This is a genomic window from Exiguobacterium sp. s26 (genome assembly GCF_018618235.1).
Lineage (GTDB): Bacteria > Bacillota > Bacilli > Exiguobacteriales > Exiguobacteriaceae > Exiguobacterium > Exiguobacterium chiriqhucha.
The window spans coordinates 57,672-288,357 of record NZ_JACSLS010000002.1 but is presented as its reverse complement, the minus strand read 5'-3'; the positions used below and the strand labels follow the sequence as shown (position 1 = coordinate 288,357).

242 protein-coding genes, 1 pseudogene and 1 riboswitch (2 of these 244 only partly in view) are annotated in these 230,686 nt (G+C 53.1%); of the genes and pseudogenes, 220 read left to right on the top strand and 23 right to left on the bottom strand.

What is annotated here, in order from left to right; genetic code table 11:
* Positions 1–58, top strand: the 3' portion of a protein-coding gene (locus tag KNP82_RS03935) for a hypothetical protein (protein ID WP_021066964.1). 131 nt of this gene lie to the left of the window's left edge; only the last 58 of its 189 coding nucleotides appear in the window; its start codon lies beyond the left edge, outside the window; the stop codon is at positions 56–58.
* A gap of 2 nt (positions 59–60) precedes the next feature.
* Here the strand turns inward: KNP82_RS03935 and KNP82_RS03930 are convergent, their stop codons facing one another.
* Entirely contained in the window at positions 61–570 is a 510-nt protein-coding gene (locus KNP82_RS03930) for a YjcG family protein (protein WP_021066965.1), read from the bottom strand.
* Positions 571–742: 172 nt separating this feature from the next.
* Here KNP82_RS03930 and KNP82_RS03925 point away from each other — a divergent pair, with 172 nt between their 5' ends.
* Genes KNP82_RS03925 through KNP82_RS03910 form a run of 4 tightly spaced genes read left to right on the top strand, consistent with a single transcriptional unit; the run spans position 743 to position 2,590 of the window.
* Entirely contained in the window at positions 743–1,288 is a 546-nt protein-coding gene (locus tag KNP82_RS03925) for a phosphatidylglycerophosphatase A family protein (RefSeq protein ID WP_029595773.1), read from the top strand.
* Complete coding sequence (locus KNP82_RS03920) at positions 1,288–1,872, top strand: phosphatase PAP2 family protein (protein ID WP_214827087.1); 585 nt, start codon at positions 1,288–1,290, stop codon at positions 1,870–1,872. Before KNP82_RS03925 ends, KNP82_RS03920 begins: the two co-directional genes overlap by 1 nt.
* Entirely contained in the window at positions 1,869–2,402 is a 534-nt protein-coding gene (locus KNP82_RS03915; RefSeq protein ID WP_214827083.1) for a hypothetical protein, read from the top strand. The genes KNP82_RS03920 and KNP82_RS03915 overlap by 4 nt, the downstream gene beginning before the upstream one ends.
* Entirely contained in the window at positions 2,399–2,590 is a 192-nt protein-coding gene (locus KNP82_RS03910) for a hypothetical protein (RefSeq protein WP_058763287.1), read from the top strand. Before KNP82_RS03915 ends, KNP82_RS03910 begins: the two co-directional genes overlap by 4 nt.
* A gap of 20 nt (positions 2,591–2,610) precedes the next feature.
* Here KNP82_RS03910 and KNP82_RS03905 read toward each other — a convergent pair whose 3' ends face one another.
* Positions 2,611–2,898, bottom strand: coding sequence for an FHA domain-containing protein (locus tag KNP82_RS03905; protein ID WP_029595769.1), 288 nt, complete (start codon positions 2,896–2,898; stop codon positions 2,611–2,613).
* A 273-nt stretch (positions 2,899–3,171) separates the two neighbouring features.
* A complete protein-coding gene (locus tag KNP82_RS03900; protein ID WP_021066974.1) occupies positions 3,172–3,903 on the bottom strand; it encodes a hypothetical protein in 732 nt (243 codons plus the stop codon).
* A 151-nt stretch (positions 3,904–4,054) separates the two neighbouring features.
* On the opposite strand from KNP82_RS03900, the gene KNP82_RS03895 reads away from it, so the two are divergent.
* The 8 genes from KNP82_RS03895 (at position 4,055) to nadE (ending at position 9,666) form a co-directional block, all read left to right on the top strand.
* Positions 4,055–4,621 (top strand): GNAT family N-acetyltransferase, encoded by a 567-nt coding sequence (locus tag KNP82_RS03895; RefSeq protein WP_021066975.1) that lies wholly within the window; start codon positions 4,055–4,057, stop codon positions 4,619–4,621.
* Positions 4,622–4,623: 2 nt separating this feature from the next.
* Complete coding sequence (locus tag KNP82_RS03890) at positions 4,624–5,337, top strand: alpha/beta fold hydrolase (RefSeq protein WP_158001044.1); 714 nt, start codon at positions 4,624–4,626, stop codon at positions 5,335–5,337.
* The gene (locus KNP82_RS03885; protein WP_029595767.1) at positions 5,330–5,890 is read left to right on the top strand and encodes an NADPH-dependent FMN reductase; all 561 of its coding nucleotides are present in this window, start codon (positions 5,330–5,332) and stop codon (positions 5,888–5,890) included. The genes KNP82_RS03890 and KNP82_RS03885 overlap by 8 nt, the downstream gene beginning before the upstream one ends.
* Before the next feature lie 69 nt (positions 5,891–5,959).
* Positions 5,960–6,199 (top strand): hypothetical protein, encoded by a 240-nt coding sequence (locus tag KNP82_RS03880; RefSeq protein WP_035385680.1) that lies wholly within the window; start codon positions 5,960–5,962, stop codon positions 6,197–6,199.
* Between the two features lie 72 nt (positions 6,200–6,271).
* The gene (locus KNP82_RS03875) at positions 6,272–7,363 is read left to right on the top strand and encodes a virulence factor (protein WP_029595766.1); all 1,092 of its coding nucleotides are present in this window, start codon (positions 6,272–6,274) and stop codon (positions 7,361–7,363) included.
* Between the two features lie 244 nt (positions 7,364–7,607).
* Complete coding sequence (locus KNP82_RS03870) at positions 7,608–7,802, top strand: hypothetical protein (protein ID WP_021066980.1); 195 nt, start codon at positions 7,608–7,610, stop codon at positions 7,800–7,802.
* A 100-nt stretch (positions 7,803–7,902) separates the two neighbouring features.
* Positions 7,903–8,733: a BsuPI-related putative proteinase inhibitor gene (locus KNP82_RS03865; protein ID WP_353049053.1), complete on the top strand. Its 831-nt coding sequence runs from the start codon at positions 7,903–7,905 to the stop codon at positions 8,731–8,733.
* A 117-nt stretch (positions 8,734–8,850) separates the two neighbouring features.
* On the top strand, positions 8,851–9,666 hold the full coding sequence (nadE, locus tag KNP82_RS03860) for an ammonia-dependent NAD(+) synthetase (RefSeq protein WP_029595764.1): 816 nt from the start codon (positions 8,851–8,853) through the stop codon (positions 9,664–9,666).
* Between the two features lie 381 nt (positions 9,667–10,047).
* On the opposite strand, the gene KNP82_RS03855 is transcribed toward nadE, so the two are convergent.
* Entirely contained in the window at positions 10,048–10,437 is a 390-nt protein-coding gene (locus KNP82_RS03855; RefSeq protein WP_021066983.1) for a disulfide bond formation protein B, read from the bottom strand.
* A gap of 110 nt (positions 10,438–10,547) precedes the next feature.
* On the opposite strand from KNP82_RS03855, the gene KNP82_RS03850 reads away from it, so the two are divergent.
* From KNP82_RS03850 to KNP82_RS03830, 5 genes are all read left to right on the top strand, one after another.
* Positions 10,548–11,426, top strand: a complete 879-nt coding sequence (locus tag KNP82_RS03850; RefSeq protein ID WP_021066984.1) for a transcriptional regulator CcpC — start codon at positions 10,548–10,550, stop codon at positions 11,424–11,426.
* A complete protein-coding gene (locus tag KNP82_RS03845; RefSeq protein WP_131471124.1) occupies positions 11,423–12,544 on the top strand; it encodes an N-acetyldiaminopimelate deacetylase in 1,122 nt (373 codons plus the stop codon). Before KNP82_RS03850 ends, KNP82_RS03845 begins: the two co-directional genes overlap by 4 nt.
* A gap of 268 nt (positions 12,545–12,812) precedes the next feature.
* Positions 12,813–14,201, top strand: a complete 1,389-nt coding sequence (locus KNP82_RS03840; RefSeq protein ID WP_131471125.1) for a cytochrome ubiquinol oxidase subunit I — start codon at positions 12,813–12,815, stop codon at positions 14,199–14,201.
* A 14-nt stretch (positions 14,202–14,215) separates the two neighbouring features.
* A complete protein-coding gene (locus tag KNP82_RS03835) occupies positions 14,216–15,247 on the top strand; it encodes a cytochrome d ubiquinol oxidase subunit II (RefSeq protein WP_021066987.1) in 1,032 nt (343 codons plus the stop codon).
* A gap of 107 nt (positions 15,248–15,354) precedes the next feature.
* On the top strand, positions 15,355–16,017 hold the full coding sequence (locus KNP82_RS03830; protein WP_029595762.1) for a potassium channel family protein: 663 nt from the start codon (positions 15,355–15,357) through the stop codon (positions 16,015–16,017).
* A 32-nt stretch (positions 16,018–16,049) separates the two neighbouring features.
* Here the strand turns inward: KNP82_RS03830 and KNP82_RS03825 are convergent, their stop codons facing one another.
* A complete protein-coding gene (locus KNP82_RS03825; protein WP_214713862.1) occupies positions 16,050–16,826 on the bottom strand; it encodes a Cof-type HAD-IIB family hydrolase in 777 nt (258 codons plus the stop codon).
* A 219-nt stretch (positions 16,827–17,045) separates the two neighbouring features.
* On the opposite strand from KNP82_RS03825, the gene rnjA reads away from it, so the two are divergent.
* Together rnjA and KNP82_RS03815 are read left to right on the top strand one after the other, a co-directional pair.
* Positions 17,046–18,713 carry a ribonuclease J1 gene (rnjA, locus tag KNP82_RS03820; protein WP_021066990.1) on the top strand — a complete coding sequence of 556 codons (1,668 nt, stop codon included), beginning with the start codon at positions 17,046–17,048 and terminating at the stop codon, positions 18,711–18,713.
* Positions 18,714–18,778: 65 nt separating this feature from the next.
* Positions 18,779–20,236 (top strand): phospholipase D family protein, encoded by a 1,458-nt coding sequence (locus tag KNP82_RS03815; protein WP_214713860.1) that lies wholly within the window; start codon positions 18,779–18,781, stop codon positions 20,234–20,236.
* 104 nt (positions 20,237–20,340) lie between these two features.
* Here KNP82_RS03815 and KNP82_RS03810 read toward each other — a convergent pair whose 3' ends face one another.
* Positions 20,341–21,966 (bottom strand): alpha/beta hydrolase, encoded by a 1,626-nt coding sequence (locus KNP82_RS03810; RefSeq protein ID WP_031200155.1) that lies wholly within the window; start codon positions 21,964–21,966, stop codon positions 20,341–20,343.
* A gap of 1 nt (position 21,967) precedes the next feature.
* Positions 21,968–22,507, bottom strand: coding sequence for a peptide deformylase (def, locus tag KNP82_RS03805; protein ID WP_021066993.1), 540 nt, complete (start codon positions 22,505–22,507; stop codon positions 21,968–21,970).
* A 330-nt stretch (positions 22,508–22,837) separates the two neighbouring features.
* On the opposite strand from def (KNP82_RS03805), the gene pdhA reads away from it, so the two are divergent.
* The 4 genes from pdhA to lpdA all read left to right on the top strand — a co-directional run bounded on the left by pdhA (position 22,838) and on the right by lpdA (position 27,690).
* The gene (pdhA, locus tag KNP82_RS03800) at positions 22,838–23,923 is read left to right on the top strand and encodes a pyruvate dehydrogenase (acetyl-transferring) E1 component subunit alpha (protein WP_021066994.1); all 1,086 of its coding nucleotides are present in this window, start codon (positions 22,838–22,840) and stop codon (positions 23,921–23,923) included.
* Positions 23,924–23,926: 3 nt separating this feature from the next.
* Positions 23,927–24,904: an alpha-ketoacid dehydrogenase subunit beta gene (locus KNP82_RS03795; protein ID WP_021066995.1), complete on the top strand. Its 978-nt coding sequence runs from the start codon at positions 23,927–23,929 to the stop codon at positions 24,902–24,904.
* Positions 24,905–24,980: 76 nt separating this feature from the next.
* Positions 24,981–26,273, top strand: coding sequence for a dihydrolipoamide acetyltransferase family protein (locus tag KNP82_RS03790; RefSeq protein ID WP_021066996.1), 1,293 nt, complete (start codon positions 24,981–24,983; stop codon positions 26,271–26,273).
* A gap of 4 nt (positions 26,274–26,277) precedes the next feature.
* Positions 26,278–27,690, top strand: coding sequence for a dihydrolipoyl dehydrogenase (gene lpdA / locus KNP82_RS03785; protein ID WP_021066997.1), 1,413 nt, complete (start codon positions 26,278–26,280; stop codon positions 27,688–27,690).
* 17 nt (positions 27,691–27,707) lie between these two features.
* On the opposite strand, the gene aac(6') is transcribed toward lpdA, so the two are convergent.
* The gene (aac(6'), locus tag KNP82_RS03780; protein WP_214827080.1) at positions 27,708–28,151 is read right to left on the bottom strand and encodes an aminoglycoside 6'-N-acetyltransferase; all 444 of its coding nucleotides are present in this window, start codon (positions 28,149–28,151) and stop codon (positions 27,708–27,710) included.
* Positions 28,152–28,226: 75 nt separating this feature from the next.
* On the opposite strand from aac(6'), the gene KNP82_RS03775 reads away from it, so the two are divergent.
* On the top strand, positions 28,227–28,550 hold the full coding sequence (locus KNP82_RS03775; RefSeq protein ID WP_021066999.1) for a DUF3055 domain-containing protein: 324 nt from the start codon (positions 28,227–28,229) through the stop codon (positions 28,548–28,550).
* 108 nt (positions 28,551–28,658) lie between these two features.
* Here the strand turns inward: KNP82_RS03775 and KNP82_RS03770 are convergent, their stop codons facing one another.
* The gene (locus KNP82_RS03770; RefSeq protein WP_029595757.1) at positions 28,659–30,140 is read right to left on the bottom strand and encodes an aminotransferase class I/II-fold pyridoxal phosphate-dependent enzyme; all 1,482 of its coding nucleotides are present in this window, start codon (positions 30,138–30,140) and stop codon (positions 28,659–28,661) included.
* Between the two features lie 171 nt (positions 30,141–30,311).
* Here KNP82_RS03770 and KNP82_RS03765 point away from each other — a divergent pair, with 171 nt between their 5' ends.
* The 3 genes from KNP82_RS03765 (at position 30,312) to KNP82_RS03755 (ending at position 32,346) form a co-directional block, all read left to right on the top strand.
* A complete protein-coding gene (locus tag KNP82_RS03765) occupies positions 30,312–30,578 on the top strand; it encodes a UPF0223 family protein (RefSeq protein ID WP_214827077.1) in 267 nt (88 codons plus the stop codon).
* 246 nt (positions 30,579–30,824) lie between these two features.
* Positions 30,825–31,013 carry a hypothetical protein gene (locus KNP82_RS03760; RefSeq protein WP_015881266.1) on the top strand — a complete coding sequence of 63 codons (189 nt, stop codon included), beginning with the start codon at positions 30,825–30,827 and terminating at the stop codon, positions 31,011–31,013.
* A 79-nt stretch (positions 31,014–31,092) separates the two neighbouring features.
* Positions 31,093–32,346, top strand: coding sequence for an inositol monophosphatase family protein (locus KNP82_RS03755; protein ID WP_058763305.1), 1,254 nt, complete (start codon positions 31,093–31,095; stop codon positions 32,344–32,346).
* Between the two features lie 61 nt (positions 32,347–32,407).
* Here KNP82_RS03755 and KNP82_RS03750 read toward each other — a convergent pair whose 3' ends face one another.
* Positions 32,408–32,584, bottom strand: coding sequence for a hypothetical protein (locus KNP82_RS03750; RefSeq protein ID WP_021067003.1), 177 nt, complete (start codon positions 32,582–32,584; stop codon positions 32,408–32,410).
* A gap of 163 nt (positions 32,585–32,747) precedes the next feature.
* Here KNP82_RS03750 and typA point away from each other — a divergent pair, with 163 nt between their 5' ends.
* The gene (typA, locus tag KNP82_RS03745; protein WP_021067004.1) at positions 32,748–34,592 is read left to right on the top strand and encodes a translational GTPase TypA; all 1,845 of its coding nucleotides are present in this window, start codon (positions 32,748–32,750) and stop codon (positions 34,590–34,592) included.
* An 86-nt stretch (positions 34,593–34,678) separates the two neighbouring features.
* Positions 34,679–35,023: a YlaH-like family protein gene (locus KNP82_RS03740; protein WP_235045181.1), complete on the top strand. Its 345-nt coding sequence runs from the start codon at positions 34,679–34,681 to the stop codon at positions 35,021–35,023.
* Positions 35,024–35,064: 41 nt separating this feature from the next.
* Here KNP82_RS03740 and KNP82_RS03735 read toward each other — a convergent pair whose 3' ends face one another.
* Complete coding sequence (locus tag KNP82_RS03735; RefSeq protein ID WP_021067006.1) at positions 35,065–35,265, bottom strand: YlaI family protein; 201 nt, start codon at positions 35,263–35,265, stop codon at positions 35,065–35,067.
* Positions 35,266–35,377: 112 nt separating this feature from the next.
* Here KNP82_RS03735 and KNP82_RS03730 point away from each other — a divergent pair, with 112 nt between their 5' ends.
* A complete protein-coding gene (locus tag KNP82_RS03730) occupies positions 35,378–35,827 on the top strand; it encodes a PNPOx family protein (protein WP_021067007.1) in 450 nt (149 codons plus the stop codon).
* Positions 35,828–35,859: 32 nt separating this feature from the next.
* Positions 35,860–37,176 (top strand): PhoH family protein, encoded by a 1,317-nt coding sequence (locus tag KNP82_RS03725; RefSeq protein WP_214827074.1) that lies wholly within the window; start codon positions 35,860–35,862, stop codon positions 37,174–37,176.
* A gap of 28 nt (positions 37,177–37,204) precedes the next feature.
* On the opposite strand, the gene KNP82_RS03720 is transcribed toward KNP82_RS03725, so the two are convergent.
* Positions 37,205–38,416, bottom strand: a complete 1,212-nt coding sequence (locus KNP82_RS03720) for a multidrug efflux MFS transporter (protein WP_353049052.1) — start codon at positions 38,414–38,416, stop codon at positions 37,205–37,207.
* Between the two features lie 92 nt (positions 38,417–38,508).
* Complete coding sequence (locus KNP82_RS03715) at positions 38,509–38,976, bottom strand: hypothetical protein (protein ID WP_021067010.1); 468 nt, start codon at positions 38,974–38,976, stop codon at positions 38,509–38,511.
* A 172-nt stretch (positions 38,977–39,148) separates the two neighbouring features.
* On the opposite strand from KNP82_RS03715, the gene KNP82_RS03710 reads away from it, so the two are divergent.
* The 4 genes from KNP82_RS03710 (at position 39,149) to KNP82_RS03695 (ending at position 45,626) form a co-directional block, all read left to right on the top strand.
* Entirely contained in the window at positions 39,149–39,427 is a 279-nt protein-coding gene (locus KNP82_RS03710; protein ID WP_021067011.1) for an Fpa/YlaN family protein, read from the top strand.
* A gap of 86 nt (positions 39,428–39,513) precedes the next feature.
* Positions 39,514–40,749 carry an FtsW/RodA/SpoVE family cell cycle protein gene (locus KNP82_RS03705; protein WP_029595754.1) on the top strand — a complete coding sequence of 412 codons (1,236 nt, stop codon included), beginning with the start codon at positions 39,514–39,516 and terminating at the stop codon, positions 40,747–40,749.
* Between the two features lie 31 nt (positions 40,750–40,780).
* Positions 40,781–44,218, top strand: a complete 3,438-nt coding sequence (locus KNP82_RS03700) for a pyruvate carboxylase (protein ID WP_131471133.1) — start codon at positions 40,781–40,783, stop codon at positions 44,216–44,218.
* Positions 44,219–44,270: 52 nt separating this feature from the next.
* Positions 44,271–45,626, top strand: a complete 1,356-nt coding sequence (locus KNP82_RS03695) for a cryptochrome/photolyase family protein (RefSeq protein WP_214798904.1) — start codon at positions 44,271–44,273, stop codon at positions 45,624–45,626.
* Between the two features lie 50 nt (positions 45,627–45,676).
* Here the strand turns inward: KNP82_RS03695 and KNP82_RS03690 are convergent, their stop codons facing one another.
* Positions 45,677–46,579 carry a COX15/CtaA family protein gene (locus KNP82_RS03690; protein ID WP_058763310.1) on the bottom strand — a complete coding sequence of 301 codons (903 nt, stop codon included), beginning with the start codon at positions 46,577–46,579 and terminating at the stop codon, positions 45,677–45,679.
* 331 nt (positions 46,580–46,910) lie between these two features.
* Between KNP82_RS03690 and cyoE the strand changes: the two genes are divergently transcribed.
* The 10 genes from cyoE to KNP82_RS03640 all read left to right on the top strand — a co-directional run bounded on the left by cyoE (position 46,911) and on the right by KNP82_RS03640 (position 54,854).
* Entirely contained in the window at positions 46,911–47,831 is a 921-nt protein-coding gene (gene cyoE / locus KNP82_RS03685) for a heme o synthase (protein ID WP_214827069.1), read from the top strand.
* 60 nt (positions 47,832–47,891) lie between these two features.
* Positions 47,892–48,908 (top strand): cytochrome c oxidase subunit II, encoded by a 1,017-nt coding sequence (gene coxB, locus KNP82_RS03680; protein ID WP_214791563.1) that lies wholly within the window; start codon positions 47,892–47,894, stop codon positions 48,906–48,908.
* Between the two features lie 38 nt (positions 48,909–48,946).
* Entirely contained in the window at positions 48,947–50,815 is a 1,869-nt protein-coding gene (gene ctaD, locus KNP82_RS03675; RefSeq protein ID WP_034777043.1) for a cytochrome c oxidase subunit I, read from the top strand.
* Positions 50,816–51,442 carry a cytochrome (ubi)quinol oxidase subunit III gene (locus KNP82_RS03670; RefSeq protein ID WP_034777044.1) on the top strand — a complete coding sequence of 209 codons (627 nt, stop codon included), beginning with the start codon at positions 50,816–50,818 and terminating at the stop codon, positions 51,440–51,442.
* Between the two features lies 1 nt (position 51,443).
* A complete protein-coding gene (locus tag KNP82_RS03665; protein WP_034777045.1) occupies positions 51,444–51,773 on the top strand; it encodes a cytochrome C oxidase subunit IV family protein in 330 nt (109 codons plus the stop codon).
* Positions 51,774–51,907: 134 nt separating this feature from the next.
* The gene (locus KNP82_RS03660) at positions 51,908–52,831 is read left to right on the top strand and encodes a cytochrome c oxidase assembly protein (RefSeq protein ID WP_021067021.1); all 924 of its coding nucleotides are present in this window, start codon (positions 51,908–51,910) and stop codon (positions 52,829–52,831) included.
* 23 nt (positions 52,832–52,854) lie between these two features.
* Positions 52,855–53,316, top strand: coding sequence for a DUF420 domain-containing protein (locus tag KNP82_RS03655; RefSeq protein WP_029595748.1), 462 nt, complete (start codon positions 52,855–52,857; stop codon positions 53,314–53,316).
* Between the two features lie 20 nt (positions 53,317–53,336).
* Complete coding sequence (locus tag KNP82_RS03650) at positions 53,337–53,951, top strand: SCO family protein (RefSeq protein ID WP_021067023.1); 615 nt, start codon at positions 53,337–53,339, stop codon at positions 53,949–53,951.
* A 5-nt stretch (positions 53,952–53,956) separates the two neighbouring features.
* Positions 53,957–54,229 carry a hypothetical protein gene (locus KNP82_RS03645; RefSeq protein WP_021067024.1) on the top strand — a complete coding sequence of 91 codons (273 nt, stop codon included), beginning with the start codon at positions 53,957–53,959 and terminating at the stop codon, positions 54,227–54,229.
* Positions 54,230–54,362: 133 nt separating this feature from the next.
* A complete protein-coding gene (locus tag KNP82_RS03640) occupies positions 54,363–54,854 on the top strand; it encodes a cysteine hydrolase family protein (RefSeq protein ID WP_021067025.1) in 492 nt (163 codons plus the stop codon).
* A gap of 60 nt (positions 54,855–54,914) precedes the next feature.
* Here KNP82_RS03640 and KNP82_RS03635 read toward each other — a convergent pair whose 3' ends face one another.
* Both KNP82_RS03635 and KNP82_RS03630 read right to left on the bottom strand, forming a co-directional pair.
* Entirely contained in the window at positions 54,915–55,277 is a 363-nt protein-coding gene (locus tag KNP82_RS03635) for a YugN family protein (RefSeq protein WP_021067026.1), read from the bottom strand.
* 103 nt (positions 55,278–55,380) lie between these two features.
* A complete protein-coding gene (locus KNP82_RS03630; RefSeq protein ID WP_021067027.1) occupies positions 55,381–56,136 on the bottom strand; it encodes an ATP-grasp domain-containing protein in 756 nt (251 codons plus the stop codon).
* 130 nt (positions 56,137–56,266) lie between these two features.
* Between KNP82_RS03630 and KNP82_RS03625 the strand changes: the two genes are divergently transcribed.
* Genes KNP82_RS03625 through KNP82_RS03605 form a run of 5 tightly spaced genes read left to right on the top strand, consistent with a single transcriptional unit; the run spans position 56,267 to position 59,071 of the window.
* Positions 56,267–56,713, top strand: coding sequence for a YlbF/YmcA family competence regulator (locus KNP82_RS03625; RefSeq protein WP_034777059.1), 447 nt, complete (start codon positions 56,267–56,269; stop codon positions 56,711–56,713).
* On the top strand, positions 56,697–56,960 hold the full coding sequence (locus tag KNP82_RS03620) for a DUF2129 domain-containing protein (protein WP_021067029.1): 264 nt from the start codon (positions 56,697–56,699) through the stop codon (positions 56,958–56,960). Before KNP82_RS03625 ends, KNP82_RS03620 begins: the two co-directional genes overlap by 17 nt.
* A gap of 53 nt (positions 56,961–57,013) precedes the next feature.
* The gene (gene rsmD, locus KNP82_RS03615; protein ID WP_131471136.1) at positions 57,014–57,580 is read left to right on the top strand and encodes a 16S rRNA (guanine(966)-N(2))-methyltransferase RsmD; all 567 of its coding nucleotides are present in this window, start codon (positions 57,014–57,016) and stop codon (positions 57,578–57,580) included.
* 4 nt (positions 57,581–57,584) lie between these two features.
* Positions 57,585–58,082, top strand: a complete 498-nt coding sequence (gene coaD / locus KNP82_RS03610) for a pantetheine-phosphate adenylyltransferase (protein WP_029595744.1) — start codon at positions 57,585–57,587, stop codon at positions 58,080–58,082.
* Positions 58,079–59,071 (top strand): SepM family pheromone-processing serine protease, encoded by a 993-nt coding sequence (locus KNP82_RS03605; protein ID WP_021067032.1) that lies wholly within the window; start codon positions 58,079–58,081, stop codon positions 59,069–59,071. The genes coaD and KNP82_RS03605 overlap by 4 nt, the downstream gene beginning before the upstream one ends.
* Here the strand turns inward: KNP82_RS03605 and KNP82_RS03600 are convergent.
* Positions 59,050–60,180, bottom strand: coding sequence for a tRNA(Met) cytidine acetate ligase (locus tag KNP82_RS03600; protein ID WP_165569408.1), 1,131 nt, complete (start codon positions 60,178–60,180; stop codon positions 59,050–59,052). The two genes, KNP82_RS03605 and KNP82_RS03600, sit on opposite strands and share 22 nt — an antisense overlap.
* A gap of 157 nt (positions 60,181–60,337) precedes the next feature.
* Here KNP82_RS03600 and KNP82_RS03595 point away from each other — a divergent pair, with 157 nt between their 5' ends.
* The 36 genes from KNP82_RS03595 (at position 60,338) to KNP82_RS03420 (ending at position 97,319) form a co-directional block, all read left to right on the top strand.
* Entirely contained in the window at positions 60,338–60,865 is a 528-nt protein-coding gene (locus KNP82_RS03595; protein ID WP_029595742.1) for a YceD family protein, read from the top strand.
* 22 nt (positions 60,866–60,887) lie between these two features.
* The gene (gene rpmF / locus KNP82_RS03590; protein ID WP_015881300.1) at positions 60,888–61,061 is read left to right on the top strand and encodes a 50S ribosomal protein L32; all 174 of its coding nucleotides are present in this window, start codon (positions 60,888–60,890) and stop codon (positions 61,059–61,061) included.
* 108 nt (positions 61,062–61,169) lie between these two features.
* Positions 61,170–62,009 carry a 2-dehydropantoate 2-reductase gene (locus KNP82_RS03585; RefSeq protein WP_029595741.1) on the top strand — a complete coding sequence of 280 codons (840 nt, stop codon included), beginning with the start codon at positions 61,170–61,172 and terminating at the stop codon, positions 62,007–62,009.
* Positions 62,003–62,362 (top strand): DUF3397 domain-containing protein, encoded by a 360-nt coding sequence (locus KNP82_RS03580; protein WP_021067036.1) that lies wholly within the window; start codon positions 62,003–62,005, stop codon positions 62,360–62,362. The genes KNP82_RS03585 and KNP82_RS03580 overlap by 7 nt, the downstream gene beginning before the upstream one ends.
* 24 nt (positions 62,363–62,386) lie before the next feature.
* Positions 62,387–63,943, top strand: coding sequence for a bacillithiol biosynthesis cysteine-adding enzyme BshC (bshC, locus tag KNP82_RS03575; protein WP_029595739.1), 1,557 nt, complete (start codon positions 62,387–62,389; stop codon positions 63,941–63,943).
* Positions 63,944–64,111: 168 nt separating this feature from the next.
* A complete protein-coding gene (rsmH, locus tag KNP82_RS03570) occupies positions 64,112–65,044 on the top strand; it encodes a 16S rRNA (cytosine(1402)-N(4))-methyltransferase RsmH (RefSeq protein ID WP_021067038.1) in 933 nt (310 codons plus the stop codon).
* Positions 65,045–65,067: 23 nt separating this feature from the next.
* Positions 65,068–65,430: a cell division protein FtsL gene (gene ftsL, locus KNP82_RS03565; RefSeq protein WP_242678890.1), complete on the top strand. Its 363-nt coding sequence runs from the start codon at positions 65,068–65,070 to the stop codon at positions 65,428–65,430.
* 38 nt (positions 65,431–65,468) lie between these two features.
* Entirely contained in the window at positions 65,469–67,577 is a 2,109-nt protein-coding gene (locus KNP82_RS03560) for a penicillin-binding protein (RefSeq protein WP_021067040.1), read from the top strand.
* Between the two features lie 58 nt (positions 67,578–67,635).
* The gene (locus KNP82_RS03555; protein ID WP_021067041.1) at positions 67,636–68,943 is read left to right on the top strand and encodes a UDP-N-acetylmuramoyl-tripeptide--D-alanyl-D-alanine ligase; all 1,308 of its coding nucleotides are present in this window, start codon (positions 67,636–67,638) and stop codon (positions 68,941–68,943) included.
* A gap of 21 nt (positions 68,944–68,964) precedes the next feature.
* Complete coding sequence (gene mraY / locus KNP82_RS03550) at positions 68,965–69,924, top strand: phospho-N-acetylmuramoyl-pentapeptide-transferase (RefSeq protein WP_214827066.1); 960 nt, start codon at positions 68,965–68,967, stop codon at positions 69,922–69,924.
* Between the two features lie 15 nt (positions 69,925–69,939).
* Positions 69,940–71,277 carry a UDP-N-acetylmuramoyl-L-alanine--D-glutamate ligase gene (gene murD, locus KNP82_RS03545; RefSeq protein WP_251128624.1) on the top strand — a complete coding sequence of 446 codons (1,338 nt, stop codon included), beginning with the start codon at positions 69,940–69,942 and terminating at the stop codon, positions 71,275–71,277.
* A complete protein-coding gene (gene murG / locus KNP82_RS03540) occupies positions 71,274–72,350 on the top strand; it encodes an undecaprenyldiphospho-muramoylpentapeptide beta-N-acetylglucosaminyltransferase (protein ID WP_214827063.1) in 1,077 nt (358 codons plus the stop codon). Before murD ends, murG begins: the two co-directional genes overlap by 4 nt.
* A 13-nt stretch (positions 72,351–72,363) precedes the next feature.
* Positions 72,364–73,134, top strand: a complete 771-nt coding sequence (locus KNP82_RS03535) for a cell division protein FtsQ/DivIB (protein ID WP_021067045.1) — start codon at positions 72,364–72,366, stop codon at positions 73,132–73,134.
* A gap of 227 nt (positions 73,135–73,361) precedes the next feature.
* Positions 73,362–74,657, top strand: coding sequence for a cell division protein FtsA (ftsA, locus tag KNP82_RS03530; protein WP_021067046.1), 1,296 nt, complete (start codon positions 73,362–73,364; stop codon positions 74,655–74,657).
* Between the two features lie 48 nt (positions 74,658–74,705).
* Entirely contained in the window at positions 74,706–75,851 is a 1,146-nt protein-coding gene (gene ftsZ, locus KNP82_RS03525) for a cell division protein FtsZ (protein ID WP_021067047.1), read from the top strand.
* Between the two features lie 54 nt (positions 75,852–75,905).
* Positions 75,906–76,667, top strand: coding sequence for a peptidoglycan editing factor PgeF (gene pgeF, locus KNP82_RS03520; RefSeq protein WP_021067048.1), 762 nt, complete (start codon positions 75,906–75,908; stop codon positions 76,665–76,667).
* The gene (locus tag KNP82_RS03515) at positions 76,664–77,317 is read left to right on the top strand and encodes a YggS family pyridoxal phosphate-dependent enzyme (RefSeq protein ID WP_021067049.1); all 654 of its coding nucleotides are present in this window, start codon (positions 76,664–76,666) and stop codon (positions 77,315–77,317) included. The genes pgeF and KNP82_RS03515 overlap by 4 nt, the downstream gene beginning before the upstream one ends.
* Positions 77,318–77,340: 23 nt before the next feature.
* Positions 77,341–77,808 (top strand): cell division protein SepF, encoded by a 468-nt coding sequence (locus KNP82_RS03510; RefSeq protein ID WP_029595732.1) that lies wholly within the window; start codon positions 77,341–77,343, stop codon positions 77,806–77,808.
* 4 nt (positions 77,809–77,812) lie between these two features.
* Positions 77,813–78,085: a YggT family protein gene (locus KNP82_RS03505; protein WP_214827052.1), complete on the top strand. Its 273-nt coding sequence runs from the start codon at positions 77,813–77,815 to the stop codon at positions 78,083–78,085.
* On the top strand, positions 78,086–78,856 hold the full coding sequence (locus KNP82_RS03500) for a YlmH family RNA-binding protein (RefSeq protein WP_021067052.1): 771 nt from the start codon (positions 78,086–78,088) through the stop codon (positions 78,854–78,856).
* Between the two features lie 18 nt (positions 78,857–78,874).
* Positions 78,875–79,420 carry a DivIVA domain-containing protein gene (locus KNP82_RS03495; protein ID WP_021067053.1) on the top strand — a complete coding sequence of 182 codons (546 nt, stop codon included), beginning with the start codon at positions 78,875–78,877 and terminating at the stop codon, positions 79,418–79,420.
* Between the two features lie 270 nt (positions 79,421–79,690).
* Positions 79,691–82,417: an isoleucine--tRNA ligase gene (ileS, locus tag KNP82_RS03490; RefSeq protein ID WP_058763332.1), complete on the top strand. Its 2,727-nt coding sequence runs from the start codon at positions 79,691–79,693 to the stop codon at positions 82,415–82,417.
* A 58-nt stretch (positions 82,418–82,475) separates the two neighbouring features.
* Positions 82,476–82,949, top strand: coding sequence for a signal peptidase II (lspA, locus tag KNP82_RS03485; protein WP_021067055.1), 474 nt, complete (start codon positions 82,476–82,478; stop codon positions 82,947–82,949).
* On the top strand, positions 82,949–83,860 hold the full coding sequence (locus KNP82_RS03480; protein ID WP_021067056.1) for an RluA family pseudouridine synthase: 912 nt from the start codon (positions 82,949–82,951) through the stop codon (positions 83,858–83,860). The genes lspA and KNP82_RS03480 overlap by 1 nt, the downstream gene beginning before the upstream one ends.
* Positions 83,861–84,061: 201 nt before the next feature.
* Positions 84,062–84,595, top strand: coding sequence for a bifunctional pyr operon transcriptional regulator/uracil phosphoribosyltransferase PyrR (gene pyrR / locus KNP82_RS03475; RefSeq protein ID WP_021067057.1), 534 nt, complete (start codon positions 84,062–84,064; stop codon positions 84,593–84,595).
* Between the two features lie 49 nt (positions 84,596–84,644).
* Positions 84,645–85,946 carry a uracil-xanthine permease family protein gene (locus KNP82_RS03470; RefSeq protein WP_058763338.1) on the top strand — a complete coding sequence of 434 codons (1,302 nt, stop codon included), beginning with the start codon at positions 84,645–84,647 and terminating at the stop codon, positions 85,944–85,946.
* A 130-nt stretch (positions 85,947–86,076) separates the two neighbouring features.
* The gene (locus KNP82_RS03465; protein ID WP_021067059.1) at positions 86,077–86,982 is read left to right on the top strand and encodes an aspartate carbamoyltransferase catalytic subunit; all 906 of its coding nucleotides are present in this window, start codon (positions 86,077–86,079) and stop codon (positions 86,980–86,982) included.
* The gene (locus KNP82_RS03460; RefSeq protein WP_214827051.1) at positions 86,979–88,259 is read left to right on the top strand and encodes a dihydroorotase; all 1,281 of its coding nucleotides are present in this window, start codon (positions 86,979–86,981) and stop codon (positions 88,257–88,259) included. The genes KNP82_RS03465 and KNP82_RS03460 overlap by 4 nt, the downstream gene beginning before the upstream one ends.
* Entirely contained in the window at positions 88,237–89,319 is a 1,083-nt protein-coding gene (locus KNP82_RS03455) for a carbamoyl phosphate synthase small subunit (protein WP_029595727.1), read from the top strand. The genes KNP82_RS03460 and KNP82_RS03455 overlap by 23 nt, the downstream gene beginning before the upstream one ends.
* A 1-nt stretch (position 89,320) precedes the next feature.
* Complete coding sequence (carB, locus tag KNP82_RS03450) at positions 89,321–92,524, top strand: carbamoyl-phosphate synthase large subunit (protein WP_214827050.1); 3,204 nt, start codon at positions 89,321–89,323, stop codon at positions 92,522–92,524.
* A complete protein-coding gene (locus KNP82_RS03445) occupies positions 92,521–93,240 on the top strand; it encodes a dihydroorotate dehydrogenase electron transfer subunit (protein ID WP_034777108.1) in 720 nt (239 codons plus the stop codon). Before carB ends, KNP82_RS03445 begins: the two co-directional genes overlap by 4 nt.
* Complete coding sequence (locus tag KNP82_RS03440) at positions 93,237–94,163, top strand: dihydroorotate dehydrogenase (protein WP_214791541.1); 927 nt, start codon at positions 93,237–93,239, stop codon at positions 94,161–94,163. The genes KNP82_RS03445 and KNP82_RS03440 overlap by 4 nt, the downstream gene beginning before the upstream one ends.
* Complete coding sequence (gene pyrF, locus KNP82_RS03435) at positions 94,138–94,842, top strand: orotidine-5'-phosphate decarboxylase (protein WP_214827046.1); 705 nt, start codon at positions 94,138–94,140, stop codon at positions 94,840–94,842. The genes KNP82_RS03440 and pyrF overlap by 26 nt, the downstream gene beginning before the upstream one ends.
* Positions 94,826–95,452, top strand: coding sequence for an orotate phosphoribosyltransferase (gene pyrE / locus KNP82_RS03430; protein WP_214710575.1), 627 nt, complete (start codon positions 94,826–94,828; stop codon positions 95,450–95,452). The genes pyrF and pyrE overlap by 17 nt, the downstream gene beginning before the upstream one ends.
* 134 nt (positions 95,453–95,586) lie before the next feature.
* On the top strand, positions 95,587–96,387 hold the full coding sequence (locus KNP82_RS03425; RefSeq protein ID WP_251128623.1) for a hypothetical protein: 801 nt from the start codon (positions 95,587–95,589) through the stop codon (positions 96,385–96,387).
* The gene (locus KNP82_RS03420; RefSeq protein ID WP_214710577.1) at positions 96,384–97,319 is read left to right on the top strand and encodes an FUSC family protein; all 936 of its coding nucleotides are present in this window, start codon (positions 96,384–96,386) and stop codon (positions 97,317–97,319) included. Before KNP82_RS03425 ends, KNP82_RS03420 begins: the two co-directional genes overlap by 4 nt.
* A 406-nt stretch (positions 97,320–97,725) precedes the next feature.
* On the opposite strand, the gene KNP82_RS03415 is transcribed toward KNP82_RS03420, so the two are convergent.
* Complete coding sequence (locus KNP82_RS03415) at positions 97,726–99,414, bottom strand: Rqc2 family fibronectin-binding protein (RefSeq protein WP_214827044.1); 1,689 nt, start codon at positions 99,412–99,414, stop codon at positions 97,726–97,728.
* A 131-nt stretch (positions 99,415–99,545) separates the two neighbouring features.
* On the opposite strand from KNP82_RS03415, the gene gmk reads away from it, so the two are divergent.
* The 14 genes and pseudogenes from gmk to KNP82_RS03350 all read left to right on the top strand — a co-directional run bounded on the left by gmk (position 99,546) and on the right by KNP82_RS03350 (position 113,417).
* On the top strand, positions 99,546–100,193 hold the full coding sequence (gene gmk, locus KNP82_RS03410) for a guanylate kinase (protein ID WP_052090097.1): 648 nt from the start codon (positions 99,546–99,548) through the stop codon (positions 100,191–100,193).
* Positions 100,193–100,402 (top strand): DNA-directed RNA polymerase subunit omega, encoded by a 210-nt coding sequence (gene rpoZ, locus KNP82_RS03405; protein WP_214710579.1) that lies wholly within the window; start codon positions 100,193–100,195, stop codon positions 100,400–100,402. The genes gmk and rpoZ overlap by 1 nt, the downstream gene beginning before the upstream one ends.
* 59 nt (positions 100,403–100,461) lie before the next feature.
* Complete coding sequence (coaBC, locus tag KNP82_RS03400; protein WP_214827042.1) at positions 100,462–101,652, top strand: bifunctional phosphopantothenoylcysteine decarboxylase/phosphopantothenate--cysteine ligase CoaBC; 1,191 nt, start codon at positions 100,462–100,464, stop codon at positions 101,650–101,652.
* Positions 101,649–103,973: a primosomal protein N' gene (priA, locus tag KNP82_RS03395; RefSeq protein ID WP_214827039.1), complete on the top strand. Its 2,325-nt coding sequence runs from the start codon at positions 101,649–101,651 to the stop codon at positions 103,971–103,973. Before coaBC ends, priA begins: the two co-directional genes overlap by 4 nt.
* An 11-nt stretch (positions 103,974–103,984) precedes the next feature.
* Positions 103,985–104,416, top strand: a pseudogene (gene def / locus KNP82_RS15655) (peptide deformylase); the annotation flags it as partial.
* 39 nt (positions 104,417–104,455) lie between these two features.
* Positions 104,456–105,370 carry a methionyl-tRNA formyltransferase gene (fmt, locus tag KNP82_RS03390; protein ID WP_308162237.1) on the top strand — a complete coding sequence of 305 codons (915 nt, stop codon included), beginning with the start codon at positions 104,456–104,458 and terminating at the stop codon, positions 105,368–105,370.
* 1 nt (position 105,371) lies between these two features.
* Positions 105,372–106,700, top strand: coding sequence for a 16S rRNA (cytosine(967)-C(5))-methyltransferase RsmB (gene rsmB / locus KNP82_RS03385; RefSeq protein ID WP_034777128.1), 1,329 nt, complete (start codon positions 105,372–105,374; stop codon positions 106,698–106,700).
* A 2-nt stretch (positions 106,701–106,702) separates the two neighbouring features.
* Positions 106,703–107,788 carry a dual-specificity RNA methyltransferase RlmN gene (rlmN, locus tag KNP82_RS03380; protein ID WP_034777130.1) on the top strand — a complete coding sequence of 362 codons (1,086 nt, stop codon included), beginning with the start codon at positions 106,703–106,705 and terminating at the stop codon, positions 107,786–107,788.
* A gap of 8 nt (positions 107,789–107,796) precedes the next feature.
* Positions 107,797–108,531 carry a Stp1/IreP family PP2C-type Ser/Thr phosphatase gene (locus tag KNP82_RS03375; protein ID WP_034777132.1) on the top strand — a complete coding sequence of 245 codons (735 nt, stop codon included), beginning with the start codon at positions 107,797–107,799 and terminating at the stop codon, positions 108,529–108,531.
* Positions 108,532–108,536: 5 nt separating this feature from the next.
* Positions 108,537–110,474, top strand: a complete 1,938-nt coding sequence (pknB, locus tag KNP82_RS03370) for a Stk1 family PASTA domain-containing Ser/Thr kinase (protein WP_214710584.1) — start codon at positions 108,537–108,539, stop codon at positions 110,472–110,474.
* 44 nt (positions 110,475–110,518) lie between these two features.
* Entirely contained in the window at positions 110,519–111,403 is an 885-nt protein-coding gene (rsgA, locus tag KNP82_RS03365) for a ribosome small subunit-dependent GTPase A (protein ID WP_214827036.1), read from the top strand.
* 1 nt (position 111,404) lies between these two features.
* Positions 111,405–112,061 carry a ribulose-phosphate 3-epimerase gene (gene rpe, locus KNP82_RS03360; RefSeq protein WP_034777139.1) on the top strand — a complete coding sequence of 219 codons (657 nt, stop codon included), beginning with the start codon at positions 111,405–111,407 and terminating at the stop codon, positions 112,059–112,061.
* Between the two features lie 19 nt (positions 112,062–112,080).
* A riboswitch (TPP riboswitch) is annotated at positions 112,081–112,181 on the top strand.
* 76 nt (positions 112,182–112,257) lie between these two features.
* A complete protein-coding gene (thiT, locus tag KNP82_RS03355; protein ID WP_021067081.1) occupies positions 112,258–112,830 on the top strand; it encodes an energy-coupled thiamine transporter ThiT in 573 nt (190 codons plus the stop codon).
* On the top strand, positions 112,830–113,417 hold the full coding sequence (locus tag KNP82_RS03350; protein ID WP_214827033.1) for a thiamine diphosphokinase: 588 nt from the start codon (positions 112,830–112,832) through the stop codon (positions 113,415–113,417). The genes thiT and KNP82_RS03350 overlap by 1 nt, the downstream gene beginning before the upstream one ends.
* Before the next feature lie 58 nt (positions 113,418–113,475).
* On the opposite strand, the gene rpmB is transcribed toward KNP82_RS03350, so the two are convergent.
* Positions 113,476–113,664, bottom strand: coding sequence for a 50S ribosomal protein L28 (rpmB, locus tag KNP82_RS03345; RefSeq protein WP_015881349.1), 189 nt, complete (start codon positions 113,662–113,664; stop codon positions 113,476–113,478).
* A gap of 253 nt (positions 113,665–113,917) precedes the next feature.
* Here rpmB and KNP82_RS03340 point away from each other — a divergent pair, with 253 nt between their 5' ends.
* From KNP82_RS03340 to rnc, 11 genes are all read left to right on the top strand, one after another.
* On the top strand, positions 113,918–114,280 hold the full coding sequence (locus KNP82_RS03340; protein WP_016509701.1) for an Asp23/Gls24 family envelope stress response protein: 363 nt from the start codon (positions 113,918–113,920) through the stop codon (positions 114,278–114,280).
* Between the two features lie 22 nt (positions 114,281–114,302).
* Positions 114,303–115,985, top strand: a complete 1,683-nt coding sequence (locus tag KNP82_RS03335) for a DAK2 domain-containing protein (RefSeq protein WP_214827030.1) — start codon at positions 114,303–114,305, stop codon at positions 115,983–115,985.
* A 63-nt stretch (positions 115,986–116,048) separates the two neighbouring features.
* Positions 116,049–116,711 (top strand): L-serine ammonia-lyase, iron-sulfur-dependent subunit beta, encoded by a 663-nt coding sequence (sdaAB, locus tag KNP82_RS03330; protein WP_214763874.1) that lies wholly within the window; start codon positions 116,049–116,051, stop codon positions 116,709–116,711.
* A gap of 12 nt (positions 116,712–116,723) precedes the next feature.
* The gene (sdaAA, locus tag KNP82_RS03325; protein ID WP_214763875.1) at positions 116,724–117,611 is read left to right on the top strand and encodes an L-serine ammonia-lyase, iron-sulfur-dependent, subunit alpha; all 888 of its coding nucleotides are present in this window, start codon (positions 116,724–116,726) and stop codon (positions 117,609–117,611) included.
* Positions 117,598–119,628, top strand: coding sequence for an ATP-dependent DNA helicase RecG (gene recG / locus KNP82_RS03320; protein ID WP_214763876.1), 2,031 nt, complete (start codon positions 117,598–117,600; stop codon positions 119,626–119,628). The genes sdaAA and recG overlap by 14 nt, the downstream gene beginning before the upstream one ends.
* A gap of 92 nt (positions 119,629–119,720) precedes the next feature.
* Positions 119,721–120,290 (top strand): transcription factor FapR, encoded by a 570-nt coding sequence (gene fapR, locus KNP82_RS03315; RefSeq protein WP_214710591.1) that lies wholly within the window; start codon positions 119,721–119,723, stop codon positions 120,288–120,290.
* Entirely contained in the window at positions 120,287–121,276 is a 990-nt protein-coding gene (gene plsX / locus KNP82_RS03310) for a phosphate acyltransferase PlsX (protein ID WP_214827027.1), read from the top strand. The genes fapR and plsX overlap by 4 nt, the downstream gene beginning before the upstream one ends.
* Before the next feature lie 18 nt (positions 121,277–121,294).
* Positions 121,295–122,215, top strand: coding sequence for an ACP S-malonyltransferase (gene fabD, locus KNP82_RS03305; protein ID WP_034777148.1), 921 nt, complete (start codon positions 121,295–121,297; stop codon positions 122,213–122,215).
* Positions 122,208–122,948 carry a 3-oxoacyl-[acyl-carrier-protein] reductase gene (fabG, locus tag KNP82_RS03300; protein ID WP_214763878.1) on the top strand — a complete coding sequence of 247 codons (741 nt, stop codon included), beginning with the start codon at positions 122,208–122,210 and terminating at the stop codon, positions 122,946–122,948. The genes fabD and fabG overlap by 8 nt, the downstream gene beginning before the upstream one ends.
* A 59-nt stretch (positions 122,949–123,007) precedes the next feature.
* On the top strand, positions 123,008–123,247 hold the full coding sequence (acpP, locus tag KNP82_RS03295) for an acyl carrier protein (RefSeq protein ID WP_021067091.1): 240 nt from the start codon (positions 123,008–123,010) through the stop codon (positions 123,245–123,247).
* 58 nt (positions 123,248–123,305) lie between these two features.
* The gene (rnc, locus tag KNP82_RS03290; protein ID WP_214827024.1) at positions 123,306–124,085 is read left to right on the top strand and encodes a ribonuclease III; all 780 of its coding nucleotides are present in this window, start codon (positions 123,306–123,308) and stop codon (positions 124,083–124,085) included.
* Between the two features lie 46 nt (positions 124,086–124,131).
* Here rnc and KNP82_RS03285 read toward each other — a convergent pair whose 3' ends face one another.
* Positions 124,132–124,326, bottom strand: coding sequence for a DUF1128 family protein (locus KNP82_RS03285; RefSeq protein WP_021067093.1), 195 nt, complete (start codon positions 124,324–124,326; stop codon positions 124,132–124,134).
* Between the two features lie 115 nt (positions 124,327–124,441).
* Between KNP82_RS03285 and smc the strand changes: the two genes are divergently transcribed.
* From smc to KNP82_RS02860, 85 genes are all read left to right on the top strand, one after another.
* Complete coding sequence (gene smc / locus KNP82_RS03280) at positions 124,442–127,999, top strand: chromosome segregation protein SMC (RefSeq protein WP_214827022.1); 3,558 nt, start codon at positions 124,442–124,444, stop codon at positions 127,997–127,999.
* Positions 127,996–128,997, top strand: a complete 1,002-nt coding sequence (ftsY, locus tag KNP82_RS03275; protein WP_034777152.1) for a signal recognition particle-docking protein FtsY — start codon at positions 127,996–127,998, stop codon at positions 128,995–128,997. The genes smc and ftsY overlap by 4 nt, the downstream gene beginning before the upstream one ends.
* 96 nt (positions 128,998–129,093) lie before the next feature.
* On the top strand, positions 129,094–129,417 hold the full coding sequence (locus tag KNP82_RS03270; RefSeq protein ID WP_214823250.1) for a putative DNA-binding protein: 324 nt from the start codon (positions 129,094–129,096) through the stop codon (positions 129,415–129,417).
* A gap of 11 nt (positions 129,418–129,428) precedes the next feature.
* Positions 129,429–130,769 (top strand): signal recognition particle protein, encoded by a 1,341-nt coding sequence (gene ffh, locus KNP82_RS03265; RefSeq protein WP_021067097.1) that lies wholly within the window; start codon positions 129,429–129,431, stop codon positions 130,767–130,769.
* 81 nt (positions 130,770–130,850) lie between these two features.
* Entirely contained in the window at positions 130,851–131,126 is a 276-nt protein-coding gene (gene rpsP, locus KNP82_RS03260) for a 30S ribosomal protein S16 (protein WP_021067098.1), read from the top strand.
* Between the two features lie 53 nt (positions 131,127–131,179).
* A complete protein-coding gene (gene rimM / locus KNP82_RS03255) occupies positions 131,180–131,695 on the top strand; it encodes a ribosome maturation factor RimM (RefSeq protein ID WP_214755792.1) in 516 nt (171 codons plus the stop codon).
* Positions 131,685–132,401 carry a tRNA (guanosine(37)-N1)-methyltransferase TrmD gene (gene trmD, locus KNP82_RS03250; RefSeq protein ID WP_214827019.1) on the top strand — a complete coding sequence of 239 codons (717 nt, stop codon included), beginning with the start codon at positions 131,685–131,687 and terminating at the stop codon, positions 132,399–132,401. Before rimM ends, trmD begins: the two co-directional genes overlap by 11 nt.
* A gap of 113 nt (positions 132,402–132,514) precedes the next feature.
* Positions 132,515–132,868 (top strand): 50S ribosomal protein L19, encoded by a 354-nt coding sequence (rplS, locus tag KNP82_RS03245; RefSeq protein ID WP_021067101.1) that lies wholly within the window; start codon positions 132,515–132,517, stop codon positions 132,866–132,868.
* A gap of 82 nt (positions 132,869–132,950) precedes the next feature.
* The gene (gene lepB, locus KNP82_RS03240) at positions 132,951–133,493 is read left to right on the top strand and encodes a signal peptidase I (RefSeq protein WP_021067102.1); all 543 of its coding nucleotides are present in this window, start codon (positions 132,951–132,953) and stop codon (positions 133,491–133,493) included.
* A gap of 12 nt (positions 133,494–133,505) precedes the next feature.
* Positions 133,506–134,366, top strand: coding sequence for a ribosome biogenesis GTPase YlqF (gene ylqF, locus KNP82_RS03235; RefSeq protein WP_021067103.1), 861 nt, complete (start codon positions 133,506–133,508; stop codon positions 134,364–134,366).
* Positions 134,367–134,407: 41 nt separating this feature from the next.
* On the top strand, positions 134,408–135,160 hold the full coding sequence (locus KNP82_RS03230) for a ribonuclease HII (protein ID WP_214713797.1): 753 nt from the start codon (positions 134,408–134,410) through the stop codon (positions 135,158–135,160).
* Positions 135,161–135,171: 11 nt separating this feature from the next.
* Positions 135,172–136,017: a hypothetical protein gene (locus KNP82_RS03225; protein WP_214713795.1), complete on the top strand. Its 846-nt coding sequence runs from the start codon at positions 135,172–135,174 to the stop codon at positions 136,015–136,017.
* Complete coding sequence (locus KNP82_RS03220) at positions 136,014–136,283, top strand: EscU/YscU/HrcU family type III secretion system export apparatus switch protein (protein ID WP_021067106.1); 270 nt, start codon at positions 136,014–136,016, stop codon at positions 136,281–136,283. Before KNP82_RS03225 ends, KNP82_RS03220 begins: the two co-directional genes overlap by 4 nt.
* A gap of 111 nt (positions 136,284–136,394) precedes the next feature.
* Positions 136,395–137,555, top strand: a complete 1,161-nt coding sequence (gene sucC / locus KNP82_RS03215; protein WP_029595707.1) for an ADP-forming succinate--CoA ligase subunit beta — start codon at positions 136,395–136,397, stop codon at positions 137,553–137,555.
* A 12-nt stretch (positions 137,556–137,567) separates the two neighbouring features.
* Positions 137,568–138,485: a succinate--CoA ligase subunit alpha gene (sucD, locus tag KNP82_RS03210; protein ID WP_021067108.1), complete on the top strand. Its 918-nt coding sequence runs from the start codon at positions 137,568–137,570 to the stop codon at positions 138,483–138,485.
* A gap of 54 nt (positions 138,486–138,539) precedes the next feature.
* Positions 138,540–139,331 carry a DNA-processing protein DprA gene (gene dprA, locus KNP82_RS03205; RefSeq protein WP_021067109.1) on the top strand — a complete coding sequence of 264 codons (792 nt, stop codon included), beginning with the start codon at positions 138,540–138,542 and terminating at the stop codon, positions 139,329–139,331.
* A gap of 65 nt (positions 139,332–139,396) precedes the next feature.
* Positions 139,397–141,493, top strand: coding sequence for a type I DNA topoisomerase (topA, locus tag KNP82_RS03200; protein WP_214827016.1), 2,097 nt, complete (start codon positions 139,397–139,399; stop codon positions 141,491–141,493).
* 2 nt (positions 141,494–141,495) lie between these two features.
* Complete coding sequence (trmFO, locus tag KNP82_RS03195) at positions 141,496–142,803, top strand: FADH(2)-oxidizing methylenetetrahydrofolate--tRNA-(uracil(54)-C(5))-methyltransferase TrmFO (protein ID WP_021067111.1); 1,308 nt, start codon at positions 141,496–141,498, stop codon at positions 142,801–142,803.
* Positions 142,804–142,989: 186 nt separating this feature from the next.
* Positions 142,990–143,871 (top strand): tyrosine-type recombinase/integrase, encoded by an 882-nt coding sequence (locus KNP82_RS03190; RefSeq protein ID WP_214827013.1) that lies wholly within the window; start codon positions 142,990–142,992, stop codon positions 143,869–143,871.
* 11 nt (positions 143,872–143,882) lie between these two features.
* Positions 143,883–144,431, top strand: a complete 549-nt coding sequence (hslV, locus tag KNP82_RS03185; protein WP_021067113.1) for an ATP-dependent protease subunit HslV — start codon at positions 143,883–143,885, stop codon at positions 144,429–144,431.
* Positions 144,428–145,798, top strand: a complete 1,371-nt coding sequence (gene hslU, locus KNP82_RS03180; protein ID WP_029595703.1) for an ATP-dependent protease ATPase subunit HslU — start codon at positions 144,428–144,430, stop codon at positions 145,796–145,798. Before hslV ends, hslU begins: the two co-directional genes overlap by 4 nt.
* A gap of 37 nt (positions 145,799–145,835) precedes the next feature.
* Positions 145,836–146,615 carry a GTP-sensing pleiotropic transcriptional regulator CodY gene (gene codY, locus KNP82_RS03175; RefSeq protein WP_016508279.1) on the top strand — a complete coding sequence of 260 codons (780 nt, stop codon included), beginning with the start codon at positions 145,836–145,838 and terminating at the stop codon, positions 146,613–146,615.
* Positions 146,616–146,888: 273 nt separating this feature from the next.
* A complete protein-coding gene (gene flgB / locus KNP82_RS03170; protein WP_021067115.1) occupies positions 146,889–147,257 on the top strand; it encodes a flagellar basal body rod protein FlgB in 369 nt (122 codons plus the stop codon).
* 2 nt (positions 147,258–147,259) lie between these two features.
* The gene (flgC, locus tag KNP82_RS03165; protein ID WP_021067116.1) at positions 147,260–147,688 is read left to right on the top strand and encodes a flagellar basal body rod protein FlgC; all 429 of its coding nucleotides are present in this window, start codon (positions 147,260–147,262) and stop codon (positions 147,686–147,688) included.
* Between the two features lie 13 nt (positions 147,689–147,701).
* Complete coding sequence (gene fliE, locus KNP82_RS03160) at positions 147,702–147,986, top strand: flagellar hook-basal body complex protein FliE (protein WP_021067117.1); 285 nt, start codon at positions 147,702–147,704, stop codon at positions 147,984–147,986.
* 21 nt (positions 147,987–148,007) lie between these two features.
* Entirely contained in the window at positions 148,008–149,576 is a 1,569-nt protein-coding gene (gene fliF, locus KNP82_RS03155; RefSeq protein ID WP_214827010.1) for a flagellar basal-body MS-ring/collar protein FliF, read from the top strand.
* A 5-nt stretch (positions 149,577–149,581) separates the two neighbouring features.
* The gene (gene fliG / locus KNP82_RS03150; RefSeq protein ID WP_021067119.1) at positions 149,582–150,589 is read left to right on the top strand and encodes a flagellar motor switch protein FliG; all 1,008 of its coding nucleotides are present in this window, start codon (positions 149,582–149,584) and stop codon (positions 150,587–150,589) included.
* Entirely contained in the window at positions 150,573–151,295 is a 723-nt protein-coding gene (locus KNP82_RS03145; protein ID WP_214800875.1) for a FliH/SctL family protein, read from the top strand. Before fliG ends, KNP82_RS03145 begins: the two co-directional genes overlap by 17 nt.
* Complete coding sequence (gene fliI, locus KNP82_RS03140) at positions 151,282–152,601, top strand: flagellar protein export ATPase FliI (RefSeq protein ID WP_021067121.1); 1,320 nt, start codon at positions 151,282–151,284, stop codon at positions 152,599–152,601. The genes KNP82_RS03145 and fliI overlap by 14 nt, the downstream gene beginning before the upstream one ends.
* Positions 152,598–153,032 carry a flagellar FliJ family protein gene (locus KNP82_RS03135; RefSeq protein ID WP_021067122.1) on the top strand — a complete coding sequence of 145 codons (435 nt, stop codon included), beginning with the start codon at positions 152,598–152,600 and terminating at the stop codon, positions 153,030–153,032. The genes fliI and KNP82_RS03135 overlap by 4 nt, the downstream gene beginning before the upstream one ends.
* A 4-nt stretch (positions 153,033–153,036) precedes the next feature.
* Positions 153,037–153,597, top strand: a complete 561-nt coding sequence (locus KNP82_RS03130) for a MotE family protein (protein WP_021067123.1) — start codon at positions 153,037–153,039, stop codon at positions 153,595–153,597.
* Between the two features lie 20 nt (positions 153,598–153,617).
* Positions 153,618–154,664: a flagellar hook-length control protein FliK gene (locus KNP82_RS03125; RefSeq protein ID WP_251128621.1), complete on the top strand. Its 1,047-nt coding sequence runs from the start codon at positions 153,618–153,620 to the stop codon at positions 154,662–154,664.
* On the top strand, positions 154,636–155,067 hold the full coding sequence (locus KNP82_RS03120) for a flagellar hook capping FlgD N-terminal domain-containing protein (RefSeq protein WP_021067125.1): 432 nt from the start codon (positions 154,636–154,638) through the stop codon (positions 155,065–155,067). The genes KNP82_RS03125 and KNP82_RS03120 overlap by 29 nt, the downstream gene beginning before the upstream one ends.
* An 11-nt stretch (positions 155,068–155,078) precedes the next feature.
* Positions 155,079–155,870, top strand: coding sequence for a flagellar basal body rod protein FlgG (gene flgG / locus KNP82_RS03115; protein WP_021067126.1), 792 nt, complete (start codon positions 155,079–155,081; stop codon positions 155,868–155,870).
* Positions 155,870–156,088 carry a flagellar FlbD family protein gene (locus KNP82_RS03110; RefSeq protein WP_021067127.1) on the top strand — a complete coding sequence of 73 codons (219 nt, stop codon included), beginning with the start codon at positions 155,870–155,872 and terminating at the stop codon, positions 156,086–156,088. The genes flgG and KNP82_RS03110 overlap by 1 nt, the downstream gene beginning before the upstream one ends.
* Positions 156,081–156,530 (top strand): flagellar basal body-associated FliL family protein, encoded by a 450-nt coding sequence (locus tag KNP82_RS03105; protein WP_021067128.1) that lies wholly within the window; start codon positions 156,081–156,083, stop codon positions 156,528–156,530. Before KNP82_RS03110 ends, KNP82_RS03105 begins: the two co-directional genes overlap by 8 nt.
* A 9-nt stretch (positions 156,531–156,539) precedes the next feature.
* Positions 156,540–157,529: a flagellar motor switch protein FliM gene (gene fliM / locus KNP82_RS03100; RefSeq protein WP_021067129.1), complete on the top strand. Its 990-nt coding sequence runs from the start codon at positions 156,540–156,542 to the stop codon at positions 157,527–157,529.
* The gene (gene fliY, locus KNP82_RS03095) at positions 157,526–158,641 is read left to right on the top strand and encodes a flagellar motor switch phosphatase FliY (protein ID WP_029595697.1); all 1,116 of its coding nucleotides are present in this window, start codon (positions 157,526–157,528) and stop codon (positions 158,639–158,641) included. The genes fliM and fliY overlap by 4 nt, the downstream gene beginning before the upstream one ends.
* 12 nt (positions 158,642–158,653) lie before the next feature.
* The gene (locus KNP82_RS03090) at positions 158,654–159,019 is read left to right on the top strand and encodes a response regulator (protein ID WP_214827004.1); all 366 of its coding nucleotides are present in this window, start codon (positions 158,654–158,656) and stop codon (positions 159,017–159,019) included.
* Positions 159,016–159,510: a flagellar biosynthetic protein FliO gene (locus KNP82_RS03085; protein WP_021067132.1), complete on the top strand. Its 495-nt coding sequence runs from the start codon at positions 159,016–159,018 to the stop codon at positions 159,508–159,510. The genes KNP82_RS03090 and KNP82_RS03085 overlap by 4 nt, the downstream gene beginning before the upstream one ends.
* The gene (fliP, locus tag KNP82_RS03080) at positions 159,507–160,172 is read left to right on the top strand and encodes a flagellar type III secretion system pore protein FliP (protein WP_021067133.1); all 666 of its coding nucleotides are present in this window, start codon (positions 159,507–159,509) and stop codon (positions 160,170–160,172) included. Before KNP82_RS03085 ends, fliP begins: the two co-directional genes overlap by 4 nt.
* Positions 160,173–160,183: 11 nt before the next feature.
* On the top strand, positions 160,184–160,456 hold the full coding sequence (fliQ, locus tag KNP82_RS03075) for a flagellar biosynthesis protein FliQ (protein ID WP_021067134.1): 273 nt from the start codon (positions 160,184–160,186) through the stop codon (positions 160,454–160,456).
* Positions 160,453–161,223 carry a flagellar biosynthetic protein FliR gene (gene fliR / locus KNP82_RS03070; RefSeq protein ID WP_021067135.1) on the top strand — a complete coding sequence of 257 codons (771 nt, stop codon included), beginning with the start codon at positions 160,453–160,455 and terminating at the stop codon, positions 161,221–161,223. Before fliQ ends, fliR begins: the two co-directional genes overlap by 4 nt.
* On the top strand, positions 161,220–162,311 hold the full coding sequence (gene flhB / locus KNP82_RS03065) for a flagellar biosynthesis protein FlhB (RefSeq protein ID WP_214827001.1): 1,092 nt from the start codon (positions 161,220–161,222) through the stop codon (positions 162,309–162,311). The genes fliR and flhB overlap by 4 nt, the downstream gene beginning before the upstream one ends.
* Before the next feature lie 13 nt (positions 162,312–162,324).
* Positions 162,325–164,343 (top strand): flagellar biosynthesis protein FlhA, encoded by a 2,019-nt coding sequence (flhA, locus tag KNP82_RS03060; RefSeq protein WP_214826998.1) that lies wholly within the window; start codon positions 162,325–162,327, stop codon positions 164,341–164,343.
* Positions 164,344–165,423: a flagellar biosynthesis protein FlhF gene (locus KNP82_RS03055; protein ID WP_021067138.1), complete on the top strand. Its 1,080-nt coding sequence runs from the start codon at positions 164,344–164,346 to the stop codon at positions 165,421–165,423.
* Positions 165,402–166,241 carry a MinD/ParA family protein gene (locus KNP82_RS03050; protein ID WP_214755801.1) on the top strand — a complete coding sequence of 280 codons (840 nt, stop codon included), beginning with the start codon at positions 165,402–165,404 and terminating at the stop codon, positions 166,239–166,241. The genes KNP82_RS03055 and KNP82_RS03050 overlap by 22 nt, the downstream gene beginning before the upstream one ends.
* 19 nt (positions 166,242–166,260) lie before the next feature.
* Positions 166,261–168,228: a chemotaxis protein CheA gene (locus KNP82_RS03045; RefSeq protein ID WP_214826995.1), complete on the top strand. Its 1,968-nt coding sequence runs from the start codon at positions 166,261–166,263 to the stop codon at positions 168,226–168,228.
* 12 nt (positions 168,229–168,240) lie between these two features.
* Positions 168,241–168,672 (top strand): chemotaxis protein CheW, encoded by a 432-nt coding sequence (locus KNP82_RS03040; RefSeq protein WP_029595691.1) that lies wholly within the window; start codon positions 168,241–168,243, stop codon positions 168,670–168,672.
* Positions 168,662–169,261: a chemotaxis protein CheC gene (locus KNP82_RS03035; RefSeq protein ID WP_021067142.1), complete on the top strand. Its 600-nt coding sequence runs from the start codon at positions 168,662–168,664 to the stop codon at positions 169,259–169,261. The genes KNP82_RS03040 and KNP82_RS03035 overlap by 11 nt, the downstream gene beginning before the upstream one ends.
* On the top strand, positions 169,254–169,739 hold the full coding sequence (locus tag KNP82_RS03030; RefSeq protein WP_214826991.1) for a chemotaxis protein CheD: 486 nt from the start codon (positions 169,254–169,256) through the stop codon (positions 169,737–169,739). Before KNP82_RS03035 ends, KNP82_RS03030 begins: the two co-directional genes overlap by 8 nt.
* 11 nt (positions 169,740–169,750) lie before the next feature.
* Complete coding sequence (locus tag KNP82_RS03025) at positions 169,751–170,521, top strand: FliA/WhiG family RNA polymerase sigma factor (protein ID WP_131471153.1); 771 nt, start codon at positions 169,751–169,753, stop codon at positions 170,519–170,521.
* Between the two features lie 13 nt (positions 170,522–170,534).
* Positions 170,535–170,903: a hypothetical protein gene (locus KNP82_RS03020; protein WP_021067145.1), complete on the top strand. Its 369-nt coding sequence runs from the start codon at positions 170,535–170,537 to the stop codon at positions 170,901–170,903.
* Between the two features lie 152 nt (positions 170,904–171,055).
* Positions 171,056–171,796 (top strand): 30S ribosomal protein S2, encoded by a 741-nt coding sequence (gene rpsB / locus KNP82_RS03015; protein ID WP_021067146.1) that lies wholly within the window; start codon positions 171,056–171,058, stop codon positions 171,794–171,796.
* A 117-nt stretch (positions 171,797–171,913) separates the two neighbouring features.
* Positions 171,914–172,795, top strand: coding sequence for a translation elongation factor Ts (gene tsf / locus KNP82_RS03010; RefSeq protein ID WP_029595690.1), 882 nt, complete (start codon positions 171,914–171,916; stop codon positions 172,793–172,795).
* 106 nt (positions 172,796–172,901) lie between these two features.
* A complete protein-coding gene (gene pyrH, locus KNP82_RS03005; protein WP_214826989.1) occupies positions 172,902–173,627 on the top strand; it encodes a UMP kinase in 726 nt (241 codons plus the stop codon).
* Complete coding sequence (frr, locus tag KNP82_RS03000) at positions 173,624–174,184, top strand: ribosome recycling factor (RefSeq protein ID WP_021067149.1); 561 nt, start codon at positions 173,624–173,626, stop codon at positions 174,182–174,184. Before pyrH ends, frr begins: the two co-directional genes overlap by 4 nt.
* A gap of 83 nt (positions 174,185–174,267) precedes the next feature.
* Positions 174,268–175,005 carry an undecaprenyl pyrophosphate synthase gene (locus KNP82_RS02995; protein ID WP_021067150.1) on the top strand — a complete coding sequence of 246 codons (738 nt, stop codon included), beginning with the start codon at positions 174,268–174,270 and terminating at the stop codon, positions 175,003–175,005.
* Between the two features lies 1 nt (position 175,006).
* Positions 175,007–175,804, top strand: a complete 798-nt coding sequence (locus KNP82_RS02990; RefSeq protein ID WP_029595689.1) for a phosphatidate cytidylyltransferase — start codon at positions 175,007–175,009, stop codon at positions 175,802–175,804.
* A 15-nt stretch (positions 175,805–175,819) separates the two neighbouring features.
* Positions 175,820–176,965 (top strand): 1-deoxy-D-xylulose-5-phosphate reductoisomerase, encoded by a 1,146-nt coding sequence (dxr, locus tag KNP82_RS02985; protein WP_029595688.1) that lies wholly within the window; start codon positions 175,820–175,822, stop codon positions 176,963–176,965.
* 16 nt (positions 176,966–176,981) lie between these two features.
* Positions 176,982–178,232, top strand: a complete 1,251-nt coding sequence (gene rseP, locus KNP82_RS02980; protein WP_029595687.1) for an RIP metalloprotease RseP — start codon at positions 176,982–176,984, stop codon at positions 178,230–178,232.
* Between the two features lie 40 nt (positions 178,233–178,272).
* Entirely contained in the window at positions 178,273–179,973 is a 1,701-nt protein-coding gene (locus KNP82_RS02975; protein WP_029595686.1) for a proline--tRNA ligase, read from the top strand.
* Between the two features lie 75 nt (positions 179,974–180,048).
* Complete coding sequence (locus KNP82_RS02970) at positions 180,049–184,341, top strand: PolC-type DNA polymerase III (RefSeq protein WP_214826987.1); 4,293 nt, start codon at positions 180,049–180,051, stop codon at positions 184,339–184,341.
* Between the two features lie 119 nt (positions 184,342–184,460).
* On the top strand, positions 184,461–184,931 hold the full coding sequence (gene rimP / locus KNP82_RS02965; protein WP_021067156.1) for a ribosome maturation factor RimP: 471 nt from the start codon (positions 184,461–184,463) through the stop codon (positions 184,929–184,931).
* Positions 184,932–184,943: 12 nt separating this feature from the next.
* Complete coding sequence (nusA, locus tag KNP82_RS02960) at positions 184,944–186,110, top strand: transcription termination factor NusA (RefSeq protein ID WP_029595684.1); 1,167 nt, start codon at positions 184,944–184,946, stop codon at positions 186,108–186,110.
* Positions 186,107–186,385, top strand: coding sequence for an RNase P modulator RnpM (gene rnpM / locus KNP82_RS02955; protein ID WP_165569410.1), 279 nt, complete (start codon positions 186,107–186,109; stop codon positions 186,383–186,385). Before nusA ends, rnpM begins: the two co-directional genes overlap by 4 nt.
* The gene (locus KNP82_RS02950) at positions 186,382–186,678 is read left to right on the top strand and encodes a YlxQ family RNA-binding protein (protein ID WP_029595683.1); all 297 of its coding nucleotides are present in this window, start codon (positions 186,382–186,384) and stop codon (positions 186,676–186,678) included. The genes rnpM and KNP82_RS02950 overlap by 4 nt, the downstream gene beginning before the upstream one ends.
* Before the next feature lie 21 nt (positions 186,679–186,699).
* A complete protein-coding gene (gene infB, locus KNP82_RS02945) occupies positions 186,700–188,934 on the top strand; it encodes a translation initiation factor IF-2 (RefSeq protein WP_021067160.1) in 2,235 nt (744 codons plus the stop codon).
* A gap of 18 nt (positions 188,935–188,952) precedes the next feature.
* Positions 188,953–189,303 (top strand): 30S ribosome-binding factor RbfA, encoded by a 351-nt coding sequence (rbfA, locus tag KNP82_RS02940; protein WP_021067161.1) that lies wholly within the window; start codon positions 188,953–188,955, stop codon positions 189,301–189,303.
* Between the two features lie 48 nt (positions 189,304–189,351).
* Positions 189,352–190,260 carry a tRNA pseudouridine(55) synthase TruB gene (gene truB, locus KNP82_RS02935; RefSeq protein WP_214755814.1) on the top strand — a complete coding sequence of 303 codons (909 nt, stop codon included), beginning with the start codon at positions 189,352–189,354 and terminating at the stop codon, positions 190,258–190,260.
* 15 nt (positions 190,261–190,275) lie between these two features.
* Positions 190,276–191,202: a bifunctional riboflavin kinase/FAD synthetase gene (locus tag KNP82_RS02930; RefSeq protein WP_021067163.1), complete on the top strand. Its 927-nt coding sequence runs from the start codon at positions 190,276–190,278 to the stop codon at positions 191,200–191,202.
* Between the two features lie 124 nt (positions 191,203–191,326).
* Entirely contained in the window at positions 191,327–191,596 is a 270-nt protein-coding gene (gene rpsO, locus KNP82_RS02925) for a 30S ribosomal protein S15 (protein WP_015881433.1), read from the top strand.
* 132 nt (positions 191,597–191,728) lie between these two features.
* Positions 191,729–193,945, top strand: coding sequence for a polyribonucleotide nucleotidyltransferase (pnp, locus tag KNP82_RS02920; protein ID WP_021067164.1), 2,217 nt, complete (start codon positions 191,729–191,731; stop codon positions 193,943–193,945).
* A gap of 50 nt (positions 193,946–193,995) precedes the next feature.
* On the top strand, positions 193,996–195,213 hold the full coding sequence (locus KNP82_RS02915) for a M16 family metallopeptidase (protein ID WP_029595681.1): 1,218 nt from the start codon (positions 193,996–193,998) through the stop codon (positions 195,211–195,213).
* A gap of 83 nt (positions 195,214–195,296) precedes the next feature.
* On the top strand, positions 195,297–196,757 hold the full coding sequence (locus KNP82_RS02910) for a UDP-N-acetylmuramoyl-L-alanyl-D-glutamate--2,6-diaminopimelate ligase (protein ID WP_029595680.1): 1,461 nt from the start codon (positions 195,297–195,299) through the stop codon (positions 196,755–196,757).
* A gap of 3 nt (positions 196,758–196,760) precedes the next feature.
* The gene (locus KNP82_RS02905) at positions 196,761–198,014 is read left to right on the top strand and encodes a lipid II:glycine glycyltransferase FemX (protein ID WP_029595679.1); all 1,254 of its coding nucleotides are present in this window, start codon (positions 196,761–196,763) and stop codon (positions 198,012–198,014) included.
* Complete coding sequence (locus KNP82_RS02900; protein WP_029595678.1) at positions 198,011–198,664, top strand: M15 family metallopeptidase; 654 nt, start codon at positions 198,011–198,013, stop codon at positions 198,662–198,664. Before KNP82_RS02905 ends, KNP82_RS02900 begins: the two co-directional genes overlap by 4 nt.
* A 95-nt stretch (positions 198,665–198,759) precedes the next feature.
* Entirely contained in the window at positions 198,760–200,427 is a 1,668-nt protein-coding gene (locus tag KNP82_RS02895) for a ribonuclease J (RefSeq protein ID WP_021067169.1), read from the top strand.
* A gap of 62 nt (positions 200,428–200,489) precedes the next feature.
* Positions 200,490–202,667, top strand: a complete 2,178-nt coding sequence (locus KNP82_RS02890; protein WP_214826978.1) for a DNA translocase FtsK — start codon at positions 200,490–200,492, stop codon at positions 202,665–202,667.
* A 401-nt stretch (positions 202,668–203,068) separates the two neighbouring features.
* The gene (locus tag KNP82_RS02885) at positions 203,069–203,788 is read left to right on the top strand and encodes a GntR family transcriptional regulator (protein WP_021067171.1); all 720 of its coding nucleotides are present in this window, start codon (positions 203,069–203,071) and stop codon (positions 203,786–203,788) included.
* Between the two features lie 128 nt (positions 203,789–203,916).
* On the top strand, positions 203,917–205,002 hold the full coding sequence (locus tag KNP82_RS02880) for a BMP family lipoprotein (RefSeq protein WP_214755819.1): 1,086 nt from the start codon (positions 203,917–203,919) through the stop codon (positions 205,000–205,002).
* A 61-nt stretch (positions 205,003–205,063) separates the two neighbouring features.
* Complete coding sequence (locus tag KNP82_RS02875) at positions 205,064–206,590, top strand: ABC transporter ATP-binding protein (RefSeq protein WP_021067173.1); 1,527 nt, start codon at positions 205,064–205,066, stop codon at positions 206,588–206,590.
* Entirely contained in the window at positions 206,587–207,651 is a 1,065-nt protein-coding gene (locus tag KNP82_RS02870; protein ID WP_021067174.1) for an ABC transporter permease, read from the top strand. The genes KNP82_RS02875 and KNP82_RS02870 overlap by 4 nt, the downstream gene beginning before the upstream one ends.
* Complete coding sequence (locus KNP82_RS02865) at positions 207,648–208,607, top strand: ABC transporter permease (protein ID WP_021067175.1); 960 nt, start codon at positions 207,648–207,650, stop codon at positions 208,605–208,607. Before KNP82_RS02870 ends, KNP82_RS02865 begins: the two co-directional genes overlap by 4 nt.
* Positions 208,608–208,689: 82 nt before the next feature.
* On the top strand, positions 208,690–209,496 hold the full coding sequence (locus KNP82_RS02860) for a thermonuclease family protein (protein WP_029595676.1): 807 nt from the start codon (positions 208,690–208,692) through the stop codon (positions 209,494–209,496).
* A 38-nt stretch (positions 209,497–209,534) separates the two neighbouring features.
* On the opposite strand, the gene KNP82_RS02855 is transcribed toward KNP82_RS02860, so the two are convergent.
* Positions 209,535–209,783: a ferredoxin gene (locus tag KNP82_RS02855; RefSeq protein WP_021067177.1), complete on the bottom strand. Its 249-nt coding sequence runs from the start codon at positions 209,781–209,783 to the stop codon at positions 209,535–209,537.
* Between the two features lie 142 nt (positions 209,784–209,925).
* On the opposite strand from KNP82_RS02855, the gene KNP82_RS02850 reads away from it, so the two are divergent.
* The 7 genes from KNP82_RS02850 to KNP82_RS02820 all read left to right on the top strand — a co-directional run bounded on the left by KNP82_RS02850 (position 209,926) and on the right by KNP82_RS02820 (position 216,700).
* Positions 209,926–210,948 carry a YpbB family protein gene (locus tag KNP82_RS02850; protein ID WP_021067178.1) on the top strand — a complete coding sequence of 341 codons (1,023 nt, stop codon included), beginning with the start codon at positions 209,926–209,928 and terminating at the stop codon, positions 210,946–210,948.
* Positions 210,932–212,359, top strand: a complete 1,428-nt coding sequence (locus KNP82_RS02845) for a RecQ family ATP-dependent DNA helicase (RefSeq protein ID WP_029595674.1) — start codon at positions 210,932–210,934, stop codon at positions 212,357–212,359. Before KNP82_RS02850 ends, KNP82_RS02845 begins: the two co-directional genes overlap by 17 nt.
* Positions 212,360–212,400: 41 nt before the next feature.
* Positions 212,401–212,604, top strand: coding sequence for a hypothetical protein (locus tag KNP82_RS02840; RefSeq protein WP_021067180.1), 204 nt, complete (start codon positions 212,401–212,403; stop codon positions 212,602–212,604).
* Between the two features lie 163 nt (positions 212,605–212,767).
* Positions 212,768–213,625 carry a MerR family transcriptional regulator gene (locus KNP82_RS02835; protein ID WP_029595673.1) on the top strand — a complete coding sequence of 286 codons (858 nt, stop codon included), beginning with the start codon at positions 212,768–212,770 and terminating at the stop codon, positions 213,623–213,625.
* Positions 213,626–213,686: 61 nt separating this feature from the next.
* A complete protein-coding gene (locus tag KNP82_RS02830) occupies positions 213,687–214,268 on the top strand; it encodes an adaptor protein MecA (RefSeq protein ID WP_021067182.1) in 582 nt (193 codons plus the stop codon).
* 95 nt (positions 214,269–214,363) lie between these two features.
* Positions 214,364–215,281 (top strand): D-alanine--D-alanine ligase, encoded by a 918-nt coding sequence (locus tag KNP82_RS02825; protein WP_214800846.1) that lies wholly within the window; start codon positions 214,364–214,366, stop codon positions 215,279–215,281.
* 150 nt (positions 215,282–215,431) lie between these two features.
* Positions 215,432–216,700 carry a Glu/Leu/Phe/Val family dehydrogenase gene (locus tag KNP82_RS02820; protein WP_021067184.1) on the top strand — a complete coding sequence of 423 codons (1,269 nt, stop codon included), beginning with the start codon at positions 215,432–215,434 and terminating at the stop codon, positions 216,698–216,700.
* A gap of 44 nt (positions 216,701–216,744) precedes the next feature.
* Here KNP82_RS02820 and KNP82_RS02815 read toward each other — a convergent pair whose 3' ends face one another.
* Both KNP82_RS02815 and KNP82_RS02810 read right to left on the bottom strand, forming a co-directional pair.
* Positions 216,745–217,752: a YpdA family putative bacillithiol disulfide reductase gene (locus KNP82_RS02815; protein WP_214714073.1), complete on the bottom strand. Its 1,008-nt coding sequence runs from the start codon at positions 217,750–217,752 to the stop codon at positions 216,745–216,747.
* Positions 217,753–217,788: 36 nt separating this feature from the next.
* On the bottom strand, positions 217,789–218,760 hold the full coding sequence (locus KNP82_RS02810; protein WP_021067186.1) for an asparaginase: 972 nt from the start codon (positions 218,758–218,760) through the stop codon (positions 217,789–217,791).
* A gap of 107 nt (positions 218,761–218,867) precedes the next feature.
* Between KNP82_RS02810 and prsW the strand changes: the two genes are divergently transcribed.
* The 16 genes from prsW to aroC form a co-directional block, all read left to right on the top strand.
* The gene (gene prsW / locus KNP82_RS02805) at positions 218,868–219,524 is read left to right on the top strand and encodes a glutamic-type intramembrane protease PrsW (protein WP_021067187.1); all 657 of its coding nucleotides are present in this window, start codon (positions 218,868–218,870) and stop codon (positions 219,522–219,524) included.
* A gap of 19 nt (positions 219,525–219,543) precedes the next feature.
* Positions 219,544–220,209: a flagellar brake protein gene (locus KNP82_RS02800; RefSeq protein WP_021067188.1), complete on the top strand. Its 666-nt coding sequence runs from the start codon at positions 219,544–219,546 to the stop codon at positions 220,207–220,209.
* Positions 220,210–220,283: 74 nt separating this feature from the next.
* The gene (gene cmk, locus KNP82_RS02795; RefSeq protein WP_214827224.1) at positions 220,284–220,961 is read left to right on the top strand and encodes a (d)CMP kinase; all 678 of its coding nucleotides are present in this window, start codon (positions 220,284–220,286) and stop codon (positions 220,959–220,961) included.
* Positions 220,958–221,581: a lysophospholipid acyltransferase family protein gene (locus tag KNP82_RS02790; protein ID WP_214826975.1), complete on the top strand. Its 624-nt coding sequence runs from the start codon at positions 220,958–220,960 to the stop codon at positions 221,579–221,581. Before cmk ends, KNP82_RS02790 begins: the two co-directional genes overlap by 4 nt.
* Positions 221,582–221,721: 140 nt before the next feature.
* Positions 221,722–222,870: a 30S ribosomal protein S1 gene (gene rpsA, locus KNP82_RS02785; protein WP_021067191.1), complete on the top strand. Its 1,149-nt coding sequence runs from the start codon at positions 221,722–221,724 to the stop codon at positions 222,868–222,870.
* Positions 222,871–223,000: 130 nt separating this feature from the next.
* Positions 223,001–224,311, top strand: a complete 1,311-nt coding sequence (gene der, locus KNP82_RS02780; RefSeq protein ID WP_021067192.1) for a ribosome biogenesis GTPase Der — start codon at positions 223,001–223,003, stop codon at positions 224,309–224,311.
* A gap of 17 nt (positions 224,312–224,328) precedes the next feature.
* Positions 224,329–225,372, top strand: coding sequence for an NAD(P)H-dependent glycerol-3-phosphate dehydrogenase (locus tag KNP82_RS02775; protein ID WP_214826972.1), 1,044 nt, complete (start codon positions 224,329–224,331; stop codon positions 225,370–225,372).
* An 80-nt stretch (positions 225,373–225,452) separates the two neighbouring features.
* The gene (locus tag KNP82_RS02770) at positions 225,453–225,653 is read left to right on the top strand and encodes a DUF2768 family protein (RefSeq protein WP_021067194.1); all 201 of its coding nucleotides are present in this window, start codon (positions 225,453–225,455) and stop codon (positions 225,651–225,653) included.
* A 3-nt stretch (positions 225,654–225,656) separates the two neighbouring features.
* Entirely contained in the window at positions 225,657–226,367 is a 711-nt protein-coding gene (locus tag KNP82_RS02765) for a hypothetical protein (protein ID WP_021067195.1), read from the top strand.
* Between the two features lie 109 nt (positions 226,368–226,476).
* Complete coding sequence (locus KNP82_RS02760) at positions 226,477–226,749, top strand: HU family DNA-binding protein (protein ID WP_021067196.1); 273 nt, start codon at positions 226,477–226,479, stop codon at positions 226,747–226,749.
* Positions 226,750–226,876: 127 nt separating this feature from the next.
* Positions 226,877–227,449, top strand: coding sequence for a heptaprenyl diphosphate synthase component 1 (locus tag KNP82_RS02755; protein ID WP_029595665.1), 573 nt, complete (start codon positions 226,877–226,879; stop codon positions 227,447–227,449).
* Positions 227,450–227,469: 20 nt separating this feature from the next.
* Positions 227,470–228,171: a demethylmenaquinone methyltransferase gene (locus KNP82_RS02750; RefSeq protein WP_021067198.1), complete on the top strand. Its 702-nt coding sequence runs from the start codon at positions 227,470–227,472 to the stop codon at positions 228,169–228,171.
* 3 nt (positions 228,172–228,174) lie between these two features.
* On the top strand, positions 228,175–229,137 hold the full coding sequence (locus KNP82_RS02745; protein ID WP_214826970.1) for a polyprenyl synthetase family protein: 963 nt from the start codon (positions 228,175–228,177) through the stop codon (positions 229,135–229,137).
* A 91-nt stretch (positions 229,138–229,228) separates the two neighbouring features.
* Entirely contained in the window at positions 229,229–229,645 is a 417-nt protein-coding gene (ndk, locus tag KNP82_RS02740) for a nucleoside-diphosphate kinase (protein ID WP_021067200.1), read from the top strand.
* 117 nt (positions 229,646–229,762) lie between these two features.
* The gene (locus KNP82_RS02735) at positions 229,763–230,542 is read left to right on the top strand and encodes a CheR family methyltransferase (protein ID WP_029595663.1); all 780 of its coding nucleotides are present in this window, start codon (positions 229,763–229,765) and stop codon (positions 230,540–230,542) included.
* Positions 230,543–230,552: 10 nt separating this feature from the next.
* Positions 230,553–230,686: the beginning of a chorismate synthase gene (gene aroC, locus KNP82_RS02730; protein WP_214826967.1), read on the top strand. The gene runs 1,027 nt beyond the window's last position; 134 of the gene's 1,161 nt are visible here — the first part of the coding sequence; it begins with the start codon at positions 230,553–230,555; the stop codon falls past the right edge of the window.

Below are 230,686 nucleotides of genomic sequence, written 5' to 3'. Positions count from 1 at the left end.
ATGGTTAGAAGCCGAACAACAAAACAGCCCCGGTCGTTTCGTCGACCGGAGCGTGTAATCTTATCCGCGGAACCGGAACGTCTCATAGACGTTCCATGTTTCGTTTTCGAGCTCATACATGACGGCCATGCGATTGATCGTCTCCTCGAAATGCACTTGTTCCATTCGCATCCGTTCGAGCACGTCGAACAGTTCGGCATCGGTCAAGTCTTGACCGATGGTGATATGCGGCAGAAACTCGTATTTCGGAGGCTGCTTGAGCAGACCGTCGTGCAGTTTGTCGTGAAGCGCCGACAGTTCGCGCGTCGGCAATACTTTTAAGTAGAGGACGTTGTTCGTCGGTGCGAACGAGCGGACCCCGTCGATTTTCAATTGAACCGGTTTGGTCGAGTCTGCGACTTGCTGGAGATACTCGAGCACTTTCGGCAAATCGGCCTCGTCGATTTCAGTGCGTTCCTTGATCGTCACGTGAGGTGAGATCAACGCATACTTCGTGTCGTATCGCTTCCGATACGAGTTGGCGAAGTCTTGAACTTGTTTTGATGGAAATAAGACTACCCCAATCTTCATTCCAGTTCCCCCTTTATAAAGTGGTCTACTTTTTTATGATGACCGATTTATTGAATGAAGTCAAAGCGGGCTTAGTCTTTTTTTCGAGTTTTCAGTATAATAGACATTGAGTACTTCGAGAAGCTCTTCTCGAGATGAAAGGATGTGTAGCGGGATTGTTCCCGCATCTATGATGAAACATGTACCACACTCACGCGATGTACGCGACGCGGCACGGGCTCGCTTGATTGAACGAGGCGTATCGATCGAATCGATCGCCGAAATCGTCTATCAAATGCAAGCACCGTATTCGCCACACTTGTCATTGAAAGACTGCATGGACTCGGTCGAGGCCGTGTTAGATAAACGCGAGCTCCAACACGCGATTCTCGTCGGGTCGGAACTCGACATGCTCGCCGAGCGCGGGCAATTGTCGGAGCCGCTCTTGTCGATCGTGGCGTCGGATGAAGGTTTGTTCGGTGTCGATGAGACGATTGCGATCGGGGCCGTCAACACATATGGTTCGATTGCCGTGACAACGTTCGGATACTTAGACAAAGCGAAAATCGGGATCATCAAACAGCTCGACACGAAAATGGACGACGGCCAAGTCCATACGTTCATGGATGACCTCGTCGGTGCCATCGCGGCGAACGCCTCAGGTCGGTTGGCGCACCGTCTGCGTGATATGACCGACTTCGGCGAAGACGAGATGCGGGAACGGAAAGGGTTGTATTGATGACTTCTCGCTCACAAGAGCTGGCGATCACCGGGACGATTGGATTCATTCTCTTCTCGGTGGTCGTCGTTTTAGGTTGGGTCGTACCGGTCGACCGCTTCGTCACGGCTTCGCTTGAACCGCTCGCTGGACCATTGTTCGTTTATGTGACCGAGCTCGGCAGTGTGAAAGTGTTGATTGGTCTATCCTTTATTGGCATGCTCTATTTCTTATGGCGAGGGAACCGCTTTGAGGCGTTCCGTTTGCCGATTGTCGTCATTGCCACGCTTCTCGTGACACAAGTGTTGAAGCTCGTGTTCGGGGTTGACCGACCGTCAATCGATGCCGCGCTCGACGCGACGACATATAGCTTCCCGAGCGGTCACGCCTCTGGATCACTCGCCTTGTACGGTATGCTGGCGATCTTGATGTACCGCCGCAATGAAAACTTGATCGGGTTCGGCTTGCTTGTCGCGATGGTGTTGGCCGTCTCGCTCAGCCGGGTCATCTTGAACGTCCACTATTTCAGTGACGTCATCGGCGGGTGGCTCGTCGCGCTCGTCATCGTGGCAGGGTCAGAAGTAATAAGGAGGAAACGAAATTGATTTTAGTCTCACAAGTCGAAACATGGTTGTTCATGGACCAAACTCGAGCGGACGCGGCCGACGCCCCGACGATTTTGGTCGAAAAAGATGCGTCCGGGGCCAAGTCATTCACGGCGATGCGAACGTTGTTCCAACTCAAGAAGTGGACGGGACAACGCCGCTTCGTGCCGCTCTTATCGTGCGATGAGACGGCGTATCGAGCCTATGAAGTGTTTCATGTAGACGCGGTCCCGCCGTTCGCCATCCTCGACTCGGGCCGAGTCTTATTAAAGGACAACGAAGTGGATGCGACATATGCGGTTGCCCTCGACGACGCTGCGCCAAAAACGTACGGTGAAAGGCTCGCGTTTGTAGCCGATTATGTGGAACGGGCACTCGGTGAAACGGTCGTGCTCGCCATCGATGAGCCGGTCGCGTCGCATTCTCAGGTGCCGGAAGATGTGTTCGTACCGGAAAATGTGATGCAGACGAGTGAACGATTGTTCGCCTGGGCAAACCGACAACAGACGGAGAGGGATGAAGTGAAATGAACGAGTGGGAACCAAAAATTCAAGAACTTCTCGACGGGACGGTCGACGAACTCATCGTCCCGAAAGACGACTTTTTGACGGTCCGTTCACTTTTGGTCGACAAGGGCTGGCTGTTTGAAGTCGTCGGTGAAGCGAAGCACGGCGGCGTGACGATTTATCGGAAAAACGAACAAAGCGCGTCCTCATAAGAGGAACGCGCTTTGTTCATTTAGGCGTTAGAAGCCAATTTGATTTTTTGTCGTTTTAACTTGTGTAATAACCAGGCATGTAACACTTCACAAGAATGGTGAGGAAGGGTCAGTTCGACAAGTGGGTGTGACTGACCGAATATAGTGAAGCGCGAATGGTCCTCGTCGAGCATTGAGACTTGAATATCGGTCGCTTCTTGAAGCGAAATCCGTTGCTCGCCGGCTACTGCATCTTTTAGTTTCAGCATTTTTCCATTCGTCGCAAACTTGGTGAACGAAGACATTCCCTGTACTTTCAGTTGTTCCATCTCGTGTATCTATTCATCCGCGTGATGAATAGATTTTCACCTCGCTTTCTCTATATTGCCTTCCATTCCTCCAGAAGGTTATTCCTAGTATACCCTCCTCGCGATAAAAGAAAAGAGTTAATTTAACGAAAAATTAAGACAATTTGTTATCAATTTTTAAAAATAGTGTCTCAGGCGCTTGGTGATGGGATTTGAAACGTAATCCGTATGAGCGGGATAACAAAAAAGAACCTGATTGGCTCAGGTTCGATAAAGATTATTGCACGGGTGAACTCAAAATCGTTCAATCTCCCAAGTACGACGGCGATACGTCAATTGTCCTTTCAACGCGATCGATTCTTTTTTCGCATCAAAGTCTTCTTCGAGCACCGACATGTCCTCGTAACGCCCGGCGACATAGAAGGCAATCGAGACTTGCCGATTGAACAGGCTCCGCTTCGTATGATCGAAATCGATAATCAACCCTTGCGGTGATAACGCCAAAATCTCATCAATGACCGGGAGCGGGATCGGGACGAAACTGATGTTGCGAATGTCGCGGTCGAGCTTGCTTTGCAGCACGCTCTGCAAGAAGTGCGAGATCGTCGACCAGTCTTTTATGTACAGGCTGCTATGACGATCGTTCGATTCGTTGAAGAAGGCAATCTCGTTTTGAATCGAGTTCAAGAAAGGTCCTTTTAAGCCACGTTCCATATGACTGAGGAACAAAATTTCAGCGATTTCGTGATCCGATAGCGATTCAAGCAGATGATAGTCAGGAAAGTCGATGGCGGTGAAACTCGTTTGGTTATTTAAATACTTGGTCGAGAACGTCGACAGTTCGTGCGCCTCGATATAGCGGAACCGGGTCCGGGACGACTGTCTCATCCCTTTCATGTCCGTCCGACAAATAATCATCGGGCGGGCGAGTGATAACGCCTCGGTGACATCGTTTAAAGTGACGCCATGCAGTGTAAAACGTTGCAGTTCTCGGTCTTGTTTAATATAGAACAACTGTTTTGACATAATTATCCCCTCAGTTCGAAGTCACTATAGTTTGATTTTAGCAAATCCTTTCGTGGCGCGCCATGTTTGAGCGGTTCTAGAGGATTGAGATGATGGTTTTTTTGGGAAAATGGTTATAATTGAGGAAAAGAAGCAGAAAGGCGGATTCCATATGTGGGGGTTGAAAAAAAGCTTTCCCGAGCTCGTGACGAGCCGGTTCATTTTGAGGGAACTCGAACCCCGTGACGCGAGGGCGCTCTATGTGATTCTTTCGACCGAGGAAGTGATGCGTTATTACGGGTCCGATCCTCTGCTGGCCGTCTATGAGGCGAAGAACGTCATCGCTTATTTCAAAGATCAATTTCAGCAAGGAAAAGCGATTCGCTGGGCAATCTGTGACCGCGACACGAACGAACTGATTGGGACGATCGGCTTTCACAACTGGACCCCGCAGTATTTTCGAGCCGAAATTGGCTTCGAGGTCGCGCCGAGCCATTGGCGCCGGGGTGTCGCGTTCGAGGCGGCGTCTGCCGTCATTCGATACGGGTTTGACGAGTTCAAGTTTCATCGGATCTCGGCGCTCGTCGCTCCAGGGAACGAAGGGTCGAACCGGTTGGTGCAAAAGCTCGGCTTTACGGAGGAAGGATTGCTCCATGACTATGCCTATAGTCACGGACGTTTCATGGATTTGACGATGTATCGTCTCTTGAAAGACGAATGGAACGAAAGGGAGGAATGACGTTGAGACAAGTTGTACTGTTACATGGATTGTGTGGATCACCTGACTATTTTGAGGAACTCATCCCATTGATGGACGCGGACGTATACGCGCTGACATTACCGGGACATGCCGGGACGGAGGCCGGACCAGAGACGATGAATCAGTTTGCGGATTGGGTACTTTCTGAGATGAAACTGCGCAATCTCAAGCGTCCAATCGTGCTCGGTCATTCGTTCGGGGGCTACATCACGACCAACCTCGTCCGCCGTCATCCGGACGCGCTATCCGGTTTCGGATTGATTCATTCGACAGCGGCGGCTGATCCAGAGACGGCCAAAGTGAAGCGGAATGAAGCCATCGAACGAGTGATGGAAGAAGGGGTACATCCGTTCATCGACACGATGATTCCGAGTGTGTTTGCCGCTGATTCCGACACCGCGTTGATTGAACGCGCCAAGCAAATCGGCTACGAGATGTCAAAAGAAGGAATCATTTCCGCGCAGATGGCCATTCGCGACCGTGCCGATGAAACGGAGACGGTCCGGTCGACGAAATTGCCCGGTCTATTCCTCTATGGATCTAGTGATCCGAACATGGATGCGGAACGCGCTTTCCTAGGGGCGGACCGTCATACGAAACAGACGGTACCGGCTAGCCATATGGGGATGATGGAACAGCCAGAACGAGAAGCGCAACTCATCAATGATTGGCTCAAGGAGGTACAGGATGTCTAAATTCAAACTCGTTGCCGTATCAGGAAGTCTTCGTAAGGCGTCATATAACACGGCGCTGCTCCATTCCATCATCGAGCTCGGGCAAGATTGGTTCGACGTCGAGATCGCTTCGATTGAGATGCCGCTCTATAACGACGACTTGATCGACCCGGATGAACCCGAAGTCGTACGCGACTTCAAACGAGCCGTGCGTGAGGCGGACGGTCTGCTCGTCGTCACCCCGGAATATAACCACAGCATCCCGGGTGTGTTGAAGAACGCAATCGATTGGCTGTCGCTCGAACCAGGCACGCCGCTCCGTGAGAAACCGGTCATGATTGCCGGGGCGTCTCCGGGTATGCTTGGGACGGCGCGATGTCAAATTCATCTCCGTCAAGTATTTGCCACAAATCGTGCTAACGTTTTACCAGGAAATGAAATCTTTATCACACATTGTAAAGAAAAGATTGATAATACTGGATTACACGATGAAAAGTCTCGGCAACAAATCGACAGAGTGTTATCTGAGTATTATAACTGGATTGATTTTTGGAAGCGTCACGCAAAAAATTAACTTGAAGTCGCCCTGATTGTTTGATAGAAATGAATTGTGAAAACAAACACAAAGGGAGCGACGACAAACATGCAAAGGTATATTGAACTGTATAATGGCGGCGAGTTGGAGGACCGGGCAATCATCAATGACGGGATGACGTTCGGCCGGGTGACGATTGTGGAATTGTTCTATCAAACGAGCCATATCTTCGGATACGTCAAAGCCGATGGGGAGAAGCGCTTCTTCCTTGAGCCTGTGTCAGCAGATGATACGTTCATCGTCGAAGGAGAAGAGTATTCGCTCCAACAGTTCATCGCCCTATTTTGATTGTTCACGACGCAAGCGACTCGCTTGCGTTTTTTTGTCGTTTTCGTCACGATTGAGAGTGAGGTGATGAGAATGAAATTAGTAGCAATCGAACCAACTCCAAGTCCAAATAACTTGAAGATTATCGTCGAACCGGCGTTCACGGGCCGTGGTGTCACGTATGACAAGGCGAGCCGTGATATGCCGCCGATCATTGAAGACATCGTCGGCTTACGCGGGGTCAAGTCGGTCTACGCTGTCTCCGACTTCCTCGCCGTCGAACGCCATCCGAAACATGACTGGCACGACGTCATGAACGAGATTCGCCGCGCGTTCGGGGAAGACGTGCCGGAAGTCGAGGCAAGCCAAATGGCGGCGGACTACGAACCGGTGCACGTCTCGGTCCAGTTCGTCCTCGATGTGCCGATGCAATTGAAACTCGTCAAAGGCGACTCGGAAAAACGGGTCGGCCTGTCAAAACGGTTCGTCGACGCCGCACTTGACGTGCAGGCCCAAGTGAAAAACGTCATCCAAGACCGACGCTGGGTCGAACAAGCCCCGCGTTACGGCGAGCTAGAGGACGTGAGCGTCGTAGCGCAAGAAGAGCTCGAGGCGGCGTATCCTGAAGAACGGGTTGCTCGCATCGTCGCTCGGGCGTTTGGTCGGGAAGCCGACTATGAAGCCAATGCGAACCAATTGCAATCAGACGATTGGAAAGCACGTTTGGCGTTCTTGGACGAGCTCGAGATTACCCCGGACAACATGGTGTACTTCCGCCGCGCCCTCGAGGACAAGGTGATGGCCATCCGTCGACAAGCGGTCGTCATGATTGGCATGTTCGAAGAGAATCGGGAAGAGTATGTCACGTATATCGAACAGGCGCTCGTCGACTCGTCACCGATTGTACGGCGTACGGCCGGCGACACGGTGTCCGATTGGGCGTTGCCGCAGTCGCAACCGTCGATGATTGAGGCGCTCAAGGATAAGAGCAAGCTCGTCCGGTGGCGGGCCGCTCGATTCTTGTTCGACTGCGGAGATGAACAGGCCGTACCCGCCCTCAAAATCGCCGAAGACGATCGTGAGTTCGAGGTGTCGTTGCAGGCACGCCTTGCCAAAGAACGGATCACGAGCGGGGAAACGGCACTCGGGACAGTGTGGCAACAAATTTCAAACCGAACGAAGTAACAAATCATTCGACAATCATGAATTTAATTTTTTTACAGTTACAGGAAGAGAGACGAATCGGATTGCGATTCGTCTCTCTTTTTGCACGAATAATTTGATAATTCATCCAAATGACTAACAATCGATACCAGCAATTCGACAGTTGGGTAAACGGGTCTTTTGGCCTGTCGAACGATGGGACGTTATTCTCAATATAATCGTTGATACACTATACATATCTTATAACCGAAAAGGAGCCACACTCATGATGCTTTTTGCAGAAACACCAGAACTCGTAGCCTATAAGGAAGTCGTCGATGGTATGATCACGGTCATCTTTGAGTCGATTCACAGCGAGACGTTCTCGATCTCTGCACAAGTTCGGTCCGATATCGACGTCGCTGACGCGTTGTTCATGACAGGATGGCAGCAATACGTGGAAAACGTCCAAGTTTCATAATAAAGGTGAATAATATCCGTAAACCCATTACAAACGTCTGCACGAACGTTTACACTAGTGCTATAGACGTTTTTTTATTTTTCAGAGGAGAGTGGGATACGTGAAGAAAACTTGGTTATTGGCAATCGTTACGGCGATGATGTTGGTCGTCGCGGCTTGCAGCAAAGAAGAAGCGAAGCCGAGCGATGTGGACGGTAACGCGTCGACACCGCCTGCCTTATTGACACTCGAGACGGACGTGAGCTACGATGCCGAGTCCAAACAGTTGTCGGCGACGGTATCGATGACGAATCCGAACGAGGAGCCCGTCAACGTGACGTTCAATTCGTCGCAACGCTTTCAGATGACGGTGATGAACGGGGATACGACCATCTTCGACTATGGCAGTGAATATATGTTCACAGAATCGATTATCGAAGAGACGTGGGCACCAGGTGAGAAGAAAGTGTTCGATGAAGTATTCCCACTCACGCTCGAAGCGGGTGAGTACACGGTGGACTTCGTCGGTCTGGCCCAAGTCGAAGGTGCACCTGAGATGGCGGTCACCGATCAACAGTCGCTGACCGTTGAAGCTTCCGAGGTGCCGACTGAAGAAACACCGGAAGAGCCGGCCGAAGAAACGACGGAAGAAACGACAGAAGAACCCGTTGAAGAGCCGAGCGACCAACCCGCGCAAACGGAAGGTTCGTTCCGCGATGTGGCCATCAAATTGAACGGTAACGCGATTGATGTTTCTGGATACACGGACGTCGAAGAGTTCGAATGGAGCGTGTCGGACGGTCATAATCTATATGCCCAAGGTGCGGCCGAAGTGACAAGTGGCAGCTTCACATTTGGTGTCTTAATGGATGAAGAACCACCGGCAGGAAAAGCATTATTCTTGGAGATGACACCGATCGGCGGCGACGTCGCATCGTTCCGCATTCAATAACCGGACGACGGAAACTTAGGTTTCCGTCGTTTTGTTTCGGGAATGAAACAAGTTGACGGCATTCATAGATTGTCAGACAATTAGGCAAACCAATATCAGATAGGGAGGAAGTTGAGAATGCAGCAACATATTATTGAGACGACACACGTCAAACCATCCATCAACCCAGCCGAGGAGATTCGTCGCCGAATCGATTTTTTAAAGGCTTATGTCAAACGAGCAGGCGCGAAAGGGCTCGTCCTCGGTATCTCGGGAGGACAAGACTCAACGCTCGCCGGCAAGCTCTGCCAGCTGGCGATGGAAGAATTGCGTGAGGAAACAAGTGCGGACTTTACATTCTACGCCGTCCGTCTGCCATATGGCGAGCAACATGACGAGGCCGACGCCAAACGTGCCCTCGACTTCATTCGACCGGACAAAACGTTCACGGTCAACGTGAAACCGGCCGTCGATGCCTCAGCCAACTCGTTCCATGAAGCGACGGGACTCGAACTTGGCGACTTCCATAAAGGGAACACGAAAGCGCGCGAGCGGATGAAAGTGCAATACGACATCGCAGCCACGTACGGTGCCCTCGTCGTCGGCACGGACCATGCGGCCGAATACGTCACTGGTTTTTACACGAAGCACGGGGACGGGGCGGCCGACTTGACGCCGCTCACAGGATTGAACAAGCGCCAAGGGAAAGCGTTGCTCCATGAACTTGAAGCGCATGAGAGCTTGATTTATAAAGTGCCGACGGCTGATTTGGAAGATGACAAACCGGGACTCCCGGACGAGGTCGCTCTCGGGATGACGTATGATCAACTCGATGATTATCTCGAAGGGAAATCAGTCGATCCAGCCATCGCTGAACGGATTGAGACAATCTTCAAACGGTCGCGCCATAAACACCATATGCCGGCCTCGCTCTATGACGAGTGGTGGCAGTGATCTTAAGAACCAGCCCCCGGCTGGTTCTTTTTTATGTGGTAACTTTCGAACTGTCCCGTTAGGCGCCCATGCTTTCAGCAGGCAATCCCGAAGCCTCCTCGCGCCGAATCCGGCACTGCGGGGTCTTCGTTGGATTGCTTTCCTGCATGAGTCAGGGCGCCACGGGCCGGATCGAAGGGACTTCCCTATGCTACAAATCAATCGATGCCAAAAGCCGGCAACCGAACTCCTAGGGGAGAGCGATGCAAGGACGACCCTGTAAAGCGCGATTCGCGCTGTGGAGGCATCCGCATCGCCCCAGAAACGAAGGATGCCGGCCAAAGCAATCGTAAATCAAACAAAAAAACCGGTCGGTAGACCGGTTCTCTTGTGTATCACAGATTAGCGCTTCGAGCGTGTCGGCACGAATTGGATGAGCAAGATGAGCGTGAACGCGATCAAGCTGAGCAGCGGGATCGTGATGAATCCGAAGTAGTTCACCCAACGAATCAAACAGTCGTTACTGCAGAACGCGTCGCCGTTCGGGATGCGTTCGAGAATGACGTGATAGAGGGCGATTGCCCAACCCGCCCCGGCCATGAGACCGACGAACAATTTGTTCACAGCACGGTTCGAGAGAAGCACCGTCAAGTAATAGATGGCGAGCGGATACATAAATATGCGTTGGAACCAGCATAACTTGCATGGCACGTACAGCATGATTTCCGAGAAATAAAGACTGCCGAGCGTCGCGATGGTGGCGACAATAAAGGCAAAATGATGACGTTGCATCTGATTTCCTCCTGACGATTCAAAACTAATCGACAAACATGATATGATACAGTGAAGCAATAACGTATCCAGTATACAATCTTTGAAACGATAGAGAAATAGGTGACGTCATGCAAGTATCAGAAGTGGAAGTGTTAATCGTCCTCGCCGAAGAGTTGAATATGCGGAAAGCGGCGGAGCGCTTGTTCGTCTCCCAGCCCGCACTCAGTCAGCGCCTCGTCACAATCGAGCATCAGTGGGGCAAGAAAATTTTTGTCCGTTCGACACGGGGCCTCGCGCTCACGCCGGACGGTGAAAAAATCATCGACTTCGCGAAGAAGATGTATAGCGAGGAGCAGGAGCTGCGTGGGGAGTTGACAGCGCAACAAGGTGAGGTGTACGGTACATTAAAAATCGCTGTCGCATCCATCATGGGTCAGTATTGGCTACCGCGCGTCTTGAAGCGATTCGTCGAGCGGTATCCATCGGTTCGAGTCAAACTCGTCACGGGCTGGTCAAGCGAGATGATGCGCTATATGCTAGAGGAAAATTTCCATATCGGCATCATTCGCGGGAATCCGGATTGGCGCGGTGAGAAGATGAAATTGTTCTCAGATTCGCTTCATCTGGTCGACTTGCGGATGACCGATTTGAAACAATTAAAGAATAACGAGCGTTCGTTCATTCAATTCAAGAGCGACTCGACGTATTATCAAGAAATTTTGGAGTGGTGGCAAGAGCGCTTCTCGAGCCCGCCGCTCACGACGCTCGTCGTCGACCAAATCGAGACGTGCAAACAGATGGCGTTACACGGAATCGGATTCGCGATTTTACCTGAGTCGACGATTCGCGACGTCGAGGCAATCAATAAGATTCCGCTCACGTCGTCGGATGGGATTCCGCTCGTCCGGGATACGTGGATGTTATCGACCGAGTCGATGCTCGAGTTGGCGCAAGTGAAGGCGTTTTGGGAGATTGTTGATGAAGTGACGAAGGAGAGTGTGGAATGAGTTGGGCAATTGAGGCAAGACGGCAATTACATTTGATTCCAGAACGAGGTTATGAAGAGTTCAAGACACAGGCGACGCTTGAGGAACTGATTCGATCCTTGAACTCGCCGCGCGTGCACATCTCGCATTGGCGTACCGGTTTGTTCGTCCGCATCGACGGGCTTGCCGGTGAAAAGACGATCGGTTACCGGGCCGACATGGACGGCTTACCGATCACCGAAGAGACGGGCCTCGAGTTTGCCTCGGTCCATGAAGGGATGATGCACGCCTGTGGCCATGACGTTCATATGGCAATCGCTCTCGGGTTGATTAAGCGAGCCGTCGAAGAGCCGCTCGACCATCACCTCGTCATCTTCTTCCAACCAGCCGAAGAAGGTCCGGGCGGAGCTGAGCCGATGGCCATGTCGGAATTGTTCTATCATTTCCGTCCCGATGCGATGTTCGGACTTCACGTCGCACCAGAATATCCTGTCGGCACAATCGCGTCGCGTCCAGGTGTATTATTCGCGAGTGCGCGCGAGTTGCATCTGACGATTCATGGGAAAGGCGGGCATGGTGCCTTCCCACACGCCGGAATTGATGCCGTCATCGTCCAGGCCGCGTTGATTATGCAGCTGCAAACAATCGTCTCGCGGAACATCGACCCGATGGGCAGCGCGGTCATCTCGATCGGGAAAGTGATGGCTGGGACGAAAGAGAACATCATCGCGGACACGGCGAAGCTCGACGGTACGATTCGGGCCTTGTCGGACAAGGAGATGGTCGTGCTCGAACGACGCATCCGTCAAATCATCGCCGGGGTGGAGATGACGTATAACGTCCACATCGACCTCGAGTTCGGCAACCGGTACCACGAGGTCGTCAACGACGAACGTTATTTGTTCCAATTCGAAGAAGCGGTCGAGGAAGTCGGATACTCATACAAGACGTGCGTACCGGCCATGACCGGTGAAGATTTCGGATACATGCTGAAACAAGTTCCAGGCTTTATGGTCTGGCTCGGCGTGAACGATATGGGGTCGGGACTTCACCAATCGACGCTCAACCCGGATGAGCGGGCCATCGATGTCGCCATCGAGCTGTTCGATCATTTCTTTAGAACGGCCATCATTAAGTGAAGCAAGCGGACACGACGGTGTCCGCTTTTTTGTATGAAATGTGTAGAATTGTGCGTGAACCGTTAAAGATTTGGGAAAAAAGTAAGAGTTGTAAAGCGTCGATATTGTTAAGCATGCTCAAATGTGAACATTTTGCGAACTCAAGCATTGAAACATTACAGCGCTATATAAAATCATTATGATAAGGGTATCCAAGGGAAATCATCTGTGATGTTGCGCGATAGACATTGGTTTAAAGCGCTAGAGAGAGATAGGAGGTAATCAATAGATGTTTCAAGATCCTGTCCTGATGAGCCGGGCGTTAACGGCACTCACGTTGGGTTTCCACGTGATATTTGCCACAATCGGCGTCGGGGTTCCATTACTCATTTTATTGGCAGAGTTTCTAGGTATTAAAAAGAAAGATCCGAAATACACCTTGATGGCCCGTCGGTGGTCACGGGGATATGTCGTCACAGTAGCGGTCGGTGTCGTGACAGGTACGGCAATCGGGCTCCAGCTGTCTTTACTTTGGCCGAACCTCATGCGGGTCGCCGGTCAAACGATCGCACTTCCACTGTTCATGGAAACGTTCGCCTTCTTCTTTGAAGCGATCTTCCTCGGGATTTATTTGTACACGTGGGATCGATTTAAAAACCCGTGGCACCATATGCTAGTCGGGATTCCAGTCGCGGTCGGTGCCTTGTTCTCAGGGTTCTTCATTACGACCGTCAACAGCTTCATGAACCAGCCGGTCGGATTTGATATTGTCGACGGTCGACTCGCCAACGTGAGTCCAATCGAGGCGATGTTCAGCCCGGCGATGCCGACCAAAATGGCGCACGTCTTGACGTCGGCCATTCTGACATCGGCGTTCATTTTAGCTGCTATCGCCGCTGTCCAGTTGCTCCGTCAGCGACGGAACCAACTCGACAAGTTATCAATCGAGTATCATAAAAAAGGTCTTCGCTTGACGATGACCGTCGCGCTCATCTTCGCGATTGCGACTGCACTCGTCGGAGACTTCTCAGGTAAATACTTGGCGAAGTACCAGCCGGAAAAATTGGCGGCTGCGGAGTGGCATTTTGAAACCTCCTCGGAGGCCGAGCTGATTCTAGGCGGATGGCTCGAGGAAGACGGAGAGGGCGGTTACGAAGTACGTGGCGCCTTGAAGATTCCGTACGCCTTGTCAATCCTAGCGGGCGGTGTGCCGAACTACGAGGTGACCGGTCTTGATGAATTTGCGAAAGAAGATCAACCTCCACTATTCATCCACTACCTGTTTGATGCGATGGTCGGGATTGGGATGTTGCTGGCATTGATTTCGTTCTTGTTCGTGCTCGGACGGTATATCAAGCGACTGCCTCAATTCAGTAAACCGATGCTCATCGCCATCGCCGCAGGCGGTCCGCTCGCGATGATGGCCATCGAGTTCGGTTGGTTCTTCGCAGAGTTCGGTCGCCAGCCTTGGGCGCTCTATGATTTGATGCGCACGAGTGAAGCGGCGACGACATCGGCAAACGTAGGATGGATGCTTATCGCCTTTGCGATCCTGTATGCAGTTCTTGGCGTGGTCACGGTACTCGTCTTGACTCGTCTGTTCAAAGACAACCCAGTAGGGAAAGAACTAAAACAATCGGAGCTTCGCGGTGAAGCGATGTTCGCGGATGAAGTGTGATCGGAGGGTATGACATGCAGATTCAAGAATTAGGGATTGCCGTACTATGGACGTTTTTGTACGGCTACCTCATCGTCGCATCGATTGATTTCGGTGCCGGCTTCTTCGCTTTCTATAGTAAGTACACGAAGCGGGACCAAAAGATCAACCGTCTGATTGCACGGTATTTATCGCCGACGTGGGAAGTGACGAACGTGTTCTTCGTCTTCTTCTTCGTCGGGATCGTCGGGTTTTTCCCAGATACGGCTTACTATTACGGGACGGCGCTTCTCGTACCGGCCTCGGTCGTGTTGATTCTGTTGGCGATTCGCGGTAGTTTCTACGCGTTTGCCAACTATGGATCAAAAGAGAGCACGTTCTATATGTTCTTATATGGGGCGACTGGGCTGTTAATCCCGGCCTCGATGTCTACCGTTCTTACCGTCAGCCAAGGTGGATTTATCAATGAGACCGAGTCGGGCGTCTTTTTTGACGGCATGAAGTTGTTCACCAACTTCTACTCTTGGACCGTCGTCACCTTGGCAATCGTGTCGGTGCTCTATATCAGTGCCATGTTCCTCTTGTTCTATGCCGATAAGGCGCGTGACGCTCAGGCGGTCCCACTCGTTCGAAAATGGGCCTTGTTCTGGAGCGTTCCGACGATTGTCGCGTCGGGCCTCGTCTTCTTCGGGTTGAAGTCGCAGGCAGCTTGGCATTATGAGAGCATCTTAGCGGGCAACTGGTGGTGGTTCGCTGCAAGTTTCATCTTCTTCGCTGTAGCCGTTGCACTCGTCTACATGAAGCGAAACTACGGCATCGCGTTCTTGATGGTCATGGGTCAGTTCTTTATGGCCTGGTTCGGATACGGATATACGCACTTGCCGTACATTCTTTATCCGTACATCGACATCAACGGAAGCGTCGTCAACGAGTCGATGGCCATCGCCCTCGTCGTCGTCTTCATCCTCGGATTGCTCTTGCTCGTACCGGCGCTGTATCTCTTGCTACGCCTGTTCTTGTTCGACAATGACTATGTACGCGGAAAGCGTTCGAGTGGTAAAGCGTAAAGACCGGATATTCCGGTCTTTTTTTATATAGTTTTTTTGAGGGGAATCGGTTACACTGTACGAAGAATCGGGAACAGAAACAGCGTAGGAAAGGGATGTATGAAATTATGACAGGTGAATTTGCAGTCATCGGATTAGGACGGTTTGGCGGCTCGATCGTTCGGGAACTATCGGCGAACGGTTATGACGTGTTGGCGATTGATGCGGATGAAGAACGCGTCAACGAGTTTATGGGATTGGCGACACATGCGGTCATCGCGGACACGACCGACGAGAACGTATTGAAAAGTCTCGGCATTCGCAACTTTGAACACGTGATCGTGGCCATCGGTGAAAACATTCAAGCCTCGATTTTGACGACACTCATTTTAAAAGAGCTCGGTGTTCAAATCATCACGGTCAAGGCGACGAATGATTATCACGAGAAAGTGCTGCGCCGCATCGGGGCCGATAACATCGTCCACCCAGAGCGCGACATGGGCATCCGGATTGCGAACGGATTGATGAGCCAAAGCATCCTTGACTACCTCGAGCTCTCGAACGAGCACTCGATCGTTGAAATCAAGGCGTCGGACAAACTGTCGAACAAGTCGCTCATCGATTTGGACCTTCGCGCCAAATACGGCGTCAACATCGTCGCGGTCCGCCGCAATGATGACGTCATCATCTCACCGCAAGCCGACGAGATGATTTTGCCAGAGGACATCTTGATCATCATCGGGAAAGATACGGACTTGGATCGACTCGAACGCACACTTCGGTCCAGATAAAAAAACGAGAGGCGCGCGCCTCTCGTTTTTCATTAAATGAGCTTCATTGATTTTAAGCCGTACTCGATTCCATCTTCGAGAATCGATTTCGTCACGAAGTCGGCGACTTCTTTCGCTTCGACCCGGGCATTGCCCATTGCGATGCCCGTTCCAACGTATTGAAGCATCGCCAAATCGTTCAAGGCGTCGCCGAACGCGTACGTGTTCTCGAGCCGATAGCCGTTCGTCTCGATGAAGTGACGGATACCGTCGGCTTTACTGGCGCCACGATTGATGACGTCCATGGCGTGCGGATGCCAGCGGATGAAATCAAACTCGCCGTACGCATCCAAATAGTGATGTTCTTCTTCAGGCGCGCAATATAGGAGCGTCTGATAGACGGCCTGTTCGATATGGAAATTCGGATCATATGTCGGAATCGGCATATCAAGTTCTCCGAGTGACTGTTCGACGACATGGTCGTTCGCTTTCGTGGCACCGCCACGGTGTTGTCCGAGATAGACGAGCGTATGGTCGTTTGAGCCGGCATGTTCGGTCAAGCGACGGAGCGCGTCGGTCGGCAACGTGTTCCGATAGACGACCTCGCCTTGGTGGACGACGATTTGTCCGTTGTAGCAGACAAAGCTGTCGATGCCGAGCTGTTCTGGGATATCAGACAGCATCGCCGGGCCACGCCCTGTCGCGATGAACGTCTCGACGCCGTTGTGGCGTAGCTGCTGAATGGCCGCGATCGTCGAAGGGGGAATGTACGACCCTTCATGGAGCAACGTGCCATCGATGTCAAAAAAGACTACTTTCTGATCTTCCATTTTTCTTCACCATGCTTTCTCTGTCTTGATTAAGTCAGTTGTATACTAAAAAGCATAACACGAAATCGAGAAACCGCCCTCAATCTTACGTCAATAGTGAAATATTGTCACAATATGAGCTATAATGAAGAAAGAATCTTACGGAACGTAATTATATTGCGAGAATCACTTATGTTTCACATAGATGAACATCAACTACTTGTAGTAAGGAGAGATTAAATGAAGTTTGTAAAGAACCACCAAACAGCTGTGTTCGCACTAGGCGGACTCGGAGAAATTGGGAAGAACACGTACGTTGTTCAATTCCAAGATGAAATCATCGTCATCGATGCGGGCGTCATGTTCCCGGAGGATGACTTGCTTGGAATCGACTACGTGATCCCTGATTACTCGTACTTGATTAAAAACAAAGACAAAGTCAAAGGGGTATTCATCACCCACGGTCACGAAGACCATATCGGCGGCATCCCGTTTCTCTTGAAGCAAGTGAAGCTTCCGATTTACGCGACAAAACTCGCGCTCGGCTTGATTAAAGTGAAACTCGAAGAGCACGGGTTGCTCCGCGAGGCGGAACTGCATGAGATTGATGAGGACGCCATCGTCAAGTTCAGAAAGACGAGCATCTCATTCTTCCGCACGACTCACTCGATTCCGAACTCGCTCGGTGTCGTCGTGAAGACGCCACAAGGGAATATCGTCCATACCGGTGACTTTAAGTTCGACTTCACACCGGTCGGCGAACCGGCTGACATTGCCAAGATGGCAGACATCGGGAAAGAAGGCGTGCTTTGCCTCTTGTCCGATTCGACGAACGCAGAAGTCGAAGGCTTCACGATGAGTGAAAAAGTTGTCGGCGGCACGATCAGTGAGACGTTCCGGAAAGCCGAAGGGCGCGTCATCTTCGCGACGTTCGCCTCGAACATTTATCGCCTGCAACAAGTCGTCGACGCTTGTGCCGAGACGGGCCGTCATTTGGCCATCTTCGGCCGTTCGATGGACAAGGTCATGACGATCGGGCAAGAGCTCGGCTTCATCAACGTCCCGAAAGGCATGATCGTCGAAGCGAATCAGTTACGGAACTACGAGCCGCATGAAGTGGCGATTCTTTGTACCGGTTCGCAAGGTGAGCCGATGGCTGCGCTCAGCCGCATCGCCAACGGAACACACCGTCAAGTATCGATCATTCCTGGCGACACGGTCATCTTCTCGTCATCTCCGATTCCGGGTAACGCCATCTCGGTCGGGAAAACGATCGACCAATTGTATAAAGCCGGCGCGGACGTCGTTTACGGAAAATTGACGAACATCCACACGTCGGGTCACGGGTCGCAACAAGAGCAATTGCTCATGATCCGCTTGCTCAACCCGAAATTCTTCATGCCGATTCACGGGGAGTATCGCATGTTGGTGAAACACGCCGAACTCGCCGAATCGGTCGGCATCCCGAAAGAGAACAGCTTCATCATGGATAACGGTGAAGTGCTCGCCGTCGACGCCGACTCGGCCGCCATCACCGGGAAAATCTCGGCCAACGCCGTGTACGTCGACGGAAACGGCATCGGGGACATCGGCAATATCGTTTTGCGCGATCGCCGCATCCTTTCAGAGGACGGACTCGTCGTCGTCGTCATCAGCATCGACGGCAAGACGCGTAAACTCGTCTCAGGTCCGGATATCATTTCACGCGGCTTCGTCTATATGCGCGAATCGGGCAGCTTGATTCGTGACGGCGAGCGCTTGCTCAAGAAGACGGTCGAGCAAGGGTTGTCGAACAAACAGATGAAGTGGTCGGAGTTGAAACAACTCGTCTCGGATACACTCACGCCATACTTGGCACAAAAAACACGAAGACACCCAATGGTTCTTCCGATCATCATGGAAGTATGAACGAGCGGGCTGTAGGGGACTACAGCCCGTTTTTTAGAGGACAAAGATAAAGGAGATGGTGTCTGATGGAACGCAAGAAACGGAAGAAAGGTTGGTTGAAATGGGGCCTGGCCGCATTCGCCTTACTCTTCCTCATCACGATGGTATACCATCAAGTCAAACCGTTGCCGGACGGCGTGTCGCGTGCGTCGGAACCGGTCGCGATTTCGGATGACCAAATCGATTTTTTATTTGATTTGACGTATCAAGGGGAAGACACGGAAGTGAACGAGCAAGAGATTTTTCAAGACGTCGAGCGGTCAATCCGCGAGGCGCGGGAATATATCGTCATGGACTTTTTCTTATTCAACCCATATTCGAATGAAGACCGGCAATATCCGGACATCACGGCCAAACTGTCATCGGCTTTGCTCGAACAGATGGAAGCCCATCCGGACATGAACGTCGTCTTAATCACGGATGAAATCAATACGACTTATAACGGACACGCGTCCGATCATCTCGACGTCTTGAAGGAAGCGGGCGCGGAAATTGTCTACACGAACCTCGATGTGCTCCGCGACCCGAACATCTTATACTCGACGCTGTATCGGATCGGGTTCCAATGGTTCGGGGACAGCCAGAACGGCTGGTTGCCGAACCCGATGGCCAAATCGGCACCGGACATCACGATCCGGTCGTATTTACGGCTGTTGAACGTGAAAGCGAACCACCGCAAAGTGATGGTGACCGAGAATGACGGCTTCGTCTTATCGGCTAACCCACACGATGCGAGCGGCTATCATTCGAACGTAGGCGTCCGGCTCGACGGTCCAATTTTAGCGGACATCCTCGAAGGGGAGGAAGCGATCGCGACGTTCTCGAAAGGGGATGCCGAACGTTTCCCGAGCGAGGAGAAACTCGCGAATCTGCGCGACGAGCCGTCGGAAGGCCCGATGCAAATCCGCTACGTCACGGAATCCAAGATTCAGGACGCCGTCATCAAGGCGATGGAAGAAGCGGAATCAGGTGAGACGATTTGGATCGGCATGTTCTACTTGGCCGACCGAAACATCATTCAAGCCATTCATGAGGCCGCCGAGCGCGGCGTCTTCGTCAAACTGATTCTTGACCCGAATACGAACGCGTTCGGGCGCGACAAGTCAGGATTGCCGAACTTGCCGGTCGCCGCGGAATTGAACACGGTGAACCCGGAGCAAATCGAGATTCGGTGGTACGAAGTCGGCGAAGAGCAGTACCACCCGAAGATGCTGTACGTGGAAGGGGACCGTCGAGTCGTCGTCATCGGGTCGGGCAACTATACGACCCGCAACATGAACGATTACAACTTGGAGGCGGATGTCGAAGTCGTCACGACCGAGGAGACAGCGTTCATCCGCGAGGTCGACGGGTACTTCAAGCGTCTCTGGAACAACGAGCAAGGAACGTATACGCTCGCCTATGATGAGATTCAGACCGATTTGCCAATCGGAAAGTATGTGATTTATTGGATCCAGAAACTCACTTGGACGATGACCTACTGACACAAGCCCGCCTTCCTGTGAAGGTGGGCTTTGTTGTGGACGGGCTACCATCGACATGACGACGAACAAAACCCGCCCTCATAATATGTGAAGGCGGGTTTTCATCATTTCGTTTCGACTGGATTGAATTCGTTCGTGAACTCGTAAAGGAACCGGCCCGTGTCGCGGAGGACGTCTGTCTTCCGGTGGAGCGAGAAGTGATCGTATGGGACGGTTTCCGTCTCGATGTTGTTCGTATATTCTTCGAGCAAGAGCGAACTCGCTGGCTCAATCAAGTTGAACTCGCCACCGCGTCCCGAGAAGGAGAACACTTGGACGGAGCGTGGCCACGTCTCAAGTTTTTCTTGGAACGCCTGCAACCCGTCAGAACTCGGGGACAAATCCCGGATGGCAGGACTGCCGGTATTGATCCCGAAATTACTGGCGGACAGACCGAAGTTGGCAAGTCGTGTTCCGGCGAACGGACTATCATACGTCACGAACTTATCGACGATGTATTCGTCTTGATTCAAGATATAGTTCGCTGCCGCCACACCGCCCATGCTGTGACCGATCAAATACATCCGGTCGAACGAACGGTTTCGTTCCTGTTTATAGCGTTCGATCGCCGCATTCAACCACTTCGTCTGGTTGTTGAGCGATGCCTCGGCATCCTCATATTCAATCCGGACAATCGGTCGGTTCGAGCTGTAGTCATTGATGACGCAATCGGCCGCGCCTTTCACCGTCACGGTACAGAGGGCACCATCTTTCGCCAGCCCACGCTGTTCCATATACTGCGAGAAGCGGAGGAATGTGCGGTCGGTCCCGAGCAAGCCGTGAACGGCGAACGTCGGGATGAACTCGTCCGTCTGCGCCGCTTGGCGAATCGCCTCAGATTTCCGTTCCGTCGTCAACTCTTCTCGAATCGTCACGATCATCAACGCGAGGGTCAAGACGAGGATGAAGCCGCCGAAGATGCGAGAACGAATCGACGTCTTGTCCGGATTACCGACGTTTTGACGATATTTCCGCCAAACAAAGAAAGCGACTAGGCCAAGGACGACGATGATGACGCCTGTGATAATCCACGCCTTGACGTTCGGCACGTGGGCGACGAGCGTCATGTTGTTTTGACGGCCACCGTACACTTGCCACTCGACATGTTTCATCGACCGTACATCGAGTCCAGTACCGTCTTCGACGAACACCCCGGTCGGCACGGTCAGATTGAACCGGATATCGGCTTGACGAACGTAACGTTCGGCCAGTTGTTTCGGGGAGCCGCTTAAATTCAGACCTGGCAAATCGACGCGGTCGAGCCGCAGGTCGAGGTTCGTGTTCATGACGTATGAGTCAAACCAAATCCCATCTTCTTTGTCGACATCAAACTTCATATCAGGTGGGACGAGGATACCGGCCGGGCCGGTCTTCCACTCCTCTTTAATGTTTTGGAGGTCATCGACGTTGTCGAACGTCTTCTTGAGCACCATGCCTTCATAGTCGTCTTGACTCGAGTAGTCACGTGTCGCATACCCGTTCTCATTCGCCTGTTGTTTCCATGTATCCCAATCGAGCCGCAAATTGAGCAGCTTCATGACCGGATGGTCGCGGAAAGCATACGTCGTCTCTAACGTGACCGATTGGTCGTAGTGGACGGTCGCATCATATTCGATTCGGACACATCCCCCGATTAAAAGAAACAGAAATGGGAATACTAACAACAGTGCCTTTTTCTTCAAGCTCGTCACCTCAAATCGGCTCACCGTAGGTCTCTAACGGGTTAGTCGTGTTGATGCGGTCGTAGAAGAGCACCCCATCTAAATGGTCGAGCTCATGTTGACAGACGATGGCGCGCATACCGCGGAGCCGCAATTTAATCGGGGCGCCGTCACGGTCGAACCCTTCGATTGTGATGCGACGATAGCGGGGGACGTTGCCTTTGACGACACGGTCGACAGAGAGACAGCCTTCACCGCCATTCAAATACGTCTGTTCGACCGAGTGACTCGTAATCTTCGGATTGAAGATGGATAGTTTGAACGTCTCTTCTTCTTCATGGAGCAAGACCGTGAAGAAACGGCGATTGACGCCGAGTTGTGGTGCGGCGATGCCGACACCGCCCCGAAGTTCATACTTCGCGCTCATCTCTGGATCTTGGCTGTTGACGAGAAACGTCTCCATCTCGTCGAGTAGCGCGAGGTCTTCTGCCGTCGGTGGGACCGGCACTTCGATTGAGCGGGCGCGGAGCCGCTCGTCTCCTTCACGAATCACATCTTTCATCGTTAACATGCAAAACTTCCTTTCCCATTGCGATATGACCAATTATATCATATTTATTAGTCATTTCGCTTAGATGGTACAGAAGGTGAAATGAAAATGATACAGAGGCGAAATAAGGGAAAAGATGTGTTGATGTAAGCGTTTTTATAGAGTGAGCATATTTTTTGCGTTATTATAACAACCCGTTTTATACTGACTAGGAAACGGCAGGATAAGTGTAACTTTCCTGAATCACGTTAATACAGATTGCTTTTTTGGACAGATACACTTAAGATTTGAGGTAGTGTTTGATCACAAAAAAGACAATTGTCTCATAGTTGAAAGGATGAGGTGAAACGAATGAACAACGTTCAGGTACTTCAAAACGTGGAAGAAAACTTCCAAACGTTCCGTATTCTCGACGAGAAGGGCGAGGTCGTCAACCAAGACGCAATGCCAGATGTAACGGACGAGCAACTTCAGGAGCTTATGCGCCGCATGGTCTATACACGAATCTGGGACCAACGTGCCATCTCGCTCAACCGTCAAGGACGCCTAGGTTTCTACGCGCCAGTGGCTGGTCAAGAAGCAACGATGATCGGGACGCAATATGCGCTCGACAAACAAGACTGGATTCTTCCAGGCTACCGTGATATCCCGCAACTCGTATTCCACGGACTTCCGCTTTATCAAGCGTTCTTGTTCTCACGTGGTCACGTCGCAGGTAACCGAATTCCTGAAGACGTTAACGTCTTGATGCCGCAAATCATCATCGGGGCACAAATCATTCAAACTGCGGGTGTGGCAATGGGCCTCAAACGCAACGGCAACACAAACGTCGCCATTACTTACACGGGTGACGGTGGTTCATCACAAGGTGACTTCTACGAAGGATTGAACTTCGCGGGTGCATTCAAATCACCAGCCATCTTCGTCGTTCAAAACAACCGCTTTGCCATCTCGACACCTGTTGAGAAGCAAACTGCAGCTAAAACGATCGCGCAAAAAGCTGTCGCAGCGGGAATCAACGGAATCCAAGTTGACGGAATGGACGTTCTTGCTGTCCTCGCCGCAACACAACAAGCGCGTAAAGACGCACTTGACGGAACTCCGACGCTCATCGAAGCACTCACATACCGTTACGGACCACATACGCTCGCAGGGGATGACCCAACGCGTTACCGTACAAAAGAACTCGATACAGAGTACCAAGAGAAAGATCCACTCGTTCGTTTCCGCCTCTTCCTCGAAGGCAAGAAGCTTTGGAGCGAAGACATGGAGAATGAAGTCATCGAACAAGCGAAAGCAGACGTGAAAGAAGCGATCAGCCTCGCTGACAAAGAACCAAAACAAAAAGTTTCGGACTTCATCAACAACATGTTCGAAACACTTCCTTCAAACTTGAAAGAGCAGCTTGAAGAATATACAGCAAAGGAGTCGAAGTAAGTTATGGCTCAAATGACAATGATCCAAGCGATTACTGATGCGATGCGCGTTGAAATGAAGCGCGACGAGAAAGTACTTCTTTTCGGAGAAGACGTTGGTAAAAACGGTGGGGTTTTCCGTGCAACGGAAGGTCTCCAAGACGAGCTCGGCGAAGACCGTGTCTTCGACACGCCGCTTGCTGAGTCTGGTATCGGTGGTCTTGCCATCGGTCTCGGTCTTACAGGCTTCCGTCCGATCATGGAAGTTCAATTCTTCGGATTCGTATTCGAAGTGTTCGACTCGATCGCAGCTCAAATGGCGCGTATGCGTTACCGTTCAGGCGGCGCTTACAGCCAGCCAATCACAATCCGTTCACCATTCGGTGGCGGTGTTAAAACACCAGAACTTCACGCGGATAGCCTTGAAGGCTTGATGGCTCAGACACCTGGTCTTAAAGTCGTCATCCCGTCAACGCCATACGATGCAAAAGGTCTTTTGATCTCAGCAATCCGTGACAACGACCCAGTCGTATTCCTAGAGCACATGAAACTTTACCGTTCATTCCGTGGCGAAGTTCCAGAAGGCGAATACACGATCGAGCTTGGAAAAGCAGACGTGAAACGCGAAGGAACTGACGTTTCGATCATCACTTACGGTGCAATGGTCCACACGTCACTCAAAGCGGCAGAAGAGCTCGAAAAAGAAAACATCAACGTCGAAGTCATCGACCTCATGACAGTGAGCCCACTTGATATCGATACAATCGTCGAGTCTGTTAAAAAGACTGGCCGTGCGATCGTCGTTCAAGAAGCACAACGTCAAGCAGGGATTGCGGCTAACGTCGTAACTGAAATTCAAGAACGCGCAATTCTTCACCTCGAGGCACCAGTGCTTCGTGTAACTGCACCAGACACAGTCTTCGCTTTCGCACAAGGTGAAGACGCATGGTTACCTGACCATAAAGATGTCGTTGCAAAAGTTAAGGAAGTTATCAACTTCTGATCGTGTTCATTTAACGATGAGGGAGAATTGTCTCCCTCATTGTGTTTACATGATTAATTGATGGGAGGAAAAACCAGTGGCAGTATTTGAATTTAAATTACCAGACATCGGTGAAGGAATTCACGAAGGTGAAATCGTCAAGTGGTTCGTAAAAGCAGGGGATACAGTAAAAGAAGATGACATTCTTCTTGAAGTACAAAACGACAAAGCCGTCGTTGAGATTCCAGCTCCAGTTGATGGAACAGTTAAAGAAGTCAAAGTCTCTGAAGGTACAGTTGCGGTCGTCGGCGACGTCCTCATCACGTTCGATATCGAAGGTGACGCACCAGCCGGTGAAGAAGAAGCAGCTCCTGAACAGCCTAAAGCTGAAGAGAAGACTGAAGATGTGAAAGAAGACGTGAAAGAAGACGGCCCGCGTGAAGTTCAACTTCACAAATCGGAGCGCGTCATCGCAATGCCTTCAATCCGCAAATACGCTCGTGAAAAAGGCGTCGACATCCGTGAAGTCCAAGGTTCTGGCGACAACGGCCGCGTCTTGAAAGAAGACATCGATGCATTCGCAAACGGTGAAGCACCAACAGCAGAAGCTACAACAGAGAAAACAGAATCTGTAGCTCCAGCAGCGGCTGCGAAAACGGAAATCAAACCTTACGAGTCAGCAACGCCTGAACTCGAAACGCGTGAGAAAATCCGTGGTATCCGTAAAGCGATCTCGAAAGCAATGGTTAACTCGAAGCACACAGCTCCACACGTTACACTCATGGACGAAGTCGACGTCACGAAACTCGTCGCACTCCGTAAAGAGTTCAAACAAGTGGCTGCTGACCAAGGCGTGAAACTCACGTACTTGCCGTTCGTCGTTAAAGCATTGACTGCTGCAGCGAAAGCTTACCCAGCGATCAACGCGTCAATCGACGATGTGAACGAAGAAATCGTCTACAAAAACTACTACAACATCGGTATCGCTGCTGATACGGACAACGGTCTCGTTGTTCCTGTCGTCAAAGAAGCGGACCGTAAATCAATCTATGCACTCGCTACAAACATCAATGAGCTTGCCGGTAAAGCACGTGAAGGCAAACTTGCTGGGGACGACATGAAAGGCGGATCGATCACAATCACGAACATCGGTTCAGCTGGTGGACAATGGTTCACACCTGTCATCAACCACCCAGAAGTTGCAATTCTCGGTATCGGCCGCATCGCTGAAAAAGCTGTCGTCAAAGACGGTGAAATCGTAGCGGCTCCAGTCCTCGCGCTTTCATTCAGCTTTGACCACCGCCTCATCGACGGTGCAACAGCTCAAAACGCACTCAACATGGTGAAACGCTTGCTTCAAGATCCAGCACTTCTAATGATGGAGGGATAAGAACATGGTAGTAGGAGAATTCGCACAAGAAACTGATTTGCTTGTCATCGGCGCCGGTCCTGGTGGATACGTCGCAGCCATCCGTGGCGCACAACTCGGCCTTAAAGTCACAATCGTCGAAAAAGGAAACTTTGGTGGCGTCTGCTTGAACGTCGGTTGTATCCCATCGAAAGCATTGATCACTGCTGGTCACAACTTCCAGCACGCTAAAGGTCACTCTTCAATGGGGATCACGTCTGATAACGTGTCAGTCGACTTCACAAAAGTCCAAGACTGGAAACAGTCGGTCGTCAACAAATTGACTGGCGGCGTCAAAGGCCTTTTGAAAGGTAACAAGATTGAAATCGTTCAAGGTGAAGCTTTCTTCGCATCTGAAGACACAGTACGTGTCATCACAGAAGATAGCTCGACTCCTTACAAGTTCAAAAAAGCGATCATCGCGACTGGTTCAACACCTATCGAGATCCCATCGTTCAAATGGTCAAAACGCGTCCTTTCTTCAACTGGCGCATTGGCTCTTCCTGAAGTACCGAAGAAACTCGTCGTCATCGGCGGCGGCTACATCGGTATGGAGCTCGGCACAGCGTATGCGAACTTCGATACAGAAGTCGTGGTCGTTGAAGGCGCAAGCGACATCTTGTCTGGCTTCGAGCCACAAATGACGCAAATCGTCAAAAAGAAACTCAAACAAAAAGGCAACGTCACGATTCACACGAACGCTCTTGCAAAAGGCGTCGAGGAAACAGAAGACGGCGTAACAGTTAAGTTTGAAGTGAACGGCGAAGAGCAGTCTGTTGAAGCGGACTACGTCCTCGTCACAGTCGGCCGTCGTCCAAACACTGGCGACATCGGTCTCGAAAACGCGGAAGTTAAAATCAGCGACCGCGGCATCATCGAAATCGACGACCAGTGCAAAACGTCGAACGAAAACATCTACGCAATCGGCGACATCGTACCAGGACCACCGCTCGCGCACAAAGCTTCTTACGAAGCGAAAGTCGCAGCGGAGGCAGCTGCCGGTAAGCCAGCTTACCTCGACTACTCAGCAATCCCAGCGGTCGTCTTCACTGACCCTGAACTTGCAACAGTCGGTTACACAGAGCCACTCGCAAAAGAAGAAGGACTTGAGATCACTGTATCGAAATTCCCATTCGCAGCGAACGGCCGTGCCCTCGCTCTTGACGAGCCAGACGGCTTCATGAAGCTCATCACACGTAAAGAGGACGGTCTCTTGATCGGTGCTCAAATCGCGGGAACTGGCGCTTCAGACATGATTGCCGAGCTTGGTCTCGCCATCGAAGCAGGCATGACTGCAGAAGATATCGCGCTTACAATCCACGCTCACCCATCACTCGGTGAGATGGCAATGGAAGCGGCAGAAATCGCAATGGGTATGCCAATCCACGTCGTTAAATAAGTCAAAAGCTCTCTCGCTTACTCGCGAGAGAGCTTTTTTACGTAATGGACGGTCCGTTCGACTTCTCGGAAGCCGATGCGTTCATGGAACCGTTGGCTGCCGTCGTTCTCGATTTCCGTATCGGAGGCGAGCTCGTCACATCCTTTCGACCGGGCGTAGGCGGAGGCGGCTTCGACGAGCCGTGACGCCACGTCTTTCTGCCGCGCGGTTTCGACGACATAAATCCCTTCTAAAAAGGCGGTCGGGGAAGCGGTCGTTCCGGGGACGTAGTCATGACGGAAGCTAAGCTGGCAAAAGCCGACCGCTTCATCCGTTTCCGCGATAAAATAGTGCATCTTGCCGGAACGAATCCCGAGCCGCACCTCAGGGATCAGTTCGGCTTCAGGCGCGTCTGGCCATAATTGCCGCATGAGTCGCACCAGTTCGTCGCAATCTTGTTCGTTCGCTTTTCGAATCTTCATAAGTCGTCCTCCTTATGTTTCGTACGTTCAGTATAAAGGAAAATAAGGAATGAAGTGAGAAAGGAGGGAACGATGATGGCGTTCGATGAAGAATTGTTATATACCGTCTCTGAAACGAGCCGTGTCCGCTTCACGGGAATCGAGACCGAGACGTCACGTTATGATTTCGGCTTTGTGTATACGCATCAATTCATGGGGAAAGTGCTCGTCGTCTGTATGCAGACCGGGCAGTCTGCCCTTCTTGACATCCATGCGCTCGAAGAACCGAGACAACTGTATCCGATGCTCGGGATCGCGTTGCGTGATACAGACCACGTCGCCGAGTTTTTACGACTCTGTCTGGACGAAAGTGGGCAAGAACAAGAACAATCGCCAAATTCTACCCTTGAAAAAATGTAAGCGTTTTCTTATAATGGTACGTAGGGGAAGCAATTCGATCATCATAAGCTACCTTTTCTTTTGATGACACAAAGCGAGCCGGTCCATATGGACCGGCTCGCTTTCGTCTTAACGGATGGCTTTTGTCTGTTGGATGACTTTAATCATTTGAAGCGATTCATCTTCAAGTCCTTGGACGGGAAGACCGGCCTCGATGTTCGCCATGATATAGTCGAGCGTCGAAGTCGTGATCAGTTCTCCCGGGATGATGATCGGGATTCCTGGTGGATACACCATGATGAACTCGGCCGAGATGCGTCCGACGGCGTTCTCGAGCGGAATCGTCTCCGTCTCCTCGTAGAACGCGTCACGCGGGCTGAGTGCAAGCGGTGGAATCTCAGGGAGCATGATCGATAGTGAATCGTTTCCTGACTGATCGTAAACCGATACGACGTCACGCATACCGTCAATCAACGCTTGAATCGTCGACTCGTCGTCGGCGCTCGTCACGATGAACAGTACGTTCAACAAATCTGACATCTCGACTTCGATGCGATGCGTCTCACGCAAATACTTCTCGACTTCAAAGCCGGTGATCCCGAGCTCACGGACAGAGACGAGGATTTTCGTCTCGTCGAGCGCGTACGTCGACTCTGAATGGAGTTCGGCGTGACCGTATACCGATAAGTGCGGCATATTGTCGATGGCCGTACGAGCCGTACGTGCGAGCGTGAGGGCACGTTCGTTCATCGCTTCTCCTTTCGTCGCCAATTGACGACGGGCCGCGTCGAGCGACGCGAGGAGGAGGTAAGACGTCGACGTCGTCGTAATCATCGACAACATTGCGTGAATCCGTTCCGGGGAGACGAGACCGCGACGGACGTTCAAAATCGAACTTCCCGTCATCGAGCCGCCGAGCTTGTGTACGCTCGTGGCCGCGACGTCCGCTCCGGCTTGCATCGCCGAGAGCGGGAGCTCGTCGTGGAACGGCAAGTGGACACCGTGAGCCTCATCAACGAGGACCGGTACGTCTTGCGCATGGGCGACGGCGACGATGCGCTCTAAGTCACCGGCGATGCCGAAGTAGGTCGGGTTGATGACGAGGACTGCTTTCGTGTCCGGGTGCATCTCGAGGGCGCGTTCGACGGCGCTTGCTGTGATCCCGTGGGCAATCCCGTACGTCTCATCATATTCCGGATGGATGAAGACCGGGTGGGCCCCGGTCAAGATGAGGGCGGACATGACGGATTTATGCACGTTCCGGGGAACGATGATTTTCTCGTTCGGACCGACGACGCCCATGATCATCGCCATGATGGCACTCGACGTCCCTTGGACCGAGAAGAACGTCTCGTCGGCACGGAACGCCTCGGCAGCGAGGCGCTCGGCCTCGGCAATCGACGCTTTCGGATGATGGAGATCATCGAGCGGGGCGATGTTGATCAAATCGATCTTCAAGGCGTTTTCGCCGATGAAGTCACGGAATTGAGGGTCCATCCCTTTTCCGCCTTTATGGCCAGGGATATGGAACGCGATCGGGTTCGTATCGACGTGCGTGAGCAACGTGTCAAAAAGCGGTGTCTCGAGCTGTGTAGCACCTTTAAGTTTCAATAGTAAGTCCTCCTTGATAACAGTGTGTATATGGGTTGTCGGTTTGGTTTCAAGCTTTGGGCAATCTGAACATTTCGATTCAAAAACAATGCAACAAAAAAACTATAGTGATTTCTATCCCAACTTGCAATAGTTTTTTTTGTTGATACAATGGTTGTCGAGGTGAAGAATATGCAAATTAACTATCCGATTAATCCGGACTGGACGACAGATGAACTGATTGAAGTCGTCGAGTTCTATAACCAAGTCGCCTTGGCCAATGAAGGCGGTGTCGACCGGGAGTCGTTTTTGGACGCGTATCGGTCGTTCAAACAAATCGTGACGTCGAAGTCAGAAGAGAAACAGCTGAGTGCCGTTCACGATGAGCAGACCGGATACTCTACCTATCGTACGGTCCAAGCGGCCCTAAAATCAAATACAAAGATTATAAAGTTGTAACTGCTGGAAAGCATGGGAGGTCGTAACCGTTTTCTCATGCTTTTTTTGTTATTTCTCTAATAAATAGGGTACATATCATTAACAGTTCAATCAGGTTTAGGCTTAGTTGAAATGGGAATATACTCACTAAGATAAAAAATTCAAAATAGTCAGACAATTCTCTTTCTTTTTTGAATCTCATCTGATATACTCAATTCAACTTACTAAACCGTAACTTGTAGCCCAACTAAAGGAGTGTGGCATCTCATGAAACAAGTGATCGAGGCATTCAAAAGAAAAGACGCAGAAAAACGGATTCCGGTGCTGCGCTTAGAGATTGATTATGAATTGGCAACGCTCTTCGATGCAATGGCGTCACAAGATGATGCCACTGTCCAGGCTAGCAAGCATCGGTTAGAGAAATATCGCCAAGAACTATTGCGTCTCGAAGCCTGACCCACAACCACCCATTCAACCAGTATTCCATGCGGATACTGGTTTTTGTTTGGTACAATACATAATAGAGGTGATAAACATGTTGGAATGGTTCGCGATTGACTTGATTAAACAGGCAGGGGAGTATATTCGCTTACAGATTGACGAGAGCTATCGAATCGAACGCAAGACGGGGAAAGGTGATTTGGTCACGGAAATCGATCGGGCCGTCGAACAGTTGATTGTCGACCGGATTCGTGAGTCGTATCCCGAGCATCATATTATCGGGGAAGAGGGTATCTCGACGGAACCGGATGATTTGTCGGGCACGGTCTGGTTCGTCGACCCGATTGACGGCACATTGAACTTCATCCATCAAAAGCGGATGTTCGCCATCTCGATTGCCATCATGGTCGATGGGGTCGTCGAGTACGGCTTCGTTTACGATGTGATGGCGGATGAGCTGTTCGTCGCACGCCGTGGCGTCGGGACGACGCTGAACGGCCGGAAACTCCCGACCATCAAAGAGCACCACGTCCGGGATGCTTTCCTCAGTATGAACGCGACATGGGTGACGCCGAATCAGCAAATTGCACCGGAAGTGCTCGCGCCGATTGTGCGCGATTCCGTCGGCACGCGGGCGCATGGGGCCGCCTCGCTCGAACTCGCCTGGCTCGCAGCGGGACGAGTCGACGGGTATATCACGATGCGTAATATGCCGTGGGACTATGCTGCCGGTAAACTTCTCGTCGAAGAAGTCGGGGGACGGGTCGTCTCGATTTATGGGGAGCCGGTCCGTTATGACGGGAAGACGTCCGTTCTCGCGGGGAGCGAGACGTTCGTCAAGGACGTGGTGAAGCATTACGTCATCGCCAAGGGCGCGACCCCTGAAGTGAAGCCGGACTTGCAAATTGGAATCAACGGGTCTTACGACCGCGTCCGTGACTTGCTCGTCCTGGCCAACCCGAATGAAACGATGGTCCGCGATCAATACAAAGCCGGGACGACATATGAGGCCACGCTCGGCGGGGAACGTGTCGGGGCGTACATGCTCGTCAAACGCAGCGAGACGTTAATCGAGCTCGTCAATATCGCCGTCAAACCGGAACGACAGAACCAGACGATCGGGCAACGCCTGCTCCAAGACGCGATTCGTCGGGCCGAGAGCAGCGGGGCGAAGCAAATGCTCGTCTGTACGGGCAACTCGAGCATCGTCCAGTTGCGCTTCTATCAACAAGCCGGTTTCCGCTTTGAATCAGTCGAGCGGGATTACTTCCCGGACCACGGTTATCCGCCAATCGAAGAGGACGGGCTCGCCTTGCGTGACCGCATCTGTCTGACGCGCGACCTATAAGCGTGGGCGCAAAAAGGACAAAATCATAAAGAAGGCCCGGGCGTTTTGCCCGGGCCTTGTGTTATGGACGTCGGTTCGAGAGGACCCGGCGGCGCAAGTTGATTCCAAAAAATGTGGCGATGCCGCTCAAGGCGAGACTGCCGATGATGATGGCGGCACTTCCTTCAGCGACACCGATGCCGATACCGACGAAGCCGGCGACGACCGCGGTCGCGATTAAAACGAACATGAGTTGCATGGAGATTCCCCCTTCTTTCGCTAGTCTTCTTCATTGTAGTCAAAAATGATGCGTTTGAAAACGTTAACAGTTGATAACACTCGACAAAGGTGGTGGGACGTGTGCTATACTCTTAAAGTTGAATAAAAGATGAAACTTTTTTAAATAAGAGAGGACTAACTACATGAATGTAAGAACTAACCTTCGGAACGTAGCCATCATCGCCCACGTTGACCACGGTAAAACAACGCTCGTCGATGAATTATTGAAACAGTCTGGTACATTCCGGACAAACGAAATGGTCGCAGAACGCGCCATGGACTCGAACGACATCGAACGTGAACGCGGAATCACGATTCTCGCGAAAAACACGGCAATCGATTATAAAGATACACGCATCAACATTGTTGATACACCAGGTCACGCCGATTTCGGTGGTGAAGTAGAGCGTATCATGCGTATGGTTGACGGCGTTATCCTCGTTGTCGATGCACGTGAAGGCTGCATGCCGCAAACGCGTTTCGTATTGAAGAAAGCACTCGACCAAGGTCTCCGTCCAATCGTTGTCGTTAACAAAATCGACAAGCCGATGGTACGCCCACTCGACGTCGTCGACGAAGTTGTCGACTTGTTGATCGACCTTGGAGCAGATGAAGATCAACTTGAATTCCCTGTCGTCTATACGTCTGCTGTCAGCGGTTCAAGTTCGTTCGATCCTGATCCAGAGAAGCAAGAAGATACAATCACGTACGTGCTCGACACGATTCTTGAGAACACACCGGCACCAATCGATAACTCGGATGAGCCGCTTCAGTTCCAAGTCACGATGCTCGACTACGACAACTACCTCGGCCGAATTGGTGTCGGTCGCGTCTTCCGTGGGAAAATCAAAGTCGGCGAATCAGTGTCACTTTGCAAAACAGACGGATCAATCAAACAATTGCGCGTCACTAAATTGTTCGGTTACTTCGGCCTCAAACGTGTTGAAATCGAAGAAGCCAAAGCTGGTGACTTGATCGCCATCGCCGGGATGGAAGACATCAACGTCGGTGAGACGGTAACGCCAGTCGGTAAAGAAGAGCCACTTCCGCTTCTCCGCATCGATGAGCCGACGCTTCAAATGCGTTTCATGACAAACAACTCACCGTTCGCAGGACGCGAAGGCGATTTCGTGACGGCACGTAAAATCGAAGAGCGTTTGATGAAACAACTCGAGACGGACGTTTCACTCCGTGTCGAAAACACTGATTCACCTGACCAATGGGTCGTTTCAGGCCGCGGTGAGCTTCACCTCGGGATCTTGATCGAGAACATGCGTCGTGAAGGCTACGAACTTCAAGTTTCGAAACCACAAGTTATCATTCGTGAAGACGAAGATGGTACGAAAATTGAGCCGTTCGAACGCGTCATCGTTGACGTGCCAGAAGAGTACACAGGTTCAGTCATGGAATCAATCGGTCTCCGTAAAGGTGAACTTGCCAACATGAACACGAACGACAACGGTCAAACACGTATGGAATTCATCGTTCCTTCACGTGGTCTCATCGGCTATCGTAACGAGTTCTTGTCAGCGACACGCGGATATGGAATCTTGAACCACACGTTCGAAGAGTATCGTCCGTTCATCGCTGCTGACATCGGCGGACGCCGCAGTGGTGTCATGGTTTGTATCGAACCTGGTAAGTCGACGGCTTACTCGATCGGTGCCCTTGAAGACCGTGGAACGATCTTCATCGAGCCAGGTGTAGAAGTATACGAGGGAATGATCATTGGTGAATGTAACCGTGACGTCGACCTCGCAATCAACGCCGTCAAAGGAAAACAGTTGACGAACATGCGTGCTTCAGCAAAAGACTCGACACAAGTCTTGAAACGTCCACGCGTCTTCTCACTCGAAGAATCGCTCACGTTCTTGAACGATGATGAGTACTGTGAAATCACGCCGGAGTCAATCCGTCTCCGTAAAAAAGTCTTGAATAAGAACGAACGCGAGAAAGCTGACAAGCGTCGTAAACTTGGTAAAGAATAAGTCTTAAAAAAGGGAGCGCCTAGGCGTTCCCTTTTGTTTTGGATAGTGTAGAATGGTTGTGTAGGAAATAAAGGGGGATTATCAGCTTGAAAGCTTCTCAAACGATGGACATCACACAAATTGATGTGCCGTGGATTGCCTCGCTACTTGGTGTCGGCAGTGACGCGAACGACTTCTCGGTCGGGTTCAACGCGTTAATCATCACGGTCATCTTATTAACAATCCTTGTGTTTAAATTAGGTTTTGCGAAACAATTGACGTGGTGGAAATCACTCGTCGTCTATATGCTGCTCGCACTCGGGGCAGGCACGATGGCGCTCGTCTTCTTCACATGGCCGATTCCAGAAGTTCTCCTTGTCATGGCTGTCGTCTTGGCAATCTACCGGGGCCGCCTTTGGTGGAACCGTCGACAAGGCATCGAATCACATTAAAAAATGGACGCTTCGCCCTCGGGCGAAACGTCCATTTTTGCTTACCATCTCCGTTTTTGGCGGAACGATGGATATAGGTGGAATTGGCCGGTCGCGGCACGCTCCGCTGTTCGCGCGGTGATGCGTTCTTGACACGTCTGGCACATATACGTTTTAGCAGGTTTATTACGAAGTCGTTTCGCTTCGAACGACCACGAATCAATCGTATCGATTTTGTCACAAAGAGAGCACTTTACGCGCATGGTCTCACCTTCCTCTTCGTTGATTATAGCATGATTTCAGGAGAGAAAAGCAGGGAAAGAGGTTTGTAAGGGCGAATCCATTTCGTATACCCGTTCGGGAGGAGGGGAGTCTATGGCGAGTAAAGCTGCGTTCGAACTTTCGAGGGCGCAACAAGACGTATTGAACGAGATGCCGTTGACGTTCTTAGTCACGTTTGATGAGCCGAAACGGTGGCCGATCACCCATGCGATCAGCTGGGTGCAAGCGCCGAACGAGAGGACGATTCGCTTGGCGTTGACGAAGAATTCGCATGTGATCACGTTGCTCTCGTATGAGAAGACAGCGAGTCTCATCTTTCTTGAAGGGGGACTTGCCTACAGTATCGCCCTGTCACACGTACACGAATTCGAGCCGAGCGTGAAGCCGGCGTTACACCTTCGCTTTTTTGAAGGGAAAGTCGAAGAGGTCCGTAACATTTCCTTTTACGGGGCAACCTATGGACAACCGGACATCGTCAAGACGTACGATGTCGAAGCAGCAGAAAAGTTGGACCGTGAAGTCAAGGAGAGTTTGAATTCTTGATCACCAACAATTTTCGAGGGGCGGCAAAGTCTATGAAAAAAACGTATGTGCTCGATACGAACGTACTCTTACACGACCCACTATCCTTGTTCCAATTCGATGAGCACGATGTCGTCATTCCCGCCATCGTTTTAGAAGAGCTTGACGGTAAAAAACGTAATATGGATGAAGTCGGCCGCAACGCCCGAGAAACGGCGCGCGTGCTCGATCAATTGCGGACGACCGGTAAACTGCACGACGGGGTCCCGCTCGAGAACGGCGGACGATTGTTCGTCGAGATCGGTCACGAGCATACTGTCGATTTCCCGTTCGACGTCATGACGAACGACAATCGTATCCTGACCGTGGCACTTGGACTGATGAAACAATACGAGCACGACCGGACCCGTAAAGTCGTGGTCGTCTCTAAAGATATACTCGTCCGTGTCAAAGCGGACGCCATCGGCATTGAAGCCGAGGATTACTTGACCGACCATATCGTCGATACGACGAATTTATACGCCGGCTATCGTGAAATCGAAGTCGATCAAGCCATCATCGATGAATTTTATAAAGTCCGACAGCTTCCGCTAGAAGCCGTTTCAAAAAATCAGCTATATCCGAACTCATTCGTCGTCTTAAAGAGTAACGTCTCGAAAGCGAGCGCACTCGCGGTCGTCGATGGGTTGCAACCGATCCTCCGTCCGCTCTCGCTAGACGTCGAACACGTGTGGGGCATCCATCCCCGTAACGTCCAGCAACGGATGGCGCTCGACTTGTTGTTGCGGGACGATATTCCGTTCGTGACACTGCTCGGGAAGGCCGGTACCGGGAAGACGTTGCTCGCGCTCGCGGCAGGCCTGTCGCTCGTCGAAGACGAACGTCGCTTCACCAAGCTCGTCGTGGCCCGGCCGGTCGTCCCGATGGGGAACGACATCGGTTATTTGCCCGGTGAGATGGAAGAGAAGCTCCGGCCATGGATGCAGCCGATTTATGATAACTTGGAGTTCTTGTTCAACGCCAACTCGAAAGATGAACTCGGGAACATCTTGGCCGGCATCAAATCGATTCAGCTCGAGGCGCTCACGTATATCCGTGGTCGCAGCATGCCGGATCAGTTCATTATCATCGACGAGGCCCAAAACTTGACGAAACATGAGATTAAGACGATTCTGACCCGGGTCGGCGAGAACTCGAAAATCGTCCTCGTCGGGGACCCGTATCAAATCGACCATCCGTATTTGGACGAGTATTCGAACGGCCTCACGTACGCCGTCGAACGCTTCAAAGGTCAAAACGTATTCGGACACGTCCAACTCATCAAAGGGGAGCGCTCGTCGCTCGCCCGGTTGGCCGCCGATTTACTATAACGAAAAACGCCGAGCGGCCGCTCGGCGTTTATTTCGTATTTGGATGGAGTGCCACTTGCACGTTCGATTTTTCCAGGAAGGCGTTCATCAGCATAATCAGACCGGTCACGATAAACAGTGCCGGGAATCCGAAGTGGGCGACGACTTGCGAACCGAACAACGGTCCGAGCAAGTTGCCCATGAACTGGGCCGATTGGTTATAAGAGAAGATGCGGCCGGTCGCCCGGCTCGGCGTATGTTGGCGGAGTAACGACTGTACCGACGGCATGAGTGCCGCCGTGGCGAAGCCGAGGCCGAATCGCATGATGACGAGTTGTGTCGTCGACGTCACGAATGCCTGTGGAATCAAGAAGGCGCTATAGACGATGAGCGCCCAGAACAGGATGCGTTCGGCCCCGTAGCGGTCGGAGAGCCGACCGAGACGTTGTGCGGAAATGAGGGCGGCCACACCAGGAGCTGACGCGACGATCCCTGCGATAAAGGCGAGCGACGTCGTATACGGGTTCAATTCCCGGACATACAGCGTCAACAGCGGGCCAATCGATTGGGCCGAGAACGTGATTAAGAACGTCGTCAGAAACAGACTAAATATGAGTTGCGGGTTACGGAGCGAGGCGATCATCGATCGCGTCGAATCAAGCCGCTCGCGCGCCACCGGCACAAAGTCCTCTTTGACGAACACGAGTGTGATGAGGAACGTGATGAATAAGGCACTGCCGGTCAAGAGAAAAACGGGTCGAAGCCCAATCAAGTCTGCGAGGAGTCCTCCAATCAAGGGACCGAGGAGTCCGCCGGTGATGCCACCGGTCGACAGTGTGCCGAGCGCCCAGCCACTTTTCTCTTTAGGCGTTTGTGAAGCGACGAGGGTGATCCCCGCCGAGATAAATCCGGATACGGCACCCATTAAGAGCCGTAAACCGACGAGCTGATACACGTCTTGGACGAAACTGATGAGCGTCATGACGACGGCCATACCGAGACTAGCGCGGATGAGCATCAATTTGCGGCCTTTTTGGTCGGCGAGCCGTCCCCACAGCGGGGAGACGATGGCAGCCACGAGGAAAGTGGCGCCGAATGCGACCGCGGACCACGTAACGACTTGGTCGGAATCGGTGACCCCGAGTTCTTCGATGAACAAGGGGAGGAACGGTAGGACTAGACTCATCGAGGCCGCCGTCAAAAAGCTACCGATCCAGACGATGATTAAGTTTTTCTTCCATAAAGGGTACGTAAGCGTCACGACCTTTCGAGATTGAAGTTTTTCGATACCTTATATGTTACACTTTATGAAGTAAAAAGTCTAAAAAAAGAGAAGGCGCTGTGCCTTCTCTATCATGCCTCTGTTCGCACGGCGATGTGATGGACACCGCGCCATACTTGTTGATTGTGCAAGACGTACACCGGACCGTCCGCGAGTACTTTTCCGTCTCGGGAGAACTGTAAGTAAACGCTTCTGGCCTCGTCGATTGGCAACGTGAGCACCGTCTCCCCATAAAAACTGACGTGCGTCGCCGTGGCGATCGGTTCGGCATTTTGAAGGAATGGCGCGAACGGCATCGCGAACGAGTCGCGCAGCGCCGCATCCTTATCAGCCCGAGACATCGGTTTGTTATGGTCGACGCGTGACCCTTGCGTCAAGCCGTCATCCCATGCCTTCCCCATCTTGGCATAGTATGCGTCGTTGTCACTTTCTACCGCGCGGTCGAGATCCTCGACGTTTCGCTTGCGGTCATCAAAAATCCATACGGTCGGGTCGATCGTCAGCGCGTGACGAACCGCTCCGTCTAGTGGAAAAATCATGGATACGCCCCCTTTATTCACAATACACTGTACATTATACAGCTCTTTCTCAGAAAAAGGGAAACTGCGAGAAACTCGCCGCGAATCCAGACTGTTCATTGAATTATGATGAAATATAATGTACAGTTGAGTTATGACAAACAGTCTGTCATTGTACGGAGGAGGGGTCGTAGTGGCGACAAATTTGGCTGCAGTCCAACGGGAGCAAGCGCTTCAACTATTAGAGGCAGACGCAGAAAAAATCCGTTGTTTGATTGAAGTGCAGTTAGAAAACCTAAAAATGCCGAAGTGCCCGCTTTATGAAGAGGTGCTTGATACACATATGTTCGGTCTATCACGCCAAATTGATTTTGCGGTCCGTCTTGGACTCATTTCAGACATTGAAGGTAAAGGACTGCTCGATTCATTGGAACAAAAGCTGTCCGCCCTCGCGGAAGCTTCAGATTTATGAACCTTATACTCAAACTGTGCAAGCGGCGCTGTTTGAGTATTTTTTTATAATGGGTCAGTGATTGTTGTACATAAGGAAGTGAAAACATGAAAACTCGGTTTCGGTATTTTGATTTCTCGTTGTTCATTGCAGTGCTCATGCTCGTCGGAATCAGTTCGATCATGATTTATAGTGCGAGCGTGTGGAATCGCGGCGATTACGCGAACAGCGGCTTGTACTATCGCCAACTCGTCTACGCAGGGATCGGGATTGTCGTCTACTTCATTGCGACGATGTTCCGCTATGAGAACTTTAGAAAACCTAATATTTTGTATGGCCTCTATTTCGTATCGGTCGTACTGTTGTTCATCACGTGGGCGATGCCACCGCTCAACGGTGCGCGGGCCTGGCTCATCATCGGCAGCTTTACGATTCAACCGGTCGAGATCGCCAAATTCGTGTTGATTCTACTGCTCGCCAACTATTATCACCAGTTGTGGAATGGGGAGCTGAAAGGGTTGCCTGGTCGACTAGGGCGAGCCGCTATCACTAAAAAAGGAATCCGGGCTCAGTTTGGTGCCTTCTTCATGATACCGGTCATCTACTTCTTTTTCCCATACGCCATCGCCATCAACGGACAGCCGGATATGGGGGGCTTGTTCGTCCTCGGGGCCATCATGTTCCTCATGTGGCTTGCCGTCGGGGCACCGCTTCGGATCATCGTGCCTGCTGTGCTCGCCGGGTTTGGACTTGTCTATCTGATGTTCACGACAATCTTCTCGGAGAACCAGCGCAGCCGGATCGAAGTCGTCTTCAATCCGTTCATGGACCCTGAAGGCTACGGGCACCAATTGCTCATGTCGATCATCTCGATCGTCCATGGGGGCTTGACCGGCGTCGGTCTCGGGAACAGTTATCAGAAGTATGGGTACTTGCCGGAACCGGAGACGGACTATATCATGTCCATCATCGCTGAAGAGCTCGGCTTTATCGGGGTCGTCGTCGTCCTCGCCTTGCTGTTCTTCATCGCTTTCCGGGCCGTCAATATCGCCAACCATAGCGATAGTCATTTCGCGATGTTCGTCTCGTTCGGCATCGCCGCTCAAATCATGGTCCAGACCGGAATCAATATCGGTGCCATGTCCGGTTGGTTCCCGGGTACAGGTGTCACGCTCCCGCTCGTCAGTTACGGCGGGACGTCACTCATCATGACGATGGGGATTCTCGGTGTGCTCAGTAGCATCTCGATGCGAAATCGGCACCGGGAAGCGACGAAACGGGCAGAAATTCGGGAGAAATCCGCAGAAAACGTTCAAAGTTCATCATTGCATGTTGTAAGGTAAAAAGGATTGAACTACTTAAATGGGGGGATTTATGTTGAAATCAATTAGCAAATTACTCGTAGCCAACCGTGGTGAAATCGCCATTCGCGTGTTCCGTGCCGCCACTGAATTAGGGATGCGCACGGTCGCCGTCTATTCTCAAGAAGACAGCGGCTCGTTACACCGCTTTAAAGCGGATGAAGCTTATTTGATTGGTCTCGATAAAAAACCGATTGACGCCTATCTCGATATCGAGGACGTGATCCGCATCGCGAAACAGTCGGGGGCTGACGCGATTCATCCAGGTTACGGATTCTTGTCTGAGAATATTGAACTCGCACGTCGTTGCCGTGAAGAAGGCATCATTTTCGTCGGTCCGAACGAAGCGCACCTTCATGCGTTCGGAGATAAAGTTCGGGCCCGTCAAAGTGCGATCGCAGCCGGACTCCCGGTCATTCCAGGTTCGAACGGACCGCTCACGTCTTACGAGGACGCTTTAGACTTTGCGAACGAGCACGGCTTCCCGCTCATGGTCAAAGCCGCGATGGGCGGAGGCGGCCGCGGGATGCGCGTCATCCGTACGGAAGCCGAGATGAAAGATTTGATTGAACGTGCCAAGTCAGAAGCGAAGCAAGCGTTTGGTTCAGACGAAGTGTACATAGAAAAACTAGTGGAACGCCCGAAACACATCGAGGTCCAAATCCTCGGGGATGACCACGGGAACATCATTCACTTGTTCGAACGTGACTGTTCGGTTCAGCGTCGTCACCAAAAAGTCGTCGAAGTCGCACCTTGTGTGACGTTATCGGATGCGTCGCGTCAAGCAATCTGTGACGCAGCCGTGAAACTGATGCGCCATGTCGGCTACATCAATGCCGGTACGGTCGAATTCCTCGTCACGGAAGACGAGTCGTTCTACTTCATCGAAGTCAACCCGCGCATTCAAGTCGAGCATACGATCACCGAGATGGTGACCGGATTCGATATCGTCCAGACGCAACTCATGATCGCACAAGGTGAGTCGCTCCACGGCGACGTCATCCACATGCCGAAACAAGAAGATATCAAATTGCTCGGTTACGCGATCCAATCGCGTGTCACGTCGGAAGACCCGGCCAACAACTTCATGCCAGATACCGGTAAAATCATGGCCTACCGTTCTCCGGGCGGCTTCGGCGTCCGACTTGACGGTGGGAACGCCTACGTCGGTGCCGAGATTTCACCATATTACGATTCGCTCCTCGTGAAGCTGTCGACACATGGCATGACGTTCGAACAGGCCGCTTCGAAGATGGTCCGTAACTTGAACGAGTTCCGGATTCGTGGCATCAAGACGAACATCCCGTTCTTAATCAACGTGATGAAGCATCAGAACTTCATCAGCGGCGACTATAACACGTCGTTCATCGATGAGACGCCGGAACTGTTCGTCTTCCCGAAACGGAAAGACCGCGGGACGAAATTGCTCAACTATATCGGCGATGTCACGGTGAACGGATTCCCGGGCGTCGGTTTGAAAGACAAGCCGATCAGCCGCTCGGTCCGGATTCCGCAAGACCTGCCGGCTGAAGCCAAACCGGGCACGAAACAGATTTTGACGGAACTTGGTCCGGATGGCCTCGCCGACTGGATTAAGCGCCAGCCCGAACTGTTATTGACGGATACGACGATGCGCGACGCGCACCAGTCTCTGCTCGCGACACGGATGCGGACGCAAGACATCATCAATATCGCCGAACCGACGAGCAAGCTCATGCCGGAGCTGTTCTCGGTCGAGGCATGGGGCGGGGCCACGTTCGACGTCGCCTATCGTTTCCTCTCAGAAGACCCTTGGGTACGCCTCATGCGTCTCCGTGAGAAGATGCCGAACGTGTTGATTCAAATGTTGCTCCGCGGTGCCAACGCCGTCGGGTATAAGAACTATGCCGACAACGTCATCGAGAAGTTCGTCCACGAAGCGGCCTATGCCGGCGTCGACGTGTTCCGGATCTTTGACAGTTTGAACAACCTCGAGTCGATTCAACTCGCGATTGACGCGACGTTACCGACCGGCAAAGTCGCCGAGGCAGCGGTTTGTTATACGGGTGACTTGTATGACGGTAGCCGTCCGAAATACCACTTGCCGTATTACGTCGACTTGGCGAAGAAACTTGAAGCGAGCGGGGCTCACATCCTTGCCATCAAGGACATGGCCGGCCTGCTCAAACCGGAATCGGCGTACGCGCTCGTCTCGGCATTGAAAGATGCCGTCGACTTGCCGATCCACTTGCATACGCACGACGCGTCGGGCAACGGAATCTTCACTTACGCCCGGGCGACAGATGCGGGCGTCGATATCGTCGACGTGGCTGCGAGCTCGATGTCGGGGATGACGTCACAGCCTTCAGGCGGCAGCTTGATTTATGCGCTTGACCATCACGCGCGTCAACCGAAAATCGATGCGAAGCATTACGAGGTCATCAGCGATTACTGGCAAGACGTGCGTCATAACTACGAGCCGTTCGAGAGCGACATGCGCGCTTCGAACCCGTCGGTATATGAGCACGAGATGCCGGGCGGACAGTACTCGAACTTGCAGCAACAAGCGAAAGCGGTCGGATTGGGTGACCGTTGGAGCGAAGTGAAGTCGATGTATGCCCGTGTCAACATGTTGTTCGGGGATATCGTCAAAGTGACACCGTCGTCGAAAGTCGTCGGCGACATGGCGCTATTCATGGTCCAGCATAACTTGAGCGAACAAGATGTGATTGACCGCGGTCACCAACTCGACTTCCCGGATTCGGTCGTCGAGATGATGCGCGGCGAACTCGGGACGCCTCCAGGAGGGTTCCCGACCGATGTCCAGCAAGCGATTCTTAAAGGTGAGAAGCCGCTTGACGTACGTCCAGGTAAGTTGATTGAGCCGTATGATTTTGAAGCGGCCCAGTCGAAGCTGTTCGAGAAACTCGATCGTCCGGTAACAGATTTCGAATTGCTCTCGAACGCATTGTATCCGAAAGTGTTTGAAGACTATGTCACGCATTCGACGACGTACGGGGATGTATCGGTGCTTGACACGTTGACGTTCTTCTACGGATTGAACGTCGGTGAGACGATTCAAGTTGAAATCGAGACCGGGAAGACACTCATCATCAAACTCGTTCAAATCAGTGCGGCGAACGAGGACGGCATCCGTCTCGTCTCGTACGAGATGAACGGCGTCCCGCGTGAAATCGAGATTAAAGACGTGAACGTGAAGTCGGCGACGACGAGCCGTCCGAAAGTAGACCGGGCGAACCCGAAACAAGTCGGCGCTTCGATGCCAGGTTCAGTGTTGAAAGTGCTCGTCGAACCGGGTAGCCGTGTCCACCGCGGGGAACAGCTCCTCGTCACGGAAGCGATGAAGATGGAGACGACGGTTCAAGCCGCGCAAGACGGAGAAGTCAAAGCGGTCCATATTAAAGAAGGCGACACAATCCAAAGTGACGACTTATTGATTGAGTTTGTATAATGAAAAGAAGCATAGCCGCGCTATGCTTCTTTTTTAGATAGGAGTGGGAGAGATGAGACGAGTATGCTGGTTTCGATCGGATTTTCGATTGACAGATAATCATATGTTACACCGGGCCTTGAAAGACGCTGATTCCGACGATGAGATGGAGTTCGTTTTTTGGCTCAACCCTAACTATTGCGAGCCGTTCGAGACGCGCCACGATTACTTTTTCGCGACGATGCGTCAATTCATGGACGAGTTGGAAGAACGCGGGCTCGGACTTCGGGTCATCGTGGCCGATACGGCCGAACAGTTCGTCGAAGCGCTCGGTGAGCTCGATGTGCTCTACTTCAACGCCGAGTATGTCGAACCGTTCAAACAGCGGGACGACGCCGTCATCCAGGCGCTCGGGGAAGCGGTCAAAGTCATCCGCCTGCTCGACCGCCATTTGTTCGCCCCGAATGCGTTCACGAAAAAAGACGGCGATCCGTATAAGGTATACACGCCATTTAAAAAAGCAGCCTATGCCGAGGCGCCGCCCGCGCCGTATGAGGTCGACGTGAATGCATTGAAGCGTCACGTGACGACAGGGCATGAAGTCCCGGTCGAATTGAAGCGTCAGTTCGATCGCTGTGAGCGTTCGTGGAAAGCGCTCGGCGAAGCGGCAGCCAAACGTCGTTTGAGCGACTTCGTCGCGAATCGGATCGATGCGTACGATGAAGACCGCGACATCCCGGCCATCGCCGGCACGAGCCGTCTGTCTCCGTATCTCCGGACCGGGGTGCTCTCCATCCGAACCGTGACGGAAGCGGTGTTGAAGGCGCCGAAATCGAGCGGACGCGACACATATTACGATGAGTTGTTATGGCGCGAATTTTACTATATGATCATGGTCCAATTCCCGGGACTGAAAGACCGTCCGTTCAACGACAAGTATAAGCATCTCGATTGGGAGAACGATGACGAGAACTTCCAGGCGTGGTGTGACGGAAAGACGGGCTACCCGATCGTCGACGCGGCGATGCGGCAATTGAATGAGACGGGCTGGATGCATAACCGGCTTCGCATGATTGTCGCCTCGTTCTTGTCGAAGCATCTGATGATCGACTGGCGGAAAGGGGAACGCTATTTCGAACAGAAGCTGATCGACTATGAAGCAGCCTCGAATATCGGGGGTTGGCAATGGGCGGCTTCGGTCGGGACGGATGCGGTGCCGTACTTCCGTATCTTCAATCCGACGACGCAGTCCGAGAAGTTCGATGGGGACGGGACGTTCATCCGGAAGTATGTGCCCGAACTCGTGAATCTCGACAAAAAAGCGATTCATTTCCCTGACTTGACCGAGCGGGACGGATACGTCGACCCAATCGTCGACCATAAGGAAGCGCGGGCCCGGGCACTCGAGCGGTTCAAGGACGCGCAGTAAATAGGCATCAAAAAAAGGAGCGATGCCGTCGCTCCTTTTTGTGTACGTGATTAAATGGATTGTTGTCGTGCGGCCTCGGTCGTCTGTTTCTGACTCCGATACGCATGATATGCCAAGTACGAGATAATCCCGAAATAGCAGGTAATCAAGAAGGCGTGGAGAAGCGGGACGTACGTGGCGTGTCCCCCAAGGACGATCCACGCACCCGTGCCGACTTGAAGCAGGATGAAGAACAGCGAGGCCCACATGCCGGTCTCGACGAGTCGGTTCGTCTCCCGACGTGCCAAGTAGAGGACGTATAACGTATAGAAGACGAGCAGTCCGGCCATGATGCGGTGCCCCATTTGGACGTATGACTCGAACGTCCACACGTTCTGGTCGCAAATCGGCCAGCCGACACAGGCGTACGTCGCGCCGAGGTGACGGACGTAAGCGCCCGTATAGACGACGACCATCGTATAAATCGTCAAGCCGTAAAGGTGAACCTTCAATCGTTCGGAGACGGCCCGATGCACGCGTTCCCCTTCGAACAAGAGAATCGTCAAGATGAGCAGCGATGCGAACGAGACGAGCGAGATACCGAAGTGGAGCGCGAGAATCGCGTCCGACTGTTGCCAGATGACGGCCCCGGCACCGATAATCGATTGGATGAGCATGAAAATGAACGCGAGGAACGCGAACACTTTGACATCATACCGGTTCTTGACGACCGCAAACGTCCAAATCGTCAAGGCGATGATGAGCAGTCCCTCGATGCCAGAGACGACACGGTGACTGTACTCGATCATCGTTTCGACGCTCGGATTGGTCGGGATCAGTTTCCCGTGGCAGAGCGGCCAGTCTGTACCGCACCCGTCGCCGGAGTCGGTCTTCGTCACGGTTCCACCCATGATGAGAACGAGCATCATCCCGAGCGTGACGAGTGCTGAAAATAGTGCGAGTTTTTTATGCATTCGTTTCCACCTGCTTTTGAGAAAAATCACTAGAATCGTGCCTTGTCAGTTTATATTTTTTTCGCCATACTTATTATACGGCTTTACGTCGTAAAAACGAAACGGAAAAGCTTGCAATCGCTATCAAAATCGTTATTCTAGTATTAGCGTAGCGTTTTTACTGTGACAATTATCACACGTCTGTCACAAAAAACTAGCTATTTTACAAGCATAAACGACGTATTCTTTTTGAAAATATGGTATCTTTGTTATGAGTTAGGTGAACTTTGTTCATATTGTGTTTTTTCTGTGAAAAGAATACGAGGATTTCGTGATTAGTAGGGGGGTCATTATGACAAAAGTCAACCCAGGGACAATGGCAGAAGTAGAATATACAGAATCCGCTTCGTTCCGCGACTATGTTGCTCTGGCAAAAATGGGAATCGTCCGCGCCAATCTTTTGTTGGTGTTCGCCGGTTTCTTTGTAGCAGCAACATATCAGAGTGATACGCCAGTACTTTATTTGTTTGAAGTTTGGCCACAACTCTTATTAACGATGTTAGGAAGCGCGCTCGTCATCTCCGGGAGTTGTTACCTAAACAACTTCGTGGACCGTGATATCGATTACTTGATGGGACGTACAGACAACCGACCAAGTGTCACCGGGAAAATTTCGGGAGAACGGATTTTGCTCCTTGGATTAACGCAACTCGCGATCGGGACATTGCTCTTATTGATCGTGTCGTATGTGGCAGCAGTCTTCGGTTTAATCGGGGCATTTTTTTATGTCGTCATTTATACGATGTGGCTTAAACGAACGCACACGTTGAACACGGTCGTCGGCAGCATCTCCGGAGCGGTACCGCCGCTCATCGGTTGGGCAGCCATCGATCCCGCGCTTCATATCGATGCGTGGCTCATGTTCCTCGTCATGTTCTTGTGGCAACCGCCACACTTCCTCGCGCTCGCCATGCGGCGTGTCGAGGAGTATCGAGCGGCCGGCATTCCGATGCTACCGGTCGTCAACGGCTTTGCGATCACCAAGCGCCAAATCATTTGGTGGATTGCGACACTCATTCCAGCGTCGCTCTTGTTCATGCATTACGGTCCGGAATATTTAATTGTCGCGCTTGTGCTTGGGGGCTACTGGTTATATCTCGGCTTGAAAGGTTTCAAGGCCGAAGATGAGATCAAGTGGGCAAACAAAATGTTCTTTTATTCATTGATTTATTTAGTCGTGTGGATTGTCACGCTGGTATTGACGGCACTTTGACAGTCGCACTCACTATATAGAAACCATTGCACATCATTTTGGGAGAAAGTGGGGATTGTTGTGAAATCATTTAAGAAGCTTCTGTTTGGCATTGTCCCGATGATGATGTTCGCACTACTGTTATCAGGGTGCGGCGTAGAGGGATTGTCTGCATTGAAGCCGATGGGAGAGGGAGCTGAGATTCAGCTTCGCATCATTCTCATCAGTTTGGCAATCATGCTCTTTGTACTTGTCATCGTAACGATTATTTACGTGTACGTGCTCATGAAATTCCGTCGGAAAGATGAATCGATTCCGAAGCAAGTCGAAGGAAGCAGCACGCTTGAGATGATTTGGACAGTCGTTCCAATCATTTTATTGATCATTCTCGCTGTTCCGACGATCACGACGACAGTCGAGCTCGCGAAAGCGAAAGAAGCGAAAAAAGAAGAAGAAATCAATGTCACGGCCAACCTTTACTGGTGGGAATTTGAATATCCGAACGCAGGCGTGGTCACGGGTCAAGAACTCGTCATCCCAGTCGGTAAGCGTGTCGGCATCAACTTGACATCGAAAGACGTCATTCACTCGTTCTGGGTACCGGCCTTGTCAGGTAAGACGGATACGAACCCAGGCCTTGATAACGAAATGTGGTTGCATGCAAATGAACCAGGTACGTTCTACGGGAAATGTGCCGAGCTTTGCGGACCTTCACACGCACTCATGGACTTCAAAGTCATCGCACTCGAGCAAGAAGAGTACGACCAATGGCTCGAAGACATGAAAGCACAGCAGGACGCAAACACAGAAAACCTCGTTGCAGATAACCAAAACTTGACGACAGGCGAAGCCGTGTACGTCGAGAGCTGCTTGAGCTGTCACGGTGGCGGGAAAGTCGCGCCGAGCTTGACGAACTTTGGTGATCGCGAATGGTTGGCGGGTTACCTCGAAAACAACGAAGAGAAGTTGAAAGAATGGATTCGCGACCCACAAGAATTGAAACAAGGCGCGCTCATGCCTGGCTTCGGTGAAGGCCAAATCAGTGATGAAGAGTTAGATGCACTCGTTGACTTCTTGTACGATCAGAAGATTGACTAACGGGAAAAGGGGGATTTCACGTGGCACAGACCACTGCTATGCAGCAACCGCGTAAATACAATGGCATCATGGATTGGGTTACGACGGTTGACCACAAAAAAATCGGTATTTTGTATTTGTTCTCAGGAATCTTCTTCCTCCTTCTCGGTGGAATTGAAGCTTTACTTATTCGTTGGCAACTCGTTCGTCCGATGAACGACTTCGTCAGCGGCGAAACGTTCAACCAATTGATCACGATGCACGGGACGACGATGATCTTCCTAGCGGCCATGCCGATGCTATTCGGATTTATGAACGCCGTCGTACCGCTACAAATCGGGGCACGCGACGTCGCGTTCCCGTTCATTAACTCACTTGGTTTCTGGTTGTTCTTCTTCGGTGGTGTCATGCTGAACCTTAGCTGGTTCTTCGGCGCTGCACCGAACGCAGGGTGGACGGCGTACGCGCCGCTCTCGACACAACCTGAAGCATCAGGGGTCGACTTCTACGCCCTCGGTCTTCAAATCTCAGGTTTCGGTTCACTCATGGCCGGGATTAACTTCCTCGTCACGATTTTGAACATGCGTGCACCAGGCATGAAACTCATGCGGATGCCGCTCTTCACGTGGACGACGTTCGTCGCTTCGGCGTTGATCGTCTTCGCGTTCCCGCCGCTCACAGTCGGCTTGTTCATGTTGATGTTCGAGCGCTTGTTCGGTGCCGTCTACTTTGATCCGGCAGCCGGCGGTAACGTCGTCATCTGGGAACACCTTTTCTGGATCTTCGGACACCCGGAAGTATACATCTTGATACTCCCTGCGTTCGGTATTTTCTCGGAAATCATTCCGACATTCGCTCGTAAACGTCTGTTCGGTTACACAACGATGGTCTTCGCAACGATGCTCATCGGTTTCCTCGGATTCATGGTTTGGGTCCACCACATGTTCACGGTCGGTCTCGGACCGGTCGCCAACTCGATCTTCGCTGTCGCGACAATGGCCATCGCCGTTCCGACAGGGGTCAAGATCTTCAACTGGTTGTTCACGCTATGGGGCGGACAAATCAAGTTCAACGTCGCGATGCTCTACTCGGTCGCATTCATTCCATCGTTCCTCGTCGGGGGGATGACAGGGGTCATGCTTTCGGTCGCACCGGCCGACTATCAGTATCACGATAGTTACTTTGTTGTCGCTCACTTCCACTACGTTATCGTAGGTGGGGTTGTCTATGGTCTATTCGCAGGACTTTACTACTGGTTCCCGCTCATGTTCGGCAAAGCGCTCTCTGAGAAGCTTGGCTACTGGCAGTTCTGGTTGTTCTTCATCGGGTTCCACTTGACGTTCTTCCCGCAACACTTCCTCGGATTGTTCGGGATGCCACGCCGCGTCTTCACATACCTTCCTAACCAAGGGTTTGAGACGATGAACTTACTGTCGACGATCGGTGCCTTCTTCATGGGTGTATCGACAATCATCTTGCTCGTCGCTGTTGTCAAGGCATTCTTGTCGAAGCAACGCGTCAAGCCAGACCACTGGGAAGATGGACGTACATTGGAGTGGACGCTTCCTGTACCGACACCAGAGTACAACTTTGCACAAACACCGCTCGTCAAAGGTCTCGATACGTTCTGGCTCGAGAAAATGGCGGGCAACAAACGGGTCTCTGTTGCTGAACCAGTAGCAGATATCCACATGCCGAACAACTCGTTGATTCCATTCTTCATGTCACTCGGTCTTTTCATCGCCGGACTTGGAGCGATCTTCCAAATGGATAACGCGGTTGTCGGTTGGTCACTCATCGTGATCGGATTACTCATCACATTCGTGTCGATGTTCCTCCGTTCATGGATCGACGACCATGGCTTCTATATTCCAAAATCACAGATTGAAGCGGATTTGAAAGCGATTCGTGAGAAAGGAGACCAATAAATGGCACATGCAGTCGAAAAACACCCGGTGACCGGTATTCCGGCCAATCCAGAGAAAGCCACGCTGGAAGGGAAAAATAAATATGTGGCCTTCTGGTTCTTCCTCGGTGGAGAGACTGTTCTCTTTGCCTCGCTATTCGGAACGTACGTCGGTCTACTGAACTCTGGTGCGCCAGAGGAACTTCGTTCGTACAATATCTTTGAGATGGGGCTCGTCTTCTTAATGACGATGCTCCTCCTCACAAGTTCGCTCACAAGTGTTCTCGCCATGATGAACATGAAAGCGAACAATCCAGGCCGCATGAAGTTTTGGTTGGTCGTCACGCTTCTCCTCGGGGCTGGATTCCTTGGAGCAGAAATTTATGAGTTCATCCACTACTACCACATCGGTCACACGTTCACATCGAGCGCGTTCGGATCTGCGTTCTATACGCTCGTCGGATTCCACGGCGCACACGTCACGTTCGGTCTCCTTTGGATCACGACGCTGTTGATTCGCAACTGGAACCGTCCAATCGATGTGTACAACGCACCGAAGTTCTACGTGTCGAGCCTGTACTGGCACTTCATCGACGTCGTATGGGTTTTCATCTTCTCAATCGTCTACCTCTTAGGGATGGTGAGCTAATATGGAAAAACAACCAATGAACGAAACGCACAAACAGTTAGAGCTTGAAGTAAAAGCCGAATCAAGACGCGAGTATCAACTTCAGTTGATTAGCTTCGCGATGATGATTTTGCTCACATTCGTCGCGTTCGGTGCCGTATACGCTGAACTCATGCCGGTGTGGGCGGCAGGTGGCTTCTTGATCATCCTCGCCATCATCCAAGTGTTCTTGCAGCTTTATATCTTCATGCATATGAACAACCGTGGCAACACGTGGATCGTCGGAATGATGTGGCTCGGCATCTTTGTCGCCATCATCACGGTCGCGGCCCTTCGCTTGCTCATTTGGTAAATGTGACAAAGGATTGAACATCTGTGGAAACATAGATGATTCAGTCCTTTTTGCTTTACTTCAAAAATAAAGGAATAGTAATCTTGAAGTGAACGGTTTCATCGGTTTGGGAGAGAAAGAAAAGGGGTGAAGGGATGCTCTGGAATACATCAGAGCTACTCAAACAGTTCGATTGGATGACACTTTGGAGTCCATGGTTCGGATTGTTGATGGTAGGGTTGTACGTCCTCTATGCGGTCGTCACAGAGAAAATGGCGAAGCGAGGGTACGAGTCGACCACGTTACTACAAAAGTTCAGCATGTTATCCGCCATTTTATTGTATTATATCGGCTTCGGAAGTCCGGTCGATGTCCTTGCACACATCATCTTCTCGGTGCACATGTTGCAGATGGTGCTCGTCTATGTGCTCGCACCGGCGCTCGTCGTGTACGGGATGCCGTATTGGGTGTTCGAGAAATTATTTAGCTATAAGGTGATTGGGCCGACACTCAAGTTTATGACAAAACCTTTGATCGCACTCGTTTTGTTCAATGCATTGTTCACGTTTTACCACATGCCATTCATCTTTGACTACGTCTTGACAAACTATGGTGTGCATCGTATCTTCCACGGCGCCCTCGTCGTCTTCAGTTTGACGATGTGGTATCCGGTCATCGCACCGTTCCTCTCAGAAGAAGAGGAAGGGATGTCAGATTTGAAGCGGATGGTGTACATCATCGCGAACGGTGTGCTCTTGACACCTGCCTGTGCGTTCATCATCTTCAGCCAAGGCATCTTGTATGACGCCTATACGGACGCGGAGACGTTCGCAACGGTGCTCGGCTACTGTATGCCGAACGGCGATGTGTCGGGTCTCGATTTGAATGCGCTCATGGGAGCGACGAACAGCGCTCTTGAAGACCAACGCTTCGGCGGGGTATTGATGAAGCTCGGTCAAGAAGTCGTATACGGTTTCTTCTTTGGCTGGACGTTCTTCGGTTGGGTGCGCCGGACGAAATCGCTTGCGCTTGACGAAGGCATGTCGTTCACACCGCAAGAACCAAAAGAGAAAAAATGAACTAAATCAAAGGGGAAACTACGATGAACTATCTTGCCTTGATCAGTGTGACATTCATTGTCATCAGTGCTATTTTAGTCGCAATCGGATGGACGATCATTGCGCGCGATCGCCGCAACGTCAACAAACATAAGAAAGTCATGACGGCCGCCGCAATCGCCGCGACGACATTCTTCATTCTCTACGTCTCACGGACGATTTTCGTCGGCAATACCGCCTTCGGGGGACCGGATTCAGTGAAGCCTTATTATTTGGCGTTCATGATTTTCCATATCCTGCTCGCGACGACAGGTGGGGTCCTCGGATTAATCACGCTTTACCTCGGCTATAAAAATAAAGTCGAGAAACACCGTAAAATCGGACCGAAAGCCTCAGTCGTCTGGTTTTTCACAGCGATTACAGGCGTGACGGTATACGTCCTCCTTTATGTCGCCTATGACCCGGGTGAGACGACAAACGTCTTCCGTGCCATTATCGGTGGGTGAATCGAGAGAGGGGGATGAGGATGAAACGGAACAGCTATATGACGGTCGGCTTGACGGTCGCCATTCTGGTGGCGATCGGTGTGGCCTCGTACTTCTTATTTTTTAAAGAAGAGGACTTGCCCGTCATCCAAGAGCCGACCCCGTTCACGTTGACGAATGCGCTCGACGGTCAGTCGTACAATTCGGACAATGGCAAAGTCAAAATCGTCACGTTCTTCTATACGAACTGTCCGGACATCTGCCCGCTCACGTTGCGTGACTTCATGAAGCTCGAGCAAGAGTTGAAAGCGAACGACTTGTACGGGACGGACGTCGAGCTCGTCGCCATCACTGTCGACCCTGAAGTCGATACGGTGCCGGTCCTAGAGAATTACGGGGAGGCATTCCAAGCCGAACCAACGGGCTGGAAGATGTTGACCGGTGACCAGGCCGATATCGACCGCATCACGCGTCAGCTTCAATTCTATTATTCGAAAGCGAACAGCGGACTCGTCACGCATGCGACGACGATGTATATCATCGACCGTCAGCACGACGTCCGTGCGGTCGCCCAAATGGCCACGGCAGGAGAAAAACCCGTCGATATCGAAACCATTATGGAGGACGTGTTAGTACTCGCGGCAGAAAAGGAGTGAAGAAGATGAATGATACGATGGCTGTCATCGGAAATGATTATTCCTATGGAGATGTGACGATCGCTGAGCGGGCGATTGAGGATTTGATTGCTTGCAGTGCAATCGAATTCGGATTGCGTGAAGTGAAGGTCGTGTCCGTCTCGAAAGAGCGATACGATTATCAAATCGTTGCACCCGTCTCACTCGTTGAGGCTGAACGCTTATATCGGTACGTGCGCGACCAGTTCGACTTATTGCTCGGACAAGTCGATGTGACGCTCAACGTCATCGCGACATGACAAAAGGGAGGCCCCGCCGGGGTCCTCCCTTTTTTGTTTGTTGATGATGATTGTTGTCTATATTTTCCAGTGGTGAACTCTGGTATGATGAAGGCAGTAGTCACGACACGCGACTCATCGAGGGGGAAATCAGATGCAACAGCAAGCATTGGTCGTCATCGACATTCAGAATGACATCACGAAAAATTACAAAGCGGTCATCGACAACATCAACACATCGATCGATTGGGCGGTCGACAAGGGGATTCCCGTCGTCTATATCCGACATGAGAACTTATCCGCGGGGACAAGAACGTTCAAAACCGGGACGCGCGGGGCAGAATTAGCGCCAGATTTGAAGATTGTGTCCGATCACGTATTCACCAAATACAAGGGCAACGCCTTGACGAGCGAGGCGTTCGCGGCGTTCATTGAACAGCATGGCATCGACACGTTCTATATCACCGGTGCCGATGCGACCGCCTGTGTGAAGTCGACGTGTTACAATCTGCGGAAATCCGACTATACGGTCAGCGTCCTGTCGGATTGCATCACGAGCTATGACTTGAAGAAAATCGACGACATGATCGCGTATTACGAGGGTAAGGGCTGCACCATCATCCAATCAGAGGACTTGTCGGCGTAATCTGCTCTGCCGATGCTTACCTCGGTTCGTTATATGTGTCCATAAGAAAAACCCCTTCGCTTATGCAAGGGGTTTTACTTCGAGTGTCTCAGCGAGTGCGGCTAGACGACGCTCGCAATCACGGACGATTTCTTCTGGGAACTCTTCGTCATACTCGACGCCGTGCGGGTAATAATGTTTTCCAAGAATCGGTGTCAACATTTTGACGACCGCATGACGGTCCTCGATTTGGCCTTCGATTGCATATACCGGTAAGCGAAGGTAGAACGTCTCGCCTGTCGATTGTTTCTCGTACTTCATGTCATACGTTGCACGCTCATAGTCCCAAGCGCCTTCACGGATGAAATGATGATGATCCATGATCGTCTCGAGCAAACCGAAGCGGATCTCTTTTCCCTCGATGTGGAACTGCTCAAATTTCATCATAATCCCCCTTTTCCCTAATAAACCTCATATGTCATCATATCATATTCGAAAACGTTCTTGGAATAACGTGTGTTCAAATTGTGAAAAAAAGATGAACGCCTCAAGCGCGGGGATCGAGGTATTGGGCGATCTTGTCCGAAAGCCTCACTCCGAGCGGCATGAGTCCCTCTGAGCCGAAGAAAACGTTGAACTCTAAAATGTAAAATTCACCGTCGGCGACGATGACGTCGAAGGCCGCGTGATTGATGTGGAGCGTCTTGGCGATGTCGAGCACTTCCGCGACGACGTCTTCCGGGATATCGTCATATGAGAACTGGGCGCCTTGGGCGACGTTGTTCAAGAACGCCTCGCTGACACGCCAATACGAACCGACGACTTCTTCACCGATGACGATGATCCGCAGGTCGCGGTCGTTCGGGATGTATTGCTGGACGTAGAACGTCTCATGCTTGTCGACGTACTCGAGCCAATCCTGTTCATGCTTGATGAGCCAGACGCCTTGTCCCATCGACGACTTGGCCGTCTTGGCGACGAACGGATACTCGAACTCTTCCAAAACACGCTCGATCGTATATGGGTTTTTCCCGTAGATGAGCGTCTTCGGGATTCGGTGCGGGAACGTTGCCTTGAAGGCGCGCGTCATCTCGATCTTATCGTGTCCGAGATGATACGTGGCCGGGGACGGGAAAATCGGTTTGTTGAGTCCATAGATGATTGAGTTGACCATCCAATATTCAGGGAACAAGACGAGGTCGGCTGCTCTTACTTTATCGAGCTGGTCGTAATAATATTCAGGTTTCGCATAGTCGGTTTTAATGCCGGCCGAGCGAATCATATTGAATGAGACTTTTTTCATAGCGAGGTGCAGGTGCGCACCTGTTCACTTCCTTTCTGGTTGGACGCTTGACAGTCACGTTCAATTATAAAGCCGATTGCTTACAGAGGGAATCAAATGTGTTAAAATCATGGCAGAAAGGGTGAAAGCCATGATTATTACTGAACAGACGATCGCCCTGCTCGATCAAACGGAATCGTTAGCCGATTTGATTGAAGCGAGCGAGTCGTTCCAAACATATATCGCCACGAAACAAGCGCGAGCCCAATCAGAGGAAGCGCGCCTCGTGGAACGTGAGTTCTTGCGGATGAAAGAAGATTACGAGTACGTACAGCGGTTCGGGAAACATCACCCGGACCACGATCGCATTAAAAAAGAGATGCATCTCGTCAAACGGCGTCTCGATGTCCAGCCAGAAGTGGCCGCATTTAAAAAAGCGGAACGCAGTTTAGATAAACTGCTCGGGGAAGTGAGTGAGCTGTTGGCCTTCTCGGTTTCTCCAAAAATCAAAGTCCCGACCGGAAACCCGTTCTTCGACGAAGGCGGATGTTCAGGCGGAGGAAGTTGTGGAGGCGGAAGCTGTGGATGTGCCATCTGAGACGTTTGAGTTGAATGGTCGAATCGGGTTCGTCGTCTACGTCCAATCGTTGAAACAAGTGAAGGCGTTGCGTCGCTATGCGAACCTGTATTACGTGTCAAAGCGGGAGAAGTACGCCTTCTTGTATACCGACCTTGATGGACATGAGGCGATTCTCGAACAAGTGAGCGCGTTGCCGTTCGTCGAAGCGGTCGTCCGCAGTGAGCGGCCGTTCGTCGCGGAGACGTATGAATCGAAGCAGAAATAACACAGAGATGAAGGCGGCACCGCCTTCATCTTTTGTGGTGAAGGAGAACGGATATGCGAGTGATTTCAGGAGAACGAAAAGGGACCCGACTCAAGACGGTCCCGGGGTCGGCCACACGACCAACGACAGATAAAGTAAAAGAATCGTTATTCAACATCATCGGTCCTTATTTCGCCGGGGGCGATGCGCTTGACCTATACGCCGGGAGCGGCGGTCTAGGAATCGAGGCGTTGTCACGGGGGTGTGACCATGCCGTGTTCGTCGACAAGCAACGGAAGGCGGTCCAGACGGTCACAGACAATTTGCAGACGACACGTTACGAGTCGAAAGCGACGGTGCTCCAACAAGACGCCCGCTCGGTTCTCGACCAACTCGTCCTCAAAGGTCAGCCGTTCAAACTGATTTTCATGGACCCTCCGTATCATGCGGAGGAACATGTGCCGTTTTTACAGATCATTGAAACGAACCGGCTGTTGACGGACAACGGCGTCGTCGTCTGCGAGCATGGCAGCGACGTGACGTTGCCGGACCGAGTCGGCCAGTTGGAAAAAATCAAGGTGCAACGCTACTCGGACGTGATTACGATCAGCTTTTACGAGTATGCAGCGACCGAGGAGTGAGAACATGTCAAAACGTATCGCGATTTGCCCGGGGAGCTTTGACCCGATTACGAACGGCCATTTAGATATCATCGAGCGGGCGGCGGCCATCTTCGACGAAGTCATCGTCGCCGTGCTTGAAAACTCGAGTAAGGCACCTCTCTTTAACGTGGAAGAGCGTCTGTCGCTCATTCGTGAGGTGACGACACATTTACCGAACGTCACCGCCGACGCGTTTGGGGGTTTGCTCGTCGAATATGCTGCCAAGCGTGAGGCAGCGACCATCGTCCGTGGCCTGCGTGCCGTCTCGGACTTCGAGTATGAGCTTCAAATCGCATCGATCAATAAAAAGTTGAATGAGAACGTGGAGACGTTGTTCATGATGACGAACAGCCAGTACTCGTTCCTCAGCTCCTCGATCGTGAAAGAAGTTGCCAAATACGGGGCGTCCGTCGCCGAGCTCGTCCCGGAGCAAGTCGAACTCGCGTTGCGGCAAAAATATGAAGTGAGTCACGGACAATGAAGTCGCTCAAAATCGGTTTCGGTCTGCTCGTGGCCGTCCTGATTTTCTTGTTCGTGCCACTCCCGTATTACATCACGTATCCGGGCGAGGCGACGACGATCGAAGAGTTCATGACGGTCGAGGGCGGGGACAAAGAACCGGGCGAACTGAAGATGGTGACCATCTCGCAACGCCGGGCGACACCGCTCTGGCTCGTCGGCAGCTGGTTCACCCCGTTCACGGAGGCGAGTCCGGCCAGCCGCTATCTGTATGACGGGGAAAGCGAGGCGGACTACGAACGCAGACAAGAGTTGTTGATGTCGTCGTCGCAACAAGCGGCGATTCAATACGCCTATGAGTTGGCGGACGCCGATGTGACGGTGACGTTTGACGGCATGTACGTCTCGGCCCCAATCACGGGGTCGCTCGCCGCGAACGTCTTGAAGCCGGGTGACATCATCACGGCGCTCGATGGGCAATCGTTCGCGTCGCGCCTTGACTTTATCGAACGCGTCGCCTCATTTGAAGCCGGCGATGAAGTCTCTGTCACGCTTGAACGTGACGGTCGCGAACGTGAGGTCGATACGCTGATTCAACCGATTGACCGGAGCGGGGACCGGGTCGGGCTTGGGATTTATGAGCCGCTGCCCGTCCAGGACGTGCGCACGGACCCGGACGTCTCGTTCGAACTGACGAACGTCGGCGGACCGTCGGCCGGCCTCATGTTCACGCTCGAGATTTTTGATCAGTTGACGCCGGGCGATTTGACGGGCGGTGCCGTCATTGCCGGAACGGGAACGGTCGATGAGTTAGGGAACGTCGGGCCGATTGGCGGGGCATGGCAAAAAATCGTAGCTGCGGACGAGGCTGGGGCATCCGTGTTCTTCGTGCCGGCCGGGTCGAACTACGACGAGGCGATGGAGTCGCTCGACCGACTCGAGAGCGACATTGAAGTCGTTCCCGTCAAGACGGTCGAGGAAGCCATCGATTATTTAGAGTCGATGAATTGAGGAGTTTGCATATGTTCGACGAGTGACCGATTTCCGAGCGGAAGGCGATACGCCTCGGTCACTCGAGCCTCGAACGCAAGATCGGGATGGTACTTGCTGAGGAGCGGTACGTCTTTTTTTATGTCCTTTAACACAGTGCGCCCGATTGTGTTGAACGCGAGCGGTCGGATATACGGTACGTCGTCGAACCGTTCCGGCAACTCGTCCTGTCGCCAATGGATGAGGATGGCGACGAGCGCGCGTTGGATGGACGTCCGGGTATAACGTCTCGTCAATAAGCGGGCGAGCGCCTGTTCGAATGTCGGCTCGAGCCCGGCTTGGATCAAGCGGGGCGACAGCGAGCTGTCGATACCGACGAGTTGCTCAAGTACGTCTTTCGGGGTCGTCCGCAGCTTATATTGAAGGACGGGCCAATAAAGTGACCAATGCGCCATCGGATTGTCCTGAAACAGCGTTCTCGTGGCGTCAGGGACGGCCCGGACCATACCTGACTCTAAGTAGTGGGCGCGCACGCCCGTGGCCGACATGACGTCTGAGACGCTCGGGTCATGGTATCCGGCCCCGAGACGGCGAATCGTGTGCAGTTCGATGGACGTCGCCGCTTTCGCGTAGTGATAGGCGAGAATGTTGTTCGGGAGCGTCAAATCAAAGTCGGGATAGAGTGACCCGAACGCCTCGCTCGACGCCTTGGCGGAAGAACGCCCATTGTCCAACGCTTCTTTGAACGCCGTCTGATAGGCTGGAGTCGCTTCGATGTTGGCCGCCGCCGCCTGGGTAACGGCGCTGATGTCGCCGCTCTCGCTACCGAAGGACAGCGTTTGACAACGCACGCGCTCGGCGATGGCGACCGCGGCGCTCGCGAACCGGTCGGCCCGGTGCACGCCGAAACGCGTCGGGAGTTCGATGACGAGGTCGATCGCGCCCGTTTGGACGGCGGCGCGGGCCCGGCTCCATTTGTCGAAAGCTGCCGGCTCGCCGCGCTGGGTGAACTGGGCACTCATGACGGCGATGACAGCGTCAGCGTCGGTTTCGATCCGGGCTCGTTCCGCCTGATGGAGGTGCCCGTTATGGAACGGATTGTACTCGGCAATGATGGCCGTTTTTCGCATAAAATTACTCCTTTGCATTGTCGATTGGATTGGTGTAAGATGGATAAGTACGCTTTGGCAAAGCGCCGTCGTCAACTGATTTTAGTGTAAAGAAAAAACATTGACAAAACAAGTTGGCCTATCTATAATTCATATTGTTGCAATTGAGGTGATTCGGATGAAGTGGTCTATTGCACAGCTACTTAAGCTACGAAACCAGGGTGACAGTTTTACCATCGATGAGATGGTCGAACTACCAGAGCTTACTCAGCTCCATCCGGATATCCGTTCGATTCGTCCGGTGCATGTGCACGGGAATGCGTCGTTCACATCTAATCAAGTTACATTCAATCTGAAGATTCAAGGTGACCTGACGTTGCCAGATGCGCGTACGTTGGATGATGTCATTTATGAATTCGATATTGAATCGCTCGAGCCTTTCTTTTTGGAGAATGGGCGTTATACGGAGCAATTCGATGATGTCAATTTGCCAGAAGGAAATACGATTGATCTGCGACCGATCGTAAAAGAGCTCATCATGTTAGACGTCCCAATGCAAATCTTTGGGAACGAAACAGACAAAACTCAGGTTGAAGGGGAAGGCTGGTCCGTCATTGACGAGCAGCCGGACGACCAACCAAAAATTGACCCGCGCCTCGCGGGGCTCGCTGACTTGTTCTCTAAAAAAGAGGACGAGAACGGCTAACTTTTCAAGGAGGTGGACAACGATGGCAGTACCATTCCGTAGAACGTCGAAAACTCGCAAACGTCTTCGTCGTACTCACTTCAAACTCAACGTACCTGGTATGAACGAGTGCCCGAACTGTGGCGAAATGAAGCTTTCTCACCGTGTATGCAAATCTTGCGGACACTACAACGGTAAAGAAGTAACAAGCAAATAATGCGAAAAGAAGCGGTCTCCTCGGAGGCCGCTTCTTTTTTTATTTTTGGGTCGTGGAAACAGATTGTGGTAAACTTTTCAGTGCAGACTAGACGTGGAGGGATGGCCAATGAAGCCGATTAAACGAATTGGGATTATCGGGAACGGCGCCGTCGGCATGTTGATGGCTTCGCTGTTCGAACCGGACTATACGGTGACGCTCTATGGCCGTGTCGACGAGGCATCGACTGTGACGATCGAACGTACCGGCGTCACGCAGGGAACGGTTCAGGTTCGCCTCTGTCCGGTGACGAAAATCATTGAGACGGAGCAGGACGTGTTCTTTGTGACGACGAAAGCGCATCAGGTCGAGGCGGCGACGGAACGATTGTCCGGCGACGTGCCCGTATTCATCTGTTCGAACGGAATCGCGCATCTCGACTATGCACGTACGAAAGGATTCCACCTCGGTGTGGTCGAACATGGTGTGAGCCGCGACGGCGATCGGCTCCAGCATACCGGGCTCGGGCGCATCCGCATCGGCAGCCTCGGCTCGCTCGAAGAGATGTCGTTCAACGCATCTCCACTCGATGTCGTCTGGGAGACGGATATCGAACAAGTCGTCACCGAGAAACTATTCGCCAACGCAATCATCAATCCGATTACGGCGCTCTGCCGTGTCGAGAACGGTGCGGTCGCCATACCGCCTTGCCGCGATATCGCGACGGCGCTTTACGAAGAACTGACGATGTTGTTCGACCGTCACGTCCCGTATACATATATCGACACGATTATCGACAAGACGGCACACAATCGTTCTTCGATGCTACGTGACATCGAGGCGGGGCGCCAGACCGAGGTCGACGCCATCTTGACGCCGCTCTTGAAACGGGCCGACGAACGAGGCGTCACATTGACCGTCATTCCGGTCATGCAAAAATTAATTTTAGGAGCGAGCGTATCGTGCTAGTGTATATCGTTTCATTTCCACTCGTCATTTGGTTTATGGTGTATATGATACTTAGAAAAATTATGCCGAAATCGGTTAATACGTTCAAACTCGCCTGTGACGCCGGCGTGATCCTTTGGTTTTATGCATGCGCGGTTCTGCTCGAAGCGATTGTCGGGATCGATTTGATCTGGCTGTTGCTTGCGGTCTGTGCCGCCATCTTCCCGGCCAACGCGATTTGGCAACGGATTCGCCATGAGGATGTCGTCTATTCGAAGATGTTCGTGCACGGGTGGCGTTTGTTGTTTTTAGTGCTCGTCCCGGCCCACATCGTCTTGTTTACGATCGGCATCGCACGAGAGATGATGTATTAATCGTTTGAAAGGAAGTCGTTATACGTGAGGATAGAGTCGCTAGACGCCATGTACGCCCCGTCGTCTCCGATGATGCAAGTGGAGACGGGCTATTCGAAATGGTTGGACTATACAGGGATGGATGAGCTCGAGGTGAGGGCGGATGAACTGATGAACCGTTCCTTCACGCATTTGCCCGCGCTCGTCGACATTTTGCGAGACCAACAAACAGTCCACGGTCCGATTTCTCCCGAGCTCGAATCAAAACTCGAAGCGTTGGCCGCCGGTGAGGCGTTCACGATGGTGACCGGGCAACAAGTCGGGGTGTTCGGCGGTCCGTTGTTCGCGGTGTATAAACTGTTGACCGTGCTGAAGAAGGCCAAACAGGCGGAAGCGAAATTGAATAAACCGGTCCTCCCGATTTTTTGGATGGCGACGGAGGATCACGACTATGCAGAAATCAACCACGTCTTCGTGAGCCAGCCGCTGTCGCGTCAACTGCGCAAAGAGGCGTTGTCGACCGTCCCGCTCGCCGGAAAGGCGTCGGTCGGGGAATTGGAGTTCGATCGCCTTAAAATCGAACTCGTGCAAATGTTGCAACGCCTCTTGTTATCTGAGACGGAGACGCGTTACACGACGACGCTCTATCATGAGCTCGTCGATGTGATTCAAGCGAGCCACTCGTTCGCCCAATTCTTCGGTCAGATGATGCGACGGTTTGTTGGTAAAGACTTCATCCTGTTCGACCCGCACCAACCGGAAGTCCGGGCCCTCGAGCGCGACGCGTTCAAACGCTTGATCACGGAACACGACCGCCTGCATGCGGCGTTGCACGATTCGTTCGAGGATGGGATGCCGACCGTCGAGTTGAATCGCGAAGCGGCCCATCTGTTCTATCACGACGGGACGCGCGAACTGTTGACGAAGCAGGACGGGCTCTTCACGACGAAACGGGGACACCGCTTCACCGAGGCCGAGCTAATCCAACAAGTGGAAACGCACCCGGAGCGGTTCTCGAACAACGTCGTGTCCCGCCCGCTCATGCAGGACCACTTGTTCCCGACACTCGCCTATATTGCGGGCCCCGGTGAAATCGCCTATTGGCTTCAACTTCGGCCTTTGTTCCACGTCCTCGATTGGAAGATGCCGCTGTTGATTCCGCGGCTCGGGGCCGTGCTCGTCTCGACGAACGATGAGAAGAAGCTCGCCCAAGAAGGAGTGACGCTCGTCGACTATTTGGCGGACCCGTTACCGGACCATACGTTCGACGACGAAGCGTTCGACCAAAACCTGTACGCGTATCGGACGCTCACGGAAGCGATCGGACGCGAGGCAGGCAAGCACGGGCACCGGTTTGATGCGAAGGCACGTCACGTGCTTGAACGTCTCGGCGACGAGATGCGAGCCGAAGCGAAACGCGACCAATACCGCTTGAACAGTCGACGGATTCATCTATCGACACGGCTCTTGCCGATGGACGCCCCGCAAGAACGGATTTGGTCGATGGTCCCGTTGTTGAACCGTCACGGTCTCGATTTATTCGAGCGCTTGCGCCGGTCTTATGAACAAGCTGATTTCGAGCGATGTTTGGTCAAATTGTAACCGAAATGAGTTCGATGGAGATGGTTCCCAGAAATTTGTGGGAACCATTTTTTGTTTGTTACCTTTTTGTTTCCTCTTTTCGCTAAAAAGCTATGCGGCGCTTGACATTTTTATGATAAAGTAAACGTAATAAAATAGTTGAAAAATGTAGGTTGAGAGGGTTTTTGTATGTTTGAGCATGAAACGGTATTAAAAATGGAGTCCATTGAAGGATTAAATATTAAGCCAGACGGGATTTATGTCGATTGTACGTTAGGAGGAGCCGGTCACAGCGAAGAAATCGTCAAGCGTTTGACGACAGGCCATCTATACGCCTTCGACCAAGACGACGTCGCGCTCAAGCACGCGAGTGAGCGGCTGGCTCCATATGAGGACCGGGTTACGTTCATTAAAAGCAACTTCGTCCATTTGAAAGACGAACTGTTGGCGCGGGGAATCACTCAGGTCGATGGGGTATTGTTCGACCTTGGCGTGTCGTCGCCGCAGCTCGATGAGGCCGAACGTGGCTTTAGCTACAATTACGATGCACCGCTCGATATGCGGATGGACCGTTCACGCGAGCTGTCCGCGTATCACGTCGTCAACGAATGGCCGTTCGGAGATCTTGCCCGCATCTTCTTTACATACGGGGAAGAAAAATTCTCCAAACAGATTGCGCGCAAGATTGAGCAGGCCCGTGCCGTCAAACCGATTGAGACGACGTTCGAACTCGTCGAATTGATTAAAGACGCGATTCCGGCGCCGGCCCGACGAAAAGGCGGTCATCCTGCGAAGCGGACGTTCCAAGCCATTCGCATCGCCGTCAACGATGAGTTGAACGTGTTCGACCGTGCCGTCCAAGACGCGATCGACATGCTCGCCATCAATGGACGCATTTGCGTCATCACGTTCCACTCGTTAGAAGATCGAATTTGTAAGCAAGTATTTAAAGAGAAAAGCCAGCATCCGCCGTTACCACCCGGATTGCCGGTCATCCCGAAAGAGTTTGAACCCGAACTGAAATTGATCACGCGCAAGCCGATCACAGCCGGGGACGACGAGCTCGAAGGCAACCGCCGGGCCCGTTCTGCCAAACTCCGGGTCGCAGAAAAACAAAAATAGACTGTACGTAGGAGGGATACCTGATGCCAGAAGCTGCTCGCAAGGCTCTGCAGCCTCAAGTTACGCCGAATCGAAATCCGATTCCGCAAGAACGACCAATACCAGCTCCAAAACGACGTACGTTGACCTTGTTCGAATCCATCCTGTACCCGACCATGATTGGTTCAGTTGTCCTGTTCGGTGGCATCACGGTATCGAAACATAATGAAGCGTACAACATCATGCGCGATACGGCTCTGATCACACAAGAGACGAACGCGATCGCCAAAGAGAATGAAGAATTGAAGTATGAGATCGCCCAACTAAGCTCACCTGAGAGAATCTATGCGATTGCTGAAAAGCTCGGAATGCAATTCAATGAGAACAACGTCAAGGTGATTGACTGATGAATTCTCTACAACAGAGTAAAAAAAGAGTGGCGTGGGTGGCGATTGTTTGCTTCACACCACTCTTTTTATTTTTTGTCGGTTGGTTCTTCTATTTGTCCGTCTTCCAGACGTACAAAGGAGAGAACATGCTCGCGTTCGCCGAGGAAGAGCGTTGGAAAGCGGTCAGTACGCTAAAAGCGGAACGGGGCGAGATTTATGACCGGTTCGGACAACCGATCGCCATCAATATCCCTTCGTACCGAATCGTGGCCGTGTTGAAACTCGGCGGCGAGCGGGTCGAGGACAAGACGCTCATGCCCGATGAGTTCGCCGAGGCTGCGAAGCAGCTCGCGACCGTCATACCGATGGCCGAGGCCGACATTTTAAAGCGGCTCGAGCAGAACAAAGATCGCGGTCAAATCGAGTTCGGTGTTCCAGGGCGCGATTTGACGGTTGATCAAAAAGAAGAGATTGAAGCGTTCGAGATTCCAGGGGTCACGTTCGTGGAAGAACCGAAGCGCTACTATCCGAACAAAGTGTTCGCTTCAAGCGTCGTCGGCTACGCCCAGAAAATCGACCAGAACGGACGGATCGAACTCGTCGGTGAGCTCGGCATCGAAAAATCACTCAACGACGTCTTAAGTGAGTCGTACGGGTTGTACCGGTTCGAGAAAGACTTGGCTGGACGCCAAATCGTCTCGAGCGACGAGCAATTGAAGATCGACCCAGAAGACGGGGCCGACGTGCAACTCACGCTCGACCACCGGATTCAACAGCTGCTCGATACGAAAATGGAAGAGCTGTATCAAGAATACAAGCCGAAGAATGCGACGGCGATTATCATGGACCCGAAGACCGGCGAAATCATCGCCTTATCGGACCGCCCTTCGTTCGACCCGAACACACGCGAAATCAGCTCGTATAGCAACTTCTCGGTGTCATCCCGCTTCGAGCCGGGATCGACGATGAAAATCTTCACGTTGGCCGCCGCCATCAACGAAGGCGTTTATAATCCGAATGAACTGTATAAATCGGGATCGTACAAGTATGGCAAGACCGTATTCAATGATTACAACATTACCGGATGGGGTACGATTCCTATGGTAGAAGGCGTCTGGCACTCGTCGAACGTCGCGTTCTCGATTCTCGCGAACGAGCGTCTCGGCTTGAGCCGCTACGAGGATTATTTCAACGCCTTCAAGTTCGATCAACGCACGGGCGTCGATTTACCGGGTGAGGTCAACAGCCAATTCGATTTCGAGAGCCCGTTGAACGTCTTGATCACGGCATGGGGCCAATCGACGGCCGTCACGCCGATGCAGATATTACAAGCGACGTCGGCCATCGCGACCGATGGGACGATGAAGCAACCCCATGTCATCAAGAAAGTCGTCAACCGCGAGACCGGTGAAACGATTCGGACGACGAATCCAAAAATCGTCGGACAACCGATCACGGCCGAGGCGGCCAAACAGACGCGGGAAGCGCTCGATGGCGTCGTCAACAGCGATGTCGGGACGGGGCAATTGTACGCCCTCGACAACTATCGCGTCGTCGGTAAGACCGGAACGGCGCAAATCGCCGAGAACGGGAAGTACTTGAGTGGACAATACATCCATTCGTTCGTCGGCATGGCGCCGGAAGACGACCCGGAACTCGTCATGTATATCGCCGTCGACCGTCCGAACGGTGACTCATCGACGACGGGACCACGCATCATGGCACCGCTGTTCAAAGATGTGATGGACGTCGCGCTCCGCTATCGGAGCGTCGAGCCAGACAAGCAAGCGAAATCGATTGACGCCTCGACGAAAACGACGGCATCGTTCGTCGACCAAGGTCGTGACGACGCTGTGAAGGAAGCCAAAGCGGCCGCGTTCACACCGGTGGCACTCGGTAACGGTGAGACGGTCACGGCGCAAAGTCCGGTCGAAGGCCAACCGTACGTCGTCGGTGAGCGGTTGCTGTTAAAGACGGCGGAGTCGTTCGCGATGCCGACGCTCAAGGGGTGGTCACTTCGTGACGTGAAGCGGTTGGCTACGCTTTATCAATTGAATTTAGAAATAGACGGCACCGGCTTCGTCACGTCCCAATCGATTGGGAAAGGCAAGCCCGTCAAGACGGGGGCGACGCTGAAAGTGAAGCTCGCGTCACCGTCGAACTAACGCAAAGGGATGAAGAGGGCCTCGGCTCTCTTTTCCTTTGTCACAGGAGGAAATGGTTATGGAACAGTTGACGATTCAAACACTCGCATCTTGGTTTGGGATGGAAATAAATGATTCGCGCGAGGTCCGCCACGTCGCGACCGACTCGCGAGACGACAATGCCGACGGCTTGTTCGTCCCGATTATCGGGGCGCGCGTCGATGGCCATGATTACATCGAGGCTGCCATCAAGCAAGGGGCAATCGTGACGTTTTGGGAACAAGACCGTCCGTTGCCGGAAGGGATTATCGCCATCCCGGTCGCCTCACCGTTAACAGCACTTCAAGAAGCGGCTGCCCGCTATTTGGCGGAAATCAATCCAAAAGTCGTCGCCATCACCGGGTCGAACGGGAAGACGTCAACGAAAGACATGATTGCCGTCGTGCTCGGCGAGACGTTCAAGACACATAAGACGGCGGGAAACTTTAACTCGGACGTCGGGTTGCCGCTCACCGTGCTCCGGATGCCACGCGACACCGAAGTCGCTGTCCTCGAGATGGGCATGAACGGGTTCGGGCAAATCGAGTTGCTTTCGAAGCTCGCTAAACCGGACATCGCTTTCGTCACGAATATCGGCGAGTCACATGGCGAACAAGTCGGGGGGCGCGAGGGGATTGCCAAGGCGAAGCTCGAGATTAAAGCCGGGTTGAAACCGGATGGCGTCTTAATCGTCGATGCCGACGAGCCGCTCCTCCGTGAGGCAGGCGGTTACCGCGTCGGATACGATTCGACCGCGGACGGTAAGCTCGAAGTCGTAGAGGCGACGTTTGACGCCTCGATTTTCCGCTACAATAATGAACTGTATGAATTGAAAGTGCTCGGGGCCCACCAAATCCGTAACGCCGCCTATGCGATTGCCTGCGGTCTCAAGTTCGGATTGGGGCATGATACGATTCAACGCGGCCTCGACCGCGTCCAGCTGACGTCGATGCGGATGGAGAAACGGATGTTCGGCGATGCCCACTTGGTCAATGACGCCTATAACGCGAGCCCGACCTCGATGGTTGCCGCCGTCGAGACGATTAAAACGCTAGAAGGGTTCTCACGCCGCGTCCTCGTCCTCGGGGACATGTATGAACTCGGGACGGACGAGATCGCCCAGCACGAACAAGTCGGCCACGCCATCACGGCCCCGGTCACCGATTGCGTGCTCATCGGAGAGAAAGCGAAATGGATTGCGGCAGGCATCACCGACCCGCGTGTGAACGTGACAATGGTGCCGACGGTCGAGGAAGCGAAAGTCCTCCTCGGCAGTTATCAACGCCCCCAGACTGTGATATTGTTAAAAGCATCGCGAGGACTGGCGCTCGAGCGTCTAGTTCAATAAACAGAGTAGTGAGGTACGAACATGTTAATCAGTTTAATCGTCTTAATCAGTTCATTATTGACCGTATTGGTCGTCATGCCGCGGGCCATCCCGGCACTTCGTAACTTAAAGTTTGGCCAAGAAATCCGTGACGTAGGTCCAGATTGGCATCAAAAGAAATCAGGCACGCCGACGATGGGCGGAATCATCATCTTGCTCGCCCTTATCATCGGATTCCTCATCTCAGTCGTCTTCGGTGAAGACGTCGCTGGGTTTGGCACGCTCTTGTTCGTGACTCTCGCCTTCGGGGTGATCGGCTTCCTCGACGACTACATCAAAGTCGTCAATAAACGCAACCTCGGTTTGACGTCGCTTCAGAAATTGATCGGTCAAATCGTCGTCTCAGTCTTGTTCGTTTGGTTCCTCTCACTCGGTGGGGCACTCGATACGACGATTCAAATCCCGTTCACTTCGATTGCGTTTGATACGGGCTGGTTGTATGTCGCCATCGTCATCTTCTGGCTCGTCGGCTTCTCGAACGCGGTCAACTTGACAGACGGCCTCGACGGTCTCGTCTCGTTCTCGGCCATCCCGACGTTCGCCTTCTTCGGCATCTATGCGCTCGGACAAGACGAAGCGGGCATCGCTTGGTTCGCCTTCAGTGCGGTCGGCGCCTTGCTCGGCTTCCTCGTCTTCAATAAATACCCGGCGAAAATCTTTATGGGTGACACGGGATCGCTCGCCCTAGGTGGTGCGGTCGCCGGCCTCGCTCTCATGCTCAAGCTCGAGCTGTTGCTCGTCTTCGTCGGAATCATCTTTGTCATCGAGACGCTTAGCGTCATCTTGCAAGTGCTCTCGTTCAAGACGACGGGCAAACGAATCTTTAAGATGAGCCCGATTCATCACCATTTCGAAATGGTCGGTTGGTCAGAATGGCGCATCGTCTTGACGTTCGGTGGAATTAGTTTGATCACGGCAGTCTTGTCGTTACTACTCATGTAATGGATGGTGGAAGACATGCAACAACAGTGGAACGATAAACGAGTCCTCGTACTCGGCGCGGCACGGAGCGGCATCGCCGCAGCCGCTTACTTAAGAAATGTCGGCGCGGACGTGACCCTCAATACCGGGAGCGAACCGTCAACGGAAGAACGGATGAAAATTGAAGCGCTCGGCATCAACGGCGTTTTCGGTGCCCATCCGCTCGAATTGCTCGACACGACGGACATGATTGTCAAAAACCCGGGAATCCCGTATCACATCCCGCTCCTTCAAGCAGCGCTTGAGCGGAACATCCCGATTTATACAGAAGTGGAACTCGCCTACTTGGCGACCGATGCCACGTTCGTCGCCATCACTGGCTCGAACGGGAAAACGACGACGACCACACTCGTTCATGAATTGCTCAAAGGGGGAAGTCGTCCTGTCCATGTGGCAGGGAATATCGGTTTCCCGGCAATCGAAGTCGCATCGAAAGCGAAGCAGGGCGACATCATCGTCATCGAACTATCGAGCTTCCAACTGATGGGCGTCGAACAGTTCCATCCGCAAGCGGCGGCACTGTTGAACTTGTCACCGGCGCATTTGGATTATCATGGTGACTTCGAGTCGTATGCCGACGCCAAAGGGAACTTGTTCCGGAACATGACGGCATCAGACCGTGTCGTCGTCAAGGGCAGTGACACCGAAGTGATGAAACGCGTCCCGGCCGATCTCGATGCTTCGACGTTCAGTTACGACAGCGGGGATGCGCATGTCACCGACGGCTGGATTACGTTGCACGGCAAGCGGGTCATCCGGGTCGAGGATCTCGCCCTCGGCGGGGCCCATAACGTGGAGAACGTGTTGGCAGCCTTGTTGCTCGTTGAACCGTTCGATATCCCGGCCGAACATATCGATCGTGTGTTGCGCACGTTCGGTGGCGTGGCCCACCGAACGGAAAGTCTTGGCCAAGTGCTCGGACGCCGGGTTTATAACGACTCGAAAGCGACGAACAACGTGGCGGCCGAAGCGGCATTGAGCGGATTCGATGCTCCGATCGTTTGGGTGTGCGGGGGACTTGAACGTGGAGCCGAATTGGATTCACTCATTCCGGCGCTCGGACGCGTCAAAGCCATCGTCTCGTACGGTGAGACGGCAGGGCGTTTCCAAGCACTCGGTGAAGCCGAGCAGATTCCATCGTTCGCGGTCGATACGCTCGACGCAGCCGTCCCGCTCGCATTTGAACAGTCAGCCCCAGACGACGTGATTTTATTGTCACCGGCCTGTGCGAGCTGGGACCAATATAAGACGTTTGAAGAGCGCGGCGAACATTTTGTCCGCCTCGTCCATGCATATGAGGAGGCCAATCGATGAAAATCATGATTTCTGGTGGAGGAACGGGTGGCCATATCTACCCTGCACTCGCTCTCCTTGATACGCTCAAACAGCGCCATCCGAACCTCGAGGTGCTCTACATCGGCACTGAGAACGGTCTCGAGGCCGATCTCGTCCCACGCGCTGGTGTGCCGTTCAAATCGATTCGAATCGCCGGGCTCAAACGGTCGTTGTCGCTAGACAACGTCAAGACGGCCTATTGGTTTGTCCAATCCGTCCTGACGTTACGTAAAGAGATGAAGACGTTCCGTCCGGACGTCGTCATCGGCACGGGCGGATTCGTCTCAGGTCCGGTCGTCTTCACCGCACAACAACTCGGCATCCCGACGATTCTGCATGAACAGAACAGCATCCCAGGCTTGACGAACAAGTTCTTGTCGAAGAAAGCCGACCGGGTCGCCTTGTCGTTCGCCGGTTCGGAATCACAGTTCCCTGATGCGAACGTCCGCGTCATCGGTAACCCGCGCGGGAGCGAAGTGTTGAAGACAACGGTGAACGAAACGTCCGTCCGGGCCGAATATGGTATCGATGAACGTCCAATCGTCTTGATTTACGGCGGCAGCCGTGGAGCCGAGGCCATCAACCGGGCCGTCATCGAGGCCATCCCGGAACTTGCGAGCGAACCGGTGAACGTGCTCTACGTGACCGGGAACGTCCATTATGACAACGTCGTGGCGAAGGCGCCAAAAGCTGATAACATCCATGTGTTGCCATACGTTTACGACATGCCTGAACTGCTCGCGTGTGCGAGTCTCGTCGTGTCGCGGGCCGGTGCCTCGACCATCTCGGAATTGACGGCGCTCGGTTTGCCGAGCATTTTGATTCCGAGTCCGTACGTGACGGCCGACCATCAGACGAAAAACGCCTCGGCGCTCGTCGAAAGCGGCGCGGCCGAACTGATTAAAGAAGGGGATTTGTCGGGCGAGACGCTCGTTCGCTCGATCCGACACGTATTGGCCCATCATGATGAGATGGCCGCAGCCTCGAAACGGTTAGGATTCCCGCACGCCGCGGAGTCGCTCGCCGACCTCGTCGAAGAAGTCCGCGCTTGAAAGGAGAGTAGCCATGGAGACACGTCAGAATACCGTTCGTAGTTTGGAAGACCGAATCCCGTATATGAAAGATCAACGTCGTAAGAAAGCGAACCGACGTTTGTCGACGATCCTGTTGTTGTTCGCGGTGTTGATTGCGCTCGTCGTATATATGCAGACATCGGTGTCTGACGTGAAAGCGGTGAACGTGAACGGCCTGTCCTGGTTGACAGAAGCGTATGTGCTCGCCGAAACGGATATCGACACGTCCACGAAAATCGTTCAAGTGTCGCCGAACGGGATTGAACGGGAACTTCGTAAAGTGCCTGGCGTGAAAGACGTCTCGGTCGATCGCTCCTGGTATAACGTCGTGACGATTGACGTCGAAGAAGAGAAAATGATCGCCTATTCACGAACGGACGACGAGGAAGTCGTCGTCCTCGCTGACGGTTCTTTGCACCCGACTGGATCGATTACGGATCCAGAGAAGCTAAAAGACGGTCCGTTGTTGCGTGAATTCACCGATGCGGCGGAACTCGAGAAAATCGCGACTGAACTCGAGCAAGTCGACGACGCGATGCGGGCCAGGATGTCAGAGATTGTCTTCTCGAAACAGAAAGGCGAACCGACACGATATGAGATTTATATGAACGACGGCAACACGATTCAGACGCCGACGTTCAAGCTCAGTCAAACGGTATCCAAGTACGGCGAAATCTATGAAAATATTCCAAAAGGACAGCGGGGAACCGTCGTCATGGATGGCGGATATTATTTCGTTCCGTACGAAAAACCGAAAGAATAATCTGAATTTTTACAGCCCTTAGACACATAAGGGCTGTTTTTTTATCGATTGTAATCGAATTGACACCCCAAAACCGCGTAATTTGTAGGATTCTACCTTTTCTCACTATCTTATTTGTTGTAAACTTAGACGTGAGATATCTTGCCGGACCTAACAATATTTTTGGATATCTGTAACAATGTAACGGAATTCAAGCACAGAAATTAAAGCGCGGAGGTGTTTCCCTTTTGGAAGCGAATGGTTATGTGGCCGCATTGGATATAGGAACGTCAGAAATTAAGCTCGTCGTGGGTGAATTACTCGGGGGAACGCTTAACATTTTGGCGGAGGGGTGTGCCCCGTCTGCAGGAGTAAAACGTGGCGCCGTCGTCGACATCGATAAGACGGTTCAAGCCATCAAGCAAGCCGTCGAACATGCCGAAGCGGCGCTCGGTGATCAAATTCGGTCGGTATACGTTGCCATCGAAGGGGAACATATCCAAATCGCCCCATGTCATGGAATTGCATCAGTCAAACGAGAAGACCAAGAAATTACGGACACAGACGTCATCGAAGTCATCAATTCGGCGCAAGTTATGCGCTTGCCGGATGAGATGAGCGTCATCGATGTGATTCCTTCTTCTTTCACGGTCGATCAACAGACAGGTGTCGTCGATCCCCGCGGAATGCTCGGTTACCGTTTAGAGATGCACGGTAAGATGGTGACCGGTTCGAAGACGATTTTACATAGCATTCGTCGTTCCATCGAACGGGCAGGATTGAAACTAGAAGGTTTCGTCCTCGGCAATTTGGCGCTCGGCATGAGTGCGGCTTCGGTCGATGAAATCGATTTAGGTATCGGCTTGGTCGATATCGGTCATGAAAAAACGACCGTCTCGGTCTTTTATCGAGGCGACCTCGTCTACTCATATATCCTTCCGGTCGGAGGCGATCATATGACGCGCGACTTGGTGTACAAGCTCAATTGTAAATACCAAGACGCCAAAGTGGCGAAAGAAGAATACGGACTTGCCCTCGAAGAGATGGCGGACGCCTCAGAAGGGTTCTCGTTCACGAACATCAACGGGGAAGTCACGTTCGAACCGCAATCAGAAATTAGTTACGTTTTAGAGGCAAGAATAGAGGAAATGTTCACGCTTGTGTTGAATAGAGTGCAAAAGGTAGGCGTTCCAACGCTCAGCGGAGGTTATCTCCTCTGTGGTGGGGCCGCTGCTTTACCTGGCATCCAAGAACTAGCGACTCGTGTCATGGGTCAAAAGACGAGACTGTATCAGCCATCGTCGATTGGCGTCAGACATCCGAAATACGCGACCGCGGTCGGCGTCCTCAAGTACGTACTTATGAGCGATCACCACGTCTCGAAGTCACGACTTGAAAAGCCGGATGACCGTGTGGCCGTCGCAAATCCAGACGGCACGTCTCAAACCGGGAACGTCCAAGACCACGACGATGATGTGGTACGGGACGACCGCGAGACGAAAAACGGTTTCGGTCGATTAATGGAAAAATTATTTGGCGTGTAAATTTGACGTTGTGTTAACAATTGGAAATTACGTAGGGGGATACCTGAAATGATGTACTTTGATGAGGCGATTGACGCCGTAGCAAAAATTAAAGTAATTGGAGTCGGGGGCGGCGGTTCAAACGCTGTCAACCGCATGATCGAGCACGGAGTACAAGGTGTCGAGTTCATCGCCGTCAACACGGACGCGCAAGCACTCAACATGTCGAAAGCGGACGTGAAGCTTCAACTCGGCGCGAAATTGACGCGTGGCCTCGGTGCCGGCGCGAATCCGGATATCGGTAAAAAAGCGGCAGAAGAGAGCCGCGAGCAGTTGATTGAAGCGCTCGATGGCGCGGATATGGTCTTCGTCACAGCAGGTATGGGCGGAGGAACTGGAACGGGGGCAGCACCTGTCATCGCCGAGATTTCAAAAGAAATCGGAGCGCTTACGGTCGGTGTCGTCACGAAACCGTTCATGTTCGAAGGACGCAAACGCATGCAACACGCCCAACACGGGATTCAAGCGTTCAAAGAAAAAGTCGATACACTCATCGTCATTCCAAACGACAAGTTGCTTGAAATCGTCGAGCGCAACACGCCGATGATCGAAGCGTTCCGCGAAGCGGATAACGTCCTTCGCCAAGGTGTCCAAGGAATCACGGACTTGATCGCCATTCCTGGTCTCATCAACCTTGACTTCGCTGACGTCAAGACGATCATGACTGAAAAAGGTTCGGCGCTCATGGGTGTCGGTGTCGCCACTGGCGAGAACCGTGCCGTTGAAGCAGCGAAGAAAGCCATCTCATCTCCACTTCTCGAGTCTTCAATCGAAGGCGCGAAAGGTGTCTTGATGAACATCACAGGCGGACTTAGCCTCAGCTTGTACGAAGTCACGGAAGCTGCCCAAATCGTTCAAAGTGCCGCTGATGAAGAAGTGAACTTGATTTTCGGTTCGGTCATCAACGAAAACTTGAACGACGAGATTATCGTTACCGTGATTGCAACTGAATTCGCAGAAGAAGCGCAAGGGACGAACCCGTTCCTTCAGCAACCGAAGAAACAACCGGAAGCTGAAGTGAACCGTGAGGCTCAACCGAAAGCGCAAGAAGCTGCGCCACAAGATGAAGGGAACTTCCATAGACCGGTCTATGGTGGGGACGTCCCAGACGAGACGATCAACATCCCAGCGTTCGTAAGACAACGCCGTAACTAAACAACAGGGGGTGCCGGTTCTCGGCATCCCCTTTTTCTAAAAAAGGAGAATCATATGCGACTGTTACATACATGGGAAACCGAGACGTATCGCTATCAGGCTTATGTGACGACCCGGACGGACGGACATAATGAAGGCAACGTCGGACTCCACGTTGGCGATGACGCAGAACAGGTCGTCGCCAATCGGGAGTACTTCTTTGACGCGGCGGGTCTCGCCCTCGCGGATTCGGTCTGGGCTGACCAAGTTCATCAGACGAACGTTGAAGTCGTCGGCGACGCCGACCGCGGCAGAGGCGCATATCGCTATGACGAAACGATTCCGGCGACAGACGGTCTCATCACGACGGCCGACGCGTTGCCACTCGCCCTCGTCTTTGCCGACTGCGTCCCGCTGTTCTTCTGTGCCGAGGACCACGGCGTCATCGGTGTGGCGCATGCCGGTTGGAAAGGGACGGTCGGGAACATTGTCGCCGCGATGACGGATGCGTTCGCCACGCTCGGTGTTCCGGCCGAAGCGATTGACATGTTCGTCGGGCCAGCCATCACAGCCGAGCATTATGAGGTCGACCGCCGCGTCCTGGATGCGGTCGAAGCGGTCTCACCGGCTGCATATACGTCATCGGTCATGGACGAACGAGCAGGCCACGCCCGTCTATCCCTGCAACGAGTGAATGAGACGCTCGCTGTGGAACGAAATATCGAGGTCACCCAATCGAACTTGTCGACCGTTTCTGATCAAACCTTTTTCTCGTATCGGAACGGAGACGCCAAGCGTCGCTTTGCGGCCGTCCTCGTCAAGGAGAAGAAATCGTGAGTATAGCCAACAATGTGAATCAAGTCAGACAGACGATCGACGCGCATCGGACCGATCAAGCGGTGACGCTCATCGCGGTCACGAAATCGGTCGGTCCCGACGTGGCGAACGCCCTCTATGCAGAAGGCATCCGCGACTTCGGCGAAAATCGTCCTGAAGGATTGCTTGAAAAAGTCGAGCAGTTGCCGCCTGATGCCAAGTTTCATTTCATCGGCAGCCTGCAGACACGTAAAGTGAGACAAATTATTGACCATGTGGCAGCGATTCATTCGCTCGACCGTCTCTCGCTCGCCGAAGAAATCGATAAACGCGCCCAAGGCGTGATCGATTGTTTCGTGCAAGTGAACGTATCGGGCGAAGCGTCAAAACATGGTCTCGAAAAAGAGGAAGTCATCCCGTTCATCGAGAACTGTAAACAGTATCCTCACGTGCGGATCATCGGTTTGATGACGATGGCCCCGTTCACAGAGGACGAGACGGTGATTCGGGAGACGTTCCGAAACTTGAGACAATTGCGCGATGACGTCGCGCGTCATGCTTATCCGCATGCACCGTGTACCGAACTGTCAATGGGTATGTCGAATGACTACACGTTGGCGATTGAAGAAGGCGCATCGTTTGTTCGTATTGGAACCGTACTTGTGCAATAATATATTTTAAGGAGGAATCCGTTATGTCAATCAAAAACAAAATGAAGGACTTCTTTGGACTCGAGGAAGATCCGAACAACCAGTTCGAAGGAGACGAGTATGCTGTCGCCGAAACGAAGACACAACCGATGACGGAGGCAATCGTCAAAACTGAGGACCGTCCGAAAACATCGAACAATATCGTCGCGTTGAACACGAAGAAGAAAGAACGTTCAAAAGTCGTCTTGGCCGAGCCGCGTGTATTCGCCGAAGCCCAAGATATCAGCGACCAGTTGAAAGAAAACCGGGCCGTCATCGTCAACCTTCAACGGATGTCGAAAGAGCAGTCTCGTCAAGTCGTCAACTTCTTGTCAGGTGTCGTCTATGCGTTAGAAGGGACGATGACGTCGATTGGACATAACACGATTCTATGTACTCCGAACAACATCGAGTTGACGGGGTCGATCTCGAACTTGATTTCGGAGGACGAACTCAATAGTAAAGGATGGTAACTGAATGGAAAATGCTATACCTGCGTTAGGCAACACGATCGTTACATTACTTGGATATTATAGTTGGGTCTTGATGGCCTATATTTTATTATCGTGGTTCCCAAATGCGCGTGAATCAAAGTTTGGTCAAATCTTGTCGTATCTTTGCGAACCGTTTTTGAATCCGTTTCGTCGCATCATCCCACCAATCGGCGGGATGCTCGACATCTCCCCAATCGTCGCTTTATTTGTGCTACGGATGGCGCAATTTGGAGTGCGTGCGATTTTCGGTATTTAAATGAGCGTCTTCGATCATTATCGACCGAACGAACGGGCATTTATCGAGCAAGTGCTTGATTGGGTTCAACAAGTCGAGGACAACTATATGTTGAAAGTGACGGACTTTTTAGATCCACGCGAGCAACAAATCGTCCGGCAACTCGTCGGAAAGCAGCTCGCGATTTACGAGGATGGCGGATTTGTCGGCGCGGAACGGCGTCGTCTCATCCTGGCTCCGGATTATTACGAGCTCGACCCGAACGATTTCGAGATTGCGATTCGTCAAATCGACTATCCGACCAAGTTCGTCGAATTGACGCACCGTCAAGTGACGGGAACGCTCTTGAACGCCGGGTTGAAGCGGCAGAAGTTTGGCGACGTCGTCCTCGATGATGGCATCGCCCAGTTCGCCACGACGCGTGACGCGGCCGGTTTCATCGAGATGAACGTCGATCGGGTCGGCAAGGCCCGGATTCGCATCTCCGAAGTGGCGCCCGAGGCTGTGCTCGTCGTACCTGAAGTCAAATGGAGCGATGAGTTCGGTATCGTCTCATCACTCCGGTTTGACACGGTCGTCAGCGAAGTGCTCGGTTTATCTCGGCAAAAAGCGCAGGCGCTCGTCAAACATGGAGACTGTAAAGTGAATCATAAACCGATTGATGATCCGAGCTTCATCCTTGAACCAGACGATTTGGTCTCGATCCGAGGGTATGGCCGTGTCAAACTGACGGCGATTCTCGGCTCGACAAAGCGTGAGAAAATAAAAATCCAGTATGGCATCATACGTTGAACTTAGGAGGAAAGTCGAATGGCGTTGACACCGATTGATATTCATAATAAAGAGTTCTCGACTCGTTTTCGCGGGTACGATATCGATGAGGTCAATGAATTTTTAGATCAAATCATTAAAGAATTTGAACTATTGATTCGTGAGAATAGAAGGTACGAAGAGCTCGTCAACGATATGCAAGCCCGTATCGACTACTTCTCCTCGATGGAAGACACGTTGAACAAATCGATTATCGTCGCCCAAGAAGCAGCTGAAGAAGTGAAGACGAACGCGGCCAAGGAAGCGAGTCTCATTTTGAAGCAAGCGGAACGCGAGGCGCTCGCCCGTGAGGAAGAAGCCTCACGCAAAGAGCAGCTCGCCGAACGTGAAGTCATTCAAATGCTCAAGAAAGTCGAATTGTACCGGACCCGGTTCCGCGTCCTCGTCGATGCTCAGATGGAGCTCTTGAACAGCACGGAATGGGACACGATTGTCGGGGAGCCGCCGGTCCAGACGGTTCTTGACGATACGACCGAACTTGCGTATAATGACGACGAAGTCATACCAACAAAACATCACGGATAATACACAATACGTCGATTAGGACACGTCGATAAAGTCATACCTACGAAGCGACTTAGGGAAGGTGCAAGCCTAAGAGAAAGACTTTATCGGTATCCCCTATGAGTGTCGGGCTGAAGTTAGTAAGCGCGACCGCCTGACCTCGTTATCGGTTACCAAGAGCGGTCTCGGGGTTTTTCCTGAGATTAGTAGGGTGGTACCGCGAGTCGACCAACTCGTCCCTATTAGGGGCGGGTTTTTTTGTTGTCAAAAAAAGATGCAGGAGGAGTTTCAATGAACTACAAAGACACACTATTGATGCCTGACACAGAATTCGCGATGCGCGGAAATCTGCCGAAACGTGAGCCAGCGATGCATGAGGCTTGGGAACAGATGGACCTATACAACCGCGTCCAAGAGAAAAACGCCGGGAAACCGCAATACATCCTTCACGACGGACCTCCGTACGCGAACGGTGACATCCATATGGGCCACGCGCTCAACAAAGTATTGAAAGACATCATTGTCCGTTTCAAATCATTGAACGGCTACCAGTCACCGATGATTCCGGGCTGGGACACACACGGTCTCCCAATCGAGAACGCGCTTCAAAAAGCGGGTGTCAACCGCAAAGAAATGACGGTCGCCGAGTTCCGTGAGAAGTGTGCAGCGTATGCGATGGAACAAGTGAACTCGCAACGTGAACAGTTCAAACGCCTCGGGTTGCTCGCTGACTTTGACAACCCGTACATCACGCTCCTCCCAGAATACGAAGCGGCTCAAATCCGTCTCTTCGGGACGATGGCCGAAAAGGGCTACATCTATAAAGGGAAGAAACCGGTCTATTGGTCACCTTCTTCTGAATCGGCGCTCGCTGAGGCGGAAATCGAATATTATGACAAGAAGTCACCGGCCATTTACGTGGCGTTCCAAGTCGTCGACGGGAAAGACGTTCTTCAGACGACCGATCATTTCGTCATCTGGACGACGACACCGTGGACAATTCCAGCCAACCTCGGAATCGCGGTCAGCGACGAGTTGACGTACACGCGTATCGAGCATGACGGCAAAGGCTATATCGTCGCCGAATCGCTTGTGGAAGAAGTGACGACGGCACTCAAGTGGACGGATTACACGGTGAGCGGTTCTTGGAACGGACGTGAGTTCGAGTACATGACGGCGCAACACCCGCTCTACGACCGGACCTCGCTCGTCATGATCGGCGATCACGTCACGGCTGACGCGACAGGTCTCGTCCATACGGCACCTGGGCACGGGGAAGACGACTATCGTGTCGGACAAGCGTACGGACTCGACGTCTTGTGCCCGGTCGACGACCGTGGTTATATGACGGATGAGGCGCCAGGTTTCGAAGGCTTGTTCTATGAAGACGCGAACAAACAAATCGGGATGAAGCTCGAAGAGAACGGCTACTTGCTCAACTTGAAATTCATCAAACACTCGTACCCGCACGACTGGCGTACGAAAAAACCGGTCATCTTCCGCGCGACACCGCAATGGTTCGCCTCAATCAAAGACTTCCGGGCCGATATGCTCCGTGAAATCGAAGAAGTGAACTGGGTGCCGGAATGGGGCATGACACGTCTTTACAACATGGTCCGTGACCGTGGGGACTGGGTCATCAGCCGTCAACGCGCCTGGGGTGTTCCAATCCCGATCTTCTATGCCGAAGACGGAACGGAAATCATCACGAACGAGACGATCGAACATATCGCCAACTTGTTCCATGAACACGGATCGAACGTCTGGTATGAGCGCGAAGCGAAAGACTTGTTGCCAGCAGGCTTCACACACCCGAACAGCCCGAACGGCGAGTTCCGTAAAGAGCTCGACATCATGGACGTTTGGTTCGACTCAGGTTCGTCACATGCGGGCGTACTCGAACAGCGCGACAACTTGCGCCGCCCGGCCGACTTGTACCTTGAAGGATCGGACCAATACCGCGGCTGGTTCAACTCGTCACTCTCGACGGCTGTCGCGACGACTGGCAAAGCGCCGTATCGCAACGTGCTCAGCCACGGTTTCGTTCTCGACGGAGACGGACGCAAGATGTCGAAGTCACTCGGTAACACGATTGCACCGAACGACCTCGTCAAACAGTACGGAGCAGAAATCGTCCGTCTTTGGGTGTCGTCGGTCGACTATCAGTCAGATGTCCGCGCGTCACACGATAACTTTAAACAAGTGTCGGAAGTATACCGGAAAATCCGCAACACGTTGCGCTTCTTGCTCGGTAACTTGAACGGATTCGACCCGTCGATGCGTGTCGCGTTCGAAGACATGCCGGAAGCGGACCGCTTCATGGCGACAAAACTCAAACAGCTTCAAGCGAAAGTCGTCAAAGCATATGACACGTTCGACTTCATGGCCGTCTATCACTTGAGCCATAACTTCTGTGTCAACGAGTTGTCGTCATTCTATCTCGACTTCACGAAAGATATCCTGTATATCGAGCGCGAAGATGACGCGCGTCGTCGTGCCGTTCAAACGGTCATGTATGACACGGTCGTCACGCTCACGAAATTGCTCGCCCCAATCCTTCCGCACACGGCGGATGAGGTATGGCAAGAAGTGCCGGCGAAACAAGCAGATAGCGTCTTCTTGACGGACCTTGACGAAGTAGCGGCATTGTCGGAAGACGAGAAGGCGTTGCTTGCGAAATGGTCGAAGTTCCTCACGTTCCGTGACGACGTCTTGAAAGCGATCGAGATTGCACGTGGTGAGAAATTGATCGGGAAACCGCTCGAAGCGAAGTTGCTCGTCGCGCCGAAAGGTGAGACGAAACAGTTGCTCGAGACGATCGACAACGTGCGCCAATTGCTACAAGTGTCACAGCTTGATTACGTCGACTCGGCTGATGTCGATTATGCGACAGCCGAAATCAGCGTCTTGAAAGCTGATGGTGCCGCTTGTGCCCGCTGCTGGACGTACTCGACTGAACTTGGTCAAGACGAACAGCACCCAGAGCTTTGCCCGCGTTGTACAGAAGTCATCGCATAAGCCGGACCGGAGTGGCGATCGTCCACTCCGGTTTCTTATGACTTGAAAGGAGAATCTGATGAAACGTTACTACGGATTAGCACTTTTCCTCATTTTGCTCGACCAAGTGACCAAATGGATCGTCGTCCAGACGATGACGATCGGACAGTCGATTGAACTCATCCCTGGGTTGCTTTATTTGACGTCTTACCGTAATAAAGGTGCGGCTTGGGGCATGCTCGAAGGGCAGATGGTGTTCTTCTTTATCGTCACGGCCATCGTCGTCGTCGGTTTGATTTACTTCTTGCATAAAGAAGTGAACGGGTTCGATTTGCTCGGTTATAGCGTCGGGTTACTACTCGCCGGTGCCATCGGGAACTTTATCGACCGTCTCTTCCGTGGAGAAGTCGTCGACTTTGTCGACACGTACCCGTTCGGATACAACTTCCCCATTTTTAATGTCGCCGATATGGCGCTCACGTTCGGGGTCATCTTTATGATCATCGGCGTCTTGTTCGAAGAAAAATTAAACAAAGAAAGGGGACAATCGTAATGGAAACTTACACATTTGTCGCCGAAGAAAAGGCTCGTATCGATAAATGGATGAGCGAACAAAGTGATTGGTCACGTTCGCAAATCCAAGACTGGATCAAGGCGGGAGACCTGCTCGTCAATGGACAGATCGTCAAGCCGAACTATAAATTGCAAGAAGGCGACGAAATCGTCGTGACGGTCCCAGATGCCGTCGAACTCGAAGTGTTACCTGAGGATATCCCGCTCGACGTCGTCTATGAGGACGAGGATGTCATCGTCGTCAATAAGGCACGCGGCATGGTCGTCCATCCGGCGGCCGGCCATACGTCAGGGACGCTCGTCAACGCGCTCCTTTACCACTGTGACGATTTGTCAGGCATCAATGGCGTCAAACGTCCAGGCATCGTCCACCGCATCGACAAAGACACGACCGGTCTTCTCATGGTCGCGAAAAATGATGTGGCCCACGAATCGCTCGCGAGCCAGTTGAAGGATCGTAAAATCAAGCGTGAATATATCGCCCTCGTCCACGGCGAAGTCGCCCATGAACTTGGGACAATCGAAGCGCCAATCGGACGTGACACGAACGACCGTCAACGGATGACGGTGACCGACAAGAACGCGAAAGAAGCGATCACGCACTTCCGTCTGCTCGAGCGATACAAAGATTTCACGCTCGTCGAGTGTAAATTGGAGACGGGACGGACGCACCAAATCCGCGTTCACATGCGTTATATCGGCCATCCGCTTGCTGGTGACCCGAAATACGGTCCACGCCGTACGATTCAATTGAACGGTCAAGCGCTCCACGCGGCGACGCTCGGTTTCTTCCATCCACGCACGAACGAATGGCTTGAATTCGAGGCGAAACTCCCAGCCGACTTCGAGGCGGAGCTTGCCAAATTAGACAAAATCGAGAAAACGCGTTGACTTTCAACCGATTCCGATTTATAGTCTAGGAAGCATAACACCTTTAAACCCAGTCCAGAGAGGCTGTGAAAGGATTGTGGCCGCGGCCACGACACGTCGATTATTTGAGGCAGAGGTCTGCCCTCACATATGAAGACTTCCTTTTCCAGCCGGATGAGGAAGTCTTCTTTTTTTATATAATTTGTGAGAGGGGGGAACTAGTTGAAACGTTCCACCATTTTAGATGAAGCGGCCATCCGCCGTGCACTTACCCGAATCGCCCATGAGATTATCGAGCGAAACAAAGGGACGGACAACGTCGTACTCGTCGGGATTAAAACCAGAGGCGAGACGCTCGCCGACCGGCTCGCCCGCCGAATCGAAGAAATCGAAGGCAAACCGATTGCCCTCGGCAACTTAGACATCACGCTCTACCGGGATGACTTATCAAAGAAATCACTCGACCCGGAAGTGAAAGCGACCGAGTTACCGCATGATATCAACGGCAAGACGGTCGTCTTGATTGACGACGTCCTTTATACAGGCCGGACAGTGCGGGCTGCCATGGACGCACTCGTCGACCACGGTCGGCCGGATTATATCCAGCTCGCCGTCTTGATCGACCGCGGACACCGCGAGTTACCGATTCGCCCCGACTTTGTCGGCAAGAACGTCCCGACGTCGAAGTCGGAACAAGTCGTCGTCAGACTCAGTGAAGTCGATGCGACAGACGAAGTATTCATCAAACAGCAATAATCAAAAAACCTTTAAGGTGGTCCAGAGAGGCCAGGAAGGAGAACCACATATGAAACCCATCCTCAACATCCACGAGCGTCCCGCTCACTTACCGCAATGGCTGCTCTTCAGCCTGCAACACGTCTTCGCCATGTTCGGAGCGACGATTTTAGTCCCGATTTTGACGGGCCTAAGCACGTCCGTCGCCCTCGTCGCTTCCGGTGTGGCCACGCTCTCATTCCTAGCAATCACACGCTTCAAAGTCCCAACTTATCTCGGATCGAGCTTCGCGTACATCGCGCCGATTATCGCTGTCAGCCAACAATGGGGTGTCGAAGCCGCCTTGTTCGGAGGCATCATCGCCGGTTCCGTCTACGGCGTCGTCTCGCTCGTCATCTATAAGACCGGCGTGAACTGGTTGCTACGCTTGCTGCCACCGGTCGTCGTCGGTCCGGTCATCATGGTCATCGGCTTATCGCTCGCACCGGTCGCCATCGACATGTCGATGAATAAGGACGGGGCATACAACGGAACGTTCATCACCGTCGCGTTGCTCACGCTCGGTATTACGATTCTCGCCATGACGACGCTCAAAGGAGTATGGGGCGCTGTCCCGATCTTGTTCGGAATCATCGGCGGTTACCTCATCGCCGCACTGTTCGGAATCATCGACTACTCGGCGCTCGGACAAGCGAGCTTGTTCCAACTGCCTGACTTCACGATGGTGTTCGTCGACTACATGCCGATGTGGCAAGTCGGGGCACTCCTCGCCATCGTCCCAGTCGCACTCGTCACGATGACGGAACATATCGGCGACCAGATGGTCACGTCGAAAATCATCGGCCGCGAGACGATGAAAGACCCAGGTCTCCATCGGACCCTCCTCGGCGACGGGGTCGGGAAAGCGGTCGCCTCGGCACTCGGTGGTCCACCGTGTACGACTTACGGTGAGAACAACGGGGTCATGGCTATCACGAAAGTGTATAGCGTCTACGTCATCGCCGGAGCGGCGCTCATGGCCATCAGTTTCGGATTCCTCGGACACGTCGAAGCGTTCATCTCGACGATTCCGAACCCGGTCAAAGGCGGCATCTCGATCCTCTTGTTCGGGGTCATCGCCTCGAACGGTCTCCGGACGATGGTCGAGAGCAACGTCGATCTCGCCGAGAAACGCAACCTCATCATCGCCTCGGTCATCCTCGTCATCGGACTCGGTGGGGCGATGGTCCAACTCGGTAGCTTCCCGGTCCAAGGGATGGCGCTCGCAACGGTCGTCGGGATTCTCTTGAACGCCTTCTTGCCAAAAGCGGAAAGCGTGGAAGAACCTGCTGCCGAAACAACTGAAGACACACGACAAGCAAGTAACTTTTAATTCGATCCCGTGAGGTCGGCAAAGTGAAGGCTCGTTTATTTGGGTGTGTTCTGCCCAGATAAAGGCGTCCCTTCACGTAGGTGAAGAGACGCCTTTTCTCTTTGCCTTCACATAAAAGGAGGAGACGAACATGAACATCATCAAACAACAACCGAAGCATTTTGTCAGCCTGGACACGCTATCCCTCGACGAGATTATGGGTCTGATCGAGGAGTCGCTCCGCTATAAACAAGGGAACATGCCCCCATTGTTCGATGGGAAGACGGTCGCGAATTTATTCTTTGAAAACTCGACGCGAACGAAAAATTCGTTTCAAATGGCCGAACGGCACTTGAAGGTCCAGGAGATCCCGTTCGACGTGGCGACGTCATCGGTGACGAAAGGTGAGACGCTCTACGACACGTGCAAGACGCTCGAGGCGATCGGGGTCGATGCCCTCGTCATCCGCCATCCGGAGTCGGGCTACTACCATGAACTCGTCGAAACATTGAATATCCCGGTGTTGAACGGCGGTGACGGGAGCGGGGAACATCCGTCCCAGTCACTCCTCGACCTCGTCACGATCTTTGAAGAGTTCAAGACGTTCGAAGGATTGAATATCGCCATCTGCGGTGACCTCGTCCATAGCCGTGTCGCCCGCTCGAACGCCTCGGTGCTCAAGCGGCTCGGCGCGAACGTCGTCGGCTGCAGTCCCGCCTCCTGGTGGGACGAGTCGATGGGGCTCGAGCATCGTGACCTCGACGACGTGTTGGCCGACTGTGACGTCATCATGTTGCTGCGCGTCCAGCACGAACGCCACATCATGGGCGATATCTTCTCGAAAGAAGATTACCATGTACGCTATGGCTTGACGCCGGAACGCGTCGAGCGGATGAAACCGCAAGCGATCATCATGCATCCGGCCCCGGTCAATCGGGACGTCGAGATTGCCGGTAGTTTAATCGAACATCCACAGTCGCGTATCTTTCCACAGATGACGAACGGTGTTTACGCCCGGATGGCCATCTTAAATCGAGCATTAGGGGGACAATTATGATACTTCAACACGCAACTTGGTATGACGGGAACACGAAACGGACGACGACACTATTGATTGAAGACGGCGAGATCCGCTCAGTCGACTATAACGGCACGACTGAAGGACACGACGTGATTGATGCGACAGGGATGCTACTCATCCCAGGACTCGTCGATGTCCACGTCCACTTGCGCGAACCGGGTGGGGAGAAGAAAGAGACAATCAAGACCGGGACAGAGGCGGCTGCAGCCGGCGGATTCACCACAATCTGTGCGATGCCGAACACGCGTCCGGTCCCAGACGACCGCGCAACGATGGACCAGCTGTTGGCTAAAATCGAGCAAGACGCCATCGTGCGTGTCCTGCCATACGCCGCCATCACGAAACGACAGCTCGGTACCGAGCAAGTCGACATGGCCTCGCTCGCAGATTCGTTCGCCTTCACCGACGACGGAGTTGGCGTCCAATCGGCAGCGATGATGCGCGCGGCGATGCGGGAAGCGAAACGACTCGACAAGGCGATTGTCGCCCATTGCGAGGACAATACGCTCAAGGCCGGTTCGGTCCACGAAGGCCGGTTCAGTGAAGAACATGACATCCAAGGCATCCCGAGCCTCGCCGAGAGCATCCATATCGCCCGGGACGTCTTGATCGCCGAAGAGACAGGCTGTCACTATCACGTCTGCCACGTCTCGTCACGACAGTCGGTGCGCGTCATCCGCGACGCCAAACGAGCCGGCATCCGGGTCACGGCCGAAGTGACACCGCATCACCTCGTCCTCTGTGAAGACGATATCCCGGGCCTCGACCCGAACTTTAAAATGAATCCGCCGCTCCGGAGCGCGGACGACCGGGAGGCGCTACTCGAGGGCTTGTTCGATGGCACGATCGATATGATCGCGACCGATCACGCCCCGCACACGGCCGAGGAGAAGGCGGCCGGCATGGAACGGGCCCCGTTCGGGATCACCGGTTTCGAGACGGCGTTCCCGCTCTTGTACACGACGTTCGTCAAAACGGGACAGATGGAAGAGGCGGCGCTCATCGAGTGGATGACGAAACGACCGAGTGACGTGTTCGGGTTGCCGTACGGTGTGATTGAAGTCGGCCGGGCGGCGGACCTCGCCCTCATCGACCCGGAGACGGAGCGGGTCGTCGATCCGACGACGTTCCGTTCGAAAGGGAAGAACACACCGTTTGCTGGGAAGAAACTAGTTGGCTGGCCGGTGATGACCATCGTGGCTGGAAAAATCGTATATAAGGGGAGATTCGATGAAACGAACATTATGGCTTGAGGACGGTACTTCATTTGTAGGAACAGCGTTTGGTGCAAGTGTGGAGACGATCGGGGAAGTCGTCTTCCAGACCGGGATGACCGGATATCAAGAGATGTTATCTGACCCGTCTTACTGCGACCAACTCATCGTGTTGACGAATCCGTTGATCGGGAACTATGGCGTCAACCGCGAAGATTTCGAGACGACCGTTCCGATGGCGAAAGGGCTCATCGTCAAAGAAGTGTGCGACACACCGTCGAACTTCCGTTCGACCGCGACGCTTCATGATACGCTCAAACGCTTCAACATCCCGGGTCTAGCAGGAGTCGACACACGCATGTTGACGCGTCACTTGCGCTCACTCGGCGTCATGCGCGGTGTCATGGTCGACGGCGACTCGACGTGGGAGACGGTCCAACACCGCTTCGATGTTCTCCTGCCGACCAATCAAGTCGAGCGTGTCTCGACGAAGCGGGCGTATGTCAGCACCGGCAGCGGCCCACGGATTGCCCTCATCGATTTCGGCGCGAAGCTCGGCATCATGCGTGAACTCGTGAAACGCGACTGTGAAGTCGTCGTCTTGCCGCACGACGTGACGGCCGAAGAAGTGATGCGCTATGAGCCGGACGGCGTCATGCTGTCGAACGGACCGGGGGATCCGAAAGACGTCCCGACGGCGTTACCGCTCATCGAGCGCCTCATGCCGACACTCCCGATCTTCGGGATCTGTCTCGGCCATCAGTTGATTGCACTCGCGAGCGGTGCCAACACGTTCAAACTCCCGTTCGGTCATCGCGGTGCCAACCATCCCGTGGTCGAACTAGAGACCGGAGCGGTGACAATCACGTCCCAAAACCACGGCTACGCAGTCGATGAAGCGTCGCTCGCGACGACAGGACTCGTCGTCACGCATCGCGCCGTCAACGATGGCACGGTCGAAGGTGTGAAGCATCTACATCATCCGACGTTTTCGGTCCAATACCATCCCGAGGCGGCACCGGGTCCATACGACGCCAACGATTTATTTGACCGTTTCATGCAACTCGTTCAAGAAAACAAACAGAAAGTAGGAATGTGACATGCCAAAACGACCAGATATTCAGAAAATCCTTGTAATCGGATCCGGCCCAATCGTCATCGGACAGGCGGCAGAATTTGACTATGCTGGTACCCAGGCGTGTCTTGCCTTGAAAGAAGAAGGATATGAAGTCATCCTCGTCAACTCGAACCCGGCGACGATCATGACCGACCCGACGACGGCGGACCGTGTCTATATCGAACCGCTCGAACCGGAGTTCGTCGAACGGATTATCCGTCAAGAGCGACCGGACGCGCTCCTGGCCACACTCGGCGGCCAGACCGGTCTCAACTTGGCGATGGAACTCGATCGTCGCGGCGTGCTTGAAGATTGCGGCGTCGAATTGCTCGGGACAAAATTATCGGCCATCGAACAAGCTGAGGACCGGGAACAGTTCCGCGACCTCATGTATAAGCTCGGCCACGGGGTCCCGGAAAGCGAAATCGTGCAGTCGCTCGAGTCGGCTTGGGGCTTTGCCGACCGGATCGGCTATCCGATTATCATCCGTCCGGCGTACACGCTCGGAGGAACCGGTGGCGGGATTGCCCATGACCGGAATGAATTCGAACAGTTCGTCGAATCAGGGCTGAAAGCGAGTCCAGTGACACAAGTGTTGCTCGAGAAATCGATTGCCGGCATGAAAGAAGTCGAGTATGAAGTGATGCGCGATTCGAGCGACCAGGCCATCATCGTCTGTGCGATGGAAAACTTTGATCCGGTCGGGGTCCATACGGGCGACTCGATCGTCTTCGCTCCGACGCAGACACTGTCGGACCGCGACTATCAGATGCTCCGCAGCGTCTCACTCGACATCATCCGCGCTCTCGGCATCGAAGGGGGATGCAACATCCAGTTCGCCCTTGACCCGGACAGCTTCACGTACTACGTCATCGAGGTCAACCCACGTGTCTCCCGCAGTTCGGCGCTCGCCTCGAAAGCGACGGGATATCCGATCGCCAAGTTGGCTGCGAAAGTAGCGGTCGGATACAAGTTGTCAGAATTGAAGAACCCGGTGACGGAGACGAGTTACGCCTCGTTCGAACCGGCGCTCGACTATGTCGTCGCTAAGATTCCGCGCTTCGCCTTCGATAAGTTCGAGACGGCTGATCGTCGCCTCGGCACGCAGATGAAAGCGACCGGGGAAGTGATGGCGATCGGCCGTAATTTGGAAGAAGCACTCTTGAAGGCCGTCCGTTCGCTCGAACTCGGGACAGAAGACTTGGCCGTGCCACGCCTCGCGCAACTAAGCACCGCGGAGCTCGATCGCGAACTGACGACACCGACGGATGAGCGGTTGTGGATGCTCTATGAGGCGCTCCGTCGCGGCTACTCGACAGAACAGTTGCATGAGCTGACAAAAATCGATCGTTTCTTCTTATCGAAACTCGCTCGGATTTGGCAACAAGAAGAGACGCTTCAGCATGAGCCGCTTTCAAAAGAACGCCTCATCGAGACGAAACGTCTCGGCTTCAGCGATAAGATGATCGCCCGAATCACGAATGAGACTGTGGAGACGGTGAAATCGCTTCGGAACGACTGGGGCATCCGCCCGGTGTATAAGATGGTCGACACGTGTGCGGCCGAGTTCGCTTCGGAGACACCATACTTTTACGGGACGTACGAAGTCGAGAACGAGGCCGTGAAGACGGACAAACCATCGATTCTCGTCCTCGGTTCGGGACCGATCCGGATCGGGCAAGGTGTCGAGTTCGACTACGCGACCGTCCACTCGATCCAGACGATCCGTGACGCAGGCTACGAAGCGATCATCATCAACAATAACCCGGAGACGGTGTCAACCGACTTCTCGATCTCGGACCGGCTCTACTTCGAACCGCTCACGACCGAAGACGTGCTCGAGGTCATCCGCAACGAACAGCCGCTCGGCGTCATCGTCCAGTTCGGCGGTCAGACGGCAATCAACTTGGCGGCCTCGCTCGAAGCAGAAGGGGTCCAAATTTTAGGGACGTCGCTTGAAGATATCGACCGCGCTGAAGACCGGAAAGCGTTCGAAGCGACGCTCTCGGCCGAACGACTCGCCCAACCGCCGGGCAAGACGGCGGTCACGGTCGAAGAGGCCGTCGCTTGCGCCGATATGCTCGGTTATCCGGTACTCGTCCGCCCGTCATATGTGCTCGGAGGTCGGGCGATGGAGATCGTCTATGAGCGCTCGGAGCTCGAACGGTATATGCGCCACGCCGTCGTCGCCTCGAAAGACCGTCCCGTCCTCATCGACCGCTACTTGACGGGCATCGAGATTGAAGTCGATGCCATCTGTGACGGGACCGACGTCTATATCCCGGGCATCATGGAACATATCGAACGGGCCGGCGTCCACTCGGGTGACTCGATCGCCGTGTATCCGCCGCAACGATTGAGTGAGGCATTGAAAGAAAAAGTCGTCGATTACACGATCAAACTCGCCAAGGCGTTCCGAATCAAAGGGTTGCTCAATATCCAGTTCGTCTACGCGGACGACTTATATGTCATCGAGGTCAACCCGCGGGCGAGCCGGACCGTCCCATTCATCTCGAAAGTGACGGGCCTGCCGATTGCGCGCATCGCCACGCAGACGATTCTCGGGACGAGTCTGAAAGATTTAGGGTTAGGGACCGGCCTGCATCCAGAAGCGGACGCGATTTCGGTCAAAGTGCCAGTGTTCAGTTTCGCGAAATTAAAAGAAGTCGATCCGTCGCTCGGGCCGGAAATGAAATCGACCGGTGAAGTCATGGCGACAGACCGTACGCTCGAAAAAGCACTGTATAAAGGGCTCGTCGCCGCCGGCATGACGATCGCCTTGAAAGGGAACGTCCTATTGACGGTCGCCGACCAAGACAAGGAAGAGGCGCTCGACATCGCCCGCCGTTTCAATCGACTCGGATTCCGCCTGATGGCCACGTCCGGTACGGCGCAGGCGCTCTCAGCAGACGGCCTACCGGTCCATCCGGTCGGGAAGATCAATGAGTCTGGTGAGACGATGCTGAGCGTCATCGAACGAGGAGAAGTCGACATCGTCTTGAACACGACGACGCGTGACGCCCTCGCGACGAAAGACGGGTTCATCATCCGTCGGGCCGCGGCCGAGCAAGGCGTGCTCTGTCTGACGTCGCTCGATACGGTTAAGGCGCTGCTCCAAGTCATCGAGAGCCTGTCGTTCCAAACAACGAGTTTGCCGGAGTTCACGACATTCGGGGTGACCGTATGAGACAACTCGCGACCATTTTATCGAACCGATTGATTGCGACAGCGACGATGGAGATGAAAGTCGAAATCGCACCGCAAGAAGTCGCGCCGGGCACGTTCTTCCACGTGAAGACGTCAGAGCTGTTGCGCCGGCCGCTCTCGGTCGCGAACGTCGAAGGCAACGTCGTCACGTTCCTGTATAAAGTCATCGGCAGCGGGACGGCAGATTTGGCCGCTCGTCGGACGGGAGACGTCTTGGACGTCCTCGGACCGCTCGGCAACGGTTTCCCGCTCGAGCAAACAGGCAAGCGTGTCGTCCTCGTCGGTGGGGGCATCGGGGTGCCACCGCTCTACTACACGCGGCGTCTGCTCGCCGCACGCGGGATTGAGACGGTGGCGATTCTCGGGTTTGATACGAAAACGAGCATTTTTTATGAAGACGCGTTCCGTGAACTGGGGGAGACGATCATCACGACGGTCGACGGAACGTATGGGGAAATGGGATTTGTGACCGGCCCGCTCGCGCGGGTCGAGGCCGATGTGTTGTTCAGCTGTGGACCGGAACCGATGTTGAAGGCAGTCGCCGCATCACATATCGAAGAGCGATATATCTCGATCGAGAATCGGATGGGGTGTGGCATTGGAGCTTGTTTCGCTTGCGTGTGCGAAGCGCCAGGCGGTTACGTCAAAGTGTGCAGTGACGGACCGGTATTTCGTGCGGAAGAGGTGACGCTATGAGATTACACGTCGATTTGCCAGGCTTACAGTTGAAAAATCCGATCATGCCGGCGTCAGGCTGTTTCGGATTCGGTGAAGAGTTCGCCAAACTCTATGACTTATCGATATTAGGCGGTATTATGATTAAGGCGGCGACAGGCGAGTCGCGATTCGGCAACGGCACGCCCCGTGTCGCTGAGACGGCACAAGGAATGCTGAACGCCATCGGCCTTCAAAATCCAGGTGTCGACGCCATCATCGAAGACAAGCTTCCGTTCCTGTCGGGATTTGATACCGAGATCATCGCCAACGTGGCCGGCTCGACGCCAGAAGAGTATATTCACGTCGCCCGCCAGATGAGTGCCGACCCGACCATTAAAGCGCTCGAGCTGAACATTTCATGTCCGAACGTGAAGTGCGGCGGGATGCAGTTCGGGACCGATCCTGAGATGGCGGCCGAATTGACCCGGCTTGTCAAAGCGGCGTCAACGAAACCGGTTTACGTCAAACTGTCTCCGAACGTCACATCGATCACGGCGATGGCCAAGGCGGTCGAATCGGCCGGTGCCGACGGGATCACGATGATCAACACGCTCGTCGGGATGCGCATCGACGTCACGACCGGACAACCGATTCTCGCCAATCGAATCGGGGGCTTGTCTGGCCCTGCCGTCAAACCGGTCGCCATTCGGATGGTGTATGAAGTCGCTCAGGCCGTCGATATCCCGATTATCGGGATGGGCGGCGTGCGGACGGTGGACGACGTATTAGAGTTTATCTACGCAGGTGCCTCAGCGGTCGCGGTCGGAACGGCCAATTTTGAGAATCCGTACGTCTGTCAAGAAATCATCGAAGCGTTGCCGGGACGACTTGACGAACTTGGCATCGATCACATTTTAGACATCAGGGGGAAAGCTTATGAACAGACTGTATCTCGCGCTTGATGTCGAGACGGGCGCCGACGCGTTCCGTCTATTGGAACGAATCAATCAGAAACCAGCCGTCAAAGTCGGGATGGAGCTGTTCTATCGGGAAGGGGGGCGTTTTGTCGAGCAACTCGTCGACAATGGATACCCCGTCTTTTTAGACATCAAAGTCCACGACATCCCGGAGACGGCACGGCGGACGCTCCGTCAAATCGGCCGCCTCGGCGTCGAGTTGACGAACGTCCATACACTCGGCGGCGAGACGATGATGCGCTACGCCTTAGACGGCTTACGTGATGTGACCGATACGACGAAATTGATTGGGGTCACCCAGTTGACGTCGACCGATGAACGGATGCTTTCTGAAGAATTAAACATCAGAGGCGGTCTGGAGCAGGCCGTCCTTCGCCAGGCAGCCATGGCCGATCGGGCCGGACTCGACGGGGTCGTCGCGTCCGTGCATGAGGCCCATGCGATTCACCAAGCGCTCGGCTCATCGTTTTTGACCGTGACGCCGGGTATCCGGATGAACGAGACAGTAGACGATCAAGTGCGCGTCGCCACACCAAAAGCGGCGCGTGAGGCCGGCGTGTCGGCCATCGTCGTCGGCCGGCCGATCACCCGGGCCGAAGACCCGAACGCCGCATATGAATACTACTTACAGGAATGGAGTCGAACGTATGAGACAAATCGCTGAAGCTTTATTACAGATCGAGGCCGTGACCCTTTCTCCCGAGAACCCGTATACATGGTCGAGCGGGATGAAGAGTCCGATTTATTGTGACAACCGTTTGACGCTCAGCTATCCTGATGTCCGCAATCTCATCATCGATGCGCTCGTCGAAGCGATCCGTCCGCTCAACGCCGATGTCATCGCCGGGACAGCGACAGCGGGAATTCCTCATGCGACGCTTGTCGCCGACCGGCTCGGCTTGCCGCTCGTCTACGTCCGTTCGAGTGCGAAAGGACATGGGAAAGGGAATCAAATCGAAGGTCGGTTCGAGCCTGGCGCTCGTGTCGTCGTGATTGAAGATTTGTTGTCGACCGGTTCATCGAGCATCGAGGCCGCCAAAGCGATCCAGAAAGCCGGCGGGGAAGTGATCAAGATTCAAGCGATCTTTTCCTACAGTCTGAGCCGTCTTCACATCAATCTATTGGACTCCGGCTTCACTGCGCATGCACTGATTACACTGTTGGATGTGCTCGAGGTCGCCGTCAAGAAGCGAATCATCAGTAAAGAAGAGGCTGCTACTTTACGTGACTGGCGAAATGATCCGACAGGTTGGAGCGCTCGTGTCACATCGTAATTTACCTTTCTAAGAATCCACCTCCCGGCGGATTCTTTTTCAATTGGTAACATGGCATACTGAACGTGTTAGAATAGGGAAAGTAGTTAATAAAGGAGATGTGTATGGCGTATTCTAGAATGAAGGGAAAGTCCTTGAAAGCTCGCTTTCAAGCGATCCCGAAACATCGTAAAATCGCGTTCGGACTCGTCCTCACCGTCTTGCCCCTCATTTTTTTCTTGAATTTATTCATATTCAGCCATGTGTTGGCACTCGGGGACACGTACGAGGACCGATACCAGATGAAGAGGCTTCGGCTCGAGACGGCGCATGGCAACGTCGAATTTGTTCGGAGCACGAATGAGAAGGTTCAGATTGACGTGTTGCAGACGAACTCGAAAGAGCGTCGCATCAAAGTCAAGTCGGTCGGCGACACAATCTCGGTCGTCGAGCGGTATGGCCAACTGAGTCAATTCGGCAGCCGGGCGAGCGATGAGCCGTCCCGCTATAAAATTCGCGTCGCCTTGCCGAGCTCGATGACGTCAATCGATGTCGAGGCCGAGCAAGTGACGGGACAAGGATTGATCGCCAAGACGATCATCTTGGAGGCGAACGCAGTCAATGTAAAGAAACTCGAAAGTGATCGACTTCGTGTCGAGACGCGGAGTGATGCGACACTAGAGACCGTCCGGGTCGTCACGGGAAATATCCTCTCCTATCGGAATGCGACCGTGGGTGACATCGTCGTCAATCAAAGCTTGACGGTTCAGACCGAGGCTGGGACGCTCGCCTACGAGCCGCGCAATGCGACCGGACAAGTGAACGTCACCACGTCCGGCAACGTGACAGCATCCGAGCGGTTCAAGGAAATCGGGGGCGGCGTGTATCATCTGTCGAACTCGAACCGACCGAATATCGAACTCATTTCCGAGACAGGAAAGGTCGAACTTAAATGATCAACAAACGTTACATCCCTAAAGTCGGACTCCGGACATTAAAGACGGGGATTGCCGTCGCCATCACGATCGCCTTGTCGTGGTACGTGTTTGGCATCTATTCAGGCATGGGGGCCATCGCGGCCGTCGTCGCGATGCAACCGACCGTGAAACGGTCATCAAATATCGTCTTCAGTCGAATCTTCGGGACGATTGTCGGGCTCATGTGCGGTCTCTTGATCGTCTACGCGTTCGGAGTCAACCCGATCTCGATCGGGCTCGCCGTCATCGTGGCGCTCACGCTCAACACGACGTTCGATAAGACACACATGTCGACGTACGCGGCGTTCGCAATCGTGCTCATGCTCGAGAACCCGACGACCGACTTCTTCCATTATGCGTGGACCCGTTCGCTTTTGACGGCTGTCGGTGTTTTCGTCTCGCTCGGAGTGAACTATGCGTTTCTACCGCCTCGTTATGAAGATCGGTTGCTCAGTGAGATTCGAAAGACATCGGCCTACATGTTTCACCATTGGCGCGAACTTGTCGGATCCCCATCAGAATTGCTTGAGACGCGGGCCCGCATCCTCGGGCATCAAGAGCTGCACATGATGCTCCAAGAAGACATGAAAGTGACGAACGTGACATTGAAGCATTTGACGATCAAACAGTATCGTCTATTGATTCACCTTGAGGACAAGCTCGTCTTGCTGCTCGAGAGTCTCGCCGAACACCGTGAGGCACTATTATTGATTGGTGAGGAAGAACGCCGGGCGTTCGAATCCGAATTTTTATATCTCCTTGCGCATCATCACGACATCCTCTACACGTGTGACAAGCCGTATTCGCTGTTCACGTTGCCGCATGAGGATCTATCCGTTTCTGAAATCTTACACGGGCATTTGCTCGACTATCATGAACAGCTCGAAGCGTTCAAACATAATCCGAAATGAAGCAAGGCCCCGTTTTAGCGACGGGGCCTTGCTTTATGATTGATTGAGAGCTCGTCCTTTAGGCGCCTTCGCTTTCCACAGGCAATCCCGGAGCCGCATCGCGACTAGCGTCGCTGCTGGGTCTCCGTCGGATTGCTATCCTGTAGGAGTCTCCGGCGCCACGGACAAGCAATCTTTCATCTTTACGTATTAGAGGAAAACCAAAAAGAAGCAGGACCAACCGATGTCCGGGCCGGCACCCGAACTCCTAGGGGAGAGCGATGCAAGGATGACCCCGTAAAGTGCGGTACGCACTGTGGAGGCATCCGCATCGCCCCAGGAACGGAGGGTGCCGGCGAAGGCGATAGTAAGCATCGATTTCTATGCAAGTCACAAACAAGACCACGTCATGTGACGTGGTCTGAACTCATTGCTGGAGTGATTTAACGAGCCGCTCATCCGGCGTGACGTACACTGTCTGCTGATCCGTATAGATGACGAATCCAGGCTTGGCGCCGCTCGGCTTTTTCACATAGCGCGCTTTCGTGTAATCGACCGGCACACCGCTCGAGGCACGGGCCTTCGAGAAGTAGGCGGCGACTGTCGCGGCTTCGAGCAGCGTCGTCTCGTCGGGTTCGCTCGAACGAATAATGACGTGTGAGCCGGGAATATCTTTCACGTGGAGCCAAATCTCGTCGCGACGTGCGAACTTGAACGTCAAATAATCATTTTGCGTATTGTTCTTCCCGACGAAGAACTCTGTCCCCGTCGACGACGTATACGCTTCGAGCGAAATTTTCTTCGTCTGTTTCTTCTTTTGATTCCGTTGTTTCATATAGCCGCCTTCAGCCAATTCTTCTCGAATCTCGACGATATCGGCAGGTGAGGCGACATCGAGTTGGGCGACGAGCGTCTCTAAATACTGAATCTCGGCGTCGTTCAATTCGATTTGCTTTTGCACTTCGATTTTGGCGACTTTCAACTTGTTGTATTTCTTATAGTAAGCTTGTGCGTTTTCGTTTGGCGTCTTGAGCGGATTGAGCGGGATGTCGATCATACCGCCTTCTTCGTCGTAGTAGTCGACGACGTGAGCGACGGTCATACCTTTCTCGAGTTGGAACAAGTACGTCGTCAACAGTTCACCGTATTTTTGGAGCTCATCGGACCGTTCCGTCGCCTTCAAGTCGTCGAGCAGACGCTTCCGCTTCAAGATGTTCTTCTCGAGCTCGGACTTGAGCAAACGTTCGACATCATGCGCCTGTTGTTTGACGCGGTCCCGGTTCGCTTTTTCATAGAAGAAGCGGTCGAGGACGTCTTTGCTCGTCTCGTAGCGTTCTTCGGCGGTAATCTCTCCTGACGTGAGCACGATCGGACTGAAACGTTCTTTTCCGGAAGCGAGCTGTTGGAAAACGAACGGTCCTTCGAGGTCGGCCATCACACCGATGAACGCCTCTTCGATGCTCGCCCGGTTCGGGAGTTTGGCCCGATGGACGATTTCTTGTGCAATCTGCGGGCTCAGGCCTGCGAAACTGGCGACAAGTTGTTTATCAAGTTTTCCGGCGTTCCAATCGATTCGCTTCAAGCCCGCTTCACGTTCTGTCAACGGGTCGCACTTGTCTTGGGCCGGCGGCAATAAGTAATCGCTGCCCGGCATGATTGTCCGGTACGTGTTCTGTGACGGTGGCAAGTGCTTGATCGCGTCCAAAATTTTGCCGTCCTCGTTCGTTAACACGACGTTCGAGTGCCGTCCCATCAATTCGATATACACTTTCTTGTTCTCTTCGTCGCCGAGCTCGTTTCGTGAACGAATCGACAAGACGATGACACGGTCGCGTCCGATTTGTTCGACCGCCGTGATGAAGCCACCTTCGATATGTTTGCGGAGCATCATGCAAAACATCGGGGGTTCTTGCGGGTTCTTGGTCGGATTATCCGTTAATTGGAGCCGCGCGTACATCGCGTTCGCCGAAACGAGCAATTGGACGCTTTGGCGGTTCGATCGGACTTGAATCATCAAGTCGAGGGAATACGGTTGGTGCACGCGATTGATTCGCCCTCCGACAAGAGCTTGTAATTCTGTTACAACACGATATGTCATTAATCCATCATATGCCACTAGTCTCATCACCTTTGTTCTTTTTCTGTCTCTACGTTATCAGATTCATGGAAAATATGGTACGATGAAGTAGGAAATCCGAACTTCTTCTTGCCGGAACAATTGATTGACTGCTATTATAATTAAATGTGATGTTAGAAGATGGAGGTCTTGCAGTGAATTTTAAAGAACGAGGATTATTAATCGTCTTGTCTGGCCCGAGTGGCGTCGGTAAAGGGACAGTGTGCCGCGTGCTCCGTGAGGAAGAGGACAACAACCTTCAATATTCGGTCTCGGCGACGACCCGGAAACCGCGTGAAGGGGAAGTGGAAGGCGTGCATTACTTCTTTAAGACGAGAGAACAATTTGAAGACATGATCGAGCACGATCAATTGCTCGAACACGCTGAATTTGTCGGCAACTATTATGGGACACCGGTCGAATGGGTTCGTGAGACACTCGAGAGCGGAAGAGACGTCATCCTTGAGATTGAAGTCCAAGGTGCTTTCCAAGTGAAAGAGCGTTTCCCGGAAGCGGTCTTTTTATTCTTGGCTCCGCCAAGCTTGCAAGAATTACGCAACCGCTTAGTCGGTCGAGGTACGGAATCGGAAGATGTGATCAAGCAACGCTTGCTCGTCGCCCGGGAAGAAATTGAATTGATGGATGCATACGATTACGTCGTTACGAATGATGAAGTGGACAAAGCGATTGATCGTATCAAAGCGATCGTGACGGCCGAACATTGTAAACGTGAACGTGTCGCATCTCTCTATAAAAAAGCCATGATGGAGGTCATTTAATGTTATACCCTTCGATTGATGCCTTACAACGTATCATCCCGTCGAAATACACGATCGTGACGGTGGCCGCGAAGCGGGCCCGCCAAATCCAGGACGGAAAAGCACCGAAAGTCGCCGCGCCAAAATCGTATAAGCCGGTCGGTCAAGCGCTAGAAGAATTGTATTCGGGTGACACGACAATCATCACGAACGAAAAAAACAACGGATGAAGTGTGACCCAAGTCGGATACGACTTGGGTCTCATTGTCTATAAGGGGGAGAATTGTGAATGTTGAACGATCGGAATATCTTGCTTTGTGTGAGCGGTGGGATTGCGGCGTATAAGGCGTGCGCGCTCACGTCGAAACTTGTCCAGGCTGGTGCGAACGTTCGGGTGGCAATGACCGCGTCAGCCGAAGAATTTGTCGGGAAAGCGACGTTTCAGGCGCTCAGTCGAAACCCGGTATACACCGACGTGTTCGAGGAACATGACCCGACCAAAATCGCCCACATCGACGTTGTCGATACGAGTGACTTGATCGTCGTCGCACCTGCCACGGCGAACATGATCGCGAAACTCGCGGCCGGTATTGCCGATGACTTCATCACGACCTCAATCTTAGCGGCGAAATGCCCGGTCATCGTCTCACCGGCGATGAACGTCAATATGCTTGAACATCCGGCCACACGTCGCAATATCGAAACGCTCAAAACGTTCGGTTATCAAATCATCGAGCCCGGTGTCGGCAACCTCGCCTGCGGCTGGATTGGGGGGGGACGTCTACCGGAACCGGAAGACCTCGTCCGGATTATCGAGAGCCAGTTCGTCCCGAAACATCTGCTCGGGAAGCAAGTATTGATTACGGCAGGGCCGACGGTCGAACGCATCGACCCGGTCCGCTTTTTATCGAATGACTCATCAGGCAAGATGGGCGTCGCGCTCGCCGCGGCTGCCCGCGATATGGGCGCACACGTCACGCTCGTCCACGGACCGCTGCAAGTACCCGTACCGGACGGCGTGACCGCCATCGCCGTCGAATCCGGGAAAGATATGCTCGAGACGGTGCTCGCGCGTTTCGATGACCAAGACCTCGTCATCAAATCGGCCGCCGTCGCCGACTATCGCCCGAAGATGGTCCATAGCGAGAAACATAAAAAAGTGCACGGCCCGTTGACGATCGAACTCGAAGAGACGACCGATATCTTGAAGACGCTCGGGGAGAAGAAGACGCATCAGCTCCTCGTCGGTTTTGCGGCAGAGACGGAGAATCTCGAGCAACACGCCCGCGATAAAATCGCCCGTAAGCGGGTCGACTACCTCGTCGCGAATGATGTGTCGAAGCCAGATATCGGCTTCCGCTCTGACGACAACGAGGTCATGTTGTTTCGCGCGGACGGGGCTCATGTCCGCTTGCCTCGTCAAAGCAAACGCGAGCTCGCCGTCGAGTTGCTCACCCACTTTAAGGAAGATTTGCGATGATCGCCCACGTCCATGTCGATGCGCCCGTCATCACAATAGACCGTCCGTTCGATTATGAAGTGCCGCCCCAGTTCGAGACGTTAATCGAACCGGGCATGCGTGTCTCGGTCCCGTTCGGCTCACGACGCCTGCTTGGAATCGTCACCGGTGTCTCAGAAGGGACGCGTGAAGGCTTGAAACCGCTCGAAGCCCTATTAGATGAAGAATCATCACTGACGGACGAGTTGCTCGACTTATCGACCCATGTGAAAGAGACGACGCTCTGTTTCCGGTCGTCGGCACTCCTCGCCATGTTGCCGGCGGCGCTGAAAGTGAGTTACGACAAAGAAATCAAAGGCGAGACGCTCCCGGACGGCGTTCGAGCCGGTACCCATCTTTCGGAGTATCCGAAAGAGACGCAGTCCATCATCTTGGCGCTCGCCAAAAAAGGGGACATCTTGCTCGCGCCGGTGTTAAAAGAGAAACGGACTGTCAAGACGGACCTCGTCATCGAACTGATTGATGCGACTGTCATCCCGGGCCGTGCGAAGAAACAACAAGAAGCGATTGAGTTGCTAAAGGACGTACCGCGCATGTATTGGTCGTCGTTACGTCAAATCGGGCTATCGCGCGCCCAACTGCAAAAAATGGAGTCGCTCGGTGCCGTCAAAGTGACCGAGGTCGAACTGAATCGCGACCCGTATGCCACGATCGAACAGGTCGTTGAGACGGTCCAATTGAACGAGAGTCAAGCGACGGCCGTTCATGCCATCCGTGACGCGGAAGCCGGGGAGACGTTGCTCCTGCATGGGGTCACCGGCAGCGGGAAGACAGAAGTCTATCTCGAAGCGATCGGTCAAGTCGTCGATGAAGGCAAACAGGCGATTTTGCTCGTGCCGGAAATTTCGCTCACGCCGATGATGGTGAAACGGTTCAAGCGCCGTTTCGGCGACCGGGTCGCTGTGCTTCATAGCGCCTTGTCGCAAGGGGAAAAATATGATGAATGGCGGAAGATCAAGCGGCGTGAAGTCGATGTCGTCGTCGGGGCACGCTCGGCCATCTTCGCCCCGCTCGAGAACATCGGCCTGCTCATCTTAGATGAAGAGCATGAGACGACGTACAAGCAAGAAGAGAACCCGCGCTATCATGCGCGTGACGTTGCGATTTGGCGGGCCCGATACCACGGTTGCCCGGTTGTCCTTGGTAGTGCGACCCCGTCACTCGAGTCTTACGCCCGCGCCCAAAAAGGCGTCTATCGCTATCTGCAATTGAGTGAGCGGTACGGGGGCGAGATGCCGCCGGTCCATATTATCGATATGCGGCGTGAACTCGCCAAAGGCAACACGACGATGTTCTCAGAAGATTTATTTGTCGCCATCAACGACCGCATCGCCAAAAAAGAACAGTGCGTCATCTTGCTCAATCGTCGTGGCTTCACGACGTTCGTCATGTGCCGTGACTGCGGGGAAGGACTCACTTGCCCGCACTGCGCCGTCAACTTGACGTATCACCAACACGGTGACCGACTCAAGTGCCACTACTGCGGCTATGAGATTGGGATGCCATCAAAATGTCCGACATGTGACAGCAAGAAAATCAAACAGTTCGGCACCGGCACGCAAAAGATCGAGACCGAGCTGTTGAACCGCATCCCCGAGGCGCGAATTATCCGGATGGACCAAGACACGACGTCCCGAAAAGGGTCGCACGAGCAACTGTTGAAACGCTTCGAGGATGGAGAGGCTGACATTTTGCTCGGCACTCAAATGATCGCCAAAGGACTCGACTTCCCGAACGTCACGCTCGTCGGGGTGCTCGCGGCGGATGCGACACTCGGCATGCCTGATTTCCGGGCGACCGAGCGCACGTTCCAGCTCGTCACCCAAGTCGCGGGCCGGGCCGGTCGAGGAAGTCTACCAGGTGAGGCGTACGTACAGACGTACAATCCCGACCATTACGTCATCGAGACGGCGAGCGAGCACGACTATGAATCCTTTTTCGCTCGTGAGATGCAGTTGCGCCAAGTCGGCAACCATCCACCGTATTGGTACGTCACGCTTGTCACGTTCGCGGCCGAAAGTCCGCTCGTCGCCCAAGCCGAGGCCGAGCTGTTCGCCTCTGATTTCGTCGAGGCGCATGTGGCCCAGTCACGGCTGAATGGACCGATGCCGGCACCGTTGTCTAAACTAAAGAACTTGTTCCGCTATCAGTTGTTCATCAAAACGAAACATCCTGAGGCGCTATATCCGGTCCTCGCCGCGTTGCAACAGGCACGCGCGAAGGCGATCAGTAAAAAAGAGTATCAATTGAGTATCGACGTAAACCCATACGTATTCATGTGAGGTGGAACCAGATGTATAAAGTAGTAGAGATTCCAAATGAGATTTTACGGGTCACGTGTGATCCGGTGACGAAATTTGATAAAAAGTTGCGTCAGACGGTCGACCGACTGTTCGACACGATGTACGAATATGACGGCGTCGGCGTTGCCGCCCCGCAGGTCAACTTGAACCAACGGCTCGCCGTCGTCCATACGGATGATGAGACGGGACCGCTCGTGTTGATCAATCCAGAGATCATCGAGACGTCGGGAAGCGAGGTCGGCCTTGAAGGGTGCTTGAGCATCCCGGGAGAGTTCGGATTCGTCGAACGGCATGAGACGATCGTCGTCAAGACGCAAGATTTGAAGGGGCGCTACCAACAAGTGAAGGCGAGCGGCTTCTTCGCTCGGGCGATTCAACATGAGATCGATCATCTCGACGGGGTGTTGTTCACGGACAAACTCGCCGTGCCGGAAAAAGGGACGGATCAACGCATCGTCTTCATGGGCACTCCGACGTTTGCCGTATCCGTACTTGAGCGCTTGCTCGAAGAAGGATACAATGTCGTAGGTGTCGTCTCGCAACCGGACAAGCCGGTCGGACGAAAACGCGAACTGAAACCGACGCCGGTGAAAGAGTGTGCCCTGCGCCACAACATCCCGGTGTTACAGCCTGAAAAGGTGCGCACCGATTATGCGGACATCTTGGCACTTGAACCGGATTTGATCGTGACGGCGGCGTACGGTCAAATTGTTCCGACCGAACTGTTAGAAGCGCCGAAACATGGAGCCATCAACGTCCATGCCTCGCTCTTGCCGAAACATCGGGGTGGTGCTCCAATCCATCAAGCCATCCTCGACGGAGACAAAGAGACGGGCGTCACGATCATGTACATGGTCGATAAGCTCGATGCCGGCGATATGATTGCCAACACGGTCGTACCAATCGAAGAATTGGACACGGTCGGTACGTTGTTCGACAAGCTCGCGGTCGCAGGGTCTGACTTGTTAATCAAGACGCTTCCTGCTTTCCTTGCTGGTTGGATTGAAGCCGTGCCGCAGGACGAGCGTGACGTCACGTTCGCACCGAACATCAGCCGGGAGCGGGAACAGATTGACTGGACCCGTTCCGGCACAGACATTTATAACCATATCAGAGGGATGAATCCGTTCCCGACGGCGTATACGACAATTGCGGGTGAACGGGTCAAACTGTTCTTCGGGTCGAAGACGTCAGGGACGGGTGAACCGGGAACGATTGTACGGCTTGAAGAGGATGGGTTTGTCGTCGCGACAGGTGACGCGGTCGCTATTAAAGTGATCGATTTGCAACCATCTGGTAAAAAACGAATGGACGGGGCCACATTTATGCGTGGGGCCGGCCAAAAGTTACAAGTCGGCGATCGACTAGGAGGATAATATGAACGTACGAGTTGCAGCGCTTGATACGCTAATCAAAATCGAACAAGGCGGCGCCTATTCGACGATTGCGGTCAACGACCTATTGAAACAAAAAAAATTAGCGACGAAAGACGTCGGCCTCTACACGGAGCTCGTCTACGGGACGCTCGGTCGGAAACGGACGCTCGATTATATTTTAGAGAAGCGGGTCCAAAACCCGAAAAAATTGGACAAATTTGTCTTGCCGCTCTTGCGGATGAGCGTCTATCAACTGTTTTATCTCGACAAGATCCCGGATCGGGCCGTGTTGCATGAAGCGGTTGAAATCGCGAAAAAACGGGGCCATTCGGGAACCGGCAAGTTCGTCAATGGCGTTTTGCGCAACGTCGTCCGGGATGGGTTCCCGGATTTGAGCACGCTGCCAGACGCTGAACGGATTGCCATCGAACATAGCCATCCTGATTGGCTCGTCGCCGAATGGGTGGAGACGTATGGTGTCGAAGCGACCGAGGCGATGTGCAAATTGAATAACGAACCGGCGCCGGTCACAGTCCGGGTCAACCGCCAACGTGTCACCGTTGACGAGATGATTGAACGGCTCGCTGAAGTCGATGTCGTCGCCACACGGTCGGAACTATCAGCGGACGGGCTCGTCATCGAGTCCGGAAACGTTCACGCGACGGCGTTCATCGACATGGGCTTGTTGTCGATTCAAGATGAGAGCTCGATGATTGTCGCCGATGCGCTTCAAGCCGCGAAGACAGAACGCGTGCTCGATGCTTGTGCCGCCCCGGGCGGGAAGGCGATGCATACGGCCGAACGCATGGACGGCGGAACGCTCGTCGCGCTCGACTTGCATCCGCATAAAGCGAAGTTGATTGAACGACAAGCGAAGCGTCTGCATATCGATGGAGTGACCGCACTTGCCCTCGATGCCCGTCAGGCCGGTGACAAGTTTGAACCGGAGAGCTTCGATCGGATTTTGCTCGATGTCCCATGTTCAGGACTCGGCGTCATCCGCCGCAAGCCCGATATCAAATGGACAAAAGACAAATCTGCTCTCGCCGGACTGCCGAAAGTCCAGCGTGAAATCATCGACGCCGTCTTGCCACTCCTCAAACGAGGTGGTACGCTAGTGTACTCGACATGTACGATCGACCCGTCTGAGAATGAGCAACAGGCCGATTACATTTTGTCGAACGGATTGACGTGGGATGAGACACTCCAGGACCGTCTTCCACAAGTATTGCGCCCGATGGTGTCATCGGACCGCGCTGAACTCAAATTACTCCCGACGACGTTCGGGACGGACGGTTTCTATATCGCCGCATTCAAGAAAGAGGTATAAACATGAATCCAAAAGCAGTTGAAAAAAATCCATTGGTCGGTGCCAAGCCGTCACTCTATTCCCTCACGTATTCAGAACTCGAACAGTGGCTCATCGAAGCAGGAGAAAAATCGTTCCGCGCGAAACAGTTATATGACTGGATGTACGTCAAGCGTGTGACATCGTTCGACGATATGACGAACGTCTCTAAACCGCTCCGCGAGAAATTAGACGCGGCGTTCCAATTGACGACGTTGAAAGAGCTCGTCCGTCAAGAATCACAGGACGGCACGATCAAGTTCTTGTTCGAGCTTCAAGACGGTTATTCGATCGAGACGGTGCTCATGCGTCACGAGTACGGCAACTCGGTCTGTGTCACGACACAAGTCGGCTGCCGGATTGGCTGTACGTTCTGTGCCTCGACACTCGGCGGTTTGAAACGTAACTTAGAAGCCGGTGAAATCACGGCGCAAGTCCTCGACGTCCAACGCGCACTCGACGCAAGTGGAGAGCGAGTCGACTCAATCGTCGTCATGGGTATCGGCGAACCGTTCGATAACTACGACGAATTGATGCGCTTCTTGCGCACGGTCAACCACGATGACGGCTTGAACATCGGTTCACGCCATATTACGGTGTCGACAAGTGGGATCGTACCGAAGATTTACAAGTTCGCCGATGAAGGGATGCGCATCAACTTCGCCATTTCGCTTCACGCGCCGACGACAGAGATTCGGACTCGTCTCATGCCGATCAACCGTGCCTACAACTTGGATAAGTTGATGGAAGCCGTCAACTACTATACAGAGAAGAGTGGTCGCCGTATCACGTTCGAATACGGTTTATTCGGTGGTGTCAACGACACGGAAGAACACGCCCATCAGTTGGCGGACTTGTTGAAAGGCGTCAAATGTCACGTCAATTTGATTCCAGTCAACCACGTGCTCGAGCGCGACTACGTCCGCACACCACGTAAACAAATTTTTGCCTTTGAAAAAGTGCTCAAAGACCGAAAAGTGAACGTGACGATTCGTCGCGAACAAGGTTCGGATATCGATGCGGCTTGTGGGCAGCTTCGAGCGAAGGAGCGCGAACAAGAAACGAGGTAATCAGGAAGATGGAATTAGCATACCGAACCGACCGGGGGCAAGTGAGAGCGCAAAACGAGGATGCCGTCTTGATTTTAGGGGACGAGCACGCCGGGATCGCACTCGTGGCCGACGGTATGGGAGGGCATGAAGCCGGGGAGGTCGCGAGTCAGCTCGTCATCGAGCAGTTTCGTCGTGCCTTCCCGACGCTGCCGGCCTCACCGATGGAGATGGAGAATTGGTTTCGCCACAACGTGGAACTGGCCAATGAGCAAGTGCTCGACTTCTCGAAACAAGCGAACCTGCTCATGATGGGGACGACGATTGCCGGTGTCTGCTGGCACGACGAGACGATCGTCATCGTCCACGTCGGGGATAGTCGTGTGTATGCCTTGCGTGACGATAAACTTCAGCAGTTGACAGAAGACCATTCCTACGTGAACGTGTTGAAGCAACTCGGGGAGTTGACTGAGGAAGAAATGCGCGTCCACCCGAAACGTAATATCATCACCCGTGCGATCGGCTCGAAAGAGCATGTCGAACCTGATCTGCAAGTGTTTGCCGAACCCGAGTTTGACACGATTTTAATCTGTACGGACGGCTTGACGACGCATTTGACCGATGACGAGATCAAGCAAGTCTTGGAACGTCCCGTCTCGGCGGACGTCAAGGCGGATCAATTGATCGATCGAGCCAACCGTTTGGGTGGGAGTGACAACATCACTGTTGCCCTCGTCCAGTTCACAGATAGAAAGAGAGGATGAATCCGATGCGAAGTGGAGAACGAATCAACGATCGTTATCGGATCGAACAGCAAATCGGCAGCGGCGGCATGGCAAATGTCTACCGGGCTCACGATGAGATTTTAAACCGAACCGTCGCCATCAAGGTGTTGCGATCTGAATTCTCGCATAATGAACAATTTATACGCCGGTTTGAACGAGAAGCCCATGCGGCGACGAGTCTGAACCATCCGAATATCGTCGCCATTTACGACGTCGGAGACGAACGCGACATCTATTACATCGTCATGGAACATGTCGACGGGATGACGCTGAAACAATATTTGCAAGAAGAGTACATATCTGTCGACGAGGCGCTTCGCATCATGGGACAGATTTGTGATGCGATCGACCATGCCCATGCGAATCGAATCATTCATCGGGACATCAAACCGCAAAACATGATGATCGATCAGAGCGGCAACGTCAAAGTGACGGACTTTGGGATTGCGGTGGCCATGTCGAACGCGACGCTGACCCATACGATGTCGGTCCTCGGGTCGGTCCACTACTTTTCCCCGGAGCAAGCGCGCGGAAAGTTCGCCGATGAGAAGTCAGATATTTATTCGCTCGGCGCCGTGCTCTATGAACTCGTGACCGGCCGGGTGCCGTTCATCGGCGAGACGCCGGTCGCCGTCGCGCTGCAGCATCTGCAAGACGACCCAATTCGACCGATGGATTTGAACCCGAACATCCCGCAAGCGCTCGAGAACTGTATTATGCAGGCGCTCGCGAAGTCACCGGGCGCACGTCATGCCTCGGTCGCCGCGTTCAAAAAAGATTGCATGACGTCACTTGATTCAGAACGTGCGAATGAACCGAAGCGGTCGAACGCTGAGCAAGATGCGTTTGATCAGACGCTCGTCATGGCGCCAGTCGTACCGGATGAGCCAAACGTCAAAGAGGCGCCCGAGCAACCGGTCGCAGTAAGTGAACCCGTGAAAGACAAACCGAAACGGAAGAAGAAGTGGTGGCTTTGGCTCTTGCTTGCGCTCCTGTTGATTGGTGGCGGGATCGGGGCTTACGTCATCGCTGACGAGATGTCCCGTGCCGTCGTCCCGGACGTCGTCGGCATGACGAGCGACGAGGCGACGACCGAGCTCGAAACGGCCGGTTTTGTCGTCGAGGCAACTGAACGGGCAAGTGACAACATTGCCGCTGGCGACGTCATCTCGCAGACACCGCAAGCCGGACGGAAGCCGAAACGTGGGACGACCGTGACAATCGTCGTCTCGGCCGGAAAAGAAACGGTCGAGATGCCGGATGTTGAAGGACTGTCCCAGTCGTCGGCCGAACGGACGCTCAAAGATCTTGAGTTCACGGATATCGAGATTCAGTCGGAGGCATCCGAGACGGTCGATAGCGGGGATGTCATCTCCCAATCGATCGCCCCAGGCAACGAGGTCGTCCCATCTGAAGAGACGGTGACGCTCGTCGTCTCGACCGGCAGTAATAAAATCGAACTCGCCAACTTGGCGGGCTATACGTTCGAGGAAGCGACGACGTATGCCGAACAGAATAGCTTGAAAATCGTCAAACGTGATGAGTATTCAACGAGCGTTCCTGCAAATCAAATCATCCGCCAACTCCCGACGGCAGGAACGGCAGTCGACCCGGGGACGGAACTGACCGTCATCGTGTCACAAGGGGTCGAACCGACCGACGTCTCAATCGAACGGGAAGTCAACGTCGAAATCGAGCCGCCGCCCGAAGGGGAAGAGGCTGAAGCGCTCGAAGTCGTCATTCGGACGGTCGATGCCCGTGGCGAAGTCGAGGTGTTGCGTGATAAGATAACGGAGACGACGACTTACTCGTATACGCTCGTCATCGCACCGGACGAAGTCGGAACCGCGACGATTGAAGTCGATGGCGAAGTTGTTCGCACGGATACGGTGACTTACGCACAAGCAAAAGAATCACAATGAAGAGGTGGCGTGCGCGTCGCCTCTTTTTCTAAGGAGGGAATGGAATGAAAGGTACGATTATTCGATTACAAGGCGGGTTTTATGACGTCATGACGGAAGAGAAACAAGAGATCCGTTGTCGCGCCCGCGGCAATTTCCGAAACCGGAACATCTCACCTGTCGTCGGCGACGATGTCGACATCCAAGACCAAGGGGATGGTACCGGTTATATATTGGCTGTTGACGAGCGGTCGAACCATCTCGTCCGTCCGCCAATCGCCAATATCGATCAAGCGTTCTTGTTATTCTCGGTAAAAGAGCCGGCGTTCTCGTTCCATCTGCTCGACCGTTTCCTCGTCTTGATTGAATCGAAGCAAGTCCATCCGATTATCGTTTTGACGAAAATGGACTTGTTGACGGAGTCGGAACGGGAGAAGATTCATGAAGCAGCGGCCTTATACCGTTCGATCGGCTATGAGGTCATCGAGACGTCGACCGAGGACGGATCGGGAATCGAACAAATTCGTGGGTCGTTTAAGGAGAAGACGAGCGTATTCGCCGGACAGACCGGGGTCGGCAAGAGCTCGCTCTTGAACGCGGTCGCACCTGAGCTTGAACTTGCGACCGGGAAAATCTCGAAATCACTCGGGCGCGGTAAGCATACGACGCGTCACGTCACCCTTATCACGCTTGCCGACGGGCTCGTGGCCGATACGCCTGGTTTCTCGAGCCTCGAGTTCCCAGAAGAACTCGAAGTCGAAGAGATGCGCTGGTGTTTCCCTGAGTTCGTCGAGCGGCACGATGACTGTAAATTCCGCGGTTGTGCCCATTTGAACGAACCAGGTTGTGCCGTCAAAACGGCCGTCGAAGCTGGAGAAATCGCTTCCACCCGCTATGAGAATTATGTTACGTTTATGGCAGAGTTAAACGATAGACAACGGAGGTACTGACATGATTAAAATTGCACCATCGATTTTAGCGGCGGACTTCGCCAATTTAGAGGCAGAAGTGAAGGCGGTCCAAGAGGCTGGAGCGGATTACATCCATTTTGACGTCATGGACGGTCAATTCGTCCCGAACATCTCAATCGGCCTACCGGTGTTAGCGAGCTTACGGAAGAAGTCGGACATGGTACTCGACGTCCATTTGATGATCGACCAGCCCGAACGGTTCGTCGAAGATTTTATCAAGGCCGGGGCAGACATCGTCACCGTCCACGTTGAAGCGACGAATCATTTGCATCGCGTGTTGCAACAAATCAAAGCGGCTGGCGCCAAGTGTGGTGTCGTCTTGAATCCGCATACGCCGCTGTCGTCGATTGAACATGTGCTCGGTGACGTCGACATGGTGCTCCTTATGACGGTGAACCCTGGCTTTGGGGGCCAGGCATTCATCGAATCGGTCGTCCCGAAAATTGCAGCGCTGAGCGAGATGCGCCAAGCGCGTCGTCTCGACTTTGAAATCGAGATCGACGGCGGTGTCAACGCAGAGACGGCGAAATTATGCATCGACGCTGGAGCTGATGTGCTCGTGGCTGGCTCAGCCATCTATAACGAGCCGAGCTATAAAGACGCAATCGATAGCATTCGTCACGCATCTCGTGTATAATCGTCAATAGAACAACAAATATTGTCGCAAGGGGTGTCACATTCTGTGGCTGAGAGGCATTTGCTAACCCTTTGAACCTGTTCCGTTCACACGGACGTAGGGATGTGGCGAAAATGCACGTTGCTACTCGATAGCAGCATGGCGTTTACGTCATGCTGCTTTTTGTCGTTCGCTCATATAATTAGGAGGGAAATAGATGAAACAACGTTTAAAATTACAGGCGCTCATTGAAATCTCATTGTTCGCCGCACTCGGTTTGATTTTTGATTTGCTCATCCCGTTCCGGATGCCGCAAGGCGGGTCAATCAGCTTGGCGATGTTGCCGATTTTCGTCATGGCGTATCGTCACGGTTTGAAAGGCGGACTTGCGACCGGTGCACTTGTCGGAACGCTGCAACTGCTGTTCGGGGCCTATATCTTCACGCCGGTCCAGTTCCTGCTCGACTACACGTTCGCTTACGGTGTCGTCGGGATGGCGGGGCTGTTCGCTGGTCAAGTGAAACGAGCCGCCAAGGATGAGGCGAAAAAGACGCTCGTCGTTTATTTGGTGCTCGGCGCGCTCCTCGGTTCACTGCTTCGTTACGGGGCCCACGTCTTGTCGGGGATCGTCTTCTTCGCCGAATACGCGGAAGGTCCGGTCGTCGCCTACTCGTTCGCCTATAACATGACGTACATGCTCCCGTCCTTCCTCGTGTCGGCCGTCGTCCTCGTCCTCTTGTTCGTCTCGGCACCGCGCTTCGCGACGCTCGCGACCCGGGACGTCCGCTAATGCGGGTGTTGATTGTGGCGGCCAGCCCGGAACCAATCTCGGGACTCCCGCGTGACGTCGATTACATCATCGGCGTCGATGGGGGGTACGAGACACTGTTGAACCACGGGCTGAACCCAGATCTCGTCGTCGGCGATTTCGACTCCTTCACGGGCGAAGTGCCGATCGACGCCGTCCGTTATCCATCTGAGAAAGATGTGACCGACCTCGAGATCGCTCTCGAGGCGGCACGGGGGCATGGCGCGACGGAAATGCTCATCTACGGTGCGCTCGGCGGCCGGCTCGATATGACGCTCAGCAATATTGGTCTGCTCGAGGCGTATCCTGAGATGCGTCTCGTCACGGCAGGGCAGACGGTACGACTCGTCGGGTCGGGACGCTATGAACTCCCGCGTCAAGACGGTCACTATTTGTCGCTCATCCCATGGAAGCAGGCGAACGTGACCATCCGCGGCGTCAAATATCCGCTCGACCGTCACGATGTCGTCAGCCATGAGGCGCTCACCATCTCGAACGAATGGGACGATGAAGCGGCGGACTTGATCGTGCACGACGGTATGGTGCTCGTGCTGTCTATCAAAAAATGAACACAAAAAAATCCCATCGGCGAATGCCGCTGGGATTTATTTCGTTCGTGTATAAAAATTATACGCGTTCAACGAGACCTGATTTAAGAGCGCGAGCTGAAACCCAAACTCGTTTAGGTTTACCGTCAACGAGAATACGAACTTTTTGTACGTTTACACCCCAAGTGCGTTTTGTCTTGTTGAGTGCGTGCGAACGGTTGTTACCTGATTTAGGTGATTTACCTGTTACGTAGCATTTACGTGCCATGCGTTTCCCCTCCTTTTTTATGTGGGTTCGTCCTAATAGACACTCGTTTATATTAGCACGGGTTTTTTCACGATGCAACTAGAAAATCATAGGATGACAAGAAAAAAACTTGACATTACTGGAAAGGATTTTAATAATGAATGAGGGTTACGGCTACAATTGACCGAGTTTATGGAGCAGGTTCTTTTAATAACTAGGTACTTATTGTAGAATGTAGTGAAGGAATCATTCCGAATAAAGGAGGCTACTCCATATGGCAATTGAAATGAAGACAACATATGGCAATATTGACATCACGAACGACGTGGTCGCGACACTCGCAGGCGGTGCGGCGATGGAATGTTTCGGCGTTGTGGGAATGGCGTCTCAAGCTCAATTGAAAGACGGGATCGCAGAACTATTGAAACGTGAAAACTACGCCCGAGGCGTGGTCGTACGTCAAGATGGAGAAGACGTACATATCGACATGCACATCATTGTAAGCTACGGGACGAAAGTGTCGGAAGTCGCATACAACGTGCAAAGCCGTGTAAAATACACGCTCGGTGAAACTTTAGGATTAAACGTTTCGTCGGTAAACATATTCGTACAAGGCGTTCGTCTGACGAATGACTGACGAGAACGAAGGAGGATTTGGTGTGGGTTTAAAACGTTTAGATGGATTGGTGTTCGCGAACATGGTCGCGAACGGTGCAGCCAACTTGAGCCAGAATGCGGATTATGTAGATTCGCTTAACGTCTTCCCGGTGCCGGACGGCGACACGGGGACGAACATGAATTTGACGATGACATCGGGTGCGAAAGAAGTGGCCGCACTCAACTCGGCGAATATCGCTGACGTCTCATCGAAGTTTGCACGCGGTCTCTTGATGGGGGCACGTGGGAACTCGGGCGTTATTTTGAGCCAGTTGTTCCGTGGTTTCGGTAAAGCAATCGAAGGCAAGACAGAAGTGTCGACAGTCGATTTCGCCGAAGCGTTGAAACGTGGCGTCGATACGGCATACAAGGCGGTTATGAAACCGGTTGAAGGAACGATTTTGACGGTTGCTCGTGAAGCGGCCGACGAAGCGCTCCGTGCTTCAGAGTCGACGAGCGACTTCAACGAGTTCATGGAACGTGTGATCGTGGAAGCGAAAGCTTCACTCGAGCGGACGCCGGACTTATTGCCGGTCTTGAAAGAAGTTGGCGTCGTCGATTCGGGCGGCCAAGGCTTGCTCGTTATTTATGAAGGGTTCCTTGCGAGCCTTGAAGGAAAAGAGCTCGAGAAGCCACATGCACCGGTCATGGATGCGCTCATCGAAGCCGAACATCATGCCCACGCCGCGCAAGGATTCATGTCGACCGAAGACATCGAGTTTGGTTATTGCACGGAAATCATGGTTCGTTTCCAAGACGCGAAGTTGAAGGATGCCCCGTTCAACGAGGATGCGTTCCGCAACGAACTGTCTGAACTCGGGGACTCACTCCTCGTCGTCGCAGATGAAGAGTTGCTTAAAGTTCACGTTCACGTCGAGACGCCAGGCGACGTCATCACGAAAGGACAGCGTTACGGTGAACTCGTCGCTGTCAAAATCGAGAACATGCGTCAACAGCACTCGACCATTTTAGAAGAAGAACACGGCGCGAACCAACATGGCGTCCAACCGACGGCTCCGAAGGCGAAAGCGCCATATGCGATTGTCACGGTCGCGATGGGTGAAGGTGTCAGCGACTTGTTCCGTTCACTCGGTGCGGCTCACGTCATCGAAGGCGGCCAGACGATGAACCCGTCGACGGAAGATATCGTCAAGGCGATTGAAGCGGCCAACGCGGATCATGTCTTCATCTTCCCGAACAACTCGAACATCATCATGGCTGCCGAACAAGCGGCTTCGGTCGCACCTTGCGGCGTCTCGGTCATTCCGACGAAGACGGTGCCACAAGGACTTGCGGCAGCGATCGCGTTCAACCCGGAAGCCGATGTCGAGACGAACGAAAGCGTCATGAAGACGGCGGCTAGTACCGTCAAGTCTGGTCAAGTGACGTATGCGGTTCGTGATACGAGTATCGACGGCGTCGAGATTCGTAAAGACGACCACATGGCGATCGCCGAGAAGAAAATCGTCGCCTCATCGGCCTCGAGCCTCGAAGCGGCGAAGAAATTAGTCGACGCCCTCGTGGATGCCGACGATGAGATCATCACGATCTTGACGGGCGAAGGTTCGTCAGCAGAAGACGTGGAGGCACTCTCGGCGTACATCGAGTCGAAGAACGACGAGATTGAAATCGAGGTTCATGACGGGAAACAACCGCTCTACTCCTACATTTTTAGTGTGGAATAAGCTGTAACTCAGCCCTACCTTCTGTATAATGAAGGTAGGGTTTTTTTGAAAGGGGGAAATGCGATGAAATATCGCAGTGTGTTTGATATCATCGGACCGGTCATGGTCGGTCCATCGAGTTCGCATACGGCCGGAGCCGCGCGCATCGGCCTCATGGCTGGGAAGTTGTTCGGGCGAACGCCACGACTCGCACACATCACGTTTTATGGGTCGTTCGCCGATACGTATCGGGGGCACGGTACCGATGTGGCCATCGTCGGTGGGATCATGGGCTTCGATACGTTTGATTTGCGCATCCCGCAAGCGCTCGATATCGCGAAAGAGCGCGGCATCGAGGTCGTCTTTGAGACGAGCGATGCGCTGACGGACCATCCGAACACGGCCCGCGTCCGGCTAGAAGACGAGGACGGTACGTTTGAAATCGTCGGGATTTCAATCGGCGGCGGGACGATCGAGATCACCGAGTTGAACGGATTCCCGCTCAAATTGTCGGGCGGCGGGCCGGCACTCGTCGTCTTGCACCACGATCGCTTCGGGGCGATCGCGGCCGTGACGGGTATTTTGGCCCGGCATGAGTTGAATATTGGGCACATGGAAGTGAGCCGTCATGAGAAAGGCAAGCAAGCGCTCATGGCGATCGAGATTGATGATCATTTGTCAAAAGACGTGTTAGCGGAAATCGAGCGGTTACCTCAAATCGAGCGGGTAGCCATCTTTGGGGAATAAGGAGACACCAATATGTTTAAATCAGTAGAAGAATTAGTCAGAACGGCAACGGAACGAGGGATTCCGATCTCAGAAGTGATGATCGAGCAAGAAGTGCACGTCAGACGCTCGACGCGTGAAGACGTCGTCGGCATGATGGAACGCAACCTCGAGGTGATGGAAGAGGCGGTTGCGCGGGCACTCGAAGGCGTGACGTCTGTGACGGGGTTGACGGGGAATGACGCCGTGCTCATGACCGACTATATCCGCTCGGGCAAGTCGCTCGCTGGGGATTTGATTTTAGACGCGGTCGCCAAAGCGATCGGGACGAATGAAGTCAACGCGGCGATGGGACGCATCTGTGCGACCCCGACGGCCGGCAGCGCCGGTGTCGTACCGGGTACGTTGTTTGCGGTCAAAGAGCGTCTGGAAATGGACCGTGACGCGATGGTCCGCTACTTGTTCACGTCTGGTGCGTTCGGGTTCGTCGTAGCCAACAACGCCTCGATTTCAGGGGCGGCCGGTGGTTGTCAGGCGGAAGTCGGTTCGGCGACCGGAATGGCCGCGGCGGCCATCGTCGAAGCAGCCGGTGGGACGCCGGAACAATCGGCGACGGCGTTTGCGATCGCCTTGAAAAACATGCTCGGTCTCGTCTGTGACCCGGTGGCGGGTCTCGTCGAAGTGCCGTGTGTCAAACGGAACGCCATGGGTGGAGCGAACGCGATTGTCGCGGCCGATATGGCCCTCGCTGGTATCACGTCTCGCATCCCTTGTGACGAGGTCATCTCGGCGATGCATGAGATCGGCCAGATGATGCCGACCGCGTTGAAAGAGACAGCCCGCGGCGGACTTGCCAATACGCCGACGGCCCGCCGTCTCGAACGAAACATCTTTGGAGAGAAAGAAAATGTCGAGAAGTGAGGCGCTGACGACGCTCAAAGGGGTCGGGCCAGAGATGGCCAAAAAATTAGAGACGATGGGTCTCGAACGAATCGAGGACGTGCTGGAGCACGTCCCGTTTCGTTATGAAAATTATAATAGCGGCACGGTAACGACGGCCATCCACGGCGACCTCGTCAAATGGAGCGGTACCGTCCAAGCGGAACCGCTCGTCCGTTATTACAGTAAAGGCAAGAACCGGCTCCAATTTCGGCTATTGCTCGAGGAACGCTACGTCGTCCACGTGACGATGTTCAACCGGGCGTTCTATAAAGACAAGCTCACGCTCGGCGCCACCGTGACGGTCAAAGGGAAATGGGACATGAACCGGATGACAATCAGCGCGACCGACCTCGAGTTCGGTGAACTGTCGGACGGGCTGCAACCGATTTATTCGCTTCGGGCCGGGTTGACCCAGAAGAACTTCAGCCGGATCGTCAAGCTTGCGTTTGAACAGACGACCTCGTTCGAGGACCGCCTGCCGGAATTGATTCGGCAACGCTATCGTCTCGAGGATCGGGAGGCGATGTTAAAAGGGATGCATTTCCCTGATTCGGTCGAGACGTACAAACAGGCACGCCGCAGTTACGTCTATGAAGAATGTCTGCTCTATCAATTGAAGCTTCAGGCGTTCCGGAAGATGGAACGGTCGGGTAAAGGCCGTGCCCTCACGCTCGATAAGCCTCAATTGAACGAATTCGTCAAACAACTTGCGTTTCCGTTGACCGGGGCGCAGACGCGTGTCATCCGGGAAATCGTCGGGGATTTAGAAGTGCCAGAACGAATGAATCGGTTGCTACAAGGGGATGTCGGGAGCGGAAAGACAGTCGTTGCCGCGATCGCCTTGTATGCGACGGTGAGCGCCGGCTATCAAGGGGCGCTCATGGTCCCGACCGAAATTTTGGCTGAACAGCATCTCGCCTCGCTTCAAGCGCTGTTTGAGCCGTACGGGATTCGAGTCGGTTTATTGACGAGTTCGGTCAAAGGCAAGGCCCGTACTGAGTTGCTTCAGGCCATCAAAGCGGGGGACGTCGATATCATCGTCGGGACGCACGCCTTGATCCAAGGGCCGGTCGAGTTCTCGCGCCTACATTTAGCCATCACCGACGAGCAACACCGGTTCGGAGTCGAACAGCGCAAGATGCTCCGTGACAAGGCGGAGCTCGCCGACGTGCTCTATATGACGGCGACACCGATTCCACGGACGCTCGCCATCAGTGCTTTCGGCGAGATGGACGTTTCGACGATCGATGAGATGCCGGCCGGCCGGAAACCGATCGAGACGTATTGGGCCAAGACCGACCAAATCGATCGGGTCCACGCGATGGTCGACCGTGAACTGACGCTTGGACGCCAAGCGTACGTCATCGCGCCGCTCATCGAGGAATCGGACACGCTCGAGGTCGAGAGTGCGACCGCACTCTACGAAGTGTTGCGGGAACGTTTCCCAAACTACGCGGTCGGTCTCATGCACGGAAAACTGTCGAGCACCGAGAAAGATGACGTGATGAAGGCGTTCGCCAGCAATGCCCTCCAAATCCTCGTCTCGACGACGGTTGTCGAGGTCGGCGTGAACGTCCCGAACGCCTCGCTGATCATCATCCATGATGCGGAGCGGTTCGGCTTGGCGCAACTACACCAGTTGCGCGGACGCGTCGGTCGAGGCGCCGCCCAATCTTATTGTATATTGGTAGGGGACCCGAAGTCCGATGTCGGCAAACTTCGTTTGAAGACGATGACGGAGACGAACGATGGATTCGTCTTGGCCGAGAAAGACTTGGAATTGCGCGGGGCCGGTGATTTCTTTGGGACGGCCCAAAGCGGTCTTCCGAGCTTCCGCGTCGCCGATCCCGTACTTGATTTAAAAGTGATGGAGGTAGCGATGCAAGACGCGGTTCGTCTGCTCGGCAGCGAGGCGTTTTGGAATGAAGCGACGTATGCGCCGCTCCGTCAATACTTGAAGCGACTCGACTTACTCGTCGGGAGCCGCTTGGAATGAGAAACAACACTTGAAAATACAATCTAAAGAATATATACTGCTATTAGTACCAGGTATTAAGTTCTTTAGCATATAGTTTAGGAGGGAACTGAATGCGGGTACCTAAGAAAGAGCGGCAACGCTTATTGCAAGAAACGATTGATCGTAACCCGTTCATCAAAGACGAAGAGCTGTCGAAGCAGTTCGCCGTCAGTATTCAAACGATTCGTCTCGATCGGATGGAGTTGAAAATTCCGGAAGTGAGAGAACGGATTAAGCATGTAGCCTCAGAACACCTCGATGAAGTGAAGTCGCTCGCCATGAGCGAGGTCATCGGTGATATGATTGACTTGAAGCTCGATGAATCGGCCATCTCGGTTCTCGACATTGAGAGAGAACACGTCTTTAGCCGCAACGAGATCGCCCGGGGACATGTATTGTTCGCCCAGGCCAACTCGTTAGCGGTGGCGCTCATCAATGATGAATTGGCGTTGACCACTAAAGCGGACATCCGCTTCAGTCGCCAAGTCCATCATGGAGAGCGAGTCGTTGCCAAGGCTCGTGTGATCAAACTGCGTCGGGACGGAAGAACGGACGTCACAGTGGATAGTTATGTCGGCGAAGAGTGTGTCTTTAGCGGAGACTTCACGATTTATCGTCGCGGTGAGGAGGAACAGGCATGAAATTAGCAATTGATGCAATGGGCGGGGATCACGCCCCGAAAGCGATCGTGGAAGGCGTCAAGCAGTTTGCCGACGCATTCCCGAACGAATCGATGGAACTGTTTTTAGTCGGAGATGAGGTCAAACTCGCTTCGTACGGGTTGACCGACCCGCGAATCAAAATCGTTCCAGCGAGCGAAGTCATCACCGGTGACGACGAACCGGTCCGAGCCGTCCGTCGCAAAAAGGACAGCTCACTCGTCGTGGCGGCCAAACTCGTCAAAGACGGAGAGGCCGACGCACTCGTCTCGGCTGGGAATACCGGTGCTCTCATGGCGGCGTCACTGTTCGTCATCGGACGGATCCCAGGAATCGAGCGCCCCGCGTTGTCACCTACGTTCCCTACATATACGGGTAGCGGTGTCGTCATTTTAGACGTCGGGGCCAACCCGGACGCGAAGGCCGAGCACTTGGTCGACTATGCGATCATGGGCTCGCTCTATGCCGAGCACGTTCGCGGCGTCAAACGTCCGCGGGTCGCGCTACTGAACATCGGGACCGAGGCTGGGAAAGGAAACGCCCTCACGAAAGAGGCGTACCCCCTCCTTGAACAAGCCCCGGTCCACTTTGTCGGCAACGTGGAAGCGCGTGAGGCGATGTCCGGTGATGTCGATGTCATCGTCACGGAAGGGTTCGCCGGAAACATCTTGCTCAAAGGTGTCGAAGGTTCGTCGTCGATGCTCATGAAGATGATGAAAGAGCAGTTCACGAGCGATCTCGTCTCGAAGCTCGCCGCTCTCGTCTTAAAACCGAAGTTGAAGCTATTGAAACAAACATTAGATTATCGGGAACACGGTGGGGCCGGCTTGTTCGGAATCAACGCCCCGGTCATTAAAGCACACGGTTCGAGCGACGCGCTCGCCATCATGAGCGCGCTCAAACAGGCGAAAATCATGGTCGATCACGACGTCGTCGCGAAAATCAAACAAGCAAAAGCCACAAACTAATTCAAAGAAGGTGAGTACATGGGGAAAACAGCATGGGTATTTCCGGGACAAGGGTCACAAGCCGTCGGCATGGGCCAAACGTTCCTCGACAATCCTGAACAACTGCAAGCGATCAACCGTCGCCTCGGATTTGATTTACTCGACGCCATGGCGGCAGGATCAAAAGAAGAGCTTCAACGGACAGAAGTGGCCCAACCGGCCATCGTGGCGCATGCGGCATCACTCGCACAAGCTCACGCCAAAACGGGGGCCACTCCAGACTTGGTGATCGGTCACAGCGTTGGAGAATATGCGGCACTCGTCGTCGCCGGCGTCATCGACTTGGAAGAAGCGAGCGTGCTTGTCCACGAACGCGGCAAGCTCATGTCAGAAGTGAAGGATGGGACGATGGCAGCCGTCATCGGTATGACCGATGTCGACGAAGCGTTCCATGTGACGGAGAAAATCAGTGCTAGCGGGAACCTTGTACAAATCGCCAACTACAACTGTCCGGGTCAGTTCGTCATCTCGGGGCATGTCGATGCGGTCAAACAGGCCGAAACAGACTTGAAAGAAGCGGGTGCGAAACGCGTCTTGCCGCTGAACGTCTCAGGGGCGTTCCACAGCTCCTACATGATGCCGGCCGCGACGCGGTTCAAAGATGTGCTCGCTTCTTCGCCGTTCAAACCGGCGGCGATTGGGATCATTTCCAACGTCGATGCGGATGTCCATACCGACCCGGAAAAATTGAAAGCACTTCTCACTGAGCAATTGTACGCCTCGGTCCGATTCGAAGCGTGTGTTCGCAAAGCGATCGACGCTGGTGTCGACACGTTCATCGAGTTCGGTCCGACGTCACCGCTGTCAGGTCTTATCAAACGGATCGATTCGAAAGTGACGATCAAACAGGCGACGACGCTCGAAGAGGTGGCCGCGTTAGGAGGAGAAGTACGTGCATGACCAAGTAGCAATCGTGACAGGCGCATCTCGAGGAATCGGGGCCGCCATCGCGAAGCGTTTAGGGGAGGACGGCTTTCGGGTCGTCGTGAATTACTCGGGTAGTGTTGAGAAAGCGAACGCTGTCGTCAGCGAGATCGAAGCGAACGGTGGCGAGGCCATCGCCGTCAAAGCCGACGTCTCGAGCAGTGATGATGTGAAAACACTCATCAAGACGGCGGTCGACACGTACGGCCGCATCGATTGTCTCGTCAACAATGCAGGCATCACGCGGGACGGTCTGCTTATGCGCATGAAGGAAGCTGACTTTGACGATGTCCTGTCGACAAACTTGAAAGGTGCGTTCTTGACGTCGCAAGCCGCGACGCGGACGCTCTTGAAATCGAAGGCGGGCCGCATCATCAATATCGCTTCGGTCGTCGGGATCACGGGGAATGCCGGTCAGGCGAACTACGCGGCGGCGAAAGCGGGGCTCATCGGGCTGACGAAGTCGGTCGCGCGTGAACTCGCCGGACGTCACGTGACGGTGAACGCCGTCTGTCCTGGTTTCATCCAGACGGACATGACTGACGCGTTGACAGATGCGCAACGCGAGGCGACGCTCGGTCAAATCCCGTTCAATCGCTTCGGTCAGGTCGAAGATGTGGCGAACCTCGTCTCATTCCTCGCCTCTCACCAAGCGGCTTACGTGACGGGTCAGACGATTGCCGTTGACGGCGGCATGACGATGGCTTAAAATCAGAACTTTACCAATCGAAACACATTTTATATACTTTAATTTGGAGGGATTTTATCATGACAACAGAACAAATCTTAGTAGACGTACAAGCAGCAGTGGCAGAGAAACTCGGGAAAGATGTATCTGAGATCACAGCCGACAAATCATTCAAGGATGACCTCGGTGCGGATTCGCTCGAAGTAATGGAAATGGTCATGGACCTTGAAGACAAGTTCGATATCACAATCGAAGACGAAGATGCTGAGAAGCTCGCGACTGTTGGCGACGTCGTCGCTTACATCGAAACTAAATTGTAATCAAGCCTCCCACCGCTCGTCATGAGCGGTGGGCTTGTGCTTATACACGGAGGGAATTATGACAAAGGACAAGCGACGGTTTGACCGTCAAGGGTCGGCGCAACGGCGTCGGCGAAATGAGCTCGAGCGGTCACGGATTCTCGAGCAGTTTAAAGTACTTGAAGAACGGTTGTCGGTTCGATTCACGAACCAAGACCTATTGATGCAAGCGTTCACCCACTCCTCATACGTCAACGAACAACGCGGTCTGAAAAAAGACAATGAGCGCTTAGAGTTTTTAGGCGACGCGGTGCTCGAGTTGACGGTGTCTCGGTTTTTGTATGAGACGTATCCGGAGCGCTCCGAGGGGGAATTAACGAAGTTGCGGGCGGCCATCGTCTGTGAGCCATCACTCGTCAACTTTGCGGAAGCCTATGCTTTCTCTGATTTTATCTTGCTTGGGAAAGGCGAAGAGTTGACCGGCGGACGCAAGCGCCCGGCGCTACTTGCGGATGTGTTCGAGTCATACATCGGCGCGCTCTATCTGGACCAAGGGATTGAACCAGTCGAACAGTTCCTCGCCGAAGCGGTTTTTCCGAAAGTCTTGGCCGGTGTGTTTGAAGAACAGACCGATTATAAGAGTCAGCTCCAAGAAAGCGTCCAGCGAGAAGGTCTCGAGCCTGTCTCGTACACGATTATCGAAGAGCGTGGTCCGGCCCATAGCCGGGAGTTCGTCGCCCATGCCCGTCTGTCAGACGATATCGTCGGCGAAGGCATCGGCCGATCGAAGAAAGAAGCCGAGCAACTCGCGGCGAAAGAAGCGTTGATTGAATTCAACCGGCAGTACGCCGGCCTATAAGAAAAGGAGTGGACCTCAAGAGGTCCACTCCTTTTCTGTCATCTCATCACGTCAATTGTCCGAGTTCTTCGACAATCCCATCCACTTCAGAGATCGACAGCGATGAGCGGTTCATCACGTAGTCGTAAATCTCTTTGACGGCCGAGGCGTCGGCACGGTTATATTCTTCCGCTTTGATAGCGCCGCGGTTGATGATGTTCATTTTGTCGAGAATTTCCTCAATCATTTGTTCGTTAGTCATCGGTCGTACCCCTTTCTACAGTTCTTTTTAGAATAGCATGATTCTAGCATTTTGACGAACTGGCAACTGTGGTAAAATAAACAAATGAATGCTTACTGAGGATAGGATGGTCACGATGCACTTAAAACGAATCGAACTCGCTGGCTTTAAATCGTTTGCCAAGCGGATTGAACTGGATTTTCGTCCCGGCGTCACAGCCGTGGTTGGGCCGAACGGGAGCGGGAAATCAAATATATCGGACGCTGTTCGCTGGGTACTCGGTGAGCAGTCGGCCAAATCGCTCCGCGGAGCGAAAATGGAAGACGTCATCTTTGCCGGCAGTGAAGGTGAGAACCATCGCAACGTCGCCGAAGTGACGCTCGTCCTAGACAACACGGACGCCCATTTGCGGTTGCCGTATGAAGAAGTCAGTGTGACGCGCCGTGTCACGCGGAGCGGCGACAGCGACTACTTCATGAACAAGAAGCCGTGCCGGCTTAAAGATGTGATCGACCTGTTCATGGATACGGGCCTATCACGCGATGCGTTCGCCATCATCGGGCAAGGACGGGTCGAGCAAGTTATCTCCGGAAAACCGGAAGATCGTCGGGCTGTCATCGAAGAAGCGGCCGGGGTGTTGAAGTACCGGCAGCGTAAAAAACAAGCCGAACGGAAGCTCCAAGACACCGAGTTGAACTTGTCTCGGGTCGATGACATTTTGTATGAACTCGCCGATCGGGTCGAGCCGCTCCGAGAGCAGGCCGCGCTCGCACGCGAGTATCAAGTCGCCAAAGCGCGCCACGATGAGCTCGAGACGGGTATTCTCGGCGCCGAGATCACAGAACTTGGTACGGGCATCGCTCGTGTGTCCGAGCAACTGCGGACGGCCGAGACGAATCTCGCCGAGCAAGACGGCGCGTTGACCGCGATTTCAGAAGAGCGGACGACGCTTGAGGCGACACTCGCCAAAGATCGAGAAACGCTCGACACACTCCATCAAGAAGAACGGTCTCAAGCGACCGAGCTGGAACGGTTGACAGGTGAGATCAAGCTCGCGAAAGCCCGTGAAGAGCACGGGGCAGAGACGAAAGAACGCCTCGAGCGCCAACGGGTCGAATTGGCCGAAGAGACCGAACAGTTGACGCAGAAGTTGAACGTGGCAAACGCGGATATGGCGTCAAAAGCTGAGGCGTTACATACCGTGGAAGCGGCACGTGCCGAACTTGACGCGCAATTGACGGCGGCGACGCGTGACTTTAACGCAGAAATCGAACAGCTTCAAGGCGAGGCGTTCGAGTTGGCGACGACACGGGCCACGCTGAGCAACCAACAGAAGCGGGAACGGCGCGATATCGAACAAGCGGAAGAAGCGAAAGCTCGTCTGCTTCGCGAAAACAAGGATCGCCTTGACGTGCGGACCGAACAGACGGCATCACTCGAGGCCGAACAAGCTCGTCTCGACGAGGCTCGGGACACGTGGGAGACGCTCATGGCGGAAGAAGCTGATTTGACCGAACGGGAAGCGACGCTTCGAGACAAATTGTCGCGGGCCGAGCAGTCGTACCACGACCTTGACCGCCGGCGTCAGAAGACCGAGGACCGGATCGAGTTGCTCGAACGGATGAAACAGTCGTACGAAGGCTATTTCCATGCGGTCAAATTTGTCTTGAAAGAACGGGGACCGGGCGTGCTCGGTGCCGTCGCAGAATTGATTCGCGTTCTCCCGTCGTATGAGGCCGCCATCGAGACGGCGCTCGGTCAGACGCAACAACATATCGTCGTCGAGACGGAAGAGGTCGGACGCCGAGAGATTGAACGATTACGGAAAGCAAGTGCCGGACGAGCCACGTTCGTACCGATGACGAGCGTGAAGGAACGTTACGTCCCGAGTGAAGTCGCACACCGTCTCGAATCAGTCGACGGATTCGTCGGCATCGCCGCCGACCTCGTCGAGACGGACCCGGCCTACGAGAAATTGAAACGGTCGCTCCTCGGCGCCGTGATCGTGGCCAATTCCCTCGAGGTGGCCAACCGGATCGCCAAGACGACGGGGTATCGCTATCGCATCGTCACGCTCGAAGGGGATATCGTCAACGTTGGTGGGTCGATGACCGGGGGTAGCCGGAAGCAAGGTGTCGCCTTGTTCACCCAGTCCCGTGAACTCGATGATTTGAAGCAAGGATTGACGCAAGGGTTGGCCATGCTTCACGAGCAACAGTTGCGGGTGTCGACGTACACCGATGAGATGTCCCGACTGCGTGCGTCGCTCCAGACGCTCAGGCTCAAGAAGCGCGAGGCCGAAGAGACGCTCCGTTCGACGGAACAGGCGTTTAGAAACTTGGAACGGGTGTCGCAAGACGCCAAAGCGCAACTCGAACTGTTCGACCATGAGATGGCGCGTTACGCCCAAACAATCACATCCGCCACGAATGAGTTGACAAGGCTCGCCGAAGAACTTGAGGCGACGGATGCATTGCAAGCCTCGATTCGGACCGAACTCGAGGCGCTCCGCGGCGAGCAAGCCAAAGGCGCCGAGACGACGGGGCAACTTCAGGCAGCCATTCGTCAAAATGAACTCGATCGTCAACGCAATATGCTCGACCTCGACCGCGTCCGCGCAGAAGTCGAGCGGCTCGAGGCCGAGGTCGCTAAACAGACGTCCCGCCTCGGGCAGATCGAGCGTGAGCTCGAACATGTGGCAAGCGGCCGGGTCGTCTCGTCTGCCGAGCTCGAGCTCGAGCACGTCGAGGCGGTCAAACAGATGGACGGATTGAAAGAGCGGATGGCGTTGCATACGAAACAGCTTCACGCCGAAGAAGAGTCGTATCGCATCCTCAGACAGCGTGAACAACAGGCGTCGGACGTGCGTCGTCGGGTCGAGGCGGATGTCCGCAAGCTCGAGACCGAGGCGAACGAGCTCGAGTTGAAGCGGAAGTGGAAACTCGACGCACTCGAGGAACGAGGGCTCGTCCTCGATTTGCTTCCGACCCTCACGATTCCGCTCGATGAGGCGAAAGAAGAGTTCAAACTGCTCGTTCGTCAAATCGAAGAAATCGGACCGGTCAACTTGAACGCGATCGAGGAGTTCGACCTCGTCAATGAACGCTTCATGTTCTTGTCCGAGCAACGGGACGACCTCGTCAGCGCCAAAGAGGATTTATACGACATCATCACCGAGATGGACCGTGAAGTGACGCGCTTGTTCAAAGAGACGTACACGCTCGTTCGTGGTCACTTTAAACAGACGTTCAACGAGTTGTTCGGCGGGGGGGAGGCCGATTTGAAACTCGTCGACGAGTCCGACCTGCTCAACACGGGCATCGAGATCGTCGCCAAACCGCCCGGGAAGAAGTTGCAGACGCTCAGTCTGTTATCAGGCGGAGAGCGGGCCTTGACGGCGATCGCGCTTCTGTTCGCCATCCTGAAAACGAGACCCGTCCCGTTCTGTGTGCTCGATGAAGTCGAGGCGGCTCTCGACGAGGCGAACGTCCATCGGTTCGGGGAATATATCCGGACGCTCTCAATCGATACACAATTCGTCATCATCACCCACCGTAAAGGGACGATGGAGGCGGCGGACACGCTCTACGGCGTGACGATGCAACAAAACGGTGTCTCCGAGGTGCTTTCGGTCGAACTATCCGAAGCGAAGCGCGTCGTCGAGACGGAACAAGAGATGGAGGAATTAAGTTGAGTTTTTTTAAGAAGTTAAAAGATAAATTGACGACCTCGACACAAGAGGTGTCGCAAAAGTTTACCGACGGATTGACGAAGACACGAGACGGATTTGCCAGTGCCGTCAACGACCTCGTCTATCGGTTCCGCGAAGTCGATGAGGATTTCTTCGATGAACTCGAGGATTTGCTCATCCAAGCGGATGTCGGCGTGACGACGACGATGGACCTCGTCGAAGATTTGAAAGAAGAAGTGAAACGTCGCAATTTGAAAGACCCGGTCGCTGTCCGTGACGCCCTCGTCGAAGTCGTGGCGAACCGTCTCCAAGAAGACGAGGCAGATCGTGAGTTGAACATGCAGGACGGATTGACGGTCATCTTGTTCGTCGGCGTCAATGGTGTCGGCAAAACGACGACGATCGGCAAACTCGCCCATCAATTGAAGTCGGAAGGGCGTTCGGTCATGCTCGCGGCAGGCGACACGTTCCGGGCCGGTGCCATCGATCAGCTCCAAGTCTGGGGCGAACGCGTCGGAGTCCCGGTCATCCGTCAAGCCGAAGGATCGGACCCGGCCGCGGTCGTGTTCGACGCTGTGCAGGCAGCGAAATCACGCGGCGTCGACGTCTTGATCTGTGACACGGCCGGACGTTTGCAAAACAAGGTCAACTTGATGAAAGAGCTCGAGAAAGTGAAGCGCGTCATCGAACGTGAAGTACCGAACGGGCCGCACGAGGTATTGCTCGCGTTAGATGCCACAACGGGACAAAACGCGATGGTTCAAGCGAAAGCGTTCAAAGAAGCGACGAACGTGAGCGGGATCGTCCTCACGAAGCTCGACGGGACGGCTAAAGGGGGGATCGTGCTCGCGATTCGAAACGAGCTCGATATCCCGGTCAAATATGTCGGTCTCGGTGAGAAAGTTGATGATTTACAGGCGTTCGACCCGGAACAGTTCGTGTACGGATTATTCGGGGACATCTTCGAAGAAAAACAACAGACAAACGATGACCTCGCCTAACTTTCACTGTTAAGAAAAAAACTTGACAAGAGGTGGGGACGGCTGTACTATTGGTAGTTGTAAAGGGATTTCACTTAACATGTGGAGGTGGAGGTCATGTCGCTCGAAAAGACGAATCGAATGAACTATCTGTTCGATTTTTATCAAGCGCTTCTCACACCGAAACAGCGCAACTATATGTCTCTTTATTACCTAGATGACTACTCGCTCGGAGAGATTGCGGAAGAGTTTGAAGTCAGCCGTCAAGCGGTCTACGATAACATAAAGCGTACCGAAGCGATGCTTGAGCAGTATGAGGAGAAGTTGGCCTTGTTCGAGAAATTCGAACAGCGGCAACGACTGCTTCAAACGCTCAAACGTCAAGTCGAGCACTCGCCCGATTTGACGGAAACGATTTCGGCGCTTGAGAATTTAGAGTAGGGGGCTGAAGCATGGCATTTGAAGGATTATCCGAACGGTTGCAATCGACACTGGCGAAAATGCGGGGGAAAGGTAAAATTTCCGAAGCAGATGTCAAAGAGATGATGAGAGAAGTTCGTCTCGCTCTCCTTGAAGCCGATGTCAACTTCAAAGTGGTCAAACAGTTCGTCAACGACGTGAAAGAACGGGCCATCGGCCAAGACGTCATGAAATCGTTGACACCGGGCCAACAAGTTGTCAAAATCGTTCATGAAGAGCTAACGACTTTGATGGGGAGCGACGTCGTCCCGATCACATTTAACCCAAAACCACCGACAGTCGTCATGATGGTCGGGTTACAAGGTGCGGGGAAAACGACGACGACCGGAAAGCTCGCGAACTTGATTCGCAAAAAGCATAACCGGAGTCCACTTCTCGTCGCGGCGGATATTTATCGGCCCGCGGCCATCAAACAGCTCGAGACACTCGGCAAGCAACTCGATTTACCGGTGTTCTCACTTGGCGACCAAGTGAAGCCGGAAGAAATCGTCACAAAAGCGCTCGAGTACGCCAAAACCAATCATCACGATTTCGTGTTGATCGATACGGCCGGTCGCCTTCACATCGACGAGACGCTCATGGGCGAACTCGAAAACGTGAAGACGATTGCCAAACCAAATGAAATCTTCCTCGTCGTCGATGCGATGACGGGTCAAGATGCGGTCAATGTGGCCGACAGCTTCAATGAGAAACTCGGAATCACCGGCGTCGTGCTCACAAAGCTCGACGGTGATACACGTGGTGGGGCAGCCCTTTCAATCAAGGCAGTCACGGGAGCGCCGATTAAGTTCGTCGGTCTCGGTGAAAAGTTGGATGCCCTCGAACCATTCCACCCGGAACGCATGGCGTCACGGATTCTTGGGATGGGGGACGTGCTCACACTCATTGAAAAAGCCGAGTCACAGATGGACCAAGATGCTGCGAAGGAGCTTGAAAGCAAAATTCGCGATGCATCGTTCACGTTCGATGATTTTATCGAGCAGTTGGGTCAAGTGAAAAACATGGGCCCAATTGATGAATTGCTCTCGATGTTACCTGGTGCAGGTAAGATGAAAGGGTTGAAGAACGTCCAAATCGACGAGAAGCAACTCGATCATGTCGAGGCGATCATTCGCTCGATGACAAAGCATGAGCGCTCCAATCCTGAAGTGCTCAACGCGAGTCGTCGCAAGCGAATCGCAAAAGGGAGCGGTCGTTCCATCCAGGAAGTGAACCGTCTCATCAAACAGTTCGATGACATGAAGAAGCTCATGAAGCAGATGTCAGGACAAATGAAAGGGAAGAAAAAAGGTCTCGGCCTTCCGTTCTTCTAAGAAAACTTTTGTCAGTCGGGCAAAAAAACAGTATACTATTAAAGTTGTCAATTCTTAAACACATGATGGAGGTATATTACCATGGCAGTTAAAATTCGTCTCAAGCGCATGGGCGCAAACAAATCACCTTTCTACCGGATCGTTGTAGCTGATTCACGTTCACCACGTGATGGCCGTTTCATCGAGCAACTCGGTCACTACAACCCGGTTGCAAAACCAGAAGCAGAAGTTCGCATCAACGAAGAACTCGCTCTCAAATGGTTGGCAGACGGCGCGAAGCCATCTGACACAGTACGTAACTTGTTCTCTAAAGCAGGGATCATGGAGAAATTCCACAACGCGAAAAACGCGAAGTAAGGATGTGGCCGACCTTTTATGAGGTCGGCCCATTTTTTTGAGGAGGCATAACAATGGAATGGTTACACGTAGGTAAGATCGCCAATACCCACGGCTTGAAAGGGGAACTGAAGTTGCTCGCCGCGACCGATTTCCCGGCCGAACGCTTCAAGAAAGGCGAGACGCTCTATTTGGACGTCGATGGCAAGAAGCTCCCGTTCGAGGTGACGACGTATCGTCCGCATAAGCAGTTCCATCTCGTGACGTTCAAAGGGCTTGAGAATATCAATCTCGTCGAGAAGTATAAAGGGATGAAACTATACGTTCACGTCGAGCACGTTCACGAGTTACCGGAGCATGAGTTTTACTATCATGAGATTATCGGTTGCGAGGCCGTCGTCGACGGTGAGGTCATCGGTGTCGTCGACGATATCTTCGAGACTGGTGCCAACGACGTCTGGGTCATCAAACGCCCTGGCAAGTCGGACGCCCTCATCCCGTACATCGAATCGGTCGTGAGCGACATCGATGTCGAGGCGAAACGTGTCGTCATCACCCCGATTCCGGGAATGATTGACGATGAAGATTGATGTTTTAACGTTATTCCCCGAGATGTTCGCCCCGCTCGATCATTCAATCGTCGGACGGGCCCGTGCCCTCGGACAAGTCGAGATGGCGTTCACGAACTTCCGTGACTTCTCGACGAACAAACACCATAAGGTCGACGACTACCCGTACGGAGGCGGGGCGGGCATGTTGCTCACCCCGCAGCCGATCTTTGACGCCTTCGACGCCATCGACAAGAAGCGTCCCCGCGTCATCGTCACGACGCCGACCGGACGCCGTTTCGACCAACAGATGGCGGAAGCATGGGCGTCCGAGGAACACTTGATCTTTTTATGCGGCCATTATGAAGGGTTCGACCAACGGATTCATGATGAGCTCGCGACGGACGAAGTGTCAATCGGTGACTTCGTCATGACCGGCGGTGAGCTCGCCGCGATGGTCATGATCGATGCGACGGTCCGTCTCATCCCGGAAGTACTCGGCGATCAGGCGAGCCATGAAGATGACTCGTTCTCGACAGGGCTACTCGAATATCCGCACTATACACGCCCCGCGGAGTTCCGTGGTCTGAAGGTGCCTGACGTCCTCTTGTCGGGCAATCACGCCAAAATCGAAGCGTGGCGCCGAGAGCAGTCGCTCCTGCGCACGTATCGCCGGCGACCGGACCTGCTCGAGCGCATCGAACTGTCGAAGGCAGATAAAAAATTCATTGAATCGTTGCGCGATTGACCGAATTGTGCTATGTTTGAGCATGTGGGTTAACCCCACCAATTACCGATGTTCCGCTGTTGGATGCTTGGGCAGATGAAGATATGAACATTGAAGAAAAAGGAGAACTATTCATGAACACACAAAAACTGTTCCGTGAAATCACAGAAGAACAATTCAAATCAGACGTACCTGCTTTCCGTCCTGGTGACACAGTACGTGTCCACGTTAAAGTCGTAGAGGGAACGCGCGAGCGTATCCAGATCTTCGAAGGCGTAGTCATCAAGCGTAAGGGTGGCGGCATCGGCGAAACATTCACAGTTCGTAAGATTTCTTACGGCGTAGGTGTTGAGCGTGCATTCCCGCTTCACTCACCACGTGTCGCGCAAATCGAAGTCGTTCGTTACGGTAAAGTCCGTCGTGCGAAACTCTACTACCTCCGCAACCTTCGCGGTAAAGCAGCACGTATTAAAGAAATCCGTCGTTAAGATGGGGATTAAGCTTGTCGCTTGCGACAAGCTTCTTTTTTTCTAGTACAATAAGTTCAAACGGACAGAGGAGTGAGGCAAGTTGAAAGAAGTGTTCAGTTGGCTTAAGGCGATCGTCGTTGCGCTCGTCATCGCGTTCGTGATCCGGACGTTCATCTTTGTACCTGTTATCGTCGAAGGAGAGTCGATGATGCCGACGCTCCAAAATGCCGATCGCATGATCGTCAGCAAAATCTCGAACTACGTCGGTGAGCTCGACCGGGGCGATATTATCGTCTTCCACGCGACGGAATCGAAAGACTATATCAAACGCGTCATCGCTATTCCTGGCGACACGCTCGAATATCGGGACGACACGCTTTATTTGAACGATGAGGCGGTCGAAGAACCGTATTTAGAGGATTTCCAGGCACAGATGAACGGCTTTCCTCTTACCGAAAACTTTACGCTCGAACAAGTGACGGGCGAGACGGTCGTACCTGAAGGCTCGTACTTCGTCATGGGTGACAATCGTCAAAACTCGAAAGACAGCCGTGAAATCGGCTTTGTCCCGAAAGAGGACGTCGTCGGCAAAACGAACTTCGTGTTCTGGCCGCTCGGTGATTTCGGGACCGTACAAGAATAAGGTGGTGTTTGTTTGGCAATTCAATGGTTCCCTGGCCACATGGCCAAGGCACGAAGACAAGTAACAGAAAAGTTAAAGCTCATCGATGTCGTCATCGAACTCGTCGATGCACGTGTTCCACAATCGAGCCGTAACCCGATGGTCGATGAGATCACGGAAGGCAAACCGCGTCTCATCGTCTTGAATAAAGCCGATATGGCCGATCCGGTCGTCACTGACGCCTGGCTCCGCGCCTTGAAGCGCGATGACATCGAGGTCGTCGCCGTCGACGCGAAACATAGCAAAGGCTTGAAACAGCTCATGTCGGGCGCCGAGAAGCTCATGCAAGAGAAGCATGACCGCATGCGTGAGAAAGGCCGGAATCCCGGCCCGATCCGCGCGCTCATCATCGGCATCCCGAACGTCGGCAAGTCGACGCTCATCAACCGTCTCGCCGGACGTAACATCGCTGTCACCGGCGACCGTCCGGGTGTCACGAAGCGTCAGCAATGGATCAAGATGAAAGGCGGCGAGATGGAATTGCTCGATACGCCAGGGATTCTTTGGCCGAAGTTCGAGGATCAGATGGTCGGCTATCGCTTGGCGGCGACCGGTGCCATCAAAGATGATATCTTGAACCTTGATGATATCGCGCTCTATACGGCCCGCGAGCTATCGGCCCGCTATCCGGACCAGTTGAAAGAGCGATTCAAAATCGATCAACTGCCGGAAGATGCCGTCGAACTGCTCGAATTGATCGGGAAGAAACGTGGACTCGTCAGCGGTGGTTACGTCGATTTCGAGAAAGCGAGCGAATTACTATTGAACGAACTGCGTCATGAGAAAATCGGACGCGTCTCCCTCGAGACGCCGGCCGACCATGACATGGCGTGAAGTCCTGTGCAAACAGGGCTTTTTTGAATAGGAGGAACGGAATGACGATTCAAGCGATTAAACAACGGCTACAGACGGTCCGATATGAAGAGTGGGAGCAGGTACGGGCCGAGTTGAAAGACGACCCGCGGACAGGCGTCCAGACGCTCATCCGGCAACGGGAGCGGCAGTTCGCACAAGAACATGCCCTCCGTGCCGACTATACGGCCCGTCAGGCGTTCGAAGACGCTTGGAAGGCCCAAGGGTTCCGTCTCATCGGCGGCGTCGACGAGGTCGGTCGAGGGCCGCTCGCGGGACCAGTCGTCGCGGCGGCCGTCATCTTGCCGGAAGGGTTTTATCATCCCGGCCTGAACGATTCGAAAAAGATGTCGAAACGGGCGCGGGAACTGGCATACCGCATCCTCATGGACGAGGCATCGGTCGGTGTCGGCATCGTCGACGCTGACGTGATCGACCAGGTCAATATTTATGAGGCGACGAAACTGGCGATGGTGGAAGCGGTCCGGCAGCTCGGAACGGTCGATGCGCTGTTGATTGACGCGATGCGCCTCGACCTCGACATCCCGCAGCAGTCGCTCATCAAAGGGGATGCCCGGAGTGTCTCGATTGCGGCAGCGAGCGTCGTCGCCAAAGTCGTTCGCGACAACATGATGGAGGATTACGCTATTCTCTATCCCGGGTACGGGTTCGAACGGAATGCGGGTTATGGCACGAAAGACCATTTGACCGGCCTCGCGGAACACGGCATCACACCGATTCACCGGAAGTCGTTCGCACCGATTAAACAGATGTAGGAGGGGAAACGATGCGCATCGATCACCAAGGCGTCCTGCCGTTCAAGGTCACCGAACAAAATTCACGGCAACTGCTCGTCGGCAATACAGTCGTCGGCCGGGTGCTCCAACTGTTGCCGGGAGGCGAGGCGGTCATGCAGCTGCCGCAAGGCATGTTCCGGGTCGGGGTGAACGCCGACGTCAAAGAGAACGTGACGTACAAGATGGTCGTCACCGAGCTCGAACCGAAACTCGTCTTGAAGGTCGTGCCGCAACAAATCGAGGCGCAGCAGGCCCAACGGTCACCGCTCGCCCAGCTCGGCAGCGAGCTCGGGCGCCTGGCTCGCCAACCACTCGCTACGCCCGAGCCGCTCCAGGCGCAAGGCCGGCAGCTGCTCGAGAGCGGGGCCGGTGCTGACGTGAAGCAACTCGTTGGCGAGCTGTTCAAAGCGAAAGGCGACCCGAAGTTCGAACAGTTCGTCCGGGCCCAGGAGACGTTCAACGCCGTGCAGACCCCGCCGTTCGTCGTTCAAGCATTTCACATACCGCATTTAGGGCCGTTTGAACAAGTGCGGTTCCGTCTCGAGGCGCCGAAAGGCGAGGTCATCGACTCCGACCACGCCCGTATCGTTCTATTCCTCGAGACCCCGAAGTATGGAGAGACGGGCATCGATTTGCTCGTCCAGAAGCGGCACGTGTCGGTTAAAGTGTTCAACGAGCAACATGACTTGAGTCCGTTCGTCAACGCCTACGAGCCGTTGCTCGGTCGGGCACTCGAAGCGAGCGGCTATGAGCTGTCCCGCTTCTCGTTCGAAGCAAAGCGTGAAACGGTGCCGGACACGTTCGCCCCACTCGGAAAGGTGGACCAACGCGTATGACCGATCGCAAACAAGCCATCGCCTTGTCCTATGAGCAATCGATGGAGTCACCGCGCGTCGTCGCCAAAGGGGGCGGACTCGTCGCCGAGCGCATGCTCGCGCTCGCGCAAGCGAACGGTGTGCCGATTCATGAGGACCCGGCCTTACTGTCACTCTTGTCCGCGCTACAGATTGAAGAGCAGATTCCAGACGACCTGTACCAGGTCATCGCCGAGCTTTTCGTGTTTCTTTATCAGATGGAACAAGGAAAAATCGAGGATGTCTAGGGGTAGATGTGAAAAAAAGATGAAAACTTAAAGCAAGAACGATAGACAGCGCTTTCAGTTTTTCGTTACAATAGACGTGCCGATATTAAAGGGGACTAAGGGGGAAACGAAATGAATATCCATGAGTATCAGGCGAAAGAATTGCTTCGGGCGTTTGGAGTGGCCGTACCTACGGGCTATCCAGCGTTCACGGTTGAAGAAGCAGTCTCAGCCGCCGCCAAGCTAGACGGTGAACTAAAAGTTGTCAAAGCTCAGATTCACGCAGGAGGCCGCGGTAAAGCCGGCGGTGTCAAACTTGCGAAGTCAGATGAAGAAGTCAAACAGTACGCGTCAGAGATTCTCGGCAAGACGCTCGTCACGCATCAGACTGGACCAGAAGGAAAAGTCGTGCAACGCCTTTACATTGAAGAAGGCTCTGCCATTGACCAAGAATTTTACTTAGGACTTGTGCTTGACCGTTCGATCGGCCGAATTGTCATCATGGGTTCATCAGAAGGCGGTATGGACATCGAGGAAGTCGCTGAACATACACCTGAAAAGATTCATAAAGAAGTCGTCGACCCAGTCGTCGGACTCCGTTCGTTCCAAGCACGCCGTCTCGCGTTCAAGATGGAAGTGCCGACCAAACTCGTCAACAAATTCAGCGACATGGTCATGAAATTGTATAAAGTGTACGTCGAGACAGATTGCACGATCGCGGAAATCAACCCGCTCGTCACGACGAAAGACGGCAACGTCATCGCACTCGATGCGAAGCTCAACTTCGACAGCAACGCGCTTTATCGTCATAAAGACATCGTCGACCTTCGCGACACGACAGAAGAAGATCCGCGTGAAGTCGAGGCGTCAAAACACGACCTTAGCTATATCGCGCTCGACGGCAACATCGGTTGCCTCGTTAACGGGGCTGGCTTGGCCATGGCGACGATGGATATCATCAAGCATTACGGCGCCGAACCCGCTAACTTCCTCGATGTAGGCGGCGGTGCAACGAAAGAAAAAGTAACGGAAGCGTTCAAATTGATTTTGTCAGACGACCAAGTCAAAGGAATCTTCGTTAACATCTTTGGTGGCATCATGAAGTGTGACATCATTGCTGAAGGTATCGTCGCGGCGACGAAAGAAATCGGTCTCGATTTGCCACTCGTCGTCCGGTTAGAAGGCACGAACGTGGATGCGGGACGACGCATTCTCGATGAATCTGGACTTGCGATCACTTCGGCGAGCTCGATGGCTGACGGTGCAGAAAAAATCGCGGCACTCGTTCGATAAGGGGGAAACGACATGAGTATTTGGGCGAATCAAGATACAAAAGTAATCATTCAAGGGATCACGGGGAAACAAGGTCTGTTCCACGGCGAACAGATGCTGGCATATAACACGAAATTGGTCGGAGGGGTGACACCTGGTAAAGGTGGCACGACCGTCCTTGACGGCGTACCGGTCTTCAACACCGTATCCGAGGCAGTCGAAGCGACTGGCGCGAACGCGTCAATCATCTACGTGCCACCTGCGTTCGCAGCCGATTCGATTATGGAAGCGGCCGATAGCGGCATCGAGTTGATCATCTGTATCACAGAAGGTATCCCGGTCATCGACATGATTCAAGTGAAGCGTTACCTCGAGGACAAACCGGCCCGTCTCATCGGACCGAACTGCCCGGGGATCATCACGCCAGGGGAAGCGAAACTTGGCATCATGCCAGGCTATATCCACACGAAAGGCCACGTCGGCATCGTCTCGCGCTCAGGGACGCTCACATACGAAGCGGTCCATCAGTTGACGACTGCCGGAATCGGACAATCGACAGCTGTCGGGATCGGTGGAGACCCGGTCAACGGAACGAACTTCATCGACACGCTCCAAGCGTTCAATGAAGACGAGGACACGAAAGCGGTCATCATGATCGGTGAAATCGGTGGAACGGCTGAAGAAGAAGCTGCTGAATGGGTGAAAGCGAACATGACGAAACCGGTCATCGGTTTCATCGGTGGACAAACAGCCCCTGAAGGCAAGCGGATGGGCCATGCCGGCGCCATCATCTCAGGCGGAAAAGGTACAGCTGCTGAGAAAATCAAGACGTTGAACGCCAACGGGATTGAAGTCGCCGAGACGCCTGCCGTCATCGGAGAGACGCTCATCCGGGTGTTGAAACAACAAGGTTTGTATGAAGCTTGCGTGACGGGTCAACCGACAACGTAAACCATTCGGAATGAGGGATGCGCGGCATCCCTCATTTTTTTAGAGGAGATTGTGATGAATCAAACAATCGCTCGATTCGCAGCCGAACGGTTGCCGGTCGAGTTCGTCCATCATTACTTGTCGCACGCGCATATGAACATGCAGCAGTTCCATCCGAGCGTCCGAAGCAAAGCAGAACGGGCGCTTCGTTCCACGGTCACGTACGACCGTTTTTTGACGTGGGAGGATGAATTGTTCCCGTCCGCGCTGCTCCATATTCCGAATCCGCCATATTGTTTGTTTTATCGAGGTGATTTAGAGGTACTACATCAACAAACGACCGCATTGGTCGGAAGCCGTGAATTGAATCGTATCAGCCGACGACTCGTCGAACATTTCCGTCCTTTAATAGAAGAAACTGTCTCCGTCTCGGGTGGGGCGCTCGGCATCGACGGTCTCGTCCATGAGCTGTCGCTCGATCATGACCGGCCGACCATCGCCATCCTCGGAGCGGGCTTTTCGCACTTGTATCCACAGGTCCATTCGCCCTTGTTCGAGCGGATTTCGCGACACGGGTTACTCCTCACGGAATACACACCGGAAACACCTGTCAAAAAATTTCAATTTTTAGAACGAAATCGTCTCGTCAGCGGACTTGCCGATCGTCTCGTCGTCATCCAGGCTCGTCAAAAGAGCGGGACGATGAACACGGTCGGACATGCCCTCGAGCAAGGAAAGACGGTATTCGCGGTGCCTGGAAGCCCGCTCGATCCGCTCGCGGCTGGTCCGAATCAATTGATTGAAGACGGGGCGATTCCATTGACGACTGCCGATCAAATTCTAACATGTTCAAGGATTGGACGTTGACAAACCATCGACAACATGAATATTATGGTAGGGATTTAAATGACCTCTAAAAGGGGAGCAGATGTATGGCAAAATACTTGGTGATCGTCGAATCACCCGCGAAAGCGAAAACAATTAAACGTTATTTAGGATCGAATTACACGGTCAAGGCATCTATGGGTCACGTCATCGATTTACCGAAGAGTCAACTCGGTGTCGACGTGGAACATGACTTCGAACCGAAGTACATCACGATCCGTGGCAAAGGCCCAGTTTTGAAAGAATTGAAGACGGCAGCCAAAAAAGCGACGAAAATCTTTCTCGCGGCTGACCCGGATCGCGAAGGGGAAGCGATTGCTTGGCATTTAGCACGTGCCCTCGGTGTCGACGAAACGACGGAATGTCGCGTCGTCTTTAACGAGATCACGAAAGATGCGATTAAAGAGTCGTTCAAACACCCGCGTAAAATCAACCATGATCTCGTCGACGCCCAGCAGGCGCGTCGAATTTTGGACCGTCTCGTCGGATACGGGATGAGCCCATTACTATGGAAGAAAGTCAAAAAAGGATTATCGGCCGGACGCGTTCAATCCGTGGCCGTTAAAATGATTATCGACCGGGAGCGGGAGATCAATGCCTTCGACCCAGAAGAGTATTGGACCATCAAACTCACCCTCAACCATGAAGGCGAATCGTTCGAGACTTCGTTTTATGGTAAAGACGGGAAAAAAATGGAGCTCAAGAGCGAGGCAGATGCCGACGCGGTGCTCAAAGCGATTGACGACTCATTCAAAGTCATCGACGTCACGAAGAAAGAGCGGAAGCGCAACGCGTCGCTCCCGTTCACGACGAGCTCGCTACAGCAAGATGCGGCTCGTAAATTGAACTTCCGTGCCAAGAAGACGATGATGCTCGCGCAACAGCTATACGAAGGGATCGACCTCGGGAAGAAAGAAGGCACCGTCGGTTTGATCACGTATATGCGTACCGACTCGACGCGTATCTCAGATTTGGCGAAAGCGGAAGCGAAAGAGTATATCGAATCCACATTCGGAGAAGAGTACGTCGCGTTGCAGAAGCAAAAAGAGAAGAAAGCCGCGAACGCCCAGGACGCACACGAAGCGATTCGTCCGACTTCGGCGTTACGCGACCCGGCCTCGGTGAAAGCGTACTTGTCGCGTGACCAGCTCCGCTTGTACAAGTTGATTTGGGAGCGCCTCGTCGCGAGCCAAATGGCGCCGGCCATCCTCGACACGGTGAAAATCGACGTCGAGTCGAACGGCATGATTTTCCGTGCCAACGGGTCGACCGTCAAATTCCCTGGTTTCATGAAAGTGTATATCGAATCGAAAGATGAAGATATCGAAGACACGAACCCGGAGAAAGAAGGGTTGCTCCCACCGCTCGAAGTGGATGACCTCGTCAAGTTCGAGTCAATCGAACCGAAGCAGCACTTCACACAGCCGCCGCCACGTTACAGTGAGGCGCGTCTCGTTCGGGCGATGGAAGAACTCGGAATCGGTCGTCCGTCGACGTATGCACCGACGCTCGATACGATTCAAAAACGCGGATATGTCGTCCTTGAAGAGAAGAAGTTCGTCCCGACAGAACTTGGCGAACTCGTCATCGAGATGATCGATGAGTACTTCAACGACTTTATCACCGTCCAGTTCACGGCCGACATGGAGACGCTCCTCGACTCGATTGAGAACGAGGAAGTCGAATGGACGGAAGTCGTCGCTCCAATCTATCGCAGTTTCGAGAAACGTCTGAAACGAGCCGAGTCAGAGATTGAGAAAATCGAAGTGAAAGATGAACCGGCCGGCATCGACTGCGAAGTGTGCGGTTCGCCGATGGTCATCAAGATGGGCCGTTACGGGAAATTCATGGCATGCTCGAACTTCCCGAACTGTACGAACACGAAACCGGTACAAGTCGAAATTGGCGTCCCATGTCCGAGCTGCAAAGACGGACAAGTCGTCGAACGACGCAGTAAGAAGGGTCGTCTGTTCTACGGTTGCTCGAACTATCCAGACTGTGAGTTCGTCTCATGGGACAAGCCGGTCGCGAAACCGTGTCCGGAATGTGGTAAGATGATGGTCGAGAAAAAAATTAAAGACGGTGTGAAATATCAATGTACGAACTGTACCCATGCCGAGGTACATCAGTTAGAGGAGGATTAACTTTGCAGCAACGTGTAACTGTGATCGGAGCGGGCCTCGCCGGCTCCGAGGCGGCTTGGCAACTCGCGAAACGCGGAATTCAAGTCGATTTGTATGAAATGAGACCGGTCCGAAAAACACCGGCACACCATACGGACCAATTCGCTGAACTGGTCTGCTCGAACTCGCTTCGAGCGAACGGGCTACAAAACGCGGTCGGCGTCTTGAAAGAAGAGATGCGCACGCTCGACTCGCTCATCTTGAAAGCGGCCGACACGGCAAGTGTACCGGCCGGCGGCGCTCTCGCCGTCGACCGTCATGACTTCGCCGGATTCGTGACGGACACGTTGAAGAACCATCCGAACGTGACCGTGCACAACGAAGAGATCACGGCGATTCCGGACGGGATCGTCATCATGGCGACCGGTCCGCTCACGTCACCGGACCTCTCGGCTTCGCTCAAAGCGTTCACAGGTGAAGATTACCTTTACTTCTACGACGCCGCGGCGCCGATTTTGGACGGCGAGACAATCGACCGGGACAAGGTCTACTTGAAATCACGTTACGACAAAGGTGAGGCGGCGTACCTCAACTGTCCGATGACGGAAGAAGAGTTCGACTTGTTCTACGACGAGCTCGTCAAAGCAGAGGTCGTCCCGCTCAAAGAGTTCGAGAAAGAGATTTACTTCGAAGGCTGCATGCCGTTTGAAGTTCTCGCCCAACGCGGCAAGAAGACGCTCTTGTTCGGACCGATGAAACCGGTCGGCCTCGAAGACCCGAAGACGGGCAAACGTCCGCACGCGGTCGTGCAGTTACGGCAAGATAACTCGGCCGGCACGCTGTTCAACTTGGTCGGTTTTCAAACCCATCTCAAATGGGGCGAACAGAAACGGATCCTTCAACTCATCCCGGGTCTCGAGAACGCTGAAATCGTGCGCTACGGTGTCATGCACCGGAACACGTTCATCAACTCACCGAGCCTGTTGAAACCGACGTATCAGGCGCGGACACGCGACACGTTGTTCTTCGCCGGGCAGATGACCGGTGTGGAAGGGTACGTCGAATCGGCGGCGTCAGGACTTCTCGCTGGGATTAACGCAGCGAAACTGATTGCCGGTGAAGACCTCGTCGTCTTGCCACGCGAGACGATGCTCGGTTCGATGGCGCACTATATCACGACGACGGACGGCAAGCACTTCCAACCGATGAACGCAAACTTCGGTCTCGTGCCGTCGCTCGAGGATGCACCGCAGAAGATGAAGAAACAAGAACGGTACGAACGTTACGCGAACCGTGCCCTTGAAACGATTCAGCAATATAAAGAGATTTAAGGGAAAGGAGCCATTTTTTGGCTCCTTTTTTGTGAATTTAAATTTCAATTGTGTAATTTGTACAACACTTTGAAAATTTTCAGATTATTGAGGGGCTATCTATTGTCACCTCTGACGGGGTATGCTATGCTAATTTCGATTTGACGAGAACATGCGTTTTTAAGTTGAAAACGAGGGGGCGAGAGAATGGGATTCGGTGACGATCAACAGTCATTTTTGCGCTATTGCCAAGTCGAACGCCGGCTGTCTCCTCACACGAAACGCTCTTACGAGCAGACGCTCGACCAGTACGCCGCTTATTGCCAATCGACACATCAAGATTCGTATGATGTGCAGTCGGCGCGGCGTTATTTATATGCCCTTTATGAGACCGACAGCGCCACGACGACGGTCGCCCAAAAAGTATCGTGCCTCAAGCAATTCGGGAAATTTGTGGCACGTGAGACGGGTGTCGAGCCTCTGTTCCACGGACTAACGTCTCCGAAACGGCGCAAGACGCTGCCGACGTTCGCCGTGCCTAGCGAAGTCGAACAGCTCATCGCGACCGCGGACGGACAAGATGATCCGTTCCTGCGGGCCCGTGACGTCGCCATCGTCGAGATGTTGTACGGGACGGGCATGCGCGTCGCCGAGTTGTGCGGGATGGACGTGTCGTCCTACGATGCCGACCTCGCCTTCGTGCATGTCGTCGGGAAAGGGAAGAAAGAACGCTACATCCCAATCGGACAGTTCGCCATCGCGGCGCTCGATCGTTACCTCGACGTGCGCCAAACATGCGCTTCCCCCCAAGAAACGGCATTATTCCTCAGTCAAAAAGGGAATCGAGTGACAACAGACCAAATTCGCTACGTCATGAAGCGTCTGAGGAAGCAAGGCGGCCTGCATAAGCCGTTGACGCCTCACTCGCTCCGTCATAGTTTTGCGACGGACCTGCTCGAGCGCGGGGCTGACCTCCGTGCCGTCCAAGAGTTGCTCGGTCACGAGTCACTCTCGACGACGGGTCGTTACACTCACGTCTCGACGGAGCGCTTGCGAGCGGTCTATCAAGCCACACATCCGAGAAAGTAGGAGGTCATCAGATGTTTCACGCAACCACGATTTTCGCAGTCCGCCACAACGGGCATGGTGCCATGAGCGGGGATGGACAAGTCACGTTCGGAAACGCCGTCATCATGAAAAACAAGGCCAAAAAAGTACGACGTCTCTACGGCGGTAAAGTCGTCGCCGGGTTCGCCGGAAGCGTGGCCGACGCATTCACGCTCTTCGAGAAGTTTGAATCGAAGCTAGAGATGTACAACGGGAACTTGCCGCGTGCGGCCGTCGAGCTGGCTAAAGAGTGGCGCGGGGATAAGATGCTCCGTCAACTCGAAGCGCTTTTGATCGTCATGGACCGTGAGCACCTACTGCTCGTGTCTGGGAACGGCGAAGTGATCGAACCGGATGATGGCATTTTAGCGATCGGTTCGGGCGGGAACTATGCGCTCGCTGCCGGGCGCGCCCTCGTACGCCATTCGCCTGAGAAATCAGCGGAAGACATAGCCCGCGCCGCTCTCGAGATTGCCGGAGAGTTGTGCGTCTATACAAACGACCAAGTCATCGTAGAAACGATCGGAGGCGATTCTGAATGAAACGTGAACTGACACCACGCCAAATCGTAGCGGAACTAGACCGCTTCGTCATCGGACAAAAGGATGCCAAGCGCGCCGTCGCGATCGCACTCCGCAACCGTTATCGTCGCCAAAAATTGAGTGCCGACCTGCGTGATGAAGTGACACCGAAGAACATCTTGATGATCGGCCCGACCGGTGTCGGGAAGACGGAAATCGCACGCCGCTTGGCCAAACTCGTTGGCGCGCCGTTCGTCAAAGTCGAGGCTACCAAATTCACTGAAGTCGGCTACGTCGGCCGCGATGTCGAATCGATGGTCCGTGACCTTGTCGAGGCGTCGGTCCGTCTCGTGAAGGAAGAGAAGAAAGAAGGCGTGAAAGAGCAAGCGGAAGTCGCTGCGACTGAACGCATCCTTGACGCTTTGCAAGGCAAGGCCAAAGTCGAACCGACCGCATCGAACCCGTTCGAGGCGTTGTTCGGCGGCCAAGCTCAAAAGACCGAAGAGCCGACTAACACGCAGTCGTCCGACCGCGCACAGTTGCGTCGCTTGCTCGAGCTCGGTGAACTCGAAGAACGATTAATCGAGGTCAATCTCGAAGAAAAGCAGACCGTCGACTTGTTCCAAGGACAAGGCATGGAAGGTTTATCGAACTTGCAGGACATGCTCGGTCAAATCGTGCCGAAGAAACGGAAGAAACGCAAGTTGCCGGTCCGCGAAGCACGTCCGCTCATCGTCGCCGAGGAAGCGGAGAGTTTGCTCGATATGAACGAAGTTCATGACGAGGCCGTGCGCCGTAGTGAGCAGATGGGCATCATCTTCGTCGATGAGATCGACAAGATTGCAACGAAGTCGCAAGATCATGCCGGTGTCTCACGAGAGGGAGTCCAACGTGACATCTTGCCAATCGTCGAAGGATCGACCGTCGTCACGAAGTATGGACCGGTCAAGACGGACCACGTGCTCTTTATCGCCGCCGGAGCATTCCATATGGCGAAGCCGTCCGACTTGATTCCTGAGCTCCAAGGACGTTTCCCGATTCGCGTTGAACTGAGCAGCCTGACCGAAGAGGACTTCGTCAAGATTTTGACGGAGCCGTCCCAGGCGCTCATCAAGCAGTACACGGCACTCCTCGAGTCGGAGGAGATTAGCGTCGAGTTCACGCATCCAGCCATCGAAGAGATTGCGCGCATCGCGACGCACGTCAACCGAGAGACGGATGACATCGGGGCCCGCCGTCTGTATACGATTATGGAGCGCGTCCTCGAGGACTTGTCGTTCGAGGCGGCCGACATGCCGCAAACGCATGTTCAAATCACACCGGCCTATGTGAAAGAGAAAGTCGGCTCGATTGCGGAAGATCGAGACCTTAGCCAATTTATACTATAAGATTCTGTATGCACATACAGGGAGGAAAATAAGAATTATGAACTTACTAGACAAAACACGCCAATTGAACACGATGCTTCAACAAGAGGCAAGCGCGCACGTAGACTTTAAAGAAATGGCGGATAAGATGCGCGAAGTACTCGAAGCAAACACGTTCATCGTCAGTCGTCGGGGCCGTTTGCTCGGCTTTGCCATCAAACAACAAATCGAGAACGAACGCATGAAGGCGTTCTTGGTCGACCGTCAATTCCCGGAGCCATACGCCTCAAACTTGTTCAACGTCAAAGAGACGACGGAAAATATCGGCATCGACAGTGAGTATACGGCGTTCCCGGTCGAGAACCGTGAGTTGTTCCTCGACTCGATGACGACGATCGTTCCAATCATCGGTGGTGGCGAGCGTCTCGGTACACTCGTGCTCGGTCGGCTCAACAACGAGTTCACGGAAGATGACCTCGTCTTGGCCGAATATAGCGCGACCGTCGTAGGGATGGAGATTCTTCGTGAGAAAGCGGCCGAAGCGGAGGCGTCAGCCCGTAAAAAAGCGGTCGTCCAAATGGCGATCAACTCGCTCTCGTATTCTGAGCTTGAAGCGATCGAGCACATCTTCGAAGAGCTTGGTGGCAACGAAGGTTTACTAGTTGCTTCCAAAATTGCCGACCGTGTGGGAATCACTCGTTCGGTCATCGTTAACGCACTCCGTAAATTGGAAAGTGCGGGTGTCATCGAGTCACGTTCTCTCGGTATGAAAGGAACGTATATTAAGATACTGAATGACAACTTCTTGTTCGAATTACAAAAGTTGAAATCGAATTGAAATAAACTAGATTCAACTGACGAATACTAGAAAGTCTTTCGAATTAGGACTTTAGACTTACAAAGTCGCTCCCGACGTAATGGGAGCGACTTTTTTTAGTGCAAAAGTAATTATTTTCAGAATTCGTCGTAAATTCGACAAAAACAGAAGACAGCATTTACCTGTTTTAATAAAAATATCTTTCAACACTGTTACAGATTTGTTTCAATGAAATAGTGGATTTTCCAAATAAGGTATATACATGCATTCTTTTAGTGAAAGCGAGTGAAACGCATGAACTGGATCGGTAGCGACTATCAATTAATGAAGCAAGCGATCAATCATTCGGTCGTAAATCAAAAAGTCATCAGCCATAACCTATCGAATATCGATACCCCGAACTTCCGGGCGAAGCAGGCCGTGTTTGAACAGACGCTGAACAACGAGATGCGTCTCAAGCTGGCAGGCGGTCGTCCGAGTGAGCGCTCGGCGACGACGATCACGGACCGGGCCGGAGGCGCGATGCGAAGTGACGGCAATAACGTTGATCTCGATTACGAGATGAGCGAGTTGGCACGGAACCAGCTTCAATACGAAGCGATGATGGAACAGTTGAACCGCCGGCTCGGCGGACTCAAAACCGTCATTAGAGGAGGGCGTTGACGATGGGCATGTTTGATAGTTTTCATATCTCGGCGACGGCACTGACGTCGCAACGGTTACGGATGGACACGGTGTCCGCGAACATCGCGAATGCCCAGACGACACGCGGCAAGTTAGTCGACGGGGAGTGGCAACCGTACACGCGAAAGATGACCGTGATGCAGGAAGCACCGTTTCGCCAACAGCTGTCCGCTGTCAGCGGCGGGGTCGAAGTCTCACAGATTGTGGAAGATGAGAGCCCGTACAAGCTCGTCTATGACCCGAGCCATCCTGATTCGGATGACCGGGGCTATGTCCAGATGCCAAACGTCGACCTGTTGAAAGAAATGGTCGATTTGATGGGAGCGACACGGTCGTACGAGGCGAACATCGCCGCGATGAACGCCACGAAGGCGATGCTCGTCAAAGCGATGGAAATTGGTAAAGGATAAGGAGTGATCGAGGATGCAGATTAACCCCATTCAATTGATTGGCACACAACCCACAGTCGCGCCGGCCGTGAAAGAGACGCCATCCCAGTTCGGAACGTATTTGAACGAGGCGATGCGCTCATTAAATGACGTCCAACAAGCGACGAGCTCGGCCCGAGCCGATCTCGCCGTCGGGAAAGCCGATTTACATCAAGTCATGATTCAAAGCGAAGAGTCATCGATTGCGATGCAACTCGCCATAGAGGTGCGGAACAAAGCGGTCGAGGCCTATCAAGAAATGATGCGAATGCAAGTTTAAAGTAGAGGATGACGAGTAGCGATGAATGAAAAGTTAAAAGAACGATTCGGTTCACTGACCGGTTCGCTTCAAACGATGAAAACGAACCGAAAAATCATTTGGGGTCTCGTCATCGTCGGCGTGATTCTTGTCGCGGTGCTCTTGACCGTCTGGCTGTCGCGCCCGAACATGGCCCCGCTCTATACGAACCTGTCCGCTCAAGAGGCGGGCGAGGTGACGGAACAGTTGACGGCCGACGGAGTAAAGGCTGAGATTAAAGCGACTTCGAACGGTGTCAGTGTATACGTACCGAGTGAGCAAGTCGACCAACTGAAAGTCAGTCTGGCGGCAGCAGGCATCCCGAAGTCGGGTGCAATCGATTATAGCTTCTTTAGCGAGAACGCTGGCTTCGGAACGACGGACCGTGAGATGGCCGTCATCGAACGGAGCGCGATGCAGACCGAGCTCGAACGGTTGATCACGCAAATCGAAGGAATCAACCAGGCGAAAGTCATCATCTCGATTCCAGAGAAATCGGTCTTCTTGGCCGAAGATCAAGGTGAACCGACGGCCTCCATCGTCTTAAATTTAGGAGCTGGTACGAATCTCGAGCCGGCGACGGTGAAAGGGCTCTATCATTTAATCAGTAAGAGCGTACCGAACTTGAAACCTGAAAACATATCGGTCATGGACCAATATTTCACGTATTACGATTTAGACCAGACGACGACGGCCGGTGGATCATCGACCGACCCGCTCGTCTTGAAACGCCAAGTCGAGAAAGATGTCCGTCAACAGATTCAACAAATGTTGTCGGTGTTGCTCGGCGAACGAAGTGTGCTCGTCTCGGTCACAGCCGATATCGACACGACGCAAGCGACTGAAGAGCAAAACCTCGTGACACCTGTCAATGAGGACAGCATGGAAGGCATCGTCACTTCGGCCGAGCGGATTGCTGAAGCGTATACAGGCGGAACCGGCGCAGCGACTGCTGCCGGGACGGCCGAGAACGATACGGTCAATTTCCCGGCCGCCACGGGCACCGGGGAAGAAGAGAGCGAAAAGAATCATGAAATCATCAATTATGAAGTCAACCGAATCACGAAACAGATTCAGAACGCACCGTACTCGATTCGTGACCTCGGCGTCCAATTGATCGTCGAACCACCGAACGGGGCGACGACAATCGACCCTCAACTCGAGGGTGACCTCGAGACGATGATGTACTCGATTATCCGGACGTCACTCGCCAAGACCGGAGAGGCACTCACTGAGGCGGAACTTGAACAGAAAGTCGTCGTCGTCTCACGTCCGTTCGCAGAAACGGAAGAAGCGGCCGTGGTCGAACAACCGACCCAATGGTGGATGTATGCCGCCGCAGCCGGTGCCGTCGTCTTGCTCGCGCTCTTGTTCTTCGCGATGCGCAAGCGCAACCGCGAACCAGTCGCCGAGTCGAACGAGTGGGAAGTCCCATATGAAGACGAAGTGCCGGACCTCGACCTCGAAGAACGGGGCGAAGGGGCCGTCAAGAAGAAACAGTTGGAGAAATTGGCAGAGAGCAACCCTGAAGAGTTCGCCAAACTTCTCCGTACATGGATGTCTGAGGAGTGAGTACTGTGAATTACGCCAAACAACCGAACCGAGAAAAAGCGGCCATGCTCATGATCTCGCTTGGACCTGAAGTGGCAGCGAGCGTCTACAAGCATCTGTCCGAAGAAGAGATGGAGCAATTGACGCTACAAATTTCGGCGTTGAAAAAAGTATCATCCGAACAAAAAGAAGCCATCATGGGCGAGTTCCACGAGCTCGCCATGGCGCAGAGCTATATCACGCAAGGGGGCATCGGATTCGCGAAAACGGTGCTCGAGAAAGCGGTCGGAGAAGAGAAGGCGATGGCCCTCATCCACCGCCTCACCTCGACGCTTCAAGTCCGACCGTTCGAGTTCGCCCGCAAGGCCGACCCGAAACAGCTGTTGAACTTTATCCAAAACGAGCATCCGCAAACGATCGCCTTGATTTTGGCGCATCTCGAACCGGTCAAGTCAGGACAAATTTTGTCTGAGCTCCCGCCTGAGATTCAGTCGGAAGTCGCCAAGCGGATCGCGACGATGGACCGACTCAACCCGGACGTGATTCATGAGATTGAACAGATTCTCGAGAAGAACTTGTCCCAAACGGATATGCAAGATTATGCCCAGTCTGGTGGCATCGAGGCGGTCGTCGAAGTGCTCAACGGCGTCGACCGTACGACCGAGCGCACGATTCTCGATGCGCTTGAAATCGAAGACCCGGAATTGGCCGAAGAAATCAAAAAACGGATGTTCGTCTTCGAGGATATCGTTACACTCGATTCACGGGCGATTCAGCGGATTATCCGCGAAGTGGCGAACGACGATCTCTTGCTCGCCCTCAAAGTCTCGTCCGACGAAGTCAAACAGATCATCTTCAAAAACATGTCGCAACGAATGGTCGAAACGTTCAAAGAAGACATGGAATTCATGGGGCCTGTCCGGTTGCGTGACGTCGAAGAGGCACAAAGCCGTATCGTCGGCATCATCCGTCGCCTAGAAGACGTCGGAGAAATCGTGATTAGCCGCGGTGGAGGAGATGACATCGTTGTCTAACGTAATCAAACGCCACTATGCGACACCACTCGAGCCGCAACGGATTGATTCAAAGCCGTTCCTCGAGCCGGTGAGTATGCTACACCAGGATGAAGAGCGGGAGCGGTTGGCCCAAACGCGTGCGCAACTAGACGAGCAAGCAGCCACACTCGAAGCGCGCCGCACGGCGATGGAACAAGAACTCGCCGACTTACGGGAAGAAGTGCTCGTGTCGGCTAGACAAGAAGGCTACGACGCAGGCTTTGACCAAGGAAGACGGGACGGCAAGGCCGAGTATGAGGAATTGACGACCCGCTTAAACACGGTCAGCGTCGAACTCGAGCAGTTGTTTGACACGAAATGGCGGGACGCCGAGCAACAGCTCGTCGCCCTCGCCGTCGAGGTCAGCGCTCGCGTGACGACAGAACTCGTCCGAAACGATGAGGCGTTGTTCGCCGATCGTGTCCGTGAACAGTTGCTCCGTCAACTCGATGCGGAATCATTGACGGTGTACGTCCATCCAACGCGACTCGCCTCGATTCAACGCTTTGAAGCGGACTGGGTCATCCCAGACGGCCCGGGCATCAAATACCGGGCGGATGCAGGCTTGGATGAGACGAGCGTAAGGATTGAGACCCCGCATCACGGGGATGAGCTCGATTTGAGCTATAGCTTTGATCGCGTACGTTCCAAAATCGAGGAGGTCCTGGCCGATGGCGCTTATTGACCGCGTGCTCGAGTCGATTGTGTCCTCGCCCGATGACGAGTACGTCCGAAAAGTCGGACGCGTCTGTCGGGTCGTCGGTCTGATGATCGAGTCGAATGGACCGAGTGCTTTTATCGGAGAACGTTGTTTGATCGAGCTACCATCCGGTCAACACGTCGAAGCCGAAGTTGTCGGATTCAATGAGGCACGCGTCCTCCTCATGCCTTACGGCGAAACGACCCAAATCGCACCGGGATGTATGGTCAAAGGGACAGGCCGGATGCTTCAAGTGCCGGTCGGCGACGAGTTGATTGGCCAAGTGCTCGACGGTCTCGGCCGTCCTTTGTCCGGTGAGGGTGCAATGCCTGGCGCACGTTACGACGTGCTTCGTAAGCCGCCGAACCCGCTTGAGCGGCCCCGCATTTTAGACGTCCTCTCGACAGGCGTTCGCGTCATCGACGGTCTCTTGACGGTCGGGAAAGGACAGCGGGTCGGATTGTTCGCAGGTTCCGGCGTCGGGAAGTCAACATTGCTCGGCATGATCGCCAAACGATCATCGGCCGACATCAACGTCATCGCCTTAATCGGAGAGCGTGGCCGAGAAGTGAAAGAGTTCATCGAGAAAGAACTCGGACCAGAAGGGATGGCCCGCTCGGTCGTCATCGTGGCGACGAGCGACCAACCTCCGCTCGTGCGGTTGAAAGGAGCTTATACGGCGACAGCCATCGCCGAATACTTCCGCGACCAAGGCAAAGAAGTCGTCCTCATGATGGATTCGGTGACCCGGTTCGCCATGGCGCAACGGGAAATCGGACTCGCAACAGGGGAACCACCGACGTCTAAAGGGTATACGCCTTCCGTCTTCGCGATGTTGCCGCAACTGTTAGAACGAAGCGGGACCGCCGTGACAGGATCGATTACGGCGTTCTATACCGTCCTCGTCGACGGGGACGATATGAACGAGCCGATTGCGGATGCGGTGCGCGGGATTTTAGACGGACACTTCGTCATGGACCGCTCGCTCGCGAACCGTGGGCAGTTCCCGGCGATACACGTCTTGAAGTCGATCAGCCGCGTCATGAACCAAATTGCCACGCCGATGCATCGGGAGGTCGCGCAGACGTTCCGGGGGTGGCTGGCCACGTATTTGGATGCCGAAGACTTAATCAATATAGGTGCTTATAAAAAAGGGACGAACCCGGCCATCGATACCGCCATCGAGCAGTATCCGAACTTGTTGACGTTTTTAAAGCAATCCATCGAAGAAGAGGCCCCGCTCGAGGAATCGTTAGAGCGCCTGGCCCAAATCGTGCGAGGTGAACGATGAACAGATTATTGTTAGAGCGCATCATGCCGATCGCAGAACACGAGAAAGAAGAGTCGGCGACGGAGATGAGACAACATAAAGCGCGGTTCGAGACAGAGATGGAGACGCTGTATCGGCTCGTGTTGACGTACGAGTCGCTCATGAAGAGTCAAGACGAACAAGCTGGCGTCATTGATTTGCTCATGTCGCAATACCGTGAACAGACACGCGAACGGTTGAAACGCCAAATCGAGACACAACAACTCGTCGTCCAGCAGGCGCGTAACCGCTACCATTTGTCGCAGGAACGTCTGCTCGGAAAAGTCGTCGAGGAAAAGAAATATGTAACGTTGCATGAAAAAGTCAGTCAAGATGAAGTGGCCGCGACAAAGCTCATCGAACAGCATTTCATCGATGAGTTGGCAGTGATTCATCACGGGAAAGGGAAGTAAACCGATGGAAAAAGACAACACGAAGCGAGGCAGACAGCTATTGGTCGCGCTCGTTCTCGTCCCGGCCATCTTTCTACTCGTTGGAGGGATTGTCGTCATGAACTATGCGATGGACCGTCCGTTGTTATCGGTCCCGTTTCTAGAGACCGGTTCAAAACAAGAGCCGGAAGAAAAAGTGAAGACGAACGTGAACGTGACCGGTGTGGATACTGATGCCGCGAATCGCTTGAAAGTGGCGAATGCCGAGATTGAGAAGCTTCGGGCCGATAACGCCGAGTTGACGAACGAAGTGAAGGCTAGACAAGAAGAAGTCTCGAAGTTGATTCAGGAACGTGACCGACTCGTCGCGGAATTGGCGACGGCCAGTGCGGTCGAAGAAGAAACCTCGGACGTGTCTCGTGTCTATGAGGAGATGTCAGCGAAACAAGCCGCTGCCATCATGAACGAACTCGAGAGTCCGCAAGTGGCGAACCTATTGAAGGAATTGTCGCCGAAGCAACAAGCCGACATATTGGGACGGATGGATGCCCAACAGGCCGCCGTCGTCACCCAGTTGCTCCAGTGACTGGAAAGGAGGACATGATGATGAATATCGCCTTACTGGCCCAATCGATGCAAGGGGCACCACAAAAAGGCGGGGACGCGAGTGCGACCCCGACCGGACAGTTTTTAGAATTGCTCTCGGCCATGCTCGGAACGACGCCGACCTCGTCGCCTGAAGCTATGGCTGTTCCGGAAGACGAAGTATCGCTCCCGCTCGAAAACGTATCGAATCGGTTAGAGCAGTGGCTGCAACAGCCGGATAGCCTGCAATGGTTGAAGTCATTGCCGGCCGATGCGTATCGCAAGTTCATGGATGCCTATATCGGAATTTTGAATCAAGTCGCCCCGGAACCTGCAACGGCCAAGGCCCCGGACGCAATCCCTGCACTGATCACAAGCCAAGCGGCAGCGCCGACGCTCTCGTTCACGCTCACGAAGAAAGAAACGGACACACTCGTCCAAACGGTGCCGGTCGATCAAGTAGAGGAGAACGTGCGCATCATCCAGCAAGTCGTTGCGCAGTTTAAAGGGACGCTCGGACAGACCCCAAAACCTTTACCCGGTGTGACGCAAACTGAAACGCAATCCGCACAGATGCAACAGCCAATCAAAGAAACCGACTGGATGCCGAAAAGCATGACGTGGTCGAAACCGAATATCGACTCTGAGATGGTGATGTACGCCTCAAAAGGCTCATTACCTGAGAACATGCAGGCCCGCATCGAAGCGGCCTTGCACCGGGCACCGTTCAAGAGCGGGGCCGATGGGTCGAAAGTGTTCACGGTCCGTCTTTATCCGGAACAGTTAGGGGAACTCGTCGTCAAACTCGAACGGCAGAACGGGGAACTCGTCGTCAAGCTGTTTGCGAGTAACCAAGAGGCGAAGCAGTTATTGCAATCACAACTAGGACAGTTGCAACAGACGCTCCAGCCCGCGAACCCGAACGTCCGCGTCGAGGTCAACTTGACCCAACAAGCGCTAGAGACGAAAAACTCGAGCTTCAATGAGTTCGACCAACCTGAACCGGAACACCATGAACAACCGAAAGGAGACCCTGACGATGACGACAATCCAGCCGAAGACGAATGACTATACGCTACCGGATCAATCGATGCCGAAAGCGACGAACCAATACGATCAAAGCATGTTCTTGAAACTGTTGCTCGCCCAACTCGCCAACCAAGACCCGATGTCACCGATGGAAGACCGTGAGTTCATCTCTCAGATGGCTCAGTTCTCTTCTCTCGAACAGATGCAGACGATTTCGAAACAACTCGATTCCGCGCTCGTCGATCGACAAATGGCCTCGATTTCGGAGTTCAGCAATATGATCGGGCAAACGGTCGCTTATACAAACGAAACGGAAACCGAGACGATTAAAGGCTCGGGACGTGTTCTCTCGATTTCGAAGACCGAAGCCGGCTATGTGGCCGACCTTGAAGACGGAACGTCCGTCAACGTGTACAACATCACTTCCATCAAACAAGCATAGGAGGATTCATCATGTTAAGAGCAATGTACTCAGGAATCAGTGGTTTAAAGAACTTCCAATCGAAGCTTGACGTCGTCGGGAACAACATCGCCAACGTCAACACGTTCGGCTATAAAAAGGGCCGGGTCACGTTCAAAGACCTCGTTAGTCAGCAAGTCGGTAGTGCGACAGCGGCAAACGGTGTCAGCGGCGGGGTCAACCCGAAAGAAGTCGGTCTCGGGGGTACGATGGCGACCGTCGATAACGTCTATAACCAAGGCGCCATGCAAAACTCAGGGAGAGCGCTTGATGTCGGGATCTCAGGAGAAGGATTCTTCGCCTTGGACGTGAACGGCCAGACACAATACACGCGGGCAGGTAACTTCTATACAGATAACACAGGAGACCTCGTCAACGGAGACGGTGCGTATGTCCTCAGCATGACAGGAGACCGAATCAACATCCCTGCCGGTGCGAAGTCGCTCTCAATCGGGAAAGACGGACAAGTCAGCTACGTCGATAACGCCGGAGCTTCGACAGTCGTCGGCCAAATCCAAGTCGTCACGTTCGCCAACAACGCCGGATTGTCAAAAGTCGGCGCGAACAACTTCATTCAATCGCAAAACTCAGGTGAGCCGAACATTGGTATCCCTGGACAAGATGGGCGTGGCGAACTCGTCTCGGGTGCGCTCGAGATGTCGAACGTCGACTTGTCGGAAGAGTTCACAGAAATGATCGTCGCGCAGCGTGGTTTCCAAGCGAACACACGAATCATCACAACATCGGACGAGATTCTCCAAGAACTCGTCAACTTGAAACGCTGATGATTCGCGTCACGACGCTCCGGGGTGAAGAACTTGTGCTGAACGCCTTGTTCATCGAGACGGTCAAAGCCGAGCCCGATACGATCATTCACTTGTATAACGGAAAGACGTATATCGTCCGCGAGACGAAACAACAAATCATCGACCGGACGACGGCGTTCTATGCCTCGGTCGGTCTGGTTGGAACGATAGGCATACGAGGTGAAGAAGATGAGTGAAGAAAAACAAAAAGGCGGCGCCATGAAGATGGTGCTCATCCTGCTAGTCGTCCTGCTCGTCATGGGCGGGGCCGGATTCATGACTTATAAATACTTGTTCGGTGACAACGTGACGGCGAAGACGAAACCTGTCACCGCCGAAGAATTGGCCGAACGCAGCTTCACAACGGACGATATGACGACGAACATCCAAGATGAGCGTTTCATCAACGTCCAGTTCACAATCGTGACGGATGCTGCGGAGACGAAAGAAGATCTCGAACTTCGAAAGTTCCAAGTGCATAACGTCATCCTCGGCGATTTGGCCGGCATGACGAAAGCGAAGCTCACGACGAAAGAAGACATGCAGAAGTTTGAGCAGTCGCTCCGCAAACAACTAAACGGACTGTTGGAGTCAGGTGAGGTCCAACGAGTCTACATGACGAAGAAAATCATACAGTGAGGTGGCATCATGGGAGAAGTCTTATCTCAACAAGAAATTGATGCCTTGCTATCGGCGTTAAGCAGTGGCGACGTCGAAGCCGACTCCTTTTTGGCCCAGGAAGAAGAGCGGAAAGTCCGGCAGTATGACTTTAAACGGGCGGTCCGCTTCTCGAAAGACCAAATCCGAAGCTTGACCCGGATTCATGAGCATTTCACACGGATGCTGACCACGTTCTTCTCGGCCCAGCTCCGGACGTACGTCCAGTTCACGGTCAACTCGGTCGAGCAGCTTCCTTATGACGAATTCATTCATTCCATTCCGAGCATGACGATGATCAACTTGATTGAAGCGCCGCCGCTCAACGGCCGTTTCATCATCGAAGTGAATCCGAACATCTCGTACGCGATGCTCGATCGCCTACTCGGCGGTCCCGGGGTCGAGATTGAAAAAGTCGAGAGCTTCACGGAAATCGAGATGCGCATCTTGACGCAATTATATAAACGAGCGTTTGCAGGATACGGAGACGCCTGGGAATCGATTGCCGAGATCAAGTCAGAGATGACAGCGGTCGAGGTCAATCCCCAGTTCCTCCAACTCGTCTCGCCAAACGAGACGGTCGTCCTCGTCTCGATCGGTGTCACCATCGGCGAAGTGAGCGGGACGATCAACGTCTGCTTACCGTTCGTGACGATTGAGCCGGTGTTATCGAAACTGTCGAGTCATTACTGGATGCAAGAGGCCAATCGCCGTAATGCGAGCGGGAACAGCAAAGAACCGCTCAAAGCCCAGTTGATGAACTCGTCGGTCGAGGTCGTGTCCCTGCTCGGGGAGACGACGATCACGTTCGGTGACTTGTTGCATTTAGAGGTCGGGGACTGTTTGACCCTCGATCAATTGGTGAAAGACCCGTTATCGATCATGGTAGGGGAAAATAAAGTGTTCAGAGGGCAAGTCGGTGTGAGCGGGAAGCGGATGGCGGTCCAAGTGCTCCACCGGGTGAAGGAGGAAGAGCAATGAGTGAGATGTTGTCACAAGATGAAATAGACGCGTTATTGCGCGGGACGAGCGAGTCGTCAAAACCGGAGGCGAATCCTGAAGAACATCTTGATTCGATGGAAAGCGACGCCTTAGGGGAAATCGGGAATATCTCGTTCGGTAACTCGGCGACGGCGCTATCGACGTTACTGCAACAAAAAGTAGAAATCACGACTCCGATCGTCAGTGAGGTCACAATCGATGCGCTCCGTGAGCGTTATCCGACGCCGCACGTGGCACTTCGAGTCGGCTATACGGAAGGCTTGAAAGGCGAGAACGTGCTCGTATTGACACGTGAAGACGCCGCCATCATCTCAGACTTGATGCTCGGTGGAACTGGGATTGGCGTCGATCCGGAAGGACTTGATGAAATTCGTCTTTCAGCCGTCCAAGAGGCGATGAACCAAATGATGGGTGCGGCAGCGACATCATTGTCGACCGTATTCTCGAAAAAGATTGATATTTCACCACCGCTCGTCGAAGTGTTCGATGCGACGAAGAACCAGACGATTATCGACCGCCTCGAGCTTTGGGAGACGATGGTCTTAATCGAGTTCAACTTGAAGGTCGGTACGTTAATCGATTCGAAAATCGTTCAAATTGCCCCGGTCCAGTTCGGGAAACAACTTGTCAACGAACTGATGGCCGCCACATCGCCAGCCCCTGTCGCACCAGCTCCGGCAGCTGCCCCGGCCGCGCCGAAGCAGGAAGCGCCGAAGGCACCGGCTCCCGCCGCCCAACAACCGGTTCGTCCGGCAGCGAAGTCGGTACCGGAAGTCGCGGTCAGCCAGGCCGAGTTCATGCCGCTCCACGCACCGGCGACGAACGACTCGATTCCAGCGAATCTGGGATTGTTGTATGACGTGCCGCTCAACGTGACGGTCGAACTCGGACGGACGAAACGTTCGGTCCGAGAAGTGCTTGAGCTGTCACAAGGTTCGATTATCGAACTCGATAAGTTGGCCGGTGAGCCGGTCGATATTTATGTGAACCAACAACGGATCGCCCGGGGCGAAGTCGTCGTCATCGAAGAGAACTTCGGCGTCCGTGTAACAGAAATTATCCAACCGCACGAGCGGATTGGCATCGTTTAAGGAGGAAGAACAATGAGTGCAAAAATTTTAGTGGTAGATGATGCGGCGTTCATGCGCATGATGATTAAGGATATCTTGACAAAGAATGGATTTGAAGTCGTCGGAGAAGCGGAGAACGGTCTTGATGCAGTCGCAAAATATCGTGAGCTCATGCCCGATCTCGTCACGCTCGACATCACGATGCCAGAAATGGACGGCTTGGCAGCCTTGAAAGAAATCCGCGGGTTCGATTCGAACGCGAAAGTAATCATGTGTTCGGCGATGGGACAACAAGCGATGGTCATCGATGCGATTCAAGCAGGAGCAAAAGACTTTATCGTCAAACCGTTCAACGCTGAACGCGTCGTCGAGGCAGTCTCAAAAACGGTCGCACAATGAACAAGTGGTGGTTGATTATCCTTCTCGTGGCTGGGTTATTCGTCCCGGCCACGGTCGAGGCCGCCACCGTCGACCAACAGTTCGAACAGCAACAACCAGACACGAAAGAGGAACCGGTCACATCGGCCGTCTCATCGGTCGGCACGGCCATCAAGCTCATCTTGAGCCTGGTCGTCGTCATCGGTGGGTTCCTCGTCCTCGTGCGATGGTTGAACGCACGGACACAAGGCGTGAAGTCGGCTCAGCATTTGACCCATCTCGGTGGTGTCCCGCTCGGCAAAGACCGTTCGGTGCAACTCGTCAAGCTCGGTGAACAAGTGTACGTGCTCGGTGTCGGCGACTCAATTCAATTGCTCGACCGGATTGATGCCGAAGCGATGGACGAGGCGGCGCTCGATGCCCCGACCTTGAACCAGTCGAACTCGTCGGCTTTCCTCGACACGTTTAAACAACAGTTGGCCCAGATTGAAGAAGTGAGGAAGAAACGATGACGACGATTGAACAATTAATCAACTTGGAGACGCCAGACAGTACATCGACCTCGATCAAATTGTTGGTCGTGCTCACCTTGCTCACGCTCGCGCCATCGTTTTTAATCTTGATGACTTGTTTCACACGAGTCGTCGTCGTGCTTTCGTTCATCCGCCCGGCACTCGGGACGCAGCAGACGCCACCGAACCAGCTGATTATCGGGCTCGCCCTGTTCATCACGTTGTTCGTCATGTCGCCTGTACTATCGGAGTTGAATGATCAGGCGTTGTCGCCATATATGGACGACGAAATCAGCCAAGACGAGGCGTTCGAAGAGGCGGGGAATACGATGAAGCGGTTCATGGCCCAATATACGCGCCAAGAGGATTTGCAATTATTTATTAAATATGGGAACTATGAGCAACCTGAGTCGGTCGAAGATGTCCCGCTGCTCGCGATGGTCCCGGCCTATGCGATTAGCGAGTTAAAAACGGCGTTCCAAATCGGGTTCATGATTTTCTTGCCATTTTTGATTATCGATATGGTCGTGGCGAGTGTCCTCATGTCAATGGGGATGATGATGCTTCCGCCGGTCATGATCGCATTGCCGTTCAAATTGTTACTGTTTGTGTTGGTGGATGGATGGCACTTGATTGTGGAGTCCTTGCTTAGAAGTATGTAGGAGGAACGAATATGACGCAGGAAATGGTCATTTATTTGGCGACGGAGAGTGTGTGGACGTTATTGAAAATCTCGATGCCGCTCTTATTGATCTCGCTCGTCGTCGGTCTCGTCATTTCGATTTTACAGGCGACGACACAAATTCAAGAGCAGACGCTATCGTTCGTGCCAAAGATCGTCTCGGTCTTTATCGGGCTCGTCGTCTTTGGGCCTTGGATGCTGCAACAGATTGAAGGGTTCACCCGTTTGATTTTTGAACTGATGGTCGAGGTCGCCTCGAAATGAACGCGGTCGATTTCATCAGTCTCTATGGATTGACGTTTGCCCGTCTTTCCGGCTTCTTCGTGAGCGTCCCGTTATTTTCATCCCGGCAACTGCCGGTCATGCACCGCGTCGCGTTCAGTGCCTTTTTAGCGTACTATGCGATGTTCACGGTGACAGAGCCGCTCGATCTCGGTCAAGCCTATATTTTACAGGTGTTGTACGAGGTGTTGATCGGGTTAGTGCTCGGTATTTTGATTAACATTTTATTCTTTGCGCCTCAGATTGCGGGTGGCGTCATCGATTTACAGCTCGGACTCGCGATGGCATCGGCCTATGACCCGATGTTCGGAGGCCAGTCGCCGCTGATCGGTCGATTCTATTATATTTTTACGTTGTTTATCATGCTGTCGAGCAACTTACATCTGTTGCTGATTGATGGCATCTATTATAGCTTTCAAATTTATCCGCCGGGTCAGCCGATCATCGACTTTAGCGAAGCGTCACTCATGATGGCCGTCAAGGTCGTCACGATGACGATGATGGTCGCCTTGCAGCTTGCCTTTCCGCTCATGGCGTCGCTCTTGCTCGTCGACATGGCGCTCGGGTTCTTGGCGAAATCGGCGCCGCAGTTCAATATTTTTGCAATCGGATTTTCATTCAAGCTGATTGCGGGATTTTCGGTCATGGTCGTCATGATGGGCTTGACCTTGAACGGCATCAGCCAATTCATCCCGATTTTACAAGAAGTGTTACGTGATTTTATGACTGTGCTAGGAGACGCCTCATGAAGCCTCTATATACCTTATCGGTCGATCTTCAATTTTTTGCAGGAGAAAAAACCGAAAAAGCAACACCACGTAAACGAGAGGACTCGCGCAAGAAAGGACAAGTGGCCAAGTCGGCCGATTTGACCGGTGCCTTCGCCCTGTTCGCAATGTTTCTCATGTTATCGTTCTTAGGACCGTATCTCGGCAAACAGTTGTTCAGTGTGACAAAAGATTTGCTCGGTCCGAGCTACTTGCTGTTCGATCTGTCAAACGGGTTGTCCGGCATGCTCACCGACTTGTTGCTTCGCGTCGGACTGATTGTGGGTCCGTTCTTCGCGGTCGCCGTCGTGTTCGGGATTTTAATCAACTACCTTCAAATCGGGACGTTGTTCTCGGCAGAAGCGATTCAACCGAAACTCGAACGAATCGATCCGATTAAAGGGGTCAAACGGATTATCAGTATGAAAGCGGTCGTCGAATTTTTAAAGTCCTTATTCAAATTATTGATTATCCTGACGACTGCCGTCGCCGTGCTCTGGCAGAATCAAAAAGAGCTGTCCCGCATGGCGGTCGAACATATCCGTGAATCGGTCATCGCGCTCGCCCATATCACGATCGAACTCGGACTATGGGTGAGTGTGGCCTTACTCGCGCTCGCGTTGCTCGACTTCTTCTATCAACGATTCGATTTTGAAAAATCGATTCGCATGTCGAAGCAAGATATTAAAGACGAGTATAAGAATAGTGAGGGTGACCCGCTCATCAAATCGAAAATCAAACAACAACAACGGGAGATGGCGATGCGCCGCATGATGCAAGAAATTCCGAACGCGGACGTCGTCATCACCAACCCGACCCATTATGCCGTCGTCATCCGGTACGACGACACGAAAGACTTCGCGCCGCTCGTCGTCGCCAAAGGGGTCGATCGTGTCGCCTTCAATATCCGTGACGTGGCCAAAGAACATGACATCCCGATTGTCGAAAACAAACCGTTGGCCCGTGCGCTGTACGCCCAAATGGATATCGGGGAAGTCGTTGACGAGTCGTTTTATCAGGCGATCGCCGAAGTGCTCGCATTCGTCTATCAATTGAAACAACCGTCTTGAGGAGGAGTATGTATTGGCAGTAAAAGCTAAAGATTTTGCGGTATTGATCGGCGTTCTGTTAATCGTCGTCATGCTCGTCATCCCGTTACCGGGGTTCATGTTAGATTTCTTAATCATTGTCAACATACTGATTGCGTTGCTGATTTTACTCGTCGCGATGAATGCTCGTGAAGCACTCGACTTCTCGGTCTTTCCGTCGCTCTTGCTGATCGTGACGTTGTTCCGGCTCGGATTGAACGTGTCGACGACCCGTTCGATTTTATCGACCGGGTACGGCGGAGAAGTCATCGAGACGTTCGGTCACTTCGTCGTCGGCGGGAACATACTCGTCGGATTCGTCGTCTTCCTCATCCTCGTCATCATCCAATTCGTCGTCATCACGAAAGGGGCCGAGCGTGTGTCCGAAGTATCGGCGCGTTTCACCCTCGACGCGATGCCAGGGAAACAGATGGCCATCGATGCCGATTTGAATTCGGGCTTGATTGATGACAAAGACGCGCAAATCCGTCGGAAAAAGATTCAAAGCGAAGCCGACTTCTATGGGTCGATGGATGGGGCCTCGAAATTCGTCAAAGGGGACGCCATCGCCGGGATTATCATCGTCGCCATCAACTTGATTTTCGGGATTATCATCGGTACCGTCCAAATGGGTCTTCCGGTCGGTGAGGCGTTCCAGACGTTCTCCCTCATGACAATCGGGGACGGGCTCGTCGGTCAAATCCCGGCCCTCCTCATCTCGACGGCGACCGGGATTATCGTCACGCGTGCCGTCTCGGATGGGAACCTCGGCGAGGACGTCGTCGATCAGCTCGGTCAAAACCCGACGCTGCTCTATATCGCCGGATCGATCGTCATCATGCTCGGCTTTATCTCGCCAAGTCTGCTCCCGGTGACGATGATCATTGCCGGCGCCACGTTCTACGGCGCCTATACGATGCGTCGCAATTTGAAACGGGTCATCGACACACCGTTGCCGGAAGAAGAACCGTCGGCACCGACGGAGACGGTCGTCTCGCTGTTACAGATTGATGCTATCGAGTTCGAGTTCGGTTACGGACTCATTCCGCTCGCCGATGAATCGCAAGGCGGCGACTTGCTCGACCGGGTCGTCATGATCCGTCGTCAGCTCGCGCTCGAACTCGGGTTCATCTTGCCGACGGTACGGATTCGTGATCATCTGCAACTCTCACCGAACGCATATCGCATCAAAGTGAAAGGCAACGTCGTCGCTGAAGGCGAACTCTTGCTCGATCATTACTTGGCGATGAGTCCTGGGATTGAAGATCCAGAAGTATATGGGATTGAAACGACGGAGCCGGCGTTCGGTCTCCCGGCGTTATGGATTGATGAAGAGACGCGCACCCGCGCCGAAATGAGCGGGTATACCGTCGTCGATCCGCCGTCCGTCGTGGCGACACATTTGACGGAGACGCTCAAGAAACACGCTGCCGACCTGCTCGGCCGTGAAGAGACGAAACAGCTCGTCGAGCATTTGAAGGAGACACATCCGGTGCTCGTCGAAGACGTGACACCATCCGTCTTGTCGATTGGAGACATTCAAAAAGTGCTCCGTCATCTGTTGAAAGAACACGTCTCGATTCGCAATTTACCGCTCTTGTTCGAGACGATGGCCGACTATGGGAAAGTGACGAAAGACGCTGACATTCTTGGAGAATACTGCCGGCAAGGTCTGTCACGTCAATTGACGGATCAAGTCAGTCCGCCCGACGGACCACTCTACGTGGTCACCCTCGGCGGTCAGACCGAACAGCTGATTCAAGACGCCGTTCAAAAGACGGAGTTCGGCAACTATTTGGCGCTCGACCCGGAACAAGCGCGCGAGATTATCGAACGCTCGGGCGAGCAGCTGTCGATGTTCGAACGCTACGGGGCATCGGCCGTCATTCTTTGTTCGCCGACGATCCGCCTGTTCGTGAGACAATTGCTCGAACGGTATTATCCGGATGTGCCGGTCCTCGCCTACAACGAACTGCTCAGCTCGATTGAAGTGAAAAGTATTGGGGTGATTTAAGTGCAAATCAAAAAATATACAGGCAAGACGATGGCGGAAGCGATGGCGAAAGTCAAACAAGAGTTTGGCGACGACGCCGTCATCTTGAATTCGCGCCAAGTGAAGAAAGGATGGCTCGGCTTGTTCGCCTCACAACACGTCGAGGTCATCGCCGCGCTCGAGAAGGCGCCGCTCGCCGTCAAACCACGTACGGTTGCGAAGCCGGTCGCGGCAACGAAACCTGAGGCGACGCAAAAACGTCAACCGCAACCACGTAACGTCGCGTATGCTGCGCCTGAAATCTCGGGAGCGAGACGTTTGCCGGCACCATTGGCACACGTCGAAGCGCTGCTCGCGTCCGAATCGTTTCAAGGTGAAGCGTGGGACGAAGCGATTCAGGAACTGTATTACACGACAAAATCGGTCGACGCCGTCGAACGTTACGTCCGCGATCAAATCCAAAATTCTTTCTTGCCTGTACCGGAACCGAAACGGTACATGATGCTCGTCGGTCCGACCGGTGTCGGCAAGACGACGACGCTCGCGAAACTAGCCGCCCACTATAAGCTCGAGCATGGACTCTCGGTCGGCCTCATCACGACGGATACGTATCGAATCGCTGCCATCGAGCAGTTGAAGACGTACGCCGAGATTCTAGACATCCCGGTCGAGGTCGCCTACGATTTTGATGATTTCAAACGGGCGAAGCAGCTGTTCGCTCGAAAAGACATCATTTTGATTGATACGGCTGGCCGCAACTTCCGCGACGAGGCGTATGTTGAGCAGTTCGAGCGGCATCATGACTTTTCGGAGACGAGTCTCTCGCTCGTCCTCAGCTTGACGTCAAAGATGCGGGACATGGAAATGATATATCGCCAGTTCGAGCCGTTGCCGCTCGGGTCGCTGATCTTCACGAAAGCGGACGAGACGAGCGACATCCATGCGATGTATCGGATGGTTCGCGAAAGTGGGCTGCCGGTCGCTTGGCTGACGGATGGACAAGAAGTGCCGGACGACCTCGTCAACGGGGACCCTTCCCGGCTGACGGATCGGTTGCTTGAGAAAGAAGGGTGGACCCAATGGACCAAGCAAGACGTCTAAGGGCGAAAACAGAGACCCCACCGACGACGATCGCTTTCGCGAGCGGGAAAGGCGGGGTCGGCAAGACGAACGTCTGTGTCAATACGGCCATCGGCCTCGTCGAGCTTGGGAAGCGCGTGTTAATCGTCGATCTCGACATCGGGATGGCGAACGTGCATATCTTGTTGAACGCCTCGAGATCACGGACGATGATGGATTCGGTCAAAGCCCGAATTCCGCTGGCCGCCTCGGTTCAGAAAGGTGTGCATGGTGTCGATATATTACATGGGGGGAGTGGACTTGATGAACTAGTCCAATTCTCACATGCCGATATGCAATTTTTTATGCGTGAACTCGAAGTGCTCACTGAATACGATTATGTCCTGTTCGACATGGGGGCCGGGGCGACCGACACATCACTTCAATTCATTGAAGGATGCGATGAGATGTTTCTCATCTTGACGCCTGAACCGACCTCGCTCATGGATGGGTACGCCTATACGAAGCTGGTGCATCGACAAAGCCCAGACTTACCGCTCGGCATCATCGTCAATCGGGCCCAATCGGGTGAGGAAGCGCTGCAATGTTTTGAACGAATGGAAGTTGCGTGTGAGCAGTTTTTAAAGAAATCGATTCGATTCCTCGGGTATTTACCAGATGACGCCACGGTCAGACGAGCGGTCATCGCCCAAGTCCCGTTTTACCATTTGGACCGAAAAAGTGATATCAGTTGGCGGTTAGAGCGGATTTTAACGACATTGACCGGGACACCGCCGAAACCGCGTCATTTTATGGATCGCTTGATGGGGAACTTGAAACGTCAGTGGAACCGAGTCTAACGACAGGGAGGCATTATAGATGGACGTGAACGAATACTTAGGATTGTTTTTAGATGAGTCGCAAGAACATATTCAATCGGTGAACACCCAACTGTTAAAACTTGAACAGACGGGCAGCCAAGAAGCGATTCAAGAGATTTTCCGCTCCGCGCATACGCTCAAAGGAATGTCGGCGACGATGGGTTATGAGAGTGTGGCCAACTTGACACATGAGATGGAGAGCGCGCTCGACTTGGTTCGGGCCGGTAAGAAAGAGAGCAACCAGCTGTTGCTTGATACGATGTTCTCAGCGATAGAACAAATCGAAGAGATGATCGCCAATATCGAGACCGGCGGCCGAGGCGCGAACGTCGATGTCGCTGCGACGGTGTCTGCGTTCCAGTCGTTCATCGGCAGCTCGCCAAAGGCGGCTCCGACGGTCGAAGCCAACGTCTTCACGGCCGACCTTTATACGGATTCGGTCATCACCCAAGCGAAGGAGACGGGCTTCGAGGCGTTCCAATTGCACGTGAAACTATCCGATGCCGTCGTTTTGAAAGCGGCGCGTGCCTATATGGTATTCGATCGCCTGCAAGAACTCGGCGAGGTCGTCCGGACGTTACCGGAAACCGAGGCCATCGAACAAGAGCAGTTCGACCTCTCGTTTGACGTCTTGTTCGTGTCACAAGAGACGGCAGATGTGATTGAACACGCCGTGTCCCAAGTGTCAGAAGTCGAGCACGTCCTCGTGACGGTGTATACGAGTGCATCGAGTGAACCGGAAGTCGCCGTCAGTGCCGAGACCGTCGCCGTCGCTGAAGCGAAACCGAAAGTCGAGGCGGACGAGCCGAAAGAACAGGCTGTCGCCCAGGCGAAGACGATTCGCGTCAACTTGGAACGGATTGATCGTTTAATGAACTTATTCGAAGAGTTCATTATCGACCGTGGTCGTCTCGAGCGGCTCGCCGACGAAGTCGGACAGCCTGAATTGAACGAGACGGTCGAGAAAATCAAACGCGGGACGAACGAACTCCAATCACTCGTGCTGACGCTCCGGATGATGCCGATCGAGCAAGTGTTCAACCGCTTCCCACGCATGGTACGTTCGGTCGCGAAAGACATCCATAAAAAAGTCCAGCTTGAAATCACAGGCGCGGAGACGGAACTCGATCGGACGGTCATCGATGAGATTGGCGACCCGCTCGTTCACTTGATTCGCAATGCCATCGATCACGGCATCGAACTACCAGAAGTCCGTGTCGCGGCCGGGAAACCGGAGCAAGGGAGTCTTGCGCTCCGGGCTTACCATGGCGGCAACCGTGTCTTCATTGAAATCGAGGACGACGGGGCAGGGATCCATGTCGATAAAGTCCGGTCGAAAGCGCTCGAGCGCGGCGTCATCACGCCGGAAGAAGCGACAGCGATGACCGATAACGAAGTCGCTATGCTCATCTTCGCCCCAGGCTTCTCGACGGCAGATGTCGTCACCGATTTGTCTGGTCGCGGTGTCGGTCTTGACGTCGTGAAAAACAAAATTGAATCACTCGGTGGGGTCGTCACGCTCGAGACGGTCGTCGGACAAGGGACGAAATTCCAAGTCAGCCTTCCGCTCACGCTGTCCATCATCTCGGCGATGCTCGTTCAAGCCGGTGAGGAGACATACGCTATCCCGTTGTCATCGATTCTTGAGACGACACTTCTTGACGAGGCCGACATTTTGACGGCCCATCGCGAACGTGTCTTCGATTTCCGAGGTCAGCTCGTCCCGCTCGTCTATTTAAAAGAAATGTTTGCGATTGAGACGGAAACGAAGACGCAATTCCCGGTCGTCGTCGTCCGTAAAGGAAATAAACTCGTCGGCGTGGTCGTCAACGATTTGATTGGCCAACAAGAGATTGTCATGAAGCCGCTCGGTACGTATCTCGAGGGCATTCCGGCCATCTCTGGTGCGACGATACTCGGAGACGGGCGTGTCGCCTTGATTGTCGACAGCAACGATCTGTTCTAAGGAGGAAGAAGGATGGAACAAAAATGGGTAGTCTTTTCACTGGGAACGAACACATACGGGATCGATGTCCAGTCGGTCCGCTCGATTGAACGGGTACAACCGGTCACACGCGTCCCGAACGCACCGGCTCACGTCAAAGGCGTCATCAATCTGCGCGGTGTCGTCACGCCTGTCATCGACCTTCGCCTCCGCCTCGGGTATGAGGCGATTGAACCGACCGACGAGACTCGGATTTTAATCGCCTCGCTCAATCAAGGCGATGCCGGTTTTATCGTCGATCGCGCCAACGAGGTCGTGGAAAGCGAGGACGTTCGTCTCGAGCCGATTCCTGAATCGAGTCGAGACATGTTGTCGGCTCATTTGACGGCGATTGCGAAAGGGGAGGACAAACTGTTCTCGCTTCTCGACGCCAACGCGTTGTTCGAGGAACAACATGCTGAGTGAGTTCGAGCAAGATTTATTGAAAGAACTTGGCAATATCGGATCAGGCCACGCAGCGACGGCATTGTCGACGCTCTTGGCCAAGCCGGTCAACATTACCGTCTCCTCGGCCGAGATGGAACCGATCACGTATTTGCCGGAACGGGTCGGCGGTCCTGAGCGTCATGTGGCATCCGTGCTATTAGAGCTCGGAGGCGACATCAGCGGCATGATCCTCATCTTATTTCCGGTCGACGACGCCGAGATGATGGTCTCATCACTCATCGGGAGCGGGTTCACGTTCCAAGCGGCCGATGAACTCGGTCAGTCGGCATGGGAAGAGATTGGGAATATCATGAGCGGGGCATATGCCCGGGCGCTCGGCGATTGGTTGAATACACCAATCCCGATTCACGTCCCGGCGACAGCGGTCGACATGGCCGGTTCGATCGTCGAATTCGTCGTCACATCGGTCCAGCCCGAAGAAGATGCGGCGCTCTATATCGATACGACGTTCCGCATCGACGGAAAAGTAAGTGCCGGACATGTGTTGTTTCTACCGACGCATGGCTCGCTCGAACGGATTAAGCAGCGGTTGATGGGCCATGGCTGAAGTACTCAAAATTGGGATTGCGGAATGGAAGCAGACGACGGCGCCGAACAAGTTGCGGACGGCCGGACTCGGTTCGTGTGTCGGGGTCATCCTGTACGACGTCCGGCTCCAAGTCGCGGCGATGGCTCACGTCATGTTGCCGGATTCGACGATTGCCCGCAAACATCAAACGATTGAAGTAGGGAAATATGCGGATACGGCCATCGATGCTCTCGTCGCTTCATTGAAACGGGCCGGGGCCGGTCGGTTGCAAGCAAAGATGGCCGGCGGCGCCCAAATGTTTCAATTCAAATATGAGAATGAGGCGATGCGCATCGGTGAACGAAATGCCGAGGCCGTCCGCAATGCGTTGAAAGCGCACCGGATCCCGCTCATCGCCGAGGACTGTGGCGGACATAATGGGCGGACGATTGAATTTGATGTGGCGACTTGCGTCCTCTCGATTCGAACGGTCAGCGTAGGAACAAAGGAAATTTAGGGGGGATCGACATGACGACTCAACTTACCGAGTTGTGGGATCGTTGGAATACTGACCGCGATATGGATACGGCGAATGAACTATTGACGCACTATGAGTTCCTGATCCATTATCACGTGCAACGAATGATCGTGACGCTCCCGAAGAGCGTCGAACGCGACGAATTGAAAAGTTTGGGTTACATGGGATTGTACGATGCCCTCATGAAATATGATCCAGAACACAACAACAAGTTTGACACGTACGCGGCGTTTCGGATTCGGGGCGCCATCATCGACGGATTACGGAAAATCGATTGGTTGCCGCGATCGGTGCGTGAACGGGTGAAGAAGATTGACCACGTCGCCGAACAGCTCGAACAGAAGTTGCATCGGGCCCCGACGAAAGAAGAACTGGCGCACGCGTGCGAGCTGCCGGTCTCAGAAATCGAGAAAGCGATGGCGGAAGGGTACTTTGCGAACATGTTGTCCATCGATGAGGCGGTGACGCATCAAGAGGAAGGCAAGGTCATGTCCGTCACGTATTTTGACCCCGACTCCGAAAAACCGGAAGACACGCTCCTGCAGCGCGAGTTGCTCGATGTGTTGACGAACGAGATTGAGCATTTATCTGAGAAAGAACGGCTCGTCGTGTCGTTATTCTATTTCGACGAGTTGACGTTGACGGAGATTGGTGAAGTGTTGGAACTATCGACGTCCCGCATCTCACAAATTCATTCCAAGGCGCTGAAGACGTTGAAGCTTGCGCTCGGACGTTCCTATTTAGAAGAAAAGACATCGTGAAGGAGGGATGGAGATGACCGTCGTCTATATCGGAATCGCCTGTATCGTCGCGTACGGACTGTTGATTTTGTTTCGTCAGGTCCAGGCGCTGACGGCTCGTGTCACGCGGCTCGAACAGGAGAAGCGTGAGACCGAGGCCCTCCTGTTGTCGTTCATGGAATCGATGAACGATGTCGTGAAACACCCTGCGCCATCGAGCGAGGAATCGGCTGTGGAACCTGCACTTGAGGATTCGCCGATGGAGGCACCGTCGTCCCGTGAGCGCCAACAGGCACCGCACGTCGAGGACGTTTTACTGAACCATTCGGTCCGAGAGACGGCCCGACTGCTCGGAAAAGGTGAGGGAGAAGTCGCCCTTTATGCCAAACTTCGCAAAAAGTGAGAGTTGCCGGATTGGCTGACATATGCTATAGTAATTTTCGGTGTTAAACACATCACACACGTCTCGGGATGGTATTCCTCGGTGCCGAAAGGTCGGAATACAACGATGAACGAGGCGGAGGACTTTTTTAAACCACAAGGAGGAAATTTATCATGGCAGTAATCTCAATGAAGCAATTGCTCGAAGCTGGTGTACACTTCGGTCACCAGACACGCCGTTGGAACCCAAAAATGGCGAAATACATCTTCACGGAGCGTAACGGAATCTACATCATCGACCTTCAAAAAACGGTCAAAAAAGTAGACGAAGCTTACAACTTTGTTCGTGAACTCGCGGCAGAAGGCGGAAACGTCCTCTTCGTAGGTACGAAAAAACAAGCTCAAGACACGATCAAAGAAGAAGCACTCCGTTCAGGTATGTACTTCATCAACGAGCGTTGGTTGGGTGGAACACTCACAAACTTCTCAACAATCAAAAAGCGTATCAACCGCTTGAAGCAGCTTGAGAAAATGGAAGCTGACGGTACGTTCGAAGTACTTCCTAAGAAAGAAGTCATCATCTTGAAAAAAGAAATGACACGTCTTGAGAAGTTCCTCGGCGGAATCAAGGACATGCCAGGTGTTCCTGATGCCCTCTTCATCGTTGACCCACGTAAAGAGCGTATTGCGATTGCAGAAGCTCACAAATTGAACATCCCAATCGTTGCGATTGTCGACACAAACTGTGACCCAGACGAAATCGACTACGTCATCCCAGCGAACGACGATGCGATTCGTGCGGTTAAATTGCTCACTTCTAAGATGGCAGACGCGATCATCGAAGCGAAGCAAGGCGAAGAAGAAGTAGCTGAAGAAGCAGTAGCTCCAGAAGCTGAAGCGACAGAAGCTGAGTAATCGGTCAGACAACAGGTGATAAAGGGAAAGCCTTTTATCACCTTTTTTTAGGACACGTATATAAAGCCTTAGTGCTTTTTCTTAAAAATTCGTAAGTTTTACAAGGAGGAATTTCCGATGGCAGTTACAGCAGCAATGGTAAAAGAACTTCGTGAAAAAACAGGCGCAGGTATGCTCGATTGCAAAAAAGCACTCACTGAAACAAATGGTGACATGCAAGCGGCAATCGACTTCCTTCGTGAAAAAGGGATCGCTAAAGCAGCAGCTAAAGGCGACCGCATCGCAGCAGAAGGTTTGACGGCAGTAGCGGTTGACGGCAACAAAGCTGCGCTCGTCGAAGTTAACTCAGAAACAGACTTCGTTGCGAAAAACGAGAAGTTCCAAACACTCGTTTCAGACGTGGCGAATGCAGTTCTCACTTCAGGCGCGACTTCAGTAGAAGCGGCACTTGCTTCTGAATTCGTAGCAGGTAAAACACTTGAGACGCACATCCAAGAAGAAGCTTCGACAATCGGAGAGAAAATCTCACTCCGTCGTATCGCTGTTCTTCAAAAAGCTGACGATGCAGTTTTCGGCACGTACCTTCACATGGGTGGACGCATCGGTTCGGTCGTCATCATCGACGGTACAACGGACGAGACAGTTGCGAAAGACGTAGCTATGCACGTCGCAGCAGCACGCCCACTTTACGCGACACGCGACGAAGTATCGGCTGAAGAAGCAGATCGTGAGAAGAAAGTCTTGACTGAGCAAGCCCTCAACGAAGGCAAGCCTGCCAACATCGTCGAGAAGATGATTGCGGGACGTATGAACAAGTACTTCGAGGAAATCTGCCTCGTCGACCAAACATTCGTTAAAGACGCTGACTTCAAAGTTGGGAAATACGTAGAGTCTAAAGGCGGCCGTGTCAACTCATTCGTACGTTTCGAAGTTGGAGAAGGTATGGAAAAACGCGAAGAAAACTTTGCTGAAGAAGTAATGAACCAACTTAAAAAATAATCTGCATCACGCGTGATGCAATCAAAATTGGGAACACGTCTGTATAACCTTGAGTTAGTTCGTTAAGGGAGCGTGTTCCCTTTTTTCAAGCAAGAGGAGGCAAAGTATGGAACCGAAATATAAGCGAATTGTGTTAAAATTGAGTGGAGAAGCGCTCGCAGGAGATCAAGGGTACGGGATTGACCCGGCCATCGTCAACTCGATCTCTGGACAAATCAAAGAGTTGGTCGCCTTAGGCGTCGAAGTAGCCGTCGTCGTCGGAGCCGGAAACATCTGGCGCGGGAAGACGGGCAGCGAACTCGGCATGGACCGGGCGAATGCCGATTATATGGGCATGCTTGCCACGGTGTTGAACTCGCTCGCACTTCAAGATAGCCTTGAATCGAACGGTGTCCAGACGCGCGTCCAAACCTCAATCGAAATGCGCCAAGTGGCTGAACCGTACATCCGTCGTCGGGCGATGCGTCACCTTGAAAAAGGTCGAGTCGTCATCTTCGCGGCAGGGACGGGGAACCCGTACTTCTCAACAGATACGACAGCAGCACTCCGCGCAGCGGAAATTGAAGCTGACGTCATCCTGATGGGTAAAAACAACGTCGATGGTGTCTATTCGGCGGATCCGAAACTCGTTCCGGATGCGGTCAAATACGACATGCTCACGTACTTGGACGTCTTAAAAGACGGACTCCAAGTGATGGATTCGACAGCCACATCACTATGTATGGACAACCATATCCCACTGATTGTATTCTCATTGCTTGAAGAAGGAAACATCAAACGTGTCGTACTCGGGGAACATATCGGGACGGTAGTAGGAGGAATCAATTCATGAGTGTTAATGACGTATTGAAAACTGCTGAAGAAAAGATGGAGAAAGCCCATTCTGCCTTGAAACGTGATTTCGGGACACTTCGTACGGGACGCGCGAGCGCGTCAATCTTGGACCCGGTCCAAGTCGACTACTACGGCGTACCGACTCCGCTCAACCAAGTGGCGAACATCAACACTCCGGAAGCGCGTCTACTCTTGATTCAACCATGGGACAAATCGATGGTGTCAGATGTCGAGAAAGCGATTCAAAAAGCAGACCTCGGCCTCTCGCCGTCTTCTGATGGGACGGTCATTCGTCTCGCGATCCCAGCTTTGACAGAAGAGCGCCGCAAAGAGCTCGTGAAAGTGACGAAAAAATATGCGGAAGAAGCGAAAGTAGCTGTCCGTAACGTTCGTCGTGACGCGAATGAAAACTTGAAGAAGCTTGAAAAAGATGGGGACTTGACTGAGGACGACCTTCGCGGTTACGCGGATGACGTTCAATCGTTAACGGATTCGTACATCAAAAAGATTGATGAATCTGCAGCGACGAAAGAAAAAGAAATCATGGAAGTGTAATCACGGAAGTGGTATACCAAAAAGCTGTGTGGGGACCCTTTTACTGAGAGGGTCCCTCTTTCATACAATCAGGAGGATAGAGTATGTTTAAATGGGTGAATCCTAAAACAAAAACCGAGGCGGAACTGAGCATTCCCGAACACGTCGCCATCATCATGGACGGCAACGGCCGTTGGGCGAAGAAGCGTGGGCTCCCTCGCATCATGGGTCACCGGGAAGGGATGAAGTCGGTCCGGGAAGCGGTGCGCACCGCCCAAGAACTCGGCATCCGTTCATTGACGCTGTATGCGTTCTCGACGGAGAACTGGACGCGTCCTGAAGAAGAAGTCAACTTCTTGATGAAATTGCCGAAGCAATTTTTAGAGACGGATTTAAAAGAATTGGATGAACAGAACGTTCGCGTGCTCGTCGCAGGCGATGTGACAAAACTGCCACGCGGGACGCGAGAAGCGGTCGATGAGGCACGGACACGGACGGCGACGAATACGGGGCTCGATCTCGTCTTTGCGCTCAACTATGGCGGACGTGATGAACTCGTTCAAGCGATGAAACAAATCGCGAGTGATGTGGCGCACGGTACGATCCAACCGGACGAGATCGATGACGTCATGATTGGTGAGCGTCTCATGACGAACATGCAAGACGTTGATTTGATTATCCGCACGAGTGGGGAACAGCGCCTCTCGAACTTCTTGCTCTGGCAAGGGGCTTACGCTGAACTACATTTCACGGACGTGTTGTGGCCTGAGTTCAAACGGGATCACTTCGTCGAGGCGATTGAAGCGTACAATGCGCGGACTCGCCGGTTTGGCGGGGTGTGACATGAAAACACGAATCATTACCGGTCTCTGGGCCGGCGCCATATTTGTCACGTTGATTGCCTTAGGCGGTAGCCCGTTCGTCATCTTGATGGGCGTGCTCGCCTTAATCGGATTGAGCGAGTTTACGTTGATGCGCAATCATAAATTGATGGCGTTCCCGTTTCTCGTGACGTCACTTCTCGTGGCGTTCCCGTTCATCTTGATGTTGCTCGAGCGTCGGCTCGTCCTCGAGGAACTGCCGATGTCGACGACGCAATGGATGGTGCTCGGTTTAATGCTCCTCTTGTTCTGGACGGTCGTCACGAAAAACCGGTTCACGTACGAAGATGCGAGCTTTTATTTCGTCTCTGCCGTCTATCTCGTCATCGGGTTCTCGAGTTTCGCACTCGTCCGCTTGTCAGAAGACGGGCTCGTCAAAGTGTTGCTCGTCTTGTTCATGATTTGGGCGACCGATTCTGGAGCCTATTTCACAGGGAAAGCAATCGGAAAGACGAAACTATGGCCGTCTATCAGCCCGAATAAGACAATTGAAGGTGCGATCGGCGGCATCGTGTCGGCGATCGTCCTCGGCATCGTCTACGTACTCATCGAGCCGGTGTTACCGATTCTCGAAGTATTGGTGCTCGCGGTCGTCGTATCAGTCGTCGGTCAACTCGGTGATTTGGTACAATCAGCATACAAGCGTCAATATAATGTGAAAGATTCCGGTCATCTGTTACCGGGACACGGTGGGATTTTAGACCGGTTTGATAGTATGATCGTGGTATTCACCGTCATTTGGGTATTTAATTTGTTATAAAAGAGGAGTGTCAAGATGAAGCGAATCAGCTTAATCGGGGCGACTGGATCGATTGGCGTACAAACATGCGACGTCATCGAACAGCACCCCGACTTGTTTGAACTTGAGGCATATGCGTTCGGAACGAACGTAGACGTGGCGGAAGAATGGATCAATCGCCTACGGCCAAAATACGTATCCGCTAAAAATATCGAGGTACTCGAACAGCTCAAGTCACGCCTTACATATGAACCACTCTTTTTCATCGGACTGGAAGGGTTGATTGCATGTGCGACCGCTGAACGGGCCGATGTCGTCGTGACGGCAGTCGTCGGGGCCGTCGGGCTTGAACCGACCCTTGCCGCCATCGAAGCGGGGAAAGACATCGCGCTTGCGAACAAAGAGACGCTCGTCACGGCAGGGCATCTCGTCACCGCAGCCGTCAAAAAGCATGGCGTCAGCCTGCTCCCGGTCGACAGTGAACATTCGGCCATCTATCAATGCTTGAACGGCGAACGTCGCGACGACGTCTCGAAAATCATCTTGACGGCCTCAGGCGGAAGTTTCCGTGACAAGTCGCGAGAAGAGCTTGAAGGGGTTACGGTCGCAGAGGCGCTCGCGCATCCGAATTGGTCGATGGGTGCCAAAATCACAATCGATTCGGCGACGATGTTCAATAAAGGACTCGAAGTCATCGAAGCGCACTGGTTGTTCGATATCGATTATAATGATATTGAAGTAGTGCTCCATCGCGAGTCGATCATCCACTCGATGGTCGAATTCAAAGATGCCGCTGTCATGGCGCAGCTCGGCAACCCCGATATGCGAGGCCCGATTCTCTATGCGCTATCAGCCCCGAAACGTCTTGAAATCGAAGGGAACAAGCGGTTAAACTTGAGAGAAATCGGGACGCTACACTTCGCGGAAGCCGATTTAACACGTTATCCGGCGTTACGCCTCGCTTATGAGGCCGGGCGTGCCGGCGGTTCGATGCCGACCGTGCTCAATGCGGCCAACGAGGCGGCCGTCGAGCTGTTCTTGAACGGGGAGATTGCATTCCTCGATATCGAACGCATCGTCGAGCAAGCGATGGAGACACATACGGTAATTGCAGAACCGACGCTCGAGGAGATTCTTCAAATCGACCGAGCGGTTCGAGAACAAATTCAGCAAGGAAAGTGAAGGTGGGGAATAGACAATGACGACTTTTATCGCCATCGTTTTGATGTTTGGAGTACTCATTTCGGTTCATGAATGGGGACACCTCGTCATGGCGAAACGGGCAGGGATTCTCTGTCATGAATTTGCAATCGGGTTTGGACCGAAAATCCTCTCATTCCGAAAAAATGAGACGCTGTATACGATTCGACTATTGCCAATCGGCGGTTATGTCAAAATGGCCGGGGAAGATTTTGAGCCGATCGAAGTGAAGGCCGGGCAACACGTCGGATTGCGTCTGACGAGTGCTGGGACGGTCGATCGCGTCTATTTCCAACCGGACCAGGCCCAAGACGTTCATGTCGTCGGGACGGTCGACAAGTTTGACTCGGTCCGCGAATTGAAAGTACAACTGCTCGTCGATGATGAGGTCCGTGTCTATTCGCTCGAGCGGGACACGCTTCTCGTCGACCAAGGCATGGAGATTCAAATCGCGCCTTACGACCGCACGTTCGGAGCCCAGTCTGTCTGGAAACGGGTGCTTGCGATTGCAGCCGGTCCGGCGATGAACTTCGTCCTTGCCTTCCTCCTCCTCGTCATCGTCGGTCTCGTCCAAGGGACACCGACGGACGATGGTCAAATCGGTACGGTCCAACCGGACTCGGCCGCCGATCAAGCCGGGCTCGTCGCAGGCGACGAGATCGTCTCGATCGAGGGTCAACCGATCGACAACTGGCTCGATTTGCGGACGGTATTGGCCGATCGTGCCGACACACCGACCGAAGTGACGTATATTCGTGACGACGTCGAGCAAACGGTGACGATTACGCCGCAAGCGGTCGAACAAAATGGGGAGACGGTCGGAATTTTAGGCGTGACGAACGCGCTCGAACGTTCACCGGCCAAAGCCTTTACAACCGGGGCCGAGACGACGTGGACGATGTCGACGCTCATCTTCTCCGCGGTCGGTGACTTGGTGACGGGTCAGGTCGGCGTCGATCAGTTGGCCGGTCCGGTCGGGATCGTCCGCATGACCGACGAAGTGGCAGCGAGCGGATTCATCATGCTCCTTAACTGGACGGCACTTCTATCCGTCAACTTGGCCATTTTCAACTTGTTGCCGCTCCCGGCGCTCGATGGGGGACGACTCATCTTCCTCTTGTTCGAAGCGGTGCGCGGACGACCGATTGATCCGAAAAAGGAAGGATTCGTCCACTTTATCGGTTTCGCTTTGCTCATGCTGCTCATGTTGATTGTCACCTGGAATGATATCCAGTCATTCTTTAAATAATAAGATCTAATCGAGTTACAGAAGGGAAACGTTGATACCTATGAAACAATCGAGACTGTTCATGCCTACATTACGAGAAGTACCGGCCGATGCGGAAGCCATCAGCCATCAGCTTCTCGTCCGTGGGGGCTTCATGCGCCAAAACGCCGCTGGGATTTATTCATATCTCCCGCTCGGCCATCGCGTATTGCACAATATCCAAACGATTATCCGCGAAGAGATGAATCGGGCCGGAGCGCAAGAGTTGCTCATGCCAGCGATTCAACCGGCCGAACTATGGGAAGAGACGGGACGCTGGGGCATTTACGGTCCAGAATTGATGCGATTGACGGACCGTCATGACCGTCGTTTCGCACTCGGTGCGACCCATGAGGAACTCATCACGTCAATCGTGCGCGATGAACTCAACTCGTATAAAAAGTTACCGGTCAACTTGTATCAGATTCAAACGAAGTATCGCGACGAACGTCGTCCGCGCTTCGGATTGCTCCGGGGTCGTGAGTTCTTGATGAAAGACTCGTACTCGTTCCATGCGACGCAAGACGACTTGGACGAAGAGTATACGAATATGTATAACGCCTATTCACGCATCTTTGACCGCATCGGCTTGAAATATCGTCCGGTCGTAGCTGATTCAGGTGCCATCGGCGGGAAAGATACACACGAGTTCCAAGCGCTCGCCGAAATCGGTGAAGATACGATCGTATATACGGATTCATCAACTTATGCGGCGAACATCGAGATGGCTGAAACGCTCGACCGCTATGACATGCAAGCGGCCGACGTGCTCGCACTCGACAAGGTCGACACGAAAGACAATAAGACGATTGAAGATGTGGCGCGTTTCTTGAACGTCGATCCGAAGACGACGATCAAGTCGGTCCTCTTCAACATCGATGGCGAGACGGTCATGGCCATCGTTCGAGGTGATCACGAGGCAAACGACGTCAAAGTGAAGAACGCTCTCGGTGGACTCGACATCCAAATGGAAGAAGAAGCGACGATTATCGACTTGTTCGGCTGTGAACCGGGCACGCTCGGACCGATTCATTCACCGGTCAAAGTCGTGGCTGATTACGCCGTCAAATATTTGGTCGACGCGGTATGTGGCGCCAACGAGGCGAACACCCATTATACGCACGTCAACGCCGAACGCGACTTGTCGCATTTGACGTATCACGACCTCCGTTTCGTCGTCGAAGGCGACATGGCACCTGACGAGTCGGGTCCGGTCCGCTTCGCCCGCGGGATTGAAGTCGGACAAGTGTTCAAGCTCGGCACACGCTATTCAGAAGCGATGGGCGCGACGTTCTTGAACGAAGAAGGTCGGGCCGAACCTCTCATCATGGGCTGTTACGGCATCGGCGTCTCGCGGACATTGTCGGCCGTCATCGAGCAACATCATGACGATCGCGGGATCGTCTGGCCGAAGAGCGTCGCTCCGTTCGATGTGCACTTGATTGCCATCAACACGAAAGACGAGGCGCAAGTCGAACTCGCGAACCGTTTATACGATGAGCTGTCATCGACGTACGATGTGTTGTATGATGACCGTAAAGAACGGGCTGGCGTCAAGTTTGCCGATGCTGATTTGATCGGTCTTCCGATTCGTATCAACGTCGGGAAAAAAGCGAGCGAAGGAATCGTCGAAGTGAAAGTACGTGCCACTGGCGAAGTCCTCGAGACGACAGTCGATGAGTTGCCACGTGTCATCACGACGCAACTGAACGAAGCCAAATGATCGATGAAGGTGACGGTTTCTTGCCGTCACCTTCATTTTTCGACATTGAATGATAAAAGGGGGGACTTCTTACCCGTGGAAGCTAATCAAAAAATGCAATTGCTCTTGGGTGACCTCGGCATCACGACCGAAACGGATCAATTCGACGGAGCGGAGCTGTCACGACTCGTCGTCAACAAGCAACGCCGGACATGGACGTTTTATTTCCAATTGCAACACGTGTTGCCGTATGAGGTGTATCAACTATTCATGAGCCGGCTCGAGAGTCGCTATGCGACGTTCGCGGACGAGGTGTACGCTCGGTTCACGACGACGTCAGGTGGGGGCGAACAGGACTATATCGACTATTGGCCCCGAATCGTCAGTGAATTGAGCCAAGTGTCAGGCGCGATGCGCAGTTATTTCGCATCGGTCGCACCGCGCTTCGAGCAGAACAAATTGCTCATCCCGGTGCGCTCGGCCCCTGAGGCGAACTATGTCGACAAAGAGTTATGCCAAGAAGTCCAGGCGCTCTACAGCGCCTATGGCTTTATGAAAAAACCATGCCAAGCGCAGTTCTCAGAAAATGAAGAAGCGAACCAAGCGTTGCGCGAACAAGTCGTCCAAGAAGATTTGGAACAGGCGAAGCTCGCACTCGCGGCGCAGTTCGCCAAGTCGACCGAGACGAACGATGAGCCGGTCACTGAAGTGCGGATGGGCGCTTTGATTAAAGACGAGATTGTCCCAATCAAGACGATTATCGAAGAAGAACGACGCGTCGCCATCCGTGGCCTCGTCTTCTCGGCCGAACGGAAAGAATTGAAGAGCGGGAAGAAACTGTTCACGTTCAAGATGACGGACTATACCGATTCACTCATCGTCAAAGTGTTCGCGCGCGATGACGACGATGACCGTATGCTCAGTGCTGTCAAAAAAGGCATGTGGATTCAAGCAGCCGGTCGGGTCGAGGATGACAGCTTCATGCGCGAACTGTGCATGATGGCGTCACAACTGCAAGAAGTGAAAGTCGAACCGGTCCGGGACGAATGGGCCGGTGAAAAGCGGGTCGAACTGCACGCGCACACGCAGATGAGCCAGATGGACGCGGTCACAAACGTATCGGCAATCGTCGCACGAGCGGCGAAATGGGGCCACCGTGCCATCGCCATCACGGACCATGCCGGAGTCCAGTCGTTCCCAGAAGCCTATTACGCCGGGAAAAAGAATGACATTAAAGTGCTGTTCGGGGTCGAGGCGAACGTCGTCAATGACGGCGTACCCGTCGCCTATCATCCGACCGACGTCCCGCTCGACGATGCGACGTACGTCGTCTTCGACGTCGAGACGACGGGGCTTTCGGCCGTCTACAATAAAATCATCGAGCTCGCGGGTGTCAAAATCAAGGACGGAGAGATTATCGACCGCTTCGAGGCGTTCGCCGATCCGAAACATCCGCTCTCGGCCACGACGATTGAACTGACGGGTATCACCGATGACATGGTCCATGGCCAGCCCGACCCGGAAGTCATCGCCAAGCAGTTCGTCGATTGGTGCGGGGACGGCATTCTCGTCGCCCATAACGCATCATTCGATATGGGCTTCCTTGAAGCGACGCTCCGGAGCGGTGGGCACGAGCCGGATGACTATCCGGTCATCGACACGCTCGAGCTCGCCCGGACGATTTTACCGACGCTCAAGAACCACCGTCTCAACACGCTCGCGAAGCGATTCGATATCGAGTTGACGCAACATCACCGCGCCATCTATGATGCCGAGGCGACGGCTTATTTGCTCATGAAGCTGCTCGAACTCGCCAAACAGATGTTTGAGATGGAAACGCATCGCTCGCTGAACGCGAAAGTCGGGAGCGACGTCTCGAAGATTCGTCCGTTCCATGCGACGATTTATGCGAAAACGAAAAAACCGGGACTCCGGAACTTATACGAACTGATTTCCTTGTCGCACATCGACTACTTGTTCCGCATGGCACGCATGCCTCGCTCGGAGATTATCAAGCGTCGTGAGGGCCTCTTGATCGGTTCGGCGTGCGACAATGGCGAGATTTTCGATGCTGCTCTGAACAAATCGGACGAAGAGCTTGAGAAGATGATGGCGTTTTACGATTTCATCGAGATTCATCCGCCGGCGCTCTATATGCATCTCATCGATAAAGAAATTGTCGCCAACGAACTTGAGTTGCGTGAAATCATCAAACGGATCATTCGCGTCGCAGGTCAGGCCGGACTGCCGGTCTGTGCGACCGGCAACGTCCACTATCTCGACCGGACGGACCGTTCGTATCGGGAGATTTTGATTCGGACGCAAGGTGGCGCCAACTACATCAACACGCGGAAAGAACTCCCGCATGCCCATTTCCGCACGACGAAAGAGATGATGGAAGACTTCAAATTCCTCGGGGACGAGCTCGCCCGCGAGATCGTCATCACGAACCCGAACGCGATTGCCGATCAAATCGAGTCGATTCAAATCATCCCGGACGACTTGTATACGCCGAAGATTGAAGGGGCCGACGATGAAGTCCGGAATATGAGTTATGATATGGCCCGCTCGATTTATGGAGAACAACTGCCTGAAATCGTCGAAGCTCGGCTCGAGAAAGAGTTGAAGTCGATTATCGGTCACGGGTTTGCGGTCATTTATTTAATCTCGCATAAACTCGTGAAGAAATCGCTCGATGACGGCTATCTCGTTGGGTCACGTGGTTCGGTTGGATCGAGTTTCGTTGCGACGATGACCGAAATCACCGAAGTCAATCCGCTGCCACCGCATTACGTCTGTCCGAAGTGTCAACATTCCCACTTCTTCGACGACGGATCGGTCGGGTCCGGGTATGACCTTCCCGACAAGCAATGTCCGGAGTGTGGGACTTGGTATACGAAGGACGGGCACGATATCCCGTTCGAGACGTTCCTTGGTTTCAAAGGGGACAAAGTACCGGATATCGATTTGAACTTCTCGGGTGAATATCAACCACACGCCCACGCTTACACGAAAGTGTTGTTCGGTGAAGAGTATGTGTATCGTGCCGGTACAATTGGGACGATTGCCGATAAGACGGCGTACGGATACGTGAAAGGCTATGCGACCGAGAACGATAAGATTTATCGGAATGCCGAGGTCGACCGTCTCGTCTCGGGTGTCACCGGCGTCAAACGGACGTCCGGGCAACACCCGGGGGGGATTATCGTCGTCCCAGATTATATGGACATCGCCGAAATTTCGCCGATCCAATATCCGGCCGATGATAAGTCGTCCGAATGGAAGACGACCCACTTCGACTTCCACTCGATTCACGACAACTTGCTCAAACTCGATATTCTCGGTCACGATGATCCGACCGCCATCCGGATGCTCCAAGACTTGTCCGGTATCGATCCGAAGACGATTCCGACGGACGATCCGACGGTCATGAAAATCTTTTCGTCGCCGGAAGTACTCGGTGTCACGCCGGAACAAATCGAATCGAAGACGGGTACGCTAGGGATTCCAGAGTTCGGGACGAAGTTCGTCCGGCAGATGCTCGAAGAGACGAAACCGTCGACGTTCTCCGAACTCGTTCAAATTTCGGGACTGTCTCACGGGACAGATGTCTGGATTGGGAACGCGAACGAACTCATCTATAACGGGACGTGTGAATTGAAAGACGTCATCGGGTGTCGTGATGACATCATGGTCTACTTGATTTATGCGGGCCTCGAACCGTCATTTGCCTTCAAAATCATGGAGTCGGTACGGAAAGGGAAAGGCTTGTCGGAAGACATGGAGACGGAGATGCGGGCCAACGATGTTCCGGAATGGTACATCTCGTCTTGTAAGAAGATCAAGTATATGTTCCCGAAAGCGCACGCCACGGCGTACGTGCTCATGGCCGTCCGGATTGCCTACTTCAAAGTGCATCATCCGATTCTGTATTACGCGACGTACTTCACGGTCCGGGCCGGCGACTTCGATTTGTCGGCGATGATCAAAGGGTCACAGGCCGTGCGTAAAGCGATGTCGGATATCCGTGAAAAAGGATTTGAAGCCACGGCGAAAGACAAAGGCCTCCACACCGTGCTCGAGCTCGCACTCGAGATGTTAGAGCGCGGCATGAAGTTCCAGAACATCGATTTGTACCGTTCGAGCGCGACCGAGTTCTTGATTGAAGGGAACACGCTCATTCCGCCGTTCAATGCCGTCGATGGTCTCGGTACGAACGCGGCGAAAGCGATTGTCGATGCACGTGCCGAAGGACAGTTTTTATCGAAAGAAGACTTGCGCAAACGGGCCAAGTTGTCGAAGACGATCGTCGAGACGCTCGATACGATGAAATGTCTCGAAGGCCTCCCGGATGAGAACCAACTCTCGTTCTTTGATTTTGGGGTGTAAGTTGCGAAAAACCGGGAAAATATGATATATTGGTATCGAACAATGTTGGATACTACGACGGAAAGGAGTAGGGAACCCTACTCCTTTCTTGTATGTAAAAGCCAGAAGGAGGGATGAGAGTGTCCAAAATAACAGAAGTCGTCGAAGCGATCGCGTTGCCGATCGTGGAGCGTGAGAACATGGAATTGGTCGATGTCGAATTCGTGAAAGAAGGGCCAGACTGGTTCTTGCGCGTCTATATCGACAAGCCGGGGGGCGTCGATTTAGATGATTGCGTCAACATCAACGAACAACTCTCGGAAAAACTAAACGATAGCGATCCGATCGAACAAGCCTATTATCTTGACGTCTCGAGTCCCGGTGCCGAACGACCGCTGAAGAAGCCGACCGACTTTGAACGCGCAATTGGAAAGAACGTCTATATCAAGACGTTTGCCCCGATTGAAGGTGCCAAAGAGTTCGAAGGGATTTTGACGGAATATGACGGCGAGACCGCCATCGTCGAGACACGCATCAAGACAAGAAAAAAAGCGATATCGCTACCGGTAGACAAAATTGCACAAGCCCGCCTAGCGGTCACGTTTAGTTAAGGAGAGGTAAAGATGGGGCCACAATTACTCACAACAATCGAACAGATTGCTAACGAAAAAGGAATCGAGAAGGAGATTATCATCGATGCACTTGAGCAGGCGCTCATTTCGGCATACCGCCGAAACGTCGCCAACCCGAATGAAAACGTAAAAGTTGAATTCGACCAAGTGACCGGTGATATTCGTGTCTTCGCACTTCTCGAAGTCGTTGAACGTCTCTCGCATCCCGAGCAACAATTGTCGCTCGAAGAAGCGCATGAGATTGACCCGAACTATGAGTTAGGGGACTTCCATAAAGAAGAAGTCACACCGAGCGACTTCGGTCGCGTCGCAGCGATGACAGCCAAACAAGTCGTCACGCAAAAGATGCGGGAAGCCGAGCGCGAGCGCATCTATAACCACTTCGTCGATAAAGAAGACGAGATCATGACGGGGATTGTGGAACGGTTCGACCCACGCAACTTGTATATCGGTCTTGAAAACAATATCGAAGCGGTGCTCACACCGAACGAGCAGATGCCAAATGAATCGTACCAGATTCATGACCGCATCAAGGTGTATGTCACAAAAGTCGATTCGACGACGAAAGGGTCTGGCGCAGCCATTCAAGTCTCGCGGACGCATCCAGGTCTGTTGCGTCGTCTGTTCGAGCTCGAAGTGCCAGAAATCGCGAGCGGAACGGTCGACGTCATGTCGGTCTCACGCGAAGCGGGTGATCGCTCGAAGATTGCTGTTCATTCAGACATCGTCGATCCAGTCGGCGCTTGTGTCGGTCCGAAAGGGCAACGTGTCCAAACAATCGTCGATGAGCTCAACGGTGAGAAAATCGATATCGTACGTTGGTCGAACGACCCGAAAGAGTTCGTGAAAAACGCACTCAGCCCGGCTCAAGTCGTTGACGTGTACGTCAATGAACCGAATAAATCGACGACGGTCGTTGTGCCAGACTATCAATTGTCACTCGCCATCGGGAAACGCGGTCAAAACGCCCGTCTTGCCGCTAAGTTGACGGGATGGAAAATCGATATTAAGAGCGAGACCGATGCAGAAAGCATGGACTTGTATGATACGTACGCCGAAAAAGTTGAACCGGAGCCAGAAATTGTTCACAATGAAGTGGAACAGACTGACTCGGTTGACGTCGCCCTCGAGCCGACAACGGTGAAAGAAGAGGAATGACCATGAAGCAAAAGAAACTTCCTTTGCGCAAATGTGTGGTCACGCAAGAAATGTTACCGAAACAAGCGTTGATTCGTGTCGTTCGGACGCCGGAAGGTGACGTCGTCATCGATACGTCCGGTAAATTGAACGGACGTGGAGCGTATTTGTCGAAAGATGCGGATGTGATTCGTTTAGCAGAGAAAAAACGGACACTCGATCATCATTTAAAAGTCAAGACGAGTGACGCGCTTTATGAGCAGCTGCTTCAAGCTGTCACAGGAGCCGAATCATGAGTCAGTGGGAATCATTGTTAGGCCTTGCCGCACGTGCGAGGAAAGTAACGATGGGAGAAGAGTTTGTGTTGAAGGATGTACGAACTGGCCGAGCCAAGCTTGTCATCCTTGCCGGAGATGCAGGAGCGTCTACGAGAAAACGGGTTACCGACAAGTGTACATCGTATGGTGTTCCATTGATTGAAGTGAGCGACCGATATACAATCGGGGCTGCTTTAGGTAAAGACATGCGAGTCGTCGTGTCTGTGACAGAATCCGGATTTGCGAACAAGCTTAAGCAACTTCTCTCTTAACTATTAACGGAGGTGGATGCTTTGGGAAAACGCGTCTATGAATTTGCAAAAGAACAGAATGTAACAAGTAAACAAGTCATTACTCAGCTCGAGAAAATGAACAAGCCAGTAAAAAACCACATGGCTGTCTTAGATGAGGAGTCGGTCAAGCAACTCGACCGTGTCTTCAATCCTGAGAAATACCGTTCGGCTGACAAGCAAGAAAAGCCAGCTGCAACGAAACCAGCTGAAACGAAGTCTGCCGAGTCAAAACCGGCTGACGCGAAACCTGCTGCCAAGCAAGAAGCACCGAAAGCACGCCCACAAGCGTCTGGCGGTCAAAGCAACCAAGCGGGCAACCGTGGTGGCAACCGTTTCGGCAACAACCGCAATGACAACCGCAACAAAAAGCGCGGTGGTAAATTCAAAGGCAAGCCTGCAAAAGCAGCCGTGCCATTAGAAGCGGATCCAAATTCGAAAACGAGTCAGCGTAAAGCAGCTCGTTTAGCGCAAGAGTCTGAAATGGGCAACGTCATCAAGTACGATGATGTACTCAGCGTATCGGACCTCGCTGCGAAGATGGATAAAAAGCCAAACGAGATCATCATGAAGTTGATGGGTCTTGGTGTCATGGCGACAATCAACCAAACACTTGATGACGAGACGATTGAGTTGCTTGCAACTGAATTCGGTTATGAAGTTGAGAAAGAAGTACTCATCGATGAGACGGACTTTGAAGAAGTAGAAATCGACTTCTCTGAGTATGAGCTTGTTGAGCGTCCAGCTGTCGTCACAATCATGGGTCACGTCGACCACGGTAAGACAACACTCCTTGACTCGATCCGCAACACGAAAGTCGTTGCTGGTGAAGCCGGCGGAATCACGCAGCACATCGGTGCTTATCAAGTTGAAGTCAACGATAAAAAGATCACGTTCCTCGATACACCAGGTCACGCCGCCTTTACGACGATGCGTGCTCGTGGAGCCGAAGTGACGGATATCGCGATTATCGTTGTCGCAGCGGATGACGGCGTCATGCCACAGACAGAAGAAGCCATCTCACATGCGAAAGCGGCAAACGTGCCGATTATCGTCGCTGTGAACAAAATGGATAAAGAAGGCGCAAACCCTGACCGCGTCAAACAAGAATTGACAGAGTTCGGTCTTGTACCGGAAGAGTGGGGCGGCGAAACGATTTTCGTACCGATCTCAGCTTTGAAAGACGAAGGAATCGATGAGTTGCTCGAGATGATCTTGCTCGTTTCTGAAGTCGAAGAGTACAAGTCGACGCCTAAAATGCCAGCTCGCGGTTCGGTCATCGAAGCGAAGCTCGACAAAGGCCGCGGTCCTGTCGCCACGCTTCTCGTTCAACACGGGACACTCCGGATCGGTGACTCAATCGTCGTCGGTAGCACGTTCGGACGCGTCCGGGCCATGGTCAACGATATCGGTCGTCGTGTGAAAGAAGTCGGTCCATCGACGCCAATCGAAATTACAGGATTGAACGATGTCCCACAAGCGGGTGACCAGTTCATCGTGTTTGAAGATGAGAAGAAAGCACGTGCAATCGGAGAAAAACGTTACCAACGTTACCTCGAATCACAGCGTCGCGAATCGGCTAAAGTTAGTCTTGATGACTTGTTCAGCCGCATTCAAGAAGGCGAAGTCAAAGATTTGAACGTCATCATCAAAGCAGACGTTCAAGGTTCGGCTGAAGCACTCGCTGGTTCACTCCGTAAAATCGACGTCGCAGGCGTTAAAATCAACATCGTCCACCAAGGTGTCGGTGCAATCACAGAAGGTGACGTCATTCTCGCTTCGGCGGCAAATGCGATCATCATCGGATTCAACGTTCGCCCAGATGGTAACGCCCGGTCGATGGCCGAGCAAGAGCATGTTGAAATGCGTCTGCACCGCATCATCTATAACGCAATCGATGAAATCGAAAGCGCGATGAAAGGGATGCTCGACCCTGAGTTCGTTGAAGAAATCACAGGACAAGTTGAAGTCCGTGACGTCTTTAAAGTCTCGAAAGTCGGTACGATTGCCGGCTGTTACGTCACAGAAGGTAAAATCTCACGCGACGCCGGCGTCCGCATCATCCGTAACGGGATTGTTGTGTACGAAGGAAAACTCGATACGCTTCGCCGTTTCAAAGACGACGTCAAAGAAGTCGCGACAGGTTACGAGTGTGGGATTAAAGTAGAGAAGTTCGACGACATCAAAGTGGAGGACGTTATTGAAGCGTTCATCATGAAAGAAGTCGAACGTAAATAAAGCGAGGAGGGAACACGTATGAACATTCGTGCCCAACGCGTCGCAGAGCAGATGCGTAAAGAGATTACAGATATCTTGCTCCGTGAAGTCAACGACCCACGTACGAAGAACGCTACAATCACGAGCGTTGATGTGACGGGAGACTTGCAGCAAGCGACAGCCTACTACACGGTGCTCGGAGACGACGCCACGGTGAAGGCTGAAACGCAAGCTGGTCTTGATAAGGCGAGCGCATTTATTCGCCGCGAGATCGGGAGCCGCATCCGTCTTCGGAAAACGCCAGAATTGTCGTTCGAATACGATTCATCGGTCGCATATGGTAGCCATATCGATTCATTGATTCGTGACTTAAATCGGAACGACCAATAAATTGAAGGGGGGACTCGCGTCTCCCCTTTTTTGATGGGAGGAATTCAGATGGAACCAACTGGCGTATTGATTTTAGATAAAGAGAGCGGCATGACGAGCCACGACTGTGTGTTCAAGCTCCGTAAATTGTTCCAAACGAAAAAAGTCGGACATACCGGCACGCTGGACCCGGAAGTGACCGGTGTCCTACCGATTTGCCTCGGACGGGCGACAAAGCTGTCTCGTTTTCTGACCGATGAAGGCAAACGGTACGCCGCCGAGATTACAATCGGAACAGCGACGATGACGGAGGACGCCCATGGCGAGGTGGTCGAGACGCGTGAAGTCGGTCCCGAGGTGTTCACCGCTGCGGACATCGATCGTGTCCTTGAGAAGCTGACAGGAAAAATCGAGCAAATCCCGCCTTACTTCTCTGCTGTCAAAGTGAACGGTAAGAAATTGTACGAATACGCCCGAAAAGGTCAGACGGTGGACCGACCGCGCCGCATCGTCGAGATTCATCGCCTCGTCCGGACGAATGAGCCGGTCATCGAAGACGGTGTCTGCCGTTTCCGTGTCGACGTCGAGTGTGGCAAAGGGACGTTCATCCGGACGCTCGCCGTTCAAATCGGGGAGCAGCTCGGCTATCCGGCCCATATGAGCGACTTACGGCGGACCCGGTCTGGTTCGTTTGAGGAAACGGCCGCCGTCACGTTGCAGCAACTGGCCGACCTCGAAACGGTCGAGGAACGAATGAACCACCTCATCCCGCTCGAAGAGGTCATCAAACGTTGGCCGGCCATGACGATTCCAGCCAATCGAGAACGGTATATTCGAAACGGAGGTCGTTTGAACGACGTCTCGCTCGAATTTGAACTGTTTACTGTCTATAATGAAGAAGGAATTCCACTTGCCCTCTATCGACGGCTTGACGGAACAACAGACGCAACTGTCGAGGTCATGTTGACTATCGACTAAAGGGGAGATTGAAGTATGGAAACAATCCATCTGACGTATCCTGAGACACCAGACCTGGTCCCTTCGGTCATGGTGCTCGGATTTTTTGACGGCGTCCACACCGGACATCAGGCCGTGATTCGGCATGCGCAGGCGCAAGCAAAACAGCTTGACGTGCCCGTGACCGTCATCACGTTCGACCCGCACCCGAAACAAGTGTTATCGAACAAACCGGATGCGGTCCGTTACATCACACCGCTCCAGCGGAAATTGAACCGGATTGCCGCACTCGGTGTCGAACGGTGCATCGTCATCACGTTCACGAAAGAGTTGGCGAGCCTGTCGCCACAACAGTTCGTGGATGACTATTTGATTGGTGCCGGTGCGGTCCATGTGACGGCAGGTTTTGACTACTCGTACGGTAAATTCGGCGAGGGGACGATGGAGACGCTGCCGTATCATGCGCGCGGTCGCTTCACGACCTCGGTCGTCGCCGAACAGACGAGCGGCGGCGAAAAAGTGTCGTCGACGCGGATTCGTCAGTTGCTCGGTGCCGGTGATGTCGATGTGGCGAGCGAATTGCTCGGTACGCCGTACGTTATCTGCGGGGAAGTCATCCACGGTGACGCCCGAGGCCGGACGATCGGCTACCCGACGGCGAACGTCGTCATGGACGCATCGTATGTCATGCCGCGTCTAGGCGTCTACGCGACGCGTGTACGGCTTCAGGACGGTCGGACGTTCGACGCGATGACGAACGTCGGTCGGCGGCCGACGTTCTATGCGACCGGTGACGTCTCAATCGAGAGCCACTTGTTCGACTTCTCGGAAGATTTATACGGACAATTGATCGAAATCGAATGGATGCACTATTTACGGGACGAGCGGGCGTTCGACGGACTCGACTCGCTCATCGCCCAACTCAAGCAAGATGAGACGGCCGCTCGGGCAATCCTGTCTTGACTTTGGATGGGTGGTACGGTATCCTATTTTGGTACGCAAAGTACACCGCTTCGCTTGGCTGATCGATTCACCAACGTCGGCTCGGCAACGCGGCAATTTTCTATTAAATGGAGGTGGAGAGGCTATGGCACTCTCAAAAGAACGTAAGAACGAAATCATCGCGGAATACGCGACAAAACAAGGTGACACTGGTTCACCGGAAGTTCAAGTTGCAGTATTGACTGAACAAATCAACACTTTAAACGATCATCTTCGTACACACAAGAAAGACCACCACTCACGTCGCGGTCTTTTGAAAATGGTTGGACGTCGCCGTAACTTGCTTACGTACCTTCGTAACAAGGACGTTACACGTTACCGTGAATTGATTCAACGCCTTGGTCTCCGTCGTTAATCCGAACGGACCATGTGACGGGCTGGGACACTTGTTCCTAGTCCGTTTCTTCTTTTTTAGGAGGAAAATCATTAGACATTCATATGAATGAGTTACATAATAAACTAGATAAGGTTTGAGAGGAGAATGTTCATGTTAGGTACGAAACAAGTATTTTCTACAGAATGGGGCGGGCGTCCGCTGTCTGTAGAAGTCGGGCAACTTGCGAAACAAGCAAACGGCTCGGCACTCGTCCGTTATGGGGACACGGTCGTGCTCGCCACGGTCACAGCATCGAAAGCGCCGAAGGATTTAGATTTCTTCCCGCTCACGGTCAACTATGAAGAAAAATTATACTCGGTCGGTAAAATTCCAGGAGGTTTCCTCCGTCGGGAAGGTCGTCCTGGGGAGAACGCGATTTTGACATCGCGCCTCATCGACCGTCCGATCCGTCCGCTTTTCCCGGATGGCTTCCGTCATGATATCCAAGTGATGATTTACGTCATGTCGAACGACCCGGACTGCCCAGCTGAGATGGCCGGTATGCTCGGAACGTCAATCGCACTCTCGATTTCAGACATCCCGTTTGATGGCCCGATCGCCGGTGCGACAGTCGGACGCGTCAACGGTGAGTTCGTCGTCAACCCGACGACGGCTCAGCTCGAACAGACAGACCTCGAACTCCAAGTCGCCGGAACGGCAACTGCAATCAACATGGTTGAAGCAGGCGCCAACGAAGTACCGGAAGACGTCATGCTCGAGTCAATCTTGTTCGGTCATGAAGAAATCAAGAAATTGGTCGCTTTCCAAACGGAAATCGTCGAAGCTGTCGGGAAACCGAAGTTCGAATACACGGTGTCGAAATTTGATGACGCCTTGACGGCTGAGCTCGAAGCAGCTCGTCCAGAAATCAACGCTGCGGTTCAAGTCGAAGAGAAGCATGCGCGTGATGCAGCAATCAACGAAGTGATTGCCAAGTACGTCGCCATCTACGAAGAGCGCCTCGTCGACGAGCCGGCCAAGTTGAAAGAAGTGTCTGGCATCTTGAACAAATTTGTCAAAGATGAAGTTCGCCGTCTCATCACGGTCGATAAAGTTCGTCCGGACGGTCGTCGCCCGGAAGTCATCCGTCCACTTGCGTCGGAAACGGGCTTATTGCCACGCGCCCACGGCGTTGGATTGTTCACACGTGGACAAACACAAGTCATGTCGGTGGCGACACTCGGCGTCATCGGAGATGCTCAAATCATCGACGGCATCGGTCTCGAAGAGAACAAGCGCTTCATGCACCATTACAACTTCCCGCCGTTCTCGGTCGGAGAAGCTCGTCCGGTGCGTGCGCCAGGTCGTCGTGAAATTGGTCACGGTGCTCTCGGAGAACGTGCGTTGCTCCCGGTCATCCCGAAAGAAGCCGACTTCCCGTACACGATTCGTCTCGTCTCGGAAGTACTCGAGTCGAACGGTTCAAGTTCACAGGCGTCAATCTGTGGCTCGACACTCGCTCTCATGGATGCAGGGGTTCCAATTAAGGCACCGGTTGCCGGGATTGCGATGGGTCTCATCATGGAAGGCGAACATTACACGGTTCTCACGGACATCCAAGGACTCGAAGATCACCTCGGTGACATGGACTTCAAAGTCGCTGGAACGAAAGACGGGATCACGGCGCTCCAAATGGATATCAAAATCGCCGGAATCACGCGTGAGATTTTGGAAGAGGCACTCGAACAAGCACGTTCAGGCCGTCTCCACATCTTGAATCATATGCTTGAAACGCTCGACGCACCGCGTCCGCAGTTGTCGAAGTATGCACCGAAAATCGTGACGATGACGATCAATCCGGATAAGATCCGCGATGTGATTGGACCGGGCGGGAAGATGATTAACAGCATCATCGACCAAACGGGCGTCAAAATCGATATCGAGCAAGACGGAACGGTCTTCATCGCGTCGACCGATCAAGATGGCATCGATATGGCGATGGCCCTCATCGGCGACATCGTCCGTGAAGTCGTCGTCGGCGAAGAGTTCGATGCAACGGTCCGCCGCATCGAGAAGTTCGGCGCGTTCGTCGAATTGTTCAAAGGGAAAGACGCGCTCGTCCACGTCTCTGAGTTCAGCTTAGAGCGTGTCGCGAACGTGGAAGACGTCGTTAAACTCGGCGATACAATCAAAGTCCGTGTGACGGAGATTGACGACAAAGGCCGAGTCAATGCCTCACACAAAGTGCTCATCCTTGAAGGATTATCACCGGAAGAACGTGAAGCATACGAAGCAAAACGTAAAGCGCAGCGCGAAAGCCGTCCACCACGTGACAGCCGTCCGCCGCGTCGTGACGGAGACCGTCGTCCGCCACGCTCGACAAACTAATCATGATGGCCATCGTCTGGTGCGATGGCCTTTTTCATAGGAGTGATAACATGGAATGGATCACATTAGACAACGGAGTCCGCATCGTGATTGAGCCGATGGCGGATGTCCGTAGCACGTCGACCGGTGTCTTTATCAAAGCCGGAACTCGGACCGAAGACATGACCGAGATTGGCATCAGCCATTTGATTGAACATATGTTATTTAAAGGGACGAAGACGCGAACGGCAAAAGAAATCGCGTCGTTCTTCGATGAGCTCGGGGGTAGCGTCAACGCGTTCACGTCGAAAGATCATACGTGCTATTACGTGAAGACGCTTGACGAGCACGCGGTCATCGCGTTCGATGCGCTCGCCGACATGCTGTTCGACTCGTTATTTGATGAGACGGAGCTCGAGAAAGAGAAGCGGGTCGTCTTAGAAGAAATTAAAATGTATGAGGACACACCGGAAGACCTCGTCCACGAGCTGCTCGCGAAAGCCGTCTATAAGGACGACATCCTTGCCGAACCGATTCTCGGGACGGAAGCGAGCGTCCTCAGCCTATCGCGGGACCAACTGCTCCGTTACGTCGCTTCGACGTACACGGGCAATCGTGTCGTCGTTTCAATCGCCGGGCATGTGACCGATGAATTGATTGAGGCGGTCAAGACAAGGTTTGCCGACCTCCCATCAGGGGAATCTCCGAAAGAATCGACGACTCCGATTTTATACAGTGACGTGATGAAAAAACAGAAAGAGACAGAGCAAGCACACCTCTGTTGGAACTTTGAGGCGATTGCCGCCAAAGATGACCGTCTGCCGCATTTGGCCTTGATGAACAATGCCATCGGGGCCACGATGTCATCACGTCTTTTCCAGTCGATTCGAGAAGAAGAGGGGCTGGCATACTCGATTTACTCGTACTACACGACGTTCGATGACCACGGGACGTTCACCATCTATATCGGGACATCTCCGGATACGCTCGCCCAAGTCGAGACGATTATGACGCGCGAACTCGAGACGTTGATCGCGGACGGATTGTCCGACGAGGAAGTCGAGAAAGGCAAGCGCCAATTGAAAGGCTCGCTCGTCCTCGGGAATGAGAGTACGAGTGCCCGCATGAACCGAAACGGTCGAAACCTCGTCCTGCTCGACGATGTCGAGGACTTGAACGAGGTGCTCGATAAAATCGATCGCATCGATGTGCATGGTGTCAACGCCTTAATCAGAGAGGTGCTCAGCCACGCCCCTGCCAAATCTTATGTCCTTCCGTCCGAAGACTGACTTGAAACCGAATTGTAAGTTCTCTACACTGATTAAGAGGTATTCTTTACTTTGGACAGGAACAGGTGAAAGAAGGGAAAGACTTGAACTTAACGGATTTAGCTAAACACATTCAATTGATTAATCAACCAAACTTACAAGCCATCCCAGTGACCCATGTGACGACCGACTCGAGAGAAGTCGTCCCTGGGACGCTGTTCGTCGCCATCAAAGGCTATACGGTCGACGGCCATGACTATGCCGAATTGGCGGTCAGCAAAGGGGCCGTAGCCGTCGTCAGCGAGCGTCCGCTCTCGTTAAGCGTACCGAACTTAATCGTGCGCGACAGCACACGATCGGTCGGCCTCTTAGCGTCGGCGTTCTATCAGTATCCGTCTGAACAGATGCGTCTGTTCGGGATCACGGGGACGAACGGCAAGACGACGACAACGACGATTTTGCGCGACGTCCTCACCGAGCTCGGTCATAGCACCGGATTGATCGGCACGGTCGAGGTCCGCATTAACGATACGATCGTCCCAAGTAAAAATACGACACCGCAAAGCTCGGAGCTACAACAGTTGCTCGCCCGGATGCACGCAGAAGGCGTGACCGATGTGATGATGGAAGTGTCATCGCACGGACTCGAACTCGGCCGTGTCATCGGGACGGACTTTGATATCGTCGGATTCACGAACTTGACGCACGACCATCTCGATTTCCACGGTACGTTCGAGAACTATGCGCGAGCGAAAGGCCTACTGTTCGCACAGCTCGGACAGATGGCGTCACGTCACAAGGTCGCCGTACTGAACGCAGACGACCCGTACAGCAAGCTGTATGAGACGATGACAGGGGCGCGAGTAATTACTTATGCGATTGACGCGATGGCAGACGTGACGGCATCAGATATCGTTCAGACGCTGTCAGAGACGAGCTTTTGCCTCAACTATCAAGGCGAACGCCATCCGTTGACGGTTCAATTCATCGGCCGCTTCAACGTGTATAACATCTTGCTCGCGACAGGTTGCCTGCTCGCGGCAGGCTATCGCTTGCCCGAAATCGTCCAGGCGCTCGAAGCGATCCATCCGGCCAAAGGGCGGATGCAACGCCTCGATGTGCCGGGCTATAACGTCTATGCGGATTACGCCCACACGCCCGACGGCATCGAGCAATGCTTGAAGTCGCTCGTCGGCGTGCCGAAAGAGAAGATTGTATTCTTAATCGGGACAGGCGGAAATCGTGACGTTACGAAGCGACCGACGATGGGAGAGATGGCCTCGAAGTATGCGGGAACGGTCGTCATCACGACGGACGATCCACGCTTTGAAGCCTACGACTCAATCACGAGCGGCATCGCTGCCGGGATGACCCACGACAATTTCGTTGAGATCGGGGACCGCGAAGAGGCGGTCCGCTACGCGGCCAAATTGGCCGAGTCCGATAACATCGTCGTCCTGGCCGGCAAAGGACATGAGAAATATCAAATCATTGGCAATGAGAAAATTCCGCTAGATGAAGAAGCGATCGTCCGAGCGACAATTTTGAAGACGGAGGAATCATGATTTATGGCAGTACAACCGATCACCTTGACAGAAAAAGAGCATGACGAGTTCGTCAAAACACATGACCGTGGGGATTTGCTTCAACTCTCAAGTTGGGCCAACGTCAAACGACAAAACGGCTGGTTCGCCGAGCGGATCGCCGTCGCGACCAATGGTGTGACGAGCGGGGTCGCGTTACTCTTGTTCAAACGCGTACCTAAACTTCCGTTCACGCTTTGCTACGCGCCGCGCGGTTTCGTCGTCGACTATGACGATGTGGCTTCGTTGACCGCGTTGACCGAAGAAGCGAAACGGGTCGCCAAAGCGAATAAAGCGATCACCGTGAAAATCGATCCAAATATCGACCGAGACGAAGTGCCAGGCCTGTTGACGGAAATGGCTAGCCTCGGTTTTAACCATAAAGGATACGGCGGCGGGTTCGATTACGCCCAGCCTCGGTTCACGATGGAGACGGACTTGCGTCCGAGCGAGAAAGAGATTTTTGGCAAGTTCCATCATAAATTCCGCTATAACGTGCGTTTGGCAGAACGAAAAGGAATCGTCTGCACGGAAGTCGGTCGCGATGGTCTCCAGACGTTCGCGGAGTTGATGAAAGTGACAGGCGAGCGGGACGGCTTTGCCATCCGCGGCCTTGATTACTTCGAGAACTTATACGATTGCCTGCAGCCAGGGGACGCGCGTCTGTTCTTGACGAAACTCGAACCGAAGCTCGCGCTCGACCAACAGATGGCCACGCTCGAAAAAGCCGAACGTGACCTCGGCAAGATTGAACGTTCCCTCGAGACGGAGACGGTCGAGAAGAAACGGACAAGTCTGTTGAACCGTCAAAAGCAGACGGGCGAACAGATTGAAAAGATTAAAGCTGCGTTGCCGGAACTGAACGAGTTGCACGACAAGTACCCGAACGGGCTCGTCTTATCGGGCGGTCTGTTGACGTTAGCCGGCCGACGCTCGTATTACTTGTACGGTGCGTCTTCGAACGAGTTCCGTGACTTCATGCCGAACCACCTCATGCAATGGACGATGATGCAAGCGGCCAAGGCGAGCGGGGCCGAACGCTATGATTTCGGTGGCGTATCGGGCAGAACCGACGCCGATGATGAGTATGCGGGTCTGTATGCGTTCAAATCAGGTTGGGGTAGCGATATGATCGAGAAGGTTGGCGAGTTCGATCTCGTCTTGAATCGTCCGCTCTATTTCGCCCTTGAAACAGGATTACCGCTCGTCAAAGGACTCCGTAAACGGTTGCGCCGATGAAATGGACCGGCGTCTTGACGTTCGCGATGACGGCTTTTTTAGTCGGAATCTTTTTAGCGTATACGTTGTCACGTCCGGGGCCGATGCCATGGGTCGATGAACCGACGTTCGAGTCGGGGATGTGTGAGCGCAACTCGCGCTCGGAAGCGGTCATCGTCGAGCGTAGCGAGAAGGCGTTCGCCAAACTGCATCCGCACGTACGGGAGCGGAGTGAATCGTTCGTGCGGCTAGCCTATTCGTGCCTCGGTCTCGAGGTTCGCCTGACGTCAGGATACCGTTCAGCCGATGAGCAGAACGCCCTGTACGCCCAAGGTCGCTCGAAACCAGGTCAAGTCGTGACGAACGCCAAAGCAGGTGAGAGCTACCATAACTATGGCCTTGCCGTCGACTTCGTCATCATTCACAACAACCGCGCCGACTATGATTTGGAGTCGGACCACAATCGGTCGGATGAACCGGATTGGCAAGAACTAGGGGAGCTCGGCAAGGCGCTCGGCTTCGAATGGGGCGGGGATTGGAGAAGTTTTCCGGATTACCCACACTTACAAATGGACTTCGGTTTGTCGATTCGTCAGCTCGCTTCCGGGAAACGTCCGGATGACAAAGCGACGATGCCGCTTGCCGATGTGATGAAACCTCTCGTCGATTGAACGGAAATGTTGGCATATCAGCAGTTTTCCGATACAATATTCAGTAGCGATAAGTGGACGAAACAGAATATGCAACATCTAGGAGGTTTTTGTTAGTGTCAAAGAAGAAGACAGAGAACGTTAGCGTCTTTGCGCTTGGAGGCGTAGGCGAAATCGGGAAGAACATGTACGTCGTGGAACTAGACGACGACATCTTCGTCATCGATGCCGGCCTTATGTTCCCAGGCGATGAGATGCTCGGGATTGATATCGTCATCCCGGACATTACGTATTTGAAAGAAAATAAAGATCGGGTACGCGCGATTTTCATCACACACGGTCACGAAGACCATATCGGTGGACTCAGCTACGTACTCCGTGATTTGAAACACGTTCCCGTATATGGGACGAAATTGACGCTCGGTTTAATCGAGCTCAAATTGAAAGAGGCTGGCTTATTGAAAGAAGTCGACCTCCGATTGATTGACGCCAAAACGAAATTGACTATCGCTGATCATTTCATCACTTTCTTCCGCGTCAACCACTCGATCCCGGATTGTGTCGGGGTCTGTATCCAAACGTCACAAGGCGCCATCGTTCACACGGGCGACTTCAAGTTTGACTACACACCGGTCGATGGGAAACAGTCAGACTTCAACAAGTTGGCGGCCATTGGCCAACGGGGCGTCCTTTGCCTCTTGTCGGATTCGACGAACGCGGAACGTCCGGGTCAAACCGGTTCGGAATCGCTCGTCGGCGCCGAGTTGAACGACGTCATCTATCAAGCCGAAGGCCGCGTCATCGTCGCGTCATTCGCCTCGAACGTGCACCGTCTGCAACAAGTGTTCGCGGCAGCCGAAGCGAACGACCGTAAAGTGGCCGTCGTCGGCCGCAGCATGGTCAATATCGTCGAAGTGGCCCAGAAGCTGAACTACTTGCGCTTCAAGCCGAAGACACTCGTCGAGCTTTCACAAGTGAATCGCTTGCCTGACAACAAAGTCGTCATCTTGACGACTGGTTCGCAAGGTGAGCCGATGGCGGCCTTGACGCGCATGGCGCGCAACGCCCATAAACAAGTGAACATCCGCCTGAACGATACGGTCGTCATCGCGGCGACGCCGATTCCGGGGAACGAGAAGTCCGTCTCGAAGACGATTGACCTGCTCTTCCGCTCAGGCGCCAACGTCATTTATAACCAACGCAAAGTACACGTCTCTGGACACGGTTCGGCCGAAGAGCTCAAGCTCATGTTGAACCTCGTCAAACCGAAGTACTTCCTCCCGATTCACGGGGAGTACCGGATGCAGATGGCCCACTCGAAACTCGCCGAGCAAGTCGGTGTGAAGTCGAACAACATCTTCATCGTTGAAAAAGGAGATGTCGTTGAGTTCACGGGCCGCAAAGCCCGGATGAGCCGCAAAGTGCCGGCTGGAAACGTCTTAATCGATGGAATCGGTGTCGGGGACGTCGGGAATATCGTGCTCCGTGACCGTCGTCTCTTGTCGCAAGACGGTGTCGTTCTCTGTGTCGTCACGTTGAACCGGAAACAGAAGAAATTGATTTCAGGACCTGAACTCATCTCGCGTGGATTCGTCTATATGCGTGAATCGGAAGAGATGATTTCAGAAGCGAACCGCATCGTCACGAAACAGATTGAGAAGAGTCTCCAAGCTGGAAGTGATTGGACCGAGTTGAAATCAAATATCCGCGAACGGCTCAGCGTCTATTTGTACGAGCAGACGAAACGTCGTCCGATGATCTTGCCGATCATCATGGAGATTTAAAGAATTGAGATTAAGGCAAAAGTCATCAGACTTTTGCCTTGTTTTTTTAGGAGGAATCTAAGGTGGCACAAAAAACGAGAAAAACTCCGGTGAAGCGGAAGCGACCGACGACGAGACGTGCGAAAAAACAGCCCATCCCACTGCGTACATATGGCTGGATCGCCTTCGTCCTGTCGATTACGGCCTTCATCTTTTCCCTGTTCGATTTCGGATGGGTCGGCAATCAGACGTCGCTTCTCGCGACGACGTTGTTCGGGGGCTGGGGGGCACTGACGTATTTGGCAATCGCGTTCACGTTGCTCGTCTTCTTAAATGAGTTTCGTCCGATGCAACGGACCGGGATTCTATTGTTGTTCACGTCGTTTCTCATGTTCGGGGACTTGGTATGGGGGGCCGAACGAGGCGAGGTCAACGGGGCGCTCTATCGACTCAATCAATACTTGCTCTCTGACTTCGGGATTGTCTTTTTAGGCGCCCTCTGCATGATTGTCGGGATTTCCCTGTTGTCGCCAACGATTTGGCGGACGATGGGTTCGCGGCTGCTTGAGACGGGCACGGCCATCAAACAAGAGTGGCACGACCGGGAACGGGTCAAACCGGCCCCTGTGAAGCGTCAGAAGGCTGTCCCGGCCCCGGCGAAGGTCGTGGAATCGACACCTGCCGAAGCGGAGCCTGAGGCGGATGCGGTGACGATGCATGATATCCCAATCGTCGGGTTCAGCGAGAAAGTCGTCGCCGAGAAACGTCCGAAAACGGAGGAGTCGGCCCCGTCGGAAGAAGTGGCCGACCTGCCGACCGAGGATATGATGATGACGGCGTCACAGGATGTATCGGATACGTATGAGCTTCCGACGTTCACCATTCTCAGTGAACCGGTCGTGACCGATTTGTCCGGCGAGAACGCCCGCTTGAAAGCGAATGCGACAAAACTCGTCCAAACGCTCAAATCGTTCGGCGTCGGCGTGAAAGTATTGAAGATTCATCTCGGGCCCACCGTGACGAAATATGAACTGCAACCGGATATCGGGGTCAAAGTGAGCCGCATCACCTCGCTCAGTGACGATCTTGCCCTCGCGCTCGCGGCGAAAGATATCCGCATCGAGGCACCGATCCCGGGCAAAGCAGCCATCGGGATTGAAGTGCCGAACCAGGAAGTGGCCCCGGTCTGTCTCCGTGAAGTGCTCGAGGCCGATCCGGTCAAGCGGGAACAGTCGCCGCTCCTCGTCGCATTGGGCCGCAGCATCAGCGGTGAGACGGTGACGATCGCCTTGAACAAGATGCCGCATTTGCTCGTCGCCGGTTCGACTGGTTCGGGGAAATCGGTCTGCATCAACGGAATGATCGTGTCGCTCTTGATGCGGACGCGTCCTGATGAGGTCCGGCTCATGATGATTGACCCGAAAATGGTCGAGTTGAACGTCTATAACGGTGTCCCACACTTATTGACGCCGGTCGTGACGGATCCGAAGAAAGCGGCCCAAGCGCTCAAACAAGTCGTCGCCGAGATGGAGCGGCGCTATGAGCTGTTCAGCCGCTACGGAGTCCGGAACATCGAAGGCTATAACGAACTCGTCGATAAGTCGGATGACGAGGACGCGAAGCGTCTGCCGTTCATCGTCGTCATCGTCGATGAGCTCGCCGACTTGATGATGGTCGCCTCGAACGACGTCGAGGACGCGATTATGCGTCTCGCCCAGATGGCTCGGGCAGCCGGCATTCATATGGTACTTGCCACGCAGCGTCCATCGGTCGATGTCATCACCGGTGTCATCAAAGCGAACATCCCGTCACGGATCGCGTTCGCGGTCTCGTCGCAAACGGATTCCCGGACGATTCTTGACGGCGGCGGTGCGGAAAAGCTGCTCGGACGGGGTGACATGCTCATGCTCGCCAACGGGATGAACAAACCGATTCGTGTCCAAGGTGCGTTCGTCTCGGATCAAGAAGTCGAGACGGTCGTCAATCACGTCATCGCCCAACAACGGGCCCAGTATGTCGAGGCGATGATGCCGAAAGAAGAGGAAGTCACGACGATCGACTCGGACGATTCATTGTTTGAAGAAGTCGTTCAATTCATCTTGACGCAAGAGACGACTTCCACTTCGATGATTCAACGAAGATTCCGCATCGGTTATAATCGAGCCGCCCGATTGATCGATTCGCTCGAACAGGCTGGATATGTCGGGCCGTCAGAAGGCTCAAAGCCGCGGAAAGTGCTCATTAACCAACCAGAGGGTTAAACATTAAAACGAACGATTAGGTATAAAAAATCCTAATCGTTCGTTTTTTATATAATTTCAGATAATCCTGTTCAAACGTGATGATCGAGGTCGACGTCATGTTGAGACGAACTAATATAGCACATCTGACCTATTCGAGACATTAAGACATACTACTAAAATCGTTGAACCGCTTTCATTTTTTAATACCGTTTACATTTTACGTTTTCTTTTCAAACGGCTTCACAACAGGTATTATAGACTAAGAGGTATACATAATCCCTTCACTTTAAAATATTTCCCTGATTCCGAACAAAAAGTATTGCGTTCTAATTCTCGAATCCCTATACTTAGTATTGGCAAGGACATTCATACGTCAGATGTCTGAGCACTGGTTAGAATAGGTAAAGGTGGTGAGGCCCATGTCGATCAAGCTCGATCATCGCTTGCTCTATCTTCGCGTGATTGAGAAAATCAAGCAAGATATCGACGATGGTGTCTATCGTGAAGGAGAGAAACTTCCTTCAGAGTTCGAGTTGTCGAAGCAACTAGGAGTCAGTCGAGCGACACTCCGGGAAGCCCTTCGTATCCTCGAAGACGAGAAATTTGTCGTGCGGAAACATGGCGTCGGAACATTTATCAGTTCAAAACCCCCGTTCACTTCAGGGATTGAAGAACTGTTCAGTGTCACGGACATGATCATGCGCGCCAAGATGACACCAGGAACGAAAGTATTGGTGGCCGAAAAGGTTCTAGCGACCGAGAGAGAAGCTGAGCGTCTGAAAATCGAACCGAACTCGCCGATTTATCGGATCGTGCGGATTCGTTATGCAGACGAGACACCAGTTGTATACTGTGTCGATAAAATTCCGGCCCACCTCGTCTCGAATCCTAAAGCGTTGACGGAAGGTAAGTCGTTGTTTGATGCGCTCGAACAAGAGGTAGGACGTCGGGTCGCTTATGCGATCACGCACATCGAACCGAGTGTGAACGCGGAAATCTCGACGCAACTTCAAACGGACCAACCGTTACTGGCATTAAAGCAATTGCATTACGATGAGAGCGACTTACCGCTGCTCGATTCGGCGAACTTTTTCCGAGCGGACCGCTTCGACTTCCACGTCGTTCGCAAACGCGTCTAAGCACGTTCGTTTTATCCGGAAACGGTTATTTTTGGGGAACAGCGTGAAAGCGCTTTCTTATACCGGTGTAAAGACTACTGATGACATGACAACCTTAATTGTTATGATCCGAAAGGGGAAACACGACGATGAACAAGAAAAAAACGATTCTCTCAGCTTTAGCAGCAGGTCTCACACTCTCAACAGTGCTCGCAGCATGTGGCGGGGATGACAATGAAGGTGCTTCAAACGGCGAAGGCGGCGGCGAAGGCAGCGACTTCAAAGTAGCAATGGTAACCGATACTGGCGGTGTCGATGATAAATCGTTCAACCAATCAGCTTGGGAAGGTCTTACGAAGTTCGGGAAAGACAACAACTTGACTGAGAACGAAGGCTTCAAATATCTTCAATCTTCAAAACAAGCGGATTATCAGCCTAACTTGCAACAATTGGCACGCGATAATTTCAACTTGATTTACGGAATCGGCTTCTTGATGGGCGAAGACATCCAAAAAGTTGCTGAGCAGTTCCCAGACAACAACTTCGCAATCGTCGACATGGTCGTTGATGCACCGAACGTCGCATCGATCACGTTCAAAGAGCAAGAAGGTTCGTTCCTCGTCGGTGTTGTCGCTGGTCTCACTACGAAAACTGACAAAGTTGGATTCGTCGGTGGCGTTGAGTCTGACTTGATCAAGAAGTTCGAGAACGGTTATAAAGCTGGCGTCATGGCCGTTAACCCGGATGCAACAATTGACGTGAAGTACGCTGAAGACTTCAACTCAGCTGAAAAAGGTACAGCAATCGCTTCAGGTATGTACGGAGCAGGTTCTGATATCGTGTATCACGCAGCAGGCGGTACTGGGGTAGGGGTATTCACAGAAGCGAAAAACCGTAAGAAGAACGGCGAAGATGTATGGGTCATCGGTGTTGACCGTGACCAATACGAAGAGGGTCTTCCAGAAAACGTAACGCTTACTTCAATGGTCAAACGTGTTGACACGGCTACTTACGAAGTATCGAAACTTGCAATGGAAGATAAATTCCCTGCAGGCGAAATCGTTGAGTTCTCTTTGAAAGACGATGGAGTAGGGATTGCTGAAACATCTGATGAGAACGTTGCAGCTGACGTCCTCACAAAAGTTGAAGAGTACCGCACACAGTTGATCGACGGAGACATCACGGCTCCAGCGACTGACGCTGAGTTCGAAGAGTTCATGAAAACAGTAAAATAATTCATTGAGTTAGGGGGGACCCATGCGGTCTCCCTTTACTTAAAGTTAGGGGTGGACTTTCTTGGAATATGTAATTGAAATGCTCAATATTCGCAAAGAGTTCGGAACGTTCGTTGCCAACGACAATATCACCCTCCAATTGCGTAAAGGAGAGATTCATGCGTTGCTCGGCGAGAATGGTGCCGGAAAATCGACGCTCATGAACGTCCTGTTCGGTCTTTATCAGCCGGAAGGCGGGGAGATCCGCGTGCGTGGGGAGAAAGTGAACATTGAGAATCCGAACATCGCCAACGACCTTGGGATCGGTATGGTACACCAACACTTCATGCTCGTCGAGAAGTTCACGGTGACCGAGAACATCATCCTCGGCTCAGAGCCGAAGAGTGGATTGACGGTCGACCGGGCCACGGCGCGTAAAAAAGTTATGGAGATCTCGGAACAATACGGTCTCCGCATTGATCCGGACGCTAAAATCGAGGACATCTCGGTCGGGATGCAACAACGTGTCGAAATTTTGAAGACGCTCTATCGCGGCGCTGAAATCTTGATTTTTGACGAGCCAACCGCTGTATTGACGCCACAAGAGATTCAAGAACTCATTCAAATCATGAAGCGTTTGATCGAAGAAGGTAAATCGATCATCTTGATCACGCATAAACTGAAAGAGATCATGCAAGTGGCCGACCGCTGTACGGTTATCCGTCGCGGACGTTATATCGGCACCGTCGATATCGATGAGACGGTCAATGAAGACCGTTTGGCTGAAATGATGGTCGGGCGTGAAGTTAACTTTGATGCGGAATATTCCAAGGCAGATCCACAGCAAGTCGTCCTCGACGTGCAAAAACTCGTCGTCAAAGACAGTCGCGGGCTTGAAGCCGTCGACGGCTTGGATTTACAGATTCGTTCAGGAGAGATTCTTGGAATCGCCGGGATTGATGGAAACGGACAGACCGAGTTGATTGAAGCTATCTCAGGCTTGAAGAAACCGGAGTCTGGAAAAGTATTGTTGAATGGGAAAGACGTGACTGGGTTCACGCCACGTAAAGTGACGGAATCTGGCGTCGGTCATATCCCGCAAGACCGTCATAAACACGGACTCGTCCTCGACTATTCGATTCGGGACAACATGGTCCTCCAAACGTATTACAAAGAGCCGTTCTCGAAGCGTGGTTTGATGAACTATAAAGCTGTGGCTGAGAAAGCGAAGGCGTTGATTGAGAAGTTTGACGTCCGAACTCCATCGGTCGATGTGCCAGCCCGTGCCTTATCAGGTGGTAACCAGCAGAAAGCGATTATCGCCCGTGAAGTCGACCGGTCACCTGACTTGTTGATTGCGGCCCAACCGACGCGTGGACTTGACGTCGGTGCAATCGAGTTCATTCATGAACAGCTCATCAAAGAACGTGAGAAAGGACGCGCCGTCCTCTTAATCTCGTTCGAACTCGAAGAGATTTTACACGTCGCGGACCGAGTCGCCGTCTTATATGAAGGTAAGATTGTCGGGATTCGTGATCCGAAAGAAACGACCGAGCAAGAACTCGGCTTCTTGATGGCCGGCGGTAAGAGAGGAGAAGAAACAGTATGAATAAGTTAGGATTCAATCGACTGCTCATCCCGCTCTTGTCGATTTTGATGGGACTTCTCGTTGGGGCAATCGTCATGCTGATCGGCGGTTATGACCCGATTCAAGGGTTCTCGTCATTGTTCGAAGGTATGGTCGGAAGCCCATATGCAATCGGAGAAACACTTCGTGCCGCAGCGCCGCTCATCTTCTCAGGTTTAGCGGTCGCGTTCGCGTTCCGGACCGGTCTCTTCAACATCGGGGTCGAAGGTCAAGTGTTAATCGGTTGGGTGGCAGCCGTTTACGTCGGAATCAACTTTGATTTACCGATGTTCATCCACCTTCCGCTCGCGCTTCTCGCGGCTATGTTCGCGGCAGCGCTCTGGGCGTTCGTCCCTGGTTTTTTGAAAGCCAAGTTCCACGTCCATGAAGTTATCACATCGATCATGATGAACTATATCGCCTTGTACACGACGAACGCGATCTTGCGTAGCGTCATCGGCGTAACGAACGAACGGACCGAGTCAATCAACGAGTCGGCGTCGCTCGCGTCGCCATGGCTTCAAGAAATGACGCAGTTCTCACGCTTACACTGGGGTGTCCTCATCGCTGTGCTCGCGGCGATCGTCTATTACTACATCTTGCAACGGACGACGCTCGGCTATGAGCTTCGGGCCGTCGGCTTCAACAAACACGCGTCGCAATACGCAGGGATGAGTGTCAATCGCAACATCATCCTATCGTTCGTCATCTCGGGTATGTTCGCTGGACTCGCTGGAGCGATGGAAGGTCTTGGTACGTTCAACGGGATGACGCTCAGTGCTTCGTTCACTGGAGTCGGATTCGATGGGATTGCCGTCGCTCTTCTCGGTGCGAACACAGCCATCGGTGTCGTCTTGGCAGCCATCTTGTTCGCCGGACTCAATATCGGTGGACTCGCGATGCAGCTCGGCGCCAACATTCCGTCCGAGCTCGTCAAAGTCATCATCGCCGCCATCGTCATCTTCGTGGCGTCTGGTTATGCGTTCAACTACGTGATTGACAAATTCAAAGGAAATCGTAAGAAAGGAGTGGAGAAAAAATGAGCTTCTTAGAAGTCCTCTATATCGTCGTTCCGGTCGCGTTGGCCTATGCGACTCCACTCATCATCGCGGCGCTCGGCGGCATTTTCAGTGAACGTTCGGGTGTCGTCAACATCGCCTTGGAAGGCATCATGGTCATCGGTGCCGCCACGGGAATCATCACGACGCTCACGTTGACGGAGATGGGGCTTGGTGGTCTCAGTCCTTGGATCTCGCTCTTGGTCGCCATGGTCGTCGGCGCACTCTTCTCACTTTTCTTGGCAGTGCCGGCCATCCTTTGGCGTGCTGACCAAACGGTGCTCGGGGTCGCGATCAACATGCTTGCGATCGGTCTCGCCATCTTCGTCGTCCGTGTCCTCTACAACAAAGGACAAACCGATTTCATCGAGTTTCGGATTGCGAAAGAGAACGTGCCGATTTTATCGGATATCCCGGTGCTTCGTATGTTCTTCATCAACGTCCAGTACACGTCGTTCATCGCCATCGCGCTCGCGTTCGTCGTCTGGTTCGTCATCTTCAAGACGCCGTTCGGCCTTCGTCTCCGCTCGGTCGGGGAACACCCGATGGCAGCTGACACGATGGGAATCAACGTCACGAAAATGCGCTTCATGGGCGTCATGCTCTCAGGTGCGTTCGGCGGTCTCGCCGGTGCGGTCTACGCCGTCACGGTCACGACGAACTTCAGTGGGACGACGATTGTCGGTCAAGGCTTCTTGGCCATCGCCGCCATGATCTTCGGGAAGTGGAACCCGCTCGGCGCGCTCGGAGCCGGCCTCTTCTTCGGTTTCGCCCAAGCGTTGTCGATCATCGGCAGTAACTTGCCGGTCATCAGCAACGTGCCGCAAGTGTTGCTCTTGATTGCACCGTATGCGCTTACGATTCTTGCCCTCGCGGGTGTCGTCGGACGTGCGGATGCACCGAAATCAGTCGGTATCCCATATATTAAAGGGAAACGCTAATCACCAAAAGGACAAATGTCCATTTCACCAAGGTTGTTTGACGCTTAAGTCAAACAACCTTTTTTGTTATACTGGTGTAGAGGTGAGACAATTGAAAAAATGGTGGCAACTGCTGATTGCCGTCGTGCTGAGCATCTCGCTCGCAGGCTGCTCAGTCGATGACTGGTTCGCTGAACAAATCGACCCGCCGGAGTCGCTCGTCGAACTCGAGGCCGACTTTCCGTCGGCGTCGGTCACGCAACAAGTCGCACGGCCGCTCGGCAAGACTGAGACGGTCACGCTCGACCGCGTCATCGACGGGGATACGCTCAAAGTCGAGTTTGAGAACGGGGCGACGGAATCGATTCGCCTCTTGCTCGTCGATACGCCAGAGACGAGTCATCCGACGTTGCCGGTACAACCGTTCGGAGAAGATGCAAAATCATTCGTCGAGCGTTGGCTACCAGAAGGGGATACGATCACACTGGAGTATGACGTCGGGCGCTACGATCGCTATCAACGGACACTCGCCTACGTCTGGTACGATGATGCGATGCTGAACGAGGAATTGTTACGTCGCGGTCTGGCGCGCGTCGCCTATGTATACGCGCCGAACACGCAACACATCGATGCGTTCCGGGACGTCGAACAGGCCGCGCGTCAGGAATTGCTCGGGATTTGGAGTCTCGAGGATTATGTGACCGGCAACGGGTTCGACTACGAGGCGACCGAGCCGGCCCAGCCGAAACGAGACACGGATGGATGTGACATTAAAGGGAATATCAATCGGGACGGAGAGAAGATTTATCACGTTCCGGGCGGGGCGAGCTATGAGCGCACGATCCCGGAAGAGATGTTCTGTACAGAGAAAGAGGCGCGGGAGGCCGGTTTCCGCAAAGCGACACGTTAAAAAAAGACATGTGCGCCGAGATGGCACACATGTCTCCCTTATTCGTACTTGAGTGCGTCGCCGTCGAATGATTCGTCTGCGACTTTGATTGAGTCGGTCGGGCAGCCCTCGAAGGCGTCCATCAAGTCCTCATACAACTCATCCGGGACTTCAATCGTACCCGTGTTGTCGTCCATCAAGTTGAACGCGAGGCCTTCGTCATCATAGTCGAAGATGTCTGGGGCAGCTGCTCCGCAGGCCCCACATGCGATACATGTATCTTTATCAACAATCGTAAATTTTGCCATTTGTAACCCTCCATACGTTTCGTCTCTCTGCATAGAAATGATTTTCTACTGACTATGAGTAATTGTAGTCTACATACCCAAATATTTCAATGAGGAAACGAATAACGTTTTGGAAGCATAATTTTAACAAGGAGGTGGAACGATGGTTCATTTAGCGGACGGGGTGTTATTACTATCCATCCAACGCTTGAAAGGTGAACGTAGCGAGCGCAGTTTGTTTCATGTGTTGAACGGGAAACGATCGGCGACGACGCTGCAAGATGCCTTTTTTTATGATTTGGAACCGATTTTTGGCTTGTTCCCCTACACGAAGTACGACTATGAGAAACTGCTCGCCTCGTTCGAGAAGCGAGGTTGGCTCAACCGCTCGAGTTTTACCTTGACCGAAGCCGGGTCCATGCTCGCTTCGCCCGAGGCCGTCAGCGACTTGTTCGACCGTCTCGGCGGCGAGTACCGGGACTATACGACGATGACATGGAAACGGCTCAGCCTGTTCGTGCAGACGTTCATGTCGCTCGAGCATGAGCGGACGTTTTATCCGGTCCAGGCCGATCGTCTGGCCGAACGTTGGGTCAAACAAATCGTGCGGACCGAACGCGAATGGCGACCGTTGATTCAAAGTTTCCATCACGAGCTCGAGACGGCGCTTGAAGACATCGGCGACCCTTATGCGACCGCCGTCGTTTATAGGTTCACGGGAGCGTTCGAGACCGGGTATACGTATGAACAAATCGCGGCCCTCCTCGACGTCGATGCACGGACGGCCCGGCTCTACTTCTTGGCCGGGTGGAATGCGCTCCTCTGGAAATTGCCGCGAGATGCGAAACTGTTAGGATTCGCCCACGGCTTATCGAGTGAACGGATGACCTTATCGGCGCGAGGGTCGTATGAACAGTTCTTGGCTGGTCGATCGTTCCAACAAGTCCAGTCACAGCGGCGGTTGCGCACTAGTACGATTGAAGACCACGTCGTCGAGATGGCGATGTATTTAGACGAATTTCCGCTCGATCAATTTGTTCCGCTCGAGCAAATCAAGCAAGTCGAGCAACTGCGTGACGAATCGAGCTGGGCGCTCAAACCGATTTTTGAACAAATCGACGGGATCAGTTATTATCAAATCCGATTGGTGTTCGCACGATTGAAACGAGGTGAGACATTTGTTTGAGAAGACGTTGAAGCGGGTGTTCGGTTATGACAGTTTCCGTCCGGGACAGCGCGAGGTGATCGATGCGGTCGCTGATGGACAAGACGTGCTCGCCATCATGCCGACCGGGGCCGGGAAGTCATTGACGTTCCAACTCCCGTCCTATATCAAGAACGACGGCTTGACGATTATCGTCTCGCCGCTCTTGTCACTGATCGAGGACCAGATGCTCCATATCCGCGAGCGCGGCGAACGTGGGGTTGCCCGATTGACGTCGATGGAGACGCTCGAAGAGAAGCAAGAGATTTTAAACCATTTGAAACGGTACCGCTTCTTGTATTTATCGCCGGAGCAACTTGCCGTGCCCCATGTGACACGGGCGCTGGCGCGCACAAAGATTCAAATGCTCGTCGTTGACGAGGCGCACTGTATCTCGCAGTGGGGCCATGAGTTCCGCCCGGAGTATGCGCGCCTAGGTGAACTGCGCAAGCAGCTCGGCAGTCCGCAGTGCATGGCTGTCACGGCGACCGCACCGGAGACGGTGAAACGAGATATTGTCGAGAAACTGGCGCTCTTCTCGCCGGCGCAGTTCGTCCACTCGGCGAACCGTCCCGAGATTCGCCTCATCGTGGAACGTCTCGGGTCAGAAGATAAGATGCGCCGTCTGAGCGAACTCGTCCACGACGTGCCGAAACCGGCCGTCATCTATACAGCGACACGGCGTGAGGCCGAAGCGCTCGCCCTCCATCTCGATGACGCCTTGTTTTATCACGGTGGCATGTCGACCGAGGACCGGCGCCTTGTACAGTCACAATTTTTACGTGACGAAGTCGCCATCATGGTTTGTACGAGTGCGTTCGGGATGGGTGTCAATAAAGATAACGTCCGTTCCGTCATTCATTATCAAATCCCGGCCACGCTCGAGGCGTACATGCAAGAGATTGGTCGGGCTGGGCGTGACGGCGAGCCGGCTTTCGCGGTCTTGCTATACGCCGAAGGGGATGAGCGGATTCAACAGTTTTTGATCGACCAGCAATATCCGAAAGACAAAGATATCCGTCTCGCCTATTTTGAACGAGACAATGGCACGAGCCTGGCCCAGTTGCCACGTTTATTGCGCTTGAACGAGGAAGATCCGGTTTGGGGACTGTTGAATCAGATGCTTGCCGAGCGGACGCTTGCCGAGGCGGTGGATTGGGTAAAAGATAGAAAGCGGGCCCGGTATCGTCAACTCGGACAGATGATGGACTATGCCCTCATCAAGACGTGTCGGCGCGATTATTTGTTAAATTATTTCTCGGAGCAACCGGTCAAGCAAAGCGATTGTTGTGACATCTGCGGCGAAATCGTGTTCCCGCCGTCGGAGCAACTTGTGTCTAAAAATGTGACAGATTGGAAACATCGGTTGGCTCGTATCTTTTCCTTTGATTGATATCATAGTAAAATGATAAAAAAGGTAAAGGAGGGCACACGTTGCGACATCGGAACCAAGCGGACTCACTTCGTGAAAAAGTGGTGGACACGTTGCCATCTCGCGCTGAACGGCAAGAGCATGAGCGAAAAGAGAAATTGAACGACAACTGGCTGAAGCGACCGCTCGCCATGATGCTGACACTGACGATGTTTGCCATTATTCTTGTATTTTTATATATAGGTCGTCACGACATCTTTTTCTAAACAATACGACGAGAACGTCGTATTTTTTTTATGATTTCATGCCCGAGGTGTGAATATGCACAATCTCACCAATTTCTCACAAGATTTGCACAATAAAACAGGTAAAGCCGTACAGATGGGTCTATACTGAAAGAGAAGAACTAGTAGGAAAGGAGGGGCTGCTGTGCCGAAGTACTCCATCAAGACGGTCGCGTCACTCACCGGAGTCAACCCGACCACGATTCGGGCGTGGGAACGACGCTATCAATTCATCGTTCCGAGCCGGACAGATTCGGGTCATCGATTGTATTCCAACCAAGACGTCGAGAAGATAAAATGGGTCGTTGAAAAACAACGGGAAGGATTGACCGTGTCCCAAGCGATTCAACAGCTACATGAAGCCCCGAAGCCGAAGCCTGCCCGCCTTTATGACGAGGAGCTCATGGACGGGTTGCTCGAGGCGTTACTTTCATTTGATGAACGTAAGGCGCACGATTTGATTAATCGTGCCTTTAATACGTTTAGTTTTGAAAAGGTTACGACAGATATCATCGGTCCGTTATTGATGGAAATCGGGACGCGTTGGGAGAATGGGACGATTACGATTGCGCATGAACATTTTGCGACGGCCTTTTTGCGTGCCCGCCTGTCGACGTTGTCGCTTCAAATGCCGATGAATCCCTTTTTACCGCGCATCATTTGCGTCTGTGCCCCGGGCGAGATGCATGAGATCGGGCTCTTGTTCGTGACGCTTTACTTACGCCAATACGGTTATGACGTGATTTTCCTCGGTGCGGGATTCCCGAAAGAGGATTTGAACGAGGCGTTGCACGATATCGATGCCAAGTGTCTGATTTTCTCATGTACGTTGACAGAACATCTCGATGGCCTGAAAGACGCGATGCAGTTCATCCAAGCCGACCACCCGAACCTCGTCATCGGGGCCGGTGGTTACGCGGTCAGCCTTCAAGCGTCCGAATTCGGATCGGCCTTCCTCGGGGACACGCCCGAGGCGTGGACCGAGTGGTTGTCAACTATTTGACAGCTCGAACAAACGGGAGTAGCTTATAAAGTAGGATTGATTATTCTTTGGAGGTTTTCGTTTGAGATTTGAAAAGCAAACAAAAGAACATTTAAGGGTATATTTGACCGCGAGCGACCTATCCACTCGAGGCATCGCCATCGATACCATCGTGGGGGAGAGCGGTCAAGACCTGTGGCGGGAATTGCTTGAGACGGCGGAAGCGGAATTTGGCTTCATGCCGCAAGGGACCGTCGACTTGAACGTGACGATGTTTCCCCGTGACGGGCTCGTCATCGACGTCCAGAAAGTCGATGCGCCCGTAGCGGAATCGGATCAAGAGCAAGTCGAGATTCGGCTCACCATCGACGTGATTCATCATTTGATTTATCAATTTGACGATATCGAGGACGTCATCAACGCCTCGATTCGCTTGTTCCCACATATGCGAGACACCGAGCAGGGCGGGGCGTTCTATCATTACGAGGGACGATACTATCTGCACTTTGTCGAGGTGCTCAAACCAGACGTGGAAGAACGACTGGCAGCCATCTTGTCGGAGTACGGTCGGACGACGACCGTCAGTCCGTACGTCATGATGGAGTACGGGAAGACGATTCAAACTGAACAGGCCGTGAAACAGCTGTACGATACGTTCGCGTAAGTACGGCTTTTTACCGTTCTGTTTCTATTGTTTTCGGCCGACACATGGTATGATAAAACTTGAATTTTGGAGTAGCTAGCTGAAGGAGAGATTTGATGAAAGTCGCGGTATTATATGGTGGTGTATCAGGTGAGCGGGAAGTGTCGCTCACGAGTGGTAAAGGAATGATTGAAGCGCTCGAAGAACGGGGTCACGACGTCGTGGCGATTGATTTTCACCCGGACCGGGCCAATGAGCTGTTGACGCTTCAAGCCGACGTCGTCGTCAGCGCCTTGCATGGCAAGTACGGTGAAGACGGACGCGTGCAGTCGCTCTTGGAGATGGCGGGCTTGCCGTACACGGGGTCTGGTGTGTTGGCGTCCGCGCTCGCGATGGACAAAGCCCGTGCGAAAATCATCTTCGCCGCTGCCGGCATCCGAATCGCCCGTGACGTCCTCATCGAGACAGGGGACGATATCGACGCGAAAATCGTCGAGTGGGGCGGTGAATTCCCATGTGTCGTCAAACCGGCCCAAGAAGGGTCTTCGAACGGATTGACAATCGCGATGGACGAAACGATGCTCCGTGAAGGAATCGACAAAGCGTTCGCCTGCGATACGGCCGTCTTGGTCGAACAATATATTAAAGGCCGTGAATTGACGGTACCTGTACTCGGAAACCATGGCGCCGAAGCCGCGCTCCCGGTCATCGAGATTATCCCGAAAAACGAGTTTTATGACTATGAGTCGAAGTATTCAGAAGGTGGATCGATTCACGTCTGTCCGGCCGAGTTGCCGGCTGCGTTGACCGAAGAAGTTCAGGCGGCCGCGATTCAAGCGCACCGTGCCCTCGGCTGCAGCGGATATTCCCGCTCAGACTTCCTCGTGTCAGAAGACGGGCTCGCCTATATTTTAGAGACGAACACACTGCCTGGCATGACGCCGCTCAGCCTGTTCCCGGACAGCGCCCGCGCCGTCGGCATCTCGTACGGTGAACTGTTAGAGCGATTCATCGCACTCGCACTTGAAAAGTAAGAAGGGGCACCCCCTTCTTTTTTCGTTTTAGAAAACGCTTTCATTATTTTTGTAAAAGCCTTTCAAATTGGGCGCGTATCAGATATACTTTTAAACGAATACGAGGTTGATTCTTGGGGGAGAATCGACAATTTAGGGGAGGAAACCTTCATGATTACGGATCAAGAAAAAGGTCATCAAAAACGAAAAAACATCCTTGAATCGACACAAGAAGTGATACACGAGGCGCTCGATAAACTCGGGTATCCAGAAGAGATGTACGAGCTCTTGAAAGAGCCGCTTCGGATGTTGACCGTCCGCATCCCGGTACGGATGGATGATGGATCGACCAAGATTTTCACAGGATATCGTGCGCAACATAACGATGCCGTCGGACCGACGAAAGGTGGAATCCGATTCCATCCGAGCGTGACCGAGGTCGAAGTGAAGGCGTTGTCGGTCTGGATGAGCTTGAAAGCCGGCATCGTCGACCTTCCATATGGCGGCGGTAAAGGTGGAATCGTTTGTGATCCGCGTGAGATGAGTTTCCGTGAAATTGAGCGGTTGAGCCGTGGTTACGTTCGGGCCATCAGTCAAATCGTCGGACCGACGAAAGACATCCCGGCACCGGATGTGTTCACGAACTCGCAAATCATGGCATGGATGATGGACGAGTATAGCCGGATCGATGAATTCAACTCACCAGGATTCATTACCGGGAAGCCGCTCGTGCTCGGTGGCTCGCACGGTCGCGAGACGGCGACGGCAAAAGGTGTCGCCATCATGATTCGAGAAGCGGCGCTTCGTCGCGGGATCGAGTTAAAAGGCGCCCGCGTCGTCGTCCAAGGATTCGGCAACGCTGGTAGCTTCTTGTCGAAGTTCATGCATGACGCCGGAGCGAAAGTCATCGCCGTCAGCGATGCGTACGGAGCCATCCATGACGAGAACGGTCTCGACATCCCGTACCTGCTCGACCGTCGTGACTCGTTCGGGACGATCTCGACCTTGTTCAAGAACACGATCTCGAACAAAGAGATGCTCGAACTCGACTGCGACATTTTGGTCCCGGCCGCGATCGAGAACCAAATCACCGAGGACAATGCCGACAACATCAAAGCGTCCATCGTCGTCGAGGCCGCGAACGGACCGACAACGAACGAAGCGACCCGCATCTTGACGGAACGTGGCATCCTGCTTGTCCCAGACGTGCTCGCTTCGAGCGGTGGGGTGACGGTCTCATACTTCGAATGGGTTCAAAACAATCAAGGTTACTATTGGACGGAAGAGGAAGTGGAAGAGAAGCTTGAGAAAGTACTTGTCCACTCGTTCAATACGGTATACAATACCTCGTCGGCGCGTAAGGTCGACATGCGTCTCGCCGCCTATATGGTCGGTGTGCGCAAGATGGCAGAAGCGTCGCGCTTCCGCGGTTGGGTATAACAAAAGAGAGGGAAGACCTGAAACCAGGTCCTCCCTCTCTTTATTTATAATGTGACACCGTTGCGCTCCCGAAGCGTCTCGGCGATCGCTTGGCCATGGAAACGTCCGTTCTCGATAAAAATCTTATTGGCATCGTTTCCGGCAGCGACGACACCGGCGATGAACAAGCCGTCGACGTTCGTCTCGTAAGTCGTCTCGTCAAACGCCGGCACACCGGTCTCTTCATCGACTTGGACCCCGGCATCGGCGAACAGCCCATGGTCGGGCAAGTAGCCCGTCATGGCGAGGACGTGGTCGGTCTCGAGTCGATGTTCTTCACCATGCTGACGATAGACGACATGATGCGGTTCGATCCGAACGATCTCCGCTTCGAGCTCGAGTCGCACCTTGTCGTGACGGACGAGTGAGTCGAACGTCGGCAGTACCCACGGTTTGACGGACGGACTGTAACCGTCCCCGCGATAGAGCACCGTGACATGGGCGCCGGCCTTCTCGAGCTCGATGGCCGCGTCGACGGCGGAGTTTTTCCCGCCGATGACCGTGACGCGCTGCCGATAGAACGGATGCGCCTCTTTGAAGTAATGGGCGACGTGGGGAAGCTCTTCACCAGGCACGTCAAGTCGACGAGGGCGTCCGTAGTAGCCGGTCGCCAAGATGACGTAGTCGGCCTGACGCTCTTTGGCACCGTCCCGGTCGTGTCGGGACCGAACGACGAAACCGTCCTCGGTCCGCTCGACCGCTTCGACCGTCTCGAACGGATGGACATCGAGCCCGGTCCGGCTGACGACTTCCCGATAATAGACGAGCGCGTCTTGCCGTCGTGGTTTCAAATCTTTACAGATGAACGGGATATCCCCGATTTCAAGCAAACTAGCAGACGAGAAGAACGTCTGATGGGTCGGATACCGATAGATGGCATCGACGATATTGCCGCGCTCGATAATCGTGCACGAGATGCCGATGCGTTTCAATTCAATCGCAGCCGACAGCCCACATGGTCCGGCGCCGACGACGATAGCGTGTTTATTCAATGAAATCACCTCATCCCTCATTGTATGGAAGGACGAAACGGTTGGCAAGTCGCCAACTCATTGTTGGAAACTAAAGCTGTGCTCCATGACCGCTTGCGACGACCCAGACTCGAGTTCGACGAGGAGACGCAGTCTCGCTTTTTGTGAGTTCAACCCGTTCGAGAAGATGATGCCCATCTCTTTGAGCTGCTGGCCACCGCCGACGTAGCCGTACACGTCTTGCACGATCCCGTTGAAGCAACGGCTGACGATGACGACCGGCATGCGTTCGACGAGCAGTTCGAGCGCCGGAACGATTGACGGCGGGACGTTACCTTGACCGAGCACCTCGAGGACGAGCCCGTCATAACCGAGCGCGAGTACCGCCTCAATCAAATCTGGGTCCATCCCGGCAACGACTTTCAGCACCGCGACCCGTTTCGTGATCGTCGAAATCATCTTCGGTTGCTTCGTCGTCGGCTGACTATAGATGAGGACATGGTCTTTCGTCACCATGCCGACGTTTCCGAAGTGGACCGATTTGAACGTGTCGACCGAGGACGTATGCGTCTTCGTGACGTTGAAGGCGGAATGAATCTCACCGTTGAAGACGACGAGCACGCCTTTGCCTCGCGCGACATCACTTTGGGCGACCCGAAGCGCCGTGATGAGATTGAATTCGCCGTCGGAGCCGACCTCGTTCGACGAGCGCATCGCCCCCGTCAAGACGATCGGAACCGGGGCGCCGAGCGTGATTTGTAAGAAATACGCCGTCTCTTCGAGCGTATCGGTCCCGTGGGTGATGACGACCCCGTCATATGTGTCTTGCGTCAACTGTTGATTGATGAATTGGGCGAGCTCGAGCATTTTTTCAGGCGTCATATGCGGTGACGGGATATTTGAAAAGTGCTTCGTCGTGATGTTGGCGATATCCGTCGCTTTCGGCAACGTCGCATCAATTGGATTGACCTCGCTCGGCATGACATGTCCCGACCCCGATTGGGACATGGCGATTGTGCCGCCGGTGTGGATGAGTAATAAATGATTCATAACAGACCTCCAACTTTTTTGTTCGTTTCTTCCAATTTCTAGGCGTGACCTACTTTTTCTTTCCTCTATTTCAGTGTATGCTTAACGTGAGAAAGGAGAGATGCATCATGATTGCAATCGCCTTGTCTGCGGTTGCGCCAGGGTTCGCCCTTCTTTCCTACTTCTATCTCCGGCATGAACTAGAAGCGGAACCGCTCGGCTATGTGATCCGGTCGTTCGTCGCCGGGGCCATTCTCGTCTTTCCGATCATGTTCGTCCAGTATGCGTTCGTGGAAGAAGGGGTGCTCGTAGGCCCGTTTTGGAAGGCGTTCGTGGCCACCGCGCTATTAGAAGAGTTTTTTAAGTGGTTCATGATTTATTATACAATATACATACATAAAGTCTTTGATGATTACTACGACGGGATTCTCTATGCGGTCGCCTGTTCACTCGGCTTTGCCACGTTAGAGAATTTTCTATATTTATGGGTGTACGACTCAATCGAAATCGCGATCTGGCGCGCCGTGCTGCCGGTGAGCGGCCACGCGCTGTTCGCCGTCGTCATGGGGTTTTGTCTCGGCCGGGCCAAACATTCCAACCACGAGCGGTTTTGGTTGTTCACCGCCGTCATGGCGGCCACGCTGTTGCATGGGATGTTCGACTATATCTTGCTCGTCGAACCGATGAACAAAGTTCCGGCTGTCGTCTATATCGTCGTCTTATGGATGGTCGCCTTATTGCTCGTCCGTACCGCCAATCGTTCCAATCATCGCCAATATAAATAGAATAAAGGGGAATCGTTTCATGTTAAAAGTAGGTCAAGAGTTACGGGTGGAAGTCGAAGGGAGAAAAGAAGGAAAGACGAAGATCGCAGCCATTAACGATCAAGTCGTCTGGATCGAGTCCCCGAGTGAAACGGATACGTTAAAGACGTTCTTCTTGCACGAAGACGAATCGATGCGTGTTTATTTCTTTAAAGGAGAAGAGCAACTGTACGCCTTTGATACCGTCGTGTCGAGACGCGTGAGCGATGCGCAGTTGACGCTTCGCTATGCGTTCCCAGTGCCGGATGAGAAGAAAATCAAACGAGTCCAGCGCCGTGAATATTTACGGGTGCCAGAGATGATTCACGTGACCGTGTCTGCGGAAGACGGCCAAGCGTTCCCATCGTTCGAGTCGACATCACTCGACGTCTCGGCCGGGGGAATGCGCATCATCGCCAATCGAGCCCCGGTCGCTGTCGACGAGGCGATGATCGTCTCGTTCCATATCGATGACGACCGAGGTATTCCGCAAACGTTCCGCGTCAAGAGCCGCCTCGTCCGCATCCATGAACAGACGGCCAAACAAGAGTTGTCGCTTTGCTTTGAAGAGTTATCACACCGGGACCAGGAGACGATTTTACGTTATTGCTTCCGAGCCCAGCTCGAAGCGAGAAAACGGACCGGCTCCGTATTTTCTTCACGCTAAAAAACTGGTATGATGTTCTCGGAACAAATGACCGAGAGGAGGCGGGTATCGGGATGAGCCGATACCCAATTTTTATGAATAAACCATTACAAATCGCATTAGATGGGCCGGCCGGGGCCGGCAAGAGCACGATCGCGAAAACGCTCGCTAAAAAACTAGGGTACGTCTATATCGATACGGGTGCGATTTATCGCGCCGTCACGTATCGCGCGCTTCAAGACGGCGTCGGTCTCGAAGACGGTCCGATGCTCGCTGAGATGATCGACAAGATGGATTTACGTCTCGTCCCGTCCGAAAACGGTCAACGCGTGTACGATGGCACGGAAGAAGTGACCGATGTCATCCGGACGAGCGAAGTGACGAACAACGTCAGCTTCGTCGCACGCCAGTCGGAAGTACGGGCTGCCCTTATGGATTTACAGCGTGACCTCGCCAGTAAAGGCGGAATCGTCATGGACGGCCGCGATATCGGCACGCACGTCTTACCAGGCGCCGACTTGAAAGTGTTCATGACGGCGACGGTCGAAGAACGGGCCCGCCGCCGCCACGAAGAGAACGTATCGAAAGGATTGCCGAGCGACCTCGAACAATTACAGCTCGAGATTGCCTTGCGCGACAAACGCGATTCCGAGCGTGAGGTCGCCCCGCTTCGTCAGGCCGACGATGCGCATTATCTCGATACGACCGAGCTGTCGATTGACGGCGTCGTCGAGGCAATCGAGCACTTGATGAAGCAGGTGATTGAACGATGAAACCGCTCAACAATGGACCGTTCGGCATGTATCGTCTTGCGGTAGGTGTCGTCAATATCATCCGCAGATTGAGCTTCCGCGTCGAGTATATCGGGCGCGATAACGTCCCACTCGACGGTTCGATGATCGTCTGTTCGAACCATCAATCGAACTGGGACCCGGTCATGCTCGCCGGGGCGATGCCGAAACAGCGTCAGCTTCGTTTCTTCGCGAAAAAAGAGTTGTTCGACGTGCCGGTATTGAAACACATTTTGAATCGGGCTGGACAGATTCCTGTGTCACGCGGGGAAGGAGACCGACAAGCACTCCGAGTCGTCTTGCAAAAGTTGAAGGAAGACGAGGTCATCTCGATTTTCCCGGAAGGAACGCGGTCAAAAGACGGTACGCTCGGCAAAGCCCAAGCAGGCGTCGGGTTCTTCGCGCTCCGTTCGGAAGCGTCGGTACTTCCGGTGGCGATTATCGGGACGTATAAGTTCCGCTCGAAGCTGAAGGTCGTCATCGGCCAACCGATCGACATGAGCGGCTTGAAAGCGGACAAGGCGAGCGCCCAAATCGCGGCCGACTTGATTATGACGACAATCGGTGACTTGTACATGCAGCATTCACGGAACGTTCGTTAATTTCAGGTTTAATCTCGCGCTAGGAGAGGAACTAACCTGATAACACCTTGACAAATCTTTCGAATTATAAGAAGTTTATACTAGGTGTAAGCGCCTTAGGGCGCTCCTTTTTGTACTCATCGTGAGGGGGTAGTGTTGGAATGGTCGAAGAAATGAAAGATATGCCTGATTTTGAAATCAATCGAGGTCAAATTGTGACCGGTACTGTTGTCAAAATCGAGGACAAGCAAGCGTTGATCGATATCGGTTATAAAACCGAGGCAATTTTACCAATCAGCGAAGTATCAAGCATGCATTTAGACGATTTAAACGAATCACTCCATGTTAACGACGAAATCCGTGTCAAAGTGAAAAAGGTCACGGACGAAGAGGTGGTCGTTTCGAAGAAAGACGTTGATGCCGAGGCAGCTTGGGATCAAATCGTCGAGAAATTCGAATCCGGCGAAGTATTCGAAGTCATGGTAAAAGACAAGGTCAAAGGTGGACTTGTCGTTGACATCGGTATCCGTGGATTTATCCCGGCTTCGCTCGTAGAGAACCATTTCGTCGAAGACTTCTCATCCTACTTGAATAAACCAATTACGGTTAAAGTCGTCGAGATTGACCGCGAGAAAAATCGCGTCATCTTGTCGCATAAAGCGGTTGCCGAAGCGGAAATGAGCGCCAAGAAAGCGGAGACGCTCGAATCGCTTGAAGTCGGTCAAATCATCGAAGGGACGGTTCAACGTCTCACAGATTTCGGTGCGTTTGTCGATATCGGCGGTGTCGATGGCCTCGTCCACATTTCGGAAATGGCGCATAGCCGGGTTGAGAAACCGAGCGATGTTGTGACTGAAGGAGATAAAGTCAAAGTGAAAGTGCTTGGACTTGACCTCGACAACGAGAAAGTGAAGTTGTCGATTAAAGAGACGCAGCCTGGACCGTGGGAATCGGTAGAAGGTAAAATTCAGCCAGGTGACGTGATTGAAGGGAAAGTCAAACGTCTCGTCACGTTCGGTGCGTTCGTCGAAGTCGCACCACAAGTTGAAGGTTTGCTCCATATCTCGCAAATTGCGAACCGACACATCGCGACACCATCTGAAGTCTTGTCAGAAGGCCAAGAAGTAACCGTCAAAGTACTCGACGTCCATCTTGACGAGAAGAAAATCTCGTTGTCGATGCGTGCGCTCGAGTCGAGCGATTCATCACGTGGCGACGCGGATCAATCGTTGCTTGACGAGTATAGCGACCAAGGAGGTTTCTCTGTCTCTGAATTGACAGGTGACGAGGCCTCGGACGATTCTAAATAAGACGATCGTTCAAGCGGGAGCCAGACTCCCGCTTCTTTTTGTATGGTCACAGAAATTCGCCTGTGATATGATAGTACAGTTGCAATTAGAAACGATAGACTTATTGAATGAAAGTTAGAGAGGTGTTTATATGGGAATTCCAGCAGTGGCCATCGTAGGCCGCCCGAATATTGGGAAATCCACGATTTTTAACCGGATTATCGGAGATCGCGTGTCGATCGTCGATGATAAGCCCGGTGTAACACGCGACCGCATTTATGGGACGGGTGAGTGGTTGAACCGTAAGTTTCATTTAATCGACACAGGTGGAATCGAGGTCGGTGATGAGCCGCTCCTCGTGCAAATGCGGCATCAGGCCGAGCTTGCGATCGATGAGGCGGACGTCATTGTCTTCATGGTGAACGGACGCGAAGGCATTACAGCAGCAGACGAAGAAGTGGCGAACTTGTTGTTCCGTTCGAACAAACCGGTCGTCCTCGCCGTCAACAAAGTCGACAACTTCGAGATGCGCGAACTCATGTATGAGTTCTATTCACTCGGATTCGGCGATCCGTTCCCGATTTCAGGGACGCACGGTCTCGGTCTCGGGGACTTGCTCGACAAAGTGCTCGACATGGCTCCAGACAAAGACGACTATGAGTACAATGAAGAAGTCATCCAGTTCTCGCTCATCGGACGTCCGAACGTTGGGAAATCGAGCTTGACGAACGCGATTCTCGGTGAAGAACGCGTCATCGTCTCGGACATCGCGGGGACGACTCGTGATGCCATCGATACACCGTTCACACGGGATGGGCAAGAATACGTCATCATCGATACGGCAGGGATGCGCAAGCGTGGGAAAGTGTATGAATCTACCGAGCGCTACAGCGTCATGCGTGCCCAAAAAGCGATTGAACGCTCGAACGTCGTTCTCGTCGTCATCGACGGTGAAGAAGGCATCATCGAGCAAGACAAACGTGTTGCCGGACTCGCCCACGAAGCGGGGAAAGCCATCGTTCTCGTCGTCAACAAATGGGACGCCGTCGACAAAGACGATAAAACGATGAAGAAAATGGAAGAGAAGATTCGTAAAGAATTCTTGTTCCTTGACTATGCACCGATCGTCTTCTTGTCGGCGCTCACGTCGAAACGATTGCAGACACTTCTGCCGGTCGTCAAAGAAGTGGCTGATTCACATCGCCGTCGCATCTCGACGAGCGTCTTGAACGACGTCATCGTCGACGCAGTCGCGATGAACCCGACACCGACGGACAAAGGACAACGACTCAAGATCAACTACGCGACGCAAGTGGCCATCGAGCCGCCGACGTTCGTGTTGTTCGTCAACGATCCAGAGTTGCTTCACTTCTCATACAAACGTTATCTAGATAACCAGATTCGCCGCGCATTTGACTTTACTGGTACACCGATTCATATCGTGGCTCGTCAGAAAAACTAGTAATGGGGGTGCCTCCTATGGCAAAAGTAGCTGTCATCGGCGCAGGGAGCTGGGGAACGGCGATATCGCTCGTCCTCGCTGACAACGGACATGATGTTCTACTATATGGACGTGAGGAAGACCACGTTCATGAAATCAACACGGCCCACACGAACGCGACCTATTTGAAAGACGCACCGTTGCCGACTTCGATTCGGGCGACGACAGACTTGGCGGAAGCGGTCAAAGATCGTTCCATCGTATTCCTCGTCGTCCCGAGTTCGGCGATTCGTCCGGTGTCGCGTGAGTTGAACGCGCTCCTTACGAAACCGGCGGTCATCGTGCATGCCGCCAAAGGAATCGAACCGAAGACGCATAAACGTCTGTCGGAGATTATCGCCGAAGAAATCGACCCGTCGAAACGTCGGGCCATCGGTGTCTTGACGGGACCGACGCATGCCGAGGAAGTGGCCGTCCGTAAATTGACGACCATCACAATCGCTTGCGAGGACTTGGACGTGGCCGATGAGATTCAAGAGTTGCTCACGAACGATCAGTTCCGGGTCTATTTGAATTCGGACGTCATCGGGGCGGAGTACGGGGGCGCACTTAAAAACATCATCGCGCTCGCCGCAGGAATGACGGATGGGCTCGGCTATGGCGATAACGCCAAAGCGGCCCTCATGACACGCGGGATCGTCGAGATCGCCCGGCTCGGGGTCAAACTCGGTGCCAACCCGTCGTCGTTCTCCGGCTTGACGGGAATCGGCGATTTGATTGTCACGGCCACGTCTCAGCATAGCCGTAACTGGCGTGCCGGGAACGCGATCGGTCGCGGCGAGAAGCTCGAGGATGTACTCGGTCAAATGGGCATGGTCGTGGAAGGAGTGCGTGCCTGTGAGGCGGCGCATACGCTCGCTCGGGAAGCCGGTGTCGAGATGCCGATCACAGAGGCCCTCTACAACGTGTTATTCGAAGGTAAGAGCCCACACGATGAAGTACAAAAGTTAATGAGACGCCCGCAGAAGCATGAAATGGAAGAAGTGTTCCATTTCGAAGGCGACGTAGAGCAAAGGGACTGACGTTTTCGTTCAGTTCCTTTGTTTTTTTTGCTACACTAATGTACGGAGCTAGATTTAAAGAGAAAGTCGAGGGGATAGACGTGACACCGTCACTGATCAAGATGTGGATTTCATTTGCGGGCATCGGGGCGTTTGCCATCGCCGCGCTCATGGTGGCAGTCAGCCATACGAAACTAACGGGATGGTTCGCGGCACTCGTCCGCGTCATCGCATTCGTCATATTTTTATTTGGGACGATCATCATGATTTATGTGGTCGCTTCAGGACCGACAGGAGGATAAGACGTGAAACGGATTTTTTTGGTCGCGAGTCTATTGGCGGCGACCGTGCTCAGTGGATGTATGTTCCCAGATTCGAACCGGGTCGATAACGTCCCGTATGAAGACCAACTGAAGTCGGTACAGACGGCCGTCGACTCGTTCAAGGAGACGACCGGGGTGTTGCCGATTAAAACAAGGCCGGCCGAGACGCCACTCATGGAACGTTATCCGATCGAGTTCGCCCGGCTCGTCCCCGGTTATTTAGCCGACCCGCCGGCAAACAGCTTCGAAGGAGGCGGTCTGTTCTTGTACGTCCTCGTGGACGCCGAGACGGAGCCGAAGGTCAAACTCATTGATTTACGTGTGTCAGAAAGCTTGCAACAGTTACAGACGAATATTAACGCGTTCCGGGCCAAAGAAGGCAAGTTCCCGTTTGACGGGTCGCTCGGAAAGAATCAATTCACGATTGATTATGATCTCGTCTTCGTCTCTGAAGAGCCAAGTATCCCAAGTCCGTACACGGAAAACGAGTTGCCGATCTATGTCGACGGGACCGGACAATTATTTGTCGACTACCGTGCCGACTTGGAAGCCGCCCTCGAGAACACGGATGTAGAGCCAAAAGTCGGTGAGGACATTCGGTATTTGCTCTATAATGACTCCCCATTCGCTCCGGCTTATTCGCAAGGGTACACGATTAATGAACAAGGTGAAGTCGAGTTTTTAAACAACTGATTGACTGAGCGGGTCGAATATAGGCCGATTGCTTAAAAAATGTTGTCATATCAACGTTTGTACGATATGATTAATCCCGTAAACTCTCAGTGAGAGGAGGTGAATCGTGATGAACAAAACTGAATTGATCCAAGCAGTTGCGGAGAAAGCAAATGTTTCGAAAAAAGAAGCTACACAAGTTGTAGAAGCTACTTTCGAATCTATCACTGAAGCACTCCAAAACGGTGATAAAATTCAATTGATCGGTTTTGGTACTTTTGAAGTTCGTGAGCGCGCTGCCCGTAAAGGTCGCAACCCACGTACGAAAGAAGATATCGAAATCCCGGCAAGCAAAGTTCCTGCCTTCAAAGCAGGTAAAGCGCTTAAAGATGCGGTCAAATAATGGGCAATACATAAGTCGCCGAAAGGCGGCTTTTTTTGTGTCGGAAAGCGAGTTCACATGGCGTGAATGTGACAAAAATGTGCTATACTATGTCAGAATGACAACGAAGAGGACGAGGGGGGATAGCATGGAACAGATGACATACGAAACCGTTGTCACCGACCTTGCTCGTCAAATCGAAGAACGCATGAACCATCCGTATTTGACGAGACACGAGATTGTACCCGTAGTCGACATGCCTTTACTTCGTTGGATGGTCGAGATGATTGAAATCGAATCGAATCAACAACGTCAGCTCGTGCTTGCGACGTATTTTGCACATCAAGCACTTGAACTGCACGATCAAGTAAAGGAGTGCCCGAACGGCTCGCTCGAGCGGCAACTCAAAGTGCTCGCCGGCGATTTCGCCTCGGCTCAATTTTATAAAATATTGGCACTGTTTCCTGCCGACTATAGCAATCGCTTCGGTCGGTCGGTCCAGCTTGTCAATGGGGCGAAATGTACGCTCGCGCTTGATGCGGACGTATCCGTCACGACTTGGATGGAAGCGAACTTCGGATTGATTAAAACGTTTTCTGAGGTGATAGGTCGGTCCTACTTGACCACATACGGAAAAACGATCATCGAACGAAAGGCGACAGTACTGCGCCAAGATCAACGAGAACAGCTAACGACGCTCCTGGCGCACGCTGTCGCTTAGAACGGAAAGGATGTTACGTATTGCAACCGAAAGAAAAAGAGCAAAAAGTATATGACGTGTTTCAATCAATCTCACCGAGCTACGATACGATGAACTCGATCATCAGTTTCCGTTTGCATAAATGGTGGCGCAAAGCGACGATGCGTCGCATGCAAGTGTTCCCGGGCGCAAAATGTCTCGACGTCTGCTGCGGGACGGCCGACTGGACGATTCAACTCGCCGAGGCGGCTGGTAATACCGGTGTCGTCAAAGGTCTTGATTTTTCCGAGAATATGCTCGCGGTCGGCCAAGAGAAAGTGGCCGATTATCCGACGATCGAACTCATCCATGGTAACGCGATGGCATTGCCGTTCGGGGATCACTCATTCGACTACGTGACAATCGGCTTCGGCCTTCGCAACGTACCGGATTACATGACGGTGCTCCGTGAACTGCACCGGGTCTTGAAACCGGGCGGGACGGTCGTCTGTCTCGAGACGAGCCAACCGACAGCACCGCTGTTCAGCGAACTGTATCGCTTCTATTTCGGCTCGGTCATGCCGTTATTCGGGAAAGTGTTCGCCGGCTCATACGATCAATACAAATGGCTCCAAGAGTCGACCGACCAATTCCCGGACCGGTTGACGCTAAAACGCATGTTCGAGACGGCAGGCTTCGAACAAGTCGAAGTGAAGGCGTTCTCCGGCGGTGCGTGTGCCATGCACCTAGGAAAGAAGTGGTGACCGATGTCTTTGAAGCGACTTTATCGCCACATGAACCGAGAGATTGAGCAGATCGATCGCTTCTTGTCGACGCGGGTCCATACGGATCACCCGGTCATCGAGGCGGCCTCGAAGCAACTGCTTGATGCGGGCGGGAAGCGGATCCGTCCGGCGTTCGTATTGCTGAGCGCTGGTTTCGGGCAAGCGAAAGACATCCGCTTGACGAAAGTGGCGGCGAGTCTTGAACTGATTCATATGGCCTCGCTCGTCCATGATGACGTCATCGATGACGCCACACTTCGCCGGGGCAAACCGACCGTCATGGAACGTTACGATGAGCAGGTCGCGATGTATACAGGGAATACGTTGTTCGGCGAAGCGATTCGACTCGTCTCTGAGGTCGACTCGCCGCGCGTGATGGAAATCATGGCAGACACGATGGAACTGATTTGTATCGGTGAAATCAATCAAATCCAAGACCAATACGACTGGGGCCAGTCCCCGAAACGATATCTCGATCGGATTGCCCGAAAGACGGCGCTCTTGATTGAGACGAGTTGTGCGACCGGGGCCGTCGTCTCAGGGGCGTCACCCGAAGTCGTCAAACAGCTGCGGCTGTTCGGCTATGACATCGGGATGGCGTTCCAAATGACGGATGATTTGCTCGATTTCACCGCGAAAAGTTTTCAGCTTGGAAAGCCGGTCGGAGAAGATTTGAAACACGGCCATAAAACGTTGCCGCTCTTCTATTCAGCGGAAGACCCTGAATTCTTTGGTCGGTTGCAGCAAGTCAACCAGTCGTCCGATTACGCGACGACCCATACGCTCGTTCGTGAAGTGCAGCGCAACGGGACGCTCGAGCGAAGCCAACGAACAATCGACCGGTACGTGAACCGGGCGATTCAACGTCTCGATGGCTTGCCGGACGTACCGGATAAGCGCTCGCTCATTGAAATCGCCGAGTATATCGGGAAACGAAAATGGTAACAACCACCTTGTAAACCCTTTCAATAATCAAGATGACCGTGTAAACTAATAAAGTACATGGTACACATATTGATTTAGGGGGATTAGGGGAATGGAAAAAACATTTTTAATGGTAAAACCGGATGGAGTGAAACGCGGTCTGATTGGGGAAATCATCTCGCGCTTCGAAACGAAAGGATATACGTTGAACCGTCTTGAGCTATTGACGCCATCGGTTGAAGTCGCACAATCGCATTATGCGGAACATAAGGAAAAGCCGTTCTTTGGAGAGCTTGTCGAATTCTTAACGTCTGGTCCTGTTGTAGCGATGGAGTGGGAAGGCGAAAATATCGTCGCCGTCTCTCGATTGATGATCGGGAAGACGAACCCGTTGGACGCACAACCTGGAACAATTCGTGGCGATTTGGCCTCGACGATGTCACAAAACGTCATCCATGGTTCAGATAGCGTGGAGAGCGCAGAGCGTGAATTGTCACTCTGGTTCGCCACTGAAGCATCACACGTTTGATGACGATAAAAGGGACGGGGGCCTCCTGTCCCTTTTTATATTGGGATTAAAGCGCTTTCGCTTGTTTTGGCACGACATGATCTAGGAGAAGAGAAAGAATTGAGGTTGGAACTGGTGATAAATGATTATGCCATCTTCGTAAAAAAGTTTTATATGAAGTCGGGGATTGACTTAAACCTATACAAAGAAGCCCAGATGAAGCGACGTATGATTGCACTTCGCGAGAAGAAAGGGTATGCCACGTTTATCGAATACTTCAAAGCGATGGAGTCGGACCGGGGCTTATACGATGAATTTTTAGATCGCATGACCATCAACGTGAGTGAATTTTACCGGAACCCGGTCCGTTGGCAGCAACTAGAGACGGACATTTTGCCGGAACTCATCCGTAAGAGCCAGGGCAAGTTGCGCGTCTGGAGCGCAGCGTGCTCGACGGGTGAAGAACCGTATTCGTTGGCGATGCTGTTATCGAAACATTTGTCACCCGCACAGTTCACAATCACGGCGACGGACCTAGATGACGTGGTGATCGAAAAAGCGAAACAAGGCAAGTATCATGAGCGTGCGCTCGTCGACTTGCCATCAGAGTTTCGGCAGCGTTACTTCACCCGCCGTGGAGATGACTATTACATCACAGAGGACATCAAAAAATTAGTGACGTTCAAAAAACATAATCTGCTGGCCGACGTGTATGAACGGAATTTTGATTTAATCGTCTGTCGTAACGTCTTGATTTATTTCACCGAGGAAGCGAAAGAGAAAGTTTATACATCGTTCCACCGATCGCTCCGACCAGGCGGTGTCCTCTTCGTCGGAGGGACCGAGCAGATCTTTCAACCGAAGCGATACGGCTACAAGATGAAGCAGAGCTTCTTCTACGAAAAATTTGAAGAATGAGGTGGCAGCTATGCGTTATTTGACGGCAGGAGAATCGCACGGGCCTGGACTTTCAATCATCATCGAGGGTGTACCGGCCGGGCTTGAGGTCGATGTGCAAGCCATCAATGCGGAACTCGCGAAACGGCAGTCCGGCTACGGCCG

What these genes read in the sequence shown, in the direction of transcription:
- rpmB (WP_015881349.1), bottom strand. Translation starts at nt 113,664, where the DNA reads ATGGCACGTAAATGCTACGTAACAGGTAAATCACCTAAATCAGGTAAC.
- KNP82_RS03775 (WP_021066999.1), top strand. Translation starts at nt 28,227, where the DNA reads ATGGCGTTCGATGAAGAATTGTTATATACCGTCTCTGAAACGAGCCGT.
- fliF (WP_214827010.1), top strand. Translation starts at nt 148,008, where the DNA reads ATGAATGAAAAGTTAAAAGAACGATTCGGTTCACTGACCGGTTCGCTT.
- KNP82_RS03595 (WP_029595742.1), top strand. Translation starts at nt 60,338, where the DNA reads ATGAAGTGGTCTATTGCACAGCTACTTAAGCTACGAAACCAGGGTGAC.
- KNP82_RS03085 (WP_021067132.1), top strand. Translation starts at nt 159,016, where the DNA reads ATGAACAAGTGGTGGTTGATTATCCTTCTCGTGGCTGGGTTATTCGTC.
- KNP82_RS03920 (WP_214827087.1), top strand. Translation starts at nt 1,288, where the DNA reads ATGACTTCTCGCTCACAAGAGCTGGCGATCACCGGGACGATTGGATTC.
- KNP82_RS02975 (WP_029595686.1), top strand. Translation starts at nt 178,273, where the DNA reads ATGAAACAATCGAGACTGTTCATGCCTACATTACGAGAAGTACCGGCC.
- mraY (WP_214827066.1), top strand. Translation starts at nt 68,965, where the DNA reads ATGTTAATCAGTTTAATCGTCTTAATCAGTTCATTATTGACCGTATTG.
- trmD (WP_214827019.1), top strand. Translation starts at nt 131,685, where the DNA reads ATGAAGATTGATGTTTTAACGTTATTCCCCGAGATGTTCGCCCCGCTC.
- plsX (WP_214827027.1), top strand. Translation starts at nt 120,287, where the DNA reads ATGAAATTAGCAATTGATGCAATGGGCGGGGATCACGCCCCGAAAGCG.
- lpdA (WP_021066997.1), top strand. Translation starts at nt 26,278, where the DNA reads ATGGTAGTAGGAGAATTCGCACAAGAAACTGATTTGCTTGTCATCGGC.
- KNP82_RS03500 (WP_021067052.1), top strand. Translation starts at nt 78,086, where the DNA reads ATGAGCGTCTTCGATCATTATCGACCGAACGAACGGGCATTTATCGAG.
- KNP82_RS02825 (WP_214800846.1), top strand. Translation starts at nt 214,364, where the DNA reads ATGAAAGTCGCGGTATTATATGGTGGTGTATCAGGTGAGCGGGAAGTG.
- KNP82_RS03645 (WP_021067024.1), top strand. Translation starts at nt 53,957, where the DNA reads ATGAATGATACGATGGCTGTCATCGGAAATGATTATTCCTATGGAGAT.
- KNP82_RS03840 (WP_131471125.1), top strand. Translation starts at nt 12,813, where the DNA reads ATGTTTCAAGATCCTGTCCTGATGAGCCGGGCGTTAACGGCACTCACG.
- ffh (WP_021067097.1), top strand. Translation starts at nt 129,429, where the DNA reads ATGGCATTTGAAGGATTATCCGAACGGTTGCAATCGACACTGGCGAAA.
- KNP82_RS03585 (WP_029595741.1), top strand. Translation starts at nt 61,170, where the DNA reads ATGAAGCCGATTAAACGAATTGGGATTATCGGGAACGGCGCCGTCGGC.
- rsmD (WP_131471136.1), top strand. Translation starts at nt 57,014, where the DNA reads ATGCGAGTGATTTCAGGAGAACGAAAAGGGACCCGACTCAAGACGGTC.
- KNP82_RS03125 (WP_251128621.1), top strand. Translation starts at nt 153,618, where the DNA reads ATGAATATCGCCTTACTGGCCCAATCGATGCAAGGGGCACCACAAAAA.
- KNP82_RS02885 (WP_021067171.1), top strand. Translation starts at nt 203,069, where the DNA reads ATGTCGATCAAGCTCGATCATCGCTTGCTCTATCTTCGCGTGATTGAG.
- KNP82_RS03460 (WP_214827051.1), top strand. Translation starts at nt 86,979, where the DNA reads ATGATACTTCAACACGCAACTTGGTATGACGGGAACACGAAACGGACG.
- KNP82_RS03135 (WP_021067122.1), top strand. Translation starts at nt 152,598, where the DNA reads ATGAACAGATTATTGTTAGAGCGCATCATGCCGATCGCAGAACACGAG.
- KNP82_RS03375 (WP_034777132.1), top strand. Translation starts at nt 107,797, where the DNA reads ATGGAATTAGCATACCGAACCGACCGGGGGCAAGTGAGAGCGCAAAAC.
- KNP82_RS03040 (WP_029595691.1), top strand. Translation starts at nt 168,241, where the DNA reads ATGGAACAAAAATGGGTAGTCTTTTCACTGGGAACGAACACATACGGG.
- recG (WP_214763876.1), top strand. Translation starts at nt 117,598, where the DNA reads ATGTCGAGAAGTGAGGCGCTGACGACGCTCAAAGGGGTCGGGCCAGAG.
- sucD (WP_021067108.1), top strand. Translation starts at nt 137,568, where the DNA reads ATGAGTATTTGGGCGAATCAAGATACAAAAGTAATCATTCAAGGGATC.
- thiT (WP_021067081.1), top strand. Translation starts at nt 112,258, where the DNA reads ATGAAACAACGTTTAAAATTACAGGCGCTCATTGAAATCTCATTGTTC.
- KNP82_RS03655 (WP_029595748.1), top strand. Translation starts at nt 52,855, where the DNA reads ATGAACTATCTTGCCTTGATCAGTGTGACATTCATTGTCATCAGTGCT.
- prsW (WP_021067187.1), top strand. Translation starts at nt 218,868, where the DNA reads ATGATTGCAATCGCCTTGTCTGCGGTTGCGCCAGGGTTCGCCCTTCTT.
- pnp (WP_021067164.1), top strand. Translation starts at nt 191,729, where the DNA reads ATGTTAGGTACGAAACAAGTATTTTCTACAGAATGGGGCGGGCGTCCG.
- fliI (WP_021067121.1), top strand. Translation starts at nt 151,282, where the DNA reads ATGGCGCTTATTGACCGCGTGCTCGAGTCGATTGTGTCCTCGCCCGAT.
- rpsB (WP_021067146.1), top strand. Translation starts at nt 171,056, where the DNA reads ATGGCAGTAATCTCAATGAAGCAATTGCTCGAAGCTGGTGTACACTTC.
- rpsA (WP_021067191.1), top strand. Translation starts at nt 221,722, where the DNA reads ATGGTCGAAGAAATGAAAGATATGCCTGATTTTGAAATCAATCGAGGT.
- KNP82_RS02800 (WP_021067188.1), top strand. Translation starts at nt 219,544, where the DNA reads ATGTTAAAAGTAGGTCAAGAGTTACGGGTGGAAGTCGAAGGGAGAAAA.
- sdaAA (WP_214763875.1), top strand. Translation starts at nt 116,724, where the DNA reads ATGTTTAAATCAGTAGAAGAATTAGTCAGAACGGCAACGGAACGAGGG.
- KNP82_RS03350 (WP_214827033.1), top strand. Translation starts at nt 112,830, where the DNA reads ATGCGGGTGTTGATTGTGGCGGCCAGCCCGGAACCAATCTCGGGACTC.
- coaBC (WP_214827042.1), top strand. Translation starts at nt 100,462, where the DNA reads ATGTTGAACGATCGGAATATCTTGCTTTGTGTGAGCGGTGGGATTGCG.
- KNP82_RS03600 (WP_165569408.1), bottom strand. Translation starts at nt 60,180, where the DNA reads ATGCGAAAAACGGCCATCATTGCCGAGTACAATCCGTTCCATAACGGG.
- nadE (WP_029595764.1), top strand. Translation starts at nt 8,851, where the DNA reads ATGCAGCAACATATTATTGAGACGACACACGTCAAACCATCCATCAAC.
- KNP82_RS02815 (WP_214714073.1), bottom strand. Translation starts at nt 217,752, where the DNA reads ATGAGGGATGAGGTGATTTCATTGAATAAACACGCTATCGTCGTCGGC.
- KNP82_RS03045 (WP_214826995.1), top strand. Translation starts at nt 166,261, where the DNA reads ATGGACGTGAACGAATACTTAGGATTGTTTTTAGATGAGTCGCAAGAA.
- nusA (WP_029595684.1), top strand. Translation starts at nt 184,944, where the DNA reads ATGGGGCCACAATTACTCACAACAATCGAACAGATTGCTAACGAAAAA.
- KNP82_RS03270 (WP_214823250.1), top strand. Translation starts at nt 129,094, where the DNA reads ATGTCGCTCGAAAAGACGAATCGAATGAACTATCTGTTCGATTTTTAT.
- KNP82_RS03760 (WP_015881266.1), top strand. Translation starts at nt 30,825, where the DNA reads ATGAAACAAGTGATCGAGGCATTCAAAAGAAAAGACGCAGAAAAACGG.
- KNP82_RS03880 (WP_035385680.1), top strand. Translation starts at nt 5,960, where the DNA reads ATGCAAAGGTATATTGAACTGTATAATGGCGGCGAGTTGGAGGACCGG.
- dprA (WP_021067109.1), top strand. Translation starts at nt 138,540, where the DNA reads ATGAATCAAACAATCGCTCGATTCGCAGCCGAACGGTTGCCGGTCGAG.
- fmt (WP_308162237.1), top strand. Translation starts at nt 104,456, where the DNA reads ATGGGCACTCCGACGTTTGCCGTATCCGTACTTGAGCGCTTGCTCGAA.
- pdhA (WP_021066994.1), top strand. Translation starts at nt 22,838, where the DNA reads ATGAACAACGTTCAGGTACTTCAAAACGTGGAAGAAAACTTCCAAACG.
- KNP82_RS02755 (WP_029595665.1), top strand. Translation starts at nt 226,877, where the DNA reads ATGGAACAGATGACATACGAAACCGTTGTCACCGACCTTGCTCGTCAA.
- KNP82_RS03700 (WP_131471133.1), top strand. Translation starts at nt 40,781, where the DNA reads ATGTTGAAATCAATTAGCAAATTACTCGTAGCCAACCGTGGTGAAATC.
- KNP82_RS03145 (WP_214800875.1), top strand. Translation starts at nt 150,573, where the DNA reads ATGACATCGTTGTCTAACGTAATCAAACGCCACTATGCGACACCACTC.
- ftsZ (WP_021067047.1), top strand. Translation starts at nt 74,706, where the DNA reads ATGATGTACTTTGATGAGGCGATTGACGCCGTAGCAAAAATTAAAGTA.
- KNP82_RS03420 (WP_214710577.1), top strand. Translation starts at nt 96,384, where the DNA reads ATGATCAACAAACGTTACATCCCTAAAGTCGGACTCCGGACATTAAAG.
- KNP82_RS03660 (WP_021067021.1), top strand. Translation starts at nt 51,908, where the DNA reads ATGCTCTGGAATACATCAGAGCTACTCAAACAGTTCGATTGGATGACA.
- KNP82_RS03855 (WP_021066983.1), bottom strand. Translation starts at nt 10,437, where the DNA reads ATGCAACGTCATCATTTTGCCTTTATTGTCGCCACCATCGCGACGCTC.
- fliR (WP_021067135.1), top strand. Translation starts at nt 160,453, where the DNA reads ATGAACGCGGTCGATTTCATCAGTCTCTATGGATTGACGTTTGCCCGT.
- KNP82_RS03640 (WP_021067025.1), top strand. Translation starts at nt 54,363, where the DNA reads ATGCAACAGCAAGCATTGGTCGTCATCGACATTCAGAATGACATCACG.
- KNP82_RS03725 (WP_214827074.1), top strand. Translation starts at nt 35,860, where the DNA reads ATGAAAAAAACGTATGTGCTCGATACGAACGTACTCTTACACGACCCA.
- KNP82_RS03605 (WP_021067032.1), top strand. Translation starts at nt 58,079, where the DNA reads ATGAAGTCGCTCAAAATCGGTTTCGGTCTGCTCGTGGCCGTCCTGATT.
- KNP82_RS03090 (WP_214827004.1), top strand. Translation starts at nt 158,654, where the DNA reads ATGAGTGCAAAAATTTTAGTGGTAGATGATGCGGCGTTCATGCGCATG.
- KNP82_RS03510 (WP_029595732.1), top strand. Translation starts at nt 77,341, where the DNA reads ATGTCAATCAAAAACAAAATGAAGGACTTCTTTGGACTCGAGGAAGAT.
- fapR (WP_214710591.1), top strand. Translation starts at nt 119,721, where the DNA reads ATGCGGGTACCTAAGAAAGAGCGGCAACGCTTATTGCAAGAAACGATT.
- rnjA (WP_021066990.1), top strand. Translation starts at nt 17,046, where the DNA reads ATGAAGTTTGTAAAGAACCACCAAACAGCTGTGTTCGCACTAGGCGGA.
- KNP82_RS02850 (WP_021067178.1), top strand. Translation starts at nt 209,926, where the DNA reads ATGGTTCATTTAGCGGACGGGGTGTTATTACTATCCATCCAACGCTTG.
- der (WP_021067192.1), top strand. Translation starts at nt 223,001, where the DNA reads ATGGGAATTCCAGCAGTGGCCATCGTAGGCCGCCCGAATATTGGGAAA.
- ctaD (WP_034777043.1), top strand. Translation starts at nt 48,947, where the DNA reads ATGCAGCAACCGCGTAAATACAATGGCATCATGGATTGGGTTACGACG.
- KNP82_RS03795 (WP_021066995.1), top strand. Translation starts at nt 23,927, where the DNA reads ATGGCTCAAATGACAATGATCCAAGCGATTACTGATGCGATGCGCGTT.
- KNP82_RS03465 (WP_021067059.1), top strand. Translation starts at nt 86,077, where the DNA reads ATGAACATCATCAAACAACAACCGAAGCATTTTGTCAGCCTGGACACG.
- KNP82_RS03670 (WP_034777044.1), top strand. Translation starts at nt 50,816, where the DNA reads ATGGCACATGCAGTCGAAAAACACCCGGTGACCGGTATTCCGGCCAAT.
- codY (WP_016508279.1), top strand. Translation starts at nt 145,836, where the DNA reads ATGAACTTACTAGACAAAACACGCCAATTGAACACGATGCTTCAACAA.
- KNP82_RS02760 (WP_021067196.1), top strand. Translation starts at nt 226,477, where the DNA reads ATGAACAAAACTGAATTGATCCAAGCAGTTGCGGAGAAAGCAAATGTT.
- truB (WP_214755814.1), top strand. Translation starts at nt 189,352, where the DNA reads ATGGAACCAACTGGCGTATTGATTTTAGATAAAGAGAGCGGCATGACG.
- KNP82_RS03690 (WP_058763310.1), bottom strand. Translation starts at nt 46,579, where the DNA reads ATGCATAAAAAACTCGCACTATTTTCAGCACTCGTCACGCTCGGGATG.
- KNP82_RS03440 (WP_214791541.1), top strand. Translation starts at nt 93,237, where the DNA reads ATGAGATTACACGTCGATTTGCCAGGCTTACAGTTGAAAAATCCGATC.
- fliY (WP_029595697.1), top strand. Translation starts at nt 157,526, where the DNA reads ATGAGTGAGATGTTGTCACAAGATGAAATAGACGCGTTATTGCGCGGG.
- fliM (WP_021067129.1), top strand. Translation starts at nt 156,540, where the DNA reads ATGGGAGAAGTCTTATCTCAACAAGAAATTGATGCCTTGCTATCGGCG.
- KNP82_RS03535 (WP_021067045.1), top strand. Translation starts at nt 72,364, where the DNA reads ATGGAGACACGTCAGAATACCGTTCGTAGTTTGGAAGACCGAATCCCG.
- KNP82_RS02995 (WP_021067150.1), top strand. Translation starts at nt 174,268, where the DNA reads ATGTTTAAATGGGTGAATCCTAAAACAAAAACCGAGGCGGAACTGAGC.
- KNP82_RS03910 (WP_058763287.1), top strand. Translation starts at nt 2,399, where the DNA reads ATGAACGAGTGGGAACCAAAAATTCAAGAACTTCTCGACGGGACGGTC.
- KNP82_RS02915 (WP_029595681.1), top strand. Translation starts at nt 193,996, where the DNA reads ATGGAATGGATCACATTAGACAACGGAGTCCGCATCGTGATTGAGCCG.
- pyrH (WP_214826989.1), top strand. Translation starts at nt 172,902, where the DNA reads ATGGAACCGAAATATAAGCGAATTGTGTTAAAATTGAGTGGAGAAGCG.
- KNP82_RS03815 (WP_214713860.1), top strand. Translation starts at nt 18,779, where the DNA reads ATGGAACGCAAGAAACGGAAGAAAGGTTGGTTGAAATGGGGCCTGGCC.
- KNP82_RS03480 (WP_021067056.1), top strand. Translation starts at nt 82,949, where the DNA reads ATGGAAACTTACACATTTGTCGCCGAAGAAAAGGCTCGTATCGATAAA.
- KNP82_RS03870 (WP_021066980.1), top strand. Translation starts at nt 7,608, where the DNA reads ATGATGCTTTTTGCAGAAACACCAGAACTCGTAGCCTATAAGGAAGTC.
- KNP82_RS03905 (WP_029595769.1), bottom strand. Translation starts at nt 2,898, where the DNA reads ATGGAACAACTGAAAGTACAGGGAATGTCTTCGTTCACCAAGTTTGCG.
- KNP82_RS03825 (WP_214713862.1), bottom strand. Translation starts at nt 16,826, where the DNA reads ATGGAAGATCAGAAAGTAGTCTTTTTTGACATCGATGGCACGTTGCTC.
- KNP82_RS03030 (WP_214826991.1), top strand. Translation starts at nt 169,254, where the DNA reads ATGGCTGAAGTACTCAAAATTGGGATTGCGGAATGGAAGCAGACGACG.
- def (WP_021066993.1), bottom strand. Translation starts at nt 22,507, where the DNA reads ATGTTAACGATGAAAGATGTGATTCGTGAAGGAGACGAGCGGCTCCGC.
- fliE (WP_021067117.1), top strand. Translation starts at nt 147,702, where the DNA reads ATGCAGATTAACCCCATTCAATTGATTGGCACACAACCCACAGTCGCG.
- cyoE (WP_214827069.1), top strand. Translation starts at nt 46,911, where the DNA reads ATGACAAAAGTCAACCCAGGGACAATGGCAGAAGTAGAATATACAGAA.
- KNP82_RS03930 (WP_021066965.1), bottom strand. Translation starts at nt 570, where the DNA reads ATGAAGATTGGGGTAGTCTTATTTCCATCAAAACAAGTTCAAGACTTC.
- KNP82_RS03665 (WP_034777045.1), top strand. Translation starts at nt 51,444, where the DNA reads ATGGAAAAACAACCAATGAACGAAACGCACAAACAGTTAGAGCTTGAA.
- KNP82_RS03495 (WP_021067053.1), top strand. Translation starts at nt 78,875, where the DNA reads ATGGCGTTGACACCGATTGATATTCATAATAAAGAGTTCTCGACTCGT.
- KNP82_RS03220 (WP_021067106.1), top strand. Translation starts at nt 136,014, where the DNA reads ATGACCGATCGCAAACAAGCCATCGCCTTGTCCTATGAGCAATCGATG.
- KNP82_RS03875 (WP_029595766.1), top strand. Translation starts at nt 6,272, where the DNA reads ATGAAATTAGTAGCAATCGAACCAACTCCAAGTCCAAATAACTTGAAG.
- coaD (WP_029595744.1), top strand. Translation starts at nt 57,585, where the DNA reads ATGTCAAAACGTATCGCGATTTGCCCGGGGAGCTTTGACCCGATTACG.
- KNP82_RS03735 (WP_021067006.1), bottom strand. Translation starts at nt 35,265, where the DNA reads ATGCGCGTAAAGTGCTCTCTTTGTGACAAAATCGATACGATTGATTCG.
- KNP82_RS03285 (WP_021067093.1), bottom strand. Translation starts at nt 124,326, where the DNA reads ATGACTAACGAACAAATGATTGAGGAAATTCTCGACAAAATGAACATC.
- KNP82_RS03755 (WP_058763305.1), top strand. Translation starts at nt 31,093, where the DNA reads ATGTTGGAATGGTTCGCGATTGACTTGATTAAACAGGCAGGGGAGTAT.
- fabD (WP_034777148.1), top strand. Translation starts at nt 121,295, where the DNA reads ATGGGGAAAACAGCATGGGTATTTCCGGGACAAGGGTCACAAGCCGTC.
- rlmN (WP_034777130.1), top strand. Translation starts at nt 106,703, where the DNA reads ATGAATCCAAAAGCAGTTGAAAAAAATCCATTGGTCGGTGCCAAGCCG.
- rimM (WP_214755792.1), top strand. Translation starts at nt 131,180, where the DNA reads ATGGAATGGTTACACGTAGGTAAGATCGCCAATACCCACGGCTTGAAA.
- rpsP (WP_021067098.1), top strand. Translation starts at nt 130,851, where the DNA reads ATGGCAGTTAAAATTCGTCTCAAGCGCATGGGCGCAAACAAATCACCT.
- flgG (WP_021067126.1), top strand. Translation starts at nt 155,079, where the DNA reads ATGTTAAGAGCAATGTACTCAGGAATCAGTGGTTTAAAGAACTTCCAA.
- KNP82_RS03455 (WP_029595727.1), top strand. Translation starts at nt 88,237, where the DNA reads ATGAAACGAACATTATGGCTTGAGGACGGTACTTCATTTGTAGGAACA.
- KNP82_RS02905 (WP_029595679.1), top strand. Translation starts at nt 196,761, where the DNA reads ATGGCAGTACAACCGATCACCTTGACAGAAAAAGAGCATGACGAGTTC.
- KNP82_RS02775 (WP_214826972.1), top strand. Translation starts at nt 224,329, where the DNA reads ATGGCAAAAGTAGCTGTCATCGGCGCAGGGAGCTGGGGAACGGCGATA.
- ileS (WP_058763332.1), top strand. Translation starts at nt 79,691, where the DNA reads ATGAACTACAAAGACACACTATTGATGCCTGACACAGAATTCGCGATG.
- KNP82_RS03025 (WP_131471153.1), top strand. Translation starts at nt 169,751, where the DNA reads ATGACGACTCAACTTACCGAGTTGTGGGATCGTTGGAATACTGACCGC.
- KNP82_RS02820 (WP_021067184.1), top strand. Translation starts at nt 215,432, where the DNA reads ATGATTACGGATCAAGAAAAAGGTCATCAAAAACGAAAAAACATCCTT.
- KNP82_RS03845 (WP_131471124.1), top strand. Translation starts at nt 11,423, where the DNA reads ATGAGTTGGGCAATTGAGGCAAGACGGCAATTACATTTGATTCCAGAA.
- lspA (WP_021067055.1), top strand. Translation starts at nt 82,476, where the DNA reads ATGAAACGTTACTACGGATTAGCACTTTTCCTCATTTTGCTCGACCAA.
- KNP82_RS03470 (WP_058763338.1), top strand. Translation starts at nt 84,645, where the DNA reads ATGAAACCCATCCTCAACATCCACGAGCGTCCCGCTCACTTACCGCAA.
- KNP82_RS02880 (WP_214755819.1), top strand. Translation starts at nt 203,917, where the DNA reads ATGAACAAGAAAAAAACGATTCTCTCAGCTTTAGCAGCAGGTCTCACA.
- pyrF (WP_214827046.1), top strand. Translation starts at nt 94,138, where the DNA reads ATGAACAGACTGTATCTCGCGCTTGATGTCGAGACGGGCGCCGACGCG.
- pgeF (WP_021067048.1), top strand. Translation starts at nt 75,906, where the DNA reads ATGCGACTGTTACATACATGGGAAACCGAGACGTATCGCTATCAGGCT.
- hslV (WP_021067113.1), top strand. Translation starts at nt 143,883, where the DNA reads ATGTTTCACGCAACCACGATTTTCGCAGTCCGCCACAACGGGCATGGT.
- KNP82_RS02865 (WP_021067175.1), top strand. Translation starts at nt 207,648, where the DNA reads ATGAGCTTCTTAGAAGTCCTCTATATCGTCGTTCCGGTCGCGTTGGCC.
- rbfA (WP_021067161.1), top strand. Translation starts at nt 188,953, where the DNA reads ATGAACATTCGTGCCCAACGCGTCGCAGAGCAGATGCGTAAAGAGATT.
- topA (WP_214827016.1), top strand. Translation starts at nt 139,397, where the DNA reads ATGGCAAAATACTTGGTGATCGTCGAATCACCCGCGAAAGCGAAAACA.
- dxr (WP_029595688.1), top strand. Translation starts at nt 175,820, where the DNA reads ATGAAGCGAATCAGCTTAATCGGGGCGACTGGATCGATTGGCGTACAA.
- fliP (WP_021067133.1), top strand. Translation starts at nt 159,507, where the DNA reads ATGACGACGATTGAACAATTAATCAACTTGGAGACGCCAGACAGTACA.
- rpe (WP_034777139.1), top strand. Translation starts at nt 111,405, where the DNA reads ATGATTAAAATTGCACCATCGATTTTAGCGGCGGACTTCGCCAATTTA.
- KNP82_RS02790 (WP_214826975.1), top strand. Translation starts at nt 220,958, where the DNA reads ATGAAACCGCTCAACAATGGACCGTTCGGCATGTATCGTCTTGCGGTA.
- KNP82_RS02950 (WP_029595683.1), top strand. Translation starts at nt 186,382, where the DNA reads ATGAGTCAGTGGGAATCATTGTTAGGCCTTGCCGCACGTGCGAGGAAA.
- KNP82_RS03020 (WP_021067145.1), top strand. Translation starts at nt 170,535, where the DNA reads ATGACCGTCGTCTATATCGGAATCGCCTGTATCGTCGCGTACGGACTG.
- KNP82_RS03830 (WP_029595762.1), top strand. Translation starts at nt 15,355, where the DNA reads ATGACAGGTGAATTTGCAGTCATCGGATTAGGACGGTTTGGCGGCTCG.
- murD (WP_251128624.1), top strand. Translation starts at nt 69,940, where the DNA reads ATGCAACAACAGTGGAACGATAAACGAGTCCTCGTACTCGGCGCGGCA.
- KNP82_RS03750 (WP_021067003.1), bottom strand. Translation starts at nt 32,584, where the DNA reads ATGCAACTCATGTTCGTTTTAATCGCGACCGCGGTCGTCGCCGGCTTC.
- rpsO (WP_015881433.1), top strand. Translation starts at nt 191,327, where the DNA reads ATGGCACTCTCAAAAGAACGTAAGAACGAAATCATCGCGGAATACGCG.
- ftsL (WP_242678890.1), top strand. Translation starts at nt 65,068, where the DNA reads ATGCCAGAAGCTGCTCGCAAGGCTCTGCAGCCTCAAGTTACGCCGAAT.
- rnpM (WP_165569410.1), top strand. Translation starts at nt 186,107, where the DNA reads ATGACCATGAAGCAAAAGAAACTTCCTTTGCGCAAATGTGTGGTCACG.
- KNP82_RS03445 (WP_034777108.1), top strand. Translation starts at nt 92,521, where the DNA reads ATGAGACAACTCGCGACCATTTTATCGAACCGATTGATTGCGACAGCG.
- KNP82_RS03835 (WP_021066987.1), top strand. Translation starts at nt 14,216, where the DNA reads ATGCAGATTCAAGAATTAGGGATTGCCGTACTATGGACGTTTTTGTAC.
- KNP82_RS03105 (WP_021067128.1), top strand. Translation starts at nt 156,081, where the DNA reads ATGAGTGAAGAAAAACAAAAAGGCGGCGCCATGAAGATGGTGCTCATC.
- KNP82_RS03900 (WP_021066974.1), bottom strand. Translation starts at nt 3,903, where the DNA reads ATGTCAAAACAGTTGTTCTATATTAAACAAGACCGAGAACTGCAACGT.
- rseP (WP_029595687.1), top strand. Translation starts at nt 176,982, where the DNA reads ATGACGACTTTTATCGCCATCGTTTTGATGTTTGGAGTACTCATTTCG.
- hslU (WP_029595703.1), top strand. Translation starts at nt 144,428, where the DNA reads ATGAAACGTGAACTGACACCACGCCAAATCGTAGCGGAACTAGACCGC.
- KNP82_RS03230 (WP_214713797.1), top strand. Translation starts at nt 134,408, where the DNA reads ATGACGATTCAAGCGATTAAACAACGGCTACAGACGGTCCGATATGAA.
- pknB (WP_214710584.1), top strand. Translation starts at nt 108,537, where the DNA reads ATGCGAAGTGGAGAACGAATCAACGATCGTTATCGGATCGAACAGCAA.
- typA (WP_021067004.1), top strand. Translation starts at nt 32,748, where the DNA reads ATGAATGTAAGAACTAACCTTCGGAACGTAGCCATCATCGCCCACGTT.
- KNP82_RS03895 (WP_021066975.1), top strand. Translation starts at nt 4,055, where the DNA reads ATGTGGGGGTTGAAAAAAAGCTTTCCCGAGCTCGTGACGAGCCGGTTC.
- gmk (WP_052090097.1), top strand. Translation starts at nt 99,546, where the DNA reads ATGTTAGAAGATGGAGGTCTTGCAGTGAATTTTAAAGAACGAGGATTA.
- frr (WP_021067149.1), top strand. Translation starts at nt 173,624, where the DNA reads ATGAGTGTTAATGACGTATTGAAAACTGCTGAAGAAAAGATGGAGAAA.
- KNP82_RS03885 (WP_029595767.1), top strand. Translation starts at nt 5,330, where the DNA reads ATGTCTAAATTCAAACTCGTTGCCGTATCAGGAAGTCTTCGTAAGGCG.
- KNP82_RS03050 (WP_214755801.1), top strand. Translation starts at nt 165,402, where the DNA reads ATGGACCAAGCAAGACGTCTAAGGGCGAAAACAGAGACCCCACCGACG.
- KNP82_RS02870 (WP_021067174.1), top strand. Translation starts at nt 206,587, where the DNA reads ATGAATAAGTTAGGATTCAATCGACTGCTCATCCCGCTCTTGTCGATT.
- KNP82_RS03730 (WP_021067007.1), top strand. Translation starts at nt 35,378, where the DNA reads ATGGCGAGTAAAGCTGCGTTCGAACTTTCGAGGGCGCAACAAGACGTA.
- ndk (WP_021067200.1), top strand. Translation starts at nt 229,229, where the DNA reads ATGGAAAAAACATTTTTAATGGTAAAACCGGATGGAGTGAAACGCGGT.
- KNP82_RS03705 (WP_029595754.1), top strand. Translation starts at nt 39,514, where the DNA reads ATGAAAACTCGGTTTCGGTATTTTGATTTCTCGTTGTTCATTGCAGTG.
- sdaAB (WP_214763874.1), top strand. Translation starts at nt 116,049, where the DNA reads ATGAAATATCGCAGTGTGTTTGATATCATCGGACCGGTCATGGTCGGT.
- KNP82_RS02745 (WP_214826970.1), top strand. Translation starts at nt 228,175, where the DNA reads ATGTCTTTGAAGCGACTTTATCGCCACATGAACCGAGAGATTGAGCAG.
- smc (WP_214827022.1), top strand. Translation starts at nt 124,442, where the DNA reads ATGCACTTAAAACGAATCGAACTCGCTGGCTTTAAATCGTTTGCCAAG.
- KNP82_RS03505 (WP_214827052.1), top strand. Translation starts at nt 77,813, where the DNA reads ATGGAAAATGCTATACCTGCGTTAGGCAACACGATCGTTACATTACTT.
- rsmB (WP_034777128.1), top strand. Translation starts at nt 105,372, where the DNA reads ATGAACGTACGAGTTGCAGCGCTTGATACGCTAATCAAAATCGAACAA.
- carB (WP_214827050.1), top strand. Translation starts at nt 89,321, where the DNA reads ATGCCAAAACGACCAGATATTCAGAAAATCCTTGTAATCGGATCCGGC.
- flhB (WP_214827001.1), top strand. Translation starts at nt 161,220, where the DNA reads ATGAAGCCTCTATATACCTTATCGGTCGATCTTCAATTTTTTGCAGGA.
- KNP82_RS03650 (WP_021067023.1), top strand. Translation starts at nt 53,337, where the DNA reads ATGAAACGGAACAGCTATATGACGGTCGGCTTGACGGTCGCCATTCTG.
- pyrE (WP_214710575.1), top strand. Translation starts at nt 94,826, where the DNA reads ATGAGACAAATCGCTGAAGCTTTATTACAGATCGAGGCCGTGACCCTT.
- acpP (WP_021067091.1), top strand. Translation starts at nt 123,008, where the DNA reads ATGACAACAGAACAAATCTTAGTAGACGTACAAGCAGCAGTGGCAGAG.
- KNP82_RS02930 (WP_021067163.1), top strand. Translation starts at nt 190,276, where the DNA reads ATGGAAACAATCCATCTGACGTATCCTGAGACACCAGACCTGGTCCCT.
- KNP82_RS03190 (WP_214827013.1), top strand. Translation starts at nt 142,990, where the DNA reads ATGGGATTCGGTGACGATCAACAGTCATTTTTGCGCTATTGCCAAGTC.
- KNP82_RS02900 (WP_029595678.1), top strand. Translation starts at nt 198,011, where the DNA reads ATGAAATGGACCGGCGTCTTGACGTTCGCGATGACGGCTTTTTTAGTC.
- KNP82_RS03635 (WP_021067026.1), bottom strand. Translation starts at nt 55,277, where the DNA reads ATGAAATTTGAGCAGTTCCACATCGAGGGAAAAGAGATCCGCTTCGGT.
- KNP82_RS03340 (WP_016509701.1), top strand. Translation starts at nt 113,918, where the DNA reads ATGGCAATTGAAATGAAGACAACATATGGCAATATTGACATCACGAAC.
- KNP82_RS03765 (WP_214827077.1), top strand. Translation starts at nt 30,312, where the DNA reads ATGCAAATTAACTATCCGATTAATCCGGACTGGACGACAGATGAACTG.
- KNP82_RS03625 (WP_034777059.1), top strand. Translation starts at nt 56,267, where the DNA reads ATGATTATTACTGAACAGACGATCGCCCTGCTCGATCAAACGGAATCG.
- flgC (WP_021067116.1), top strand. Translation starts at nt 147,260, where the DNA reads ATGGGCATGTTTGATAGTTTTCATATCTCGGCGACGGCACTGACGTCG.
- tsf (WP_029595690.1), top strand. Translation starts at nt 171,914, where the DNA reads ATGGCAGTTACAGCAGCAATGGTAAAAGAACTTCGTGAAAAAACAGGC.
- rplS (WP_021067101.1), top strand. Translation starts at nt 132,515, where the DNA reads ATGAACACACAAAAACTGTTCCGTGAAATCACAGAAGAACAATTCAAA.
- murG (WP_214827063.1), top strand. Translation starts at nt 71,274, where the DNA reads ATGAAAATCATGATTTCTGGTGGAGGAACGGGTGGCCATATCTACCCT.
- sucC (WP_029595707.1), top strand. Translation starts at nt 136,395, where the DNA reads ATGAATATCCATGAGTATCAGGCGAAAGAATTGCTTCGGGCGTTTGGA.
- rsmH (WP_021067038.1), top strand. Translation starts at nt 64,112, where the DNA reads ATGTTTGAGCATGAAACGGTATTAAAAATGGAGTCCATTGAAGGATTA.
- KNP82_RS03850 (WP_021066984.1), top strand. Translation starts at nt 10,548, where the DNA reads ATGCAAGTATCAGAAGTGGAAGTGTTAATCGTCCTCGCCGAAGAGTTG.
- KNP82_RS02810 (WP_021067186.1), bottom strand. Translation starts at nt 218,760, where the DNA reads ATGAATCATTTATTACTCATCCACACCGGCGGCACAATCGCCATGTCC.
- KNP82_RS03120 (WP_021067125.1), top strand. Translation starts at nt 154,636, where the DNA reads ATGACGACAATCCAGCCGAAGACGAATGACTATACGCTACCGGATCAA.
- KNP82_RS02855 (WP_021067177.1), bottom strand. Translation starts at nt 209,783, where the DNA reads ATGGCAAAATTTACGATTGTTGATAAAGATACATGTATCGCATGTGGG.
- KNP82_RS02990 (WP_029595689.1), top strand. Translation starts at nt 175,007, where the DNA reads ATGAAAACACGAATCATTACCGGTCTCTGGGCCGGCGCCATATTTGTC.
- rpmF (WP_015881300.1), top strand. Translation starts at nt 60,888, where the DNA reads ATGGCAGTACCATTCCGTAGAACGTCGAAAACTCGCAAACGTCTTCGT.
- KNP82_RS03035 (WP_021067142.1), top strand. Translation starts at nt 168,662, where the DNA reads ATGCTGAGTGAGTTCGAGCAAGATTTATTGAAAGAACTTGGCAATATC.
- rsgA (WP_214827036.1), top strand. Translation starts at nt 110,519, where the DNA reads ATGAAAGGTACGATTATTCGATTACAAGGCGGGTTTTATGACGTCATG.
- KNP82_RS03555 (WP_021067041.1), top strand. Translation starts at nt 67,636, where the DNA reads ATGGAACAGTTGACGATTCAAACACTCGCATCTTGGTTTGGGATGGAA.
- KNP82_RS03110 (WP_021067127.1), top strand. Translation starts at nt 155,870, where the DNA reads ATGATTCGCGTCACGACGCTCCGGGGTGAAGAACTTGTGCTGAACGCC.
- priA (WP_214827039.1), top strand. Translation starts at nt 101,649, where the DNA reads ATGATCGCCCACGTCCATGTCGATGCGCCCGTCATCACAATAGACCGT.
- KNP82_RS03925 (WP_029595773.1), top strand. Translation starts at nt 743, where the DNA reads ATGAAACATGTACCACACTCACGCGATGTACGCGACGCGGCACGGGCT.
- fliQ (WP_021067134.1), top strand. Translation starts at nt 160,184, where the DNA reads ATGACGCAGGAAATGGTCATTTATTTGGCGACGGAGAGTGTGTGGACG.
- KNP82_RS03695 (WP_214798904.1), top strand. Translation starts at nt 44,271, where the DNA reads ATGAGACGAGTATGCTGGTTTCGATCGGATTTTCGATTGACAGATAAT.
- KNP82_RS03225 (WP_214713795.1), top strand. Translation starts at nt 135,172, where the DNA reads ATGCGCATCGATCACCAAGGCGTCCTGCCGTTCAAGGTCACCGAACAA.
- cmk (WP_214827224.1), top strand. Translation starts at nt 220,284, where the DNA reads ATGAATAAACCATTACAAATCGCATTAGATGGGCCGGCCGGGGCCGGC.
- rpoZ (WP_214710579.1), top strand. Translation starts at nt 100,193, where the DNA reads ATGTTATACCCTTCGATTGATGCCTTACAACGTATCATCCCGTCGAAA.
- KNP82_RS03130 (WP_021067123.1), top strand. Translation starts at nt 153,037, where the DNA reads ATGGAAAAAGACAACACGAAGCGAGGCAGACAGCTATTGGTCGCGCTC.
- rnc (WP_214827024.1), top strand. Translation starts at nt 123,306, where the DNA reads ATGACAAAGGACAAGCGACGGTTTGACCGTCAAGGGTCGGCGCAACGG.
- KNP82_RS03630 (WP_021067027.1), bottom strand. Translation starts at nt 56,136, where the DNA reads ATGAAAAAAGTCTCATTCAATATGATTCGCTCGGCCGGCATTAAAACC.
- KNP82_RS03715 (WP_021067010.1), bottom strand. Translation starts at nt 38,976, where the DNA reads ATGATTTTTCCACTAGACGGAGCGGTTCGTCACGCGCTGACGATCGAC.
- flgB (WP_021067115.1), top strand. Translation starts at nt 146,889, where the DNA reads ATGAACTGGATCGGTAGCGACTATCAATTAATGAAGCAAGCGATCAAT.